Source organism: Bombilactobacillus sp. ESL1094, assembly GCF_058107425.1.
Map to the genome: position 1 here is coordinate 1 of NZ_JBYLUM010000001.1, position 230686 is coordinate 230686.

Consider the following 230686-nt stretch of genomic DNA (forward strand, 5'->3'; position numbering starts at 1 on the left):
TATTCCCTTTCATGGTCGCTCTGGACAAGAATTAATGAAATCTTTAGCACTACTGCAATTAACTCGCGATGATGTTTATATAACTAGCGTTGTACGTAGTCGTCCCTACAAAGTGGTGCAAGCTTTAGACAAAAAGACTCACCAACTAGTCACCAAATATCCTAACCGCAAGCCAACCCAAAAAGAAATCCTAGCGCAAGCACCATTTTTTGATTACGAAGTCAATTGGGCTCAACCCCAAATAATCGTCACTTTAGGTAGTACCGCAGCCCAACGTATTTTAGGTACTCACCAAAGTTTAACTGCCATTCACGGGCAAATCTTTAATCACCCCATTCAACAATTAAATGCTGCTAAAGATGCTTATCAATGGTCCGCCAAAAAATACCAAGTTTATTGTACCTATCACCCCGCCGCCATTTTTTATAACCGGAAATTAGCAACTCAAATTAAACACGATTGGGAACAATTAACATCATATATTAAGTAGTTATTGCGCTTCAAAGGCTCAGTGTACGGGTGGGTCTCCAAATATTAAAATGGGTTAGAAAGACAATTTTAATCATGCTCAGCTTTTATTGCTGGTATGATAATTGTTTGTTATATAATTTAAATTAATCTTGCCAGCGACTATTGAAATAAAACTTATTTTTAATTATGACGTTTATCAAATACTATTTAAATAGTATTTCTTGTTCACAGGTTAAATTCTAAATATTATTAATCTAGTAAAATATAAAACGCTTTCTTCGCGATTTAATATTTAGGTTGCAGCCCTGACACAGCAACATGAGGATGGTACTTTTGTTTGCTAATATTATAGTGCCGATTGTTGTCGGAATTGCTATTGCCACCTTTACATGGTGGATCAATAAACATTAATTGACGCAAAATAAAAGACGTCTAGTCACTGTCCGGGTAAACTAGGCGTCTTTTTTGTGTTGCATTCATGTTCTCTAATATCCTTGCATGTTTATAATAACACATTTATTTCTGAAATCCCACAATTTGATTATGTATTAGCTCCCGCATTGGGAGCATTTTTATTACTTACCACTGCCAACCCGTATATAAAGCTGGTAGATATTCATCAGCAGCTACATGATAGCATCAAAATTATTAATCTAACAACTATCTAAAACGTGTCCGGGTGCTGGGCAAGCAGTCCAAGAGTTCTAAATCTAATTGATCTAACAACTATCTAAAACCAGATGACGACTTGCCATTTTAAAAACCTGGTTCTAAATCTCATTGATCTAACAACTATCTAAAACATGGCATATGTCGGAGTTGCCGGCTGGTTAGTTCTAAATCTCATTGATCTAACAACGATTTAAATGTTATTGATAAATCAACGTTTGTAAGACTTTTGTTAACCATTTGTTCTCCATAGTTAGCGAAACTACTCTTTTAATTTAACAACATTTAGTTAAAAGTAAAACACTTTTGCTATGCTATAATATTTAAGTTGCAGCCCCAACACAGCAACATAAGGGGGGTGTACTTATGTTTACCAGCATTATAGCGCCGATTATTGTCGGAATTGTTATTGCCATTTTTAAATGGTGGCTTAATAAACATTAATTGACGCAAAATAAAAAGGCATCTAGTTACTGTCCAGGTCAACTAGGTGTCTTTTTTTGTTGCAGTTATGTTTACCAACATCTTTACATACTTATAGTAACACAATCATTCCCAAAATCCTACAATTTGATTATGTATTAGCTCCCACTTCGGGAGCTTTTTTATTACTTGCCACTGCCAACAGCATAAAGCGCTGGTAGATATTCATCAGCAGCTACTTGAGCATCAAAAATCATTAATCTAACAACTATCTAAAACGGAATCTGATGTATCTTTTCAGCGATTATAGTTCTAAATCTCATTGATCTAACAACTATCTAAAACAAACAGCGATGAGATGTTAAAAGCCCAAGTGTTCTAAATCTCATTGATCTAACAACTATCTAAAACCTATCAGTAAGGGTAAAGATTATAATGTGTGTTCTAAATCTCATTGATCCAACAACTATCTAAAACTTAAAGCAATAGATATTGCCCTGATTATGCCGTTCTAAATCTCATTGATCTAACAACTATCTAAAACGGATTGGGTCCAAGATAAGCAAAGCAATTAGTTCTAAATCTCATTGATCTAACAACTATCTAAAACAATGTCGCCAGCAAGAGAATTACTAACCACGTTCTAAATCTCATTGATCTAACAACTATCTAAAACACAGCAACGAAGACCAAGAGCCAGCAGAAAGTTCTAAATCTCATTGATCTAACAACTATCTAAAACACGCCGACTTTGACTTGCTAACGAGCGTTTGTTCTAAATCTCATTGATCTAACAACTATCTAAAACTTTCGTTCAAAACACAAAAAAGCGATTACAAGTTCTAAATCTCATTGATCTAACAACTATCTAAAACCTTCCAACGTAGCAGGACGTGAACCTGAAAGTTCTAAATCTCATTGATCTAACAACTATCTAAAACCTTAATCAGAACTTTCGGCCGACCGCTTGGGTTCTAAATCTCATTGATCTAACAACTATCTAAAACTCTTTTGATTGAACACTTTGAATTCGATTTGTTCTAAATCTCATTGATCTAACAACTATCTAAAACATGAGTTGTTTAGCTTCATTGTCGCAAGCCGTTCTAAATCTCATTGATCTAACAACTATCTAAAACCCACTATCTAGCAAGAATCTATCTTGGCTATGTTCTAAATCTCATTGATCTAACAACTATCTAAAACATAATCTAAGTCGTATTCCGTGAAGCGCTTGTTCTAAATCTCATTGATCTAACAACTATCTAAAACTCATCACTGTAATCATCATTTTCAAAAACAGTTCTAAATCTCATTGATCTAACAACTATCTAAAACAGAATTGGCCCACTCAGCTGATGCTAATGAGTTCTAAATCTCATTGATCTAACAACTATCTAAAACTCTTGACGTCATTGAGAACTGCATCTTCATGTTCTAAATCTCATTGATCTAACAACTATCTAAAACATTAACAGAACAGTTTTACCAGTACCTGTTGTTCTAAATCTCATTGATCTAACAACTATCTAAAACCCCACAATTAAAATTGATAATGACGGCATTGTTCTAAATCTCATTGATCTAACAACTATCTAAAACCTGCATCTGCTATTACTTTTCTGGTGTCAAGTTCTAAATCTCATTGATCTAACAACTATCTAAAACCTGATGTTTTGATTGATATTGTTAAACCTTGTTCTAAATCTCATTGATCTAACAACTATCTAAAACAAAGAGCGTGTCTACTAACCTTAGACGCTGGTTCTAAATCTCATTGATCTAACAACTATCTAAAACCGATTTTTTATAATCTAATTTTAATTTAGCTACTAATACCAATCAACAAGATCATCATCAATATAGTATAATTGCACTCCCTGCGGGATTTTCAATAAATCAGGAGTCGCAAACTCTACGACAATTAAAGTTAAATTTAACTCATTAATCAATTGATTTATTTCAGATATTTCCTGTAATTCTAAGTAATTAGCGAGGTTACAGATTACAGGAATTGTTTTAAGATGACACATCTCATGAATCTTTAAAACAGTCTTTATTATAGCACACGGATCAAGTAATATTTTTTGATCCAGATGTAGTTCCACCATTTTTAATAACTTTTTGAGATCTTCATCAAAATTAATTTCTAATGGCAAATCTTCTAGTAACAACGAATCTTGCAAAATTGTTTCCAAATTATGAAAAGCGGTTAATATTTTGTTGCGATTAATTTCATCTAAGTTATCCATGTAGCTTTTAACTATCTGCGTTAGATATTTTTTAGTAACATCACCACTTAATAATGGATCCCCAACGAAATCAAAAGTTTTAGGAATTTCTAACTGATCATATTGATCATTAGTACAAAGCAGCAGTTCATTTTGATTTTGAAAACCTTGAACTATATCACGATAGGCAATGGGACTATTAGTGACAATCATTTTTAAACCATTATTCTGCCACTGCCATTGCTTATGCGTTAAATAAGACAAAATCATAAAATCACCGTCCGATCCGAAGTATTTCGAACATCTGTTAATGGTTTCCCTACCAGAAAATGCATATCATTATATTGCTTCTCCGTCACCATTAATGACTGCACAACTCCGCCTTGCGGTAGAAAGTTTCGCACCCGATTTTCCAAAAAAGTGGCCGTTTGGCGTGTTACACAAACACGTTCATAAACAGAATATTGTATCATTAAAAAACCTTCGTTAATTAGTTTTTTCCGAAATTGGCGATATTCTCTTTTTTCTGCTGCTGTTTCCATTGGTAAATCAAACATTATCATTAAGCGCATTATTCGGTACCTCATCTGTCACACTCATTTCCATCTTAATTTCATCAATCTCACCACTCAAATACTTCAAACAATCACGTGTATAAATGGTGATGGCATTCTTTAATAGTGTTGTTTTGCCGTTGTAAATTACTTCTAGACTCAATAATTCTACTAATCCGTATTTAATGTCTGGTGTAAACTCAGTAATTTGATCATGAGCTTTCATCCAATAGTCCACCAATGGTCGAAAAGGTTCCATCAAATCTGAACCCAGATTAAATTCATTTTCATCCGAATGATGATGAATACCAAAATAAGTTAGGTAACCGTTCACTGCAATCTCCCGATCAAAACTAGCTAACAATATTCCGTAGCCATAATTTAATGCAGCATTAATCGCGTCGAAGCTCCGACGCACAAAATGTTGACCAAATAATGCCATAAAATATTTACGAGCGACTACCGCTTCCCGATTAGTTATATCGTCCAGTTCTAAAGCATCTAATTCGGTCTGTAACTCATGCGAGTCGATTTGATAATTATCTAAAACTGCAATTTGATTTCTAATTTTCCAATTAACAATTTTTGTCCACAAAATTTGCCGTCGCTGCTCCGGCCAAGTAAATTGCTGTTGTAATTTTTGTAAACTCCGACTACCAGGATAATAATCCATCGTTTCCGTTACTGGTTGATAATGATCATCAACAAAAATAACTTTTGTTTGATTTTGGGCCAGCTTACTAATTAACGCACTCGTTATCACCGCCTGTGAAGTGGAGACTAACAATAACTGAATATCAGCAATCGGAATTTGATTAATTCCGTCACGTGTTTGGACAATCATCATATTCATTGAGTACGTCAATTTTGCATGTTGAGTAATAATTACTGAACGCCACGCCATATTTCAATTTCTCCTTGTCTTTTAATTTTATTAATGCTATATTTATCTTGTTGGGTAGCTCCCAACAATAAATCTCATTGATCTAACAACTATAGTTTAAAATCAAACAATGCATTCTTCGAATGCAAAGTTTCAACACTTATCCCTAACCCTATGGCTGGGATTTTTTTATTGTTCAAAAATAGAGAATCCAATCGCGGATTCTCTATTTTCTTGCTTATAAATCAGATATCTTAATCCGCTTTTCAAATAAGCCTGATGGTGATTGATAGATTAATTTAGCATCGGGAGATAAGGTGATACCAGCAGTCAATTCAGTCTTCCCAAAGTCCTTAATGCCTAAGAAGCTGGAGCTAACCGAATTATCATGTAATCCCTGCAAAATTTGATGAATGACGTTTAGCTTGTCTTCAACCGATATATTAATAAATTTATCCCTCACATCATGAAGTTTTTTTCTAAAGCCTCTAGTATCAAATAATGTTAAATATTGATCAACTTTAGACACAATTTCATCAAACGTTGCAATTAATAGCTGATTTTCGTCATCATTAGTCATAAAGTTTTTTGTAATAACCCGCATGGCTTTATTAGACAAAGTCAGTTGCTTTGCATTATACATATAAATAGAAGATCCTATCATGAACTTTTTATCGCCATCTACAATAACTTGTTTATAAGGAACTTTACCCTTAACAATTGAAAAATCTTTAACGCCTCGTTTACTTAAAATCGAATTCGCTAATTCTCGCTTCAAAAGAGCGTCATGTTCTGCTGTATTACGAGCCTGTTTTAACTTTTCTAAAGTCCGCATTGGAACCCCAACCACTTTATAAGTTGATTCTTTAGCTTTATCAATTTTGACAATAGCCATATAAGCTTTTGTATTATTTGAATAACCGCCATAAATTTTAGGATCCATTCCTTGAGCTTTTGAAATTAAACTCCGCGATTTAGCTGTATCACGCTCCAGCCTTGGGTAAAGCGTCATCTTGAACATTTCTTGATCTTGAACGTAAGTTTCCCGCGAAATCAGCATATGTTTAAAACTATAAGCCCGCCGTAAGGGATCAAAAATGTCAGGATGCTTTTGAAAAAGTATTTCGCCTGTATCTTTGCGACACAGCTGCTCTGGTGCTGGCTGATCAGGTTTATCCTTTTGCAATAACAAGTAAATAAAGTTAAAACTACTCAATTCTTTAATACTTTGGCGTTCTTGTTCCGGATCAGAATTAATTTTTTTAAACTTGTTATAAACGAACAGCGGGCGAAGTTTCGGATACATTTGATACAAATAATTACCACAAACTGCAGTTAAATAAGCATCAATTGCATGATGGTAATCATTAGCTGAACGACTCTTGTATAGATTGAGGCGTTTTCTTAACTCATGATTATAGCTAGCCTTAACGGTAATAACTTCAGTATTAGGATATTTCGTCTGTAAAATGATGGTAACTAACTTAATCACTTGGTTAGTTTCGACTAATTGTCGATTCACGAAGCCAGAACGTTGATATTTATTTAAGTTGTCTGGATCTAATAATAGATTATTCAATTTAAATTTACTAATCATACCGGCTTTTTGCCACTGCTTCCACATAGCTACAACACTCATCTGCAAATCAGGAACAAAATTTGAACCAAAAAGCTTCAATGGAACATTATCCGATTTAGCATTGTTATTTGCTGAAGCTGTCAAAACTCGATTATTTAAAGAGTCATCTTTAATAAATGATTGTGGCAAGATATGATCAATTTGATAACCCGTAGTAATTTCATCAATGTTAATTCGTTGTCCTGTATAAGCATCCCGGCCGCCTTGCATAAAGTACAGATAATATTTATCCTTCACTAATTGCTTATTAGAAGTGGCTTGCTTTAAACTCTCAGCTAAGCCCGGTTCTACCAATTGACCGGCAGTCTTTTGATAAGCTTCCTGTAATTGTTTGCCTCGTTGCTTAGACAACTGCGGATTCTTCTCTGGCTCACGAGTAAATTCAATGGCAAATTGCTTAGGCGCCTTGCCACCAGCGGCTTTCACAATATCGGCTACTACTTTCATAACTTGGCGAATTGCTTTCTTATTGGCAGGCGAAGTGTAAGCATCTGCTAGCACATCTTCAATGGCATCAGTTTGATTATCCTGGATCAAATTAGCATTAGCTTGTTCCGTTGCAACTTTGAAATCAGGTTGCTTAACAATCTGCATGAAGTTTTGTTGGCTATCCCACAGTTGCTCCATGATATTTTGCCCATTTTGATCATGAAGACCGACTAATAACTTCCGTGACAAGCGTCCCCAGCCCTGATAACGTAAACTAGATAAAGCTTTAACTTGTTCATCTGTTAACCAGGCAATTTCTGATTGTTGAGCTTGTTTTAACTTAGCTTGATAAATTTCACGATCTTCAAAAATTGTTGCCCATTCAATAATTTTTTCCAAGTCCAATTGATAATTCTGATCATCTAGCTTATCACCTAAAACACCTAGCTTATTAAGCTGGTAGTAAGTCGCTAAACTGGAATTAAATTTGGTTGGGTCTGCCAAACCTTCAATTTTAACAGTTGGTAAGTGATAATTCTGCTGTAAATAATCAGACAATCTCTTCTTAGAAATTGTTTTATGTTGCTTAAATAAATGATTATAAATATCTTGTTTAATATAAGGTTTTAACCGTTGGCCATTAACTCTAATATTATTTAATTCGTTTAACACCGTGAACTTTTGATACAACAAACTATTGGCGGGTAAAACATCCTCACCTAGTAAATAAGTGTCTTTAGTGGTCATACGCTTAATAAATTGATTAGCGGTAGCCATGCGATCCACTTTTTGATCAAAGTTCCACGGTGTAATGGCTTCATTCGGATTAGGATCTTGGCTATTACGAATCATCCACGCAAAATTTGCTCCTGAACTTTTTTGTTGTTCTTGATTGGTAATCATTGGTCCTACATAATAGGGCACGCGAAAACGCACTAGTTCGTCTAATTTATAAGGAGCTTGGTTCAAATGCTCAGTTACGGGATTAGGTTCCTTTAAAAATGAGTAATATTTGCTTTGATTTTGAATAATCCGATCCAGTTCAATCTGATGTAATTGATACGGAATGACTCCATTAGCATTAGTGCGTTGCTTAGGCATAAAAGTATCTAAATCTATTTCCGTCGAGATTTGTTTAGATTCGTCAGAATCGTCCAAGTTAGCTTTAACATTTTTATAAAATTCGTCTTTGCTTAATTCCTTAGTTGTGTTAAATTCTTTTTTGGCTTCTAATAACTTGCCGTGTCGATTATTTACATATAAGTCATAAGCTAAACTTAATTTTTTAGCCTTTTGGGAATCCGAATGATTAGCGATTACCTTTTTTAACAAACTAAGGTCTTTTTTATGATCTTCATACTTTCTAACCATTGTTTCCGATAAAGTCTTGCCTTCATCGACTAAAGTACTTAAAGTTACGGCCCCAAATAATTGCTTAATCTCTGTAATAATAGCCTGTTGTTGGTCGTCCAACTGATCAGCAATAGCTGCCAATTTATCATCAGCATCTGTATCAATTAATTTAAATTCCCATTCCTTTTTTGCATCCGTATCTATCTCTTGACCTAAAATCACTTCAAAAGAAGCTTTATAACCCAAAATAGCATTTACAATTTGCTTAGCAATTGCTTTATTGGTTTTAATAGTTTCCTTAGTGTCATCTGGGTTATTAGTTATCAACAGTGCGGTGATTTCTTTTAACTTATCTGCTTTAAATTTTTTTGAATCTCGTAGTACATCTTCAATGGCTGCAGCATTCTCAATGGCTAATTGTAGTGGGTGCTCTACATTAATTGCTGCAAAAATATTATTCAAATGTTCTAAAGTTGATTGCACATCAATTTTGGAAGCATTAAAGCTCTGCACGGATGTGTTTTGTAAGAAATTTCCCCGATATTTTACAATATGATGAATTACTAAATAAACCAGACGCAAATCAAATTTGCGATCTTGAGTCATTAGAGCTTGCCGTAAATGATAAATTGTTGGATATTCGTGATAAAATGCATGATCTTCCTTAGGCGTTGGGAAAATAATCGCCTGGGCACTTTTTCTAGAATCTAAGGGTGACAACCCTGATTCTTTCAGTCGTGCAAAAAAATATGGATCCACTTGCGTCATTTCAGTAGCAAACAATTCTTCTAACAATCCTAAGCGCCATTTGCGCCGTTTCAACCGGCGGCGCGTCGTACGAAAACTACGACGATCTGCCGCAGAGATTCCTTCTTCAAACAGTCTTGCACCAATGGCTGTCTTACCCTGTAAATGTAATAATTGGTTTTTAGAATCTGTTACGGCATAACCACAGGAATTAGTTCCGATATCTAAGCCTATTATGTAGTCTTGTTTAACTTTGGTCATTAATCTATCTCCCTTTATATCTAGAATTAAATGAAAATACTTCAACATTTTATATTATAGTATTTTAATGTAAAGAAAGACAATTAATTTTGAATGAATTAATTTCTAAAGTTTTTACTTGTCTGTAACCATCTGATAATGACTTAGGTGAAGTACTGAATTTACTCTTACTTAAAATTTTAGTTGCAGATTGAATAAAATTATTTTTCGACAATCTAGTTAAAATTCATTCATTAGCACCCTTTTCATCCACAAAGCATAGCTTCCTTTTTATTACATAAATTAATTTTTAGTTTTCAAATTAAAGTTTAAGGTTACATGAATAAGACTGTCCAGGAGAAATTTTAGTTTTTTAATTATTCCAATTGATTGAAATCACAAAAAAAGATGCCGAAAGTTTTATCATCGACATCTTAAAATTCAAAATTTATTTTTATTACTTATGGCCGCAATCGATTGATCATCCGTGGAAACGGAATAGCCTCACGCAAATGATCTAAATGACAAATCCACGTAATAGCCCGTTCTAAGCCCATGCCAAAACCAGAATGCGGCACAGAACCGTACTTGCGTAAATCTAGATACCAATCATAATCATCCAGATTCATGCCTTCTTTTTCCATCTCAGCTTTCATTTTGTCATAATCAACTGCCCGTTCAGAACCACCAATAATTTCGCCATAACCTTCCGGTGCTAATAAATCGGCACAAACGTAAACATCATCACGATCTTGCGCTTCTTTCATATAAAATGGCTTAATAGTTTTGGGATAGTTTAAAACAAAGACTGGTTGTTCAAATTGGTCAGAAATATAAGTTTCTTCAGGCGAACCAAAATCGTCGCCCCACTTAATATCAAAACCACCCTTTTGACACATTTCTACCGCTTCGTCGTAAGAAATCCGCGGATAAGGTAATTTGGTATAGCGTTCCAAGATCTTCGGATCACGATCCAATAATTTTAATTCATACTGACAATGGTCTAAGACCGCTTGAACCAAATAACTAACATAGCGTTCTTGTACCTGTAAACTTTCTTCTTGATGCATGAAAGCCATCTCCGGCTCAATCATCCAAAATTCGGTTAAATGCCGCCGCGTTTTGGATTTTTCTGCCCGAAAAGTTGGTCCAAAAGAAAAGACCTTGCCATAAGCCATGGCCCCAGCTTCCATATATAATTGACCACTTTGTGAAAGATAAGCCGGATTATCAAAATAATCCGTTTCAAATAATTCCGTCGTTCCTTCGGGTGCCGTTCCCGTCAAAATCGGCGGATCCATTTTAATGAAGCCTTCCTGCTTGAAGAAGCGGTAAGTGGCATCAATAATTTCATTACGAATTTGCATAATAGCAAAGGGCCGCCGTGAGCGTAACCACAAATGGCGATGATCCAACAAAAATTCAATGCCATGTTCTTTCGGCGTAATGGGAAAATCTTCACTTTCACCAATAACTTCTAAATTAGAAACTTCAATTTCATAACCAAAATGTGAACGATCATCTTGATGAATAACTCCAGTAACATAAAAACTGGTTTCTTGACGTAACTTTTTAGCAACATCAAATAATTCTTCACCAACATCATTCTTCACCACAACACCTTGAAAGAAGGCTGTACCGTCACGCAATTGCAAAAAAGCAATCTTACCTGATGAACGCTTATCAGTTAACCAGACACCAATCTTCACTTCTTCATTAACATGATCCTTGGCATCAATAATTCGAATTGTTTCCACTACTTAGCCTCCAGTAATCTTTTGTTCATTACTTATAATTAATGATTAAAATTTATTCGTCTATTAAAAATTATAGCAGATCTTGACCAGATTGGTTAGGTGCATTGTTCATTTTACAGCTGGGGGGAAATTTTCCATTTTCTTTACAGTGCTCCCAAGATCAGCAGTTTGAACCAACATTGCTTTTCCAAGACAAGCTACAAATTATTAATTACTTGTAAAATTTTCGTATTTTTAAAATTGATCAAATAATAGCCTAACGTATGATTCTTATTCCGATAGGTTACTTCCCACACCAGCCGCTTTTTATCATAACCCAGGGCCACCTTATTAATTTTTTGGGGATGTTGATGCTCCTGAACCGTTTGTTGGACTTGCTGTACCAAATGAGGACTACCAGCAATGCTTTTAACAGCACCCGTTTGACCATTAATCAAAACATAAAAATATTGCTGTTGGCGATTTTTACCACCGACAGTAAAATATTGCTTTTGGCGGTCAAATTCGGAGTAAAAATTAACTTGTTCAATTCCGACCTGGGTTTGCGCTACTTTAATGGCTTGCTTTTTAGCAGAACTATGTGGCAGCACCATTAAGTATAAACTACCAATTAAGATAGCAATTACTACAATAATTCCGCCCCAAATTAACGAACTTTTCCATTGTCGTTTCATTTTTTCACCACACTTAGTTGTTGACTGATTTGTGCAACAGTTAAATCTGTCCGTAATAGCGGTAAATCTAACTCTTGATAAATTAGTTTACCATAATGTGCCGTCTGCAAGCGTTGATCTAGAAAAATTAACGTACCTTGATCTTTGGGACCGCGAATTAAGCGTCCTACTTGTTGCTTCAAGCGACGCACAGCCGTCGGCAAACTTTCCACTTGAAAGGCATTATGACCTTGACGTTGCCAATATTGATTTTTAGCTTTCACAAACGGATCATCCGGTGCTTCAAATGGCAATTGCGTAATAATCACTAATTTTAAATGTTGCGGAGCTAAATTTAAGCCCGTACCAAAACTAGTTGTCGCTAATAAAATCGCTGTAGGATTTAAAGCAAAGCGTTTCTGTAACCGCCGGTTAGAACCCGAAATTGATTGTGCTAAAACCTCACGTTCATCAGTTAACCCGCTTATTTGCACAGCTTGATAAACTGCTTGCAAAGTCCGCAGAGAATTAAATAAAATCAACGTCTGCGTAGTCTGTGAGCGTAGCAATTCTACCAATTGCTGACCTAAAGTTGCAGCAAAATCAGTTTTGGCGGGGGCGCTAGCATCACTTGGCAGATAAACCTTTAAACGCGTTGCTACGGGAAAATCAGCTTGTAAACTTAACTTATTTTTTTGAGCAATGGGCGCTGTATAACCTAATTGCTGCAAAAAGTTTTGAAAACTATGTTGATATTTTAAGCCTGCTCCTAACAAAATGACCGTAGCAAACCGGTCCTTTAATGCTTCCATCACTGCTCGTTGATTAAAAACTTGCGTCGCTAATGTTAAACTATCCCAATTATGATAATCAACCATCGTGATAATAACCCCGCCTGTCTGCTGCTGGGTCAACTGCTGGATGATTGATTCTAATTGTTGTAGCTGCTGTTGCAATAATAAATACTCATTAGTAATTTGCTGTAACAAACGGTCAACAACTAGTAAAGAATTACGTTTCGTTGCTTGATATAATTTGAGCAACGGCAAAACGACCGCTAATAAAGCTTGAAGAGCTTGTGAACATTGCTGCAAATAAGTGATTGTAGTCGCCTGAATTTCCGTCTGTGAAATTCCTAGTTGCACAGACCCACTTCTCTGCTGCAAAGTTAGCTTTTGTTTGACATAATTAGTCATTAAATCTGCACTTAAGCGGTGCAAACTAGCTGTTAATTCGCCAAACTTTTGTTCAAACTCGGCCAAATTCGTATAGCGCCACGATTGCCAGCGATTTTGCTGAAAAAATTGCCGCAGTAGAACCCGGTTTTGGTACAATAAATCACTCAGATGTTTCAGTGCTGTTTGCGTCGTTGCCAAATTGAATTGGGCTTGCGGTTGTAAAGTTTGTTGTAATAAATTAGCTGCCTCATCAATAATCACGCTCTGAGCAGTTTGCCAAACATCTAAATCCAAATGCCGTAATAAATAATTTTGGTTGGTCACAATTAAAGAACTTTGTCGGGCTGTTTGCAATTGGCGTTGCCAAAAATCATATTCCATAAATAAACCACTAGTGCGGTGACCCGAACTGCGTAATAAACGAAAAATTTCCGTTTGATCATTTGTAATATTTAATTCTTGTAAATTACCACTGGTCGTTTGGGTCAACCACACCAAAATTTTCAGCAATAATAATTTAGTTTGCCGACCTTTTGTCGTTTGGGTTAATAACCGATAAAAATTATCTAAATCTAAATAATCCTGTGCACTAGATAACTGCGCCACTTCATAATGACGCTGTCGCAATTGTTCAATTTGCGGCCAGTCCTTTGTTAAAATTTGTTGTTGCAACAACTTTGTTGAAGTGGCAACGACTATTTTTTGACCTTGATCTAACTGATAACTAACTGGCAATAAATAACCCAAAGTTTTGCCTAACCCCGTCGGGGCATCTATTAGTGCCAAAGGCGCTTCTTGCGTCAATTTACGTTGAACAAAGTTCATCAATTTAGCCTGTTGCGGACGCCATTGTAATTGTTCTTTAAACAATGCTAATTTCTGTTTTTTAGTCACCGGAAAAGTAGCGGACGACAAGAAACTTGCACTCGTGCTCAACGGTTTTTGTAAAACAATCTGGTGGCTCATCACTAAATTGTTCGGTAGGCTTTGCTTCTCATTCAATAACGGCTGGGCCACTTGCGTAATAAAGTCCCCAGTCTGTCGTAAAAAGTTTGGTGCTGCTTTGACCAACCATCTTAAAGTGGGCGCTGGTAATTTTAACAAGCGCTCGCGTAACTTTAAAAATAAAATGGCTGTTGCTAAGGCATCACTGTCAGCTTGATGCGGTGCTAAATGATCAATCTCTAAATAACGTGTTAAATCAACTAATTTAAAACTAGGCGCCTGCGGTAACAACACTTGCGCCAATTCCACCGTATCAATCGCCGCACAATTAAGTTGGGGAAAATTGGCCGCAGTTAATTCAGATTGTAAAAAAGGCAAGTCAAAATTAACATTATGCGCCACAAAAGTGGCATCCTTTAATAATTCAAAAATGGACTGGGCATGTTTTTGAAAAACCGCTTGCTGTTGCAGTTGCTCGTTAGTTATTCCGGTTAAATTACTAATTCGTTTAGTTATTGGTTGCTCTGGATTAACTAAAAAAGTAATCTGATCTTGGATTTGCCAATTTTCAATCACAACCGCTGCAAACTGAATAATTCGATCATTATCTTGACGACTAGTTCCCGTGGTTTCTAAATCGACCACAACATACTTTTTATTCTTCATACAGTCTAGTTTACCTTAATTATTTGATTAACGGACAATAAACAAAGGAATTTATCTACTACCGGTAAGTGCAAAATTTGTTGGGCTGCCTGTTGATACAAATTGAGCTGCCCCGAATATTTCTGTACAATTTGTTGGACTGAGTGTTCACCTGTAGCTTGCCGTAAATTAACGTGATCAGTTTTATAATCAAATAACACTACTTGTTGGGCTTGATTAACAAATAAACCATCAATGATTCCGTGGACTAGAATTTGATCATCACCTAGTTGTTGTTGGGGAAAAATTTGTTGGGCCGGCAAAACCATCGAAAAAGTCCATTCTCGGTGTAAGGTTTTTTGATTTTCAATAATCTGCTGTCCTAAAGTAGAAGCATAGAAGTTTTCTAAGCTGACAAAATCAATCTGTTGCACCACATTGGCACTCAACACCTTTTGTGCCACTAACTGTTGGGCTAAAGCCTGAAAATCTTGCTGCGTGGGGGTCTGCGTTAAAGTGATTTTTTGCAATAACAAATGCGTAGCACTCCCCACATCAACTGGTGTCACCTGGGATTTATCCTGACTTAAAAACCTCGGCCGCTTAAAATCATTTAAGACATAACGTTGACCGGAAGTTGACTTGGCTTGTAAATCTAAAGTGGGTAAGGTTTGATCATCGGGATTCGCAAATAAATGCTTGATTTCGGAGACGGATTGATAAGCAGTCGTGGTGGTGGCAATTTGTTGAGGATATTGAAAGCCTAAAATTTGCCGCGCAGTTTTCAGAAAAAGATCATCCATTACTGGTGCACTAGTCGCAGGTGTTTGATCATTGGGGGGTGTTAGTAGCGGCTTTTTCTTTTCTAATGGAACTGCCATAAAGCGGGCCACAAACTGAAAATTACTATTTTTTTTAGGTTCAATCACTATGGTTTCAGCTTGCTGTTTCAACGTGCCGGCTAAGGCCAAAATGGGCTGGATCATCTCTTGAAACGAATGAAAATTGGTCCGCAAACCAATATCTAAAACGGTTGTTTCGCCAGTTAGTCCTAGGTGCCATTTTTCAAACGCCACTTCCGGATCATCTTTAACTGACCCCACCAAAATCAACTTTTGTTGAGCTCGGGTTAATGCTACATAAAGCAAGCGAATTTCTTCTGACAAAACCTTATTTTTTTGATTAGCTTTTAAAGCGGTCATCGGCAAGGTTTCATAAAAGATACGGTTTTTTGTATCTAAATACTTAATTCCCATGCCCTGCTGGGCATCTAATAAATACCTTTTTCTAACATCCATCAAATTAAAACTATGATCCAGATTTAAAACAAAGACAAGCGGAAATTCCAAGCCTTTACTACCATGAATCGTTAAGGCCTGCACTTCATCTTGTTGTCCATGGTGTTCAACTGGTTGACTCAAATCTTGATCGTTATCTTCAATGTGTTCAATAAAATGAATAAACTGAAACAGCCCCTTAAATCCTTGCTGCTCAAATTCATCAGCTCGTTGGTACAAAGCGTGCAAATTGCTGACTCGTTGGGAACCGTTAGGCATTCCTTGCACGTAAGACAAATATCCCGTCTTTAAATAAACCTGCCAAATTAAGGCGGCCAAACTAATTTTCGGTGCTAATCTGCGAAAACTGGTTAATTGTTCCATAAAAGTCGTCACTTTTTGCGTTAAGCGCTGCGCAAAAGCATTTTTTTGGTTATACTCTCGATCTTTTAAATAATGTTCTACTCGTTGATAGTAATTATCGCCACGTTGATTAATCCGTAAATACGCTAATTCATTTTCATCTAAACCAACAATGGCCGAACGCAAGACTGCTACTAAAGCAATATCTTGTTGAGGGTTATCAATAATTTTTAACATCGACAACATGACTTGCACTTCGGTTGCCTGGAAATAATTAGCAGCATCATGAACGACAATTGGAATTTGTGCTTGATTAAATTGTTCAATTAAATCATTATTCAAACTTTTTACCCGTGTCAAGATAGCAATATCACTATAACGGAGGGGACGTAATTTTTGCGTTTGCCGATCATAAACTTGAAAATTAGCCGCTTTTAACTCTTGAATGCGTTGAATAATCAATTGAATTTGTGCTTGTTCATTCGTCAAATGGCCCGCAGTCAAGGAAGATTGCTGTAAAAACAACACCTCACTAGTAGCATCACACTTGGCGGGAAACTGACTACCAGCTTGCAACTGCGCCGTTTGGTCATAGTCGACCTCCCCTAAGGTTTGATCCATAATATGACGAAAAATTTCATTGACTGTGGCTAAAACATTGGGATGTGAGCGAAAATTAGTCGTTAAATTAATCAATTGGCCAACAGTTGGGTCTTGTTGCATGGCTTGAAATTTATGCGTGAATAAAAATGGTGCCGCTTGCCGAAAACCATAGATTGACTGTTTAACATCGCCCACCATAAATAAATTACCAGGATTTGACTGTTTGATTTGTTGAATAATTGCTTCTTGTAATGGATTAGTATCCTGATACTCATCTACTAAAATTTCGTGAAATAAAGTTTGATAATATTCTCGGGCAACTTGTTGTCCTTGATAATCCACCTGCAAGATTTTTAAACAATAATGTTCCAAATCATTAAAGTCTAGGCTATGTTGACGCTGCTTTTGTTTTTGAAAAGCCGTTAAAAAGCGCTCTTCAACTTCTACCACTTTATCAATTAAATGTTCACTAGCTTGTAAAATTTGGCACCATTGATGGTTATCTAAAACACAATACTTATATTGCCATTCCTGGATTAATTGACTCACGATTTTTTTCTTAGCTTTAAACGGCTCCACAATGCTACTGTCACTCTTAGCTTTAGCCCGTCCCTTGATCGGTGTTAATGCTAAAACGCGTTGGCGCAACTGATCCCACTTTAATTGCTTGAGATCAGTTAATAACGCATTAACTTGCTGTAACAAGGTCTCAACACTGGTTTGATAACCATTTAGCTCCGTAAAATTAGTAGCCTGTTCGGCTAAATCACTGACTTGTACAATTAGATAATGCAATTGCTGTTCCAAAAAATCTAAAAAATATTTTTGATAAAAATTGGCGGCACTCACGTCGCCAACTACTTGATAATCCGCGGCTAATTGGTGCAACCACTGTTGGGGATTTTCATTAGTTAACGCAAAGTCGGTTAATTTAAAAAATAAATTTTCCACTTCACTATCGTCATTACCCGTGGCAAAATTATTTTCTAATGCTAGAAAGTCACTATCGGCGGCTTGGTAATACGCACTGCGAACGTGCTGCCAAGCCCGTTCTTGGAGCAAAAAGCGTTCATTAGAGTCACTTAACAAACGAAAAACTGGATCTAAGTCGATTAAATAATAAAATTTACGAATTACTTGTAAACAAAAGGCGTGCAAAGTACTAATAGAAGCGCCCGGAATTTTAGCTAATTGGGCGCGTAAGTGCTGCACTAATTGTGGCTCGGTAGCTTGTTGGGCCGCCAGCAGCACTTGTTGTAATAAGCGCTGCTTCATTTCTTGAGCCGCTGCTTCAGTAAAAGTGACAATTAATAAGTGCTCAATCTGTTCACCCTGTTGCAATTGCCGAACAATACGTTCCACTAAGATTTTAGTTTTGCCGGCCCCAGCAGACGCTGAAACCAAAATATCACTGCCCGTAGCCATTAGTGCTTGGCGTTGAGCTGCAGTCGGACTAAATTCTGTCATTACTTTTGCTCCTTTTCGTGCTGCAACAACTCAAAGAATTGTTTCTTATTCAATTTGGTTAAATTTCGATATTGATTTTCCGGTAACATGGCATCAAATTGCATAATTGGCAAGTAATCACTATATTGCAAAGTGGTTTGTTGCCGGTTTAAACGTAAGGGACTGATGGCGTCAACACCTTGAAAAATTTGGCGAGCTGCTTGCTTAATCAACTTTTGATTAAAATCGACCATCTGTTGAAATTGGGTCGGACTCACCACTTTACTAGCTAAAACCCGATGTTTTTTTCCAATTTGAAAAACTTGTGACGCTGTCTCATCAATTGATGGATCCAACGCCAAGGCACTCTTGCCATCGTCAATAATCAAACCTTTATACTGATACTGTTTAAACCACAAATTAGCTGCTTGGCTCAAATCGCCTTTCAAATCTTCAACATTGACTGCGGGATTTTGTAAATGAAAATAAAAACCACCGACCGGTAACATTGCGCCATTAAATAATGACGAATCATTTAATAAACTGGTCAAATAAGTCATCATCTGCAAATCTAAACCGGCGTAAAACTTTTTAAAATCAAAATCTCGAGCGCTAGATTTATAATCAACCACAAAATAATAGTTCGGGTCACTTTCCAATTGATCAATCCGATCAATCCGCCCCCGCACAATAATTTGGTGATCATCCGCTAATTCTAGGCGCAAGGGTTGCAAATCATGTTGCGCCCCAACTTGCCCAAAAGTTACCTCGGTTTTCCAAGGGGTAAATTGTGCGTCCTGAGCTTGTTGCCGTAAAACTTCCAGCGATTGTTGAACCGTCATCACCATCCGTTGCTGGATGAATTGTTCATTGTGCGAAAAGATTTGGTAAGCTGGCTGCGCCAAGACTTGTTCAATAACTTGTTGGGCAATTGCCTGTAACTGTTTTGCTTGCAATTCACTCCACGCAATACCTTTCATTTGTAATTGCTTCACCGTTAAGTCCATCACTTCATGAAAAAACGTTCCTTGATTAGCTGGCGTAATTTTAAATTCTGGACGCGGCTTTAATCCTAGACCATATTTCAAAAAATATTCGTAAGGATTCTGATAAAACGTTTCAAGTTGAGAAATGGAGACTGTCAATTCTTGACCGTACAATTGTTGACTAATTTGGGCTGTTAACGGAACAGCAATATTTTGATAAGATAAGCCGGACCAAATTTTAGACAAGTACTGCTGAGCGGCACCATCAGATTGAAAAAGCAAGTCCTTAATGGCCTGCCAAGCTGGGGCGACAGGAATTTGTTGGGTTTTACTATGACGATAAACAGCCAATAAATGATCCGCTGTCAAAACGGGACTACCTAATAATTGTAAAACCGCAGTCGGTGAAGTGGGTTCCACAAAGTCCACCACTTGTTCAGTAATCTGAAAGTGCTGCTTTAAGATTCGCACATAGGGTGATAATTGGACGGCAGCTTCATTTTTAGTTTGCGCATAAGTAAAAATTAATCTTTGACTGCTACTTAAAAAGGCCAGATCATGTAAATATGGTTCAAAACTATTTAACTGTTCTTTAGTGGGTGGCAGTGTTTCATCACTAGTCAGTAAAGGTTGTAAGGCCGCTAAATCATCATCACTAAACAAACTCACCGCTTCATTAACTTGTGGCATATCCTGGTCATTAGCACCTAAAATAATGGTAATTTTTCGTTGTGCGACTTGCTGTGCTCCTAAACCCGAGATTTGGACAGCATCTAACGCCGCCGGAATAGTTAAATACTGAGCTTCATCAAAACCATTATCCAAAACAATTAAAAACTCCGTAGCCGCAAATTTCTGAGTACCAAATAAGTCGACAAATTCGTCTAAAATCTGTACGAAAGTATTCACTACTTGCTCTGGCTGTTGACTCAACGCTAAATTTCCTTGATCAATGGCAGCTGTTTCCCATTGTTTGAGGTTAGCAAAGACTTGTAAATCAACTAGTAATTGATATAACTGGCTGCAAGCTTGTTGGACAGTGATTTCTTGTTGCACTAGTTGTTGTACTTGGTGATAAATATGGGTCACCAAATGCTTAATCGTATTAATTTGTTTAAATTGATGCTGAATTTCTGTTGTCGGATGCTGCCCTAAAGCCGCAAAGTCTTTAGCCGCAAGCCAATCCCTAGCTTGTAAGCCATGCGCTAAACAGTAATTATCCGTGAGGTCAACTGCTTGGCGATACTGTTCTAAGGTCAAATCTTGCGGTACTACTAATTCTGTCCGCAATAAGCGCATAATATCAGCGTATTGCAGATTATTTTGCACTAAAGCAAATAAACTATCAATCACATCTTTAAATGCATGATCACGCATCGAATGTGGTAAATCCACAAAATAACTCAAGCCTTGATTTTGAAAATACGGATCAATTATTTGTTGATAATCCGTTAAATTCCGTGCTAAAACCAAAAAGTCACGGTAGCGGTAACCTTGAGTCGCCACCAACTGTCGAATATAAGTAGTCACTGCTAATAACTCTTGTTGCTGCGTGCTAGCTTGCCAAATTTGTACTGAACTATCATCCTGCAATTGTTCCGGTTGTGGATGCGTTAATTGAGTATTTTGGGCGATCCAAAAGTCTTCCACGCAAGCTAAATCCGCCGTTACTCGTCGAGCTTGAGCCACTTGTGTTGTATAAGCAACATCTTCTTGACGACAAGTCTGCGTCAACCATTGAAAGACTTGTTGGGGGCGTTGAAAAAAAGGCGTTGTTTGTTGATCATTAACCGGATGATCTAAGGTCAGGCTTATTTCGACAGTCGCAGCATGAGTCAAAATAGCCTGTAAAACTAATAATTCCTCTGCCGAAAATTGTGTAAAGTCACTAATAAAATAATGTAACTGCTGTTGTTGGGGATCAGCCCGTAAAAACTGGGTTAACAATGTTAATAACTGGTGCTCATCATTATAATTCGTCGTGATCTTTTGCCAGTATTGCTCGTAAATTAAACTTAAATCTAATAGCTTTAAATGCAAATCACCAGTTTGTGAGATATCTTGTGCCATCATCTGTAAGCGTTGCGGCGTAATATGATTTTTGATGAAATTATCTAGTTGTTGTTGTAAATCTTGAATAAAACCAATATGTTTAACCTCACCGCCGTACAAATGTAATTGTCCAGCTTGTTGTTGCACAATATCAGCTAATAACATCACTTTCGTTGTCTGGGTTAACTGCGGACTTTGGTAAATGGGATCGTTGCGTAAAAAATACCACGCCAAGCGGGAAAAAGAAAAAACTTGTAGCCGATTGGTTGCAATAATCTGTTGGGGAGCGGATTTTAATTGCGTTAAAATCTGCACTTCCCGTTCAAACTTCACATGATCTGGCACTAACCAAATAAAATTATCTTGCGGATACTGTTTTAGTTGCTGCTTTAAGTCTTTTAACATTAAAGCGTGCTTGTCTTTTTGCATCGTACCCAAAACTAATTTTAATGACATGAAAACCTCCTGGATAAACTTTTAACGATGAAAAGGTGCGTTTTAAGTCTAAATTGTGTAAAATAAAAGACTATGAGAAAGGTGATTTTATGACGAATTGTGGTCAAGCCCACGGTAAAATAATTTTAATCGGTGAACACGCGGTGGTCTACGGCCAACCAGCCATCACTATTCCGCTCTTGGATATTCCCACCACAGTAACGGTTCAACCCATAACAACTGAAACAACTATTGCTTCTCAATATTATCACGGTTCATTAACCAATGTTTTACCAGAATTACAAGGAATTGCGACCTTAATTAAATTATTAATGCGCGATTTACCCATTACCCAGCACCTGCAAATAACCATTGCTAGTCAGTTGCCCATTGAACGTGGAATGGGCTCCTCCGCCGCCACTGGAGCGGCCATTACTAAGGCACTCTTTAATTATACACATACGCCTTTAGAACAGGCTACATTACTTCATTATACTAATTTTTCTGAGAAAATTATTCATGGTACTCCGAGTGGTGTCGATGCCGTCACCGTCAACTCCAAACAGCCGATCTATTTTATTAAAGATCAATTAATTCAGCCGTTTACCATGAATCTCTGTGCCTACTTAGTTATTATTGACTCTGGAATTACCGGGAACACGGGCCAAGCGGTTCATGACTTACGCGTGTTGAAACAGCAACAACCACAATTGGTCAATCAAAAATTAGCTACATTAGGACAATTGACTAAGCAAGCACAAACCTGTTTACAGCAACAACAAGTCACGCAACTCGGCCACATTTTTACACAAGCCCAAACGATTTTACATGACTTAAAAATCAGTTTGCCTTTTCTCGATCAATTAATTCAAGTTGCTAATCAAGCAGGCGCGCTCGGCACTAAAATCACTGGCGGTGGTCGTGGCGGTTGTTTGATTGCCCTAGCTTCAGATCAAACTAGTGCTCAAACTATCAGCCAGGCTGTCATGAATGCCGGTGCTCACCAAACTTGGATTCAATCACTTCAACAAAGATAGGAATTAATCAATGTCCACAACTACCACAGCTCATACCAATATCGCCCTCATCAAGTATTGGGGCAAAAAAGACCAGCAATTACGCTTACCATATACTGATAGTTTATCGTTAACTTTAGATGGCTATTATACGACGACGACAACTGAATTTATTGATGGTCCTCAAGATCAAATTTGGCTCAATCAAGAAATTGCGCCGGCCAAATTTTTCCAACGCACGCATCAATTCTTAGATTATGTTCGACATTTAAATCACTCCCACCGCGCCATTTGTGTGCAAACTGATAATCATGTGCCCACTGCTGCTGGCTTAGCCTCCTCAGCTTCGGGTTTTGCTGCTTTGGCTGGTTCTCTTAATCACTTATTTCAAATGAATTTAGATAAAACCGCGCTCTCACGCTTAGCCCGTATGGGCTCGGGTTCTGCTACGCGGTCAATCTTCGGGGGCTTTGTCCAATGGCATCATGGCACAGACGATCAAAGTTCTTTTTCTGAACCTATCCAACCACCTAACCAAATTCCTATTCGCATCGTGAGCGTGGTTTTTAATCAACAACCTAAAAAAATTTCCTCAACTCAAGGCATGCAACACGCGGTGCAAACCTCACCTTTTTACAAAGCTTGGCCCCAAATTGTCCAAACAGATCTGAATGCTATGCTTAATGCCATTGCCAACCAAGATTTGGAACAAATTGGCCTGATCTCGCAAAATAATGCTTTAGCAATGCATGCTTTAAATTGGACGGCTCGTCCTGGTTTTTCTTATTTTTCGGCAGATACCATAAGCCTCATCAATTTTTTGGCAAAATTAAGACAGCAAGGTTGCTTGGCCTATGCCACCATTGATGCCGGTCCGAATGTCAAAGTCATTACTTCTAATAATGATGTGGTAACGGTACAACAACAAATTCAAACCAATTTTCCGCAAGCCACTACGACAATTCTCAAACCGGGACCGGGAATTCAATAAAATTATGCTATAATATTTTTTTGGTGTTTTACAACACAGACAGATAGTACAAACAATGAAAGGGTTTGATGAATTGATAACTGTGAAAGCTCCAGGTAAATTATATATTGCGGGGGAGTATGCCGTAGTAGAGCCTGGGTATCCAGCAATTGTGGTGTCTTTGGATCAATTCGTGACGGTCTCCATTAATCGTGCGCACGATCATGGTACAATTAATTCGAAACAATATGAAGAAATGCCCGTCATTTGGCAAAGAGAAGGCAATCAATTAGTTATTGATAATCGTGATAATCCATTTGAATACATTTTATCCTCCATCAAATATACAGAGTTATATGCGTTGGAACAAAATCATTCATTAGAATTATTTGATGTCAATGTGAATAGTCAGTTAGATGCTGACGATGGAAAAAAGTACGGTTTGGGCTCTTCAGCAGCGGTAACTGTAGCAACAGTCAGCGCTTTAGCACAATTTTACCAACTAAACTTATCTAAAGAAGAAATTTTTAAATTAGCAGCTATTTCTCATTTTATGGTTCAAAATAATGGTTCTTTCGGCGACATTGCCGCCAGTGTCTATGGTGGTTGGATTGCTTATCAATCACCGGATCGTCAATGGCTCACCCAGCAACTAAAAACCAACTCCTTAGTTCAAGTCATTCAACAGCCATGGCCGCAACTCAAAATTGAATCATTAACTTGTCCGCCCAATCTCAAATTATTAATCGGTTGGAGTGGTAGTCCTGCTTCAACGCCGGTATTAGTCGATAAAATTGCCGCCGCTCGGGCACACCAAAAGCAAAATTACCAAAAGTTTTTAACTGCTTCCAAGCAGTGTTTAAAAACCATGATTCAAGGTTTTAAAGAAAACAACGCGCAACTGATTTTACAGCAGTTAACAATTAATCGCCGCATTCTACAAAAATTAGCCGACTTTAGTGGTGTGATTATTGAAACAGCTCGCTTAGATAAGCTTTGTGAATTAGCACAACAATTTCATGCAGCTGCTAAAAGTTCGGGCGCCGGTGGTGGTGATTGTGGTATTGCCATGATTCAAGACGATCAACAAACTAAGCAACTGTTAAAAGCTTGGCAGGAAAACGGTATTCAGCCGTTGAACTTTAATGTCTATACCCCTTTTAATTAATCTGGGAGGTCTTTATGCCCAAACAACCTTATGATCTACAACGTAAGAATGAACACATTTTTTTATCCGAAAAATTTTATCAGTCTGCCAATGCTGACTTTCAACAATTCCGGGTCGTTGCCCCAATCATCCCAGATATAACCAGCCAACAAATTGATTCTACTTTTACTTGGCCTTCTACTAAAAAAGTGACAGCAGCACCATTGTATATTAATGCAATGACGGGTGGCGCTCCGCAAGTAACCCAATTAAATCGGCAATTGGCGCAAGTCGCGAACCAATTAAATTTGGCCATGGCTGTCGGTTCGATGAGTAATTATTTACGCTATCCTGATAATGCCGCTGTCCGCCAATCGTACCAAATTGTTCGGCAAACCAATCCCGAAGGTGTCATTTTGGCTAACGTTTCCGCTGCTACTACTTGTCAGGATGCCCAAAAGTGCATTGACTTAATTCAAGCTGATTATTTACAGGTTCACGTTAATGCCGCTCAAGAAGTGGTCATGCCTGAAGGCCAAACTAATTTTTGTTGGAGTCAAAACTTAAAAGACCTTATCACACAAGTGAGTGTGCCTGTTATTATTAAAGAGGTCGGTTGTGGCATGAGTGTGTCTGGCATTCAGCAGTTGCAGCAATTGGGCGTGCAAAACATTGATATTGGTGGTCGTGGAGGCACTAATTTTGTCCAAATTGAAAATGAACGTAATCATCAGACTGATTATCAGTTCTTACAAAATTGGGGGCTGACCACTTTAGAATCTTTATTAGCGATCAATCAAGCTAAATTAACAGATTTGAATTTCTGGGCTTCCGGTGGTGTTCGTAATCCCTTAGATGCTGTCAAATGTTTAATTTTGGGTGCAAAAGCTGTGGGCATAGCAGCCCCCGTTTTGCATAGTTTAAAGCATTCAGGCTTAGAACAGACCATCCATGCTGGACAAGAATTCATTCAACAATTACAACAAATCATGCTATTGTTAGGGTGTCAGAACATCACAGAATTAACCCAGGTGCACTATGTTTTAAGTTCCGAATTAGTCAACTTCTTACAACAAATTTAATACAGAAGATTAACCTCCAAGTCCAAAGTTAAATACCAACTTTGGAAGTTTCATAACAAAAAACGCAGGACAATCAAAAAATTCAAGATTGTCTTGCGTTTTTGTTATTATCCGAAATTTTGCCCCAGTTTCTTTTATATCTATAAAAAAAACTAAGTTGGCAGCTTTCAGGCTAGTCCGCAGTTAAACCTAAAAACATTATGATAAAAACCTCAGTTAAGGTTCAAGCCCTTCTAACTTCTCTCAAATATCCGATTTGTGATTGATTTTAGACTGTAATTCATCCTGTTCTGCCAAAGCATTATTCCTGACTGATCTATAATCTTGAATCTTGCCTCACCATTGTCCGTGAATAGTCCGTTCCCCAAGTTTCCAGAGCTTCAATCACAAAAGAGAGGGTTTGTCCAAATTCTGAAACTCGATATTCAGTCTTCACCGGGACAACCGGGTAAATTGTTTTATCAATGATCCCATCACTTTCTAGTTCATTTAACTGCTTAATCAACATTCTTTTAGATACATAAGGCAGCTTTCTCTCTAATTCAGAAAAGCGCAAGACACTATTTTTAAATAAGTGATATAAAATCACACATTTCCATTTACCCGATATGAATTGCAAGGTATTTTGTACCGGACATCCTAAGTCGCAATTATAATTCTTTCGCATTTTAAAATTCACCTGTTGTTAATTAAAAATTCTCTGTAAAACACTCAACTCAGCCACTTTAAATTTTTTCACTTTCATTAATCAATAAAATATATTATACATTTTAAGTGAAATGATACTAGAGGTGAATTTAAATTCACCTAATGCTTTTAAATTCACTTCTTCCAATATTTTGAAATTGTATTAGTATCTTCATTACTGAGAGGTAATAAAGATGACTAAAAAAATTCACGCTGTCGGTTTTTATCAACACCTACCAATTTCTGACGCGAACAGTTTCGAAGACTTAACCATTCTAGAACCTACTATTAGAGCTCATGACTTACTAGTTAAGGTGGAGGGCGTTTCTGTTAACCCAGTGGATATTGGTGTTCGCAAATCAGGAAGTACTACTAAATTAACAGTTCCGCAAATCATTGGTTGGGATGCTGTCGGAACAGTTATCAAAACCGGTCCTCAAGTCTCCTTATTTGCTACTGGTGATCGGGTTTGGTATGCCGGCGATTTCACTAGATCTGGTAGTAATTCCCAATACCAAGCAGTTGACGAGCGAATTGTCGGATGGGCCCCAACTAATTTAAAAAACGAAGCCGCCGCCGCAGTTCCTTTAGTAGGCTTAACCGCATACGAAGCTTTATTTGAGAAGTTAAAGATTGACCCTACCATTAAGAGCCACCAAACTATATTAATTATCAATGGTGCTGGCGGTGTGGGATCTATCGCTATCCAACTGGCCAAACTAGCTAATCTTACAGTGATCGCAACCGCAGCTCAAGACAGTGCGATTCAATGGGTTAAACAATTAGGGGCCGATTATGTAGTCGATCATCACCAAAATTTAATTAAGCAAATCCGTCAGTTAAACTTTCAATACGTAGATTATATTTTAAATCTCAACAATCTGGACGCTCATTGGGATGAAATTGCGGAAATCATCAAACCTGACGGTCAAGTAGTCGCAACTACCGAAAATCAGCGTTTAATTGACCTCCAAAAACTGACCAAAAAACGCATCACTTTTTCGTGGGAATGGATGTACAGCAAATCATATTATCAAACTAAAGACATGATTTCCCAACACAAAATTTTAAATACAATCGCGCAATTATATGAAGAAAACAAACTGCAACCAATTAACAAAATTAATTACGCCCCCATCAACGCTGCAAACATGAAAAAAGCGCACGCTGATGTGGAAACGGGACATATGAAGGGCAAAGTTGTCCTAACAGGATGGCAACCTTAACTAGCTGATAAATATCTGCAAAATCTTGCAGTAGCTGGCAATTGATTAAGGATCAGCCAACACTTCAAAAAATCTCCGACATCACGCTGTTAATTAGCAAGTGGCGCAATCATTTCAACACGTGATAATCAATTGCTCTGGAAATTTACAAGCTTTTGTAACCATTACACCCAAACTTCTGCTTTGGAGCAGTACTAAAAAATGTTCGTATCCATAATTGATGTAAACCCCAAAATAAAAAAAACTTTGGAAGTTTCATCATCAATCAAATACGAACATTTTTTGTGTTTCACCTTAGGTTATCATTTCGCTACTAATTGCGATTGACATATTCTTTAAACGATAAACACGGTTAATTTTTGAATTTACCGACTAAGCTTACTGTCTTAAACCCTTCGGATAAAAATTTTTCAATTGTTGCTGAACCAATTTGCCCCATGAAAAAATCTTATGTTCAAAACTAACTGCCACAAATCCTTGATAGTCATAACGTTGTTGCAAAGTTAAAGCCTCACCATGCACAAAATGCTGGAATTGCTCCGCAGTTAACTCAATGACTTGTTGAAATTGCTCCGGTGCTAACGCCAATACTAAGGCATGATTGGGTTCAAAGCGATTTTTCTTAAACGTGCCCAATTTCAAACCATTACGTAAAACGTGCAGTGTTGGTACCGCCTGACCATCAATCACACTACTATATAATTCAGTACCTTGTACCAGCGGTTTAATGTCCAAGGACTGCGTCAATGTTTGCTGGACAAACTGTTGCCAAGTCGTTAAGTCTAAGGAAGTCCGTTTTTTGGTTTTCGAATGTTTTAAAACAGCAGCTGGAGCCGATAAATCGGCAGCTTGGGTTCCATTTTTGTGCAGCGCACAAATAAAATGCCCCTCACCTGCATAATGCTGGGGAAACAAGCGTACAGCCTTGGTTAAATCAGCATGACCATTGCCCCATTCAGGATAGCCATGATCCATCTGCGCGGTAGTTGGTAAATCAATAATTTTCACCGGATAATGCTCAACTAACCAGGCAATGTTTTGCTCATCTTCTTCCGGAGCAAATGTGCAAGTTGAATAAATCAAACGGCCTCCTGGCTTTAACATTGTCACGGCTGAATCTAGAATCTGACGTTGTAATTTGGCACATTGCAAGACATAATCCAAAGACCAATACTTCATGGCTTCTGGGTCTTTACGAAACAAACCTTCCCCTGAACAAGGTGCATCCACTACAATACAGTCGAAATATTGCGGCCAAACCTTGGCCAATTGCGCTGGTGAATTATTGGTCACTATTGCATTAGTAATCCCCCAACGTTCAATATTTGAGGATAAAGTCCTCGCTCTCGCTGAATTTATCTCGTTAGCTACTAGTAAGCCCTTCCCCTGTAAAAAAGCTGCTAATTGCGTACTTTTGCCTCCAGGAGCTGCGCATAAATCTAAAACTCGCTCCCCCGGTTGCGGCTGAGCAAATTGGGCCACATTCATGGCACTCGGATCTTGCGAATAAACCCACCCCGCTAAATGATCAATCGCTTTACCACTAACTTGACCGTAATAACCATTATCCACGCCAAAGACCGGTTGACTTAAGTCCTCATTGACTAAGGCAGTTGAACTTTTAGCAGGATTTAAACGAAAGCCGTGCGTTGCGGGTCGTTGAAAACTAGCTAAGAAAGGCGCCGCTTGAGTGCCCAATAACTGTTGATACTTTGCGACAAATGTTGCCGGTAACTCATTTTTCATGAAGAGCCTCATTTTTATTCTTATGATTAATTAATAATTGAAACGCTGCTAATAAAATGACTGCAATAAATAAAAAGATTAAGTACAGCATAAAGTATTTCCAACTAACAATTTGAATTTTAGCAAAAATAATGATTAACGCGACACCAAAAGTCACCATTTCGGTAATCACAAATTTCAACCAATTGCCAAATTGAAAGTCTAAAAGTAAATCACCATTGAGTAAGGAGCGTTTCAATAACTGTACCGCAGGAATTTGCACAAAAAAGCTTAAAAATAGAACTAACAACGCAATTCCTGACAAAATCAGCAACGTCCACCCCCAACGTAGCCACCAGCTTTGCTTAATATTATTAATTTGATTTGCTGAACGATAAGGATAACTAGCATGCAAGATAGTTTGAACTTTTTTAAGTTTTTGCGGATGATTTAATAATTGTCCATCAATCACAATTTGATAATGTCGAATCTGAGTATGATTATGTTGTTTGGGCGAAGTTGAAATAAAGATATGTTGATTGAGTTTCGAGGTATTGCTCAAGCCAGTATAACCAATCACAGAATAGTAGTTATGGTTTAATTGATAATAAGCTTGATACTGAGGTTTATACGTCTTTTGACCAAGATCACGACCTAAAACCACAAACGGGATTGGCGATTGAAAATCACTTGGTGAAAAAAAGCGACCATTGGTCATGGGTAAAGCTTTGACATTATGTGACATATACACATAACTTAAGTTGGGGTTCTTTTTTTGAATAAAATTAATTTGATAATGTTTCACATTGTTTCGTTCAAACTTTCGTAAAACCGTTGGAATTGATTGGCGTGAACGTGACGGAAAAATTAGTGCATTTTCTCGAATATTCCCCCGATCCATCAGTGTTTGGTAATTGCGTAAATCATTTTTGGAAACCACAACTCCTGCTAACACTAATAAGCATATCATTAAAATATTTAAAACAATTGTTCTTTTCATAATTCACCTGACTACAAATAAATGATCTTTAACTAAATCAAAGGTTGGGTAAAATTGATTAATCTTAGCAATTCTGGCATCGTAATGTAAATGGGCCCCTTGCCAAAAGCGTAAACTATTCGTAGCCCCACGATATTCACCAATGACCCATAATTGTGGACGAGTTGTCCAAGAGCGTAACTCTTTTAAAATTTGCCAATCAATTTCCTCGCGGTCAGGACTCCAAGCAAGTAAAATTACATCAACTTGCGAGCCGTAACGCTGCAAGGCCGTTAGTGCATCAGCTTGCTGAACTGGTAACCACGGCTGATGTCCGGTGCGACTTTGCTTAGACCAAGACAAATCATCAGTCGCAATAACTGATTGTTTTCTTTGTTGTAGTCCCCAACTCAAACTGGCATTGCCTGCCATTAATTCTAAGTACGACTGTTGTGGGAAACATTGTACCCAACAATTTAACATTGCTTGATTGAGTAAGGCCCAAACACCATACTGCTGTTGCAGAAACTGACGAAAATCATCAATAAATCGTGCTAAATTTTCTAAATACTTAACTTTTTGTTGCCATGTCAAACTAGGCATAACTTGAGTATTAAGTAATAATCTTTGCAAATCTTGGGCATCCAAAATCAAAGGTGGTAAACTTTGAAAGGGCAAGGTTTGTTTTTGATAAGCTTGTAGTGTTAATTGCATTTGCTGTAAACGATAGCTAAGTTCTTTATCGGCTTGCAATTGTGCTTGATATCGTTGTAATTGTTGGGGATATGATAGATTTTGCATAGTTGACCTTAAATTATTGTTATTTAAAAAGTTTATCATAATTAAGAAGTCGAGACAAAATTGAATCTTAACAAAGTTTTTAAAGATATCAATTCCATAAAAGTGTATCATATTAATTAATAGAGTTATTAATCATTGGTAAGTGAGGTTTAAGTATGAGTAAAGAAAGCAACTCTAACGAAACTAGTAGCTTAAAGGATTGGGGCATTTGGCTGTTACAAACCCTTTTATTAGCTGCTGTTTTATTTGGCATTATCACGTTATTAAATCGTTTTGTCTTTGATAATGCCCGGGTTTCTGGTACATCAATGCAGCCAACGTTTGAAGACGGTGATCGCTTAATTGCTTATCGTCATAGTCAATTAAAGCGTGGTGAAGTGGTCGTCATTGATGCTCCCGACGAGCCAGGACAGTTCTATATCAAACGAATTATTGCCACACCAGGAGAAAAGGTCGTCGCTAAAAATAATGAAATTTATATTAACGGCAAAAAAATATCCCAGAATTATTTGAAGCCAGGTTTCAAATTAGTTGATGATGGCAGCAATGGTGTTTATGGAACACGCTATGCTGATACGGGTAATTTTTCGATTAGTTCGTTAGCTAAAACATCAAACTATATGCAGATTTATTCTAAAAAACAGTTACAGCAAATGAAAAAGACCAATCGGGTGCCCAAAGATTCGTACTTTGTAATGGGTGATCATCGCAGTGTCTCTAAGGACAGCCGCTATATCGGTTTTATTAAAAAGAATAAAGTGGTCGGCGTTGTTAAATGGCGTTACTGGCCATTAAATCATATGAAAACATTTTAATCGAGGAGAGGATTGATTAGTATGCAGTACAATTTATCGGAATTAATTATCGAATATCAAAAGAAAGCTCACAAAAATGATGCACAATTTGCATTTGAAAGCCATTTTTCGGTAGAAAAAATCCACGCTATCAAGGCTGGTAAAGCGGATTATACTCCAGAAGATGAGCAACGCATTATGCAATACATCAGTGATCATTCTTAATTTGAGATTATCAAAAAGACTGGGATTTTAAGCTAGTTTGAAGTTAACAGTATAATCATTGTCAACTTTAACTAGCTTGATAGTCCCAGTCTTTTTATTTAATTTATTTTCAATTATTTACTTTTTACGCAAAAAATAGGTTAACAAACCGATGATCACCCAAGCTCCTAAAATGACGTATTCATAAGGCCAAACCAAGGAAACCGGTGTTCCTGGAATAATCGTTCCTAAAGTAATCAAAATAGCCGCTACGCCACCTAAAATTGGCCAAAATAGCGATTTGTTATAAAAGCCACCCCGCAAATCTGGATTCTTACGCCGAATTTTCAGTAAATTTAACGTATTAAAACTCCAGGCTAGTGCCGTCAATAATCCGCCCGTATCCAAAAAATACGTCAAGGCCCCTTTACCTAACCAACCAATCGCTAAAACCAAAACTAAAGTCAAGGTTAAGGCCCTATAAGGCGTACCAAACCGCGGATGTACCTTCGCAAAATAACGCGGTAAAATATCCTTTTCTGCTAGCGAAAACAGCAATCGGGGTGCGGCTGAAAACAACGTCAGAAAACTAGTTCCTAACCCTAAAAAAGAAATGAGATACGCTAATGCACTCAAGAGCGGATAACCAGCTTTTTTAAAAGCATCAATCGTTCCCATTGAAAGATGAGCCGTCTTTTGCCACGGATAAATCCAAGCCGAAGATAACAATACTGCAATATAGTATCCTGCCGCCAAGCTAATCGCTCCAATGACAATCCAACCAATTTTTTTGGGCGGTGTTTGAGACTCACCGGCTAAAATTCCAATTGATTCCCAGCCCGTTAAAAAAGTCATTGCGGGTAAAATAAAGCGAAAAACTTCCGGTAATGGGTGTTGTTTCGGATAAAAAGCTGGCCAAAAATTAGTAACTTTACCTTGACTAAAGCCAACGACTACTAAAACTGCCCCCAAAATTAATAGCAAAAAAAAGAGGGTTGCTTGTACATGACTCGTTAATTTGGCCCCCAAATAATTCAAACCATAAACAACCAAAGTTATCCCAATTCCCAAAATCAATTCGCGATAATGGACTGCTACTCCGGCAAAATGGTAACTGGGACCACTCGCCACCTGTGGAAAAATACGTGCAATCAATAAACTAGAGGCTGTTACAAAAAAGCCTAAAATACTTAAGTACGCACCTAACAGTGCCCAACCAGCAAATAAAGCACCTTTCTTACCAAAAGCTTGATAACCATAAATTACCTCACCACCAGCTTCTGGATAAATAGTTGACAGTTCTGCAAACGACAATGAAATTAAAATTGCCAAACCAGCGGCAACAATTAATCCAAAAATCTCGCCGCCAGCGCCATATTGGTGAAAAAATTGGCTGTTGGTATAGATCCAACTACTACCTATTACTCCTCCAGCACCTAATGATAATAAACCGACGGTACTAATTTTCGGTTTCAGTTGTTGGTCCATGAACCTTCCTCATGCTTTCTTATTTGATAATGTTTCACATAAATAAAAAAAGTAGGACAAAGATTAATTAGTAAGGATTTCTGAACAACATTCCAAATTCCCGTCATTACTATCCCTTTGTCCTGCCCTAAAAAGAAATTTTTCGCTTAAATTGACGAAAAATTTTTTTGGTTTCAATCTCTATTCAGCATACCCGTCTGACTTATTTTTGTTCCGATCTTAAAACGCCACCGACACTATAATGATCCGGTTGCATCTCATCTAAAATAATATGAATATGTTCCGCAGGTGCGCCCGTATTTTTACTAATGGCGGCAGTAACATCTTGACATAATTGTTTTAATTGTTCTGGTGTACGACCAGCGACTAACTCAATATGAACTAATGGCATAACTATTCTCCTTGACTATTTAAACGAATAATTTCTAAAATGACGTCTACTGCTTGGCTCATCACTTGTTGTGACACATACTCAAAGCGACCATGCATGTTTTCCGGACCCGCAAAGATATTGGGGGTCGGTAATCCCATAAATGAAATAATAGAGCCATCAGTTCCCCCACGAACGGCGGTTTCATCCGGTTCAATCTGTAAATTATGCATCGCCTGCTCGGCCAAATGTACCACTTCCAGATGGTCTTGCATAACTTCAATCATATTATAATACTGATCGTAGATTTTTGCTTCCACCGTCTGCGCACCGTACTGATCATTTAACTGATCCACAATTGTTTGCAGTAATTGCTTCCGTTGTTCTAATTGGGTGCGATCAAAATCTCGAATAATATAAGATAATTGTGCTTGATCAATCGTTCCTTGAATATCCGTTAATAAAAAGAACCCTGCGCGTCCGGAAGTTTTTTCTGGTACTTGTTCACTAGGTAAAGCAGCTTGCAGTTGTAAGGCAATCAGATTAGCATTAACCATAACATCTTTAGCAACACTTGGATGCACATTTTTACCATGAATCGTAATTTGTGCAGCGGCAGCATTGAAAGTTTCGTATTCCAATTGACCTAACGATCCGCCATCAATTGTATACGCAAAATCAGCGGCAAAGTCTTGAACATCAAAGTGGCGCGCACCCTTACCAGTTTCTTCATCGGGACTAAAACCTAACCGAATCTTCCCATGAGCGATCTCAGGATGCTCCAGCAAATATTCCATTGCCGTCACAATTTCACTGACACCAGCTTTATCATCAGCTCCTAATAAAGTCGTTCCATCTGTCGTAATTAAATCATGCCCTGCATACTGCTTCAAATTAGGAAAAACCTTTGGATCTAATTGATATTGTCCTTGCGCATCCAAGTTCACTACACTGTGTCCATCATAATTAGCCACGACTTGAGGGTTAACGTGCTCTGAATTAAAGTCAGCCGTATCAACATGTGCTAGTAAACCCATCGTGGGCACTTCATAGTCCAAATTACTGGGTAACGTGGCCGTTAAATACGAATTGTCTACGTGATAAACAACTTCACTTAAACCCAAATCTTGTAACTCTTGTTTTAATTTTAACAAAAAATCAGCTTGCCGCTTAGTTGTGGGGATCGTATCGGCCGATTCATCTGAGCGCGTATTTTGTTTGACATATCGTAAAAATCGGGGTATCAAGCTAGTATATTGCATCTTTTAGACCTCTCTTATAAAAATTGAAATGGTTCCGTATTAGTCGTCGAAGCTAAAATTTCTAATTGCCAGCAAGAATACTGTTGATTCCAATGCTGTAACAACTTCTGGGCCATCTGACTAAAAATAACTTCAATATGGTGCCCCGGATCTAAAACGGGTAAATGCGCCGCCAATAAATCGTGTCCGGTATGATAACTAACATCACCAGTAATCAATAAATCCACCGGTGCAGTTAACGCTGCTTGATAAAACGAACTACCACTGCCGCCAATAATGCCAATTGTTTGCACGCTCTGCTGTAAGTCACTGGCAATCGCCCGTAAACCAGTTAACTGCCATTTTTCTTTTAACAATTGCCCTAATTCGGCAATAGATAGTGGTTGTTTTAATTTGCCATAGCGCCCTAAAGCAATATGTTGTTCATCATAATTAAATGGCTGGATGTCCGTTAAACCTAAAGATTCCGCTAACCAATCATTCATTCCACGAGGCGCCCGATCCAAATTAGTATGTGCCGCATAAACTGTAATTTGATTGCTTAACAAATCAGCATACATCCGGTTTTGTGGTAAAGAAGTATCCAAATTAGTCGCTGGATGAAACATTACGGGATGATGCGCAAAGATAAAATCAACTTGTTTTTCTAGCGCTTCTTGAACCACTGCTGGTCGAACGTCTAATGTTGTTAAAACGCGATGCACTGGCTGCTGTAAACTACCAATCTGCAAACCAGTCGGATCATTACCCATCTTTAACGCTAATGGTGCAAATTCTTCAATTTTTTGTACTAATTGCTCTCCTGTAATCATCTCAAGATTTCCTCAATTCGTTGAATTCTTTGCTGTGCCCATACCAATTTCTGTTCTTGGGGCTGTTTTGCATTTTTGAGATTACAATACATCATTTTACTCCGCTTTAATTGCTGTTGCCATTTATTTTTAAAAGTGCCACTTTTTTCCTGTAGTAAAATGGGGCCAAACATCAGTTGCTCTGGCGTTAACTGCGGTTGACTGCCACTAAATTGAGCTTTCATAATCTCATAAGTATGGCGCCCTTCTTGCACGATTGTTTCGGCAGTAATGGCAAATTGATGCTGATCTAGCCATTGACGTACTTGAAATTCATCATTATTAGGTTCTAACACAAGATACTTAATCGTTGCCAACTGCGATTGACCTTGCTCTAAAATCTGCCGAATTAATTGCCCCCCCATGCCGGCAATCACTGCAGTTTGGACTAAATCAGTATCTTTAAGTGCCTGCAAACCATTACCAAAACGCGGCTTAATTTTGGTAGTTAGTGCAGCTTGTTGAATATCTTTTTTGGAAATTGCTAATGGCCCAAGTGCTACTTCAGTAGCAAACGCAGTTTGGACAATTTGTTGCTGTACCAAATAAATCGGTAAATAAGCATGATCAGAACCAATATCGGCCATTGCTGCAGTCACGGGCACCAAATCAGCAATTGCTTGTAAACGACGTGATAACTTCAAAGATGACTCCTCCTACTTTCCTACATTAAAATTAAACTCTCAAATTACTGAGCAGCTAAACATCAGCGCCACTTCCACCCAGAAGATTTTAATAATTGCTCTTTTTATCTCAACTTCTTAAAAGAAAAAGGCCGCTTAAGCGGTCTTTTTTTAATCTTTAATCTAGTCCAAAAAATCTTTTAACTGATTTGATCTTGAGGGATGTCTCAGTTTGCGCAAGGCTTTCGCTTCAATTTGTCGAATCCGCTCACGAGTTACGCCAAACACTTTACCCACTTCTTCCAAAGTTCTCGTGCGGCCATCATCTAACCCAAAGCGTAAACGCAAAACATTTTCCTCGCGATCGGTCAACGTATCTAACACATTTTCCAATTGTTCTTTGAGTAATTCATAAGAAGCATGATCTTCAGGACTCGTTGCTTCGTCATCTTCAATAAAATCACCCAAATGCGAATCATCTTCTTCACCAATGGGCGTTTCTAAGGACACCGGTTCTTGCGCAATTTTGAGAATATCACGCACTTTTTGCGTAGGAATATCCATTTCTGCACCAATTTCCTCCGGTGTTGGTTCCCGTCCTAGATCCTGTAGTAATTGCCGTTGAATCCGAATGAGTTTGTTAATAGTTTCCACCATATGAACCGGAATCCGAATTGTCCGAGCTTGATCTGCAATGGCACGGGTAATTGCCTGGCGAATCCACCAAGTAGCATAAGTCGAAAACTTAAAGCCTTTACGGTAATCGAATTTTTCCACGGCCTTCATTAACCCCATATTACCTTCTTGGATTAAATCTAAGAAGTGCATGCCTCGGCCCACATAACGTTTAGCAATCGAAACAACCAAACGCAAATTAGCTTCTGCCAACTGTTGTTTAGCTTCATTATCACCTTTTTCGATACGTTGAGCTAATTCGACTTCTTCCTGTGCATTTAATAGCGGAACCCGCCCAATTTCTTTGAGGTACATCCGCACTGGATCGTTCATTTTGACCCCTGTTGGCGCCGACATATCACTTAATTCATGATGATTGACTTCTTTTTGACTCTTGAGAGCTAACTGACTAGGATCACCGTGGTCATCCACAATGCTGACCCCTTTATCAGTAAAATGATTAACCAATTCACCGATCGAATCGCCTTTTAAGGCAAAAGGCTTGATTAATTGTTCATTTAATATTTGTTCAGAGATTTTTCCGTCTTTTTTATATTTTTTGATCAAATCATTCGTTGCACGTTCTAATTCTTTGCTTGATTTGATGACACTTTTTTTCTTCTTACTTTCAGCCACGAAAAATCCTCCTCTATTACACTTTACTTCTCAGCCGCTACTTTAAGTTGTTCTAATTCCTGACGCAAAGTAACTAATTGAACCGTTAATTGCAATTCTTGCTGTGCATCGCCAATTTGGGCCGCCTGTTTAATTTGCATTTGGTACTCTGATAATTGCTGCTGTTTATGATCATACATAATATTATTAATATAATCATCAACTTCCTCTGTTGAATAATCAGCAGGACGGGGCAGCATTTCAATCGTACTGACCAAATTCCGCAAATTATCTGGAATCTGATCCATAAATTGTGCGATTAACGGTTGAGAAACCGTCAGACAATATCGTACCCAATAATCAAAAATATCTTGATATTGGACGTGAACAAAACTAAAATCCACATGCTTATCCAGTATACCAATTACTTGTGGAAAATGGAAAACAATATTTAATAAATTTCGTTCGGATTTTTCCGTTTTACTTAAGGTACTAGGAGTTACTTCTTTCACCGCCATGGCGGCATCTTGTTGTTGATTTTGCCCGTAATCAGCAGCGGGTTTTAATAAGTCCTGTGCTCGTTGTTTATCCAACAATTCTTGCTGAATAGCTTGTTTTGAAACACCTAACCTTTGCGCCAATTGTTGCACATATAATTCTTGTTCCACTGGTGAATTATCACCGACAACATAATCTAAGGCCGCGTTTAAATAATCTACTTTAGCACTATCGTTGGTCAAATCATATTGCTGACTTAAATATTCCAACATAAAAGCACTCGGTGTTAACGCTTTTTTGCGCACTAGCGTTTGAAAAGCACTAGCGCCTTGACTTTTAATAAATTCATCTGGATCTTGCTGATTAGGAATGACTACTACGCTAATCTCAAAGTTCGAATCCTTCAATAAATTTAAAGCACGGTGTGCCGCTTTAATTCCCGGTGCATCGCCATCATAACAAATCACCAATTTGTTAGTAATTCGATGTAACATATATAGCTGTTGTTGCGTTAGACTAGTTCCCATCGAAGCAACACCATTTTCGACACCGGCTTGATAAGCACTAATCACATCCATAAAGCCTTCAAACAAGATGGCAGCTCCAAACTGACGGATGGCACTTTTAGCAGCTGCCAGATTAAATAAAGTTTGACTCTTATTAAAAATCGGTGTTTCAGGACTATTTAAATATTTGGCAGTCGGCTGCTGCTCATTTTGTTCATGCCAAACACGTCCGGAAAAAGCAATCGTAGAACCGCTTTGATCAGTAATAGGAAACATAACCCGATCTCGAAAACGATCATATAACTGACCTTGTTGCGATTGTACAAACAAACCTGAATTTTGTAATTGTTCTGGTTTGTGATCTTGCAAAAGTTCTGTCAAAGTATTATCAGCTGTTGGGGCATAACCAATTTGAAAGTGCTCAATCGTCTCGTCTTGCAATTGCCGCTGGTGGAGATAATTCAGCGCCGGCTCACCTAGTTCTGTTTTACATAAAATATAATGATATAGTTCTTGAACTGTCTGATAATCTTTCTTTAAAGTCGTTTGAGGGGAATTAACTTCTTTATTAGCTGTTGAACTATATTGTTCTGGTAAAGTAATACCACTAAACTTTGCCACTTTCACTACAGCTTCTGGAAAAGTCAAACTTTCAATTTCCATCAAAAACTTAAAAACATTGCCACCACGACCACAACTAAAGCAGTGAAAAATTTGCTTCTCTTCTGAAACTGAAAACGAAGGAGTTCGCTCTTCGTGAAACGGACAGAGACCAAATAAATTGCGACCCGATTTCTTTAATTGAACATAGGGTTCAATAACGTCAACAATATTCGTTTTTTGCCGGACTTCTTCAATAAAAGCTTCCGGAATTTTCGTTACCATCTGCTTTCACTCCATTTTAAAAAATCAGCCTTTTTTAGAAAAATAAGTAGTCATATAAAAATATGACTACTTGACCTAATGTTAATTTTATTGTAATTGTTTAACTGGTAAAATGCAAAGTTTTAGTTTTTCAGTAATTTGTCTATATACCAAAAAAGATATATAATTAATATATCTTTTTTGGTATATAGGAGGTTAATTAATGAATTGGTGGATAATTGGTTTAACTTTTGTCGGCATTAATTTAGATTTCTTTGTTATTTTATTACTGTTGCTGCAACGCTTTCGCTTGCTACCCGTCATTAGTGGTTATTGCTTAGGATTAATTGTTTTATTAGGATTAAGTTTTGGCTTAGGTAAAATTTTACAAACTTTTTTGCCCGAATGGTTACTCGGTATTTTAGGAATTTTTCCCATCTACTTAGCTTTTCACGATGATGATGACGTTAACCAAAATAATACCCAAACTCATCCCATAAAGACCACTTTTTTGACCTATCTTAGTGTTTGTTCCGGTTGTAACCTGTCTTTGTTCTTGCCAATTTTGACTAATTTGAATAGCAAACAATTTATAGAAGCTACCTTATTTATTTTACTGCTTTCTATAATATTTACTGTTATGATTAAAATAATTGGTGATTTCAAAACTATCCAAAAATTCATTCATCAATATAGTGAACCCTTAACCAAGATCATCTACGTGGCAGTTGGTTGTTATGTTTTTTGGGATAGTGGACTAATTACGCATTTAATTCAATTATTTTAAAGGTAGTGTTGATTATTAATCCCCTTGATGAACAAGTTTTAACTGAAGTAGCTAAAATTTATAAAATATTAGGTAACCAAACGCGCTTAAAAATTCTTTATTTTTTAAAACAGCAAACACACCCCGTTACGGTCACCAAGATTGTCCAAAATTTGCAGCTCGAACAACCGATTATTTCCAAACAGCTAGGCATTTTATATCGTTATCAATTAGTTCGTAAACAACGCCAGGGGATCAAGATTTTTTATCAAGTCGATGATCCCCACATTGTCGAATTATTAGACGATATGTTTCAACACGTGCAGCACGAAATCAAAGGTCAACCACATCCTTATCACTAGTAAATTAAAATGCCGGATATTTTTTTAATTAGGGCGTTGCTTTTAAATCGATCTGTAGTCGTTTTAAAAGCTTTTTCTGATTAACCACCTGTTTTAAATTTAAGCCTTGACTTAACTTCTTCCAGACTGGATAAGCTACAGGAATTACTTGACTTTTAGGCTTAACAAAAAACACTTGAAAATTGTGATCTTGACTATTATTATTGGTCCAAATAAAATCCACATCAGCATAATCTAATACATAAGTTTGGGCTGAATTTTGTTTTCTTTGATAAAGGGCTAAATCTCGAGCCGCCACAAACGTCTGGTGATAATTCTCAGCAAAAAAGACTCCCGTTAAGCCGGCAATGAGCAAACCACAACTCAGTAAGCCAATTGTGAAATGCGCGGTGTCATTCAGCCAAGGCACAATATTGATAATTACTGCCAACCAACTGAACAATACCCAGCTAAAAGCACACCGTGGACCATAAGGTGAAATAACTAGAAAGGGTAATTGACTAATGATTGCTTCCACAATTAACAAAGCTGTCACCGTCAGCAACTGCTGATTATGTAACTGATGATAATTATCAGCACATAGTAAACCAAAAACTATTATCCCAACTAAATATAGCAACACTCGGTGCGGATGTTGCTCAAACATCAATTTATAATAATTAATTAACGTATTAGACTGTTGATGATTAATACTGCGATAAGAATCCCGTCCTAGTAAAATCCGCAGATATGCACCATTGACAAACATTAAAATTGCACCTAAAAAAGTTCCTCCCGCAATAGGACGGATATAATTATGCATAAAAGCTGTCGTTAGAACTTTGCGCATTAATAAATAAATTAAAAGAACATTACAACAATTGAGTAATGTTATATGTTCTGCTAAGAATTGGCTCAGCAGTGCTCCGAAAAATAATAAAATTTGATTTTTTTTAGCTAAAGTTAAAGGTAAATGTCGTCGATTTAAAATTAAAGTGAGCTCAAACAAGGGAAAAATCATGGACGGAACGTAATTGGCAAAACCAGCCCGCCACCCCCAAATTTGTTGCCACACCGTTGGCGGTAAGAACAAGAGCGCTAAAGAACATAATAACATTATTAAAGTACTATCCACCGCCGGCCACACAACCTGCGTAATAGTTTTCAATAAAATAACCAAACTAACCGCGCATATTCCGTAAAGTAAGAAGCTGATTATCGGCAGATGACTCATCAAAATAATAAATAAATCGCCCAAATAACGACCATCATACGTTAAAAATGTACCACTAGTAAAGTAATGAGTACCCCAACTACTCCACCAATTAAGATCATCCCCCACTAAGGGGATTAAATAACCTATTATGCCAAAAACAAGAAAATCAATTACTACAATGGTTGTTTGGAATTTAGTTAAGGCTAATTTTTTTTGCATTTCACACACCATTTCAATTTTTTAGATCAGCTGTTTATTATTAAGTCCGAACAGCTTTGGTTTCCAATATTTAACTAGTAAAAAATAATTTAAGTTCATTTAATCTTCATTATTTTATTATATTTTATCAATAAACACCAGCTCTCAAGTTAAAAAAACTTCAGATACAGTAATTACTCCCCTTATTCTTTCAAAAATTATAATAAAAAAGATTGGAACTATTCATCAACCATTACTAGTTGCTTTGTTCCAATCTTTTAAAAACTACACTATTTAATTACTAATTGATTCAAGTCACCCAACTGCCAAATTAATTGGGCTAATTGGTGCAGCTGATTTAAACGATTTTGCTGCACAGCTGCATTTTTATCCATAATCAAGTTCTCTTCGAAATATTGACTAATGAGCGGCTGTAATTTTTGTAAAGCTTGATAGCTTGCTTGCGTCGTTAACGATGCAAAGCGCTCCTTCAAGTCATTAACTGCTTGAAATAACTGTTGCTCAGATGGATTTTGGAATAAAGTTGTGTCAATTTCTTGTTCAGCAATTGCTTGCTTAGCCACAATCCGTAATACTCGCGTCAGAGCTTCCATGTTCTCCTTATAATCAGAGTCTGCTTGATGCTGATTTAATACTTGAGCAGTGGCTATCATCTGAGTTGGATCAATTTTTGTCATTGCTGTCACCGCCATGACGACGTCATGTGGCACTTGTGCTTGCGTTAATAATTGCTGAACTCGTTCTACAATAAATTCTTCTAATTCCGCTTGATGCTTCAGATAATCAAACTTAACTGAACCTAACTTTTGGTTATAACACTGAACAATCTGAGGTAATAATTGAGCAAAATCAAGATGCCATTGTTGCTGCTGTAAAATCCGCACAATTCCAATGGCTTGCCGTCTTAAACCATACGGATCATTAGAACCATTAGGAATTAAATCTACCGCAAAAAAGCTGAGTAAACTTTCAATTTTGTCAGCTAAAGATAAGACTTGCCCGACTTTAGATTGCGGCAACTGGCCTTCTGAAGAAGTAGGTTGATAGTGTTCGCGAATCGCTTGCGCAACTGCTGGCCGTTCGCCAAAAATCAGCGCATACTTTTCGCCCATCACTCCCTGCAATTCCGAAAATTCGCCGACCATTTCCGTTACCAAATCAAATTTATAAATGGCACTCGCCCGTAAAACATCTTGGTGTTCCTGCGGGGACAAATTAAATTTTTGCGCTAATAAATCGGCAATAATCTGTGTACGTTGCATTTTTTCAGACATGGAACCAATTTTATCATGAAACGTAACTTGTTGAAGACGCGAAACGTACTCTGACAAAGTATGCTTTTGATCTTCCGCAAAGAAGAAGGCGGCATCTTCCAGCCGTGCGACCAGCACTTTTTCGTTTCCAGCAATCACGTTATCTAAATGTGTTTGGTTCCCATTACGTACCCCAATAAAGTAAGGTGCTAATTGGCCTTGTTCATCGCGCACATAAAAATAACGTTGATTATCTTTCATTGAAGTAATGAGCACTTCTTCTGGTATTTTTAAATACTTGGCGGCAAATTTGCCAGCAAATGCTGTGGGGTACTCAACTAAGTTAGTAACTTCCTCTAACAAGTCTTCATCTAAATCAACGACCCAATGATTCTGCTTCGCCAAAGCTTGAATCTGTTCTTGAATTAAAGCTTTACGCTGGGCTGCATCAACAATGACAAAGTCATCAGCCAGAGCTTGTTGGTAATCACTGGCTTTTTCTAAAGTAATCGTCGTTCCTAAAAAGCGATGGCCCTGAGTTTGATTACCAGCATGAATATTTAATAATTGCATGGGAATAACTTCTTGATCCAACAGCGCAACTAACCAATGGATCGGCCGAATATATTCAAAATCAAATTTATTCCAGCGCATGCGTGTCGGAAAAGTTAATTCGGATAAGGGCTTAATTAAACCAGCCAAAATTTCCGCGGCCGGTTTGCCGAAAATTTGCTTTTTGACGTAAACATAGGGCGTACCTTTTAATTCTTTAAAATAAATATCGTCGGTGCTTAATTGTTGACCGCGAACAAAACCTTGGGCCGCTTTACTCCAATTACCTTGTTCATCTTGTGCAATCTTTTTGGCAGGACCTTTGACCTCAAGTTCTTGATCGGGTTGCTGTTCGGCCACATCATGAATTAAAAGTGCTAAGCGCCGTGGTGTGGAAAATTGTTCAATTGACCCGTGAGCCAGATTGGCCTCCTGTAAATAAGCGGCCACCTTTTGGGCTAATTGCTGCTCTGTACTAGTTACCACATGGGCAGGCATTTCTTCTAAACCTAATTCTAATAAAAAATCTTTAGTCATTAGTTTGCTCCTTTAATAATTTTTGACGTGTGGCTTCATCTAATAATGGAAAACCTAATTTTTGCCGTTCGGCCACAAAAGCTTTGGCGACTCGATGGGCCATCGACCGAATGCGGTGCATAAAGCCAGCCCGTTCAGTGACAGAAACCGCACCGCGTGCATCTAACAAATTAAACGTATGACTACACTTTAGAATATAGTCGTATGCTGGATGTACTAAGCCCAAATCAATTAAACGTTGCGCTTCTTTTTCATAGTCATTGAAGAATTGTAAGAGCATGGTCTGATCACTTTCTTCAAAGGCATATTTGGAATGTTCATATTCCGGTTCTTTAAAGATATCACCATACCGGACGCCATTGCCCCATTCCAAATCGAACACCGAATCAACATCTTGAATATAAGAAGCCAAGCGCTCGACGCCATAAGTAATTTCACTCGTCACTGGATCAGCGCTTAATCCACCCACTTGCTGGAAATAAGTAAACTGGGAAACTTCCATCCCGTCAAGCCAAACTTCCCAACCAACACCAGCACAACCCATTGATGGGTTCTCCCAGTTATCTTCCACAAAACGGATATCATGTTCTAAGGGATCAATCCCTAAGGCCTTTAAACTGTCTAAATAGTATTCTTGAATATTTAACGGTGATGGTTTCATAACCACTTGAAATTGGTGATGTTGATATAGGCGGTTGGGATTATCGCCATAACGACCATCAGCTGGGCGCCGGGATGGCTCAACATAAGCGGCATTCCACGGCTCAGGACCAATAGCCCGCAAAAAAGTATACGGACTCATAGTCCCCGCGCCTTTTTCTGTATCATAAGCTTGCATCAACATACAGCCTTTTTCACTCCAAAATTGCTGTAAGGTTAAAATCATGTTTTGTACATTCAATTTTTTTTCCAATTTTCTACCTCATTTCACAAAAAAAGCCCTATGCAATCTCAAAAAATTGCATAGGGACGAATAACTTCGCGGTTCCACCCTATTTCAGGCCTCACAGCCTGCTCTTCATTATTAATTAAATCAATTCGCCATTTTAATCTACATGTGCTCTCACTAACCACACTCGCTGTACAAACATCTTAATTTTAGCAGTCTTTAGAAGACTGTCAACTCTTCTTTATCCAATTACAACACAAAGCCTTGCTGGCGCACAAATTTCGCCACTTCCGGCCGCCGGATTTCTTTGAAAAAAGCTCGATTTTTTTGTAGCCAATCACTTTGCTGAGCATTTTGCGCGCGCTTTTGATAATAAGCTGCAGTTTGAGCTTGATATGCTGTTAAATCCGCAAACTGTTGGCGCGGATAAGTATCAACGTTCACCTGATTAGCCACTGGTAAGCGCGGTTTGACTTGATTTTTAGTCTGAGGATAACCAATAGTTAGACCAAATAATGGCACGGTCAATGACGGCAAATTTAACCACTCGGCCACTTTGAAAAGATCATTGCGAATCCCACCAATGTAACAAATGCCTAACCCCAACTGTTCAGCAGCGATAACCATACTCTGGGCACTAATAGTTGTATCGACGACACTGACCAACAATGATTCTAAATTAGTTAAACTCGCAATATTTTGCCGATTTTGCTCCAATAAAACTTTTTGCCGATACAAATCCGCAATAAACACATAAAAGACACCACTGTGTACGACGTAAGGTTCACAATTCGCCAATTGTCCCAAATTGCGGCGCAATGTTGCATCATGAATTTCTAAAATAGAAAATGCTTGCACAAAATTAGACGAGGCATTACTTCGTGCCGCCGTAATTAATTTTTGTTTCGTTACTTCATCAAGAGCCCGATCTTGAAAATCGCGCACTGAAGTATGTTGTTGCATAACTTGTAAAAAATCTTCCATTTAAATTGCTCAACCTCTAATTAATTCAAAGTTCTATAATTGCCAGCGAAACATTTGTTCCAAAAATTTTTTACTTTTTGGATAAACGCCCACATTATCTTGATAAATTAAGTCCAAAGTTTTTCGCAACTGAGCCTTAATCGAATCAGAAACTTGTATTTTACCCACTTTTTGTAAATCTAACTGCGCCAAAAAACGCAAATAAGCCACTACTTTGGGGGCTAAATGCAAACGATGTTGATCTCTCGTCCAATGGCGACTACATAAAATACCACCGAAACTTAAAGAATAATCAAAAGTTCCTTGGCGTTCGCCACCAACCACACAACTAGTCAAATTAGGAGCTACACCAAACGGCTTGAGCAGTTGTAGTTCCAAAACATTAGTAATAATTTCTGGATCCAATTGCCGATCAATTAATTTTTGGGCTGCTAAAATTTGTCGGTACCAGGCCAAAGAAACTTTTTGACCACTAAAAGCGCGTAAAATCAAATCATTTTGATAAGTGACATAAGCATTCAGCTCAATGTCCTGCGCCACAGTTTGCAACTGGTGCAAATTTAAAGCATCACTTAAATAAGAAAATCCCGACGTATTAATCGTCCCTTGATACTGACCATACGTAAAAGGCAAAACTAAGCCGCGTTGTTTCGATTGTGCTTTTTTAACCCCACGAGCCAAAAAAGTCACAATGCCAAATTGATCAGTTAACAACCACACCAGTTGATCGTTTTCATGATAATCCTGATTGCGTAAGACCAAACCTTGAAAATTTTGATTACGCTGAACCATCATTACTGCAAATCTTTCAGTGAATAACCAATTCGTGCTAAAAATAGCGGATCTTCGCGCCAATTTTTTTGGACTTTGATCCATAATTTCAAATTGATTTTCTCACCCAGCAAGTCTTCCAATTTTCGACGCGAACGAATCCCAATTTGTTTGAGTAAAGAACCCTTACTACCAATGATAATCTTCTTTTGACTATCGCGTTCCACATAAATAGTAGCATCAATTTGCAATTTATTATTTAAATGTTGATTCATTTGTTCCACCACGACTGCTACTGAATGTGGAACCTCTTGCCGCGTTAATTCTAGAATTTTCTCCCGAATAATTTCTGCAACGACAAAATATTCGGGATGATCGCTAATTTGATCAGCCGGATAATATTGCGGTCCAACAGGCAATTGCTGCCCAATAGCAGTCAATAACTCCGCCACATTATTGCCTTGAGTCGCCGAGACGGGAAACACTTCTTGAAAATGTAATAAGTTACTATATTGTTCAATCAGCGGCAACAAGATGTCTGGATGAACCAAATCAATTTTATTAATTACCAAAAAAACTGGTACTTGGACTGTCTGTAATTTGGCAATAATATTTTGTAAAGTTTTCGTGACAGATTTTTGAGCGCTAACCATTAATAAAATTAAATCGACTTCAGTTAAAGCTGAAAAAGCTGCTTTATCCATATACTGATCCAGATTATTCTTCGGTGTATGGACGCCAGGGGTATCTACAAAAATGATTTGCTGTTGCTCATCTGTATAAATACCTTGAATTTTATTACGTGTGGTTTGTGCTTTGGGAGAAATAATCGAAATTTCACTCCCCAAAATACGATTCATTAAAGTGGACTTCCCGACATTCGGTTCACCAATAATTGCCACAAAACCCGAACGAAAATTATCTACCATGTTCTAAATCTCCTGTTGTAAAAGCTCCTGGCAACAATTGTTCCACACTGACTTGTTGGATTGCTCCTGTTTGATTTGTCAAAAAAACGGGCATTTGCGGATCACAAAATTCACTAATCACTTGCCGACAAGCACCACATGGGGCAATCGGACCGGGAGTATTGCCAGTAATTAATAAAGCTTGAAATTGCCGTTGACCATGCGCAACTGCCTGAAAAATAGCGGTTCTTTCAGCACAATTAGTCAAACCATAAGAAGCATTTTCAATATTACAACCACCAAATAATTGACCATCCTGGGTTAAAAGTGCAGCACCAACTTGAAAATGCGAATACGGTGTATAAGCTTTATCCAACATTTTTGTTGCTAAATCCATTAACTGCTTAGTTTCCATTATTCTGCCAACCCCTTTTTCAATTGAATTACCGCTTCAAACCAAAATCTGCTAAAATTTCCCGCTGCAAACTGAACATTTGCTCAGCTTCCTTTGGTTTAATATGATCCCAACCAGATAGATGCAACAAGCCATGAACGACAGTATAACCTAGTTCTCGCTCAAAAGAATGTCCATATTCTTGTGCTTGTTTAGTGACCACTTCCGGACAAATAAACAAGTCACCAATGTTGCGTGGAATACCAAATTCTGCTGCTAAAGCCTGTGAACTAATGCCATCGTCATCACCATCCTCTAAAGCAAAACTAATGACATCCGTTGGTCGATCTGTTTGTCGATATTTGAGATTAATTTGATGAATTTGCTCGGAAGTACAAAAAGTAATTGAGGCTTCTGTGTTTTCAGGTAAGGCAATTTTTTTTGCCCCTGCCTCAAATAAGCGCTGGACTAAATCTAAATGTTTGTTATCAAGTAAGTGTTGTTCGTCATAAATTTCTAAGTTCATTCTTTACTCCTATTAACTTTAGCATAAGCTTCGATCACTTCCGCTACCACTGGATGACGAACTACGTCGCCGGACTGGAAATCTACAAAACCAATATGTGCTAAGTTACGTAAAATTTGTTGTGCTTGTAACAACCCACTGGGTGAACGCCGAGGCAAATCAATCTGTGTGGGATCGCCATTGACTACCATTTTGGAATCAAAGCCTAAGCGCGTCAAAAACATCTTCATTTGTTCATGCGTCGTATTTTGTGCTTCATCTAACAACACAAAGGCTTCATCTAGTGTCCGACCACGCATGTACGCTAAAGGAGCTACTTCAATGATTTCTCGTTCCAAATAACGATTAGTTTGTTCGGTTCCTAAAATTGAATACAACGCATCATAAATGGGACGTAAATATGGATCCACTTTTTCTTTTAAATCTCCTGGCAAAAAGCCTAAATTTTCGCCGGCTTCCACTGCTGGTCGGGTCAAAATCAATTTTTTAACGCGACCTTTTTTTAACGCTGCTACAGCCATCACCACTGCTAAATAAGTTTTACCAGTTCCCGCGGGCCCAATGCCAAAAGTAATATCATTTTTTTGAATAGTTTTAATATAATTACGTTGTCCGAGGTTACGTACACGAATTGGTTTTCCCTTCGCATCCCGCAATAAAATTTCATTATAAAGATCTTCAAAGTATTCTAAGGTGCCGGCTTGTGCCATTTGTACAGCACTAACTACATCTGCTTGACCAATCTGAATACCCGAGTGTTGCAAACGACTGAGAACTTTGAGAATTTGTAAAGCTAGATTAACGGCATCATTTGCTCCACTTAAGTCGACACGATTACCAAAAGGATGAATTTTCAGTAACAATTTTTCTGCCAAAATAGTCAAATTAGCATCATTACTGCCAAATAGCACCGCATCATCATTACTTTGTAAATAAAACGATTTAGTTATTTCAACTGTCAAATAAAATTTCTCCTGTCCTTCGTTCAGAACTTATTTTATAAAATTAAATTAATCCCAATTATGAACCAATTTCTGAGCACAATTTTATTTCTAAAATTAGTAGCTAGACCTAAAAAATTAAATCTTTAAAATCCCATTTAGATTGGAACTTTTATATTTGTGCTCATAGCCTCTAACTTGGATCTATCTCTTATTTTATTACAAATTGAAGCTAAAGAAAAAGGCTAAAGCAAAATCACTTTAACCTTAGTACGTTATTGCAGTACTTCTTTGACAATTTTATTAACCAATGAACCATCTGCCTGTCCCTTAACTTGGGCCATCACAGCTTTCATTAATTTACCAAAATCAGCTTTTGATTCTGCGCCTATGTCAGTGGCAGTTTGTTGAATCAGTTGACGAACTTCAGCTTCTGATAGTTGTTGCGGCATGTAATTTTGTAAAATAGCCATTTGAGACTTAGTTTCTGCAACTAAATCGTCCCGATGACCTTTTTCAAATTCTGCTAAAGAATCTTTTTGTTGCTTCATTTGCGAAACAACTACTTGATTTTCTTCATCCGCAGTCAAATCATGACCGACTTCGATCTTCTTGTTCATCAAAGCTGATTTAAGCATTCTGATAACTGACAAACCGGTCTTGTCATGACTTTTCATGGCAACTTTCATGTCAGTCATTAATTGATCAGTGAGGGACATTCCCTATCACACCCCGAATTCTTAACGTCTTCTTCTCTTCTTATTACGCTTACGTGCAGCTTCAGATTTCAGCTTACGTTTTACACTAGGTTTCTCGTAAAACTCACGTTTACGGTATTCTTGAAGAGTACCACTCTTAGAAACAGAACGTTTAAACCGACGAAGAGCATCATCAAGAGACTCGTTCTCACGAACAACGGTCTTAGCCATATGATATCCCTCCTTCCGCTTCATTACGTAACCGTTTATTACAACAGTTCTTAACTAGTATAACAAACAATTCGATAAGTTGAAACCATAATTTACCGACTTTGACTAGCTTTTTTAAAATAAAAATGCTAATTTGAAAGAAAAACAGTAGGTGATTATGTTGAAACAAATAGTTTATACGATTTCCGATTCTTCTGGTGAAACCACAACTAATTTTTCTCGCTCCATGTTAGCCCAATTTCCTCAAATTCAAATGACGCAAAAAAGATACTCATTTGTTAATGACGTCCCTAAATTAACCGCAATCTTAAAACGTGCTCAAGCAGAACAAGCGATTGTTTTTTACACACTGAGTAGTCCGCAATTAGATCAGATCGTGAAAGATTTTAAACATGATCAAAACATGTTGTGTTTTGATATTTTGAACCCTTACTTGTCAACCATTGAAGCTTTTACCGGCAAAACGGCTTCGCATGAAATCGGTGCCGCCCGAAAACTAAGTTCCCAATATTTTAAGCGCATTGAAGCTATTGACTTTGCCGCGGAAAATGATGATGGAAAAAATCCGCACAGCATGTTAGAAGCTGATGTTGTTTTACTCGGTATTTCTCGAACTTCTAAAACACCATTAACTTTTTATTTGGCTAATCAGCAAATCAAAGCGATGAATTTGCCCTTAGTACCGCAGGTTCAATTACCGCCTGAACTGTGGCAAGTTGATCCTCATAAAATCATTGGTTTAACCAATGATGAGGAAGTACTTCAAAAGATTCGTGAACAGCGAATGCTCTCATACGGTTTACCTGCTCAAAATAATTATTCCAGTAGTGATAAAATCAAACAAGAATTAAACTATGCTACACAACTTTATGAAAAGTTAGGTTGCCTAGTTATTAACGTGGCTAACAAATCTATCGAAGAAGTAGCAGCCATTATTGAAGATAATTTACATTTGAACAGCTTTACTACTAATTAAAAAATTAAACAAAGGCAAATAAAAAAGACCTAACTAATCAGATAGTCATGACGACCAAAATCTTGATGTTAGGTCTTTTATATGTTAATAAATGTGTTCTTGATAAAACCGTCCCATAATCATTTTGGCTTCAGTGATGCTCACAAAAGCATAGGGATCGGATTGATGCATAGCTTGACGAAACAAGGGTAATTCATACTGTGAAATAACCGTAAACAACATCGTCTTTTTAGTATGCCGATAAGCGCCTTCCACATCGTTCACAATCGTAATGCCCCGTCGCATTTCGTCTTGAATTTGGTGAATCACTTGCTGCGCGTGTGATGTCACAATAATGACTTGTAATTTTTGATCACGAGTATATAAAGCATCAATTAAACGACTATTGATAAATATGCTCAAAATTGTGTATAACGCATGAACCCAACCAAAAAGAAAACCAGAGCCAATGACAATAATCAAGTTAAAGGACAAATTAATTGTGCCGACACTTTTACCGACTTTTTTGCGTAACACAATCCCGATAATATCTAAGCCACCAGTCGACAACTCATTTTTGAGCGCGAGCCCCGTGCCAAAGCCATTAAACACTCCCCCAAAAATTGCACAAATAATAGGATCAAATTGTACCTTAACTGGTGGTAATAACCGCATGAGAATCGTAGATAAAGCAACCGCGATGACCGTAAAGATCGTAAAATTGTGTCCGATTTTTTTCCAGGATAAAACTAACAAAGGTAAATTGAACAAAGCATATAAAAATGCCACGGGTACTGATATTGCCAACCAACGATTTAGTAAAGTGGCAATCAATTGGGCAAAACCAGTAATACCGGAACCATAGATATGACCTGGTGTCCAAAAGATATTCACCGCAATTGAGACACAGACAGCATAAACCACTGCGACTGATAATTTAGTCAAAGTACGATATCGTTTTAAAACTTGTTCTATTTCCTTCATCAATGTGTAAAGTCCTTTATAGATTTACTTGCATTAAATACTTTAACACATTATTTCTAGAAAAAAAGTTTATTTAGAGGTCGTTTTTACTAGATCAATATATTTACCATAACCAGCAGCTTCCATTTGTGCTAAAGGGATAAACTTCAAAGCCGCCGAATTAATACAGTAACGTAACCCCCCATCTTCCTGTGGTCCGTCGGTAAAGACATGTCCCAAATGGGAATTGGCTTGTTTACTGCGAACTTCCACACGCTCCATATGGTGACTAGAATCTCTTCTTTGCGTCAACGGAGCAATTGGTTGACTGAATGCGGGCCAACCACAACCCGATTGATATTTTTTAGCTGAAGAAAATAGTGGTTCTCCACTCACAATATCCACATAAATCCCCGGTTCAAAAAAGTCATCATATTGATTATCAAATGCGCGCTCTGTACCTTGCTCTTGTGTTACTTGATATTGTAAAGGTGTTAATTGTTGTTTTTGTTTTTCATACATAAAAAATTACCTCCTAAGCCATTATTTTAAAGGATTAGGAGGTAATCTTCATTAGATATGCTACTTTTTAATTTCTAAATCTAAATCTGTTAACTGGTTTTTCGCTACGGGTGCTGGCGCTTGCATCATAGGTTCAGACGCTTTCGAATTCTTTGGAAAGGCAATGACATCGCGAATATTATCCCGGTGCGCTAAGAGCATGGCGAAACGATCCAGGCCAATTGCTAGGCCGCCATGTGGTGGAAAACCATAATCTAAGGCATCTAGCAAAAAGCCAAATTGTTCTTGTGCTCGTTCTTTCGTGAAGTCTAACGCTTTAAACATTTTTTCTTGAATATCACGTGTATGAATCCGAATCGAGCCCCCGCCCAACTCATAACCATTCAAGACAATATCGTAACTTTGTGCGTGAGCTTTATGCGGATCTGTCTCCAATAAAGCCACATCTTCTTCGTTAGGCATCGTGAATGGATGATGTGCAGCCGTCCAGCGCTCAATGCCTTCATCATATTCAAACAACGGCCAATCAACGACCCATAGGAAATTAAATTGATCTTCATCATAGAGTTTTAACTCTTTAGCAAAGTGTTTCCGTAAATAACCTAAGGAATCAGCACAGACTTTGCGACTATCTGCAACAAATAAAACTAAATCATTATTAGCTAAAGCTAAACGTGCTTTTAAAGCTGCAGCTTGATCTTGTACAAATTTTGCGACAGGACCCGTTAATTGATCATCATTAACTTTGAGCCAGGCCAAACCTTTGGCACCAAAACGTTTAATATATTCTTGCTGAGCTTCAATTTTTTTACGCGAGTATTGATCAGCAGCATTTTTAACAACAATCGCTTTGACTTGTCCTTGATTAGCTAGTGCACTTTGAAAGACTTTAAAAGTTGAGTCCTTAAATAAATCACTGAGATCTTGTAACTCCATGCCAAACCGGGTGTCAGGTTTATCTGACCCAAACCGATCCATGGCTTCATTCCAAGTCAACCGCGGAAATGGTAACTGAACATCAATCCCCTTGACATCATGCATGACTTGAGCAATTAAGCCCTCAGTCAAATCTTGGATTTGTTGCGCACTCAAGAAACTAGTTTCCATATCAATTTGCGTAAATTCCGGCTGACGATCGCCGCGCAAATCTTCATCCCGAAAACAACGTGCTACTTGATAATACCGATCAAACCCAGCGCCCATTAATAATTGCTTAAACAATTGCGGTGATTGTGGTAAAGCATAAAAGCTACCTGGATAAACTCGTGAGGGTACCAAATAATCACGCGCACCTTCAGGCGTCGACTTGGCCAAATCGGGCGTTTCAATGTTGATAAAGCCGTGCTGGTCAAAGTATTGGTGCACCGTGGCCATAATTTGGGATCGAATGCGTAACCCCGCTTGCATCTCAGGCCGCCGTAAGTCTAAATACCGATATTTTAATTTAGTTTCTTCACTCGCATCAACATCATCTTCAATATTAAACGGTACCGTCTTGGCACGATTCAAAATTTCTAAGGTGCTGACTTTAACTTCGACTTTACCAGTCTTCATCTCAGCATTAATAGCCTCTTGGGAGCGAGCCACAACTGTCCCTTGAACACTAATCACGTATTCCGAATGCAGTTGATCTGCTTGCTTTAAAATTTCTGAGCCATTTTCTTGATTAAATACTAACTGAACAATCCCCTCACGGTCACGTAAATCCACAAAAATTAAATTACCTAAATTTCTTTTCTTTTGAACCCAACCAGCTAAGGTTACTTCTTGATTCAGATATTTTTCATCAATCAAGCCGCAATAATTTGTTCGTTCCATCGTTTTACCCCTTTTTAATTTTAGCCAATAAATCAGCTTGATCATCTAAGTTAACAGCAATTTCTTGACCATCAGCTAATCGTTTTAACTTAGCTTGGCGCGTCTGCAATTCGCTATCACCAATGGTCAAAGTAAATTTCGCCTGCAGGCGGTCCGCTTGCTTAAACTGGCCTTTAACTTTTTTATCCAAATAATCTCGTTCAGCACTGATGCCGGCTTGGCGTAATTGAGCTAATAACTGTGACACAGCTAAAGAATCCGCACTATCAACGCTCACTAAATAAACATCAGGTCCCACCATTTTCGGTAAATGCTGGTTTTCAGCTTCTAATAATAACATTAAGCGCTCAATACCGAGCCCAAAGCCAACTCCTGACACGTCTGGTCCACCTAATTGCTGCACCAAACCATTGTAACGTCCTCCAGCAATCACCGTCATTTCTTGGTTATTAAAGGCGGCACTTTGAACCATGATTTCATAAATTGTATGATTATAATAATCCAAACCGCGCACCATATTGGAATCAATCGTATATGGAACTTTCAACGCATCCAATAGCGCCGTTACTTGTTGAAAATGTTCTTGGGCTGCAGGAGTTAAATAATCTAAAATCGACGGTGCACCTGCGACAATCTCTTGATCATGAGCATCTTTACTGTCCAAAATTCGTAATGGATTCTTCTGCAAACGAACTTGCGAGTCAGCACTCAATTGCTCTGCCAACGGCGTCAAATAAGCTAATAATGCTTGATGATAAGCTTGCCGAGTTTCTTGATCACCTAAAGTATTGAGCGCAACCGTATAATTATTAATTCCTAATTCATTTAAGAAACTGACCGCCATGAGAATTGTTTCAACATCTAGTTGTGGACTATCACTGCCTAATGCTTCTACGCCAATTTGGTGAAACTGACGTTGACGACCGGATTGTGGTCGCTCATAACGAAACATCGGACCTTTATACCAAACTTTATAAGGGCGCACATACTCGGGCGCAAATAACTTATTTTCTACATAAGCACGTACCACACCAGCTGTGCCTTCAGGCCGTAAAGCTAAGTGCCGGCCACCTTTATCTTCAAAATCATACATTTCCTTGGAAACAATATCAGAAGTATCACCAGACGAACGCGCAAATACATCATATTGTTCAAACATTGGGGTTCTGATTTCATGATATTGATAATTTTTAAAAATTTGTTGGGCTGTGGCTTCAATAAATTGCCATTTTTCAGATTCTCCAGGTAATATATCAACTGTACCTTTAGGTTTTTGATACCGCATCTTTAATCCTCCTTCATCTTCAGACAAGATCGCAATAATTCATTGAGCATTGTTCCAAACTGTGATACTGCCAGCACCAAGTATAAAATTCAACTATAATTTTCATAACCGCACTGGACAACAATCTTTTCAAGTCGCAGGTCTTGATTTGCCAATGATGTGACCGCTTCACTAAAAAACACCCTTGCTCAAGAACAAGGGTGTAAATTAATTACACGGTACCACCTTAATTATCGCTACAGTTAACGCCTGCCAGACGAATTAATTTATTCTCGTCACTGTTACTTTAAGTGAATACTCTCACCGTCATATTCTCTCTGTTAATTTAAAGTAATACTACATTACTACTCTCTTACTAAATTACCATCATCAAAGAGAAAGTCAAGTCTGAACCAGCCAGTTTTTCAATTTGGTGATTTATTTTCAAGCAACCTTAATTTTCAAGAGGATTGCTCTCAAAAACCATTAGATCATTCAAACTTTAAGTTCGACTAAGTCGTAAAATTTCCAAACTCCAGTTCAAATATAATGGCTATTTGCTTTTTAATATTATAATATAGTATTAATCAATATTACAGGATGTCAAATTCATGTTTAAACGCGTAAAACAAATTTTTTCAAAAAATAATTATCATTTGATGAGCTTCTTTTTAATTATTGGATTATTATGCTTAGCTAGTTATTCAACTTTAACTTTGGCTCAATCTAATCAAATTACGGTACAGGCTAATTTCTTAAACGTCCGGTTGGGACCTAGTCTGTCTTACGATACAATTACTCAAGTTAAACGTGGCGAACATTTAACAATCCTCAGTGAAAAAAATGATTGGTATCAAGTGCGGATTGATAGTGACAAGATTGGCTGGGTTGCCAGTTGGCTAATTGCTAATAATGACGCTAACACTTCCAGTAATACCTTTGGTGTGATCAAAGCCCCTAATACTAATGTGCAAAAATATCCGCAAAAATCATCACCTGTTTTAGGAACTTTAATGCAGTCCGATAAAGTCAATATTGTTTACTCTCAAAATAATTGGAGTCAAATCCTATTCGACAAGACAGTAGGCTGGATTCCTAATTCTGAACTGATCATTACTGATAAAGTTCCGGAAAAAATTCAACAAGGATCCCAAAATTCCGGAACTTCCAAAACTGCTAACATCCAATCAGTAACTACCTTACAAAACAATACCCAAATTTATCAACAACCTAACCTGAATTCAAAAATTGTCGCACATATCACCGATCAAACGACTCTACCTTATCTTGGTCGTAGTGGTAAATTTTATAAAATTCGGCTCAATTCGGGAGAAGAAGGCTATATTGCTAGTGGATTAGTGTCAATTTCGGACACTCGCCATGCACTACCTACTGCAGCCACCAAATTACCTGAAGCGACAATCGTTTTAGATCCGGGACACGGTGGTAGCGATCCGGGAGCATTATCGGCTAATCAAAAACACTATGAAAAAACATATACTTTAAAAATTATGCAAATGTTACAAGCCAAATTAGAACAAACAGGAGCGAATGTTATTTTAACGCGACATTCTGATACTAATATTGCTCTCGCCGACCGGGCTCGAACTGCAAACAAACTCAACGCAGACGTTTTTATTAGTCTACACTTCGATGCCAGTGACAATGGTCATGCTAGTGGTATTACTACTTACTACTATTCTGCCAAAAAAGATCGGCGATTAGCACAGCATATTAACCAAAATCTAAAACACACAGCTTTACCAAATCGCGGACTAAAATTTGGCAATTTTGAAGTTTTACGAGAAAACGAACAACCTGCCATCTTAATCGAAGGCGGTTATATCAATAATAAAAAGGATTACCGAAAAATCAGTAATCCTACTTATCAAAAACAATTAGCCGATGCCATTTATCAAGGACTGGTGCAAAATTTCCAGTGAATTAATAATTGATAGCTACTTTTGAAACATATTAACTAATTAATGCACAAACAGTGGCTGCATATCGTTCAACTGTTGGACACTATATTCGGCTGTGGCACGATCATGAAAACCATCGACATCAAAATAAATACTGGCAATCTCAGCATTATGTCCGGCTAACACATCTAACGAACGATCGCCGATCATCACCGTTTGCTCTTTGGATAGTTGATATTTTTTTATCAAGTAATTCAAAGCTTGGGGATTAGGTTTCCGGGCAAAGGTTAAACTAGATGTAATAACTTCTGTAAATAACTGTGCAATTCCTTGCTGCTGCAACAAATCTCTCACTTGATTATCGCGATGCGTCAATAAAAAGTTTTGACCACCAGCTGCTATAACAGTTCGTAAAATTTCTTGTGCTTGTGGATAAAGCTGAACTTTCAGTTGTGCCTGATGATCCAAATTTTGATAATATTTTTGTATAGTCACAAAATCCAGCTGTAGCCTTTGTGCAGCCATTTGTAATTCCTTCGTGACTGAACCCAACTTGATTTTTCGGTACAACTGCTGATCTGAGATTGCTACATCGTCATTAAAATGTTGCAACGTTTGCTTGAGACTTTTTAAAATTCCCGGATACGTATCTGCTAAAGTACCATCATAATCCCAAATTGCATATTTAAACATTGATCAATTACCTCTCATAAATGATTGTCATTGGACCATCATTAGTTAATTGCACTTGCATGTCGGCGCCAAACCGTCCTGTTTGCACTACCAAATTGCTACTCCGCAATTGCTGATTGAATTGCTCGTATAAATCTTTGGCCAAAGCTGGTGCCAGTGCTTCTGTAAAACTCGGACGGTTACCCTTTTTAGTATTAGCGTACAAAGTAAATTGTGAAATTGATAAAATGGCTCCTTGTACATCCAAAATAGATAAATTGGTTTTACCTGCCTGATCAGCAAAAATCCGACTATGCAAAATTTTAGGTACTAAATAATTGACTTGCTCAATTGTGTCGTCGTGCCCAAATCCGACCAATAACATTAAACCGGGCCCAATTTGACCAACCACTGCTTGATTAATACTAACTTGTGCTTGTAAAACTCGCTGTGCTACTACCTTCATTCAAATCAATCCTTAATTAATCACTCGTTGCACGTCGTAAACATCCTGAACATTATTGATCTTATTCATAATATCTTTTAAGTGTTCCAAATTTCTAACTTTTACTGACAAAGTGATATGCGCCATCCGATCTTGATCAACATGACCATTGACACCAGACAACAAATCACTCCGTTTATTGACAACTTGCAATACATCAGTCAATAAACCATTGCGATTATAACCAAACACCTCTAATTTGACATTATAATGATGGTCGTGAACATTCCCCCAACTTGCCTCAATCAAGCGGTTATTAGTGCTCTCTAAATCAATATTGGGACAAGCTGCGCGGTGAATAGTTACGCCTCGACCTTTAGTAATATAACCCACAATTTGATCGCCTGGAATCGGGGTACAACATTTGCCCATGTGAATCAATAAGTTATCTGCACCTTGAATATTGACTTCTCGATCCTGAGTTTCATTGGCCACAATTTTTTCTTCTGGCGGCACTTCCGTTTCGGGCGGGGTGTCCTGTAAAATCTTTTGTTCTAATTCAGCTTGCTTTTGTTGTTCCAACTTTTTACGATCCGCTTCTGTCAAACGGTTAACAACCCCAATAGCAGAAATTTCACCATAACCCACGGCTGCCAATAATTCTTCAATAGTTTCAAAATTATAACGTTGACAGACATTACTTAACATTTTTTTACTCAAGTAAGTTTTAGGAGCAAAATTGCGGTCCAGTAATTCACGTTCTAGCTTATTGCGACCTTCTTCGATATTATCTTGCCGATCAACACTTTTAAAGTAGCGTTTAATCTTATTCCGCGCTCTTGAAGTATAGACTAGATTTTCCCAATCGCGACTGGGTGCGGCATTACTTTGGGTTAATAATTCTACAATATCGCCGTTACGCAGCTTATAATTAAGCGGAACCATTTTTCCATTCACTTTGACACCCGTCGTATGATTACCAACTTCAGTGTGCACTTGATAAGCAAAATCTAAGGGAATAGAGCCCTTCGGCAATTCTAAGACTTCGCCTTTAGGGGTAAATACATAAACCCGATCACTAAAAATGTCGCCCTTCACACTTTGCATAAAATCTGCATCATTGGTCGTTTCTTCTTGGATCTCCATAATTTCACGAAAGACATCAATCTGATGGTCGTTTTGATCCAAAGTAATGGCGGACTTTTTGCCTTCTTTATAAGCCCAATGGGCAGCCACCCCAAATTCCGCTACTTCATGCATTTGATAGGTACGAATTTGCACTTCTAAAGGTCGCCCTTGGGGACCAATGACGGTCGTGTGTAAAGATTGATACCCGTTAACTTTCGGCACTGCAATATAATCTTTAAAGCGTCCAGGCATCGGCTTCCACTTCGCATGAATATTACCTAAAACACTATAACAATCTCGCACTGAATTAACCATAATGCGAATCGCTAACAAATCATATAATTCTTCAAAACGTTTGTGTTTTTCTTGCATCTTTTTATAGATAGAGTAAATATGCTTTGCCCGACCACTAATGTCATAATGAATGTTTAATTGATCAATATTTGCCTGAACTTCCTGAACTGCTTGTTTAATATAAGCTTCACGCTGTGTGCGTTTGGAATTCATGAGATGAACAATCCGATAATACTGTTGTGGATTAAGGTAACGCAAGGATAAATCTTCCAATTCCCATTTAATTGTACTGATTCCCAAACGATCCGCCAACGGCGCATAAATTTCTAAAGTTTCATTGGCAATCCGCCGCTGCTTATCCGGCCGCAAATAATTTAACGTCCGCATATTATGCAAACGATCCGCTAATTTCACCATGATAACGCGCATATCCTTAGCCGTTGCAAGTAACATTTTGCGATGATTAGCAGCTAATAATTCTTGATGAGATTTGTACTTATATTTGGAAATTTTAGTTACGCCTTCCACAATATTAGCCACATCATCACCAAATAATTCTCGAATATCACCAGAAACAATCTTGGTATCTTCCACTACATCGTGTAAAAAACCTGCCGAAACAGTATCCGGATCCATTTTTAAATTAGCTAAGATAGCCGCCACTTGAATGGGATGAACAATATAAAGCTCCCCCGAAGCTCGCCTTTGATCTTGATGCACATAAGCCGCCATCTGATAAGCTTTTTTAATATAACTAACATGACGTTCGTTCATATAAGTAGCACATAACGCAAAAACTTCATCAGCCGTATAAACTTTTTCTTTCGACAAAACCGACTGCACCTACCTTTCAGTATAATCTTTCATTAGAGCTTGCTGGAACCACCAGTTCTCTGGTACAGTTCTACAATTCATTACTTAGACATGAGACTAACTGCAGATTGATCATTAATAGTAATTATTTAGAAGTACTCAACAAAAAGGCTAAATACTCCACTAACAAATATAAAATTACCAACAAATATGCATAGATACTCGTCAAATAATGCAATAAAACTAGAAGCAAAAAGAAACCTGGAAAAATTCCAAACGTCCATTTAGGTTGGCGTGTTCTTTTAATCCATCGACCATACAAAACCGCCAAAATTAAATTTAATACTAAAAAGATCAAACCAACTCGCCAAGATTTACCGAGTTTAAAGGTCCCCGCAATTAAAGGGAGGGTAATCGTTAAAACAATTGTTAATAAACAGATTTGACAATAATTCGATTGCCAACATTTTAAAATAAATTTTTTCACGTTAATATTCCTTGTTCAATTCAATTTGGTAAGACAAAGTACTTAAAAAGTACAGCGGTGCCGTTTCTGCCCGCAAAATACGCGGACCTAGGCCACAACTAATATAGTTATTGTGCAACAATTGAGTAATTTCTTCAATATGAAAACCACCCTCGGGGCCAAATAAACAAATAATTGACTGCTGGGCTTGCAAAGTCTGCAAAGTTTGTACCAATTGGGCTGTTTCACCTTGTTTAGCGGCTTCTTCGTAAGCAATCAAGCGATGATCTGCTGGAAAATCTAATAATTCGGTCACATTATTTAAATAGCTAATTTTAGGAATGACCAAACGTTGTGACTGGGCCGCTGCTGCTTGCGCAATTTCTTGTAAGCGGGCCATTTTTTTAATTCTAACCGCCGGTTTCCATTTCATAATCGAATAACGGGCTTCAAAAAAAATCAACTGGTGCACACCTAATTCAGTTGCTTTTTGAGTAATTAATTCCAGCTTGTCTTTTTTCGATAAAGCACAAGCTAAAGTAACTTGCACCGGCAGTTCCGTTATCTGGCGTGCTTGGGGTTTGAGAGTCACTTCAAAACTAGTTGCTAAAATATTACTGATTGTTGCCACAAAAGTCGCCTGGCTCTGATCAACCAACCAAAATTGTTTACCTACGGGATAGTGCAACACCTTAATTAAATGTTGGTAATGTGGATTGCCCAACTCTAAACTTGAGGTGTTGGGGGCAAGCGTTTCTGACCAAAAAACTTGTTGCATTAACTTTGCTCCTTTTGAGCTACCAAACAAGACCAGCCCGAACTAATCAATTCTTGTTGAATAACTAAATGTTGCTGTTGTAATAATTTTTTCATAGTTTCTGCTTGTTCCACCAAAAATCCGGACACAATCACTAAGCCTGAAGTATTAAGACGGTCATTGATTTGTGGCATTAAGGCAGTTAGTGGGTCTAATAGCATATTCGCCACAACCATGTCGGCTGTCTGTTGAACACCCGTTAATAGTGAATTTTGACAGACTTGAAACTGACTAGTGAGCTGATTGAGTGCAAAATTTTCTTGAGCAACAGTCACAGCTTCTGCCGATAAATCATAACCATAGAGCTGATTAACACCAAGCTTGGCCGCAGCAATAGCTAAAATCCCCGTGCCCGTTCCGACATCAATTAACGACTCCTGTCCATGAATAAACAGTTCCAATGCTTGCAAACAAAGCTTAGTCGTGGGATGTTCACCCGTACCAAAAGCTTCCTGTGGTCGCAGCATAATTTCTGTGGTGGCTGGTTGAGCATCTTTTTGCCAAGCGGGAACAATCTTTAAAAAATGACTAACAGTTACTGGTTGATAGTATTTTTGCCAATACTTACCCCAATGCACATCAACATTTTCATGTAGGTGTAATTCATACTGATCTGCAGTAATCCCCCATTGCTTTAACTCTTGTTGTAATTGTTGGCACCACTGTTGATTCAATGTCTTTGCCGGCAAATAAATTGCCAAACCTTGATCATTTGGCAAGGTTTCAATCCCTTGAATTTGTTGTTGAATTAATACTGCACTAATTAAATCTAAATTCTGAGTAGCAGTTGTAATGATTAGTTGATTAAAAACTGGTTGACTCATTTAATTATTTTCCTTTACTTTTTTTGAAGTGCATACTTTTTAGTCAAATGTTCAAACTGTTGTTGAACAGTGACCAAGCGTTCATCATCTTGACGGACTTGCTTCAAGATTTGAGCAAAGTCTTGTTTTTGTAAATTAACTTTGTTAGTTTTACGACGTTTAAACATGAAATTCTCACCTATTAGCTCTAGAAATCTAAATCATGTTAATATTATAAATGAAATTCCAAAAGGAGACACGATTTTATGTCCAAAAAAAAGCGTTTATCAAAAACCTTAGTTGAGAAAATTTTAGACAAGCAAAAAATCACTTACCAACCTGTCGATTTTGCCACCCAGCAAGTTGGTGATGTTCAGCAAATTAAAGATGATCCAACCAACGAATTACACGTTTATAAAACATTAGTACTCAATGGTTCTCAAAGCGGTCCTTTAGTGGGTGTTATTCCATTAAATCAACATTTAAGCTATAAATTATTAGCCAAAGCCTCCCACAATAAAAAAGTAGCCATGGTTCCCTTAAAAATGCTCAAACAAACTTCTGGCTTTGAACACGGCGCTAACAGTCCCGTCGGTATTCGTGAACAGCATAATTATCCTATTTATTTTGACCAACAAGCACTTACTGATCAAAAAATCACTTTTTCAGCTGGTAAAATTGGTCGCTCCGTAACCGTGAATATTCAAGATGTTTTGCCTTTAGTTGACGGACAGATCGCTAACATTGCCGTTGCTAAGCCAGAACAATAATTCTCTTACTTATTGGACAGTAGCTCATGTTGACCCAGGGCGCCAATGAACACATAAAATGGTAGGAACTGAATCAAATAACGACTCATTCCTGATTCAAAAAGCATTAAATAGAGTAAGCCACCGATAATCGTCAAATATAAGCAAACTTGTAAAAAGTGTGGTTGTTGCCGCCGCTGTTGCCATAAAGTAATGACTGCTCCCACTAGAATCGCAATCCACCAAACCTGTGCCAACACATAATAAATTGACACATAATGACCTAAAGGATAAAACAAGCTGCGTAAGAATCCGCCCAAGGTGGCTGTTTGGGGGCGATTTTGAATCAGAAAACCGCGCGGTGTGGAATTTTCACCCCAGCCAAATGATCCATCGCGCACAGTATAGTAAAATTTTCTCATTAAAAATAGCGGATAGCGCCAGCCCATTTTTAAAACCCGCTGTTGATACGTTTGCCAGCCTAATTGTGTTTTATTTTTTTCACCTTTAGTAGCTACAATGCGATTGAAATCTGTCACGTTCCAAGCTCCATGTCCCTTAGAACCTAACATCATATAGTACGTAGCTGGGTGCTTTAACTCAGACTTAATCGGATATAGTTGTTGATGCTGATTAATTGTACTGATTGTCGCGAAAGTTAAACCAAAACCAACCAAACTAGTAATTAATAAGAAGCAGCTACTTTTTTTCCAAGGTGTTTTAAAAATTACAAGTACTAATATCAATGCCAGCGCAAAAATGATACTGGAAGCTTTCATATACCAACCTAAGGCAAGCATAATCCCCGCCACAGCACTCCACCCGTAACGCTTCATGGAAGTCTGTGTCATTTTAATATTGACCAAACTATAAATCGCTAATGCGGTGGTTAATAACGATAAGGTATCAGTATAAGTAATAATAACCCACGGACTAAATACTAAAGTAATTGTTAATACTACTAATGCAGTGTGCGCTACCTTTTTAGCAGTAATTTTTTTCAAAGTTAGATAAAACAAGACTACTGCTAAATCAATAGCTACGGCATTAAAACAATTAATGAAGGTCCAAGTTAAACTTAAATGTAACAATTGACTCAGCATTAGTAAACCAGCATAACAATAAAACAGTAACAAATTATTTGAACAATAAGATAAGTAGTTATATAGTACATAATTATTTTTATACATGGTGCGCTGAGTTAACGACATCAATACTTTCTGTGGATCCCAGTCATTACTCGTACTTAAAGCCATAATTAAAATAATTTGCCAAATTAGTCCTGCCGCAAATAAACACCAACTAATTATTTTCTGTTGCTGATTTGTCAGCTGTCGCCAGAGATAAATTCCAAGCGCTAATAAGGCCACAGACCCGATGGTTAAACTTCCTAGCCAGAGGCGATGGTTGCTTAAGCGTTGTGGCCCATAAAAGATTGCTGAAACTAACATCCCTAGCATTAACAACCATGTTAGCCACTGCAATAATTTAGCTAATTTTTGTCGCACAAGTGCCATAATCTTCTCCTTTAAGATATTTGAATGTCTGATTTAGCAGCAAGCAACTGTAAAAAAGGATTCAAAACCCCATTGTGAGTTTTGAATCCTTGAGTAATGCCCCTGCCAAGGAACTATATTATACACCTAATTATTGTCTTCCGGATAGTCGGAGTCATTAACTTGGAAAATTATCCTATCTCATTAATGCTGGGACCTTTATAATAAAGCTAGAACTTGAAAAAAGTTCTCTATAACTACTAATCACAGCAAGAAAAACTTTTATGATTCAGTTTAAGAACAAAGGAGGATTTACTATGCATTTACCAATTTATCGTTCCCGATCTAATAAAGTTTTGACTGGTGTTTTGGGCGGAATAGCAGAATATTTCGACTGGAATGCTAATGTCCTGAGGATTTGTTGGGTTGTACTGACCGTTACACCTTTTCCCGGAGTGATACTGTATTTATTATTGTGGTTATTAATGAAATAACAATTAACACCCTATTCTTAGGCTCTCTGAATTAGTATTTTATAGCCAATTAGAGTCGTTCATCGCAGTTGGAACAAAAGTTGCTTAAAAGTGAGTAATATAAAAGGCCGATGTTCATTTAAATTACGAATTTTTTGTCACCCCACCTCAATATTTTAAGATAAGAAGGAGATCTTTGACTCAATTTGCATAATTTTTAGACATTTTCCTTTTGTGTGATCTACTTCTAATTATATGTAACACCAGAATCTAATCTTCATAAAATAATTGTTCAATGGTCATTTCAAAATATTGAGCAATGATTAACATTTCATAATCATGAAAGGGCGCCTTGCCGCGCTCTTTTTGCTCATATTGGCGGCGGTTTTTTAAACCAATCAACTGTGCCATTTGCGTGGTAGTTAATCCCCGATTTTGCCGTGCGGTTCTTAAATGAAATTTAGGTTTTAAATAAGCTGCTTTCAAGACTTTCTTATCCAAAGTTTTTTGATCTAATTTCTTCATGATAATTTTACTCCTCTTTGCTAATATCTCATATTGCAATATTTACGTCAAGCTTTTCAGATTTAAATTCAAAAGTTGCTTAATATTTATTGGCTGTGATATATTTATCGCAAGGAGTGATTTTATGCCCAAAAATATCTTAGGACCTATTATTAAACAATTACGTTTAAAACAACATTTAACTCAAAAGGAACTGAGTCAACTAACCGGCTTCAATCAAAATACTATTTCCAATCATGAAAATCAAAAGCGCTCACTACGCGAAGAAGAGATTCTGATCTATGCTAAAGCATTAAATGTAACACCACAAGAATTATTTGATAATTATCGTCAAGCTACAAAAACTCCAGAACTAGTGCGTAAGTATAATTATTTTCCCGAAGGAATTTCTGCTGGTTTACCCCAAGAAGTTGATCCTTTTACTGATCAGCAAATGCAAACCATTAGTTTACCCAGCCAAATTTTAGGTAAATATTCAGATGTCAGAGATATTATATTTCTCCCAGTTAATGGGGAATCCATGAACCGCGTGCTACCTGATGGCTCCTTAATCGGCTTACAAAAAATCAATCAACTCTCCGAATTACACAATGACGATTTAGTTGTCTTTCAAGTTAATCAGGCAGTAGCCGTTAAACGTTTTTACTATGATGCCCAAAGACAATTTGTACAATTCATTCCAGATTCTAATAATCCTGATTTTCCAACTTTAACCTATCAGATTGATGATTTTAATGAAACTTGTATTATCGGTAAAGTCATCATTTGTATCACTAATTTTTAGACAAAAAAGCTTCGAAAAACCTGCACAAGCGGTTTTCGAAGCTTCTTTAAATTAAATAACGTGTCGTTCAAAAGGTTGATCACTGATACCTTCACTTAAGATTTGCTTACACCATTCTTTAGCAGAAAATAAGGAATGATCGCGATAATTACCACAACTATAAATATCAGTTCCTTGCACGTCATCCCAAGCAATTGTTTCAGCAATTTCCGTTAAGGATGATTTTAAAGCTTGAGCAACTTCCGTCGTGGAATGTTGACCCCAAACAATTAAATGAAAACCCGTCCGACAGCCAAACGGTGAGCAATCAATCACGCCGTCCAAGCGATCACGTAACAGTCCTGCTAGTAAATGCTCAATCGTGTGTAAGCCTGCTGTTGGAATTGCATTTTGATTAGGTTGCACTAAGCGCAAATCATAATTACTAATTAGATCACCCTTAGGTCCGTGCTCTTCACTAATCAACCGCACATAAGGTGCCTTCACTTTCGTATGATCTAAAGTAAAACTTTCAACTTTTGCCATATTAACGCCTCTTTCATTCAGTTCTAAAGTTATTTTACTACTGAAAGGCTTTTTTGGCGAAACGTAACTTGCTTTTAAAATATAACTTGCATATAATTCTTGCAATTAGATAATTAATTTATGAGGAGAGCCAATAATGTTTACAATCTTATTCTTATTAATCTTATTTTTGATTGGTGGTCTCAGTTGGAAATTACTCAAATTTTCTGTCAAATTATTTTTTCTACCATTACTTTTAATTAGCGCAATTATTATTTTGTTTTTCCACTTAATTTGGCTGATCATTCCAATTTTAATAATCTGGGCCATTTTAAATTTAGTCCAACATTAACTTTTGCCAAAAGATTTCCATAAAAGTAAAAATCAACTCATACGTTGACTTTTACTTTATTTTTTTGTCAAGCTACTATTTTGATATAATAGATCTAGTTTTAATTGAAAGGATCAAATTCAGATGAAAAAGTTAATTATTTTAATCAGCACATTATTTATGACAACCCTTGTTTTTAGTGGCTGTGCTTCTAAGACCACTGCTCCTAAAAGTGTCCCCACTACCCTGAGTAACCAAAAATTAACAACCATTTATAACAGCACCAATAATCAGTACGCTAATGTTATTAATAGCTACGCTGACAGTATTCGGGATAATAAACTTGAAACTAAAGCAACTACTCAAACGGCACAACAAGAGTTTCAACATAGCCAAAGAACATTGCAAAAAAAAGCTTTCAATCAAGCTGCTAAAGACAATCTTTTGCAAATGATTCAAAGCCTTCAAAAAATGAATACTTGTTATCAACAGAATAATTTCACTAAAATTAAAACCTATCAAGCTCAATATCAAGCAGCCGATCATAAGGTGCGCCAAGCACTAAATATCTCTACTGAAAATACTAAGTTAACCAAAGCTCAACAACACTTACAAACAGTTGCTAAATTGCACCAACAGACCAACTAAGTCCAATTAATATTTTGCTAATTTAATCAGCAAAATCAGTTATGCATTTTGAAGAAGATTGCAAAATTTCAGTTTGATAAGGAATTGAGGGTTGTGCCCCATAACGTTGGACGGTTAAAGCCGATGCCTGGTTACCAAACAAGACTGCGGCTGATAAATTGGAAAAGTCCGGCTTCAAGACACTGCTGAAGGCGCCAATAAAAGTATCACCAGCTGCTGTAGTATCTACTGCATGAACTTTAAATGCCGGAATTAATTTCGCAGATTGGCCATCATCCAAGAAAGCTCCTTGACTACCTAAAGTAATAATGACAATGGGCACACCTAATTGATGTAGCTTCTTTGCAGCAGCACGCGCTGAAGTTAAGTCGGTTACTGGAATTTGGGTTAAGGTTTGCGCCTCAGTTTCGTTAGGAATGATGACGTCGCACAACTGTAATACTTCCGGAGCTAAGTTATCAATGGCTGGCGCTGGATTTAAAATCGTTTTGACATGATGATCATGAGCCAATTGAAATGCCGTTTGAGTAGCACTTAAGGGTGTTTCTAATTGTGCAATCACAAAATCACTATTTATAATTAATTGTTGATTAGTCTTTACCTCCGCGATGCCAAAGGAAAAATTGGCACCAGAATAAATAGTAATACTATTCTCACCATTATCATCGACAGTGACAAAAGCTTGTCCTGTTGATTCGTTGGCAATCGTCTTCACGCCCGCTATATTAATTCCTTCTGTTTGCAACTGTTTTAATAAGGATTCCCCCATCGAATCAGCGCCCACTCCGCCAATAAAAGAAGTTGCACTGCCGGCGCGTTGGGCGGCTACTGCCTGATTGGCTCCTTTACCACCACCGGCACTATAATGCTCTTTGGCATGAATTGTTTCGCCAGGGCGAACCAAATGTGGTACTCGTAAATTAGTGTCCCAATTAATACTACCAACGATCGTTATTTTATTCATTTTCTCATCTCACCATCACAATTAATTAGATTCTTCTCCCTGTTAAAGTAACACGTACAATTAATCTTTGCAATATAGTAATTAAGTAGCTACTTTCAGTCTTAAACATCAAAGAATATATGATCTTTTTAATATAAATTATTATTTATCAAGAAATGTGATAAAGATATTTTTTAATAATTATGATATAATACTGATATTCTAAAAAAGAAGGTGAAACTTATGTCATGGATGGATATTGTTCAAAGTGCATTACAAATGAGCTCTGGAATTTTGCAAGATGTTAGTGGTTTCTTTGACATTTTTAGATAAAGTTTATCATAACTAGCAATTTTCTTTTTTAACTGTCATTAATTCAGTTAATGGTGACTAAATAATTTAATCAAATTATTTAGTCACCATTTTTTGATTTAAAATATTTAATTATAGAGATACTACTTAGCTTGAAAATAACTGTCAATTGGTTAATTTTTAAAAATTAGAGTTTATTATTTTCTCTTCCAAACTTATTTTATATGTAAAAGAAAAGAAATTATAATGGAGTGCTAAACTTTATTTACGCGAATACTTAATGCCAGTAGTAGCCTTCCATATCTTCAGTAATAACTAACCGCGCTTTTACAAACTTTCTAATAGATCCAGGTGGAAACTTCCCTGGATTCTGCTTATACGTTATGAGAACATAAGATTCATTTTCCCCCACAAAAAGAAGCAGTTTTTGCATTAATAATATCATCATTATTCAAGTCAATATTCATCCTTAACATCGCCGTCTTAAAATTAAACTTGAAACAACAACTGAAGTGCAACACCTAAAACCAAAGCAATAACTGCAGAAGCTGTATATCTATGCATTTTTTCTTCATAAGTTCTGTCTTTACGCTTTCTTTTTTTCATCATATGCTAAGCCTCCTACTCTAAATTAGATTTTAGGGGTATAGAAACAAGGACTTGGTTGAGTGCAAATCCAATATATTGACTAAACTTCTAGCTTAGCTCGCAATGCTTCAGTTAAAACAGCAGAGAAATTAATATTCTTTTCTTTACCTAATTTAACTAAATACTCAGGTACCGAAACATTCTTACATACTGTTTTAAGATTATTACGACGATACTCATCCATATCCACTGATACAATTGTTTTAATTTCATTATCTTTTGTATCAATGTTTTCAAGTACTGAAGCTTTAGGATAATCAATTACATCTTCTAGAGCCAAGCCAATCAAGTCTTGTGCCATTACTAAAGCATCTTTGAGATCTTCGCCTTGAGTCCAACCACCTTCAATATCAGGAACTTCAACTGTATAGCCAACTTCTTCAGGGTGAAGAATAACCGGATAAACAACAGTGTTTTTCATGTTCTAAACCTCCATAAAATTTTAGGGGTATAGAAACAAGGACTCATTTGAGTCCTGCTTCTTTCAAGATTGCTTGTTCCATACCTCTTTCCTGATTACAAGCGCCATTATGCACAACGATGTGTATAACAGTAAGTGAATTATTATTTTTTATGTACAAAAAAGCACTTGACTGAGTGCTAAATTATTATTGGATTATCCATTATACAATTCATGATTAGAATCAATCCAAAATACATAAAAGGTATTATCTATTCTTTTACCGATAATCCTAGAACTACCAGAAAAACGTATAGAAAACAATTTATTTGTTGCTATATCCTCTCTAAGCTTTCCAAAATTAGGTGGGCACTCCATGTGTGACAGTTTTCCTTTTAACTCATTGGGATCTATAAACTCAACACCGCTTGATTTAGGTAAATTCATAAACGCAACCAAACTATGTTTGCTAACTTCTACTAATTTTGACATTAATTGCTTATGATTTATATTAGAATTGTCTAAGTTATATTTTTTATTTGAAGATATAAAAGATAAGTTCCACGTTACCCTAAGATCAGAACTTTTTCTTAACTTATCAATCCAAGAATCATCAGAACTTTTATTCTTTTTAAATTTTACTGACATTCAACAACATAATCCTTAAAGTATTGTTTTATATCTTCATCATCCATAGTTATCCACATTTGATGTTCATCAAATACTTTTTTCCAAGGTCCTTTATCATCATGAGTTAAATTTCTTAAATAAGCAGCAGTATATTTACTATATTCATTCCAAGTTGCATCTAAAACTTCTGCCGCATTTTTATCGGATAATATTTTGTCGTAATTTTCTGACAGTTCAGTTGCTCTTTCATCAGAAATATCATCATTAAGTTCCGGCAAATTTTTTCCTTTATACTTCTCACGAATTTGATTAACAACAGGACCATGTTCAAAAGCATAAAATTTATCATCAAACAATCGACTATCATATAAAGCGAGGTAAATCCCTTGCGCAAAATACATTAACTTATGGAGTTTCATATTAGTAATCGGCTCTGCACCATCATCTAAGCACACCTCTGCTCTACTACGAGCAATAAACCAATCTGCGATTTCTTGGCTGCTATACATAACAACACCTCCTAATATAAACTTTTTTAATGTACGCAAAAAAGCAATAGCCACGCTGCCATTTAAAAAGTGTAACACTTCTATTAATTACATTTTACCAAGTAAGTTTAACACCAAATGTATTAAAAATGGCAGATTTTTGTTTAATCCTTTCAAAAAATATCAAAAGTGTCAAAAAGCGTCTCGCATACTGTTTGATACAGCAATTTAAATTCAAAGCACGTCTTAACTTTATATTCAACACGACTAAAATGGCTGTGTAAGCCGTTATTGGTTATTTGAAGCATTCAATGAGAATTTGACTTCTCAATTTCTCTCATTATCGAAATTCCAACAGAAAGTATGGATATTCTGCTGATGCTGAAATTATTATTACAAACATTTTGGTTGCCTTTCATTAAAGGTGCTTATTAATCAATTTATAAATAATAATTGATTCAACAATAATTTCGATTATTGATCCTGCGATTAATACAAATTCAATTTCTAAAAGCAAGATCTAATCGGTAATCAATATATTTAATATTTTCAAGCAAAGAACGATAATCGCCAAAAGAAAATATATCATATTTTAATACCCTAAAATTATAATAATATTATCTAATAGAAAGGAAGCATTAACTATGAACCTACTTGAAGCAAAACAATTTGAATACGCAATTCAACGTATTAAAGAAGAAGGATCTAGAAACAAAGAATTGCCTAATTACAAAATACTTTGGAAAGTAAACTCTCATTTATTGTTTTGCAATACCTATCAAACAGGCAATGGTGACAGAGTCATTCTATCCAGCAAAATAAATTTTGAATTTGGTAAAGAAGATATTAATTTAGCATATCTTTCTGGAAATAAGAAAAATGTTTTTCAAAATGTCAGCAATGACATTATAACTCCAATATCACAACCGTATATAAGCATTGCAGAGCTTTATTTATCTAAAGAACACCTGTTTAATTACGTCATGAGCAATTTAAATCCTACAAAGGAGTTAAATAGTTCATACGAAAAAATGGAACACAATACTATTTACAATGTTGAGTTCCTTAATTTCGATACTAAAATAGATTTTATGAAAGTTGACGATGATTTTAAACTAACACCTATCTCCTAAGTTAAATCCTAATAAACCTAGTTTCCATCCTTAATTTGTTATAAGCATATTGTAGGCTCATGTATGCTTCCTCCATATATGAGCTCTTTTTGTTACTTCAATAAATCAACAATCTTGTCGCCAATTTCTTGACCTTGAATAAAATTAAATGCATCTAAATCATTCCTTTCACCAAAATTTCTTAAATACAGCTGGCGCTGTTCTTCAATTGATCTACTTGGTTGATTTTCATAAGCATTACCTCCAATTTAATTATCATTTAGCAAGGAGTTGAACTCCTAATTTGAAAACCACTCACTATTTTCAAGTTCCGTTGCTGGCTACAGATAAGTTTAACTATTGAATTTTGCCCGTTGGGCAACGGCAGCTGTCGGAGTCGAACCGACATGTGGGAATATTTCATTTAATCACTGAGGTTATAAATTTCGAAAAAGGAATTGTAAATCATGACTCAACCGTTCCTGCCATAATATAGCCTTTCGGCTATAATATATAAAACACGTAAAACAAGGAGATCAAAATGATAATTTCATTTTTAAATAAACAGCAAATAAAAAATTTATCACAAATAATCTGGAAAAATTATGGAATCAAGCAATTAAGAAACATATTCATCACAAACTGTATTGCTGACATTATTGTAATAACAATAATATGGTTATGGGCATTATCAATGGTAAAAATAATAATTATCGCAGCCATAATCATTAACATACTTCAATTCTTCGCAATCAAATATAAGTGTCAAAAAGACTATATATTAAAGTCTCAAGATAAATATATATTTTACTTTGCTGCTAATGACAAAAAATCACAGCTACAATATATCAAAATGTATTCAAAATCTGACATTTTAAAAAAAGCTTACCAAGAAAATCATATTCTGTCTCCTGAGTATCCTAATTACCAAATAAATGAAGACCCATTATTCAAAATTTTATATAAGAAATTGAACCTTGAATACACTAGTAAGCAAAAATTTACATTTATAGAAACCAAGAAATATATATTACTTCTATTAGACAACACTAAATCTTCTAAAAAACAAATTCCGGTACAGACAATTTATAAAAGTAAAGACAATTTGAATACGTTGAATAATAATCAATTATCAGTTGACAACTTAAAGAAAAAAGCAAGCAATTATTTATTCGTAAATTAATTGATTAAACAGATATGGATGTAAACAATAACTCAATGAAACTTGCTAACGATTCAAAGCCACCTAAACCTAATACAGCCCAAACTGCTATGCCAACAACGACCAATACCGTCTCAGGATCAATATTAGGGAAATCATTGATTTTAACTTTTTCTTCAAACTAAATGGATAAAGTATTTTCCAAATATCCTAAATCTGTTTTCATAACATCCAAAGCAATTGAAACGGAATAACTCTTATCACTATTAACAGAAGACTTAATTGTCACGTTGCCTTCTTTAATCTTGGTAAATGCGGACGCTAAACCTGATTTATTAATCAAAATATCTACCGAACTCTTTGGCAAATCTGTATTAGAACTAATCCAATCACCTAAATCAGCCGAAGAAATGCCATCTTTAGTAATATCCGCCAGCAATTTTTGTCCCTGAGGAAGCAGTTGCTGTTAATTTCAAAACAGACGAGTCATAAATTGTCACTGTATGATTTAAGGTTAAATTGAAAATTGAAAAATTATTGATTACGCTTAAGTAAATTTGATAATTTAGTTTTTGAAATCAAGGCAGATATCTGCAATGCGAATTAAGTAGAATTTTTATTTCAATTATCTTTTACCGCTTTTTGAATAATAGCAAATATATTTATGGAGATGATTTTTCAAATGACAGAATCAACATTTTACTTACTTGATAAGTACAAAAGTATATTTGGAGAGAATTTTCCTACATTCAATATTGGAAATGACGAAAATAGAATTATTGAAATAGTCAATAATTGCTTGAAAGAAAATAAACCATATGAAGATAATTTACCTGATGATGTATGATGTATGGATTTGATTTACAAATAATTATTTGTAATGCGCTTTTCTTTGATGCCACGTTATGATAAACGAAATGTTGCTCAATAAATCTAAAATTCATATTTTTTATTCTCGATTTTACATTTCTTTTAAAGTGACTCAATGCTTGGTCATTAAATTATTCATTAATTGCATATCCAGCTATTTGATGTAAATTAAAGTGAACTTTGCGTTTTATATTTTCTGATTTTCCAAGATATGAAAAACTTAAGCTATTGACATCAGAAAAATCAGTAACTTGGTAAAACTTTGCTGTTTTACCATTAAGAAACCAAATTATTAAAACATTAATTTTCTTGGTTGTAATTTCTATCATTTTATTTTCTCCGCTGTTTTTGCGCATAATAAAAACGCCTTAATTTAAGTTTTAAGACGTTTTTAGCTAATTTAATATAATTTTGTACCAATTATTAAAATTGAATATGCCCATCAAAAATACATTTCTATGAGTAAATTACTTATTATTTTGCTTAATCATAAACTCTCTAGCTTTTTTAAGAAACTCGTCACGATTCTTTTGTTCTTCAGGAGTTACTTTTTTAGGCTTACCAATTGAATGAAATTCGTTAGCTTGACCTTTCCAACGACTATCTTAATACGGCTTTTTATCACTCATTACTCTTCCTCAACAACTAAAACTGGACGACCATTGTCATCAATATAACGTTTAATAAATCTAAATTTAGTATTACGTTTAAACAATACTTCTTTTTCATTATCATTATAACCTTTTAAATCTCTTCCACTAATGGTCGCGTGAGCCTTGACCCTTGCGCGCACCGCAAATATTCAATCCTAAATTGCGATATTCGGCAATTGTACCTGGAGAAGCCGAATCAGCAGCTACGGGCTCATTTAATGGATTAAGTTGTTTAATCTGATTTACAGCATCACAATTCTTTAAACCGAATTGGTAAATTTCGTTGTAAATAAAAATCCGCCATCTGGCGGAATCCCAATAAATATTTACATAAGCCGTTGGATCGTGTGCAAAACCGAAATCTAAACCATGATAAATCTTATCAAAACTGTTGATTTCTTCATCAGTAATCTCACGAGTTGTAATGTTGTTAAACGCTTCCGCACCTGTTCCCGTAACTTCACCAAGATACTCATGACGATAAGCTTTCTCATTATCCTTTTTCAGCTGCTCGGCGTCAGCCAAAAACTCAATACCCAACCAAGATTTAGGAACTGAGCGATAATCAGATAAGTTAACCAACGTATCATCACGCATCTGTTCAGTATCGACCGCTTGATTGACCCAGTTAGATTGCCTTGCTGGTGGATTATATGAATAAAAAGTAATAATACCTGAGCCACCACGACCAAGTGACTGATTAATGGACCGAATTTCCTCCATACCTTTAAACTCGGTGACTTCTTCAAAGTGTTTGAACTTGGTATAGCCTTGTCGAAAAGTCTGCGATTTAATTTTGCGTGGATCATCAGCACCTTTGAACCTAATTTGCTGGCCAGTTGGACGAAAAAGTTAATTGCATTGGACTAACCGACGACTGCCAGTAGTCATTAACTTTTAGGAGGTCAATCGCCCACAAATATTGCTCAAAGACCGAATCACGCAATGTGTTCGCAACTTTCCGTAAGACAATCGCATTCGCTTCTTTGTCCTGCATAATGCCGAGTACAATCATAATACTAATAAAGGAAGACTTGGTTGAACCCCGTCCTCCTTTTAGCCAGTAATTTGAATGTTTTCGATTGTGAATATCTCAGAACATGCTGTAAAACGCTGGTGAAACATTATCTTTTAGGCTTACTTCAATCATCAGTTCCCTCCTTTGGTGGAATATTAAAGTTAATGTCAATTGCAGCATCATTAGAATCATCCGATTCCAATTGATCTGCTTGATACTTGGAAATACGTGCTTCGGCTTCAATTTTGCGTAACTGTGCTTTAGAAATAGGATCAATTGGATGACGCTTTAAAATTTCTTTGGCAGCCGTAATCCTATCTTTAGCAGAAACTGGTACATTATCAAACACGCCCTTAGCAGTAGTTACAGATTCGGTTTGTTCACCACGGGCGACTGAACTCAAATATTCCAAAACTTCTTTGGCAGTCATTATTTTTTGTGATTCAAGTTGTTGTAACTTATCTTCAATATACTTTTGAAGTTCAGGTTTTTTCAAGTTTTTATTACCGATAGAATAAACAGTTCGCTTGCTGTAACCAGCTTTTGCTGCAGCGTCTGCCGCGTTACCTGATTTAATGTACTCATCGCAAAATTTCTGCTGTTTAACTGTTAATTTATGCTTCACGTCATCTCACCACACCTCCTAATTTTTAAGTTCAAAATCAGTTATTCTATAAAATCTTTTTTTCTTTTTTCAGCTTCTTTTTCTGCATCTAATCCATCGTGAGGTCCGTGCGTATAAACTTTACTACCATATTTTTTATCATCGTAAATATGAATATAATCTATACCATTACCCCAAGTGAAAAATATATCAGTTCCATTAATAGTATGACATTTAATATCTACTCTAAATACTTCAAAATTCCATTTATAAATCCCTTTTTTATGACGAAACTCATCCCATTCTTTGTATATATATATTTTTTTACCGGACTTACTAGGCAATAAATGTCCAACTGCAATCTTGCAGGGCGTATGAATAATGCCAATATCGTCAGTCTTAAAATAAACATTAAAAACAATACCCAAAATAGGAACATTTCCTTCAAGTGTTGACAAAATAATATTAAAAAATGGGAATCCATCATATTCACTAGGTAAGCTATTAATATTGAAATAAGGTAAAAGACGTTTAAGTTCTTCTTCTTCACGTACAATTTTGTCATTTTTTCTTACATCTTTTTGAATAATTTTTTCATTTTCTATACTTTTATTAACCTGCCAATAAACTCCACCTATCGCTATAATTGAGCCAATCATTGTGCCCAAATAACTTCCCCAAAAATTGATCCAAGTATCATTACTTCCTATTCCAGGAATAAAACGAACTAAAAGCTCAATGAAACCAGGTACAATAACTATTAAAACTAACATTCCTATTAAAATGGTTATTATATGATTAGTAAAAAAATCAATAATCTTTTTCACATTAATCACCTCAGCATAATCATACAACCGAGGCACTAAAAAAAGCCAGACTCTCAGTCCAGCTTCCTAAATTATTTACACTACCATAATACCTCTTGAATCCAGTTTTTCACCCATAACATTTTCTTCTGATTTCCCCCAGATTACGAAATTTTTTATGATATAATTTTAAACGGCAACTCGCCCCGAAAGGGGGTGCTGAAATGTTATTACAACTTATCTCATTGGTAGTAGCACCTATTCTTGTAAATACAGTTAACACGCTGTTATCTCACTGGTTAGAAGAGAAAAACAAGAAGAATAAGAAATAAAGAGTTGTCATCTAATCGAATAACTCATTCGTAATCGCAACGAATGTAAAAAAAAGACCAACCTACTCGCAATAGGTTGGTCTTTGTGCTGAAAAGTTAAACAGCTTATCTCATATCACATGTTAATTATATCATATTAATATCACAAAAGCCATTCCTATTCATGTTAGGAACGGCTTTTGTGCTACTATGCTAAAACTATCTTCTTCGTTACGGATTTATTATAACACGATTATTTAAAAACTAACAACCTACCGTTCTGGTAAACTTCACAGAACCCAATTAACGCCCGATCACGTCGGTTTTGCATCATTCGTACCGAAATTAGATTGTGGTAAATCCGTTCCGAAATGACTAAATCTTTTAGTTTCTCAGGCACTAAATACGTGTAATACAAACTCAAACATTCTTCCCGGTCCAACTTCAAAATAGCCGTGGTCATCTCATCAATATCCAGCTGTGCTTCATGCTTACGGTCCAATTTAGTAAGCAGCGATACCATTTGCCAGTCATGGTCACCAATGGTTGCTTTGGGCATACCGTCAATAATTGGCGACTTGAGGGTGTCAATATGACAATCTACTATTGTGCCCACATTCCAAATTTACTTAAAATATTCCGTGCGTTTGCTCTAGTTGCTTGTTGTCCAATTTACATAATTTTTAGTAAATCAATTAAATCTGTTATGGTTAAAGCTTTTTTTGACAGTTATCCATATTAATTTTATAATTATTTGAACATTTTACTTAACTTAATAGATTTTACATAAAACTAAAAATAAACTATTTTTTATACATTTAATTTCGATTTTTAGGATATAATTAAATTGTTAAATAGTTATCAATAAGGTAGTCGAAGAGGATAACAAATAAGTTAATAATGGGACGGTTGGTTTCAGGGATGTTGCTTATATCATTCCCAGTATTTGAATGTGTACTCTCAAATATTAACTCAATTTTAGAAGATGTTTCTAAACAAGACTCTGGCTCTTTGATAGGATCTTATAGAATAATATCTGAACTTTTTATTGAACTAGTAAATGGGTAGAAGTAATGATAGAAATACTATTAATAACATTGATGTTATTAATAGATGGATACAACATTTCAAGTAATTACATTTATGTTACTGATTATTGATTTACTTTTTAAAAATGGAAGCGAAAACATACTTTTTAAATAAAAAGAAAAACAAATTTATATTTGTAACTCAATATGTCCAATAAACTGATTGACTCTAAAAGCTGAAAAATTAAGGAGGAGATTTTAACAATGGCTAGAAAGGAAATACAAGATAAGGATGGGAATATTTACGTTCAAAAGAAACCGTTTTACAAAAAATGGTGGTTCTGGATTATTATTGTTGTGGTTGCATTTTTATTAATCGCAATGTTTACTGGCGGAAATGATGATTCATCTGATTCATCAAATTCAGATAATAATAAAACTGCAGAAAGCATCCATCATAAAGCTAAAAGTAATAAATCATCAAATAAGGCTACAAACACTAATAACAGCGAACAAGCTTCTGACAGTAAAGATGACAATCAAAGTAGTACCTCTCAAAAATCAAATAATAGCGTACCCAGAGAGTATCAAAATGCTCTGAAAACTGCTCAAGATTATCAGGAAACTGAAGGTGACATGAGTTATAAGGGATTATATGAACAACTAACAAGTAGTTCTGGTGAAGGATTCACTCCTGAAGCAGCTAATTATGCTATGCAAAATATCAAAATTGACTATAATCAAAATGCTTTAAAGTGTGCCAAAAATTATGAAGACACCGAACATATGAGTACCGCTGAATTACAAGATCAATTAACCAGTGATGCAGGTGAAGGATTTACTCCTGAACAAGCCCAATACGCTATTAATCATTTAGACAATTAGCACAACTGGACGTCCGTCAACACATCAAGCTTTCTAGTCTTTTAGAAAGCTTTTTTGTAACCTGAATTATACAATACATCTCATTTCATCAAATTGAAAATCGATTTATACAAAACCACTATATCAAATGATACGCCCTGATTGGAGTGATAAAAATCAAATGCTAAAAATAAAATGCGAACAACTTAACTAGTGATTATTCCCAAAATAAAGTTAATAGTTTGATTGATCAACAAAATCATGTGACCATGGATAAAGATAGTAATAATAATCAAAACAACATCAAACAGAAAAATCAAATATAAAAGGTTCAACACTATATCCTAGTTATCCTTATTGTTACAATAATTCTTATTGCTGGAGTAAATAGCTTTGAAGAATATGCAGAACAAAGCCATAACAACAATTTGATAATGAAAGCAAAAATTTTAGATACTATTAAGGAAATTGTTGAATTTTACCTTTAACCATTAAACATTAACATTGGCTAAATTTCATACAGCCATTCTGAAATACTAATCAGGTAGGTTGTATTCAATTCACCTCCTTTCCGTTTTTCTATTACTTAATCTTTATACTTAATCTTTAAGGGTACATCTCCCCTTTTCAAGGGGTAGTAAATATTCAGTTTTAAAAGGACGACACGCAGTCCGTTTTGGACTTATGTAGTGCTAATTAGATAGCAACTTTTTCTAAAAATCATTGACAAGTGTATACAAATATTCTGCAATCAAAGCATAGTTAAATAAGGCTTGCAAAACTATTATTACGTTGGGGAACGGTAAATAGTTATCCTTTTTTGTATGACTTACTAGCTATCAAATTAGTTTATAAAACACATTTTCTACAAAGCCAACTATTTTTATAGAATATTTGTATAAATATGTTGTACGCTCAAAGGTGGTATATGATGCTTTTTGAAAGAATTAAACAATTAGCTGATCAAAAGAAGTTATCAATTAGACAGTTAGAAGAAAACTTAGGATATGGAAACGGCACAATCAATCGATGGAAAAAAACAAAGCCTGGGATTGACAAGCTAGAAAAAGTAGCGGATTACTTCAACGTCTCAACTGACTACCTTTTAGGTAGAACTGATGACAAATACGCCTTATCTAATGCTGAAAAGATTGATGTGGGTAAAAAAGTTGAAGAACTTTTAAATGGTATGGACACTGATGATTCTATTAATTTCTTTGGAGAACCAATGGATGACGAAGATAAGCTATCCATCAAAGCAGCTTTAGAAGTGGCAGTAGAGATGAATAAAAAACGTGCTAAGCAGCGTAAAGCTGGAGATATTAAATAATAACTAATGTAGATTGTTAAAATAGAAAAACTAAATATAAAGGTGTGAAGACTTTGAACAAAGTCGATGAACTTATTAAAACATTTAAAACTAATAATCCATTTGAATTGATTACTGATTTAGGCTTTCAAGTAAAAGAACAATTTCTTGGTAAAACAACTTTGGGTATGACGATATCCACTGATGGTGAAAAATCCGTGATCATTAATAATGCGATTATAAATAATCAAAAATTATTTGTAGCAGCACATGAATTAGGTCATGCAGTTAATGATGAAATTTATTCCACTACATTTTTAAGAAAACAAAGCTTCGGTTTTCATATTCCTGAGATAGAGGCTAATGCCAACCGTTTTGCTTTTCAATTGCTTATGTATAATATGGAACCTAATGAGTGCATTACCACTTATCGTATTTTGGATTATTTCCATTTGCCATATGGAATGGAACGTTTTATTAACCCTAAAAAGATTCATTTTGCTTCATAATTTTTTGTAAACGCTATATGAAATTGTATTAATTGTTGAATTAAAGTATCATTTATAGTTTTTCATCGAGGGGGATGTGATGAATGAAAATAAAAAAGCCTAAGCCGCTAACTTTAATTACCTTAGGCACTGCATTTTTACTATTATTAATATCTGCTATTTGTTGTTTTAGAACATATAACAATATAAAACAGTATTCCATACCCTATTATTATCTTCATGAAGATAAAGTATTACTGAGCGATGCTGAAGATCATCTGAATGACCAGCAAAAAAATGTATTTATTCGCATGAGTGAAAATGTTATTGATGACCAAGAGGGCGAACGAAACTGGGATAACTTTAAAGTTACCACATTATATGTAGAAAAATGTGCCAAACCAGGGCAATTTTTAATAATCACAACAACTAAACCTACTTTCACCAAGTTGTTTAGATTATCTTTTAAAACTCAAGCAACCGTAAAACTTTATGGATCTGATAGTAGACATTATAGTTACCGGACGTTAAATTACAAATCAGACTTTTCAAAATACAAGCATTGATACTTATGAGGGGGAATTATAAGTGCCAAATCATAGATTTAATACAAATCAACAAGATAATAACCGGCAGTATTACCAGAATCCAAAGCAGCAAAACTATCAGCAACCTAACCAATATTCGCAACAACCTAATTATCAACAAACCCAACCTAATTGCCCAAGCCAAACTGCTAATAATTTTTCTCAAGTTACTAACTATAATCAATTAGCTGCAAATAATATAATCTTTGAACAAGATAAAAAGCCGTTTTATTTTAGTTTGATTTGGTCATGGATATTATGGTTTATACCATCTATTCCATTTTTAGTTAAAGCATTAACCACACACAACAATGGATTCAAATATGATAACCCAAGAAAGTGGCTGGTTAAATAAAAAATATATTACAGTAGATTTATATCGTGTAATGAATATTAGTGCTGATGATACTTTAATAAATGGTGGATCCTTAATTTTTCAAATGGGTAATGGTCAAATTATTACATTGCGCTTAATAAAAAATCTAAGAGAAAAATTATCAATTTTAAGAAACATAGTTTTTGGCGCTAGACAACAACAAGGTGTTAATGTTCATGAAATTATGTAGTATTTATACGGGGGATAAAATGAATAATCAATACAATTCATATCAACAGCCACAATATCCTAATCAACAAAATAATGGTTATTATCAACAGAATAACCAGCAGTATCAGAATAACTATCAGCAAGTTCCAATTCAACAAAATTACAACAATTATCAAGGAACAAACGCAGGACAATCTTATTTTGATGGCGGTTTGGCCCAACAAGTTGGATATAGTATTTTAGGATTTCTTATAACAGTATTTACTCTTGGCATTTGTTTTCCCTGGGCATGTACAATGAAATATAATTGGGAAACTAAACATACTGTTGTTAATGGATATCGACTGCATTTTAACGGTACAGCAATGCAACTTTTTGGAAATTGGATAAAATGGTGGTTATTGACTATTTGTACATTGGGTATCTATAGTTTCTGGCTAAAAATAAAACTAAAACAATGGATTACAAAACATACTTATTTTTAAACACACAGAAAAAGCCATATCTCCTAACTTTGGCGGGTCGAAGATATGACTAACGTGAAAAACATACATATGGTATGCGCTTTTCGTGTACCATTTTAACAAATAATTGGAGGTAAATTCAATGTTTGAATACAAAAAGAACCCCGCTATTAAAGAATACGTCACTAAAAATGGCGAAAAAAAGTATTGGTTTCAAATTTATTTAGGTACTGATTCAACTACCGGTAAGAAGAAAAGAACTTCACGGCGTGGTTTTAAGACCCCTGCTTTAGCCAATAAAGAATATTTAAAATTATCAGCTCAGCTGAATAATGATTATTTTCAGTCAAATACTACATCAGATTTAACGTTTGCAGAGGTTTATCAGCAATGGTTTGACAACTCTTACAAAGATACCGTCCAATCTAGCACTCTATATAAAACTAAACAGATCTTTGATTGCCATATTTTACCAGAAATTGGTAACATGAAGATTAATCAAATTACCTCTGAATTTTTACAGCCAATTGTTGACCAGTGGGCAAATAAATACACTAAGCTAAACATTATTAGTCGATATGCCGATCGTGTATTTAAATATGCCTATACAATCAAAATTATTAGCACCGATCCTTTTGACCACATTCTCTTACCTAAGAGAAATAAGCACCAAGCAATTAATCGCAAACCTAAAAATAACTTTTTTTCCACGACTGAACTGGAAAAGTTCACCAAATATTTAATTAACAATACTACAAGCGATAACAGTGGAAATATTGGATTCACACAAGCTGTGTTCTTTATAATCATGGCTTACACAGGAATGCGTAAAGGTGAATTATTAGCCCTAGAATGGTCGGATATTAATTTTGATCAACAGACAATTGATATTAATAAAACCGTGGTTACTGATGAAAATGGTAAGCAGCGGACTCAGCCACCAAAATGGAACTCATTTCGCGTAATTTCCTACAATTCATTAATTGCTAAATATTTGAATGAATATCGTAAATATCAAAGCAACACTACTTTACTATTTCCTAATCAAGTTGGTACTTGGCGTAATCTGGAGAAACCTAATGTTTGGTTACGTTCAATTATTAATCAAGGAACTACCGACTTTCAAAAGATTTATCAAATGACCAAAGAGGATTACTATAAAGAGTTCGTTCACCAAATTACACCCCACGGCTTACGTCATACACATGCTACATGGATATTTGAGAAGAATAATAGAATTACACCTAAGGCTGTACAACAACGCCTAGGTCACAAAAATATCTCTGTCACATTGGATATTTATACGCACGTAACTTCTGATCAAGACAAACTCTTAAGTGACACTTTAGATATTGACTTCTAAGTGTCTTTTTTGACTACCCTTTGATTCTTAAAAGTGCCTATAAGCATTGATATATCAACAACTCCAAAAAAGTTTTTGACTCACTTTTAACTCACTAAACGAGCTATTTTCACTGATTTTTAACTCGTTCTTTAAATTTGACTACACTTTTGACTCACTTTGAATAGCAAAAATAGGCAAATATAGACCAAACAAAAATTCCAAATTGCCGTTAAATCAACAATCTGGAACATATGAACAAGTATAAAAAGTATTCTAAGGAGAGTACAGGATTAATATACATTTAAAAACGTTGTTAAATCAGCATTTATAATACATGCGGTGCCAAATTAGTGCCAAATAATTAAATCCATACAATTTTATTTATTTTAGAACGTCTTCGAAAATGGTACGGATTATTCAACTTTTATGTGTGTAGTATGGAAAAAATACGGTAACATTAAATTAAATTTAAATGTTCTTTCTATAAAAGGATTGGTTGAAAATAAACAGCTTAATTAACTATTAGTGATAAAATTTTCTTGGAGGTAGAAATCATGAGAAATAATAAAGGAAAGATAATCAAAGAAAAACAAAAGGAAATTGAAAAAGCTAAAAAGAAAATTGAAAAAACTGAAAAGAAAATTGAAAAAGCTAAAAAGAAAATTGAAAAAGCTAAGAATGCTGAAGACGAAATAAAGAAGATTACAGTAGTTGGCCAAGAAATTAAAAAAATCGAAAGACAAATTAAAGTAATTAAAGAACAGAATGAAACAGTTAAAGATGAAAATAAAGAAATTAAGAAGATAACTGAAGAAACTGATAAAGAATCTGAAGAAACTGATAAGAAAATTAAAGAAACTGATAAAAAAATTAAAGAAGACAAAAGTCAAAACGAAAAATTAAAAGCTGCAAAAAAGGAACAAATAATAAAACGTGAAAGAGAACTGATAAAGCTAAAAAAAGACATATGCTCTAGCTTAATCACATCAATGACAGTGATTACATTTATAATTACATTTTTAATTGGAGATATATTTAAAGGTACGACATTCTTTAAAGTCCCTAAGAAGATACCAGCTAAAATAATTATTCAAACGAAACCTATTATTAAGCAATCATGGTTACTATGGTTGTACACCTTTATAATATGTGCATATTGCGTAATAATCGCATTTAATATATATTTTTCAATAGAACTTTATAGTCTTAACTCTTTCTCAAAAAAAGATTACTTTTTTGATAAATCTAGTCATTATGGTAAAATTCATAATTATATACTTAATTTTTTGTTTTTCATTTCTATAATTATATTTGCAGGAATAACGCTTTACATTTATATACTCACACGCTATATATCCATAAAATTAATTATATTTTTTGTATTAGCATTTGCAGCATTCATAATACTTACTACACTAAAAATTAAAATTAAATAAATTCAATTTATGTATTAGCTCCCCTCAGGGAGCTTTTTTGTTATCCTTTAAAACCAGATCCGACTTGATACTTAACCGCAATATATTCATTTGCTGCCACTTTATAACAATAGCCAACTCCAGCAATATTATACAGTTTATCATTCGTTTTCCATTGTGTCCCCCCTTTAAAAGTTAGATTGGAATTGGCAATTTCCTTACCAGTACTATCAACGGCATTGGGACCATACCCGTTTAAATAATTAATCGTCAGTAAGCCTTTAAGATTAGTATTCCTTTGTGGTAGATAACTATCACCGCCGACTAAAAACATCGGACGATTATTATTATCAGGTATTATCTTCGAAGCTGCCCAACTAGTATTATTCAATAACGGCGTTGTATCAAAAGCAGAACTATCACCGCGAAACATAGTTGAAGCATTCTTATCTGTGGTTTGAGTGGTGACGACATTATTAATAGTATTAACAGTCTTTTGTCCAGCGGTGTAAAAATCATCATATAAATTAGATACATCAAACTGCCCATAACTACCAGTAAACGACATATCTGATGCAAATTGCCAAGCGTGATGATTACTATAAGAAGTTAAGTTCCAAGGATTGGCAGGATATTGAGCGATCCAGCCTTTAGATACGGGAAACTTGACTCCTACCCAACTAGCCATCGTATAGATATTCGGACGATAACCATATTGCTGAACAACATTCTCAAACGCTTCATTATTGGCTTGATTTTGCGAATAGCTCAGTGCTTGTTGTTCAGAAGCTTCAACATCTGCTACCAAAACAGCCCCAACAGGTAAGCCGTCAGCCTTAGCGGTTTGACAAGCATAATTGGCTTCATTCTTAGCTTGTTGGACCGTTTGATAACGCGCAAAATGGTAAGCATTAATATACAGACCAGCTTGCTGGGCGGTTTGAATGTTATTAGCAGCCGTCCAATCTTGATAGTTAGTGCCCTCACTAATTTTGGTAGTAACAGCCTTAACCCCGTAGTGATCACGCATGTCAGTGAAGTTGTCGACTGTCATTAATCCATTGTAATTTGAAACGTCCACCATGTCCGTTCTGGCGGCTTGGGCGTTTGTTGTACAAAAAAAGAGTAGCCCAACGGCTACTCCAATAATTGTTTTTAGTTTATTCATGTTATTGTCCTTTCTTTTTAGGATCATCAACGTCCTGAGTTAGGATACCCAACGCGCTCAAAAACGAAACTATTGCTGTAATTCCGCCAGTTATTGACGTACCAAGATCAGTCGGAACAGTAACTCCCAGCGCCGTTAAAACACCCAACACTCCAGCTGCTAACGAACCAGCTAGTGTAATCCAAGCCTTGGCCGACTTGTAATTAAAATTAATCTTCATTATTCTTCCTCCTTGTCTACTGGCAACGCAAGAACCTTGTTGTATAACGCTTCTCCCGTACCATTGCCTCCTACTCCTTTGTAACCGCTAAATAAATGCTCAATGTTATCCAGTTCACTCACGGTCACAGCACCCTTTTTAATACAATACATACATTGCTTATATAAAGAATCATGCAGCACAGCCTGAATGGCGTGTTCAGTATTTGAAATACGGGCATCCATCTTGACCAATTTAGTGTTGTCTCGAAAGAAATTGACTGCTTTATAAGCTGTTAACAAGGTAGCTGGCAAGCCTATTAAAATTACTGCGAAATTAATCCATCCTAAAAAATGCAAATTACCACCTCCTATTTTTGGACAAACAAATAGCCCAACTAATTAACTAGTTGAGCCTCTAAGCTGTGGTAGTTGCTGTTTGATTGTCAGCTGAATCAGTTGGTGGCTGTTCTTCTATTACGTCGGTAGTTGTTGTCGTTTCTGAATTAGTTGACACATCAGCGATAGAAGCCGGTTCAATTGCTTCTTGATAGTCTTGACCAGTCACTTGTTTAAATTGTCCAGCCGTCATAATTCCTGCTTGCACATTCTGAATAAAATCTTTGACCATTAATGTTCCCCATGCAAATTCCATTTTCCACAAAAAAATCATTTATTTATCCTCCTTGGTTGAATTATCAGCTGTATTTTGAGCAGCAACTAATTGAGTTAGTTGTGTTATAGCCTCTTGAGTTTGTCCCATTAATTGAGTTAATTGGGTCATTTCCTGCATTGTTTGACCAGCTACTTGAGTCAGATTAGTAATTGCTTCTCGATTTTCCCCAATTGGCGTTAATCCACTAGTCGTTTTTACTAATTGACCATTTTCGACAGACCACTCTGAATAGTTAGTCAAAGTAAAATATGGATCAGAGGTAACTTCTATCCAACCGTCCGGCAAATCACCGTAAACGGTTGAAACGCCAGTTACTTGATTATCTTTGTTAACCTGAACTGCAATTATATTATCCACTTTACAACGCCTCCCCTAATAATAAGCATCAACTTCATTTAAAATTGATTTAAAATGTAATTTAACATTTTTACCATTTGAATCGGTATAGGACCAAGTTAATTCAAGAGGATAATACATCCAAATACCATTTTGTAAACAAATTCCTCCATTAGAAACTGTTGGTTCAATAGCAGGCCAAGTAGCATCTGTGGCATTATTATGAAAATAAAAATGTTCCTTAGGAAGAGAATAATTTGTTGAGCTGAAATAAATATTCTTTTGACCGGTCTGAATGTAAGTTTTTGCTAAAATTATTGGGTTCCGAAATTTTATAAAATCATTATTTAGACCATTATCTGTATTTATCATATAAATTTCAGAAATTGTATTTGCCCAGTTAACCGTCGAATCGGAACATAATGACCAAGTCTGATCAAAATTTAAAGAAAAACCATTAATTATGTTCGACAAATCATCTTTGACATACTTCAAGGGAATAGTGCCACCACTACTATTTCCGGACCATAAAACAGTTCCGTTGGCCAAAAAATCATTATTCGGTTTAGATTCATCATTCGAAGTATTAGATGGAGCACTAACTATCGTTATATTAGAATTAAAATTTCTAACAGCCATAATTTCAGGATTGTACCATTGACCGCTACCTTTATCAGCTAATTGATTGTCAAGATCATAACCACCTCCGGTATCAACATCAAGTGAGCCATCATCTTTCAAAGTTAGCTTCAAAGTTGGTGAACTTTTCTTACCATTGGGATTAAGATTTTCTCCAATACCTTTTAAATCAATAGTTTTTGTAACGCCTACTTTTAAATCTGATTTTTTGATCACAATTGGTAAATCAATGCTTACGGCATAGTAGCCTTGAATGGCAACATCCGATTTAATCACCGGAATATCATCTTTGGGACTCGACATATATCCGCCTTTGACTGCCCGCTTGTGCATCATTGGCATAATTTGAAAAGTATCAGCTAAAGGTATTATTGGCTTAACATTAACAACTGCTTTAGATTCACCATCTGTTAATCCAACCCAAGTAGTTTTAGCACCGTATGCATCTTCGAACCAACTTAACATATCAGTAATTGGTAATTCTAATTTATTTCCTTTTGCGTTTGCAGCATAGTCTTTTAATAAATTGCCTGAACTATCCATTAGATTTAAGTCTGTTGTAGCGTTAATGGCTCCACTTTGAATTCTGGTATTAACCATATTAGTTAATTTTGATGCCAAGTCATTAGATGCTTGTTGTTGTGCTTCACTTTCAACTGTATTAATAACTGGTGCTAAATCAATTTGTCTATCAGTACCAATTGTTGCTGTAGAAGTCTTATATTTAGCACCCTTAACCATCGTTTTATTAATAGTAGTATTTAAATCAGTTTTAGCAGTCTTTAATTTTTGATCAACGCTAGCATTTGTTGCCATGTCTTTGGTAGTATCTGCAATTTTCTGATTAACAGCTGTCATAGTAGCCATATCTTCAACAGCTGCATCTACTACTGTTTCAATTCTTTGGTTAACATATTCTTTGGATGCCAAGCTAACAGAATCAACAGAAACTGTCACTTTAGCAGCACTACCAACAACTACATAAATACTCATTTTAAATTGGAAAATAATCCCATCATTAAAATCTGGTAGAGTTTCTGGATCTTCAGCTCTAACAATACAATACAAAATTTCATCACTAGAATTAGCTTTTTGAGCATATAAACCAATTGCGTTAATAGCATACGATTGAGTTAAGTCTTGATTGTTAAATGTTACATCAGTACCCAAAATATTATCTGACGTTGTGCGATCATCATCAAAAGTATTAAGGTCACCATCCTGTACTTCATGTGGAATAGCTGTTAGTGCCTTTAAAGCATCTTCAGACAATTTAGATAAATCATCAGCCGTACTAGCAGCTCTAGTAATTGTAAAATTAGTTTTGCCATTAGCTGCTTGCGTAGCTAGTTTCATACCTTGATTAGTCAATAATGAATTACCATATTTACTCATTTATGACCTCCTTGTTTATAATTAACTTCGACATATTGATAGCCAACACCAATATATTTATTAAGATTAATCTGCGCTTGCAAATTTAATTGTGGTGGAGCACTAGCTCCAACAAATACACGATGGGTTACACCGATATATTCTTGTTGGTTAATTGTGCTTTCACTATGAACAGTGACATTAAAAGTTAAATTAGCTGGTAAATAGACATTCAAAAGATACTCCAACCGTTTAATCTGCGGTTTAGAAATCTCCGAGCGCTTAGCTTTAACTACCACATTTCTCACAGCATATTCAACATTAACGGTAGCTGGAATATTCAGTGTAGCTAATAAATAGCGAAAGTAGTTAATCGTAATGGGACTAGGCGGTAAAAGATACATTAAGATGTTATACCGACGGGTTCCCAAGCTATCGGTTTCTTCTGGAATGATTCCTAGTTGATTTTCAAAAACAGAAATTCCTGTGCTATCTGCTACTTGAACAAACTCATTTAACAGCGTGCGATTAATTAAGCTGTCAAAGCTTTCTAGTTCACCTTGCTCTGCTTTAATCAATTCTGTCATTTCGTAAACGTCTTGATAATAATCGGGTACAAAATCTTTTAAACTCATTGAGCGATCACCCCTGATTTATTGCGGTTAATCAAATTTAATTGACCTAATATCGGTAATTGTGATTCTTGATTATTCTCTATTAGAACTAAATCATTATCTTGACCATTCAAAGTGGGCGTTTGAGAATCGATGACTCCGTCCACATTTAAAATTGCCTTCAAAATCTGTGAACGGTATACAGTTAGTGAATAACCACGCCCTGTTTTATGATTAAATTGACTCCAAGCTTGGCGTTCACTTACAAAATAATCTTCAATTGCTGCACTAATTTGGGGATGTAGTGCTGCAATATCGGTATTACTATTAACTTTCAAGGTAACATCAATATCAATAGTTACAGCTGTCGGCGCCACTACCGTTACTGTGTGATCAATTGGCGCTAATCCATAGCCTTGACCGGAACTATCATTTGGATCAATCTGTTCTTTAACGTCAGCTAGTAATTTAGAACTTGCTGGCATTAAATCATTATCCAAAATCACTAATTTAACGGTACCACCACCATTCCACACCGGATAAACTTGTACTGCTCCAACAGTATCAATTTTAGAAACCATATCTAAATAATCAGCAATATTGCCACCATAACTTAAATAATTATCCGCACTTAACAAACGTTGCCGTAAATGGTCATCCGTTTCTGCATCACGAGCTGGCGTGGTAATTTCAACGATTTCTGCCCAATACAACGTGTCATTTGGCGTAACTGGCAAGATTTGTCCCAAATAAGAATTAGGTTTTGAACCAGTAATTTCAGCTTCCAAAATGGCAGTTAAATCTTGATTTAATTGTTTGACGGTATAAAAAATCGGCTTGTCTCCAATACTGGCAAACCGATCACCGACATCAACGCCAGACATTAATTGATTATCCTTGTCTAAAAATTTAGCTGTTACTTGCGCCTTGGTAGCGGGATATCGCTGTGTCCCATGTTCTACCGCTCGATAATCCAAAAACTCATCACTCGCAGTTTTAATATAAGTTTCTTGAATTATATTAGCCAGTAACGTATTTTGATAAGCCATGTAAATAGCAGCTGGTGCTACAGCATCAAAAATAACTGAACCTTCACGTTTATCAATGTCTTCTGGGATTTTGTCTAACAATTTATTCAAATAAAAATCATAATCTTGACTTTGTAACTGTTCCACTAAATCATTGGGACTCACTGATTCTCACCTCACTTTTGATTGGCACATTACCATACACTGTAGTGCATGAACCATTTAACATTAATGTTTCAGTATTAATTTTTTCAACTTGATCAAAACTAACAGATGTTACTCGGCCATCAGCTAATAAAGCCTCTTTAACCATGCGCTGTGCTTCAACTTCCGCATATGGAAATGGCTTACCAAATAAATCTTCTAAGTCGTGCCCATACTGATCTGAATAAATCGGATAAACAACTCGAGGTGTTCTTAAAATCTTATCAATTGTTTGAATCATTGCTGCTTGCTGGTCAATTTTTCCACCAATGTGTCCGTTAATCACTTGAAATGTTATATCATCCATTAAGTCACCCGTTCCAATACATAAAATCGTTGGCCACCATCACAACGTACCATCGTTACTTTATCGCCAATTCGCAAAGAATTATCAATCGTTATTGTCGCCTGACCTGAATAATCATCAGTATTCAAGTTCCCACTTAATTTTATTTTACTCAAGCTAGGACTAACTTCTAAAAAATTGTTATCTAAGATTATTTGGTTAGAATACTGAATTTTCAATGGGTTAGTACTAGTAACGCGACCATAAACGATATTGGCATACTCGCTATCTTTGCCACCACGCGAATTAATCATGCTGAAGAGTTGTTCGCCAGCCATGCTGCATTCACCTTCATTTCTAGTTCACACGTATAATCAACACCAAAATTATGTGTTGCCTTTAAAATAGCAGCCTTATGTTGCTTATAAAATCCTACTTGGTCTAAAGCTGCAATCTGAAAATTAATAGCATTACCAGCCACTAAATCAATGTTTCCAACGGTATCTAATTTTAAAGTTTTATCTTCAAAATTCTTTTCCGATAATGTATCTAACGCTTGTTGCCGTAATTGAGCAGAATTAGCTTTATCCTTAGCATTGACTACATCTTGTAACCAACCCCAATACGGCGTAGTTTCTTTGCTATAAGCATCAATATACGTATAGCTAGTTTTGTCGGGATCTTTGCCACCGTTTTCTGAAATATCTGTACTAGAAGAAACTTGCTGAGAATCTTGTTGATTTTCTTGAACTACCCGAACAGCATTAACAGCATCATCAATACTTTGTTTTAACTCAAAACCCGTTAATAACGATTTGTCGCCAATAATCAGTGGCAGCTCTTTGAACGGTGCTTTGCGCAATTCCACATAATTGTAATTAGCGAAAATATAATACATTTGCCCAGTAGCCTTTTGCGTTTGATCAATTGAGTCTTTCAACATATCAAAATACGTCTTACTATCTTCAACTTGCGCTGGCAACTTATAATCACACCATTCAACAATGGCATGGTCGATTAATGCTCGACCACAGACGGTATTAAAGCGGTCAGAAATACTGGAGATTGGCCACACTAGTGAATCTTTATTTTTTAGATAGCGCGTTTTATCGTAAGCTTTGACACTAAATTTATGGTCCTGATTATAAGTCACACTAAACACATAACCATAAAAAACTTTATTATCATCCCACCAAAAATCTACAACATTACCATTCACTGGATAAAAATCGTTTACTGGACTTTTTAAAACATCAAAGTCTAAAGTACCAGCTGAAAAATTTAAGTCTGTGGTCCATTTAACACTGGTTACCGCTTTACTAACGTCCCAAACGTTGGTTCCGTTTCGGGAGGATATTTCAAATTTAGTAATCAAGCTAATCTCACATCACTTTCACGTACCCAACCACGCCAGCCACCATTTTCTAATGTCACATGGTAAGGATATGGGCGACCACTGGCAATGATAGAAATTTTTCGGCGCGCATTTTGTTCATAATCCCCTGGTCCCGAACCATAACTATCGCGGTGTAGCTGCCCGTTAACAATTACGATAGAACCAATGCCAATCTTTTTCGGTGGCGCTGCTCGTTGTTGAGCAGCCGATTTGGCAAAATTATAATTAGCTTTCTTACTAATCTGTAATGGCTTGTATTCTTTTAAATCTAAAGTGTAATAATATTCTTCACAATAACTATTTTTAAAACCATATTCTAAACTGGAAATCGTCATATCCGCACTAAAATTAGCCAAGGCGGGAATGATTACCCGTGTTGGCTTCTTTGATTGATAAATTTTTTGTAAATAATCAATATAAGCTTTAGGGTTATCCAAAAAGTAAGGATTATTTAAATAAGTTACATCATTTTCTGGAATCACACTTTCAATACTAATCGTACGTAACTTAAACTCACCGACCCGATTGTATTCGCCGGCGTCAATAATTGTTTCACTTTTATCATCCGTTTCACCTTTTAATAAAACTTCAGTGGGATTAACAGGTAATGGCAAACAAAAGTTTTGATCATTTGTAATATAAATAACAAATTGATTTTCCATATTAACCTCCTAAATGAGCATTGGCTAGTGATAACATTTTCTGTTCTAATAAATCTAAAATCCGATCAGCATCAATCGTCGCATCACCACTACTATTCAATTGAATCGCACCCTTTTCAATGGTCACGTGAGCACTATTATCATTGTGAGTAGAACCAGATTGACCACCAAAATGCGCACTAGCCAAATTCAAAGGGTCGCGACTAGAGTCGGCACTTGTTTGCTCATCAATACCAATATCTGCACTGGAACCATTTAATCCGTTTAATGCCCCAGCAACCTGGTTAATTGCTCCATAAGCTCGATTAAAGCCATTCGCTAATAAATCGCCAGCTCCTAAATTTGTAGTATTAAAAGAACCCAAGGTTGGTTGCATTCCTGAAGCTGCATTAACCACACCTTGAGCCATGTTTGCCGAAGCTTGTGCTGCTGAACTCGCATCACGATTTAAACCATTGATTAATCCTTGGTCAACCCAACGTCCATATTGTTTAAAGAGTTTGGATGGTGAACCAATATGCAAAATACTTTTAGCCTTATTGACCACTGCACTGGCTACTTTACCAACTGCGGAAATTGCACCACCAATCATTGAACTAATCCCGTTAATTAAGCCTTGAATTAATTGCTTACCAGTGCTAACTAACGAATGTGAAAAACTTTTAGCCGCATTAACTGCGCTTTGAACGCCATTACGAACCCCATTAACAACACCACGCATTGCATTCACAATTGCATTAACCATCATTGTGCCAGCAGTGATAAAGGCCATTACTAACATAATAACCGCCACTGACACCATCATTAAACCAGCCGATACAAGCATTAAAGCAGCAGCGACAATTAACAACCCAGCACCAAGAATTATTGCAGCAACGCCAAGTAATAAAGCACCAACTGCAGCAATCATCATCATCGGCGCAGCTAACATTAAAGCGACCGCTAATAACATTAATCCAACGGCAGCAATCATAGCAACTGCCGCAATTAAGATTAAGCCAACGCCCATTAATAAAATGCCAACCGATGCTACAATTGCAAAAACTGCAATTAACATAATAGCAACTGCTAATAACATGACGCCGACGGCTGCCACGATCGAGCCAATGCCAACAATTAATAAAGCTGCTCCAAACAAAATGGCTCCAACTGCCGCAATGATTAAACCGGCTGCTAACAATATTAAGCCGATGGCTAACGCCGCTAAACCAACCATAGCAATTAAAGCTGCTACACCAAAGACAGCAATGGCAACTGATAATAACAAAATATTTAATGCAGCCATTGCTCCATATTGAGCAATATTAGGTAATTGAGTAGCTAATAAAGTTAATCCTAAAGAAGCTAGCAACAGACCGGCACCTAAAAGTAAAGCTGCTATTCCCAAAGCTAAAACACCTGCTGCTGCAGTATCCAAAGGACCAGCTAAAGCAGCTACTACCCCTAAGACAACAATAATAGCAATTCCAATGCCCAACAAAATACCTGTAGCGCTAGAGCCACTATCAGCAATTAATTTAATTCCAACGCCTAATAAAGCAAAACCGGCACCAGCCATCATTGCAGCAGTGCCAATTTTAACTAAAGCACCACCCATTTGTAATAAGCCACCAGTCGCTTTACCCGTTTCTGGAACTTCCGGTGTCTTGGGAGCTGCCGGTGTTTGAGTTTTTTTACCTAAAGCACCTTTCAGACTTCCAAAAACTTTACCAATCCCTTTTACTGCTTTAAAAGCCATAAATGCCCCTGCTAAAATATTTAATGCAATTGCTAAAGCTTTAATTTGACCAGGATCTAATTTGCCAATTTGTTGTAATCCCCAAACAATGGCAGTTAAAACTAATCCCTTAGTACCAGCTTTTAATGCTATGAATGCAGCACCTAATAGTTTGATTGCTCCTGGATTCATTTGTGATACTGCCTGAGCTAAATTGCCCAGCCCTTTAGCAACATTGCCAATAATGTCACTAGTACCTTTTCCTAAACCTTGGAACGCCTTGCTTAAATTATTACCCGATAAAGATTTCATTAAATTTCCAGCACTAGTTTGTAATGATTGAAACATACTAGATAATCCTGAGCCTGCACTACCTTTAGAAAATCCACTGGTGAAATCTGACCAAGCTTTTTGAACATTTTTGATAGTCCCTAATAAATTATTAGCAAAACCACTAAAATCCATACTTCCTAACTTGTCCGATAAACTACTTAAAGCTTGAATTCCGACTTGACTCAACTTGGCAAATTGTGGTTGAACTTTATTGGCTAACGTTTCTTTCAACCCATCCATTGCTTGACCAACAGTCTTATATTGTGTTGCCATTTTAGTAAAGTTAGCATTAGTCCCCGTTTTAGCAATTGCATTTAAGAAATCTTCGGTTTTAATCTTGCCATCTTGAACATTTTGTACTAACTGTTTTGTACTCATACCCATTGTTTTCGCGACAGCAGCCATACCAGCTGGTGTTTGTTCAAGCATTAACTTAAAGTCTTGCCATTGCACCATTGGTTTAGAAGCCATTTGCGTAGCTTGCTCACTCAAAGTTTTCATCGCCTGCTTTGGATCGGTTGCGGCTGCAGCTAAACCACCGAAACCTTTAACCAACTGACCGGTATTCTTAGTGCCGACCGCCGCTAACTGACTATAAGTTGAAGCCATATCTGAAGCCGAATAAATGGTTTGCTGTGCATACTTTTGCATAGATTTTTTAGCCACCGCGATTTGAGCAGGACTTTTACCCAGTTGACGCATATTGCCTTCGAATGTTGACCATGCCACGGTGGCTTCGTTTAACTCACCAGCAAATGAGCGAATACCATTAGCTGCTAGACTGGTAGCTGAACTAATCATCCCACCAAAAGCAGAACCAGCTATTAAACCTTTTAGTCCCAAAGTGGCAGAATGCGCACCTTGGTTCATGGAATTAAAACCACCGTTGTTCAACGCACCTTTTAAGCGACCCATCATTGATACACTGCGTTGCACACCAGAATTAAATTTGCTCAAAGTATTACTAAAAGCGTCATTAATTCGCAAAGTATTGCTAATAGTTGTCATATTAACCTCCTTTCTTAAATGTGTTTAGACCGTGCTTTGCGTTTAGCCTCACGTTCTTGTTTCTGTTCTTCTTTTTGGCGTACTTCAATAGAAGCAACAACTAATGCCTTAGCTTTCATCGACAAATCAGTAAACTGTTTAGGAGTCCAGTGATATTCATTTAACACATAATGGTAAATACCAAAATCACCATCAGACTCTTCAATTAGTTTTTTGCTTGTTCAACATAATTCTTCATATCTTCAACATCAAAGCCAGAAAGTTCTTGAATTTCTTGCCCCAAATCGGTATATTGACCAGCATTTAACATTTTCTTCAAAACTCCTGCTGGGTCTGCAACACAGCCCCAAGATTTTTGTAATTTTTCATTATTTAAATCGGGCTGCACAACTGCACTAGCCATCATTAAATCAACTAATTTCTCTTGATCCGTATCTTGAACACGTTGGTGTGTTTTCTTATTAATATAAGAATGTGTTGCCTGCTTCTGCAATTCATTAAATTCATCAGCAGCTAAAGAACGAATAATAAAAGGGCTCTTAAAGCCCTTAATTTTTACATTTTTTGTTTCTACTTCTTTTTTAACATTTTCTGCCAAAAAATCATCTACATTATAAGCCATCTATTCTTCCTCCTATAAATCAAAGCCAGTAAATGGCGTAACTAAATTAACTTGCTCAAAAGTAAAATCAGATTCCCAATCCATGACGCCATCATCAGCTTCAAAATCAGCAAATGGTACATCATCTAAATTAACTTCGCCAAAGTGTAAGGTTTGAGTTCCCGCACGACTGGTTGGATCATTAATTGTCATGGTGATTTCAAAATAAAGGTCCTTACCGCCTTGAATATAAGGCAATGCGTACTTAGTCCAATTAGAACTAATTAAATAACCACCTAAAGTACCAGTTCCTTCAACTGAAGTAACTTTCTTGTGCTTCCAGCGACTGCCCAAGGTTTGAACATCTTCCTTATTCTTTTCCAACTTGGCACTGAATTTTTTACATTCAATTAATGGAATAACTTGATTATTAATTGTTACATAAACTTTGGCATCCTTGGTCGAAATCGTATCACGACCGTTTAAAAAGTTACCTACTGTACTTACTGTCTCATCAGCCATCTTCTTCCTCCTATCCGACAACCATTGTCATATAAAGTTTTTCCATTGAGTCTAATGGTTTAATCGCTAAATTAACCAAAATCGAATCAATTTCGTTTCCCGGTTCTACTGAAATGTCAGCGGCGTCAAAGCCATCAATTACTTGTGAATCAGCTAATCCTTGTAAATAACTAACTCGATTGGCTTTGAACAAATCACGTCCTTCACCACTGTTAGATACTTTGCCGATGAACATTTGTTCAAAGACTTGTTCAGTATTAGTAACAATAGTGTCCATAGTTCGAACTACTCGATTTTTAGTAAAAGCTTGTGGCTTTTCATCACTAATGGCAGTAAGCGAATTAATATCTTGTTCAATTACTACTGAGTCATTCCGTTTGGTGGTAAAGACGATTTGACCAGTTTCCAGAGCTTGAATAGTTTTATCATTATTTAATTTTGGGTAAGCACTAATCGCATCTGGATATTCTACATAAGTTAACGATTTTGCAGCATCAGCTGAACTAGAAGCTCCAGCAAAATAACCAGCTGCTACAGTTGCCGGTAATTGAGTACCATCACCCAAAACTACGCCATTGGCTACCTGGGAAATACCTTCATAATTGATTTTAGTATTAGTAACCGGAACTACACCACGAACCTTGATGCCGTCATCTTCACGTAAATGCTTAATTTCTTCAACTAACTGTTGATGAATTGCATCATCAACCGCGAAACCGGCAGTAGTTGCCACATCGTACTCTTCAGTTTCTAACGCATCATTTAATAAATCAGTCATTGCGACTGGTGTAGAACTTCCACCAGTTAAATCTGCTGTAACGTCGTGGTCCAAGTTTGCTAATAATCCACCAGTTTTAACTAATGGCTCAGTTTCTGGTTCTTGTGTTAAGTCCTGTACTTCAGGTTGTGGTGTAGTGGTCAGCTGAACTTGTATATAATCATTAGCCACCAATTGTTCTGGTTGGTCTACATTAATTACTTGCTGATCGACAATCTTAGTACCAAAGATTGTTGAAACTGTTACCTGCTTACCATCTGAAGATTTTTCCACTGAAACATGTAAATCATTACCCTTAGTTCCTGGATACTGTGCGGTAAACTTCCATGGCAAGGCTGCATCACTGCTCGTTGCTTTTTGACCATCATTATTGTTTAATAGCAAGACGGTATCAGCACCTTTGAATACTTCATGCAAGACCTGTAATTCTGGTTCATCTAGCTCATGTCCCAGTAATGCTTTAAAATCTGAATCCTGAGTTAACTTAATGACACCTTTTTTGCCCCAATTTAATTGATTACTGATTGGTAAGAAAGTTCGACCTAAATCAGTATTAACGGTCCCATTACCTTTGCCAACAACATTAATATAAGCACCTGGACGGCGTTTATTTTGTGTTTTCCAAACTGTCATTTGAGACTTCCTTTCACTTGTTCGTTATTCATCATGGTTTCTTGATTCTCTGGATAAAATCGACCCCAAACTTCAAACTTATAAATCAAAGTATTATCGGCTTGTTGCGTTAATTCTTTGTTACGTAATGGTGCATAATCCTTTAACTCTAATAAATTACTCAACAAAATATCTTCTACTCGTTCCATATCAGTCTTGGGACTTTCTGAATTAGGAAAATAAATCACCTGGTAAATATAGTGGCGCATTTGTCGCTCAAATACTTCTGAAGCTGCTGTGGTCGTAATTTTTTCAATAAAAAAAGATGGTTCCTTAAAACCACCCGTTTGGTTCTCAGTATAAATTGGTGTTTGTGGAAAAATCCGTGCTAGTTCATCAGCAATTCGTTCAATAATTGTCATTCCATCAACTCCTTTAACACGCCATAAAAGACGGGTGTAATTAGTTGCGGAATTTGACCACTTACTTGTTGAGTAGCTTTTTCTAGCATATGTTGTCCTGCTACCCAACTAGCTTTTAGTCGTTTACCAATAGCTGGCACATAACGTCCTGGTGTTTGGCGGTGACCATTTTCCACAAATGACGCATATTCAGTATTATTAACAAGTTCAATAGCAATCATTGTTCCTGTAATTGTTGGTCCTTTCAAATACCAATTACGGCGTAAAGTACCACTTTTTACTGGTGTTAAATTTTTAGCAGCCCGTTGATATTGCACTCCGACTTGCTTGACACTTTGATTTAACTCACGCTTTAATCGCTCACCATTGACAAAACTCTGCACATGTTGGGCAAACTCTTGAAATTGGGCATCATCAACATCGCCAAAATTACTCAACTGATTCACTCGCTTTCTCATCACGCACCATTGCAATTTCTTGATGGCTAATATAACCAGTATAGCCTTTGCTAGCACGTTTATACTTAGTTGTTTGACCATTGACATCTGTGACTGTAATAGTAGCCCCCGCAGGAATTTTAATGCCATTACGAATTAGTAATTCAGCATCGTATTCATCCGTGCCAAAGAACGATTGTTCACTAGTCTTTTGACCTTTCAAGATCACCTTAGCTGTTTCATTTTCAACAATTAAAGCTGGCACATTGTTAGTAATATGGTGTTCATTAGTTACTGACTTGACGCCGTAAATCGTAACTTTATCAGTCCACAACATTGGCGCTATTGTTTTCAAGCGATTAAAACTACTAATCATTATCTTAACCTCCGAAACTGATTTAATTGACCAACAAAATCATCAGTCACTGCGTTCAATTGTTGAATTTTTGCATACAAATCAGCTGGCGACGTAAAACTAACTGATACATCGCCCTCAGAAATCGAATTAACATCACTATCTTGCGGATTGTTTACCCAATTATGGGATTGAATTAACTGAATACACATGGCTATCAGCGTCGGATCTAGTTCAATCGGTAAATCTTCAATTGGAATGTTGCAATAATTAGCTACATCTTGAATAACCTTGGTTAAACTAAATTCTAAAGTGGGATCTTCAGTTGGCGACTGTAATAATTTGTTAATTTGCTCCTTTAAAATATCAAACCTTTTAAATTCACTCATTATTTAGAACTCTTTGCTGTTTTAGACTCTAGCGCCGGAGTAGCTGGTGTTTTATCGGCAACTACAAATTGAATACCAGCAGTTTTCGTATTGAGCAATAACACATCATCGTAAGATTGTTCATAGTACAAATAATTCCCACTCGTGGCAGCGGTTGGTGAATCAAAACCAGCAAACGTGTATTTCTCTGGTGCAACTTGCACGCCGTTGTAAATTAACATCATTTCAATCTGCTGTGCATCATCTAAAGGCTTGGCACCGATAGTAAAGTCGTACTTCGTCTGCATTAAATCAGATGGAATAATCACAATTGTCACGTCATCTAAACTATAAACTGTCCGTTGAATCGTGTTAGCATCTTTCAAAACTAACGCCCGATTCATAGCCTCAGCACGTTTTAAAATCGCATTTACTTTTGGAGTTACATATAAAATTCGATTTTGATTAGGAATCCGTGCTTCATCAAAATCAACCATAATATTATCAAAAGCTTCTAAGATATTCTTTTCATCTAAAGTGTCTGTTGTAATGCCCTGACCACCATCTTTAGTTTGTTTTTCCTGGAACAGTTTGCTAAACATATAACGGTCTTTTTCGGGCATCTTTTCATCTAAGTTAAACTGTTTAGTAATATTAGCCATGGAGACGACTTGGTTAGTTTCATCAACATCTGATGGATCGACCAATGTTGACCAATACCGTTCATTCTTAATTTCGTAAGTGTCCCAATCATTACTATAGTTCGGTGTAATTGGTGTAATCGTCCGCCGAGAACGGTCTTTTCGTCCTTCTAAAATACTTAATTTAGGCAATTTGATATGCTTAGCACCATCAAATTTAATTAAACTATTCGATGGTGACTGCCATAAAGCACTGGAATATAAATGTCCATCATAGAAACTTTCTTGCACCGCCTGTTGGTAGGCTTCTGCATAATTAATTGTTGCCATTATTTACCTTCTCCTTTAAAAATATTTGTCATTTCTGCCACTGGATCAGAGTCACCACCCGGAGCACCGCCTTTCGGGTCGTATGGCTCCTTTGTACCCTGGTCAAATAAATAACCATCAGACTTTTGTAATGAAGCAAGTTGACCGTCTAAGCCTTCAAGCTCACCTTTGTCATTTAACTTAACTTGGTCCATATCTAACAATGCTTTGGCTGCTTTAGTATTACGAACTTTAGCTCCTGTTAATGCAGTGTCAATAGCGCTGTTTAGTTTGGTCTGAGTTAATTCTTTAGTTAAATTATCAGTGTCTTGTTTGTACTTATCTTGTAAGTCCTTGTACCGATTGGATAACTCTTCATTATCGCCAGCTTGCTTTTTTAAAGATTTCAAATCTTTATCGCGCTCTTGAATTTGTGCTTTTAAAGACTCATTAGTTTGCTGCAATTCAGTATTGTCTGCCTTAGATTTCTCTACATCAGCACCATGCAACGCCATAACCTTATCAACTTGTTCATCATTCAAACCTAATTTTTGTAATTCTTCGCGTTTCATTAATACTCATCCTCTCTCGCAATATTTTACGTGGGGCGACCACAATCAAGGGTATAAAAAATAAGCCTTTTTACGCCATGCTCAGGGCAAAATAAAAAGCAGTTGTTAGCTGCTTAAATTCCAAGAATAATCCTTTTTATCAATACCAAGCTATCGTATAATTTTTTGGAAATGATTGTTCTTCAGAAAAATCATTTAATTTAGTAATGAGATGATTCAAATAGCTTTCAGGGTACTTGGTAATTGTATTTTTTTCTAGTCTAAACTGTTGAGATTTAGAATCGTATTGAATTTCGCCCTTTTGCTTTGACTCAATGTTGAATTCGTATGTTACTAAATTTTTATCTTTATTTAATAGATTTAATTCAATCATTTTTATCAACCTCCAAAGCTTTTCTATAATCATAAATTAACTGTGTTCGATCGTGAGCTTCTTTATACGTAGTAGTTCCGTCAGACATTAATATCGACTCATACAACTCGTGTTCTAGCATTAGTATATCATGTTTTTGAATATCATGCTTATTATGAGAAGCCAATCTATTCCAAGATTGGGCCATATCATAATCAGGGTCAAACTTATGAATTTGTCCGTAACTAAATAAATGCTCATTTATAAAGATATGTTCATAAACTTTTTGAATTTGCTTTGGTGAAAAACCAGTATTCTTAGCAACTAATTTTATTTGAAAATCTTTATTACGATTAACAAACTCAGAATACAGTTTCTTAGCAATATTATCTTGTTTAATAATTTCCTGATTATTGTACCAATCATCAAATTTGGCGCCAGATTCTTTAGTTCTTTTGAAGATTTTATCTACAAATAATTTTTTCCATTCACTAAATTTCATATCTTCTATATTAACACTTTTACCTGTTTCAGGGTCACGCATCCAGCGTTGTTCTAAGCCAGGCAAATCTTTCATATACGGCATGGTCGTACACCGACAATAAGGGTGAATTAATGGATAATTGATACCGTCTTTTTCATCCTTAACGTCAAATATCTTACCATCTAAGTGTGCACATTCTTCACACGTATGTGATTCTAGGGTGGCTAAATACTCGTATTGGTCAATACCCGATTCTTGATAGGCCTTAGCAGTGGCCTGTTCTGCTACGTGCCCCATTTCAGTAATTACTAATCGGTGAATCTGATTATCTTCAACATTCTTAAAACGTTGACGAAACATCTTAAAAATTCGTGGTTCCGAATATCCTAAAACCGTCCCACGTAACAGTGCATCAACTAACTGATTAGGCAATAATTCTGTATAGTTTTTCCAAATCCGTTTTGAAAAATTAGACCCTTGCCATGGCTTACTCACTACTTGTTTCAATTGATTTTCGTTAAACCTAGCAAAATTATTACTTAATTTAGCTTGCTGCACTTGTGTGTTAAAAATTGTATGCATGTAGGTATCTTGAAACTGTTTTTTTAAACCAGCTTCAAAATGATTAGCTTCACTTGGCTCAGATTGTTTCAGTAAATTTGTTAATTGGTCATTGATATTTTGTAAACGAGACAACCGACTTTTAAAATACTCAGCATCTAATTCTTTATCATAAAAACCAGTCTTTGCTTTAGCTTCAAATTCATCTAGTGTCATATGCCAATCAGTGGTACCAATCGTATTGAGAATTTTACTAGCATCTTCAACACTAGTATTCTGATTATTTGCATAACGCTGTAACCAATAATGAACTTCCTTCTCTAAATCCTGTTCAACTAACTGTAATCTTGCTTGCATCGCAGATTCATATTCAGCCGAATTAGTTAACTGTCGGTCTTTTTCCTGCAAGTAACGTTTTTGCCAATAATTAGTCTGATTCTTCGTCATTATCGTCACCACCAGTGTCGTTCAAAGCACCAGGATTACCGAAGCTATCATTACGATTTCTTAAATCTTCTTGCTGGTCTTCTAATTCCTGTTGCCAATCTTCAACTAGTGGATTGGCTTTAGCAATCGCCTCTTTGCTGGTCCAGTTAGCCAGCTGACTAACAATTTGGGCCCGTTCAACGTCATTTTGAATTGCTGTTCGAGTCCACGTTTGATTGATTGACCGACTATCAGCATCCACAACATGCAACCAATTCATAATGGCTCTTACTAATTCAGTCAATGCATCTCTAAAGTAAGCCTCAGTCTTCGCAGCTTTTAATTCCAAGTGTGAATACAGCATCTTAATCGCGGTACCCGTTGCATTATTAGTTTCAAAATCAGTCGGATCAATACCTTGTGCATGAACAAAGATATTAGTCTTGGTGGTTTCTAGCATCGAATTACGTGCTTCAGTGGGAATTTCAATCGTTAACTGATCCATGCCCGATTCATCGCCAGGTCCTAAAGTATTAAACTTAACTGCTTTGTCTTTTCGCAACGACTCCATAAACTCATTTAAATCTTGACCACCATAATTTTTTAAAATAAAAATGACCTGTTGGATGTCATCCAGGTCATTTACATAGCCGTTATAAACTTTATCGTAAACATCAATCAAACCTTTATATTTAAACAAATCTGGTTGCTGCTCTTTATTTTTAGGAAAGGCGATAAATGGTATTCGACCAAGTCCATGTTCAAATACATTCGACTGCCCAGTCTCTTCACCAGTCGCCACATCATAAATTGTAAAGCGATCATTGATTGGCACTAAATCAAAGTAACTATTACTTGCTGATTTAAACACTGTCAACGTGGTATCAGTCCAATACTCATGAATAGAATAGTTCTTAGCAGTATCAGGATCCAAACTTTGATAAGTTCGACGCAAAGCAATTAACTTTCGATTCAAGTCTGTTGAGTAAATTGGTGTGATTTGGCCAGGTGGAACAATCGCATATCGAAATTGGCCACTATCATCAATCCAATAATGTAACCAGCATTAGCCGCATCAACCACTAATTCATTTAAACGCAAGGCAAAATTATCACCCAAAGTATCGATGATTTGTTCATTTAGTTTATCGTCATCAACGTCAATTGTTGGTGGTTTAGTTGCTAAATAACCAGCTTCTTGGTCGACTAGTAGTTGATGGAAGTTAGAACTCACGCGATTATCAGCATTGCGCAATGGATTTTTGCTACTAGTTTCTTCGTCCTTGTCTTTAGTAATTGATTTGCCTTGATTTTTTAAAGTAATATCATTTTTATTCAAATAATAACGTTTAGAAATATCATACTTATTCAAAAAGTTATTTCGTCGCTGGTCGGTATTCCTGAGCAATTCCTGCATCTGCTTTACTTCCATGGTTGCCATCCTCCTTTTCGCATTAAGTTTTCTAACGCATATCTTGTGGCATCCATCGTATGGTCATTACCATCGGGATAGCCTGATTTGTAATTACCGTTTAAATCAAGATCAAACTCATAGCTGGTAAATTCCCGCCAGGCATTTGGGCAACGAACAGGGTCAATCACAATTTCTCTCAAGTCTTCCAACCATTTATAACCATGATCCCGTGAACCTTGACCCTTGCGTGCACCATAAATATTCATTCCTAAATCACGATATTCGGCAATTGTACCTGGAGAAGCCGAATCGGCAGTCACGGGCTCATTTAATAGATTAAGTTGTTTAATCTGTTGCACCGCTTCACGATTCTTGAGACCGACTTGATAAATCTCTCCGTAAATAAAAATCCGCCGTCTGGCGGAATCCCAATAAATATTTACATAAGCAGTTGGATCATGTGCAAACCCAAAGTCTAAGCCGTGATAAACCTTGTCAAAACTATTAATTTCTTCATCAGTGATTTCACGAGTCGTAACGTTGTTAAACACTTCCGCACCAGTACCCGTAACTTCGCCAAGATACTCATGACGGTAAGCTTTCTCATTGTCTTTTTTCAACTGCTCAGCATCGGCCAAGAACTCAATACCTAACCAAGATTTAGGCACTGAGCGATAATCAGATAAGTTAACCAACGTATCATCACGCATCTGTTCGGTGTCGACTGCTTGATTGACCCAATTAGATTGCCTTGCCGGTGGATTATAGCTGTAAAACGTAATAATGCCAGAACCACCACGACCGAGCGATTGATTAATCGACCGAATTTCTTCCATACCTTTAAACTCAGTAACTTCTTCAAAGTGTTTGAACTTGGTATAGCCTTGTCTGAAAGTCTGTGATTTAATCTTGCGTGGATCATCAGCACCTTTGAATCTAATCTGTTGGCCAGTCGGTCGAAAGGTTAACTGCATTGGACTAACCGATGACTGCCAGTAATCATTAACTTTCAGGAGGTCAATTGCCCACAAATATTGCTCAAAGACCGAATCACGCAATGTGTTAGCAACTTTCCGTAAGACAATTGCATTCGCATCTTTATCTTGCATAATTCCAAGAACAATCATGATACTAATAAAGGAGGACTTGGTTGAACCCCGCCCTCCTTTGAGCCAGTAATTTGAATGTTTGCGATTATGAATATCCCAGAACATGCTGTAAAACGCTGGTGAGACGTTATCTTTTAGACTTACTTCAACCATCCGTTCCCTCCTTTGTTGGAATATTAAAGTTAATATCAATTGCAGCATCATTAGAATCATCCGATTCCAATTGATCAGCTTGATGCTCAGAAATACGTGCTTCAGCAAGTGCTTTACGAACCTTTGCTTTATCTAAATCAGGCGAACCATTGTCCGAAAATAGCCCTGCCCGCTTAAAGACAGTTTGAATTGCCTGTAGTTTAACCATCTCGGATTTTCCATGCTTGATTAGCTTCATTAACTCTTTAACGGAATCTGGCAAAGCCTCGTCTAATTGAGAAATACTATATTCACGTTGTGCTTCAATAAATAATGGATCATTTTTCCACTTAGCCAAAGTCCTGCGGCTGCGATTCACTTGTTTGGCAATCTCTTCATCCGTCAAAGTATCTTCAAATAGCAGTTTGACCGCCTTTTTACGGTCACTGTTCAAGCTATGAAAAGCCTTATTTTGTGAATTTTTGTGTACTGTCACATCATCTCACCACACCTCCTAATTTTCAATTTCAAAATCAGTTATTCTATAAAATCTTTTTTTCTTTTTTTAGCTTTTTTTTCTGCATCTAATCCATCGTGAGGTCCATGTGTATACACTTTACTGCCATATTTTTTATCATCATAAATGTGAATATGTTCAACTTTATCACCATAAGTAAAAAATATATCAGTTCCATTAATAGTTTTACATTTAATATCTACTCTATATATTTCTAAATTCAATTTTTTTGTTTCTGGATGTAATTTCAAATATTCACTACTATCTCCTATTACAACTTTTTGTTCCTTCTTGATAGGCAACATATGTCCTTTAATAATTTTATGATTATGATCTTTTATTTCTTTATAATCATCATAAAACAATTCTTCAGGAACTTTATCATTGCCTTTATTATGAAATTTTATATAAACATTGAAAACAACATTTGAAATAGGAAGTTTACTAGTAATTGTTGAAATAAGAACATTAAAATATAATTTTCCATCTTTATTTTCATTACAAAGATTAAATGACGTATGACTAAGATTAAAGTAGGGTAATCTCTGCTTAAATTCATTCTTTTCATAATCTCTATTGCTTTTTTTTGATAAATATAAAGAAACTATAACAGAAGCAATAGTACCAATTGCACTAAACCAATCGGCAGCTGATCCATTACTAAGCCAATATACGAAATTATTCCATGCCCTATCCAAAATACCAGATTCAATATATATTAGACAAGTTACCATAACGCCAATTATAATGCCTATAACAATGCCTAAAGTAAAAGCCTTGTTGTTTTTAAACCAATTAATAAACTTACTATTTTTCATAATTCACACCTCGGCACAATCATATCGCCTAGGCAATAAAAAAGCCAGACTCTTAGTCCAGCTCCCTAAATTATTTACACTATCATAATACCTCTTAAATCAATCGTTTCTCCCATAACATTTCCTCTGGATTTCCCCCAGATTACGAAATTTTTTATGATATAATTTTACATGGCAACTCGCCCCGAGAGGGGGTGGCTCCATGTTTAGAGATTTCCTAACATTGATCGTTGCACCAATTATTGTTGGCGCAGTGAATCAAATGATTGCTGAATGGTTGCACAGCAAACATAACAAACGAAAATGAGTTGTCGCTTGCAACCACACAAAAAAAGCCATTCCTATTCGGCGTAGGAGTGGCTTTTGTGTTTCCATGCTAAGATTTCCTAACATCTCGCAAAGTCATTATAACACGATTATTTAAAAACTAACAACCTGCCGTTCTGGTAAACTTCACAAAATCCAATTAACGCCCGATCACGTCGGTTTTGCATCATTCGTACCGAAATTAGATTGTGGTAAATTCGTTCGGAAATGACTAAATCTTTCAGCTTTTCAGGCACTAAATACGTGTAATACAAACTCAAACATTCTTCTCGGTCTAGCTTCAAAATAGCCGTGGTCATTTCATCAATATCCATTTGTGCTTCATGCTTACGGTCTAATTTAGTGAGCAGCGGTATCATCTGTCCATCATGGTCACCACTGGTAGCTTTAGGCATACCGTCAATAATCGGCGACTTGAGGGTGTCAATGTGATAATCCGCTATTCGTGCCCACATTCTAAATTTACTTAAAACATTCCGTGCGTTTGCCCTACTTTGCTTGTTGTCCAACTCATCGAATAATCCCAAGCCGCCAGCTCCTTTATGATATAATTTAATTACGATGTTAGAAGCTGCGGTTTAACGACCGGAGTTTTTTATTACTCATTTTGAGGGATTAATTCTGTCTGTGCCGATTCTAAATTGACACTGATTGTATCCTTGGTAAATTCATTCAAACGGTCCAATGAAATATCTTTGGTATTGGCTTTAAATTGAATTGTCACTTCATCATCTTTCGTCTTAAAACTATCAATCTGTCCTTTAAATTGTAATACTTTACCGTTCATTATCTTAATCCTCCTTTGGATCATACATAGCCAATTTCAAGTTAATTGAATAAATTTGACCATTGATTTCTTGAGCAATCTTATTGGCTGCTTCAATTTTCTTAAAAACACAAGCCTCACTAAAAGACTTAGCAAACAAGATATTTCCTTCTTTAGCAAATACAGGGTCTTTTTGCCCTTGATAAAAATAATTACCAGTTTTTACAACGTACATAATTCACTCTCCTTCCTCATCCACTGGCTCACTTTGTTTCCAACAAATCTGAATTGCCAGTCAATAAAATAAGAAAGATTTCAAAGAAACGATTAGCATATGCTAACAGAGGAAATTTTTCTTTTCCTGATTCACCTTTAATTTGATCCTTAGTAGTATATGCAAGAAAATGATGCTTGGTATCTACTAAGACATATTCAAGATTAGGATCATAATTGCTTAAATAATCTTTCGCATAAGTTAAATCAGAATATTTTTGTTTATAAAGAAGTGTTAATTCATCCATAGAATTTTCTGTAATATACATTCCAGAAACGTGTTCAAGTAGTTCTTTTATATCATTATCTACATTGTTGGCTAAATTAACTAACTCCTGTGTTTCCAATTTAAATTCATCATCTAGTTCTTCTAATCTTGTATAAAAATCTGTCCAGTAAGATATATCTTCAACGGTTAATACTTCTACGTCCGTAATCTGTTCAACAGCAGGTTTAATAATTTTATTAATTACTAAGCTTTGAAAAGCATCTTGTTTTTGGTTATTTTTAGTCATTTTAATAACCTTCCTTCTCTACCAACTCAGCGAATGGCTTGAACTGCGGAAAATGTTCCTCTATTTCAGCCATAGTGAATTGATTTTGATACGTATCATCTATTTGTTCATTGGTTCCGAGTTCCCATTCAGCAGCATTACTAAGAGTATCTGGATCAGTCTGCAAATAAGCACATCCCGACTCTTGTTTGAAGTGAATATAGTATTTCGACTTTTTTACTTTCCAACCAATTTGATAAGCATTTAATAATGCTAATGGTCCATTATCTTTGCACCATAAAATGGTGTCTAATTCATCTTCACCATTAGCCACATAAGACGTGGACATTGTTTTTTTAATCAACTCTTCTAACGTCACATTTCCGTTCTCAACTTCATTTAGCATATTAGCTACATACTGTGGTACATTAACTTCGGGAATATCAAACGATAGCTTTGGATTATAGCCATTCTTAACAGCATAATTAATTTGCCCGTTAATACTATTTATTAAACTAGTTTTGTGTGAAGAATCATTCTTCATATCATTCAATTGTTCTTGAACGTCACTTAAATTAATCTCAATTTTCATTTATATTCCTCCAAAAATAATTATTCTAAATCATCAACAACAACTGTTCCTGAACCAATATAGATATTGTGTTTCTTATTATGTGAATCTACATACTGTAAATCGTGATCATGATATTCAATATCGAATTTACCTTTTTGAGTGAATAAAACTTTGCCGTCAACATTGTAAACCGTAATTTTACGCTTCAGTCCATTATGTGTTTCAGACTTAAAATTTTTCGCCATTCTCACGCCTGAACCTGTATCATGAAAATACCAATTGGTACAGCCAGCTATTCCTAAAATAATAATTACTATACCTACGAGACAACCCATTTTAATTGAATGCTTACTAATTGATTTCTTCACTTCAATACTCTCCTATAACTTAATCTTCAATTTCAAATCAGAACTCGGTCTCTGTAAAATATCTTGATAAAATGACTGAAATATTTTTAAAAATATTTCGTACATAATTGCATCATCACCACTAGATTTATTAATGGTAATCTTCGTGCTATCAATCAAAAATTTTAATGAAGCTAGTAAGTGATTTTTATTTAGCCTAACTGTTCGTTTCATGTTTTCCTCATTGCTTTTTTTCTTTAAAAACCAAATCAACAAAATCAGAAATTTTTAGCATTACATTAATATCTGTTTCCGTTATAGGTCGATTCATGTGCCACAAAGCGTCTGTTCTGAGTCCGCATTTTTTTAATATTTGTTCAGCTTCAGCTATCGTATAAACTTTCATCTATTGCCTCTCAATGAACTAAGAAATCCAACCGCTCATACAACGGCACATTAACTGACGACACCCGACAGCTTTCAATCTGATAGCCATTTACACGTTCGTGTTCTCGTTTAGCATTAACCAACTGCGTTTTAGAACAATCCAAAAACTTAGTAATATTTTTCAAATTGTCCGTGTAATAAACTCGGTGGTCATTACATATCTTTTCTGAATAAATAATTGGCAACTGCACATGATTATTATTAAATGCTTGATTAAGTCGGCAATAATCAATCTGCAACATTTGCGCAGTTTCAACCATACCGGCGTTATGATTAGCCATATAAATTAAAGCTTTGTTGACTAACTTTTTATCTTCTACGGCTCTTTGTGGATCAATCTTCACGACTTTCATGGTCCGACGAATTTGCTTCAATTCTAAATTGTCATCCGGTACGTGCATCAAGTCGCCATATTCATCTTCCAGCTTTTGAATCTGCGGCATTACCTTTAACATTGGGTTCATGTTCTGCCCCCTTAGCTTGTAAACTCTCATCTTGGTATTCAAAAATAGCCACTAAAAACTTCACTACTAACGGATGATGATTGTACTTCAACTCAATTTGACTCAAGCGGTCACTTAGCCATTCCCAATATTCCACTGAACCAAAATCTAACTGTTGTAATTTTTTGTTTGATTGCCACATCACTCGTAGCAAATCAGTGAAGACATTCTTCCAAAAATCCAATCACACCGCCTCAATTCGAATATAAATACCGGGTACTTCCGCCCAAAATTTTTCAGTTATCAGGCTAACCACAAAACGATCATCTTGCCAAAATCCTAACTTCGTCATGCAATCTTGCAACAGCTTAACCGAATTATCCAAATCAGGCTTGGTATCTTTGAACTCACCATCAACGTGTTTACCCCTAATTGGAAAACACCACTTAATCATCAACTGCACACTGCCGTAAAACTTTTCTTTAGGTACATGTTGAGCTAAGGTATCCAAATATTTTTGCCGCGCAACTTTTAATTCTGCTGGTTCATAAAATATCGGCTTACCTTTAACCACATGTACTTGTTTTTCTTGATGCGTCACAGTTGGAATTTTCATTGGCATAAAAAACTCATACATTTTAATCTTCCTTTAATTTTTTATTTTTAAAAATCTGTCACAGCACCACTTGCTCCTCGTCTTGTTACCCTTCATAGCTATCTCTCCTGAGAGGAGAGCTATGAAGTAACTGACGGACAAGCAGTTTGCAGGGTTGTAAGAGCTAGGTAAAAACTATTAATTCCTAGATTAGCAATTACGAATGCTATCTTTTTTAGATATGACTAGATGTTAATAGCCATGAATAGAAAACATTAAATTAATTTTTAATTAATCTTCCGTCCTCAGCGTGAAAATTTTTATGTTTTCTAACCCTGTTGTAAACAGCTTGTCTTTTTATTCCCAAATAAGCAGCTATATCACTAATGTTTGCAATTTTTCCATCTTCACTAATAATATTGAATGCTTCTTCTAACTCCTGCTGAGCTTTTTGACTACGTTCTTGATTGGACCTTTGAGTTCCTTCTAACCATTTATCATTAGCGCTACCTTTAGTAGCCTTGCGCTTATGATTTTCTTTTGGATCTTCTTCCAATTGAATATCAGCTAGTGAATCGTCTAAAACGTGTACTGGATATCTGAACCAAGCATTAATTGGTGCAAATCTCGGAAATTCGCGCAACGTACCTTCTAATCGCCAAGCCGTTTCTTGACGAACAACTGATATTGCTTGGTCTTTGACCGCTTCGACTGTCTTTAAAATCACTTGAGAGTTTGGCAAGCTAGCAACTGCACTCATTAAATGATGACTCATCTGTGATTTGCTTGACTGATCATCCAAACTGACAGCATCGTAACTAGGTGCGTACTTTTTTATGGCTTGTTGATAAACACGACAAATCTCTTCATTTTCCAATTGCGCATAGCGGTCTTCACTAACTGGTAATTCAATTAAATCTAAAATGGCATCTGGGTCACGGGCAAACACTCCTGAACCACTAGAACGGTCCATTGAATTTTTACCACCTTGATTACCTTTTGAATGATGGTGGCAATAAATCACTGCACAATTTAATTCCGTAGCAATCTTGTCGAATTGATTAGTAAAATTGGCCATCTCATGCGCTGAATTTTCGTCGCCAGTTAAAACTTTATAAATTGGGTCAATAATGACTGCAATATAATTTTCTTTCATTGCCCGGCGAATCAACTTCGGGGCCAATTTATCCATTGGACTCGTCTTACCCCGCAAATTCCATACATCAATATTGCTGACATCTGGGTGTCCTTTACCAATCGTGTTATAGATTTCAACAAAACGTTTTTTAGCAGAACGTTCGTCTAACTCAAGATTGACATATAGCACGCGACCTTGGGTGCATTTGAATCCTAGCCAATCCCACCCCTCGGCAATGGCAATCGCCAATTCCATTAAGGCAAATGACTTACCAGCTTTCGACGGTCCCGCAATTAACATCTTGTGTCCTTGACGTAGCATGCCATGGATTAATTCGGGAGCTAAGACAATTTCTTGATCAAACAAGGTATCTAAACTTTCGATATCGGGCAGGTTGTCGTTTAAATCTTCAATATATTCTTCCCATTCTTCCCAGCTAGCTTTACCAATGTTCTTATCAATCAAGAATTGCTTTTGGTCTCCGCGCTGAAACCCCGGTAACCGTGTTAAACGTGATGGATTTTTATTTTGCTTATCAACTTGCAGACCATTTTTCTCAACGATTTTAAAAAGATAATCTACTCGTTCTTGATATTGTGGGTAATTAATCGCATCAACTTTCACAATGGCGTGTAAGCTACGATGACCAGAATAGGAAAGGGCTGCAATTGGTAATTCAAGTTTATGCAAGATTTCATTTTGCTTTTCAATTTCTGTGGTATCAGATTCAATTAAGGCATACCGGTAATCAACCACATTTGTATTTTTAACACCTTGTCCGTCTAACGGGTTAAGTCGCACCCACGCCCCCGCTTCGGGATTCGGGTCGCCCATTACCGCTCCAATATCACCATGGCTGCGTTGTAATTCTTCAATTAATTCGCCGGCTGTCCGCGTATAGATACCTTTTGACGGTAACCACTTTTCGACTGCTCCACTCTCATTACTCGTTTTCGGGTAGGCATTATTGACATACCCAACAATATCTCCCGGTCGAAACAAAGCATTAAGATAATCAATAATCTGTTGGGCGGGGTTCCAATTCTTAGGTTCCACAACTTGTTCGCCCATAATCCAATCGGTATTAAATAGCTTATATCCTTTATCAATTCTGGACTCGGTCGCCATAAAGCTATCGTCCCAGCCAAAAGCTGTGTCATCGCCACTACCTGGTTGCCACCCATTATCTTTTGCCATTTGCGTAATCGTCGCCCCAGTGATTGGTGAATCAGCACCATCAAAGCTATTCCACTTACTTTCACATTCACCTTCATGGTAACGACTACTGTCACTTTGAGACCAATTAGCCCAATCTTGAGCAGTGTAGCCTTCGTGCTTTAACCCCATTCCAACATCGACCCATTCTTGATAGCTCAAAGAAGCGGGATTGATATATTCTAAAAGAGGTAACAAATCAAATTTCTCTTCCATAAACTATCCTTTCTGTGGTTGATATTCTGCCGGCTTAATATTTTTGGGAATGCGCCAACCACTGGCAGCAATTCGATTAATCATCTTTTTAGCCGCTTCAAAATCCCAAGTACCAACGTGTTTAAAGTTGCGTTTTTCTAAAAATCTAATCTGCTTTGGAGTGGCCAGCCCTGCATCACGTCGTTTGCTTAAATGATTCAATAAGACTTCGGCTTTTCCAGCATTTTCAATTTCATCAGGAAAAATACCCATTTTTTCTAAAGCACTTTTTTGCTTTTTGGTTGCCGGTCCCATCTGGTAACCAAATTGAGGTACATAATTAGCCAAGTCCGCTGATTGAATGGACATTTCAAATTGCAATGGATCGACTAACTTGCGCTTACGTTTGCGCATTACTGCTAATTGATCCGCCAAAGAATCCTCACGTTCCTCAACCACCTCATCGCTAGCTTTTTGCTCCGCTTCTTGCAAATCAATTGCTTCGCCATTAGCTTGTTCAATATCTTCAGTCATCTTTTGAGCAACTTTAGCATCGGTGGCAATCACACTTGCCGGATGACATAGCTCATGGCGTTCGGTGTGCCATAAAAAATCTAATAACAAGAGGTCCTTTTTATTGGGTGCAATTCTGGTTCCGCGACCAACCATCTGGCTATAAAGGGCTCGCACTTTTGTCGGTCGTAAAACAACAACACAATCAACATCTGGACAGTCCCAACCTTCAGTTAGTAACATGGAATTACATAATACTTGGTATTTATCATTGGCAAAATCTTGTAAAATTTGCTTCCGGTTAACAGACTCGCCATTCACTTCAGCAGCAGTTAAACCATGCTGTTTGAGCATGTGGCAGAACTTTTGAGAAGTTTTAACTAGCGGTAAGAACACAACGGTCTTGCGTTCAGCGCAATACTTTGTCATCTCGACAGCAATTTGTTCCAGGTACGGATCCAAGGCCGTTCCTAAATCTTTCGTAGAAAAGTCACCCGATTGTTGCTTGACACCCGAAATATCTAGTTTTAATGGGATCGTAATAGCTTTAATCGGTGACAAATAACCATCTTTGATAGCTGCCGGCAAACTATACTCATAGGCTAAACTGTCAAAGTATTCACCAAGATTGCGCATATCACCCCGATCCGCTGTCGCAGTAACGCCCAAAACTTGAGCACTTTTGAAATAATCCATCACTCGTTGATAGCCATTTGAAAGAATATGATGGGCTTCATCAACGATAATCGTGTCGAATTTATCAGGTTGAAATTGCTTTAAACGCTGGTCTCGTTGCAAAGTTTGCACGGAACCAACTGTGATGCGATAGAAAGAATTAACGCTGGTTTGTTCGCCTTTTTCTACGGCCGCTTTTAACCCAGTTGCTTGATATAATTTATCGGCTGCTTGTTCCAATAATTCGCCCCGATGAGCCATAATTAATACTTGCTGCCCTTGGCGCACTAGCTCTTCAGCTAGTTTAGTAAACACAATGGTCTTGCCGGTTCCGGTCGGAAGTACCAGTAAGGTTCTTTGATGACCCTTTTGCCATTCAGCTTGCACTTTCTCAATTGACGTTTGTTGATACGGTCGTAATTCCATAATTTACACCCCATTAAAATGCTCCGGTTCCTGGTTGATAACCGTTTTGAACTGGTGCCTGGGTTGGTGGTGTTTGTGGTTGTGTATTAACAACTGTGGCATTAGGATCGGGTTTCAAAAATGTTTTAACTCTGTTGTTCGTCCGGTCTTGACCTTCTTTTTGATAATGGTTAATCTCTACTTCAGCCTGCCCCTTACTACCCACAACTTGGTTCCAATTAGGTTTAAATTGCTGTCCATCAACAACCGGTTGCCCGATTGCCTTAAAGAATTGCGTTAATTTCCAAGAGAATTTCTTCAATAAATAAAGACGTTCTCTAATTAACGTTGACTGACCATCTTGCGACGTAATCTTAACGGTAACTTCAGCAAATGGTGCTCCGTTGGGAATCTTATCAGAATTACCCTCGTAATTTTTCCGTTCCATATCGGTAACTTCAAATGGATATTTACCTTCTGGTAAAGTTACAAATTGGGTTTCCTCAGCTTCAAACGCACCGTCCCAGCTGATAAATTCATTTTCGTTGTTCATGTTATTTTTCCTACTTTCTCACTTTTGTATTTAATAGGCCCATAGCCGCATCCCACTTAGAAGCTAAATGTTGCCATAAATCAGTTGGTACATTTTCTAACGGCGTATCAACTGGCATAAAACCACCGACATAAATAATTTGGCGCATCTCATCCACAGAAACGTGATTTAATTGCATTAAATCAGCAACAGCTTTTGGAATAACAGCCGGGATTGTTTCTGTCGCTGTTTGTTCTTCTCGTGGATCAGCTTGCGGTGCTTCCTGTTCCATTGCTGGTTCAGGAGGTAAAGGTGGCTGCTCAGGCATGGTTGATTGTTCTATTGGTGCTAGTTTGGGTGTCACTTTATTAAACGCATCAGCAATTTGGTTATAATCAAAGTCCAATTCATCTGCTAAGCCTAACCGGTTCTTAGCGTCCCATGTTGGGCGGTGGGTTGTGTACATTACCCGTTGCCCACCTTGAGCTTTTTTAGAATTAGTCTTACTGTCGGTGACCACAATGGTTTTGTAATTCGCAAACAAAACCATATCTGCCCATTCTTTGACCATTGGCGCAGTTTTCTTTTCTAACTTCAACTCATATCGGTCATAAGCCCCCATTTCATCGGGCTCTTCTTTCTTCCGTAACCAGGCATGAGCGGTAACCACAACGTTTATTCCACAATCAATAACTTCACTTAATTTGTTGAGTAAATTACCCATTTCTGTCGCTAATGCAACATAACGTTTCCCATAATCGGTTGAATCAATCATTTTCCAACCGTTTTGCGAACAAAGATGCTTTTTGCATAAATCTTCGGCCCAATCAATTGTGTCCAAAACTAAAGTTTGACATGGTCGATTTACAATAGTTTCTTCAACTTCTTGCATCAACATTTCCCAACTCGTGGGTTTGGGATATCGGTTAACATCTAAATAATTAGATGAATCTTCAGTATCAATAAAGACCGGTTTAGGAAAATGACTCGCAAAAGTTGTCTTGCCGATTCCTTCTACCCCGTACAACACAACTTTTTGTGCTTTCGGAACAATTCCACTTGTGATTTCCATTAAAATGCTCCCTTTCCTTGCCAATTAGTAGTGGCAGTTTTTGTTTCACCATAGCCATCTTCGATAATGATTGAACATTCATCACCAGTTGAAACACGGGTGGCAATAGCTTGTAAGCCTTCAGCTTGAAGCCAATCACCAAACTCTTTTAAAGTTTCTAAGTCCATTTGTTCTAACTTATCTAGCAATACAAAGCCGCATTCTGGTTTAAGCTTACGGACAATCGCCGTGGACACTTTGAGTTGATCAGAACTCGACATGTTATCCCACTTTTGGCCTTGATAAACCAGCTCACCATCTTCAACAGATAAACCTGGTAATGGTAGTTGTGCTTGCTTTAATAAGTCGGCTTTTTGTTGTCGGACATTATCTAATTGGGTACTCAACTGAACATACTGGTTGGTGTAGTCCTTGGCGTCTTCTTCAGCTTTATCCTTATCCAAATTAGCTCGCACTTTGCGGTTAATTTCATCCACATCAGCAATGTTCTGTTCCAGCTCTGCGGTAGATTGATCTTGCAGTTGTTCAGTCGATTGCTTGGCAATTTCAACATCATTGAGCGTTTGTTCGTGTTGCTGCTGGAGTTGAGCTAATTGTTCACGCAACTGATTAATTTGGTCATCTTCACGTTTATATTGATCAGTTAACTGCTGCAACTGTTGGCGTTTGCGTTCATTATCACCATTTTGTGCCAGTATCGTTTGTTGCTGTTGAATTAAATCCGAGACAGCTACTAAATCTTTGGGTACACCAGGATAATATTGTTGCTCTTCGGCATACTTTTTCTTTTGATCGGCAATCTGTCCCAGTTCATGACGCTGGTTATAAATTTGCGTTTCTTGTTGTTCTAACTTAATTAATTGATCTTGGACGCCGATAATTTGTAACAAGATATTAGCCTTTTCTTTATTACTGGCATTCATAAACTTCGGAAGATTAATGGCTAATTCTTCAACAAAGCTATTGAGCAATTGTTGCCCCGCTTTTTCACCATTGGGGTCAATCACTTTCAAATTTGATTTTGGGCCACTACGTTCAACAATTAAGCCATTGTTCAATACCACATGCAATTTGGGTGGTGTTACTGAACCTTCACGCTGTGCTTGCGACGGTTTGTATTTGTTACCACCTAATGCCCAAGCAATCGCATCTAACACGCTAGTCTTACCTTGGTTATTTTTGCCACCAACAATAGTTAAACCGTTATCTGATGGTACAATTTCGACAGCTTTAACCCGTTTAACATTTTCAATTTCTAACTTGTCAATTTTGACTGGCATGTTCATCTTCCTTTCGTGTTATACTTAAATCTGTAATGAATATTGCATTTGACGCCAACCAGAGTGCCTGCTCTGTGGCGTCTTTTTTGTTTACAGTCCCCATAAATTTTTCCAACCTCCTTTAGCATCAACTAGATCTTTGAGTCCGTAGCCAAACAAAACACCAATAACTACACTAATGACATCAATTGGTACAACCATGCTTTTCACCTCCTCTCATTACATATCTCGCCAAAGTAATCTTGCATAAATTGGCTAAAACCATGTGGTTCAAATTGCCAACCATTCTTACCTGAAGCTTTAGGATATTTGACACACTTACTTAGTTGCCGTTTAAATCGAGAAACGTATAAAACATGCTCACGAAACCACTGTAAGTCGTGTCCATAGCGTTCTTTTAAATCTTTAGAGTTCCACCAGCAGTCATAGTCTGAACGTTCCTGTAACTGTTCAAGCTCTGATTTTTTAACTAGTACATATTCTGATGGAATGGTAATTTCTACTGTGCTCGTTATTTTCTGGACCACGATTATCACTCCTTTTTTGGTCTATCAGTATTCAAACTATCTATTTCTTTTAAAGATTTATTTATGTTACCTTGAATTTTAAAAAGAGAAAGACTAATTATTTCGTGATTTCTAGAGAATGCGTATTTAAAAGATTGGACCTTTTCATTTCTAAATAAGTCTTCAAGATCTTCAAAATAATCAGATGCAACTTTTAAAAATGTATTTGCATCGTTTAATAAGCAAGTCAAATCATACAAATCTAAAGAACTTCTCTTCGCCAATTCATTTAATAAATCAAAGTTTGATATTTTAGAAAGAAAGTTTATTTTTGTATTTTTAGAGTTCACAATGTTCTCCCTTTCTATACGTCCAGTACATATTGTTCTTTGATAATTTCTTGACCTAAAAATTTATTAATGAAGTATTGTTGCCCCTTTCCAGTGACCTTGGGAGTTTTTGTTACTTTTACGCTTCCATCTGGATTTTGAAAAGTACGCTCTTTGATTTCAAACAGTCCTAAATCTAAAGACTTTTGAGTTGGCATATTACGATCTGATCTTTTACCATTGATAAGGTATCCTTTTTCGCGCATCCACTGGAACAATCTATTTTGTCCGATGTTTACACCGTTTTGTTTGATAATCTTTGCCAATTCACCAACTAAAATACTAGTGTCACTTGTTTTAACCGCATCAGCAAACAATGCTTTAGGCTTCAGTTCGCCATTTTCAATTCGAAGTTGATTATTTTCATCTTGCAAAATCTGATAACCACGTTTGACTACTTCTGCTGGATCATTCCATTTACGTTCTAATTCAATGAAATACTTTCGATACTTCTTACCTTGTTCGGTTTTACTCATCATCGAAAGTTCTTTTGCCATTTCAATTGTTATGGCATAGTCATCATATTTCCTAAATGTACCTCTATTGCCACTTTTTGTGAGGTAACTTTCAGGTTCCCTCACAAAATCAATGTTTTCAATGAATCCATCTGATGCTTGATCAAACCAAGCTGAAAACTTTTTCTTTGACTTTAAACCTTTATGCAAATCTCTAGCTGAAACTAACTGTTGATTATTTTCAATAGTTACTTTGATCAATTCTTTCATTTAAATATCCTCCTATTTAATATCTAAAATGTGTTTCATTTTTCTTCTCAATTCATTGGACTTGGGTGATACATCACCTTTAATCGCACGATTAATTTGAGCAGGATTAGAATTTAACATTGATGCCATTTCGCGCTGAGTAATACCATGCTTCAGTAAAGCCATCTTAAATTCTGTTTCTGTATTTTTAGCAGCTTCAATCAATGTTTGATCTAGCATTTAAAGTCACCTACCTTTCATAATTTGTTTATCAAATAGTTGCACATTTTTAGACAATCGTCTATAATAAGGGTACAGAAAATAAGATAAAAGCTTTATCCAATCTACCGTTTTTTCGAATAGAGCATTTTAACTTAAGCTTATTTTATTGCTTAATTACTTGATGAATTAATAGTAACCCAATTGTCTAAAATTATCAAGCTAATTATCTAAAATTTAGGAGATTTTTTTATGACTTTATTTGATAACGTAAAAAGTATGGCTAATGAGCGTGGTTTAAGCTTACTTAAATTAAACGAACAAGCAGGATTAGGAAAAAACGCAATATATAAATGGAAAACTCAAACTCCTTCCACTAAAAATTTAACAAAAGTAGCTAAAGTACTAGGAGTTACGGTTGATCAATTAATAGATGAAAATAAAAAAAATACAAGTGATGACGATTTTTATGAATTAACCAAAGGACTTTTCAGATCTGTAGCTAAAGGAAAAAAATTAGATTCAGAAGAAACTGAAGAATTAAAAGATGACTTCAAAGAATATTTAGAATTTCGTGCTAATAAATTAAAAAATAGAAGGAACAATAAATAATATGGCAAATCTTTTAAAATCAAAAAAAATGGCACAGACAATAGAAAGGATAATAAACAACAATACCAACAAATCTTTAGCCGATTATTCTGCACAACCATATTTAAAATTATTTATAGATAATTACAGCCAATATATGGAATATGAATTTAAAAATGAAAGTATTTTAGGACATACTCTTACAGACGACTTAGGAACATCAACTACTATTAATTCTAATATTAATGATCCCACCAGAATGGCATTTACACAAGCACACGAATTAGGTCATCTATTTTTACATCAAAACGAATTGAAATTAGGTAAAGCTTTTTTTCATCAAATGGGTGATTATATAAAAGATCAAGATTATGCAGAAAAAGAAGCTAACTGCTTTGCCGCTAATCTTTTAATGCCAGATGATGTTTTATACGCAGTAATGTATGAAGGAAAAAGTAGAAAAAATATAAAGTCAACTCAATTTATATCCTATGAAGCGTTTGGATACAGATTATATGATTTTCTCTTAAATAAGCTTCTTTTACCTAAAGATTATGCGCAAAAATTAAAAAAAGAATTTATGAATTCTTTACCCGGTCACGACAAAGAAAGCATATTATCAAAATCTTGGAAAAGGTTAATTGTTTTTGACTACAATGACTATATCGACTACGACAAAAAGATATCAGATGCAGATGTAACTAAAACTAATATAAATATTATCAATAATTATTATTCTATTAGTAAGAGTGATTTTTCTTTATAATTTTTGTAAACGTTATATGAATAATATCCAATAGTTTAATTCAATTGCAATTTATAGGATACATTTTTAATTAAATAGTCCAAATACTGACGACTTTAAAAGCTGATACTTAGGGGGAATATGTAATGAAAAGTACAACTAAATTATCTATTGTAGGGTTATTAGCAGTGGGACTTTTAGCAGGATGTGGAAGTAATTCCAGTTCTAATAAATCCAATAATTCAGGTAACAAAACGGAACAACAGGCAAAAGCCGATCCTAAAAAGAATGGTCCAACACTGAATGATTTTAATGCTATTCAATTAGGTACAGATAATGGTACTTCAGATACTGACATTGTTAATAAATACGGTCAACCTAATACAACTTCAAGTCAAGCCGTGGGACCCATTCAAGCTGATGACAAAATTTGGAATAAAGTTAATGGTGGTGGATTAGGTTCTACTTTTACAGTCGGATTTTCTAATGGTAAAGCTGTCTTAAAAGCTATTACTGGATTAAAAGTTAAACGTGATAAAAAAATCACTCTTGAAGATTTTAATAATATCCAAAACGGACAATCGGTTGATGATATAACTAAGAAGTTCGGCCAACCTAATGGCTATTCAGAAACTAATGCTGCTGGTCAAGAAGCCAAAGATTTAACTTATACTTCTGATATTCAAGGAAATATCGGCGCTAATATGGTAATTACGACAGTTAATAATGCTGTTACTGGTAAAACTCAAACACAGATGAAATAATATTAACTCTTTCCCCACCACGGGGAATTACATAGGTCCAAATACTGATGACGATAAAAGCTGTATGTTTAATATGGGGGAAATCATAGTGACAAATGAAAAAATTATTATTGATTTGCAAAAAATAATTGATGAATTACCACATTTAGAAAGCTCTTCCAATTATTGGCTAATTAGGGCTGATGGAGGAAAATTCTACGTGGACTTTCAAATGAATAATTATGTAGGTTTATCATGGAACGAAATAACATTAAAAGATATTAAGGATAGTAATAATTCAACAGATGCTTTAAAAAAGACTATACAAGAAAAATTTCCTCAGCTTTTTACAAACTCAGTTTCCCAAAAAGGTCAAGATGAAAGCCAAGATCTTGAAATAAGTGAGGACAAAACGCCCCTTTCTTCTAAAGAGCTTGGAGCTATAGCAGGACAGTTAATGAGATTTGTTTATGATATAAATAAAAATGATATGGTTGTGGTTCCATCAAAACAATCGGAAACTTTTTTAGTAGGTAAAGTTGTTAGTGATCCATATGAAATACCACGCAAAGATATAGAAAGAATGGAAAAAGGATTTGAATATGAAAAATCAAATTTTCAAAAAAGAATAGATATCAAATGGATTGGAAGATTTAGTAGAGAAGACGCAGACAGTGCATTATATCAAATGATATTTTCACAACATACAGTCAGTCAAGTCAACCGATATAAAACGTTCATTAATCGTGCATTATTTGACGCTTATATTTTAGATGGAGAAGAATTACACTTAACTTTTCATATAAACAAGAAGACAAATGTGGATGCTAAATATTTAGGTCAATTCATATATCAGTTTTCAGAACTTTATGAAACATTAAGCAACAGTACTGATCTAAAAATCAAAGTTAATGTCCAATCTAAAGGTCCTGCAGAAAGTACAGCTAAATATCTGTTAGCGGCCGCCACAGCCGTAGCATTTATTTTTTGTTCAGGAACTGATTTTTGTGCAAATGCCATTAAAAATGGAGGATCTATATCATATTCAAAAGGAAAAATAGAAATAAACGTAAATTCTTCAGAGATTAACTCAATCAAAGCCGAAGAAGAAAAAGAAAAATTAGATAACCGAAAAATGAATGATCGTCTATCAAACGAGGAAAAAGCTTATAAAGAAGCGCAAAAATTACGTGTACCTATCTCAGCCATAGATATTGATTTGCCTAAAAATATTGAAAACAAATTACAACAACAACTGGATCAAAATCCTAATTACAAAAGATTGCAACATAATATCCAACCAACAATACAAGTAAATAATCAATACAATAATCAAAGCCCAGACGACGAAAACAATAATAGCAATTAAAAATTAGTAAATGTTAATTTTAACAAATGTTAAAACAATAATCGAAGCAACGCATATGCTACTCAAAAGAATAATTGAGTTTTTTATTTTTACATTACCGGTATCAAAACGAAATATGATTTTTGCAACAGGATAATAAAATATGGTTGTAACAAATAAGATAAGTGCAACGTAACCTGAAACTTCTATAATTACATTCATAATTAATTATCCTCCTAATCTATTATTCATTCTTCAATTGTTATATTGAACCTTGTGATTATGAATTTCAATGCATTTAATTATTTTATTGTTAGTAAAATAGCCATATCCCCCACCTACCAAGTCCAGGACATGACTAAACTGAAAAACATACATAGGTATGCGCTTTTCGTGTACCATTTTAACAAATAATTGGAGGTAAATTCAATGGCAACATTCATTAAAAAAGGCAAAAAATGGATGGCTCGCATTAGTTACAAAGATTCAAATGGTAATTACCAACGTAAAAATAAAGGCGGCTTCGATACAAAGAAAGAAGCTCAACTATATGCCAATGAATTTGAACTAAGAGCAGCCGATGGTCCAATTTCAACTTCTGGTAAATTAACTTTGCCAGAGTACTTTTGGAATTGGTACAAGACGTACAAAAAGCCTAACGTAACTGATCGTACTCAAAAAACATACACTCATGCCTACCATGTTTTACAAAAATATTTTAATGAATATCCAATTGAAGAAATTACCCGCCAGCAGTACCAAGAATTCCTGTCTGATTTCGGTTCTAATCATTCCAAGTCAACTATCAGCAAAATTAATTCTCTTGTTCATGCGTGCGTAAAATCCGCGTTATACGATGGTGCTGTTAAGAAAGATTTTATTCAAAACGTTACTGTTGTTTACGATAAAAACCGAACACGAAAAATTGAATACTTAAATATGAATGATTTAAAACAATTAGTTGACTATTTAACCAATTCACTCAATCCCCACTTTACATCCAAGTACATGATTTTATTGGCAATCTATACTGGTATGCGTCTGGGAGAAATTCAAGGCTTAAAATGGTCCGATATTAACTTTAAATTTAAAACCATTACAGTTAAACGGTCATGGCATGAAGGGTTAAAGCAATTCAAGGAAACAAAAAATGAATCGTCCAAACGAGTTATTAGAGTGAACAATACAATCTTGGATATTTTAAAGCAATTAGATCACAGTGATAAGACTAAACAAGTTTTTATTGATCAGTACCAAACGGTGCCAACTTCTGCTGCCGTTAACAAAACATTACATCAATCATTACAAGCAGCTGGTATTAATCGCCAAGGTTTTCATTTTCATTCATTGAGACATACGCACGTTGCTTTTCTACTATATAAGAAAATTGATTTATACATTATCTCTAAGCGCTTAGGACATAAAGACATGACCACAACTATCAGAGTGTACTCATATTTGATTGACGAGTACAAAACTCAAGCTGATCAAGAAATCGAAAATGTCCTCAATAGCCTAGAATCAAGCGGAAATAATCAAGAAGTTTTGGTGCCAAATTAGTGCCAAAACTTTTTAAATTTAAAAGTTTTTAAACACTTTGTTGTTTTTAAAAAATATCTTATAAACGTTGATTTAACAGCATTCATACCAATTTTGAGCAAAATAAAAAAGGCTTAAAAGCCTTTAAAAAACACGTATAAAAGGAGAGTACAGGATTTGAACCTGCGCGCCGATATCGAATCGGTTCGCCGGATTTCGAGTCCGGTGCATTACCGCTCTGCCAACTCTCCATAAAAAGCAGTTAACCTGCTTTAATATTGCATTAAAGTAAACATATCATAGTTTTTAATTTTATCACGACCATGAAGCTCTGTCAATTCGATCAAGAATGCAGTTCCAACCACAATTCCCCCTAATTCTTCAACCAATTTAATGGTTGCAGCTAAGGTTCCACCTGTGGCCATTAAATCATCAACCACTAAAACTCGTTGTCCTGGTTGCACAGCATCTTTTTGCATATACAACGACGCTTGACCGTATTCCAAATCATAAGAAACAGAAACTGTCTCACGAGGAAGTTTTCCCTTTTTACGTGCTGGCGCAAAACCTACCCCTAATTTATAAGCTACTGGGCAACCCACAATGAATCCCCGCGCTTCCGGACCAACAATCATTTCTGTTTGCTGCTTTTTAGCATATGCGGCAATTTCATCAGTTGCCTGCGCATAAACGGCACCATTATGCATTAATGGCGAAATATCACGGAACAAGATTCCTGGTTCAGGAAAATTAGGAACATCTGCTACATACTTCTTAAAATCCATATAACTCTCCTTCGATAGTTCTAACTTTGTAATTTAATAACATATTGCACTAATTGTTGAAAATCCGAATCAATTAAAGTCTGAACAATCTTTAGCTGGGCTTGATTTTGCTGATACAACGGTGATTCGTTCAGTTGTCGTGCCGGTATCGTAGCCGGCCATTTTAACAAGCCACTGTCTATTGTAACAAACTTCAACTCAGAAAACACTTTAATTATTAATTTAATTTGTGAATTATTTAGTTTCAAGTACCGCGCTACTACTGGTAAATCTTGTACTTGTAACTGCTGATGCGTCACTAAATATTTTAAAGCTAAATGCCATTGCTGTGGCGTAATCATCAATGGTTGCAAGCGATTTTTAAAAATAAAAATCAATTTTGATAATTGTGGCAACTTAACAATTAAATTTTCAAAATCCTGAATATGTTGTGGGCAATCCATTAAAACTGCCGTTTTTAATTGTTGTACTTCTGCTGAAGCTAAATAAGTCAAATAACCGGGCATTTGCTGTACAAAATGCTGGCGATTTTTTTCCTGGAAAAAAAGCAGCGGCGTGGCATTAGTTATTTGGCTTAACGAACTAATCCCGCGCGCATCAATAAATTGCTGTTGTTGTACCACCAGCTGCTCCAATTCATTGGCCAATTTGACATCGACTACTTTTAATTGCACTGTGGGTTGGCGATGCCAATTGTTAATCATGACCGTGCCATATAAAACTTGAATGGAACTCGTAGCTAATTGCTCCTTATACTGACCCCAATTGAACGCCAAACATTCGAGTTGTTGATCTACCAGAAATTTCAAATGCGTTTGCGTTTTTTTACCCAAAAATTCTACTTGAGCATGCTGAAAATTAATAATCTTGAACATGGGCTGGGAATTGCCCTGACCAAAAGGCGCTAATCGCCGCAGTTGTTTGTAAAAATCTAATGACAAATCCGTTGCCGCTACTGTTAAATCATACGTTTGTTGAGGCTTTTGCGTTAAATCTAATTGTAAAGCTTGCGGTAATTGATTTAACCGTTGCTTGAGTTGCTCTAACAAAGCTGCATCTAACGTTAAACCACAAGCCTGCGCATGACCACCAAATTTTTGATATAAATCGGCTTGACTTGCTAGCGCCGTATATAAATCAAACTGCTCATTACTGCGCCCAGAACCAGTTGCCACCTGGTGTTCATCAATGTGAAACACTAAGGTTGGACAACCACTTTGTTGTAAAACTTTACCAGCTACAACTCCTAAAATTCCCTGATGCCAATCTTCAGCAGCCAAAACTAAGACGTGTTGTCCCGCTGCCAATTGCTCTTGTGCCTGTTGCCAAGCAGCTGTAAATACTTCCTGTGTTAAATCTTTACGTTGCTGATTAAACTGATCAATTGTTTTCGCCAAACTTTGCGCTTGCTCTTCATCGAAAGTTAACAATAAGTCGACTCCTTTTTGAGCCTGGTCCAGCCGGCCTAACGCATTTAACCGCGGAGCAATTTGAAAAGCGACATCATCTTCATTTAAAGTAGACCAGTTCAAATGGGCCACTTTAGCTAATGCCGCTAAGCCGCTGCGTTCTTGAGTCTGCATTTGTTGTAACCCAAAAGTAACAATAATGCGATTCTCACCTACCAGTTCCATCACATCAGCTATCGTCCCGATTGCTGCCAAGTCTAATAAATCAACGGGGACTTCGTCTAACAAAGCACTCGCGACTTTAAAAGCTACTCCGGCACCCGATAGGTATGGACAAGGATATGCCGCCCGTTGATTGGTAGCTAAGGCTGGGTGCACAATCGCTAACGCTGCTGGCAATTGTTTCGGCAGTGTATGGTGGTCCGTAATAATAACATCAACTCCGTGCGCGTTCGCATATGCCACCTCTTGCACACCAGTAATGCCGTTATCGACAGTAACGATTAATTGGACTCCTTGAGCAATAAACTGTTGGTAACGTTCAAGGTTTGGACCATAACCATCTTGAAAGCGATCCGGAATAAAGTAATCCACTTGACCACCCAAATTAGTAATGGCTTCTGTCAAAATAGTCGTACTAGTAATTCCATCAGCATCATAATCCCCATAAATTAAAATTTGCTCTCCAGCAACAATTGCTTGAGTAATCCTATCTATTGCTGGCTGCATATCATGTAAAAGGTATGGGTCTGCTAACTGTTTCAGATCTGGTTGTAAAAATTGTTGAATTTCTTGACTAGTTTTGATCCCACGTTGATTCAGTAGTTGCACCACAAATAACGGCAACTGGAGTTTTTGAGCCAATTGCTTTAATTGAGCTGTTTGGTTCAAATCGGCTTTTTGCCATTGATATAGTAAACTCAAATTTTTTAACCTCTAATCAAAAATTGCTAAAGTTGCGCGATTAGCCACGCGGGCTTTAACCAAATTACCTTGAACAATCCACCGATTCGCACCGCCATCGGCACAGGTAATCAAACTAATCATTTTCTGCTTACCTTGATCATCAATCCGCCAAGTGGCTTTGGGTGAAATAACTTGCTTTAAAGTAATTTTATACGTATAAACGCTGGATAAGTCGGTTATATAAATTAAATCCCCAATTTGCGTATTAGAAATTGGCGAAAACAAGGCGCCCTTTTGGGTCATATAATGACCAGCTAAAGCATAATTACCCTGCCCCATTTTTTCATCAGGTTTCATAGTGCCCGCTCCGGTCGCTAAAGCATTATCGTCAATTCCTTTAACAATCGGCAACTGTAAATTAACGGACGGAATAGCAATTTTGCCAATCATGGGGGCATTTTTTTGTACACTGGCTTTCGCCACTTGTTGCACACTAATAGATTTAACTTTAGAAAAATCAAAGGAAGCTGATTTTAAATTATTCTGATGAACCTGTTTAGCTGTCAAAGATGACAAACTTTGCTGTGATAATTGACGAACCATAAAAGACTTAATTTGCCCATTAAAAATTAATGCTAATGCTACTACCAAAATAATGAATGTTCCGCAATATTTTACAATTTTTTTCATGGCTTCCCCCTGGACCTGCCTTTGAAGAATCAAATTAACTTTGCCAAAACAACTGAACTATTTTTGTAAATCATCATCATCCATTTGTAAAACTGCCATAAAGGCTGCTTGGGGAACAGTCACACTCCCCACTTCTTTCATGCGTTTCTTACCCCGCTTTTGTTTATCCAATAGTTTATTTTTCCGGGTTTGATCCCCACCATATAGTGGTCCGGTCACATCTTTACGATAAGCTTTCACAGTAGAACGTGCCACAATCTTATTACCAATCGCCGCTTGAATAGCCACTTCAAATTGCTGCCGGGGAATAATTCCTTTTAACTTTTGAACAATTTGCCGTCCCCGCCGATAAGCAAAATCTTCATGAACGATAAAACTTAATGCATCGACAGGTTGTGAATTCAATAAAATATCCATCTTAACCATTTTCGAAGGTTGATAACCAATAATTTGATAATCTAAGGAAGCAAAACCGCGTGTATTGGACTTTAAAGTATCAAAGAAGTCATAGATAATTTCGGCTAATGGTAAACGATACACTACATTAACGTGGTAATCATCCAAATAATCCATCGTATCAAATTGGCCCCGCTTGCGTTGAGCCAATTCCATCACTGCGCCGACATAATCTTTCGGAACCATAATTTCCGCTTTAACCATCGGCTCTTGAATCTCCTGAATTTCCGAAGGATCCGGCATTTGTGATGGGTTATCAATAATCTTCGTCGTTTGGTCCGTCAAAATTACTTTATAGTTAACGGACGGAGCTGTCATGATCAAGTCCAAGTTAAATTCCCGTTCAAGCCGTTCTTGAATGACATCCATATGCAATAAACCTAAAAAACCGACCCGAAAACCAAACCCTAAGGCTTGGGAAGTTTCAGGTACAAATTCCAGGGAAGCATCATTCAATTGTAATTTCTCTAATGACTCACGTAAATCGCCGTATTTGGCATTATCTACCGGATACATACCAGAATAGACCATTGGGGTAATTTGCCGATAGCCGGCCAAAGCTTGGGCGGTCGGCTGCTCAGCTAAAGTAATCGTATCACCCACTCGCGTATCTTGAACACTTTTAATACTAGCAGTAATATAACCGACATCACCAACACTCAAGAATTCCCGTGGAACAGCTTTGGGAGACATGACACCCACTTCTGTGACTTCAAAAACTTTGCCATTACTCATTAATTTAATGTGATCACCAACTTTGACTTGGCCATCGAAAATCCGCACGCTTAATACCACACCACGATAACTATCGTAAACAGAGTCAAAAATTAAGGCCTTTAACGGAGCCGTCAAATCGCCTGTCGGTGCTGGCACATCTTGCACGATCCGTTCCAATAAATCGGCAATGCCTAAGCCACTTTTGGCACTTGTTAATACAGCATTCTCGGCATCAATGCCAATCATATCTGTAATTTCTAATTTAACACGTTCCGCATCCGCCGATGGTAAATCAATTTTATTAATCACTGGCACAATCTCTAAATCATTATCAACCGCTAAATACGCATTCGCCATTGTTTGTGCTTGCACACCCTGCGCAGCATCCACTACTAATAAGGCACCTTCGCAAGCCGCTAAACTCCGCGATACTTCATAAGAAAAATCGACATGTCCGGGGGTATCGATTAAATGAAACGTGTAAGTATGCCCATCTTTAGCTTGATACTTCAATTCAACTGCGTTTAACTTAATCGTAATCCCTCGTTCACGTTCAATATCCATGTCATCCAAAACTTGATTTTCCATATCTCGTTGTGAGACAGTATCTGTTAATTCTAAGATTCGGTCGGCAATCGTCGATTTACCATGGTCAATATGAGCAACAATGGAAAAATTACGAATATATTTTTGTTTATTTTCTAAATCAGATTGTGGCATATTATTAATCCTCATTCCAAATTCACATTTATAGCTCTCTTGGTTTACTATATCAAAAATTTCCCGCTGACAAAAGACCATTCCCCGGCTAATCTCCAGCTCGTGAGCACGATAATTGTAAACTAATTTTTTCTGCGACGCACTGACGTCTTAATTACAAACAAGGACCTAAAGCCATCAACAGCTTTAAGTCCTGCAATTAATTTGCAACTGGTTACTTGAGTAATCAATTTAATTTTTGATAAATTATCACTAAAAATTGGGACGACAGTCGCACAACTCGCTTGAATGAACTAGTCTGCGCCTCAATTAAACAATTTACTTTTTGAAACACAATAATTAATTTTTTGAGCAAAATCGCTAACCTGATTGACTAATCGTGTAAACAGGTCACTTATTTAAACTTATCTTTCATATTGTCACGCATCCGCTCAAAGAAATTCCTGTCCTGTTCTTTGACCTTAGCACCACCTAATTGTGCAAAAGTCTGTAAGGCTTCTTTTTGTTTTTCATTTAAGTGCTTGGGGGTCACGATTTCTACGCGAACCTGTTGATCACCGACACCACCATGCAAACCGGGTACTCCTTGCCCTTTAAGTTTAAAGACCGTTCCTGACTGTGTGCCAGCCGGAATTCGCAATTCCACTTGTCCACGCACCGTTTTGACTTTAATCTCATCACCTAAAGCGGCTTGTGGGAACGAAATCGTTTCATGTGAGTAAATAGTCGTATCATGCCGTTCAAAATGCTTGCTGGCCTCAACTTCAAACGTGACAAACAAATCACCATAAGGACCTTTATTATCACCAGCAGCCCCCTGACCATCTAAGCGCATCCGCTGCAAATTATCAATTCCTGCAGGAATATCGATTTCGACTGCATGACTTTTGGTAATCTTGCCCCGTCCATGGCAAGTAGGACACTTTTCTTCAATTTCTTGACCAGTTCCACCACAGACGTCACAGACTTGTTGACTCTGCATCATCCCTAATGGAGTCCGCTGGTTAACGGTAATATGTCCGCTTCCCTGACATTTATGACAAGTTTTGGGGCTTGTCCCAGCCTTGGCCCCCGAGCCCTGACAATCTGGACATTGTTCACTGCGATTGTAGCGAATCGTCTTTTTACCACCGAAAATAGCTTCTTCAAAAGTAATTTTCATCCGGTATTCCAAGTCTTGGCCCTTCCGTGGAGCGGTAGGATCAGCTTGGCGCCGACTGCCGCCACCAAAAAACGAGTCAAAAATATCGCCAAAATCGCCGAAGCCATTCGTATCAAAACCACCGAAGCCTTGACCGCCGAAACCTTGGCCGCCAGCTTGCTGATCGGTGGAACCGTATTGATCAAACTGGGCTTTTCTTTGCGGATCTTTCAAGATTTCGTAGGCTTCATTAACTTCTTTAAACTTTTGTTCCGCATCAGGTGCTTTATTCAGGTCGGGATGATACTTTTTAGATAATTTACGGTAAGCCCGCTTAATCTCGTCTTCTGAAGCATTGCGGTCCAGACCTAAAGTTTCATAAGGATCCATATCTGACTTAACCTTTCTTTCAATAACTAAAATTTTCCCAAAATCACAAACTAGCACTTTTAAACACTAAAAGAGTCAAATTCTAACGTCCAAACCTGGATTTAGTAATTTGACTTTTTTAGATACAAACTTTGAACTTTTAATCTAGGCCGTTAATTCTAACAAGTAGCTACACCCCAAATAATGGTTCCAAGTTAATTCGCACTCTTATTTGTTTTTATCAGGGTCAACTTCCTTAAAATCGCCATCCACGGTACTATCGCCATCATTCTTAGCGTTCGCATCACCTTGGGCTTGTTGCGCATCTTGAGCTTGTTGATACAACTTCACTGATAAATCTTGAACAATTTTATTCAAATCGTCCTTCTTGGCTTTCATTTCTTCCAAATTATTGTCAGCTTGGGCTTTCTTCAAAGCTTCTTTTGCATCCGTAGCCTTCTTAATTTCATCTTCAGAAACTTTACCTTCTAAGTCTTTCAAAGTCTTATCAGTTGTAAAGATCAATTGATCAACTTCGTTACGGAGATCGGCTTCCTCTTTGCGCTTCTTATCAGACTCTTCATTTTCTTGAGCTTCTTTTTTCATCCGTTCAATTTCTTCATCGGATAAACCAGATGAACTCTTAATTGTAATCTTCTGTGATTTGCCAGTGCCTAAATCTTTCGCAGAAACATTAACAATTCCGTTTTTATCAATATCAAACTTAACTTCAATTTGTGGGACGCCTCGCGGAGCAGCAGGAATATCTGTTAACTGGAACCGACCTAAAGTCTTGTTATCAGCGGCCATCGAACGTTCACCTTGTAAAACATGAATGTCTACTGCTGGTTGGTTGTCCGCAGCTGTTGAAAAGACTTGTGACTTGCTGGTTGGAATTGTCGTATTCCGATCAATTAACTTAGTGGAAACACCACCCATTGTTTCAATTCCTAAAGATAGTGGCGTAACATCTAACAAGACCACATCTTTCACATCACCAGTAATCACACCACCTTGAATGGCTGCTCCTAAAGCAACAGCTTCATCAGGGTTAATCGAATGATCGGGTTCTTTACCAGTCCATTGTTTAACTGCTTCTTGTACCGCAGGAATACGCGTAGAACCACCGTTTAAAATAACTTTATCAATATCAGAACTGCTCAAATCGGCATCTTTTAAAGCATTTTGTACCGGAATCTTTGTCCGGTCAACTAAATCAGCTGTTAATTCATTAAATTTAGCGCGAGATAAAGTAGTCTGTAAATGCAACGGGCCAGCAGGGCCAGCAGAAATAAATGGCAAACTGATTTCCGTTTCACTCACACCAGATAAATCTTTTTTCGCTTTTTCAGCAGCATCTTTCAACCGTTGCAAAGCCATCTTATCTTGTGATAAGTCAATTTGATTTTGCGCTTTAAAGTCAGCGACTAACCAATCCATAATAGCATTATCAAAGTCATCGCCACCTAAATGGGTATCACCATTAGTTGACAATACTTGGAAAACGCCATCGCCTAATTCCAAAACGGAAACATCAAAAGTCCCACCACCTAAATCGTAAACTAAGACTTTTTCATCGGCATCACTTTTATCTAAACCATAAGCTAAAGCAGAAGCTGTTGGTTCATTAATAATCCGTTTAACATCTAAACCAGCAATTTTACCAGCATCTTTGGTAGCTTGCCGTTGTGAGTCATTGAAGTAAGCTGGTACAGTAATTACCGCTTCAGTCACTTCTTCACCCAAATATTTTTCCGCAAAGTTTTTAATGTATTGCAAAATCATGGCCGAAATTTCTTGTGGTGTATATTCTTTGCCATCAACATTGACTTTATAGCCAGCTTCACCAATGTGGCGTTTGATAGAAGAAATCGTATTCGGGTTGGTAATTGCTTGCCGCTTAGCCACTTCACCAACTTGTGTTTCACCATCTTTAAAAGCAACTACTGATGGTGTAGTCCGGCCGCCTTCTGGATTAGCAATAATCTTCGGGTCGCCACCTTCTAAAACAGCAACTGCTGAATTAGTTGTTCCTAAATCAATTCCGATAATTTTTGACATTAATTAAACCTTCTCCATTAAATTAATTTATTGTGCCACAACAACCATACTTGGCCGCAAAACGCGATCTTTTAATTGATAACCGGCCTGTAATACTTGCACCACTGTGTCTGCTGGATGCTCATCATCACTTGCTACTGTTTGCACCGCCTGATGAATCGTCGGATCAAATTTTTCATTCAAAGCTTTAATTTCAGTAATATCATTTTCCGCTAATGCTTGCTTCAAATGTTTTAAAACCATCTGCACACCAGTAATTAAGCCGTCATTGGTCTGATCGGCACTACTTGCTTGTAGTGCACGTTCTAAATTGTCAATTGATGGTAAAATAGCTGTCGCTAACTTTTGTCCATCATACTTAATTAAACTAGCCTGTTCTTGTTGATTATGCTTTTTAATATTTTGAATTTCCGCTTGTAAGCGTAACTCCTGATCTTGACTAGCTTTTAAATCTTTTTCTAATTTTTGATTAGCATCTAATAGTTTGTCTACCACTTCATCAGCAGCTGGCTTGGCTGTGGCTGGTTCATCCTGATCTTTGCTGGATACCACTTTTTCTTGATCATTAGCAGCTGCTTTTTTTGTTGAAGCTTTTTCTGAAGGAAACTCTTCCGGATCTATTTCAGGTTTCGTCATAAACACGCCTCCTAACTTGAATTACCATTTAGTTCTTGAAAATAATCAATTAACCGCTTTGCCAATTCATAACGTAAAGAGGTAATTAAACCAATCACTTGTGAATAAGGCATATTAGTGGGCCCTAAGAGGGCAATTAAGCCATCACCGTGAACGCCCACACTATATTTGGCGGTAATCAAACTATAATTATTCAATATTTGCGGCGCTAATTCAGCACCCAAATGGACCTTAATTCCTTGATTATTAGAATCATCGTCACTGAGATTCTGATCCATTCCCAAAAGCTTGGCTAAATTATGGTCACTGTCAAACAATGAATACAAACTCTTTAAACTGTCACTATTACGGGTATCAACGTAGTTAAATAAATTAGATTTACCGTCCACAAAGAAATGATCGGCGGCAACTTTATCTAAGATATCATCAAAAATTGACAAAAAACCATCTGGAGTCTGTAAATATTGTGCCACCAGTTTAGGAAAATCAGTCTTTAATCGCTTGGAAACCTCATTCAAAGTCTGACCTACTAATTGATCATTAATAATGCGTACGACCGCTTCCAAACGATCAGCCGCAATATCTGCTTCTAAGCGATACACTTGATTATAAACAGCTCCATCACTAGTTACCATAATAGCCATGACTTGACTGTTACCCAAGTCTACAATTCGAAAACCAGTTAAAACAGTATTATCACTCTCAGGTCCTAAAGCAATGGCCGTATAACTTGTCAAAGTTGAGAGAATTTTAGCGGACTGCGCAACAATCTCATCAATTTTGGTAAAGCGTTGTTTGGCAAAATCAGAATGAATGATTTCTGAAGTTTGCTCCGAAACATCTATCGGCGTTAACAGGTGATCCAAATAGTACCGATAACCACTATCTGAAGGCACCCGTCCTGATGACAAATGAATCTTTTCAATCAGACCCAAACTCTCTAAATTTGCCATGTCATTGCGAATAGTTGCCGAACTCACATGAATTGGTAACCGATCCATTAAAGCCTTCGAGCCAATAGGTTGCCCCGTTTCAATATATTGTTGAACAATTGCCTTTAAAATTGCAGCTTGACGATCAGTTATCAAACCAAATCACCTCGCTTTTAGCACTCTTGATATATCAGTGCTAACAATGTTAAATATAGCAAGCTATTAGCACTATGTCAAGTTAGTTGCTATTATTTTCTGAAATAATTTTCGGTAGCTTGCTGATCTTGTCGTAATTGCTGCACCAATGCCGGGGCGTCAGCAAATTTAATTTCAGGACGTAAATATTTTAACCACTGAATTTGGACTTCCTGACCATAGAGATCTTGATCAAAGTCTAAGAGATTAGCCTCTACTGTGACCGGATTATTGCCCCTTTTAAAAGTCACATTTCGGCCAACGGAAGTCATCGCTGGGAACCAGTCATCACCAACTTTGACTCGTGTGACGTAAACACCCAAGCTAGGAACTAATTGCTCTGCGCTTAAAGCTAAATTAGCTGTGGGAAAACCCAACTGCCGCCCCATTTGATAACCGTGAACCACTGGACCTTGGTTTTGGTAATTATAACCCAATAATAAATTAGCGTGTTGAATCTGATCCGTCTGTAACGCTGTGCGAATATTAGTAGAAGAAATTTTTTCATGATCGAAATTTAAAGAAGGAATCTCTACAATTTCAAAGCGTTGTTGGACTAACTGGCGTAAATACGTCATGGTCGCAATCTCTTTGGGGCCAAAGGTCCAATCAAAGCCGGCCACTAAAGTTGTAATATGCAAGCGCAACAAAAAATCTTCGACAAATTTTTGCGGTGCTAAATGCGCCAAAATGGGATTAAACTCTACTACATAGACAATATCTACTTGTAATTCTTGAAACAATTCTAGTTTGCGTTGAAATGGCGTCAGATACTGGAACGTTCCCGTCACTTTTTGCGGTTGATAAACTTCAATAGGATGGCGGTCAAACGTCAAAACTGCCGCTGGTTGTTGCCGCGTATGCGCCAGCCGTACTGCCGTTTTAATCACATTTTGATGACCGAGGTGCACGCCATCAAAAAAACCCGCCGCCAAAACTTGCCGTGCCGGAATTTTCAACTGCTGCTGAAAGGGATATTTTAAAATTTGAACTTCCACGATTTACTCACCTATCATTTTTTAAAAGCATAATTTGCGGAACATAGTTCTGATTTTGTAAATGATACAATGCTTTGACTTGATGCTGCCAAGTCAGTAAGACCTGTTCCTCAGTTGAAGGCAACTGAATGGCACCGCCGTTTTGCACCACTTGCCATTGCGCAGCAGTCAATTCATACAGTGGCATTTGGTCTGTAAAAGCTACATTCAACGGCAAACAAAAATCCATTTGGCCTTGAGCCAACTGCAGTTTGATTTGTTCTAAAGTCCAAGTCTCCTGTAGTTTAAAACCACCACCATAAGTTCTCGTTAAACGACTCATATGCGCCGGCAAATGAAGATACTGCCCTAATTGCACGGCTAAAGTCCGAATATAGGTGCCTTTACTGCACCGCACTAAAAATTCACAAGTTTGTTGTTGTTGCACTTCATCAAATTGACTGGCCGCTAATAAATCAAATTGTTTAATCGTTACTTGCCGAATTGGACGCTCCACTTCCTGATGAGCTCGGGCATATTCATACAGCCGTTTACCGTTAACTTTCACCGCCGAATACATTGGCGGTTGTTGCTGGATTAAACCCGTTAAACTATGCATTCCTAATTTAATCTTCTCATTGGCAATTGGTGCTCGTAATTTTGTCTGCGCAATGACTTCACCACTGGCATCTTCGGTAGTCGTCGCACTGCCAAAAGTGATTTGACCTTGATAAACTTTGTCCGAATTTAAGAGCCAATTAACCAACTTCGTGGCTTGACCAACACAAACGACCAAGACACCATCGACATCCGGATCCAAGGTACCAGTATGACCAACCTTTTTTTCATGTAATAACTTCCGCAATTGGTACACGCAATCCGCACTAGTCACACCGCGTGGTTTATACAGGGGAATAATACCATTCATTATCATAACCTCATTAATAATTTAATTAACTAATTTAGTATAGCATTGCCTTAACTAGAAAGATTTCCCGCAATACAATTATATGTAACAAAAAAGCCGCTAAGCGACTATTTGTCTGATTCATTTAAATGGCGTAACAATTCATCAATATGCTCACCATACCGAATGGAATCATCTTGTTTAAAGATTAAATCTGGAGTTTTATAAATTGATAAACGGTGTCCTAATTCGCGCCGAATCAAGCCTTTGGCTTTATTCAAACCAGCAGTAGCTTTTTGCGCCGCACTAGCGGTCTCTGCCAAAACACTGAAGTAAATTGTAGCTTGCTGTAAATCGCCAGTTACCTCGACTCCCGTAATAGTTACTTCCTTGACACGCGGATCACGCACCCGTTTTAACAAAATATCATTGACTTCTCGTTGGATTTCTTGTTCAACTCGACCAACACGATATTTCATTACAACACCTCCTACTTGACAGGAACTTCTTGCATGACATAAGTTTCAATCTGATCATCAATCTTAATATCATTATAATTTTCGATCATCAAACCACATTCAAAGCCTTGCTTGACTTCCTTAACATCATCTTTAAAGCGTTTCAAAGAGGCCAGTTTGCCTTCATAAACGACAATTCCGTTACGGATTAAACGAACTCCGCTATCACGTTGAATCAAGCCGGTATCCACAATGCACCCAGCAATCGTTCCTAATTTAGAAACTTTATAAGTTTCCCGTACGGTCAAATTACCAGTTACCTTTTCTTCATAAACAGGCTCTAGCATACCCTTCATAGCTGACTCAATTTCATCAATTGCGTTATAAATAACATTATGCAACCGGATATCAACACTTTCACTATCAGCTTGAATTTTAGCTTGCACGGTTGGCCGCACATTAAAACCGATAATAATGGCATTACTTGCCGAAGCTAAAGTAACATCACTTTCATTAATTGCTCCTACGGCAGCATGGATAATATTGACCCGCACACCTTCGACTTCGATTTTTTCCAAACTATTGCGCAAAGCTTCCACAGAGCCTTGGACATCAGCTTTAATCACGACGTCAACTTTCTTCATATCATTTTGTTTCATGGTATCAAACAAGTTATCCAAGGTGACCGCGTTAGTCCGCTTGCGTTCTTCCATTTGTGCTCGTTCAGCACGTTCTTCACCAGCAGCCCGGGCTGTCTTTTCATCTTCAAAGACCACAAACTTATCGGCTGACTGTGGTACGTCATTTAAGCCAGTAATCATCACTGGTTGTGATGGTAAAGCAGACTCAATTTGCCGACCACGATCATCCGTCATCACCCGAACGCGACCAAAGGTATTCCCCACGACAATTGGATCACCCTTGTGTAAGGTTCCTTGTTGCACTAATAAACTAGCAACTGGACCGCGGCCTTTATCTAAGCGGGCTTCAATTACGGTACCCACGGCTTTTTGTTGTGCGTTAGCTTTTAACTCTAACACGTCAGCTTCTAATAAGACCATTTGTAATAATTCATCAATGCCCGTGCCTTGTTTAGCGGAAATATTAGCAAAGATGGTATCACCACCATAGCTTTCAGGAATTAAACCATAATTCATTAATTCTTCCGTCACATGTTGGGGATTAGCATCTGGTTTATCAATCTTATTAATGGCGACGATAATTGGATCATTAGCTGCCTTGGCATGATTAATCGCCTCAATTGTCTGGGGCATTACACCATCATCGGCCGCTACTACTAAAATAACAATATCGGTAATATCAGCACCACGCGCCCGCATGTTAGAGAAGGCTGCGTGTCCTGGGGTATCTAAGAAGGTAATTAAGCGACCATCTAATTGAACTTGATAAGCACCAATATGCTGGGTAATACCGCCAGCTTCACCTGCCGTGACGTGACTATGCCGTAAATTATCTAATAAAGTAGTTTTACCATGATCAACGTGACCCATGATCGTAACTACTGGTGGCCGATTAGTCAAATTATCAGTATTATTGACTTCATCTTCAAAGAAGGTATCCAAATCGGTAATATCTTCTTCAACCTTTTCTTGCGCATCAATGCCATAATCGGCGGCCAAAATTTCAATTGTATCTTTATCTAAGGATTGGTTTTGATTAACCATCACACCCAACATAAATAACTTTTTAACAATTTCAGCTGGTTCCCGATGTAAAATTTTACCCAAGTCTTGCGCATTCATGCCGACTGAGTATTCCAAAACCTCTGGTAACGGCCGTTCTTTCCGTTGTGGCATTGGCTTTTTCGGTTGACTAGCTTGTTGCTTGCGTAATTTACGCTTGTTTTTATGCTTGGGCCGATTGCGATAATCAATATGCTCATTTTTGCGACGATTGTTCGTAAACTCATGTTGTCGCTTATTATTATCCGAAGTAGTTTTTTCAGCAGTCGGTTGCGTTGTTGGGCGATTAACCGTTGGCTTTTGCGTCGTAGTTGGCTTCCGCGTAGCTTGTTGATTACTACTATTATTCCGATTACGGTTAGCACTTTGACTGGAATGATTAGTAGTTGGTCTTTGTGAGCGTTGTTGAGTAGCACGCTCATTAGCACGCTTTGCTCTTTGCTCTTTTTGGCGCTGTTCATGATGCCGTGCTTGTTCGATTGATTCCACGGAAGCTTGCGCATTTTGTTTATATTGCGCTAAATGTTTCCGCCCTGCACTAGCCCGATTCATCATGGATGAACGCCGGTCATTATTTAAATTACGATTGCGATTATTAGTGCGCGAATTATTTGGTCGCGCATTCGTGTTATTACGATTTTGATTATTCTGATTAGTACGACCTTGATTATTATTAGTCGTCACTGGACCACGACTGTGTTCATTATTTTGATGTGTACGGTGCTCATTACCATTATTATTGTGGTTATTATTAGAATGCTGGTGGTTCTTCTTAGCATCATTAGGTTTAGGCGCATGCCGGATAGCTGTAACTTTAATTTTTGTTTTTCCTTTACTTTTAGCATTAGTCGTATCTTTCGATACTGGTGATTGAGTTTTTGGAGACTGATTAGTTGAACGTACAATCTTAGTTAAATCATTTAATTGTGCATCATCTAAAACTGCCATATGGGACGAGATTTCCATATGATGCTTGCGGGCTATATCCACCAAATCTTTACTTGGAACATGGAGCTCTTTTGCTAATTCATAAACTCGTTTCTTTCCCATAAATTCACGCTCCTTAATTATTTGTTATTAATTCTTGAAATCGTTGAGCAAATCCCCGATCGGTAATGGCAATGGCTTTAGTTGCCTGACCAATTGCCTGACTGAGTTGAATTTGATTAAAGGTCTGATCAAATGGGATTTGCTGTCGCTTGAGGGTTGTTTGAAATGATTTTTGAGCCACAGCCCCAGTATCTGTTGCCAAAAAGACAAAATAGACCTGACCATTTTTCATGGCTTTTAAAACTAATTCTTGGCCAGTAACAATTTTACGGGCTCGTTTCGCCAGACCCAAGAAATTCAAAATACGTTGTTGTGTCAATGTTTTTTACCTAGTTCACCAAACAAATCTAACCGCGCTTTTTGATGATCGACATAATTATATAGCTCTTCATAAAACTCAGCTGTCAACTTCGTTTTTAAAATTTCGTCTAACTTATGATCTTTTTGTGCCTGCTTAACTGCCGCGGGGTCTAACCCCACATAAGCTCCGCGCCCTGGCTTTTTGCCCGTTTCGTCAACGCTAACTTCACCGTCTTTGTTCCGAACAATCCGGACTAACAAACGTTTGGGGGCCATTTCATTAGTTAAGACATCTTTACGCATCGGTACTTTTCTTGTTTTCAAACAACCACCACCTTAATTCATTTAATCAAGATCCTCTTCATCGACTTCATCGCCTGCTTCATCAACGAATTCCACTTCTGATTCAGGCTTAATATCAATCTTAAAACCAGTTAGTTTCGCAGCTAAACGTGCATTTTGACCACGTTTACCAATAGCTAAAGAAAGATGATAGTCGGGGACAATGACAATACAAGACTTAGGATTTGTCTCATCATCAAATTGAACAGCAATCACTTCCGCAGGGTTTAAAGCATTGGCAATAAAATCAGAAGGATTGGGCTCCCATTTAACAACATCAATATTCTCGCCGTTTAATTCATCAACAATTGCTTGTACTCGCTGGCCTCGTGGTCCCACAGTCGTACCGACAGGATCAATATTTTCATCAGTTGACCGTACCGCAATTTTGGTACGATCGCCCGCTTCACGTGCAATCGAAACAATTTCCACGGTTCCATCATAGATTTCCGGAACTTCTTGTTCAAACAAGCGTTTCACTAGGCCGGGGTGCGACCGAGAAACGAAAATTTGTGGTCCCTTAGTAGTATTGTCAACTTTAGAAACATAAACTTTAATCCGATCTTGAGGTTGGTATGATTCATTCGGAATTTGATCTTTTCGTTCCATCACCGCCTCAACGCGGCCAAAGTTAATGTAGACAAAGCGATTATCGCGCCGCTGAATCACACCTTGAATAATTTCATCTTGGTACTGACTATATTCATTATAAATGTTATTCCGTTCTGCTTCACGAACGCGTTGCATCACCACTTGTTTGGCCGTTTGGGCGGCAATACGGCCAAAGTTTTTCGGAGTGACTTCTTCGTTAAGATGATCGCCTAATTCATAGCCACGATTCACCTGTTGAGCATCAGTTAAGCTAATTTCCAAACGCTGATCTGCTACTTGCTCCACCACTTCTTTGACTGTGTAAATATGAAAATCGCCTTTTTTATCGTCAAATATTACTTCGACATTTTGGGCTTGACCATAATTTCTTTTATAAGCTGATTTTAAAGCATCTTCCATTGCATCAATAATTAATTCTTTAGAAATGCCTTTTTCTTTTTCTAAGGCATCTAGTGCTCCCACTAATTCTTTACTCATAACGTGATCTCCTTACAGTTAAAACTCAATTGCTAAACGCATTGACGCTATTTGTTGACGTGGGATAGCTATTACTTTGCGTTGCGCTTTAATCTTAACTTCCAACTTTAATTGTTGCTCGTCAAATTCTTTTAAAGTACCTTCAAAAACTTTTTGACCATTGAGCTTTTGATATAAACTAACATGAATGTATTGGTCCAGTGCATTTGTTAAATCTTGCTGCGTCTTAATGGGACGTTCAGCACCAGGTGAAGATACTTCCAAAAAGTAAGCATTAGGAATCAGTTCTGGGTCTTGAGCATCTAATTGTTCGCTTAATTCTTGATTAACCACAGCGCATTCTTCAATATCAATGCCCCCGTCTTTATCAATATACAGCCGTAAATACCAGCTACCTGCTTCTTTGACATACTCTAAATCAACTAAATAAAAACCATGATCAGCTAAAATTGGTTGGACTAAACTTTTAACTTGGTCAATAACAGAATTCAAATCAACACCCCTTTCTATCGTGCTTATTCAGCTAGTTTCATGCAGCCTGCAATAAAAAGAGTGAGCATTCCTGCTCACTCGTCATGTGAAATCAACTTAGTTAAAGTATATAACTACCAGCTGGTTTTTTCAAGTTTTAGACTGGAACTCTTAGAACAACGACAACTGATTCTCATCAGGCATACCGTCTAAAACGTGGTTCTGGGTTAAATAATCAATAATTGATTGGGAGACATGGCCCCGTTTCGATAAATCTTCTTTCGATAAAAAGGGCTGTTCTTCACGGGCGGCCACAATTTGTTTAGCCACATTTAAGCCTAAACTGGGGACTGCCACAAATGGGGCTAACAATGTATGATCATCCAAAATTTTAAAATTCATCGCATCCGAATGGTCTAAATCAACCATTTTAATCTGAATACCGCGTTCCAAACATTCATTGACAATTTCTAAAACCGTCAACAAGCTCTTATCTTTAGCGCTCGCATCATTGCCCTGCTCATTAATAGACTTCATCTCCGCCTTCACGGCTTGTTTACCACTGGCCATCGCAACCAAGTCGAAGACATCTGCACGGACAGACAAATAAGCGCAGTAATAAATAAGCGGCATATGCACTTTAAAGTAGGCAATTCGTAACGCCATCATAATATATGCTGTCGCATGCGCCTTCGGGAACATATACTTGATTTTCAAACAAGATTCAATATACCAATCAGGAACATTTTTGTTGGCGCGCATCACTTCTTGCCATTCATCCGGGATTCCTTTACCTTTACGAACATGTTCCATAATTTGAAAAGACATGCCCGGCTCTAAGCCCCAATGAATTAAGTCCATCATAATATTATCACGACAACCAATCACATCTTTTAACGTGACGATGCCTTGCTGAATATATTCTTCCGCGTTACCTAACCACACATCTGTACCGTGGGATAACCCTGAAATCTGTAATAATTCAGAAAAAGTGGTCGGATGCGTTTCTTCCAGCATACCTCGGACAAATTTAGTTCCAAATTCCGGTACCCCTAATGTTCCCATTTTGGAATCAATCTGCTCCGGCGTCACGCCTAACGATTCAGTTCCGGAAAATAACGCCATAACCCCAGGATCATCAGTGGGAATTGTCTGCGGGTCAATGCCTGACAAATCTTGCAACATCCGAATCATCGTGGGATCATCATGGCCCAAGATATCCAGTTTCAAAATATTATCGTGAATGGAATGAAAATCAAAATGCGTCGTTTTCCAAGCAGCACTTTGATCATCAGCTGGATACTGAATGGGCGTAAAATCATAAATATCCATATAATCTGGCACAACAATAATGCCCGCCGGATGTTGACCGGTGGTTCGCTTAACCCCAGTTGCTCCCGCTGCTAAACGATCCTTTTCCGCACCACGAAATTTTTGATCCGTTAATTCTTCATAGTTGCTCACATAACCATAAGCTGTCCGGTCAGCCACCGTACCAATCGTTCCCGCCCGAAAAACATGGTCTTCACCAAATAAGACCTTTGTATAATTATGAGCAATTGGTTGGTAATCACCTGAAAAGTTCAAATCAATATCCGGAACTTTGTCACCATTAAAACCTAAAAAGGTTTCAAACGGGATATCATGGCCATCTTTCGCCAACTCTTGACCACATTGTGGGCAGACTTTATCGGGCAAATCAAAACCAGAGCCCACTTCACCCTTCGTGAAGAACTCACTATATTGACAATGAGGACACCGATAATGGGGCGGTAATGGATTAACTTCGGTAATTCCGGTCATCGTAGCCACTAAACTAGAGCCGACGGAACCTCTTGAACCAACTAAATAACCATCTTTATTACTCTTATAAACTAAGCGCTGTGAAATTAAATAAATGACCGAAAAGCCGTTACCAATAATACTCTTCAACTCCCGGTCCAAGCGTTTTTGCACAATTTCTGGCAACGGATCACCGTACAACTCATGCGCTTTATTGTAGGTTAAATCTTGAATCTCTTGTTCCGCCCCCGGCATCTTAGGCGTATACAATTTACTTTTTACAGGTGTAATTTCACCATCTACCCAATCAGCAACAATCTGTGGATTATCAATGACCACTTGGTGCGCAGTTTGCTCACCCAAGAATTGAAATTCTTGCAACATTTCCGTGGTTGTTTTAAAGTCTGCTAATGGTAATTTTTGTCGTGCCAATGGATTACTCTTTACTGCCTTGACAATAATATCACGATAAATCGCATCTTTCGGATCTAAATAATGTACATCACCACTCGCCACGACTGGCTTATCTAACGTTTGACCCAGCTTCACAATATTACCCAAGATTTCTTCTAACGCACTTTGATCTTGAATCAAACCAGAATCAAGTAAGGGCTGGTAAATCGCATGGGGCATGACTTCTAAATAATCATAAAACTGCGCTTTTTGATAAGCTTCATCGTAGCCCTTTTGCATCATCGCTGTAAACACTTCACCGGAACTGCAAGCAGAACCGACCACTATTCCGGCACGATATTCATTCAAAATTCGGCGCGGTACCCGTGGGGTGCGGAAATAATATTCCGTCATCGAACTGGAAATAATCTTAAATAGGTTTTTAAGTCCAGCCTGGGTGGTGGCTAATAAAGTTGCATGATACGGCCGCGCTTGTTTGTATGCTTCGCGGCCACCTAAATGATCATTTAATTGCAAAATGTTCGTCGTTTCAAATTGCTCTAACATTTCTTTAAACAAAGCATACAATAAATAACCCGTGGTAGCGGCATCCGAATTAGCTCGATGGTGGTGCTCCAACTTGATATCATACCGTTTAGCTAAGCTATCTAACTTATGATTACGATATTCTGAATGTAAAGTCCGCGACATTTCTAGGGTATCAATGATCGGTACCGTGACGGGTTGATAGCCGCAACGCCTGCGCGCTGCATTTAAAAAGCCAATATCAAACGTAACATTATGACCAGCTAAGACAGCATCACCCACAAAGTCATTAAACTTATCCATCACTTCTTGTTCAGAATTACTGTTATGCACCATTTCATCAGTAATCGAAGTTAAATTAATTGTCGTTTGTGATAAAGGATGTCCTGGATCAATAAATTCATCAAATTCCGCAACGATTTTGCCAGCTTGCATTTTGACAGCTGCCAATTCAATGATGGAATCATAAACAGCCGACAAACCAGTCGTTTCCACATCAAAGACTACATATTCTGCAGTTGCCAAAGCTTCATCACGTAAGTTGTAGGCAATGGGTTCTCCTTCATCGACTAAATTAATTTCCACTCCATAAATAATTTTGACACCGTATTTTTGACCAGCACTATAAGCATCCGGAAATGATTGGGCTGTCGAGTGATCTGTAATCGCAATTGCTGGTTGCTTCCAGTCCGCTGCCCGTTTCACCAAGTCAGTCGTCGAACTGACCGCATCCATTTGGCTCATATTAGTATGCACATGCAGTTCAATCCGTTTTTCTTCAGCTTGATCCTGCCGCCCAATTTTTTTAATTACATTTAAGTCATAAGCATTAATCGTTAATTCCCGGGAATAGTTATCTTCTTGTACCGAGCCGCGCGCTTTCAGCCAAGTCCCCTTCGTAAAATCAGCGAACACAGCGTCACTATCACCATTTTTGGAAAACTTTTTAATAACAAAGGAAGACGTATAATCAGTGGCTTCTAAAATCAACAATTGCCGTCCTGAACGTAATTGGCGTACTTCGGAACTAAAAATATAACCTTCCACTACGACTGATTGCTGTTCTTCCACAATATCTTTCATTGCTACCACGGGGGTGTCGCTAGCAATTTTTTTGCCAATAATGGAACTGGCTTTCCCCGAACTAGTCGGGTTAGCCTGGGCCTTTTTGACATTTGCCACCAATTGTTGCTGCTGCTGTTGTTGCTGTTGTTTTAATTGTTCAATTCGAGCCTGCGTTTGCGATTGATCAACTAAGACTTTGATCCGCATTTTTGGAAAACCCATCTGTTGCAATGTAGTTTCCATCTCTTGCAAATACTTACTTGTTAAATAATCTTTTAAAACTTCATTATTAACTGTTAGTAACAGCTCTTGTTCCAGCAACTGAGGCGGGGCTTGTTGTTGTAATTCTCGATAAATGGCCGCATTTAATTGTTGGCGTTCCACCACTATTGGCCAATAGGCATTGAGCAATTGTTGATCGAACTGTTGATTGCTTGTTTGAATAACTAAGTCCACCAGCTTCACGCCCTCAAAAGCGGTCTGTAAATGTTGGTAAAAAATTTGGTACGTTTTGGCAGGTAAAATTTGTTCAAATTCTAAAACAAAAGTCCATTGCTGAGATTCAGTATGGACTTTAACTTTTTGAATTTGAGCTGATTGAAAAATCGCAGTCTGTCGAATATCTTCCGGTAACTGCATTTGATCCAAGAGATTCTGAAACATTGCTCGTGAATCAGTCATATCATCACCTCAAATTATTTAATTATTGTGTAATAAGATCTTAATGGTCTCTTTAATATCGCCCACGGCAACTTCCACGGATTCTTGTTGCTGCCGCAATTTAACTTCTACGATTTGATCGCTGGCTTTCTTACCAACGGTAATCCGTACGGGCAAACCGATTAAATCAGCTTCCGCAAATTTAACCCCTGGCCGTTCCTTACGATCATCGACTAAAACACTTAAACCACTAGCGGTCAAATCAGTTTCAATCTGCTCAGCGAGTAACATTTGTTCTTCTTTTTTAGCATTCATGACAACTACATGAACCTGATAAGGTGCTAGTTCCCAGGGCCAAATCATCCCCGCATCATCATGATGTTGTTCTACAATGGCAGACAATAAACGACTAATACCAATGCCATAGCAGCCCATAATGATGGGTTGTTGTTTACCATTTTCATCCAAGAAGTTCGCATTTAAACTTTCAGAGTATTTCGTACCCAACTTGAAGATATGGCCAATTTCAATGCCCCGTGTAAAATGTAAAACTCCCTTATTGTCTGGTGAGAGCTCGCCTTCTTTGACAGTCCGAATATCGGCATATTGTTCAACCTGATAATCTCGAGGGGCATTCACGTTTTGATAATGTAATCCTTTTTGATTAGCACCGGTTACAGCATTAGTCAAATCCTGAATGGACAAATCACCAATCACTTGAATTTCCGACGCTAAATTCATGGGACCAATAAAACCGGGCACACTATGAAAAATTTCGGCAACTTGTTGATCTGAAGCGGGAGTTAATTCGTTCACCCCTAATAAGTTCTTTAACTTCGTTTCATTCACCGCAAAATCACCACGGATCAAAGCCAATACCGGCTTCTTATCAGCCAAATAGGCCACACACTTAATAATTTGCGCAGCAGTGACATCAATATCCTGTGCTAAATCGGCCACCGACTTCACTTGCGGATTAACTTTGATTTCTGATAATGGCAACATTTCAGCTTGCGGGTTAGGAGTTAAAACGCTCGTAGCCATTTCTAAATTGGCAGCATAATCACTCACATCCGAATACACAATCGTATCTTCGCCAATCGGGGCCACAGCGTGAAATTCTTTCGAACCACTACCGCCCATATCACCAGAATCCGCCAAAATTGCCCGAAAATCTAAACCGCTACGTTCAAAAATTTTGCGATAAGCTTGTTCAATTTGATCAAAAATTGTATCCAAATCATCCGTATTGGCAGTAAAAGAATAAGCATCCATCATCAAAAATTCACGCCCCCGCAACAAACCGTAACGTGGACGATCTTCATCACGAAACTTCGTTTGAATTTGATATAACACTTGTGGCATTTTTTTGTAAGAATTCAAAACGTTGCTAACTAACGAAGTCATCGTCTCTTCATGTGTAGGCCCTAAAATAAAGTCACGTTGGTGGCGATCCTTAAACTTAAATAAGTTATCACCATAGGTGTCATAACGGCCACTTTGTTGCCATAATTCAGCCGGCAAAACGGCCGGAGCCAACATTTCTACACAGCCAACTTGTTCCAATTCTTCACGAACAATTCGTTCAATGTTCCTTAAAACCCGATAGGCCAAAGGCAAATAAGCATAGACTCCAGCTGATATTTGACGAATAAAACCTGCTCTCAACATCAATTGATGACTAACTGCCTCAGCATCACTAGGGGTTTCCTTTAATGTTGGTATAAATACCCGTGATTGTTTCATAAATTATTTTCTCCCTTACTCCTAAAGATTATTTCACAAAGAAGCGCGTAATATCATTCCAAGTCACTGCGACCATTAAGATCAGTAACAAGCCCACACCAATCAAATTAACCACAACTTCTGTCTTTTGAGAAACGGGCTTACGGCGAATGGCTTCAATAATATTTAACAATAACTTTCCACCGTCTAAAGCCGGAATGGGTAGTAGATTCATAATACCTAAATTAATTGACAGCCAACCAATAAACAGTAACACTTGTTGCCAACCCATGGCTGCTACCTGACTAGTTTCGGAATAGATTGCTACGGGACCACCCAGTTGGTTAATGTTAAAACCACCAGTAACCATTTTCTTGAGCGCATTCACAATTGTTGCCACCGCACCAACGGCTGATTGAACGCCATATTTTAAGGTGGGACCTAGGCGGTGATCACGTGCTTGCATAATCCCGATTTGACCAATGGTTTGCTTACCTTCTTTAACAGCCCGCGGTTTAATAGTCACATGCTTAATGCGCTTTTGCGGCGTTTTAACCGTTAATTGAGTCATTTGCTTAGGCCTTTGACTAATCGCTTGGACTAATTGAGTCCAATTATGAATGGGTTTGCTAGCAACTTTAACTATCTGATCGCCCGTCTGTAATTGTGCTTGCGCAGCTGGCGAATGGGATTGAATTGTCCCCAACTGAGCTGAATTGCTCGGTGCTCCGCCCAAAATAAACGCACATAAAATGTAGACTAACATACCAAAAATAATGTTATTCAACGGACCAGCTAAGTTCGTTAAAAACCGGTGCCACAAACTAGCTGAATTAAATTGCACATCCAGTGGTGCAATCTGCATAGCATTATTACTTTGATCAATTAAAACCGCATCATGATCAACTGAAAACCGTTTTAAATGTTCATCATCACCAGCTTCATAACCCTCAATAAACAACTCCCGTTCCAAATCACTCTGGACAACTTGAAAAGGGATTAAAGTGGAATTATTAGTATTTTGTGAATTATCAATTTCCACAACTTGCTCTTGCTCATTGAGTTTCAGACCGACTAAAGTACCGGGTTTCAGCTGTTCGTCATCATCTTCGGCCCCCGCTAACATCACATACCCGCCCAACGGCAAGAGTCGAATGACGTATAAGGTATGGTTGCGTGTATAAGAAATCAATTTTGGCCCCATCCCAATGGAAAATTGGCGCACCAAAATGCCGGATTTTTTAGCAAAATAATAATGTCCAAATTCGTGAACAAACACAATAAGTCCAAAAACAATGATAAAAGTTAATATTGCAACCAAATAACTTCCTCCTGATTACATGAAGCCCAACGAATGAATTAACGGTAAGACAAATAACATACTATCAAAGCGGTCTAAAATGCCACCATGACCAGGTAAAATTTTGCCCGAATCCTTAACGCCATAATACCGTTTATAAGCTGATTCGACCAAGTCGCCCACTTGTCCAATAATTGATAGAAAAATCGTAATTAAAATTAATAACCAGATATTATGTGGAACATTGTCCATATAATTCCATTGGTTAAAACCTAACATATAAATCAAGGCAAAAATCACGGCACAGATGACCCCACCGATCGAACCTTCCCAGGTTTTATTAGGACTGATGGCTGGATACAACTTATGTTTACCAATAGCGCGACCAATAAAATAAGCACCACTATCTGTTACCCATACAATAATCATTCCAAATAAGAGCAATGACAAACCACCAGCATCCGAATTACGAATCGCAGCTAAATAATGAAAACCATTTCCAATATAAAACATGGATAAAATTGTTGTCCCGGCATCTTCAAAATTATAACTATTTTTGGTGAAAACCGTCAAAATTAATAACAAGGCGACAAACACGTATGCCAAATCAAATCGTGAAAAGGCATCGGGTAACCAAGTTAACGCTTTTTCGGGCAAAGATAGTAGTAACACGCCGATAGCCCCAATTAAAAAGTCAGGGGACACAATAATGCGTTTACGCATAATGTAAACTTCAGATAAACCAATCACCGCCAGGACAGAAGCTGCTACATCAATCCAGACTCCACCTGCTACTAAAATTGGAATAAAAATAAGTAAAGCAATTACTGCTGTAATAATTCTTGTTTTCAAAATAAACTCCTAATCTATTGTTTTATGCCGCCATACCGCCGATCTCTTTGCCCAAAACTTAAGACATCACGCCGTAGATTTTGTGCACTATAATCAGGCCAATATTCATCCACGAAAACCAGTTCCGAATATGCTAATTCCCATAAATAGAAATTAGATAACCGCTGTTCTCCACTGGTGCGAATCAACAGATCAGGTTCTTGCAAATCGGCTAATTGCGCAGTCATCAAATACTGACCAAACATTTTTTCATCTAGTTGATCTAATAACTCAGGATGTTCTTGAGCTTGGCGGCCAAATAATTTAACAGCATTAACAATATCACTTCTAGCGCCATAGTTAAATGCAAAATTCAAAATCATGCCCGTATTATTTTTGGTTTGGTCAATGGCTTTTAAGCAAACTTCGCGCGTTTTGGCAGGTAACTGTTCCACAAAACCTGTGATAAGCACCTTAACATTATTCTTCATCAAATCTGGCATGAATTTTCCAAAAAAATCAATTGGTAAATTCATTAAAAAGCGCACTTCCTTGGAAGGACGTTTCCAATTTTCAGTCGAAAAAGCGTAAACTGTCAAAGCAGAAATGCCCATTTGACTAGCAGCACTCGCTACTACTTGTAAATTATTCATTCCGGCGCGATGTCCCGCAATTCTTGGCAAGCCGCGTTTTTGTGCCCAACGCCCATTGCCATCCATAATAATTGCTACATGACGTGGTAGAACTTGATTAACCATTTTGAAAACTCCTAATAAAGTTTAAAGAGACTGGGGTAAAAGATCATTATACAGCTAATTCAACTAGGTTAAGATAGTTCAATGAAAAACCACTTAACCTATTGTATACTTCAAAGTCAATCCGGTTACTTTACTGACCAACCTTGGTTTCAGCCACCTAAGATCATTAATACCTTAAATAGTTAACAACTCCAACAAGAAGCGAGAACACAATAAGTTTTCGTCATTCAAGACGAAGTTTTACTTATTATAATGCGCCAAAACTCATGCAACTGCTAACCAATTCTTCCAGTCTCTTAATGTTCTAAACGAAGATATCTGATATCTTCCTCTATCGGTTAAAGAACTACTAATTCTTTGGATTTGTCATCAGTAATCTGCTCAATTTTTTTGATATTTTGATCAGTTACCTTTTGCACTTGATTTTCTAAATCGTGCATTTCGTCATCAGTAATCTCATGATTTTTTTGTTGCTTTTTCAAAGAATCCATGGCTTCACGGCGAATATTGCGAACAGCCACTTTCGCATTTTCGGAAATTTTGCCAACTTCTTTGACTAATTCCTTGCGCCGTTCACCAGTTAATTGTGGAATTACCAAGCGAATCACATTGCCATCATTAGCTGGGTTAATGCCAATATCAGAAGCTAATAAAGACTTTTCAATATCTTTTAACGCAGACTTATCAAACGGCGTAATCAAAATTACCCGGGCCTCTGGAATACTGATGGAAGCCACTTGGTTAATTGGCACTTCAGCGCCATAATATTCCACATTAATACCATTTAAAATACTAGCATTCGCCCGACCTGCGCGAATTTGACCGAGTTCGCGTTGCAAGGCATCGGCACTTTTTTGCATATGAGCTTGTGTTTGTTCAATAATTGTTTGGGTCATTAATTTTTGCCTCCTTGAATAGTTGTTCCAATACTTTCGCCTTGAACAACTCGTAAAATATTATCCGGTTCATTTAAGTTAAAGACCACTAACGGAATATCATTATCCATGGATAATGAGCTAGCCGTCGAATCCATCACACCAAGTTTTTTATTAATCACATCAAGTTGGGTCAATTCATTATATTTAACTGCTGAAGGATCTTTTTGCGGATCAGCGGAATAAACACCATCCACCCCGTTTTTCGCCATTAAAATCACATCAGCACCAATTTCGGCTGCCCGTAAAACTGAAGTCGTATCAGTCGAGAAATAAGGACTACCCGTTCCTGCTGAAAAGATGACCACGCGTTGCTTTTCTAAATGGCGAATGGCTTTGCGACGGATATACGGTTCAGCAATTTGCCGCATTTCAATGGAAGTTTGAACCCGTGTGGGAACGCCGACCTTTTCTAGACCATCTTGCAACGCCAAACCATTCATCACGGTGGCTAACATTCCCATATAATCAGCTTGGGCGCGTTCCATTCCTAATTCAGCACCAGTTTCTCCACGCCAAATATTACCGCCACCACACACAATAGCAATTTGCACTCCGAGTGCATGAACTTTTTTAATTTGTTGGGCAATATTTGCAATTACCGGCGGATTAATGCCAAAACCATTTTGACCTGCTAAAGCTTCACCGCTTAATTTCAATACAATTCGTTGATATTTAACAGTCATCGTTAACTCCTTACAATTTTCTTCTAGGGTTCATTTTACCATAACCAGTAATCAATACTGAATTTTACCTAAAATTAGCCAAAAAAAAAGCGCTGCGCGCTTTTATTTAATCTGACCCATAACTTCATCAACAAAGTTATTCTCTTGCTTTTCAATTCCTTCGCCAACTTCATAACGAACAAATGAAACTAACTTGCCACCTTTAGAGGCAACAAACTTAGCAACAGTTTGGTCAGGATCTTTGACAAAATCTTGATCAGCTAAACTAATTTCTGACAAGTACTTATTCAAACGACCTTCAACGATCTTTGGCACAATCTTTTCTGGTTTGCCTTCATTGATCGTTTCTTCAGTGTAAACTTGGCGTTCATGGTCAATGACATCAGCTGGCACTTGCGAACGATCCAAATATTCTGGATTAATCGCTGCTACGTGCATAGCAACATCATGCGCTGTTGCTTCATCAGCATCAGCAATCACTGTCAAAGCAGCTACTTGACCACCATTGTGTAAATAGGAGCCAAAACTTTCATTATCCTTTTTGGTAACTACTGTGAAGCGCCGCAGAGTGATTTTTTCACCAATCACGGCTGTTAAATTCGTAATGGCATCAGCAATACTGTTACCATCAGCCAACTTAATTTGGGAAGCAGCTGCTAAATCAGCAGGCTTTTGTTCCGCAATTGCACTCGCAATTTGGGAAACTAAGCTGGTAAATTTGTCATTGGAAGCCACAAAATCAGTTTCGGAATTAACTTCAATAATGGCAGCTGTATTGCCTTGAATTTCAATCGCAGCTAAACCTTCAGCAGCAATCCGGTCACTCTTCTTGGCAGCCTTGGCAACACCTTTTTCACGTAATTCGTCAATCGCCTTTTGCATATCGCCATCAGCAGCGACTAAGGCCTTTTTAGCATCCATCATACCAACACTTGTTCTATCACGTAATTCTTTAACTTGCGCAGCTGTAATTTTAGCCATCTCTAGTCCTCCTAACATTATACACACCAAAAGAAGCTGAATCGCAAAGTTTCATTAACGAAACACTTTCACGGTTATCTTACCAAAGTCTCACAGTTTAATACTAATTTGACTTCAGTTACAGCTTCTTAAAATGACTTAAAATAATAATTTTATTTATTTATCAGAATCTTCAACGACTTCTTCGATCGATTGTTCGCCGTCATTGTCTTCACTAGCAGCAGCTTGCGCCATCTGTTCTTCTGGCAAATCAACGTTTTCTTCACCTTGACGACCTTCAATAATCGCATCAGCCATCTTGGAAGTAATCAAGCGAACGGCCCGAATAGCATCATCGTTAGATGGAATAATCACATCAATGTCATCGGGATCCGTGTTCGTATCAACCATCGCAACAACTGGAATGTTCAACTTTTGGGCTTCCCGAACAGCAATGATTTCTTTGTGTGGATCAACTACAAACATTACATCAGGGATCCGTGGCATATCTTCAATACCACCCAAGAATTTTTCTAATTTTTGTTCTTGTTTAACTAATAAAGCAGCTTCTTTTTTAGGTAAACGTTCGAATGTGCCATCTTCAGACATCTTCTTGATTTCTTTCAAACGCTTAATCCGACTTTGGATCGTATCCCAGTTAGTTAAAGTTCCACCTAACCAACGATGGTTCACATAAAATTGACCAGCGCGGGTTGCTTCTTCAGCAATAGAGTCTTGAGCTTGCTTCTTAGTACCAACAAACAAGAAGACGCCATCATCAGCAGCAACATCTTTCATAAAGTTGTAAGCATCATCAATCATATGCACGGTCTTTTGTAGATCAATAATGTAGATACCGTTTCTTTGTGTAAAGATATACGGCTTCATCTTGGGGTTCCAACGCCGTGTTTGGTGTCCAAAATGAACACCGGCTTCTAATAATTGTTTCATTGATAAAACAGACATAATTCCATAACCTCCATGGTTTTTCCGCCGTCAACTTTAACTGATTTGTCACACCTTCGTGCACCAACAAACCAAAAGTCAACGTGAGTATTTAATACAATGTTTTATTATACTAAAGAACTAATTCACACGCAACTAATAAATTGGACACTAGCAATTACAAAGCAAATCACTGTAAAGAATTCTCTAATGACCACGTAACTGTGGCACTATAATTAGCAGCATGCACAGGATTAGCAGGATTACGTAAATCTAATTGGGGCCCCGCAATTTGTTGTTGACCCATATTCCACCAGCGATCTGAAATATTCGTCACAGCGTTGCCCGAGCTATCAACGGTTGTGTTGTAATGAGCATAGCTATCAATCAGTGTTGGCACTTTGGTAATGGCTAAACTACTATGATTAGGAGCTAAATACTGCAAAATATTCGTAAGTGCCGTCGCGGAAGAACCGCCAGAATAATTAAAATCATCTTTCATAGCTAATGATAACTGCCAACTCGGATCTCCGGTATCATCAGTAACCGCCAATTTTTGATCCAAAGCACTAGCTTTCAATGCATAAACTTGTCGAGAAGTCTGGACAATCTTCTTACCAAAATCTAAATCATTAGGAACCTTCATGGTCATCGTCCCCGAACGATATTGCAAATTCATTTGATACGGCTGGAGTAACGGATTATCAGAGGTTACAATGGAAGGAAAAGTTGTGATCGGTGTCGACTGCAAAGTATAACGGTGATACTTAGTCTTAATTACTGGTGGGACATCAGCCGTAGGAATATCTGAGCAAACGGTTCCAACAACCGTTTGCGCTGGTTTAGAATGCCCTGCTTCATTAGTATCCAGAACGGGCGTCCCCGTACTTTGGTCTAAATAATTGATTTGCACCAAACTATTCTCCGCTACCTTCACGGTTGCCGCCGGAGAAACTTGCGGATTTTCTGTCGTAAACTGCGCCCCACTATCAACTGCATAAAACTGGATTTGGTGACCACCAGCTTTCGGGGTAGCTAACGTTTTTAAATCTGTCGGGTCAGTCAACGCTAGTTGCCAAGCAGCCCCAGAAGCTAAATCATCACCCGTTGCAGTTAGAGCCGAACCCACCGGTTGACAATTATTAGTAACCTCAGCAATGTTGGTAATTGGTGTCGTTGGATCAATTGCATAATATAATTGCACATTATTACTATCTGAATCCGCAACGGTTCCAGAAATGTCTAATTCAGGTAGTGGTGTAGTTTGTCGATAATCATGACAATAGTTCATACTTATCGAAGTAGTCGCACCAGCACCCAGTTTAATTGAAGGTCGTTGATTAATTAACTGGCTACGCCAAACTAGAGTTGTCTTAGCAGGACGAGCAGTACCTAAAAAGTTAGTGAGATCATCTCGGTCATAAATTGCCCCATTAGGATGGAAGTCATCACTGCCAGTACCCACTTCTTGCCAACCACCTAAAGTCTGATAAGTCTTACCCGTCGTATCATCAGTGAAGTAAATTCCACTGTATGGTGAAATTAGATTTGATGAATAAACAAAGCTTTGATCTAATTGCGTTTTAAAAATCGTATCTGACCCTAACACTAACTTACGCAGCGAATTATCCCTATCTAAAATAAGTCGCGTTTCATACGCGGTTAAATTTTTAGTTTGAAAGTTACTCAAGTCCAAACTTGTTAATTTTGTACAACCAGCAAACATATCGTTCATGTCTTCAACGACACTAGTATCAAAATTTGCCACATCTAAATCTTTTAAGCCATTGCAACCATCAAACATCCCAGACATTTTGGTCACTTTATCTGTTACAAAGTTCGTCACATCTAAATCTGTTAAATCATAGCAATTCCAAAACATGTTAGACATATTAGTTACTTGATTTGTCACAAAGTGCGTCACGTCTAAATCTTTTAAGCTGCTACAATAAGAAAACATATAAGACATATCAATTACTTGTTTTGTATCAAATTTGGTCACATCTAAATTCTTTAAATCGCTGCAACCAGAAAACATATAAGACATATTAGTTACTTGTTTTGTATCAAAGTTAGTCACATCTAAATCTTTTAAGCTACTACAATAAGAAAACATATAAGACATATTAATCACTTTAGCTGTCACAAAGTTCGAGCTAGTCACATCTAAATCCGTTAAGCCACTACAACCATCAAACATCCCAGACATATCAATTACTTGTTTTGTATCAAATTCGGTCACATCTAAATTCTTTAAACCTCTACAGCCATAAAACATGTGATACATACTATCTACTTTACCCGTTTTAAATTGGGTCACATCTAAATCTTTTAAACCGCTACAGTCAGAAAACATCGAAGACATACTAGTTACTTGATCTGTTACAAGGTGCGTTACATCTAAGTCCGTTAACCCACTACAACCAGAAAACATCGAAGACATATTAGTTACTTGTTTTGTATCAAAGTTAGTCAAATCTAAATCTGTTAAGCTACTACAATTAGCAAACATCGAAGACATACCGCAGTCCGAATCAAAACCGCCATAAACTATATTATTCACTTGACTAGTGTCAAATTTGGTTACATCTAAATTTGTTAAGCTGCTACATCCCTGAAACATCTCAAACATATTATGAACACTCGCTGTATCAAAGCTGGTCACATTCAAACTTGTTAAGCCGCTGCAGCCTTCAAACATTTTTGACATATCTAACACCTTGGCAGTACTAAAATTAGGATCTTGCGTAAAATCTAGCTTAGTCAAACTGCTGCAATAAGCAAACATAGCTCTCATCGTTGTTACCTTAGTAGTGTTCAGCTTAGTTAAATTTAAGTTTTTTAATTGGGAACAGGAATGAAACATGTCAGACATATTTTGTACATTAGACGTATCAAAGGCCGTCAGATCAAGGCTAGTTAAATTTGAACAATAATAAAACATTTTACTCATATCAACAACATGACTTGTATCCCAATCAGTTAGTTTTAAATCAGTTAAACTTTCACAAAACAAAAACATAGAACTCATATCAGTTATGGAAGAGGTGTTAAAGTGGCTTACATCTAAACTGGTAACATCTGTCGCGTATCCAAACATCTGATTCATATTAATAACTGAATCAGTATTAAAACTACTTACATCAATAATCTTAGCACGACACTGGTAAAACATTTGCGACATATCAGTAACCTTATTCGTTACAAAATTGCTCAACTTTAAATCCGTCAACTGATAAGTATCATAAAACATTTTCGACATGTTCTCGACATTAGCAGTATCAAAAGCAGTCACATTTAAACTTGTTAAATTGCTGCATTCCCGAAACATCGCAGACATATTAATTACCTGACTCGTGTTAAAGCCGGTCATATCTAAATCTGTTAAAGAATAGTCATTATAAAACAATAAACTCATATCTGTCGCATTACTGGTATCCAAATTATTCAAGCCGGTAATTGTCTTGCAAGCAGTTAAATTAGCAAAGACATAACTGCTATCTGTTGGCAATTCTACTCCAGGTTCAATATCCACTTTTTGAATGTAATACTGATAAAGCAACCAGTTCTCACCTTCATAACTGTACCTAGAATAATCTACATCTGTGTACTCAGCATGAACTGCTAAGGTTCCTGGATTAACCGTCAAAGTTCCATCTGTAGCTAAGGTCCATGAACAAGTACCGGCCATACCGGTCACTGGCGCAGTTAAGGTCCTAAAATTACTAATGGACGGCTCTGCTTTTTTGGTTGGTGCCGCTGACTTTTTGGCAGCTTTCGGCTCTGTTTGCGTTAATGAACTAAAATTTTGCGGGTTAACCAAGAGATCATCACTTTTATGTATGACCGCAATCGGCTTCGTCGTCGATTGGACAGAATGAACTGTGTGTCGAGCGCCTCCGCCCGCAAATAACAAAGCAATTAATAACATTAGCAATTTAAATTGTTTATTCATCATAATCTCCATTGCTTAAACTCTCTACACAGATTTTGCCGTGAGCCTCCAACCACTCTGAACTACTTCCGATAACAGCGAATGATTAATAGCGCTTTCATTAAAGCTGGCAACAAGATCTACTGAACATCTTAATCAGTTAATTTCGAATAAATTATAGCATGCTCATTAAATGATAACTAGAATGATTTTTTTGTCATTAATTTAATATTTAATTAATTTAAAAGATAGTTTTTCTTTTTTGTCAATTAATTTGGCACTACTCCGCTTTTGAGCGAACAAAGCACTTTTTCGAGTAAATTACTATTTGCTTTTTAAATTAAAATTTCTCCATCAAAAATAAAAAATAAAAGCCAGCCGCTTGGTTTTATTTACCATTCAACTGACTATTTACACCTATTTTAATTAATTGCCATTTTTGTTGGCGCGTCAACTGTTTAATTTGCCATTCGCGCTTGGAAGCTTGGGAGCGATTGCCCACAACTTCTTGATACTTTAACTGAACAGGTCGGCGCGCTTTGGTATACTTCGCCCCTTTCCCCGCATTATGCATTTGAATGCGGTGAGTGACATCATTCGAGATGCCCGTGTATAATGTACCATCAGCACATTGAACAATGTAGACACTATATTCATTCATGAACAAACTCCCGTAATTGTTGGGTGTAACTCCCATCTGAATTATACAAAACTAATCCCGGCCAAACTTTCAAGCCGTTCGTCCGCCGCGTTTTACGACATTTGATTAACACTAAGTTAGCCAAATCCCCTTGGTGCGGATAAACAAACAGTAATTCTTTCACAGGCAAGTGGTATTGCTGTAAGACTTGCTGCAATTCTAATAACCGATCTGGTCGATAAACAATATACAAACTGCCGTTATCTTTTAAAAGTTGACTGGCAACTTGTGCCAATAACTCTTGCGAAAAGAATAATTCGTGCCGCGCAATATTGTGCGAGCGCGATTTACCTAAAGTTGGCGTATCCTTCTTAGCAAAATACGGCGGATTGCAACTAATAACATCACAACTATCATGTTCCACATAATCTAAAGCGGCAGCAATATCTGTGTTAAATAAGTGTACGTTTTCTTGCAACTGATTTTTTTGAATCGACTGTTGCGCCAACTGCGCCAATGCTGTTTGCAATTCTAATAAATAAGTCGTTACTTGGTATTTCTTAGCTAGACACAAGCCAATAATGCCACTGCCACTACATAAATCCGCAACTACAACATGGGCATTGCGTATAGTAATCCAATTAGCTAATAAAACCGAGTCAATGGAACTGCGGTATAATTGGGTGTCTTGGATTAAATCTAAGTCAAATCCGGGAATTCGTTCGAAGGTTTTTGTCATCACATGTTTCCTTTTGCTATAATAAATTTGAAAATTAATATTTGAGGTAAAATTATGTTTTATAAATTTATGGTTCCAATTGTTCGCTTTATTGTCTGGTTGCTGAATGGTCACGTACGCTATGAAGGCCGGGAAAATTTACCGACCAATGAATCTTACATTATGGTGGCCCCGCATCGTACCTGGTGGGAACCGCTCCTGTTTGCCTTAGCTGTTAGCCCTACTCCCTGTGCTTTTATGGCCAAAAAAGAATTATTTAAAAACTCGTTTTTAGCCTTTATTCTCAAGCACGCCAATGCGTTTCCGGTTGACCGCAAGCACCCGGGACCATCAACTATTAAAACACCTGTCAAAGATCTGAACAAGCGCAATCTCAGTTTGATTATGTTTCCCTCTGGCACCCGTTACTCCAGCCAATTAAAAGGCGGTGCGGTCTTAATTGCCAAATTGTCTAAGAAGCCACTAGTGCCAGTTGTCTACCAAGGTCCAGTCAAATTCACGGGCTTTTTAAAACGACAACGTTGTGTTATCAAATTTGGGGAACCTATTGCTATCCCACGGACTCTCAAAGTTAACGAAGAAAATACTGAACTCGTTAACCAACAAATGAGTCAAGCGTGGCAACAAATTGATCATTCTATCGATCCTCATTTTCAATACGTGCCCCCAGTTAAAAAGCAATAATTCTTGCAAAAAAATCTGTCAGCCTAATCAACCTGCTGGCAGATTTTTTATTATGACAAACTTTCACTCTCTTGTAATTGATACAACTCATAATAAGAACCGTGTTGTTTTAATAATTGCTCATGATTACCTCGTTCGACAATCCGCCCATGATCCAACACAATAATTTGCGTCGACTCTTTAATCGTTGACAGGCGGTGAGCAATCGCAATACTCGTGCGCCCCGCGCGCAAATTCTTTAAGCCAGCTTGAATCTGCTCTTCCGTTTCCGTATCAATATTAGCAGTTGCTTCATCTAAAACTAAAATTGTCGGATCCGTCACTAATGTTCTGGCAAAGGACAATAATTGCCGCTGCCCAGCCGAGAGACTACTGGTCCCCGGCGTCACTTGGGTCTGATACTTTTGGGGCAATTGTTCAATAAATTCATCAGCATGAACTAATTGAGCGGCTTGTTTAATTTGTTGATCCGTAATGGCTTGATCAAATAAGCGAATATTCGAATTAATCGTCCCATAAAATAAATACGAATCTTGTAAGACTAAGCCTATCTGGCGCCGAATTTGCTTTAGTGGTAAATGCCTCAGATCATAACCATCAATCAAGATTTGCCCCGAACCATATTCATAAAAGCGTAATAAAATATTGATCATCGTACTTTTACCGCTACCTGTTTGGCCTACAATGCCCAAACTCTCACCCGGCTGTAGTTTAAACGATACATCATGCAGAACTTCTGGCCCATTGGGATAAGCAAAACTCACGTGACGAAATTCCACCGCTCCTTGCGTAATAGTGCCACGATGAGGTAATAACTGTTGGGGACCATATTCTTGACTATCTAAGATTTTAAAGGCGCGCTTGCCAGCAACTACTCCATCTTGGAAAAAGGATAAATTATCCATAAAATTAGTAATAGGATTGAAAAACTGACTCACATAAGTGGTAAACGCATATACTACGCCAGCCTGCAAAATCCCAATATGATCTTTGAAACCTAAAAGCCCTAAAGCCGCAACTAATGCTAGTGTGTAGAGTAAATTGACAACTGGTGACAATAATAAGGAATTAATGCGGATCATGGATTGTCGCGCTTTCAAATATTGACTATTTGTCGTTTCAAATTCTTGTTGCGTCCGCTTTTGTTGGCGAAAATTTTGAATAATTTGAATACCCTGAATAGTTTCACTGATTCGCGTATTAATTTCACTTAGTTTATTACGCATATACCGATAAGCCGCCAAACTGTACTTATTATAAAGTTTAATCGTCAATAACAAGAGCGGTACAAACGCTAAGACGACTAAGGCGGTCACCCAATCAGTGACCCACATGGCAATAAAGGCCGCAATAATGGAGAAGACTCCGATCATCCCCGATAAAAAGACCTGCATAAAATCCGAAATGGACATTGTATCATTATTAACGCGCGACACAATCGCCCCGGGAGCCACCCGATCAAAATAACTCATCCCTAGTTGGTGTAATTTAGCAAATAACGCTCGCCGCAAGTCTTCTAGCATATACTCACTGCCCATATTAAAGGCAAACGTGGTCACTAATTGCCCAATGGAGCGCAGAATTACCCCTAACAGGTAAAGGAAAGCACAACCAATAATGATAGTTTGCGTCAGACTAGCCCGAGTCAAATAATGATCCATATAATATTGTAAGAATTTGGGCAACAAAATATTCATCGTTGATTGTAATGTCACTGCTAAGGCCGCAATAATAAATGACCAATAATGCTTGCCAGCAAATTTTAATAATCGCCATACAATCTGATGTTGTTCTTTGGCAGATATAACTTGTTTTTGTTTCACTTCAGACATTAATCTTAGCTCCTAATAATTCATTTGCTGCCGTCGCCACATGACTTGATACCAACCCGGTTGGTGTATGAGTTGTTGGTGTGTACCGCGTTGTTGGATTTGCCCTTGTTCCAAAACTAAAATTTCATCGGCGTCCATCACGCTCCGCAGACGCTGGGAAATAATAATTAACGATTGCTGCTGCGTCCGTAACTGTCGTAAATTGTGATTAATTTGCACCTCAGTTTTAGCATCCAGTGCGGAAGTAGCATCATCAAACACCAGAATCCGTGGCTGTCCTATCACCGCCCGAGCAATCGCTAAACGTTGTTGTTGACCACCAGACAGGTTAACACCCTTTTCACCAATTAAAGTTTGATAACCCGCACTTAGTTCTTGGATATCCGCATCAATCGCGCCGGCCAGTGCCGCTTTTTTGACTGCAGTTTGAGGACTGTGATTATTGCCAAAACGAATATTATCTTGCACTGTAGCTGAAAATAAGAAGCTCGTCTGGGGTACATAACCGATATTTTTTAATAAAGTATCTAAACTGTACTGGCGAATATCCACACCGCCCAAAGTAATTTGCCCTTGGTACTGATCAAACCGGCGTAACAAAAGTTTAATCAAAGTACTTTTACCGGAGCCAACCCGCCCCACAATGCCTAACGTCTGTCCAGGTAACAAGTCAAACTTAATTTTTTGTAATGAAGGAACAGACCCGTCGGGATAAGTAAAACTCTGTAAATCAACTTGCAGTTGGCCACCAGTTACTTGAGTCTGGCCTACATTGGAATCAATAATGGCTGATTTTTCGTTTAAGATCGCTTGAATGCGATCAAAACTCGCATTACCGCGTTCCAAAATATTGAACAAGCGCCCAATCGCAAACATCGGCCACACTAACGCATTGATATAACCCACAAAAGTGATTAATTGACCAATTGTAATCACCTGATTAAGGACTAAGTGTGAACCATAAATAATCGTAATCACATACGTCAAGCCCATGATTAAACCTGTTAAGGGATCAAACAAAGCATCAATAAAGTTCACCCGTCGATTAATCTGAATCGTCTGCTCAACCTTTTGGTCAAAATCGGCAATATCTTCGTGTTCTTGACCAAAAGTTTTAATGACTTTAATTCCGGTCATACTTTCCTGTGTTTTATTACTCAATTGTGAAAAAGCTGCTTGCGACTGAGCAAAGTGATAATGTAACTTGCTTCCTAAAACGCGCGCCATCATGGCTAACAACGGTAAAGGCAAAACGGCAATTAACGTCAAACGCCAATCAACCAACCAAACCATCGCTACAATCGTTAAACCACCAGTAATGATCGAATCAGCTAAAGTCAAAATCCCTGAACCAGCAACATTTTGTACAGCCGAAATATCATTAGTCGCATGCGCCATCAGATCGCCAATGCGATGCCGCTTAAAAAAAGGGTCATCCATGTTCAAATAATGCCAGAATAAACGACTACGTAATTGGCGCTCTAATTGTGCCGCACCACCCCAAATTTCGCGGCGCCAACCAAACCGAAACAGATATTGCAAAAGCCCCGCACCTGCTACAATGAGTAACAACCAAATGGTTTTGGTCCAAGTCAACTGGTGTTGATTCACCCAATCTGAAAAGCGTCCAATCGCTTGGGGAATAATTAGATTCGTAATGGCTGTTAAAATCAGAAACATAATGCCAATTAAATAATGCTTTTTTTGTTCTTTAAAAAACCAATTCAATTTTTTGAATATTGTCACAATAAAACCTCACGTTTGCACTTTGTTAATTTATTTTAACTTTAACAAATATTTTTAATATTTCAACACAAAGAAAGCACTCATTCTAACTAGTAATAGTTAAAATCAGCGCTTTAGCTGTAATCATTGCTGTGATTATTAGAAGAGCATTTGAAGTTTTAAATTAGTTGACTTCATTATGCTTTTTTAGATTGATTTTTCATCATTTGCATCATTTGGTTTAATTTCTTTTGTGATGGTTTTTGACCCATTTGTGCCATCATTTGCCGCATCATATCTGGTGAAATAGGTGGGTTGTCTTGCAGATACTTCTTCATATAAGCACGTGCTCCGAAAAAGCCACCAACTAATCCGACAATCAACATTACTATTCCCACTAGAACTGTCACTAACATTATTCATCCACCCTTGACTTATCTTTTAAGATTTAACTAGCAATACTACAATAACAATAAATTTTTTAATATTTTGGAGCCGAGATCAAAATAATTTTTCGTCAATTTAGGCGAACATTTTATGCTGATCATGCTCTCTTAACTTCTTTATTAATACTGTAGCCACTTTTTTAATTATAGCATAGTCATTCCCACTAATTGTGGTTAAATTACAATTTAATCTTCACGCCAGCCTTGTTCGCGCTGAATCTGACGCACTTTTTTAGACGTAACTTCTTTACCAGCCTTATCGTATAACTTCGTATGCTCAATCCGATCTCTTAAGCCGGAACGAAAATTAGCCAAATATTCTTGTCTCAAAGCTGCTTGTTCCCGTTTTTCCTCTGGATCTAAACCCTCATTTTTTTGTTTGTGTGCTAGAGTGTTAATCCGTTGAATTAATTCCGTTTGTTTTTTATTCTCATTAATTCCAGCCATCAAATTCTCCTTTCAACCAATGTCAATTTGAAACTACTACAAACTTATGCTAATCTTAGTTTAAACTTACTAGGAGTGGCGTTATGAGTCAACCAATCAGTGCTAAACAACTGGAAATTTTACAATTTATCTATGATCAACAACAAGAACACGGGTATCCGCCCACTGTTCGCGAAATCGGTCAAGCTGTGAACCTATCCTCAACTTCTACCGTTCACGGTCACTTAGAACGCTTGGAGACTCGGGGCTTTTTAGAACGCGACCCCACTAAGCCCCGCGCCTTGATGTTAACGACTGCTGGTTTAGACAAACTAGATATTCCTAACACGCGCATTCCTATTTTAGGAACCGTTACTGCGGGCCAACCAGCGCTGGCAATCCAAGAAGCTGATGCTGAATACTTTCCGTTACCACCTGATCTGGCGAACGAAAATCAACCACTCTTTATGTTAACCATCCACGGCAGTAGTATGCAAGATGCTGGTATTTTAGATGGTGATCAAGTTATTGTTCGTCAACAAAACACCGCGCAAAATGGTGAAATTGTCATTGCCATGAATGATGATAATGAGGCCACTTGCAAGAGGTTTTATAAAGAAGCCCATCAATTCCGTTTACAACCGGAAAACGAAGATTTTGCTCCTATTTATTTGACTAATGTTACTATTTTAGGCAAGGTAGTCGGTTTATACCGGTCAGATATTTTTTAAGATTAAACTTAAGAAACTAGTACTGAAAAATTATTTTTTCGATACTAGTTTTTTTATGGTTATCAAAAAGCACAATCAAGAGAGATTGTGCTTTGATAATTAATCTTTAATTTATTAACGACGCTTTTCAGCAATTCTAGCAGCCTTACCACGACGGTTACGTAGGTAATACAACTTAGCACGCCGAACGCGACCTTGGCGAATGACTTCAATTTTAGCAACTCGTGGTGAGTGTAATGGGAATGTCCGTTCAACACCAACACCACTACTCATTTTACGAACAGTATAAGTTGCGCTAATGCCACTACCGCGACGCTTAATTACAACACCTTCAAATAACTGAATCCGTTCCCGAGAACCTTCGACAACTTTAACAGAAACCCGCACAGTATCTCCTGCGCGAAAATCAGGAATATCATCACGTAATTGGGACTTCGTTACAACATCAATTAAGGGACTCTTCATACCCATATAAATCTCTCCTTTATACTAATACTCTTAAACTTAATAACAGTTCAGCGGAATATTGTTGTCGTGTAATCACACAAATTAGATTATAACACAAAATTTTATTTTTGAAACTTTTAATCATCAGCTGCTTTTAATTGTTGCAAAAAAGCCTGATCTTCCGGACTCAATTGTGCTTTGACTAATAAATCTGGTCGCATTTGATAAGTCTTCTTTAAGGCTTGTTGATGCCGCCAAGTGGCAATTTTTTGATGATTACCACTTAACAAAATGTCAGGAACTTTCATCCCGCGGTACTCTGCTGGCCGTGTATACTGGGGATATTCCAACAATTCATCGGTAAACGAATCACTATATGCCGACTGGCCATTCCCCAAAACTCCTGGTACAAAGCGCGCAGTAGCATCAATCATTAACATGGCTGCCATTTCACCACCAGTAATGACAAAATCACCAATCGAAAATTTATCCGTCGCCAGCTTTTCAATGCGATGGTCAAAGCCTTCATAATGACCGCACAAAAAAACCAAATGCTGTTCTTGGGCCAACTCTTGGGCCGCCGTTTGATCAAACTTGCGCCCCGCGGGATCTAATAAAATGACCCGTTTGGGAGCAGGATCTGCTTGATTAATTTCATCCATGGCCCGATAAAAAGGCTGAGGCTGCAGTAACATTCCGGCACCACCACCATAGGGGGTATCATCAACATGATGGTGTTTATCTTCAGAGTATTGCCGAAAGTCGCAAATATTTATGTCAATTAATCCCTTTTCTTGAGCCTTACCTAAAAGTGACTCATCCAGTGCCGCAAACATTTTAGGAAACAACGTTAAAATATCAATCTTCATCAATTAATCCTTCTGGTAAATTGACTTGCACTTGTTGCGCTGACAAATCAACCGTCACCAACACATCTTTGAGAATGGGTAACAAAATTTCGCCGTATTTCGCACCTTGAATAACCCAGATATCATTCGGACCTAAATCCCAAATATCCACTACTGATCCCAGTAACCCCCGCTTTTGATCATAAACTGTAATGCCCATAATATCTTTATAATAATATTGACCATCGGGTAATGGTTGCAATTGTTGCGCATCAATCCACAATTCATGCGTTTGAACTTTTTGTGCACTCTCAATGTCATTAATTTCCGCAAATTGAATGAGCCAAAAGTTCTTCTGAATCCGCGCACTAGTCACCTGAACCGATTGATAATGATCAGGTGCAGTTTCAATGAATAAAGTTTGACCAGGTTGGAAGCGTTCGTCCGCAAAGTCCGTTAAAGCTTGCACTTTAACTTCGCCTTTTAAACCGTGGGTATTTATGATTTTACCAACACGTAAATAGTCTGTTTGGGTCATTAATAACTCCTTTACTTCATGACAAGTGCTAAATTGCCGGCACTTTTAAACCTTAATTTGAAAAATGGCTGCAACTTTTAGCTGCAGCCACCCACCATATTAATCAGTAGTAATTGGTACAATATTTAGTTTAACTCGTTTTGAATTCTGATCATTTTCTAAATAAACAATCGTTCTAATTGCTTGTGCTACGCGACCTTGTTTACCAATGACCCGTCCAGCATCTGCTGTACTCAAAGATAATTCATAAACCAAACAATCTGCTTCATCTTCAACGCGAACTTGAACTTGATCCTTATCATTCGCTAGTGGTAAAACAATTGCTTTAATTAAGGTTACAATGTCAGTTTCCATCTTTGTTAAAACTACTTAGCTTTCTTATTAGCTAATTTCAATTCATGATATTGCTTCATAATGCCTTGTTTTTGTAACAAGTTACGTACTGTATCTGAAGGTTGGGCACCCTTTTGTAACCAATCCAAAATCAAATCAGCATCTAATTTTAAATCTTCTTTGTGTAATGGATTATAATGACCAACTTGTTGAATAAAACGACCATCACGTGGTGCTCTTGAGTCAGCTACCACAATTCGATAGAAAGGACGACGCTTACTTCCCATACGATGCATCCGAATTTTAACTGCCATAATTAAATTCCTCCATAAATTTAGCTTCTTAACTTAACGTTCAATAGTATACTCGTTTTCTATAATAGTGTAAAGCTTTTTTTCTTTACAAGTAGCAACTTTTAAGATTTGAATCGTTTAACTTTTTTTAGACGCTTTTTCTTACGCTTTTTATTATGGCGCACCATGGAACCCATGGCCATTTTGCCCAGCTTGCCTTGTAAACCGCCGCCCATTAGTTGATCCATACCGGCAAAATTACCCTTGGACATTTTTTGCATCATGGTTTGCATCTGTTTAAATTGCTTAATCATGCGGTTAACTTCAACAATTGGTCGCCCAGAGCCTGCTGCTAAGCGGCGGCGGCGTGATGGATTTAATAATTCGGGATCTTGACGTTCAGCAGGCGTCATAGAATAAACAATTGCTTTTAAATGATCCATATCTTTCGGGTCAAGATTCACATTTTGTAAAGCCGGATTGTTCGCCATGCCAGGAATCATCTTCATTAATTCATCCATTGGACCCATTTTTTGCACTTGATCCATTTGATCAATAAAATCATTAAAGTCAAACGAATTCTCCTGCATTTTGCGTGTTAACTCAACCGCTTGTTTATCATCGTATTCTTGTTGGGCTTTCTCGATTAACGTCATCATATCACCCATGCCCAAGATACGATCAGCCATTCGATCCGGATGGAAAACCTCTAGTGCATCTAATTTTTCACCAGAACCAATAAATTTAATAGGCTTACCGGTGACTGAACGAATGGACAAAGCCGCCCCACCACGAGTATCACCGTCTAACTTAGTCAAAATCACACCGGTAATATCGAGCTGTTCATTAAATCCTTCGGCCACATGCGTTGCTGCTTGTCCGGTCATGGAGTCCACAACTAACAATATTTCATTGGGTTGCGCAACTGACTTAATCTGACTCAATTCATCCATTAATTGGTCATCAATTTCTAAGCGCCCAGCAGTATCAATTAAGACATAATCATTCTTTTGCTCACGAGCTTGTTGGAGACCGTGTTCCACAATTGACACCGGATTTTGGTCTGTACCTTCATCATAAACCGGAACTGTCAATTGTTGACCGATAGTTTTCAACTGTTCAATCGCAGCAGGGCGATAAACATCAGCGGCAATTAACAAGGGACGGGCATGATTATTTTCTTGTAGATACTTAACCAATTTACCAGCCGAAGTCGTTTTACCAGCACCTTGAAGCCCAACCATCATAATTACTGTCGGAATTTTGGCTGCCTTATTTAAAGCAACCGCTTCGGTACCCATAATTTTAGTTAACTCTTCATTAACAATTTTAATAATTTGTTGTGCAGGAGTTAAGCTCTCCAAGACTTCACTACCGATGGCTCGTTGGCGCACCGTTTGAATAAAAGTCTTTGTGACATCAAAATTAACATCGGCTTCTAACAATGCCAAACGCACTTCACGCATCATTTCTTTGACATCATTTTCAGTTATTTTACCTTTGCCGCGTAATTTGGCAAACGTCTTTTGGAGCCGCTCACTTAATCCTTCAAAAGCCATATTTATCTCCTCTACCAGTTCCTTGTTTTTTTATCAAACATCTAACTGCTGCAATTTATGAAAAATTGTTTTTAAAGCTTGATCCTGTGGATAATCAGTTTGAATAATTTGCTCTAATTGTGCTAATAAGGTTTCCCGTTTTTGAAATTCTTGACACAAGTGTAACTTCTGCTCATATTTTTCTAAAATTTTAACTGTTCGTTTTAAATTATCATAAACAGCCTGTCGACTGATATGATAATTCTGAGCAATTTCCCCTAACGAAAAATCATCACCATAATATAGTTGCATATACTGATCTTGTTTAGCCGTTAACAATGGTTGGTAAAAACTATACAAGACATTAACATAATTTTTTTGCGCTAAATTATCATTCATCAGCTTCATCCAATAAGCGACTAAACAAACCTTGTGCGAATTGCTCTGGGTCAAAGTCCCGCAAATCACTCACTTTTTCACCTAAGCCCACTAATTTAACCGGTATCTGTAACTCATCATTAATTGCCAGAACAATGCCACCTTGCGATGAACCATCTAATTTGGTTAAGACCAGCCCGCTTACTTGCGTCACCTTTTGAAACTGCTTGGCCTGGCTCAGCGCATTTTGCCCTGTGGTTGCATCAACGACTAATAAAACTTCATGTGGTGCATCTGGCAATTCACGCGTAATAATCCGTTTGATTTTTTCTAGTTCTTTCATCAAATTAGCATTATTCTGTAACCGGCCGGCGGTATCTACCAGTAGCACATCATAGTTTTCCGTTTGTGCTTTTTGCAAAGCTTCATAAACTACCGCGGCAGGATCACTGCCCGCTTTTTTAGCAACGGTAGTAACCCCTGTCGCTTGGCCCCAGGCTTGTAATTGTTCAATCGCCCCAGCGCGAAAAGTATCACCGGCAGCTAATAATACCTTGTGTCCTTGCTGTTTCAACCGTGCAGCTAACTTACCGATTGTCGTCGTTTTACCAGCACCATTAACTCCCACAAATAAGATAACATTTAATGGGCGCTGAAAGTCCAAATTCAGTTGATAATCATATTTATGATTATCTGCCCGATATAATTCAACCATTTTTTGAATAATAACGCGCGAAACTTCCGCTTTCGATTTAGCATTCTGTAATTTAACTTCTTCGCGTAAGGCATCAGAAATCTTTAACGACATTTCATAACCAACGTCGGATTGAATCAACAAATCTTCTAAGTCATCAAAAAAGTCTTCATCAACTGACCGAAAATTAGCCATAAATGCATTAAATTTATCCCGAAAAGTATGCCGAGTTTTTTGCAGGCCTTGATTATATTCTTCTTCCTGAGAATCTGGCTCATCGTCAGCTGCTGGTGCTAACTCTGAATTAGAAGACGCTGCGGTTGTCTCTGAAGTAATGGAATCATTAGTTTCAGAAACAGCAGAAGTAGCAGCAACTTCGGGCTGCTCGCTATCAGACTCTGCAGTATCGTTTTCAATCTGAGCTTCATTGTCCTCTGGTTCAGCATTTTCCGTTGTTGGATTTTCTACAGTTTGACTTGTTACTTTTGGTGCATCACTAACATCAGTTACAGCTGATTGCTCTGCAGCAGCTGGTTTTAGATTCTCGGCAGTTGGCGCCACTTCTTTGGCATCATCTAATGGTTGTTCAGCTTCGGCTTTTTCGGCTTTTTCGGCTTTTTCGGCTTTTTCGGCTTTTTCGGCTTTTTCGGCTTTTTCGGCTTTTTCATCATCTACAGCTTTTTTATTTCTCTTAAATAAATCAAACAATCCCATGAATGTTTTCAACTCCATTCTGTTCTAATTTAACGGTTAATATCGTAGAAACTCCGGATTCTTGCATCGTTACTCCGTATAAGCGATCTACCTTGAGCATTGTTCCTTTACGGTGTGTAATCACGATAAACTGTGTTGCTTGATCATATTGCTGTAAAAAATTAGCAAAGCGCAACACGTTAGCATCATCCAAGGATGCTTCCACTTCGTCCAAAACACAAAACGGCACGGGCTTAACCTGCAAAATAGCGAATAACAAAGTGATGGCAGTTAATGCTCGTTCACCACCAGACAGCAGACTCATTCGTTGCAACTTTTTCCCCGGCGGTTGTGCAATAATTTCAATACCACTAGTTAAATAATCACCTGGCTCAGTTAACACTAGTTTGGCATGTCCACCACCAAACATCCGCGGAAAAATTTGTTCAAAAGCCGCCGCAACTTGCTGAAACATGGCTGCAAAGCGTTGACTGACTTCGTGATCCATCTCACCCATTGTGGTTGTTAACTGCTGACGTGCGGCCCTTAAGTCTGCACGTTGCTGTGTTAAAAATTCGTACCGGTCTTTAACCTGATCGTATTCGGCAATGGCTGCTAAATTAACTGTCCCTAAATCCGTTAATCCTTGTTGTAGGAGTCGCATTTGATCTTGTGCTTGAGTTAAATCAAAATTAGCTGGCACTTGCGCCATGGCTGCCTCAAAACTGAGGTGGTAATCTTGCTCCAAATGTTTCAAACGCTGCTGTAATTGTTGTTTTATTTCAGCTTGTTGCACCGACAACTGACTTTGCTCATCCATTGCCTGCTGTTGCAAGCCAACTAGGCGCTGATTCAAGGGATTTAACTCTTGAGAAGTTTGTTGAAGCTGTTCGCGTTGCTGCTGGCATTGCGTAATTTGTTGTTGTAATTGCTGCACTTTTTGCGTTAACTGCGTAACTTGCTGATGTAAATCTTGCTTGGTCTGAGCAAAATCATCCTGTGTAACTTGTAGTTGCTGCTGTTCTTGTTGCAATTGCTGAAGTTTTGTTTGTAAGTCTGCTTGCAACTGCTGTTTTTGCTGTAACTCTTTTTGCTGATTCTGAAAATCATTTTTTGTGACAATGATTTGTGTTTTCGTCGTTTGCAATGTTTGCGCTAAAGAACTCTTTTGTTGGTCCAAATTTTGAATTAAAGCTTGCTGGTGTTGATTGTTTTGCTCAATTTGTTGCAACTTTTGCGCTAAGTCCTGTAATTGTTGACGACTAGCAGCTGCTTGTTGTTGAAACTGCTGAATTTGCTGTGCTAAAGCTTGTTGTTGTTGCTTAAAGTCAACTAATTGGCCTTGGTGTTGTTGGAATTGCTGCTGGTGTAATCGGTAATCACTTTCTAACCGTTGTTGTTTAGGCAACAACTGCTGTAACTGTTGTTCTTGTGTCTTTTTTTGATCACCGATCAATTGTACTTCTTGCCGCAAAGTTTGCACTTGCTGTTGTCTTTTATCTAATTGTTTTTGTGAACTTTGAACAGATTGTGCGAGATGTTTGATTTGCTCTTTTTGTCCCAAAATAGCTAAATTGGCGCGGACTTGCCCGCCAGTCATTGATCCGCCCGGATTAATCAAATCACCTTTTAACGTCACTACCCGGTAACGATGTTGCAATAGGTTACTAACTTTCGTTGCTGTATTAAGCTGATCTACAATAATTAAATTACCAAAAAGGTAATCCACGATATTTTGTAAATCAGGATTAATCTGTACCACATCACTCGCTAGCTGCCAATTAGTTAACGCTTGTAAAGCTGACAACTGTTCAGGCCAAATCTTCCGACTTTTCATCACCGTCTGCGGTAAAAAAGTAGCCCGTCCTTGCCGATGTTGCCGTAAATAGTCAATCGCAGCCTTCGCACTAGCTTGATTAGTCGTAACAATCGACTGCAAGGCTGAACTAGCAGCACTTTGAATGGCCACTTGATAAGTTTCTGGAACATTGATTAACTCTGCTACAACTCCAATGATACCACTTAATTGGGCCGCCAAAATTGCCCGTACACCTTGATAAAAACCTTGGTGTTGTTGTTGAATTTTTTGTAGCGATTTTAACTCAGCTTGAACTTGTTGCACCGTTCGTAATTGTTGATAATACTGATTTTGAGCTGCTTGTAATTGCTGCTGCGTTTGCTGGTACTGTAACGTCACTTGCTGAACACTTTGCTGTTGTGTTTTTAACTGTTGGTGCTGTTGTTGAACTTGCGCATTTAATTGCGTTAAGTGTTGTTGTTGAGTTTGACCAGCAGCTTGTTGTTCAGTTAACGTTTTAATGACATCTTGGAGCTGTTGTTGACTTTTCTGCAATTGTTCTGTTTGAAACTGCAACTGATTAGTCAATGCTGCTTGCTGTTGCAAGTTCGTAACACGTTGCTGTTGTAAGTCGGTCACAGTTTGTTGAATTTGTTGGGGATCCGTTTTTAAATCAGACTGTTTTTGTTGCAAAGTAGCTTGCAAAGCAGCCAATTTAGTTTGCAGGTTTTGCTCAGCAGTGGTTAAATTGGCGATTTGGGTTTGCGTAAGCTGTTGTTGTTGCTGTAAATCTTCTTGTTGCTGCTGCAGTGTTTGATACTGAGCATCACTATTATTCCAGCGCTCAGCGTGGAGGGTAGCTTGGCCTTTAGTTTCCGTCAGTTTTTGACTTAATTGCGTCAATTGCACCTGTTTTTGGTCCAATTTCAAAGCTAATTGTTCTTGAGCTTGATTATTTTCACTAACTTGTTGATTAGTGGTCGTCAAGCGTTGACTAATATCAGCCAAGCGTTGTTTGATAGATCGTCTTTTTTGTAATAATGTGGTTTGCTTTTGATTCAAATCGGCAATCTCAATTGCTAAGACCTGTTGTTCCAGGTGACTAAACTTGGCTTGCTGCTCTTGATAATCACGAGCCAGACTGGCTTGTTCTTTGAGTGGTTCCACCTGTCTTGCTAACTCAGTAACAATGTCATTAACTCGCTGTAAATTGTCATCAGTCTGCTCTAATTGTTGCTGCGCCTGCTTTTTCTTTAGTTTAAAACTAGCGACACCAGCTGCTTCTTCAATAATAAACCGACGATCTTGTGGCTTATTATTAAAAATAGCTTCGACATTACCTTGCGACATGATAGCCATAGAGTGTTTACCCAAGCCGGAACTTAAGAATAAATTCGTAATTTCTTTGAGTCGAACTTTACGGTTATTGATCAAAAAATCACTCTCACCATTGCGAAATAGTCGCCGAGTAACTTGTACTTCATCATGGTCAAATTGCAATTGCCGATCACGATTATCAAACTTGAGCACCACTTCTGCCCGATTTAACGGCGCTCGTGTGGCGCTGCCCGCAAAAATAACATCTTGCATATTATCGCCACGTAAACTTTTGGGTGATTGTTCACCCATTACCCAACGAATAGCTTCGGTGAGATTGCTCTTACCACTACCATTGGGACCGATAATTCCCGTAATACCTTCATCAAAATGAAGCGTTGTTTTGTCTGCAAAAGACTTAAAACCCATCATTTGTAGTGCCTTTAAGACCAAACAAAACTCCTCCTATTTTTGATGCAATTTCTGTAATTGCCGGTGAGCTGCCTGTTGTTCTGCATCTTTTTTACTGTGACCCACGCCCATTGTTAAGGGTTGTTGATTAACTACCAACTGAACTGTAAAGACCGTCTGATCATCAGAGCCTTCCGTCTTCAAAACTTGATAATCAATTTGCACATCACCGTTTTGTTGCAATTCTTCTTGTAACTCTGTTTTAAAGTCATTATCATCACTAAATTCGCCCGCATCAATATGCCGATAAACCACTGCTTGCAAAAAAGTGACCACTTTGTCATTGCCTTGGTCTAAATACAAAGCTCCCACAAAAGCTTCAAAGACGTCTTCTAGTAACGTATCACGGTTACGTGAACCAGCTTTTTCCTCACCATTACCCAAGCGAATAAACTGTGGCAAGCCTACTTCGCGACAAAAGCGCGAAAAACTGGCTGTACAAACAATATCTGCTCGTAATTTGGTTAGTTGTCCTTCAGGTAATTGTGGAAATTTTTTAAAAATATATTCTGACACATTTAACTCTAAAACCGCATCACCTAAAAATTCTAAGCGTTCATAATCTTTAACCGCTAACTCGCGGTGTTCATTTGCAAACGAAGAATGTGTCAAAGCTGAATGCAATAAATCCATATTGTGAAATTTAATTTGATAATGATCAGCTAATAGCTGTACTAATTGGTGATCATCCATTGTTTTATTTTTAGTCAAAGGTCAAATAACCTCCATTTATTATTGTTGTGAAACAATATAATCAACTGCCGCCCCAACAGTTTGGATTTTAGCAGCTTCCTCATCAGGAATTTCGGCACCAAAATCATCTTCTAGTTCCAACTCAAATTCCACCATATCAATGGAATCAGCTTTTAAATCTTCTTGGAAATTAGTTGCATCCGTAATTTTATCGACTGCAACACCAAAGCGTTCGCTTAACATTTGAGCAATTTTTTGAAAAATATCTTCTCTATTCATAATTAACTGATCTCCTAATTATTAGTTTTTTGTTCTTGATTAAAGTAAGCCATTACTTTATCAAGCATTCCCTTATTATACATCATTCTCAATTGCGCTAAGGCATAATAGACCGTACGTGCATCTGAAGACCCGTGTGATTTAACAATTGGGGCTTTAGCACCCATCAAAACTGCACCACCGTATGTGGAAACGTCAAATAAAGATTTAATCGACTTGAGCGCTGGTTTAGCTAACAGTGCTCCCGTTTTCGCCCGCAAACCATTATTGAGTAATGCCGCTTTTAATTCTTTAATGACTAATGAAGCGGTCCCTTCAATCGCTTTTAAGACCGCGTTACCAGTAAAACCATCAGTCACTACCACATCGGCAGCACCAACTAATAAATTATCAGCTTCCACATTACCAACAAAATTAATTCCTGGTAACTCTTTTAATGCTTGATAAGCTTGCTGGTGTAACTTATCACCCTTATCATATTCACTACCATTATTCAATAAACCAACTCGTGGCTGAGCAGTATTTAAAACTTCACTGGCATAAAACGAGCCCATTACCGCCCATTGTGTCAAATAAGGAACTTTAACCTCAGCATTGGCCCCCGCATCCAAAAAGACAAAAGCATTGTTTTGACCAATCATGGGCATCGTGGGCATTAAGGCCGGGCGAGAAATATTTTTCAAACGTCCCACAATAAAAATTCCCGCAGCTAACAATGCCCCGGAATTTCCTAACGAAATCATTGCATCGGCTTGACCGGCTTTCACCGCTTGCGCAGCTAGAACCATTGATGAATCCTTTTTTTGCCGAATAGCTTTCATGGGCTCATCCGTGCCTAAAATTTGGGTCGTAGTATGCACAATTTCAATTCTCTTAGAATCTTGTAAATATTGTTTAATTGCCGTTTGATCGCCAAATAGACTAAATTCTAAATCTGTAAATTCATTCCGGGCTCGCTCTACTCCTTGTACGACCACTTCTGGTGCGTGATCGCCACCCATGACATCAACTGCAATTTTCATTCAAATAACCTCACTAATCTAAATTATCATGTATTACTGTTTGTAAATATTGCTTTAATTGGGGAAATTGAGTCAAATTAGGATCCGTTTGCATCAATTTTCGTGCTTCTTGGTAAGCAATATCAAGCATTTTAACATCACTCACTGGATCTGCCAATTCAAACTGTGGCAAACCTGATTGTTGATCACCAAAGAAGTCCCCGCTACCACGTAATTCTAAATCTTTTTGTGCTAACTTAAAACCATCATTGGTTTGTGTCATAATTTTTAAACGTTGAATTGCCGTTTGGTTCGCAGGGTCTCCCACTAAAATACAGTAGGCTGCTTGTTGGCCACGACCAACCCGCCCCCGTAATTGATGTAACTGCGATAAACCAAAGCGTTCAGCATTTAGAATAATCATAACCGTTGCATCTGGCACATCCACGCCAACTTCAATGACCGTCGTAGCGATTAAAATATCCAATTGGTGTTGTTTAAACTGTTCCATTGTCTGCGCTTTATCGGCCGCTGTTAATTGTCCGTGCACCAGCCCAATTCGTGCTTGGGGAAACTGTTGTTGCAATTCTTGATAGAGAGTTTTGGCACTAGTTAAAGTCATCTTGTCAGAGTCCTCGACCAGTGCGGTGACGATAAAAATTTGAGCTTGTTGCTGAAGCTGCACCGTCATAAAATGACGGACTTGCTCTAACTTATTGGAGCGCAACCAGTAAGTTTTGACTGCTTGGCGCCCCGCGGGTAATTCATCAATAATTGATAAATCCATTTCACCATAATAAGTAATTGCTAAGGTCCGCGGAATCGGCGTGGCTGTCATTAACAAGACATCGGGATTGCCTCCCTTTTGGCGTAAGGCCTTCCGCTGGCGAACACCAAAACGATGTTGCTCATCAATCACTACTAATCCCAAACGTTGATACTGGACCGCCGTTTGAAAAACTGCTTGCGTTCCAATAATAATGTTCGTATGACCTTGTTGAATATTATTTAAGATCAACTTTTTTTGTGGCGCCTTTAGCGAGCTGGTTAACAGGCTCGTTGTCATTTGAAATTGCTCAAATAACGGCGCCAGTTTTTGATAATGCTGCTGTGCCAAAATTTCGGTGGGGGCCATTAAAACCGTCTGGTAACCCGCCGTTACTGAGGCAAACATCGCCGTGGCCGCAACGGCAGTTTTACCACTGCCTACATCACCTTGTAATAGGCGATTCATCGGTTGGGGCGCTTTTAAATCGGTTAAAATTTCCGTTAAAACTTTTGTTTGTGCTGCTGTTAATTGGAACGAAAAATCACTCACAAATTGCTGCACATATTGTTCGTCATAATGTTGTGCCAAACCTGCTGTCTGCTTTTGCGTAGTTACTTTTAAATCACACAAGCGTAAACTGTACAAAAATAATTCACGAAATTTAGCACTTCTGCGAGCCAAATGGGCTTGTTGTTTGGACTTCGGAAAATGCATCCCCACAATAATTTGTTGATCAGTTAATAAGTGATAGGTTTGCCGCAGGGCAAGCGGAACAAGATTGGGAACTTGGGGCAAATATTGGTCGACGGCTTGGTGAATCAGTTTAATTAAACTTTTTTGCGAGATTTGCCGATTAGTGGGATAAATGGCCGCCAGTTGATTAGTTGCTTGATCATCACTGAGAACTTTCATCCCCGTCAAAGATCGTTTAGCCGCATCAAAACGCCCATAAATCAAAACTTCTTGACCAACTGTAAACTGGCGCTTTAACCACGGTTGATTAAAAAAAGTCACTGGGATCGTTTCATTGTCAACCAATAAACGAACAATGACTAAATTTCTTTTACCACCTAAACGTTTAAGTAAAGCGGGACTACCCACAACTCCTTTTAAAACTACTTTTTCCTGATCACTAATTTCAGCAAGCGTCTTAACAATAAGATCGTTATAGCGTTTAGGAAAAAAATAAAGTAGGTCACGTACCGTAGTAATTCCTAAAGTTCCTAATGCAGCTTGAACTTTAGGACCAACACCCTTTAAATAACTAACCGATTGTAATAATTCTTGCATACTGGCTCCTTAGTGCACCAATTATTCACAGCCTCAATGATCTCTTTATTCAACAGCAATCAAATACGGATACACGGGTTGATCGCCCTCATGAATTTCAACTTCTAATTCACTAAAATCATTCGTAATAGCTTCCGCAATTTGTTGGGCACTGTCATTATTTCCTTGTGCACCCACTAAAATAGTCACTACTTCACTATCTTCATCCACCATTTTAGCCACCATCTGGCGAGCTACTGTAAGTGAATCAGTGCCACTAACGACAATATCGCCATCAACCAGTCCGATCAAATCTGATTTTTTAATTGTTAAGTCACCAATGACACTATCGCGCACAGCTGTTGTAATCTGACCACTCTTAACTGTGGTTAACACTTCAGTCATGTTAGCTTCGTTGTCTGTTAAATCTGCAGTTGGATCAAAAGCTAACATGGCCGTCATTCCTTGAGCAATTGATTTACTGGCCACAATTGCCGTTGGTAAATTAACTTCTTGGCAAGCTTGTTGGGCAGCCATGACGATATTACCATTATTTGGTAAAACAATAACTTGTTTGGCATTACTATTCTCAATAGCCTGAATAATATCTTGCGTTGAAGGATTCATCGTTTGACCACCGCTAATAACAGTAGTCACGCCTAAACTGCAAAACAGTTTTTGCAGACCATTACCGGAAGCCACAGCAATAACTGCATAATCGACTGGCTCGGTCGCTACCGGAGTTTGTGCAGTGTCATTTTCAATAATGGTTTCGTGTTGAATCCGCATATTGTCGATTTTAACTTTAGCTAACGCGCCAAATTGCCGACCATAGGTAAAGACTTTTTGGGGATGCTGTGTGTGCACATGAACTTTCACCACTTCATCATCGGCAACCACCAATAGTGAATCGCCAATTTCACTTAATGTATTGCGAAATTGTTCGTAATCAAACTGTTGGTCAGTAGTTGGTTGAACCCCTAATTGAACCATCATTTCGGTACAAAAACCGTTCACAATATCTTCATTATTAAACTGCGTTTGCACTGATTGATGATGGGCTGCATTTAACATTTCATCCATTTCAGTAGCATCAGGTTGGTGAATATTACTATCATTAACTTCGCCACCTAAAGCTTGTAAAAAGCCTTCATAGATAAAGACCAAGCCTTGGCCTCCCGAATCGACTACGCCAACTTCTTTTAATACTGGCAATAAATCTGGCGTTTTAGCCAGCGCTTGTTTAGCTCCTTGTAAGGCTGCAGCCATCACTGTTTCTACATCGCTTGCTGTTGCACTCACCTGTTGGGCCTGTTCACTAGCTCCTCTAGCAACTGTCAAAATCGTGCCTTCGACTGGTTTCATCACGGCTTTATAAGCCGTCTGCACACCATCAGCGAACGCTTGGGCTAAATCTTGGGGCGTTAAAACTGGCTTCGCCTCAATGCTTTTACTAAAACCACGGAAAATTTGGGATGTAATCACTCCCGAATTGCCCCGTGCGCCCATCAACAATCCTTTGGCTAAGACTTGACCTAATTCACCAACGTGCTTCGTATCGGCTTCATTAACTGCTTTATAGCCCGATTTAAATGTTAAGTCCATATTGGTTCCGGTATCGCCATCAGGTACCGGAAAAACATTTAAAGAATTCACAAATTGAGCATTCTGACCTAAACGGTGTGCTCCCATGCGAATCATATCGACAAATTCTTGTGCCGTAATTCTTTCAACAGACAATGAATTTTTCCTCCAATTAATCCTCTTCTAAAATCTTAATTCCTTGCACGTAAACATTAACTTGCGCTGTCGGTGCACCTAACATTGTTTCTAAATTGTATTTAACTTTGCTCTGGACATTACGACAAACTTCAGAAATTTTCACGCCGTAACCAACAATTATATATACATCAACTACGGTTTGACTTTCCTGTTGGCGCACAACTACCCCACGTGTGTAATTTTCGCGATTTAAAATCTCATTGACGCCATCACGTAACTGATTTTTACTAGCCATCCCGACGATACCGTAAATATCAGTCGCAGCACAGCCGACAATCGAAGCAATGACTTCATTAGAGACATCTACTTGTCCATATTTTGTTTGAATAGTTACTGCCAAAGTCTAACACCCCGCTTTATAATCTCTTTTAACAATTAAATTTTATCATAGCAAAGCTATAAAAAACAGCTATCTACAAAACTGTCAAGTATTTTTCCTTGAATTAGAACTTGCTTTCTCAATAGGTAAATGATAACATGTTTAAAGTATTCTGTTATAGAAAGTATATAGGACAAGGAGGTTTGTCCCATGGCTAAAGATATTATTACTGGACGCAAGACCAGTTTTGGCAACAAACGTTCTCATGCTTTGAATTCATCACGACGTGCATGGAAAGCTAATTTGCAAAAAGTCCGGATTTTAGTTGATGGTAAACCCAAACGTGTTTGGGTTTCAACTCGCGCTTTGAAGTCTGGTAAAGTGACTCGTGTCTAATAATTAAAATAAAAAAGCTGTCCAACTTGGGCAGTTTTTTTATTTTAGTTTTATTCGGACAATTCTAATCCAGCACGTGAGCACCAATCAGCAACTATTAATTAATCGTGGCACTGGATCACAGCCATCAAACCACTGGTAAAGCCAAATTCCACTACCGCACCCACAAATTCATTACTGGATAACGAAACGGGGCGCGTTAAATCAGTTGGTTTTAAGGGATACTTGGCATCTTTAATCCAAAAATGTTTGACGGGTACTAAATTATAGAAACCTAGATACTTATCTTGTGTCCAATTTTGAATCTGATAAGTTCCGGGAGCAAAATAAGTGATAACATTTTGGTTATCAATCAGCCGTAACTTTTGGGAATCTCGTGGTTGAAAATCTAACGGTAAACAAAGATTAACCAGCTCATGATCGATGCGCCCACCGGTCGCACCATAAATATCTACTTGACGCGCATGTAAATCTCGCAAAGCGATTTTCACCGCTGCTTGAGAATCCGTAAAATCTTTTTCGGGTTTGGCATATCTTAAATCAGCAACTTGCGCTTCTAGCCAATTTTTTTCCAATCTCGTTAAAGAGTCATAATCACCCACGCCAATTTGAGGAACAATATTATTGGCTAATAACGTAATATTTCCATGATCGGCGCCCACCCAAGGACCAGTAATCTCTGACAAATTCAGTGGTAAATTATAGGAACTGCCTAACATTACATTAACTTTATTCATTTAACTAATGCCTGTCGTAGATTTTGCATTTGTTGCTCAATATTGTGATCAAACACGTATGAGCCGGCTACGAACGTATCGGCTCCTGCTTGCTGACACAATTGAATAGTGTGATCATTAATTCCACCATCCACTTCAAGGGTATAAGTATAATCCGCATTTTGGTGCCGTAATGTCTGTAATTGCTGTAACTTATTAGTCATGGCAGTTAAAAATTTTTGGCCACCAAATCCTGGATTAACAGTCATCACCAAGACATTATCTACTAAAGAAAGTAATGGCGTCACACTTGCCACAGCAGTGCCAGGATTTAACACAATGCCCGCCTTTAAACCTGCTGCTTTGACCTGCTGCACTAAACTATAAATATGAACCGTACTCTCCACGTGAATATTTAACAAACAATTAGGAATTTGGAGTAACTGGTCAAAATAATTACCAGGGTGCTGCACCATCAAATGCACATCTAATGGTAAATCAGTCATGGTCCGAATAGCTTGCACCATATCGGGACCAAACGTCAAATGTGGAACAAAGGCACCATCCATTAAATCAATATGAAACATATCTGCTCCAGCCGCAATCGCCTGGTTTAAATCCGTTTGTAAAGCTAACAAATTGGCACTTAAAATCGAAGGTGCAATTACATAATTAGTCATTGGACTACCTCTTTTTTTTAGGAGTTTTTTGATAAACTGGTCGGCGTTGTGCTAACTCTGCTTGAAATTGACAATAATTTTGATACCGACTGTGCAAAATTTCACCTGTCGCCACGGCTTGTTGTACAGCGCAACCAGGCTCTTTTAGATGAAGACAACTGCGATACTTGCAATTACCTTGAAAATGTTGAAAATCAACAAACAATTGGGGAAGTTGTTCTTTAGTCAAGTCTTGAAATTGTAGTGCAGAAAAACCGGGTGTATCGGCAACTAATCCTCCCGCAAATGGATATAAAGTTACTAAGCGGGTTGTATGTTTCCCCCGATTCAAACTATTAGAAATTGCGGCCGTTTTTAATTTTAATTGCGGCAGCATTTGATTCAATAACGTAGATTTTCCCACACCCGTTTGGCCCGTTAAGACCGTTTCACAATCGGTTAACGCGGTATTTAACTGCGGCAAAGTGTCGTGCGTAAAGATTGGATAATGCCAACTTTGATAATAATCAATAATCGGTTGTAAAGCAATTAATTGCTTTTTAGTCGCCAAATCGGTCTTACTGAGATAAATTAAAGGTTTAATTTTTTGTAACTGCAAGTTAACTAAGAAGCGATCTAATAAATTAGTCGAAAAATCTGGCTGAACAACCGACATGACAATCAAAGCTTGATCAATATTGGCAATGAGTGGCCGCACGATTTCATTTTTTCGCGGATGAATTTTTAGTAAATACTGTTCTTCAAAATCAACAACATCACCCACAATCGGTTTGATCTTTTGTTGGCGAAAATTGCCGCGAGCACGAGTGGTGACTACTTGACCGGTTGGTAATTGTACTTCATAAAAGCCGCTATTAGATTTAATAATTTTTCCTGTTTGCATATTAATTGCCTGTTACTGTCTGTGAATCAATCGTTTGACCGTCACGTTCAATACTATATTGTCCACTTTGTCCTTTATTCAGTTGTAAATTGATTGTTACGGGAGTATCAGCAGTAATATTCAATGTTTGATAAACATCATTAATATTATGATTGAGATCTTGAACATGAATTTTTACCACATTAGTACCATTATTAGTTTGTGCATTAAACGGCACCGTCACGGTCCGGGAAACATTTTGAACATTATCCGTTGGTGTCGCATCATCATTGGCAGTCGATCGAGCTTGTGGCGGATTATTGACGACATTATTACCACCACTAGACACGCTGATAATTAAATCACTCCCCCGCATCACTCGCGTACCCGCGACGGGACTTTGCGAAATAACTAAGCCCTTGTCCACGCTCTCTGAAGCAACTGTCTTCACCACTAAGTGTAACCCGGACTCATTAGCGTAATCTTGCGCTCCCCGCAAATTATAACCTGTCAAATCTTTCACAGTAACCCCAGTATTTTTAATTCCTAAAGAAATTGTTAAGTGAACGACCCGATTTTGCGCGGTTTTGCGTTTAGTAGCTCTGGGCGTTTGCTTAATGACCTTACCCGCAGGCACTGTCTTAGAATAGCGATTTTTCCGCTGAACTTTAAATCCTGCTTGGTGTAATCTTTTTTTAGCCGCATAATAATTCCAGCCTTGCACATTTGGTAAGCTTTTTTTGACGGGACCGGTACTTTGAATTAGTTTAACTTTCGTTCCGGTTTTGAGATGGCTACCCTGCGGAGGAATGGAGCTAATAACATTTTGAGTGCGGATCGTGTTACTCGTTTTCTTAGTGATCGTCCCAACTTTTAAGCTAGAGTTATTCAGCACTGCCCGTGCTTGATTAAGGCTCAAATCACGAACATCCGGCACCGTCACTTCTTTGCGATTATACCAAAAAACAAAACCGATGATAATAATTAGTATTACCAGTAGCACTATTAACCACCGCCGGTGATGCTTTTTTTTAACTACTGGCTTTTTCTGGCCAGACGTTAAATCAGATTGCGGATTAACACTAGGAGCGGTAGTTTGTTCATGAACATTCGATAAAACCTTCGTCTCTTCAGTATTGATCGGTTCAGGAATAAAGGGCTGTTCATTTTTTCGATCAGCATTTAAGCTTGTCTCTAAGTCTTGGGCCATGTCACTAACGGTTGCATACCGCTGGCTGGGAACCTTGGCAGTCGCTTTTAAAACTACATTAGCCAACGGCTGGGGAATAGCGGCATCAATTTGACATAAATTCGGCATCGGTTCATTAAAATGTTTAGCCGCTACGGCCATCGAGGTTTCAGCGTCAAACGGCAAGCGTCCTGTTAACATTTCAAACAAAATAATCCCTAACGAATAGATATCGGACTGAACCGTTGCCTGAGCCCCGCGCACTCGTTCGGGAGCCATGTAATGAACCGAACCGATAGTGGCATCCGATTGTGTAATCGACTGCTCGCCTAAAGATAAAGCAATACCAAAGTCGCCCACTTTCGCATGACCTTGCGAAGTAATGAAAACATTTTGTGGTTTTAAATCGCGATGAATAATCCCATGTTGATGCGCAACGGCAACGCCTTGCAAAATCTCCGCCATAAAACTTAAAATTTGTGGCTGACTAATGGGAAAGTTTTGCCGCAGATATTTTTTTAGACTTGGGCCCTTGACATACTCCATCACAATATAGGGGAAACTTTCATCACCAATATCTAAAATGTTGACAATATAAGGACTAGATAATTCACTCATGGCTCGTGATTCACGTTGAAATCGTTGTCGAAATTGTTGATTATCCGTCAAGTCCAAACGTAAACTTTTTAATGCTACGCGGCGATGTAAAAAAGTATCTTCTGCCAGATAAACATTGGACATCCCGCCTTCACCTAAGGTGTCCAAAATTAGATAGCGGTCAGCAATTAAGTCCCCCTTATTAATCATTGGAGTTCACCTCAGCATGACCAGCAGCCATATCAATTACTAAAGCGGTAATGTTATCTAAACCTCCTGCTTGATTAGCACGCTGAATCAATAAGTCACACTTGGCTTGAGGTGATAGATTTTGTTCCAAAATTTGTTGAATTTGCTGATCAGACAACATATTGGTTAAGCCATCACTGCATAACAAAATCTGCGCGTCAGTTGGCAAATCAAAAAAACCAAAAGTTGGTTTGACATCGGTGGAGACACCCAAACTTTGGGTAATAATATTTTTATTAGGTGAATTGCGGGCCTGTTCTGGGGTTATTTCGCCAGCTACCAGCAATTCATTAACCAATGAATGATCAAAACTGACTTGTCGCAGCTGTTTTTGCATTAATAAATAACAACGACTATCGCCAACATTAAAAACCGCCAATTGTTGAGGTAAAACAAATGCCCCCACAATCGTCGTGCCCATACCATTTAATTCGACGTGTTCGCTAGCCGTTGTGACCACGCGCTGATTTTCCTGAATCAAAAAACTTTCCGTCCATTGCGCCAGCTGGCGAATATCCCGCATTTGGTTTTTTTCAAATGCCGTCTTAAAATGTCGAATAACCATATTAGAAGCCACGTCACCACCCCGATGACCGCCCATACCATCAGCCACCAAGGCTAAAACGACACCTTGTTGATTTTGATAAACCTGCACATCATCTTGATTAGTTTTGCGTTGTTGACCAATATCCGTTGTAAATGCAATTTGCATACTTTACTTCACCCTTTTTAAACAAGCAATAAAAAAGCCGTCAGTTTGATAATCGTCTGGATAAATTTTTAACATTTGATTGCTTAAAGCTAACTTCTTTTGTGTGGTAACTGGTACTAATTCAAACTGCGGTTGATCCGCTAAAAACTGCTCAATTACTTGTTGATTTTCCTGATCAAAAATCGTACATGTACTATAAACTAAATAACCATTAACTTTCAATAATGGCGCTACTGCCGTTAAAATATCGCGCTGAATTTGTGCTAAATGTAAAACATCACTTAATTGGCGACCATAGCGAATTTCTGGTTTGCGGCGCATCAATCCAAATCCTGAACACGGTGCATCAACTAAAATCCGGTCAAAACTAGCTGCCGCAAATTCTTGGCCAGCTTTGCGCGCATCCAAGGCTCGGGTTTGAATTAACTGTTGCACCCCTAAGCGTTGCGCATTATTTTGAATTAACCGTAATTTTTTTTGATGAATGTCTAAGGCCACAATCTGCCCTTTTTGCCCTAAGAAGCTCGCCAAATGTGTGGTTTTACCACCGGGAGCGGCGCAGGCATCAAGAATTCGATTATCCGGTGCAACTTTTAAAGCCGGTGCAACTAACATTGAGCTTTCATCTTGAATCGTACAAAAACCTTGTTGAAACCATTTTGTGCCAGCACCAAAGCCATGTTCTGCCACTAAAGCATCTTCACTGACGGGACTCGGTTTGACTGACAAACCTTCAGTTTGTAATTGCTGTTGCAATTTTGCTCGCGAAATTTTAGCTGAATTAACCCGCAACGATAGCTTCGGTGGTTGGTTCAAACTGGCTAGCAATGTCCGGGTTTTATCCAACCCAACTTGATGTTGCAACTGTTCAATAATCCATTGGGGCACACTATATTGAATAGCTAATTGTGCTAATGGCGCTAAATCTGCTAGAGAACGCCAGCCATTGCGTAACAAATTCCGTAATACTGCTGTGACCAATTTGGATAAACCTAAGTTGCCTTGAACCTTAGCCAGTTGCGTTGCCTCAAATAAAATAGCGTGATTAGGAATTCGATCTAAATATTTTAATTGATAAACCGCCACCCGCAAGTCGTTTTTGACCCACGGAACTAATTTTTTTCCCCGTAAATATGGTGCTAATTCATAATCTAACGTTAGTTTATGCTGCAAAACGCCATACACTAGCTGACTCAATAAGCGTTGATCAGCATCATTGAACTGTTGTTGCTTTAGTGCTTGATTAATTAGTTGGTTGGAATAACCCGCATTATCAAAGACTTTAGTTAGAATTTGTATCGCTATCGCGCGAACACTGTGCTTAATTGATTGCGTCACCTACTTGAAGATCCTTTCCTTGACCATTTAAATATGAACTAATAGTCATCAATTTCTTACCTGCGGGTTGCACTTGTTCCAAATAAATAATGGAATTATTGCCTGCCGCCAAACCCAGTTGATGCTTATTGCGGACAACAATGGTTCCTGGCACCGCAGTAGTAGTTTGATCACTCAAAGCTGTTTGGTAAACTTTAACACGCTGCCCGTGGACCAAGAGATAAGCTACTGGATCAGGATTTAATCCCCGCACTTGGCGATCAATCTCTAATGCTGAATGTTGCAAATCAATTTGTTCTTCAGCTGGCTTTAAATTAGGCGTAATTGTCACTTGAGATTCATCTTGTGGCACACGCGAATTCGTGTGATTAATAACTTGTGGAAGTGTTTTTAATAATAAATCTCGACCAATGACGGCTAATTTAGCGAATAACGAACCCGCTGTATCTTGGTTCGTAATGGGCAACTGTTCTTGGCTAATAATATCACCTGCGTCCATCTTCGCAACCATATACATAATCGTAATTCCTGTTATCTGATCACCATTCATAATCGCCCGCTGAATTGGCGCACCACCACGATTATGTGGTAAGAGTGATCCGTGAACATTAATCGCAGCAATTTTCGCTGCCTGTAATAACTTAGTAGGTAAAAATTGGCCAAAAGCAGCGGTAATAATCAAGTCTGGTTGCAGAGCAATCAATTGATCCAATTCTGCACTGTGACTAAGTTTTTGAGGTTGCACGATCGGTAAATCATGCTGCAAAGCATATTGTTTCACTGGCGAAAATTCCAATTTTTTCTTGCGACCCACCTGGCGGTCTGGTTGCGTCACAACAGCACTAATTTCATAATTTTCTTTTAGCAAACCGGCCAAAATCGTCACTGCAAAGTCGGGGGTTCCCATAAAAATAATTTTTGTCATATTCTACTCCAATTGCTGAGGTTCATGATCAATAGCTACTAAAAAGCCTTGGCGATGATCAATTTGAACACTATTCATAATTTGATTTAATTTTTTAAATAAAGCGGCATTTTTACGATATTTAATAACAATCTGATAATAGTAATGGTTATCAATCCGGCCAATTGCTGGCTGTGTAGGTCCTAATAACTGTTCACGCTGCAGAAGTAGCGGTTTTAACTGCTTAGCTATATTATAAGCCATCTTTAAAGCGGCTGCTTGAGATTTATGTGAAATACTAATCTTGATTAAATAAAAATATGGTGGATAACCAGCCTGATGTCGAAAAACCATTTCCCGCTGGTAAAACTGCTCATAATTTTGTTGCGCAGCTAATTGAATGGCATAATGATCCGGATTATAACTCTGAATCAGTACTCGGCCTGCTTTGTGAGCACGACCGGCGCGACCACTAACTTGCGTTAATAATTGAAAAGTCCGTTCACTAGCACGAAAATCACTCGTCGCTAGACCCGTATCCGCATTAATCACTCCTACCAAAGTTACATTAGGAAAATCCAAACCTTTAGCAATCATTTGTGTCCCGAGTAAAATATCACCATGTTGTTCAAATTCACTTAACAAACGCTGATGAGCACCCTTTTTATTAGTTGTATCATTATCCATGCGAATAATTCGAGCCTGCGGCCACAATTCTGCTAATTCTTGTTCCACCTTTTGGGTTCCAGTTCCATCAAATTTTAATTTTTTGCTACCACATTGCGGACAACTTTGATAAATTGGTTCCTGATAACCACAATAATGGCACAATAACCGGTGCTCTTTTAAATGAACTGTCAATGAAATATCACAATTAGGACAATTAGGTACGAAACCACATTGACGACAAAGTAAATAAGCGGCAAACCCGCGCCGATTTAACAGTAAAATGGTTTGTTGATGCTGTAATAAATTAGTTTGCACTGCTTGCAGTAACGGTTTTGATAAGTCTAAATACTTGGACAATTGCTGTGAGTCTCTTAAATCAACAATTTGCACAGGTGGTAACGGTTGATCATGAACTCGCTTAGTTAAGCGTACCAAATTATAAACTTTTTTTTGCCCCCGAGCTCGCGACTCTAAACTGGGAGTTGCACTGCCCAAAACCACGGGACAATGATGATACTCCCCACGCCAGAGCGCCACATCCCGTGCATGATAGCGGGGATTATCTGACTGCTTATAACTAGCTTCATGCTCTTCATCAATAATAATAATGCCAATGTTTGTTAGAGGTGCAAACACTGCTGAACGAGCTCCGACAACTACTTGAGCAGTTCCATCTTGAATTCTTTGCCATTCATCATACCGTTCGCCTTGTGACAAACCACTATGCAAAACTGCGGTTTGCTGCCCAAAACGCTCTTGTACTCGTTGCACCATTTGTGGAGTCAGTGCAATTTCTGGGACTAACATTAATGCGGTTTTACCTTGTTGTAAATAATATTGAATCAATTGCAGATAAACTTCAGTTTTACCGCTACCAGTAACTCCCTCCAGCAAGGTAGGTTTGGCTGGACCTTGAATAATCTGTTCTACAGCTTGTTTTTGTTCAGGGGTTAATTGTTTCGGAGTAGTTCTTTGAACTGCTAAAGTTTGCGGCCGCCGCCGTAAAAGCACTTGATCTTTATCAAACCAACCTTTTTTTAAAGCCGAATTAATCGTTGCATTACTTATTTGGTAATCATGTTGCAGCTGACGATAACTAAAAAATTGCTGCTCACTATCAACAAATAGTTGTAATAATTTGCGCTGTTGGGTTGCTCTCGGTGTTAATTGTTTCAGCAAAGCTGCATAATCAAGCGGGCGCCGTTTTAAAACTAATTGAGTTAAATGATGTGCTTGATTCTTTAAACGATATTGTATTTGAATTAAGCCTTGCTGTTGCCAAAGAATTAATTGTTTTTGGTTGGCTGGTGTTAACTGTGTATTTAAAGCTAATACTGGTTTTTGGTTAAACAAATCTGAGTTAGTCACAACTGGGTCTAACGAAACGGCCAATTTTTGTGTTTTAGAGCGCATAACGTTAGGTAACATTGTCTGTAAACAAGAAATCCGAAAAGCAAACGTATTTTGCGCCAACCATTCGGACAATTGTAATAATTCTGTATTTAAAACTGGTTTTAAATCAAAAACTGCCACAATCTGCTTAACTTTACCCGTAAACGCACTTTCTGCTTGAACTGCCAGAACAAAGCCCTGCACTAATCGTCCTGAACGTCCAAACGGAACACTTACACGCATTCCGGGCAAAACTAACCCTTGCCAAGCAGGTGGTATTAAATAGTCAAATGTATGGTCAGTTTGCTTAGTGGGTACATCGACAATTACTTGAGCATACAAGCACACTTCACTCCCATCAACTATTAAAAAACTCCATCAGAGTTCATCTGAATGGAGTAGCATTACATTCCCTTTTTAAAATCTTCTAAACGTTCATGTTCAGCTTCTTCCAGATAATCAATCCGCTCTGCACTACGTTCACTAAGAATTGATTGCGGATCAACTTTAATTTTATTATCCGCAATTTCTTCCAAAGCTTTACCAACTGAACGTGGAGACTCATAACTACTTAACATCTCCACATCACCATCATCAATTTCATGCGCCCGCTTGGCCGACAAAACAGCCAAAGAATAACGCGAATTAACCTGCTCTAATAATTTATCAATTGAGGGATAAGAAATCATTTTAGTTAGCTCCAATCATTTTTTTATAACTACCAATCACTCGAGGCACTCGTAAGTGCTCACTACGAACAATCTGTTCAATCCGCTGGACAGCTTTGGGAACTTCGTCATTAACTACTGCATAATCATAGTTTGACATCATTTTAATTTCCTGTCTAGCTTTTTCCATTCTCTTATCAATCGTTGTCTGATCTTCAGAACCACGATTGATAATCCGACTCCGTAAACTAGCTAAGTCGGGCGGCGTCAAAAAAATAAATACCCCATCCGGCATCTTTTGGCGAACCTGCATGGCACCATTGACTTCAATTTCTAAAAAAACATCAATTCCAGCATCTAAAGTTTGTTGAACATAACTTAATGGTGTTCCGTAATAATGATCAACGTATTTCGCGTACTCTAGCATACCGCCGTTAGCGATTTCTGCTTCAAACTCCTCATTGGTTCGAAAAAAGTAATCAACGCCTTCCTGTTCACCGGCACGCTTTTCGCGAGTAGTCATCGAAACTGAATACTTAAATTGAATTGCCGAATCTTGTAAAATTGCCTTACGCACAGTCCCTTTACCTACTCCTGACGGACCGGACAGCACAATTAACATACCTTTTCCTGAAGCCATATAAACATCCTTTTACTTTAATAATCACGAATTATTTTACTTAACATAATGCACCATTTTCAGCTCTTTTTCAAGGGGGTGCTAGTTCTCGTTAAATTTTTTTGTGCTAAGGTCAATAACTCGGCCGCATGTTGACGCGTAATTGCCGTGACTTTGGTTCCCTCTAACATTTGTGCAATGATTTCAATGCGTTGATTGTACGTTAATGACTCAACCGTCGTAGTTGTTTGATCAGCTTGCACTTGTTTTTGTACCAAATATTGGTGAACACTATTGGCAGCCACCTGCGGTAAATGCGTAATACACAAGACTTGCAACGTTTGTGATAACTGGCGCATTTGATCACCAATCGCTTGCGCCACACGCCCACTAACTCCAGTATCTATTTCATCAAAGACCAATGTTTCTACATGTTGATAGCGCGCTAAAATTGTTTTAAGTGCTAACATAATTCGCGCCAATTCCCCACCGGAAGCAATTTTAGCCAATGGTTTTAGACCTTCTCCAGGATTAGTTTGCAAATAAAATTCAACTAATTGATTACCTTGGAGCGTAAAATCCTGTGGTGTAAATTGAACTTTAAACAGCGTATTTTCCATATACATGGCCTGTAATTGTTTCATCACTTGTTTAGTTAACTGATGAGCTGCTTGTTGGCGATTTTGATTTAAAGTCGCCGCTTGTTGCTGAAGAGTCTGCCGCAATGATTGCAGCTGTGTTTGCAACTTTTGTGGATCAACCAGCTGGGCTTGTAACTGCGTTAACTGTTGTTGTGCGTGTTCACCAAATTGCAAAATATCCGAAATATTAGTTCCATATTTTTGTTCTAAGTTATGAATTAATTGCAAGCGTTCTTCGGTCGCTTGTAATTTTTGTGGATCAAAATCCTGTTCATCTAGCTGTCGAGCTAACTGTTCTTGACTATCTTGTAAATCATAGTAAGCACCGGACAATTCTTGCTCTATTTCGGAAAAATTGGTACTTAAGTCGCTAATAGTTTGCATCTCTTGCACGGCTTGATTCAACTGATCAAGCAAATTACGTTCACCGCCGGCTAATAACTGATAAGTATTATTCAAAGCCGTATTAATTTTCTCAAAATTAGCCAATTGCTGCTCTTGAGCTAATAACTCTTCTTCTTCACCAGGCTGTAGCTGTGCAGCGGTAATTTCTTTAATTTGGAACTGGAGCATATCTATTTGTTGGGCACGTTGTTGTTGATTTTGCTGTAAATCTTGATACTGCTGTTGTAATTGTTGATACTTTTGATAAGTATGTTGGTATTGTTTTAAACTCGTTAGTGTTGCAGAACCACCGAATTGATCTAACAAATGTACATGACTATGGGGATTCAATAGTTGCTGACTTTGATTTTGACCACTAATATCTACTAAATATTGCCCCAATTGTTTTAAGGTAGTTACTGGCACTAACTGATCATTAATACGACAAACATTGCGCCCGTTTTGGTGCAACTCGCGTTTCACAATTAAACTATGCTCACTAAAATCCAAACCAAGGTTTTGACAAAAATTGGCGATAACTGCCTGGTTATCCGGTTCAATTGTAAACATACCTTGAACTAACGCCTTATCAGCACCGTGACGCACATATTCGCTCAAACCACGTTGCCCAATTAATAATCCTAATGCATCAATAATAATGGACTTGCCGGCTCCTGTTTCACCAGTTAATGCCGTCAATCCTTGATGAAAATGAACATCTATCCGCTTAATAATCGCAAAATCTTGAATAATTAACTCTTGCAACATTTGGATCCCTCACTAATGTGACTTCAATTGTTGATATGCTTGCGTTAAAACTTGCTCAATTTGTACTGTTGGTGCAATAGTCCCTGTCGTTTGGCGTAATCGCAAATGAACTAGAAATTCAATATTCCCACCACTACCAGTAATCGGTGAATAATCCAAACCTAAAACATCAAAATTGTGGGCCGTGGCAAAGCTTAAGATATCTTGTAATACTTGGCGATGAACTTGTGGATCACGAACAATTCCGTGCTTGCCAACATTTTCTTTGCCTGCTTCAAATTGTGGTTTAATCAAACAAACGACATCATGATCTGGTAATAGAATTTTGGTCAAGGGTGGCAAAATTAATTTCAATGAGATAAAAGAAACATCCGTCATTGCAAATTCTGGCAATCCTTGGGCAAAATCCTGTGGTTGACTATAACGAAAGTTCACCCGTTCCATAACTTCTACCCGTGGATCAGTCCGTAATTTCCAAGCTAACTGATTGTAGCCAACATCTAACGCATAGACTCGCCGCGCTCCATTTTGTAAAGCTACATCTGTAAAACCACCAGTCGAAGCACCAATATCCAGACACAGTAAATCCTTTAAGTTGATCTGAAACACTTTAATGGCTTTCGCCAATTTTAAAGCCCCGCGACCGACATATTGTTGATGTTTTAAGGTTTTTAAATGGAGTTGAGTATCACTCGCAATTTTTTCTCCGGGTTTATCTAAACGCAAATTATCTGCGTTATAAACTTCACCAGCCATAATTGAGCGTTTTGCTTGCTCTCTTGAAGCAGTTAAACCTTGGTTAACGACTAAGACATCCACCCGTTCTTTATTAGCAGCCATTATTGATCCCCCAATTGAAAATAAGCTAAAGAATCAGCTAAACAACTATCTGCTAAAGCAATGGCCGCTAATTCCTGTTGAGCTGTTGTTATCACTTGTTGCAGTTTGGTTTGGGCCTTTTGAACACCCAAAATTGCTGGATAAGTATTTTTACCTACTAATTGATCTTTGCCAACTGCTTTACCTAAAGTAGTTTGATCACCAACTATATCTAGTAAATCATCATAAATTTGAAAAGCCAAGCCAAAATTTTGGGCAAACGCAATCAAATGTTGTTTAACATCTACTGGTAGCTCTAAGCAAATTGCTCCCATTTCCACACTAGCTTGAATTAAAGCCCCCGTTTTTTGCCGATCCAATTGGGTGATTTGCTCTATGGTCAAGCTATGACCTGTTTGTACTACATCCGTCATTTGCCCAGCAACCATGCCTTGGACACCAGCCGCTTTAGCCAACGTATAAACTAATTGTGCTTGAATAGCTGCGGGTAAACCATTGTCTGTCAGCCAAACAAAAGCATGGGTTAACAAACCATCACCAGCTAAAACCGCGCGTCCCGTGGTAAAACGCTTATGATTAGTTAATTGTCCTCGCCGATAGTCATCATTGTCCATTTCTGGTAAATCATCATGGATTAACGAATAGGTATGCACCAACTCTAAAGCGCCCGCAATTTTAAAATAGTTCGTTAACTCAATGTCTCGGTTAGTCTGCACCGCTTGTAAGGTTGCCAAAAACAAAAGAGGGCGCAACCGTTTACCACCAGCTTGTAAAGAATATAACATACCTGCTCGTAATTGCGGTTGTTGTATTTCTTTAGTTAACTGCTGCTCTAAAAATTCATTAAATGGAACTAATAACTGCTTTTGCAAAATTTCAAATTTATTCATCAGTTGTCTTATCCTGCTTTGTTTGTGCATTTAATTGAAAATCAGTCTCTTGACCATCTTCACTCATTACTTTAGTTAATTTTTCCTGCGCTTGTGTTAAAGTTTGCTCCAATTTTTTACTTAAAGCGACACCTGTTTGAAATTGATCCATGGCTTCTTCTAAAGGTACGTCGCCACTTTGTAAATGTTCAACAATCTGCTGCAGGCTGGCTAAACTTTCTTCAAAACTTTGCTTTTTTTCCGTCATGTTGACCTTCCTTCACTTCTGTGACAGTGGCTGTCAAGCTACCGTCTTGGAGTTGAATTTGCACTTGTTCTTGAGCTTGAATTTGTTGCACACTAGTCACGACTTGGGTTTGCTTTTGCACCACAGCATAACCGCGAGTTAACGTTTTTAACGGGCTTAAATCCTCTAACAAATTAATCAAGCCCATGACTTGTTGGGATCGTTGCTCCAGATAATTATGATAATTTTGCTTTAAATTACGTTTTAAGTTCGCTACTTGTTGTACTGGGACTACTAATTGGGGTTGTTGATATCGTAAGCTCTGCTGCAACAACTTTAAGCGATGCTGTTGTTCTTTTAATAATTGCAACATTGCGTCTTTTAAAGCTGTGATTAATTGATCCACGCGTTGTAAATACTCTTGATACAAGGTTTGTGGATTTTGAAATAAATAGCTATTTTGATAACGAACTAGTTCTTGGTGTTTACGCACTAAAATTTGCTTAACTGCTTGATACATTTGCACCTTGCTTTGACGCAAATCAGCCAATACTTCACTCAAAACCGGCGTGGCTAATTCAGCGGCGGCGGTCGGCGTTGGTGCTCGTAAATCAGCTACATAATCTGTAATCGTCGTATCTGTCTCATGACCAACTGACGAAATCACCGGAATTTTGGAAGCCACAACCGCCCGCGCGACTACTTCTTCATTAAAAGGCCAGAGATCTTCAATTGAACCACCACCACGGCCCATAATAATCGTATCAAAATTTCCTAGTTGATTAACTTGCTCTAAGCGCTGGACTAAACTCGCCGCCGCACTATCACCTTGAACTTGGGCGGGAAATAAAACTAATTGGGCAATCGGATAACGGCGATGAACAGTCGTTATAATATCACGAATCACGGCCCCTGAAGGACTCGTAATGACGGCAATTCTTTGCGGAAAAGGAGCAATCTTTTGTTTCGGTAAAGCAAAAATACCTTCTTTTTGTAATTTTTGCTTTAACTGTTCAAAAGCTTGATACAAGGCACCAACACCATCGGGTTGCATTTGTTCTACATAAATTTGATATTGCCCTGTTGCTTCATAAATGGAAATACGACCGCAAACTAAGACTTTCATGCCTTCTTCAGGAGTAAATTTTAATTTTTGAAAAGCATTCTGAAACATAATGGCAGAAATCTTAGCATGCGCATCTTTGAGTGAAAAATATTGATGGCGCGGACGCAGTCGAAAATTAGAGATTTCGCCGGTTAAATAAACTCGACGATTTAAATAGGGATCCAAATCAAATTTACGTTTTAAGTACTGTGTTAGCGCGCTAACTGTCAAATATTCTGGTGTACTCAAACTGCTACCCTCTGTTGTGCTAAAGTAATTACTTGCTCTAACAAACCAGTAATGGTCATCGGCCCTACGCCACCGGGTACTGGCGTCAAATAGCCGGCTACTTCTTGCACTGTAGCAAAGTCAACATCGCCGACTAATTTACCAGCAGCATTATGATCCATCCCCACATCAATGACTACCGCACCGGGTTTAACAAAATCAGCCGTAATGTACTCCGCCTGGCCAATGGCCACGATTAAAATATCTGCAGTTTTAGTCAATGCTTGTAAATTTTGTGTATGGGAATGAGCCACCGTAACGGTAGCATTTTCGCGCAATAGCAAACCAGCCATTGGTTTACCAACAATATTACTGCGTCCTACTACCACAGCATGTTGGCCCGCAATGGGGATCTGATAATCATGTAATAACCGCAAAATGCCACGCGGTGTTGCGGGAAAATTGCCCGCCTCTCCGGACCACAAACGCCCGATATTTAATAAGCCAAAACCGTCAACATCTTTTTGTACCGCAATAGTATTCATTACCAAATCAGCATCTATTTGTGCGGGCAAAGGCATTTGCACTAAAATGCCATCAATGTCTGCAGCTTGGTTGAGACGTTTAATTAAAGCTAATACCTCATTTTGACTAACATCAGCCGGCAAATGATATAGCTGATAATTAATGCCGATTTTTTCAGCTCGTCGTTTTTTATTACGGACATAAATTTGACTCGCTGAATTATCTCCTACTAAAACAACAGCTAACCCTGGGATAACATTGTGTTGCTTCAAATCCTGAACTTGCTGGGCAAACTGTTGATCAGCTTGTTGGGCAGCTTGTTTACCATCCATTATGACAACCATTGCTGTTCCTCCTTTAAGTCTTTAAATCTGTTGGTTTTAAATTCTGAGTATTAAAAGCTTGCTTGTTTAAGCAGCTTTAACATAATTTCAAAAAAGGTGCTGTTTTACCAGCACCTTACTTTGGTTCAGTCGGTGACTGATCCAGGAAATGAGAGAGCACCCCATTAATAAATTTTTTTGATTGTGGTTCACTGAACTGCTCTGTCAATTCTAGTGTTTCATTCATTGCTACTTTTGCAGGAACTGCCGGACTATACAAAATTTCGAATAATCCTAAACGCATCAAGTTCACGTCACTACGACTGATCCGCTTTAAAGACCAGCCCTTTTTGAGATGTTGACTTAACTGTTCGTCTAGTTCACTAATATGTTCAACAACACCACGTACTAAAAAATCTAAATAAGCCGGCGCTTCTGTTATATTCTGTAAACTCAAAACTTCCTGTAAAGCCGCATCAATATCTTGATCGGGTAAAGAATCTATCAAAAACAAAGTTTGAAAAGCAATTTCCCGTACATTATGTCTATTTAAAGTCACTTCCACGCCACTTTCTGGATTAAATTTTAGCTAATTTTTCTGAACTATCATTCTTCTTAGCCATTAAACCAACCACATGCACATTTACTTGGGCCATTGTTAGATCCGTCATAAATTGTAATTGTTGACTAAGAGATTTCTGTAAATCATTGGCTACTTTAGGAACTGATACACCATATTCTAAATAGACATAAACATCGGCAATTAACTGCTGCGTTTGTTCATCATAAGAAACCCGGACACCTTGCGCACGATTTTGCCGACCTAACAACGAATTGATATTATTCGCTAACGTACCGCGCATTTCATAAACACCGGCAACTTGTGTAGCTGCAATACCCAACAAAACTTCCAAGACATCTGTTGCCACATGAATTTGTCCTAATTCATTGGCTTGTGTTGGTGCTATTTGTAAATATTTACCATCAGTCATCCCAAAGCCTCCTTAATCCAAATTACAATTATTTATTGGCCCGTGAACTGTAACTACCATCAACTGTATTGATAGTCAAAACATCGCCTTCATTAACGAAAAATGGCACTTGCACAACCAAACCAGTTTCCATCGTAGCTGGCTTACTACCACCAGAAGCAGTGTCACCTTTAATGCCCGGCTCCGTAGCGGCCACTTTCAGGTCCACAACGTTTGGAATATCAATCCCTAATGTCTCACCATCATGCATAATGACATTAACTTCCATATTTTCCACTAAATAATTTAAAGCATCACCCATATTTTCCCGGGGTAGTGATAATTGTTCATAGGTATTAGTGTCCATAAAAACATAATTATCACCGTCGGCATAGAGATACTGCATCTTTTTATTGTCAATTTGAGCTTGTTCAACTTTTTCAGTGGAACGGAAAGTCTTTTCTTGAACGGCCCCGGAACGCAAATTTTTTAATTTGGAACGAACAAAAGCACTACCTTTACCAGGCTTGACATGCTGAAATTCAACAATCCGCCATAATTCACCATTAACTTGAATTGTTAAACCATTTTTAAATTCATTAACTGAAATCATCATAAACTCCTGTGTTATAAAATTGTGCATAAAACAAAAAAACATTTTTGAAAATTTTTATAATTATTTTCAGTAGTCTTTACTATACTAATTTATTATATCATAAACCCAATTAAAACTTGATAGTTTAAAAAAAGCCGCTCACGCGGCTTCTTTAATTTAATCTTCAGTAATCACTGAAACTTGCTTCTTATCACGACCAAGACGTTCAAACTTAACCACGCCTGGCTTTAAAGCAAATAATGTATCATCGCTACCGCGACCAACATTAGCACCAGGATGAATCTTGGTTCCACGTTGCCGATAAATAATAGTTCCAGCATTAATTCTTTGGCCATCAGCACTCTTAGCACCTAAACGCCGACCAGCAGAATCACGACCATTGGCAGTTGAACCACCCCCCTTATGGTGAGCGAAGAACTGTAAATTCATTTCTAACATAATTGTTACCTCCCAACTGTTTCTTGTTTTAAATCAACCCGGATAAAATCTCCGTAATTGTCAACTAACGAGTGTAATATCTGATAACAATTAGCCATTAAAGTTTGTGTTTGAACCAATTGATCATGCGCAGTAATTTGAGAATAATCAACCTGACATTCTAAATAACCACCACTTTGTGCTTCACTATTAACCTGTGGCTTAACTTGAGCCACAGTTTGAAGCGAATTAATCGTTCCCAGTCCAATCACTGAGACGGCTGCACAAACAATATCTTGACCATAAGGGCCAGAATCGGCATGACCTTCAATCACAAACTTTGTTAATTGCTTAGCTGAATTACAAACAAAAGTTGCTTGAATCATCTTTAAGCTTCAATCTTTTTAATTACAACTTTAGTATAAGGTTGACGATGACCCTTTTTAGTATGGGAATGTTTCTTAGGCTTATACTTGTAAGTAATAACTTTCTTTTCCCGGCCTTGCTTTTCAACAGTACCAGTAACCTTAGCACCTTCAATTGTAGGAGTTCCAATAGTAATCGAACGACTACCAATCAAAAGAACTTGATCAAAAGTTACTTCTTGACCTTCTTGGACATCAAGCTTTTCTACAAAGATGGCTTTGTTTTCTTCAACCTTGTATTGCTTGCCGCCAGTTTTAATAATTGCGTACATTTGTACACCTCCATTCTTAGACTCGCCACACTAGGCGCTGTTAAGCTTTAACCTAGTCATGTGCGGTTGCAGCTGTGGTAGCACAATTACAACTGTTTAATTGTACAAAAAAAATATTGGTTCGTCAACTAAATTTAATTAATCTAAAAATTCATAGTGTACTAAACTGCGTAGGTCATAATCTCGACCTTGGACATCCGTAAAGTTGCCATCTTTATCACGCAATTGCTGCTTCAAATGATCAATTGCTGCCTGATCATCAGCATATACCGGCACATTAAGTATCCGACCATTAGAAAAAGTTAACTGCGCCGTAATTTGGGGACGCGTAACAGATTTAGATTTTTTAAGCATTGCTTTCATTGTTTTTTTCTTCATAATCATAATCACCAAGCAATTAAAATTTATTTATTTTTAATCTTACCACATTTAACGTGTGGGAACAAAAATTGCCCCGAATTGTGTAACCACCTTTTTCTTTTGGTGATAGCTTCATGTCTAAAAACTGTTTAACAGATTATTACCATTGATCATGATTCCATAAACGACCATCGATCTCTGATTGTAGTTGCTGCAATCTCCGATCTTGCTCTTTGATTAAAGTAGTTAAGCCGCGCCAAAAAGCTCGTTTTTCATATTGTGGCTCCTGCTGAATTAATTGCTCTAATTGCGCAACGGCCCATTGATTATTATCATTCAAGATTATCTGTTTCACCTGCTTTAATTAATTTTAAGGTATCGTTACTGGTTTCTAGTTGTAACAAATTTTGACTCAATTGTTCCTGTAGTAAATCAATCAGCGGATTAGTTGCAGTTGCGTTCAATTGGGTTAGTTGTTGTAAATACCATTGACTACGCTTAATTAAAGAATCTGGTTGGTCTTGGCTTAAATAACGCTGATAATCCATCAATAATTGCTGTTGTTCGGCTTCATTTAAGTAAGCAAATTGATAAATTGGAAACACTGACAGCCAAATCATTTGCGCTTGGCGCGCCAAGGCTTGTAGGGGCGTTAGTAATTGATCTAAGCTAAAGCCTACGCGCCCTCCAGCTTGAAACGCTGTTTGTGGTAAACCCGTTGAGACCACTACTCCTAATTGTTTACCGATTAGTTTTTGTTCAATAAATTTCGTCGTCAAGTAGTGATCCTGCCATTGTTTCAATTGCGCCGGCATTGTGTACCAATAGAGTGGAAACTGAAAAATAATTCGGTCAGCTTGTTGTAGTAACTGCTGTTCTTGCACACTGGAAGTTGATTGTGTTGCACTTACTTCATGCCAAGTTGCCTGAGCGATAGCAGCTCCTTGTTTTAAAAATTGTTGCGTTGCGGAATTGTCAAGCTGGGGATGAGCAACAATAATTAACGTCTTCAAAAATTCGGCCCCCTTAATTAAAAAGAAACTGTGACCTCCAAACAGTTAGACCGTTTTGCCACAGTTCATAATCTCAGTATTAGTATAAAGCACTAATCCTGTTTATGCTTATCAATTTTTTCATTGATTTTTTTAGAAACGTCGTCTTTCGCATCTTCCAGCTGATCTTTAGCTTTACCCAAAGCTTGTTCGGCCTTACCTTTGAGTTCTTTGGAATCATCGCCGACGACTTTACCAACACTTTCATTGATTTTACCTTTAGCTTGATTCATTTTACCATCATTACTCATCTTCATGCCCCCTATTATATCTAAACTTATTGTAAAAGGTGAGTAATCTTTTCGTAAAGTAAAGTGCTTGCCAAGCTGCTTTTAAAACTTAAATGTTGTCTGAACCAACTGCTGTAAATATCGCCGCCGGCGTTCTAAAGTCGAATTAGAGATTCTCCCAAAGTTTTGCCAATGACCATGTTTAACGCCAACTTGTTTCAAAGTTTTTTTAACAAAAACCTTTTGAATATCATCGCCACAAAACCATTTCAAATAAAAAGTCGGTGATGTGGAAGTCGTTAAAACATACGCTTGCCGTAAATTTTTGAGTTCGCCATGAATGCCATACTTGGTCACGGTATGTGATAAACCAGGGCCTTCTTTCATGACCTTGTCAATAAAACCTTTTAACATTCCGGGCAGTGTGTTCCACCAAACTGGCGTAATAAAGATTAATCCTTGCGCTGCTTGTAATAAGTGTAAATATTTTTGCGTTAACGGATCATGACTGGCACCAGTATGATATAAACGTAACTCTTCTTGATCATAATATGGTTGAAATTGATCTTGGTACAAATCAATCACTTCAAAGGGCTGGTGATGTTGCTGCAGATTAGTTTGAACAGCTTCTAATTCCGCATGATTGAAACTATTGGGATAGGGATGACAATAAATAACGATTACGGGGGCCATTAATTTTCTCCTTGCATAAATGCACATAAAGTCTGGCGAATCAACGTTAAATCTAAACTAACTACCTGCTTTTGTACTAACAAAGCGTATCCTTGAATAAATGACCACGTCTGCACAAATAAAGCATCATCAGAAATATCTGAATTAACATTGATTTGATGAATTAACTGTCTAGTCAAATTTAATAACGCGAATTGACCGTTAGTTTGCTGTAACGCTGCTTTACCTATCTCACTAAAAAATAAGGCATTAACTAACTGGGGGTGCTGGACAAAATATTCTACAAAAAACTTTCCTAATTGAACTAACTTTTCTTGGGCATCAAGCTCTGCCAACGAGCCAATTTGTTGCTCAAATTGTTGTGTAATCTGTTGTGACAGTCTTTGCATTGCCAAAGTCAATAATTCAGTTTTATTTTTAAAATGTTTGTAAAAAGCTCCTGTCGTTAAACCTAGTTTTTGTGACAATTTACGTAAGGATAGTGCCTCCAAGTTATCTTCTTGAAGTAATTGCACCGCACAATCTAACAATTGTGCTTTCGTTTGATTATCTTTCATATCAAGCCTCCTAGAAAAAAGATAACACTGTTATCTTCAAACTACAAGCCTTTTTTAAATTCAATCTGCAATTTTAATCACAGCTCGTGGAGCATTAGGTGCTTGCCAAGCTTGCGCCAGTTCCGGCAATGAATATTGCTTGATTGGAACCGTCCATTGCTTCTGAGACGCTAAAGTAAAAACTTTTTGAATGGAAGTAAAAAGTTCTTTTGGGGCCAAAGAACCAATTCCCGAACCTATGAGTTGAATATTGGAGGAGCGTAAAAGCGGCGCTGGTAAATTAATTTGTTGACCCGCAGTGGAACCAATTTCTACATATCTAATTGCTTGGGATGATTTGCTGTGAGATAAGGTTGTTAACAGTAGCTCAGCACTGGCTCCCCACAAATAATCCAAGACAATCGTTGCTTGGGCAATGATTGCTTGCAATGCCAATTGACATTGATCAAATTGTTGAGCATCCGTTAAATCATAATCTCCAAAGGAAAAGTACTCATCAGCACCAACTTGGGCTAATTTCTCTGCATTACGTCCTAAAGCAATAACTCTCATTGCCCCTAAAGCATACGCCATTTGTACCGCTAACGCTCCAGCAGTACCGGTTGCTCCATTAATAAGGACCACATCACCTGTTTGGATTTGGGCACGATAGACTAACGCTGCATAGGAACTCATACCGGGGTTAGCAATTGCTGCCGCCATGATCGGATTCAATTTAGCAGGCACCGGAATCAGCGAGTGTTTTGAAACCACTGTTTTTTCTGCCAAGGAACCATATGGCCAGCGTGGTTTAGCAAAATAAACACTTTGCCCATTAGCTAAACGTCCGACGCCTTCAGTACCAGCAATCCGCGGAAACTGGGCACTACTAGAATAATGTTGGCCCATCGACTGAGCTTTACTAACTGTACTTAAAGCACTCGCTTGCGGCATAACAATCACTTCTTGCTGAGAATTAACCGTTGGTTCAGCAACTGCTTGCAGTACCGGAACCATTCCTGGTTGTTGAACTATCGCTGCTTGCATAATTAATGTCCTCCTTTTAGGTGCATTTTGCACACAAAAAGAATAGCATACTTACGTGCATTTTGCACGTTAATTTAGTATAATTGATATTATGAATAATCAACAAATCCAAACTTTTTACGAACAATTAATTGAACTAGCTTATTTTTTTAATCAACCCCAAAATGACCAAGCTTTGATTAAAGCGGCGCACGTGCAACTTGATTATAAATTATTTCCTTTGTTTGCTACCATTGCCCGCCAACAGCCGACCAATGTCCAAAACTTAGCACATTTTTTGGGAGCTTCTCATTCCACCATCAGCCGTCAACTTGACCGCTTAGAACGTGCCGAGTTGATTACAACACAGATTAATACGCACGATTCACGCAAACGTGAGGTTCAACTAAGCCAGCTCGGTCAAACTTTAAATCACAGTTTGACGCAAACACGTTTACGAATGATCAAGCAAATACTCAACTCTGTTTCCTCAAGCAAGCAGTTACAAATTTTAGATGACATAACTTTACTCAATCAGGCCTTTGAAAATATTGATTTGAGCAATCAAAAGTAACAACAATTCTATTAAAAATGGGCCTATGCCTAGGCCCATTTTAAGGTTATTCACTTTTTGTAATCAACAGCCAGTCAGTCAATTTAATGATTGGTTAAATTTGGCTATAGCGCATTAACTCCACCTCATGGTCCCATAACCAAATCTTAGTCTGAGGAGCACACAGCATCGCAACTTCTTGTGTTCGCGGAATCGTCAAACTAGAGTGCGTCAAAATAAAGTCATCCAAATATCCTGGGTGGCAAACCATCACTTCATAGCCATCATTATGCTGCGTTAGTGCCGCTGCTTGTAAGGTTTGCCAAGGATTATAATTTGGTTGCATGCTTTTCATTTCTAGATATAATTTTTGATGATTTAATAGCGTCGGACTGTCGTCAAAATGATATTCTAAAAAACGTAATTGATGTCGTTGCGCTACAATTTTTAACGCTTTAACAAAGTTGTCACTAACCACAGCATGACCTTCAAAATAATCCGGTTTACGCCCTACTAATTCGACAAAACGGGCATATTGCGCTTCAATTTCGATAACGGCTTGGTCTAAATCAACAAAATCTTTTACGGAATTGCGATAAACTTTGGATGGCTTAAATTCACCGGTAGCAGTGGTCAAACTAGGCACTTGATCGGCGCTAATAACGGGACGGCCAGTACAAATTACTACGTGTAAGCCCAAGTCTAACGTTTTATGCGTCAGCTTCAGCAATGATTGGACTGCAGCTTTAGAAGTGGGCATATTAACCATGATACCAATGTTATTGATTATGCCGTCGCGCACGGTTTTCAAAATTCCGAGATTAACGGCTTCGCTGTAACCCAAATCATCCGCTCTTACAATAATTTTAGTTTTCATCGCTTATTCCTCCACTGGTTTTAATTCTGAAATTTTAGTGTCTGAATTATCTTTCCTCTGGAAACCGATGAAGTAAGTTGCAACAGCTGCCACCACGATTGCAATCACCCCACTCAAAATTCCATTAATCAAATTAGTGGGATCATTATGCACATAAGCCGTCAAAGACATAAAATTAGCTACAGGCACCAAAACATAACCTTTAATATGACAAATGGCAGCATACAATCCCCCACAAAAACCGCCAATCATCATCCCTAAGAAGCTACGTTTATAGCGCACCGCAATTCCGTACAAAGCGGGTTCTGTTACGCCACCAATAAAACTAGCAACAAAATAGCTCCAAGCTAAAGCTTTTTGATCCTTATTTTTCAAGCGTAGCGCTGCGCCAATACACATACCTGCTACTGACATACTAGCGGCTAAAGATCCTAATAACGTAAAGTTATCAAAACCATTTTGGGCAATGACCATCATCATTGCCGAAATTAAAACTAAGTGCATTCCCGTCATTACTAATAACTCCCAAACAGCACCAATAATGGCAATCGCTAAAATGCTCCAAATACCACCTAATTTGCCAAAACCAATGATTGTGTCACAAATATACTTGCCAATGAAACCACCAGCGGGGCCAACAATACATAAAGTAATCGGTAACATGACAATGATCGTTAATGTGGGGACAAAAATCGTACTTAACGAAGCGGGAATAAATTTTTTCAAGAAACGTTCCACATAAGACATCAACCACACTGACAAAATTATCGGTATGATCGTCGCACTATAGTTGACCAATGGCATATGCAGACCAAAAACAGAAAAATGTTTACCGGTAGTGACCATTTTAATTAATGTTGGATGTAACATAATCGCACCTAAGAACATGGATACTAACGGTTGCGTATGAAATTGTTTGGAGGCTGTATAACCAATTAAAATTGGGAAAAAATAAAAGCCAGCGTCACCAACAAACGTGAACAAACGATAAGTATCACTATTAACACTTAAAACATTTAACATACTCGGACCTAAAACGGCCGCAAACATTTTAAACATGGAAGCCGCAACTAATACTGGAATCAAGGGTGTTAAACATCCAGCTAATTTGTTCATGATAATTGTGCCAATACTTTTCCAAGTTAACTTAGACTGCGTTTTTTCAGTATCGAGGTTTTCTGTAATGGGCGGTGTCGTCTGTAAATGAGCGATTTGGCACAATTGGTCGCACACTAAATCCACCGTTTGCCCAATAATTACTTGATATTGGCCCGCTGAACGCCGGACGCCAATGACCCCAGCAATTTGGCTAACAGCTTGGTCATCTGGCAAACTGTTATCTTTTAAAATAAAACGTAAGCGTGTCATACAATGTGTTACTGACTCAACATTAGTACTACCGCCCACTGCTTGTAAGACTTTCTGGGCAATAATACGGTTGGTTTGTTCTTTACTCTTCACCATCAAATTACTCCTTTGCTTGAGTATTATCCACCATTCGCTGAATATAGAGCATTAAATAAAACTTTTCTGATTGATTGCTAACCGTCTGATAAGCTTGATCAATCACATTACTAATTTCACAGGCGCATTGATAAATTTCAGGAAATTGCTTTTGAAAAGCTTGATATAATCCTTCAGTCTGGCTACTAGCCATTTGTTGTGCTTGCTGTAACCTACGTAAATAATAATTCAGATGCACCACAAATCGATTATAAGTAAAGCTTTGGTGATTAATCTTTATATTAAAGTGTCGTTCCACAATATCTAATGCCTGTTCAATCACTTTTTGTTCTTGTTGAATCGTGCCATCACTAACGACTTCTTGACTATTTAAAAAGTGTGTAGCAATCGCCGTGATTTCTGCTGGTGGTAGTTTGACATACAATTGTTGTTCAATCAATTGAAGTGCGTATTGACCTACTGCCGTTTCTTGCGGATAGAATTGTGCAATATCATAGGAATACAACAAAGATGCATTTTGCTGCTTTTGTGATCGAATAATAGCAAAATTAATATGATCAGCTAAACTGAACACAATATTAGGATTTAGCGGACGGGTAATTAAACTACGGGCTTGTTGCACGATCTGTAAACTAACAGCCACTACATCTTCTGGCAATTCTGTTAACAACTGTAAATATTGTGAATTTAATTTGTAAAAAGTCATCGTTACTTGGCTTAAATCTGTGATTTCATACGGCATGGTTGGAAAACCGATTCCTTTACCAAAGGCAATTAATTCGTGGTCATCATTATCACGACATAATGCAACATTATTATTAATTTTTTTAATTGCTAGCATACTTTACCCTCAAAATTATTCTGTTCGCAACAAGATTTGACCGCGTTTGACCAAAGAATGCGCTAATTTTCCCAAATGTAACTGCTGATCATAACCCTTAGTAAAAATTAAGATTGTAGTCATGTCTAAATGATGCTGTGCCATTAATTGGGGATCAAAGCGAATCAAGGGGAAGCCCTGCGTAACATAATCATTGACTTGAACTAAGGCTTTAAACCCTTCTCCATTTAACATCACCGTGTTTAAACCAATGTGGATTAAAATTTCCAGCTTAAATTTTGCGACCTTAATTCCTATTGCATGTTTCGATGGCGGCAAAGCAACAATTTGACCATTGACAGGAGCCACGATGGTATCAGCCCTTACTGCCGGTTGAATTGCCAAACCTTCACCCATCATTTTATGAGCAAAAACTTCATCGTCCACTTCTGATAATGGGATAATTTTGCCAGCAATTGGTGCGGCAATTTCTAAAATTGAGGCTTGTTGAACTTTCCAAAATGGCAAAAAGACACATCCTTTCCTTGAAACTAAAAAACGCTTTTTGAGGTATAACTTACCTTTCCATCAAAATAGAAAAGGTAATGCCTCAAAAAGCGAGTAACAATCCTTATAATGAACTTCTTTAGTATAGCATATCAAAAAAACGTTTGCAAAACAGATTTAGCTATGACAATTTAACGCCCAGCCGCATTTCAATTCCTACTTATTTTCTGGTTGTAAAGGCCCATAGTAATAAGAGGCAGTTGCTCCACCATCAATCAAAAATGTGGAACCCGTGATAAATTGACCAGCAGGACTCATTAATAATTCTGCCACATTGGCTACTTCATCGGCCGTTCCTGGGCGACCAGCAGGACTTTTTGCAAACATATTCTTATAGAAATCACCACGTTGCCCATTAAACTCATCAATTGCTAAAGGTGTGACAATAATCCCCGGGGCAATATCATTAATCCGTGCTCCTCTTTTGCCCCATTCAACGGCCTGGGCCATTACGCGCTTTTCATTACACCGTTTGGCCAATTGGTAAGCTTTTAAGGAATCTTCAATTTGATCAGGTTGCAAAAAGTCTAGATCTAACAATTCTTCAGTCGCGGTCATGGCTAATTGGCGATCCTGTTGTGGCGTTAAGGCTGGCATTCGGTGGCCCGATTGACTAGAAATTACTACGCCGACACCATTGGGTGCAATCACTTTGCCCGCCTCTTCTAACAAAACAGCCGTGCCGTATAAATCAACATTGAGAATCGTTTCAATGGATGCTTGACTTGGTGAAACCCCCGCCGCATTCACAACCATCGTAATCTCGCCACTAGCTTGTGCTTGTGTTAATAAATTTTGAATGGATGTCCGACTAGCTAAATCCATCTCCACTGGTGTTACATCAAAACCCGCATCAGTCATTGTCTTCGCAATTGCCTGAGCATTCGCCAAATTTTTGTCACCTAAAAAAATCTTTTTGCCAAAACCTACGCGCCGTGCAATGGCCATTCCGATTTGGCCAGCGCCCGTGACTACCATTACTTCTGTCATTATCAACATCCTCCTCAAGAGCATCTAAGATTAGCGTCAATCCATAAGATCTTTGCCTTATTACGATTGACTATCATTAAGATACAACTTGGAGTTGACTCCAAGACAAGCAATAATTTTATTTTTTAATAATTTCAGACAAACGCTCATTTTCTAAGCGGTGCAGTTGATCCTCCGCTGGTAAAACATGATCACTAAAATGTTGAATTTTAAAGTCCAAGTGATCAATTGCCACCTGAAGAGCCTGTTTTTTATTCTCCATAATTTGTCGTTGTTCTTTTAATAGTTGATATTGTTCTTGTGTTGTATCCTCAGCCGATTGATATAAATTAATATATTTTTGTAAACTATCTAGTGACATGCCTGCTTGTCGCATCTTTTTGATAAATGCTAAACGACTCAAAACGGCCGCATCGAATTGACGAATGCCTGTACTGGAACGACGGACTTCGGGTAATAAGCCCAGCTTTTCATAATAACGAATCGTGTCGGCTGAGAGTCCAGTTTGTTCTGCCGCGTCTTTGATACTAATCATCACTGCCCACTCCTTTATTCATTTATTTTTAAAACTATCTTAACTAGTTAGACTAATTCAAGCAATGACCTTTACCAAATGCGAACATTTACATTGAAAACTCAAAAAACGTTTGTATAAATTTTGCCAATTTACCAAACGTTTTCCTTTATTTTAATTTACATGCCGCTGTTGCCGAAAAGTTTCAAAGTCATCGGTAATAGCATGTTGTTTTAACGCTGCATAAAAATCAATTTTATCTTGAACAACTTGTAAATGCTCTTGTTCTTGTTGAATTTTGGCTTCTAGCTCACGCTTTTTAGTTTGCAGTAACTCTTGGCGTTTGCCAATCGTGGCATCACCTTGAGCCCGCCAAGTCACGTACTGCTTCATTTCAAACAAACTAAAACCCGCACCTTTGAGATGTTGCAGAAATTGATACCACAAAACGTCTTGGTCCGTATACAAGCGCTGACCATGAACTTTTTGCACGGTCAGCAAACCTTCTTTTTCATAAAAACGCAAGGTATAAGGCGTAGTTTGGACGACTTTCGCAAATTCGCCAATCCGATAAGTTTTCGTCATTTAATTGACTCCTATTTGTAAACCGGTGTCGCACCATCAGTTCCTGCTTGGGCAATTCCCAAACTATCATTGACAAACAGTGTGGGATCATCAATCATTCGTTCAATTAAATTGGCGATACTGGCTCGTGAAATGGTTGTTCCTTTAAAAGGTTCATGACGATGAGTTAATTCATAATCAACTACCGGCGCATTCGACATGTAACCAGCCCGAATAATCGTATAGTCTAAATGACCATTCTCTTCAATTAGCTTGGCCGCATCTCTGGTATCTTCCATTACCGCATGACCACAAGATTCTTCAACCCAGGTACCAAAAGGATCTGGTACCTCGTGATACAAGCCTAAACCAGTCACATGAATTAACCGCCGTACTTGTTGCTCATTCATCGCTTGAACAATATTTTGGACCATCGGCGTAAAGACGCCGCCCAAATTAGCGTAAACTGAATCGCTACCAGCTACCGCTTTGAAAACATCGTTATAATTACGGGCGTCGCCTTCAATAATTTGAACATTATTGGCCGCTGCAAATTCTTGTGGTAGACGCTGCACATTACGAGCAAATAATTTTAAATTAACTTGATCATGGTTGAGATAATGCTGCTCAACCAACCGCGCAATTTGTCCATTAGCGCCAATTACAGTAATATTTTGTGACATTATTTAGCTTCCTTCGTATCCAAAGCATCATAAATTTCATCAGACACTGGTTCTAACCACTCAGGAGTACCAGCTGTAATTGCCAGATGTTCAAACCAGCTATCGGCAGTAGCACCGTGCCAATGCTTCACACCATCGTGCGTTACAACCACATCACCAGGGGTTAAATGTTGCGCTGGTTTGCCCTCTTCTTGATACCAACCTTCGCCACCAGTAACTAATAAAATTTGGAAGCCATCATGATGAATATGCCAATTATTACGGCAACCTGGTTCAAAAGTTACGTTGCCAACACCAACGTTCACGTCAGGATCTGAGACTAAATTCTTTAAATAACTTTGTCCGACAAAATATTGGGCAAAGGCATCATTTTTGTCACCACTACCAAAAATCACTCCATTTTTAACATCTTCATTTTTAGCCATTATTATTCTCCCTGTTCTTCATAGAATTTTTTAGCAATATTAAATGCTGACCAAGCTTTCGGCCAACCAACATAAAAAGCAATATGAGTGATAATTTCACTGATTTCATCTTTAGTTAAGCCATTTTGTTTTCCCATCTTTAAATGAGCTGGTAATTGTTCAAAATTACCAGCCGTAATGATGGCAACAATGGTGGCTAAACTACGATCACGTGGTGATAATTCTTTTTCACGTGACCAAACTTCTCCAAATAAAACGTCATCATTTAATTCTGCAAATTTGGGCGCAAAATCACCTAAGTTCTCACGTCCGGCTGTTTGTTTCTTCATAGTAAAGCACCTCCGACTTAGAATAAGTTAACTTTACAACTTAGAGCTAACTCTAAGTCAAGCGAAAATATATTTTTCAATTAATTAGAAGTAAAATTAAAGAAAAACAAAGCACATATACTAGTACGCCGGATGATAATCATCGAAGTTTTTAACTTTATAGACAATGACAAAATGTCCATTTGGCTTGATTCGCCAGGCTACACTATTACTTAATTGTTCATGATATAATTTTTAATGGCAACTCGCCCCGAAAGGGAGTGATTGTATGTTCAAAGAATTACTAACATTGATCATTGCACCAATTATTGTCGGTGCAGTGAATCAAATGATTGCCGACTGGTTGCACGGCAAACATAATGATAAAAAATGAGTTGTCATGGACAACCACACAAAAAAAGTCATTCCTACCAGCATAGGAATGGCTTTTGTGTTTGTATGCAAAGAATTACTAACATCTTGCAAGACAAGTATAACATAACTATCTCAAAGTGACACTATAATTGAAAAATGTGTCGCAATGAAACAATATCTATTTTTTCATAAAGCTTTTTAATTACTAACAAAAACAACTTTTGGCATTGCGATATTTAAATACCAGAAAAAACTTTTTAGTTGTAATTGCTCAAAAAATATGAATAAAAAGTCTAATGTTCACCATAGCGAAACAATATTTAATTAAAAATAAATACTTTCATTATAATATTTAAGTTGCAGCCCCGACACAGCAACATAAGGGGAAAAACCTAGTGCTAATAAAACTTTTTTACAGATTGTTTCGGCAGTTATTTCTGGTTGTTTAGTAACCATGTTTAAAAAATAGTTAGATAATCACAAATAATTTTTGAAACAAAAAAAGGCGATCTTAAACTTCCACCAAAGTTTTGAGCGCCTTCTTTTGTTGTTACATAAACCTAATGCTAACATCTTTTTTACATATTTATAGTAGCACAATGTTCCCAAAGTCCCACAATTTAATTATGTATTAGCTCCCACATTGGGAGCTTTTTTATTTACCACTGCCAGCCGTATACAAAGCTGGTAGATATTCATTAACCACTACTTGATAACACCCAGCTAACATTGATTTTGACTTATAAATCTCACCGTTAGTCACAGTCCGTACATAGTTGCCCTTTTTATCAATTAAAGGTGACCTGCTTGATAAATAAGAACGCACAGTTCCACCAAAATGTTCACCAAATTTCGACTGTGGATGTGATTGTGAATGAATTCAACAGCAAAACACTTACAAAATAACATTTATGTGCTATCAGATTGTGAATTGCAGCATATTAAGGTACAAAAAATGTCGCAGGTGGGATTCGAACCCACGACCTACGGTTTAGAAGACCGTTGCTCTATCCAGCTGAGCCACTGCGACAAACAACTAACATTATATTGAACATTAAGTACCTTTGTCAATATTATTTTTTAAAAGTTACTTATTCTAAAACTAATAAGTTCCAGATTGCAAAGTAATACAGGACGAGTAAAAAATTCATATACAAATCAAAATTAGATAAAAATACTATAATACGCGTGGTGCTAGTTAAAAATTAGTTGAAATAAAAATCCTGACTAGGCTACACTTCGGTTATCCCTAGCCAAAGAAAGTGAATCCCTATGTCAGACCTATTTAAGGGTAACCGAGAATCTTCTAGCTTGCAATCTTTAATTCAAGATTGGATTAATATCTTAACACCATCTTATTGACACACCCACTAAAAAGGAAATGAATGAGCACTATAATTTCATAAATAGTTTGTTCATAATAATAGAAAAGAAACGTCATCTATAAAATTTCACAATTCTTAACATTCGAGAATCTCCCAAGATAGATTGTGTTGCAAAAAGCTGAATTACTAATAATTACTTTTTGACAATCATTGGAGTTTGGCAAAGCTTCATCTAGTTATTCACGTTGTGCTTCAATGAACAATGGATCGTTCTTCAACTTTGCCAGTGTTCTGCGACTACGATTCACTTGTTTGGCAATCTCTTCATCTGTCAAAGTATCTTCAAATAGCAACTTAACCGTCTTTTTCCGGTCACTGTTCAAGCTATGAAAATCCTTATTTTGTGAATTTTTGTGTACTGTCACGTCATCTCACCACACCCTCTAATTTTGGATATAAAAAAGCACTCCTACTGAGTGCTTAGAAATAAAATCTATTTTTTAGAACTATGATTTTTCAACCAATTGGCAGTTGCAAGCATAACTTGTTCATCATCCGGTTCATTGGTTACCGTTAAAATGAATAGCTTCCCAGATTCTAAGTCAAATTCTAAATGATAACCATTCATATCCAAAAAAAATGCAGTTGCTATCAAGGTGGTCCTTTTATTACCATCTTGAAAAATATGCTTCTTGATTATTTTCTGTACAATGAACGCCGCTTTCAGCCAAATAGTCGGACATAATTCCCGACCGAACAAAATCTGTTGTGGCTGTTGAACGATTATATCTAGTCCTTCACTGTACTGAATCCCAAAATCTCCGTTGATGGAACGCTCGATGACAGCTTGATTAACCTCCACCAGCAGCTCTTTGCTTAAATATTCCATATCATAAATTCTCTAACTCAGTCATTAATTCACCATTCTTTTGATAAAAATCATCAATAAATTGATCTAATTCTTTTGGAACAGCTTCTTTCTTTTTAAAAGTGATAGACTTTCCATCTGGTGATACCACTTTTTCAAACATGGTATCTTCAGTTAATCCCAGTAACTCACTATCCTTCTTAGTTATTCTAAACGCAAGCGAATTACCTGATTTGAATGGTTTAACACTACTATTTGTCATCATCAAGCCTCCTCGATTTAGTATATACACTATACTATATAGTCATCACAAAATAAAAGAGATAATCTTTATTAAAGTATTCGATGCCAAATTATTTACACTACCATAATGTCCCTGAAATCTGGCTTTTCGTCCATAATATTTCCCCCAGATTACGAAATTTTTTATGATATAATTTTAGACGGCAACTCGCCCCGAGAGGGGGTGCCGTTTTTGTTTTATATTATCTTCACGTCAGTTATTGCTCCATTGTTTGTGAGCATATTTGGTCAAATGATTATTGATTGGTTACGCAAAAATCATAAAAAGTAAATTCGAGTTGTCTTGTAACCACACAAAAAAAAGCCATTCCTATCGCAATTAGGAATGGCTTTTGTGTCGTTTTGTTTAAATCATCTTCACGTTTCGATGTAATTGTAGCATACCTTTAGTATATATTCAAAAGATCAAACTACTCGAGATAGGTTGGTATTTGTGTAAACGAAGTAGAAAAATTAACTAGTACCACGCGTTATACATAGTAAAAAGCCTCCAATTATGGAATTGTCTACAAATTAAATTGTTAGGATATCAAGAATAATTGTGTTACTATAAATGCGAAATTGGTTGAGCATTTTACTCAAAGCAATACAAAAAGACATCTAGTTGACCACGGTAAGTTACTAGATGCCTTTTTACTTGCGCTAAAATTAGCGTTTATTAATCCGCCACATGTATATGGAAATGATAATACCAGATATTACTGATATTAAAAATTGGTTGAACATAATTACTCACCTCCGAGTGTTGCATATTATGGAGGTTGCAACCAAAGTATTATATCTAATGCTAGTAATTCTCTCCAAGCGTCTAAAAGCAAATATTAATTAAATATTGTAAGCTAAGAGATCTTGATGACGCTTAAAAGTCTGACATAGGATTAACTTTCTTAGACTAAAGATAGTAAAGTTTAGCTTAATCAGGCTTTTTATTTTAAACATTTTTTAAATAGTACCACACGTAAAATGATATAATGTATCTAGCACTAATAGTTACCTTAGGAGGACAATAATTATGAAAAACTTATTTCAGAAACTTCCATTGGATGACGAAAACTTTAAACGTAAACTAGTTACTACCGTAGCCGCTGTCAATTTAATTGCCTCAGTCCTCAATTTGATCCATAGTCTAAAAATTTTAAAGCAATCTGAATAGACCTGCTGTGACATTAATATCCAAATAAAAGCCATTCCTTGCCCTGAAGGAATGGCTTTTACTATACATACATTTTAGATACTAACTTTAAAGATTGGCAGAAGTATCAAATAATGAATGATCTACAATCAACTTTTCAGGTACTAAGATAAAATGAATAATCATCTCACCGCTACTTAGGCGATACAATGAAAGACCAAAGTAATCATTGGCAGTATTATTGTCACTCCAATCACCAGTACTTAACAACAGACTATCATTAATTTCATCATCGGCAATGTTTTTGATTGCTCGATCAATATCTTGTTTCAAATCTGGCATACTAATTTGTTTAGGCGTATCAGCAAAACTTTCCACTTCTTCATAATACTGACCGCTGTTATCCAAGCCATACTTTGGAGCTAATTGCATGAAGGCAGAATTGAAAGAACCATGATTATTAGTATTCAACCCTTGATTTTCTTGTAAATTTTGTTGAGCAATCGCATTGGCATAACTCATCGCTGAGCGATTCAAAAGTAAGGATTGACTGCCAACCGACTTGCGCAATTTATTTAAGGCTGCGACCGCGTATTGATTCAATTCTAATAATTGATCCTGTGGTAAGTTGTTCACATCGTACTTTTGAACGTGAGCTTGACCGGGAATATGAAAGAGATCAGAATCTTGGATATAATTCTCAGGTACTGAGATAAAATGCGTTATCCGTTCGCCACTAGGTAATTGATTATAAGCCATCCCAAAATAGGTATTCTTTTGCGCTTGACTAGCAAATCCACCAGAACTCAGCAAACTATCACGATGGCCCCAGTTAGAAGTCGCATCATCATAAATCATATCGTGAATAGCCGCGGCAATGTCTTGCTTGAAGCCAGCCATTGTCGTTGGATTTTGATAAGGTGATGTTTCGGCATTTTCATAAAATTGTCCACCATCATTTAAGCCATACTTGGCAGCCATCTTAGTAATAGCGCTGATATCATGTGCTTCTGTTGTAGGACCAACGTGCTGAATATGCTCAAATATCGACCAATTATCCGCTTGATATTGCTTGGCCACATCACTAGCAAAACTCATCGCAGAATTATTTAAGATCCAAGGTTTTACCCCCACATTTTGGCGGTAACCATTAATTACATCTAGTGCGTACTGATTCAATTCGAGCAATTGTGCTTGAGTCAAATTATTGGGATCTAACGTTTGACTGTCATTATTATTGCTAGGACTCGTATTACTGCTATTGGTTGGATTATCATTGCCCGTCGAAGTTGTCGGATTAGAATTATTCGTGGAATTACTACTTGTTGAACCACCACTAGCACTACCAGTAGCCGTATTGACGTTAGTATCATTGTTACTTGGCTGATTATTAGCAGCGCCCAAGTTATTAGTTACTGTTTGCCCTGACTGGTTAGGAGCAGTAAAGTTAGCTACCCCATCATTAGAACTCAACCACTCCTTACCATCAATTTGATAGTAAGTGACATTACCAACGGTTTTGACTTTACCAACGCGCCAATCCGAAAAATCTAACACTACACGGGCTTCAATTAGTTTTTGTTGATTATCATATAACGGCGCATAGCCACTCTTGGGGGCAATGGCACGCACCACATGGTAATTATAATGTTGTGGCGTAAAATTATTCGAACTCTCTGAACTGGGGAGCCACATGTTTTGAGCCACTTCATACATTGATTGACCATTAACCGTTTGAATATCTAAGATCCGCCAAGCCGTATTAGCAGCCAACGACTGCTTAATTGGCTGACCACCAATATTATATAATTGCGCTGAATTTTTTACTGTTGCTACCGGATAATGATAGTCATCAGCTTGCAATTTTGAAGTCTGATACTGACTCCCAATACCCAGTGCTAAGAAAGCTGCTATACATAATGAAGTTTTTAGTTTCATTTCAAGTTCTCACCTTTCTAAAAAATATAATTGAAAGAACTGCATACTAAAAACGCCAAGAACCAGTGTCTTGACATTTTAGTGTTAAGTTATTTTCCAATATGGTTTAATAATTATTTTTCTATATCTACTATAGAGTCAGGAACTAAAGTATCAGGCGCAATCTGATAAAAAACTTTTTCGCCATTTCTACTTATATATTTGGCAGTATATTTCCATTCGCTATCTCCATTGAGAGTGACAGTCTGTTTTAGAACGTCGCCTTCTAAATTACCGGCTACTGGAGAACCTCCTACTAAAAGCTTTAATATTCCATGTTCCTTAATTGGTTTCAAACCGAATTGAGAATCTGTACCTAATTCTACCCATGAATTAGGTGCAACTTTTACATACTCAGTATTATATGAGCTGTCCTTGCCATTCTTATATGGATGGTTATATGTTAACGCATGTTGATCGAAAATCCATTGAGAATTTTTTGCCAAAGTTCCATTAGTAGGTTGTAATGTATGATTTACAATTTTATAGATTGGTTCTTCCTTGCCAAGGATAATGATTCCTCTAGTCTTTGTAATATTATTTGGAATTTTTGAAGTATCCATATTAGAATTAGAATAATAATAAACATCTTCTGGTTCTTGTTCGACTTGTAAACCTGAAGAATTAGTAAAAGTAACATTTTGTACTGATGGAGTAAATCCTGTAACTGATGGAACTTTTATAGTTTTAGTTTCTCCTTGATTAACTGTTATCGTTCCTTGGGGAATAGCAAAACAATGTGCAAAATTGGGTGTTTCATTGTCATAAACTCCCGATACAAAATTTATAGTATTCCTAGTATCAATTTTTTGATTATCGACCAATTCATTCGAAGCTTTAGGATAAGCCCGATCAAAATCAGGATAAGCTGAGTTAATATTGTTAAAAGAAACTGAATTATTAGGCGTAGATCTACCTCCTGCTGCTGCTACTAATCTATCAGCATGAATCGTGTTTAAATTAACTGAAGTCCCAACTGTGCCAACCCCGACGCCGGCTAATGCTAGCGCTGTCATTGACGTTAACAATAATTTCTTACTTTTTCTCATGAAACTGATCTCCTTTTAAATATTATCGCTTTCATTTATTAAAACCAATTACTATTTAAATTTGATAGTCTATTCGAGATGTTGTTATGTATTTGTCACATCTTTCAGGCCATAGATTAAAAATTTTATCTTAATCCTTTTTGCTAGTAATTGTTTTCACTAACCTTTAAATCACCTTTATAATTAAACGCCGAACTAAAAATTTGTTCTTTAGGTACTTGGCTAAGATCTTCTAACTGCTGCATTTTTGCGGCCGGAGGAATACGAAAGTCCCGCTCCCAAGCACTGATCGTTTTTTGCGAAACATGCAATTGTTCGGCTAAATAACTTTGAGTCCAACCACGCTCCCTTCGAATATCTTTTAATTTATTCATTTCTCATCACCACCTTAAAACTACACTGAGTAGTTACAAGAACAATCTTATGCTACAAAAAGTAGCTTGTCAATGTATAATACTACGTTCTGTGCGTTTAATTTTACTACTTATTGTAGTAATTTCTTAATACGAGGTTAATTATTATGTTTGGTGAAAGATTAAGAACTTTACGCAAAGAAAAGAACTATACACAAGAAGAATTGGGCTCCCAGCTAGATGTTTCTGGCAAAACGATTGGTACTTGGGAACGTGAAACGCGCGAACCGTCGATCAAAAAAATCAATCAAATTGCTGGCTTCTTTAATGTTTCTACTGATTACTTACTGGGAAAATCCAACCTCAAACAAATCGTACCTTGTAAACAAGATATTGATATTACTGACGATAATGTCGTGATGACCTATGAAGGTAAGATCATTCCTCAAGCTGATTTAGACGTCATGTTTCGCTTTTTAAAAGGTGGACAAAATGAGTAACAATCAATAACCTTACTTACATATTGTTGATTTTCTTAATCTAAAATCATTATACTAACGCATTTTGTTATTGTAAATACTTTTTTCAATATTTGCGTTAGTATAATAACAATAACCGTTACTTTTGATATATTACAATCAATAAGGAGTATACATTTTGGCAACTATTGGTGAAAATATCAGAAAGTATCGCAAACAAAAGAATTTAACCCAAGGTCAATTGGGAAGTTTAGTAGTACAATCAGCCCAAGTAATTTCTAACTATGAGCGTGACTATACCACACCTGATTTAAATACATTACAACTAATTTCTAGGGTTTTAGGTGTTTCTATAGACACTCTCACACTTTCATCTAAGAAAGATACAAGCATTCAATCAGTAGATTTAGCAGACAATAATCTAACATTTACTTATAAGGGAAAAACCATAAGTTCAGAAGATATGAGAGTTTTACGAAGATTCTTGCAAGGAATTACATCTAAACAATAATCATTAATAATCTAAAGGCGATGGTTTTCTCTGCATGATCAAATCTTTGACTATTTATTGAACATTGCGACTATGAATCAAATCGTAGTGCATTCTTTTTCATTAGCTCCGCAAACGGCACCCTGCTCTTATCCCGCAACGAAGCGAATTGCCTTAAATGCTAATTGGCCAAACCAACGTGAAATTCCCTTTCAACTAGCTCATGAAATGGGACATATTTTTTGTCATCACAATAATTATGCCGCACTCTACCATTCTTGCTATAAAAAGGTCATGGAATTAGAGGCAGACACTACTGCTGTCAGATTAATCCTCCCAATTTATGATCAGCTACTGACGGCTGAACAACTGAATGCCACCGCCTTTATTGCTTATTTTGGCATTCCCAAGTATTTAAAAAGTATGATTCAACAAGAATTCAAGTCTTATTTAAACAAAAAAAAACGGACTAACTTGATGCAGTCCGCTTTTTTATTGTTCAATTGTATCTATTATTTTACTTATTTTTAACTTGTAGCACGGCTTGACCAGCAGTGACTTGATTAAAAGATAGTTCACTTAACTCTTGCACCGCAGCCATATTGGTAATTACGGTCATCACTGTTGCTTCTTTGTTAGCCGCTTTGATTTGCGCTAAGTCCATTGTTCCTAATTCTTGTCCTGCTTGCACTTGTTGCCCGGCTTTAACCGTGAATTCGAAGGGTTGACCACCTAATTCTACGGTATCAATGCCTAAATGGACCAAAATTTCTAGTCCCGTTTCGGATTTTAAAGTAAATGCATGTTTAGTTTCCGTCAAACTAACTAAAGTTCCTGTGGCCGGTGCCACAATCTGTGCTTGCGTCGGTTCTAAAGCAAAGCCATCACCTAATAATTTTTGTGAAAAGACATCATCATGGACATCACTTAAAGCTAATAATTCACCAGCCACTGGTGCGACCAGTTGACTAACTGCGCCTACTTGAGGTTGCAGCGCCAAAGCTTGTTCTACTGCTGTGGGTGCACTCGATTGTTCTTTGGCTTCTGCAGTGTCTGCCTCAGTAACTAAACTACCATCAACATTGGTGGCGGCCATCGCTGTCTTAGGAACACCAAAGAAATAGGTCATCACAAAACCACCAAGATATGCTGCTAATAATCCAAGAATATATTGTAACCATTTGCCATGCGCAATTAACGGAATTAAAGCCACACCAGAAGGACCGATGGACGTTGCACCCACATGAAACGCCCCAATCACTGCGCCACCAATTCCACCACCGATACAGGCAGTAATAAACGGTCGCCCTAATGGTAATGACACACCATAAATCAGCGGTTCGCCCACACCAAGAATTCCCACAGGCAAAGCACCTTTAATCATTCCTGTTAACTGTTTGTTTTTTCGGCATTTGATCCATAATGCAATGGCACTACCGACTTGCCCGGCACCGGCCATGGCTAAAATCGGCAATAGTGGCGTGGAACCGGTATTTTTAATCATTTCCAAATGAATCGGCGTCAAAATTTGGTGTAGACCTAACATAACCATTGGTAAGAAGACGGCGCCTAATACAAAACCAGCAAAAGCACCGCCGACTTTCAAGATCCAATTAATGCCCCCGACAAGCGATGCTGATAACCAGCCGGCTGCGGGCATAATTAAAAAGATCGTGAAACAGCCCATCACCAATAAGGTTAAAAACGGCGTAAAGATAATATCTACGGCATCCGGAATCCATTTATGCAACCATTTTTCTAAATAAGCCATGACCCAAACAGCAAATAACACACCAAGTACCCCGCCGGAACCAGCTACTAAGGCTTTACCGGTAAAAATATTCGGTAAGGTAATCGGTGCGACAACTCCTGGTAAATAAATTAGACCGCCCAAGATCCCACCTAAACCCGGAGTGGCACCAAACTCTTGCGCTGCATTAATGCCAATATAAATATTTAGATAAGTAAATAAACCACTATTAATTACTTTTAGAACTGTAATAAACGGCGTCCATTGCTGATTCAAAGTGCCTGCAACTTGCAGATTACCTAAAATCCCCGCAATGCCCGAGATTAACCCCGCACCAACAAAGGCTGGAATTAATGGAATAAAAATGGCACTAATATGTTTTAGGGCTTTACGCCACCAAGTCTGCTTTTGTTGCGCCTTATGCTCAGCATGTACCTGCGCAGCCTTAGCTTCAACTGCACTTTTACCATCAAACTTAGCCGCTGTCTGCGGAAAAGGATCTCCTAATTTGACCCCTACTTGATCAACCATAGCTTGCGCCACTTTATTAACAGTACCAGGACCAACAATTACTTGCAGAGTGTCTTCTTGAACAACTCCCAACACTCCTGGAACTTTCTTTAGCCCTTCTAAATCTACTTGAGCTTCATCACGAATTGTTAAACGGACTCTTGTCATACAATGAATTAATTTAACAACATTATTTGGACCGCCAACGTGGTCATAAATACCTTGACCAATTGCTTGATAGTTATCTTTCGCCATGGGTTTCTCCTCCTAAAGTTTAGTTCACAGTTGCGGCTAGCAACTGTAGTTTTTGGTTTGCGCCAATGTATGGCAACAAGTCTAATTGCGCTGGTATCAAATGGGCAATCACATTCACCGCTGGATTTTCGGGCAAGTCACATTTTGTTATTTGTAATTCGCCAGCATACCGCTGATACCGCTCATTATCACAGGTCAATGTTCCGCGCGGACGCTGAGCGACTTGTTGTACAGCACAACTAAGTAATTGCCGTTGTCGACTTTCTTGCAGACGAACTACCTGTTGAGCAACATCTGGACGATTATGCCAGGATGTTTTTTGCAAAACAGGTGGTAAATCGGCAAAATATAATTCAACGACTTGCTCTTTTAAATACGCCGCAAACATTGCCTGACTCAAAGCACTCAACGAGTTATCACCAATATAAACATGATCAGTCGCTAATTGCCGTATTTGTAAAAAGCTGGCTAACGGTAATTGTTCACGCTGTGCTTCCAACGTTGGTAAATGTTGATACAAAGGGCCACGCAAACTACCGTCTCCGGCAATAAAGCCCATTGTCTTTAAACCTAAGTTCTGTAAGAATTGGTTCTGATGCTGATACCATGCAATACCCAAGCCGGTTTCGGGACGCGGATAATAATTATGCCACGCCTCAATATTCGCCAAATCAGCATTATTTGCACACAAGGCCTGATAATCGGCCTCATTAAAGGTACTAGCATTCACAGCCACAGTGAAATAATGACTCAGCCAAGCGACTTGGCGCCAAGTTAATCCCGCGTCAACACGAATTCCCGTTAAACCCAGTTTTTGTAAACTGTGCGGATCTGCTAGCGACCAACCTAAGCGTTTTAATGCAAAATCAGATAAGTCTACCATTAAAGCCAGATTATTTTGCTGACACCAACTAGCTAATTGTTGTAAGCGCTGGGCCAAAACGGCAGCATCATCCTCCGGTAAATTTAATGAAGTAAATACACCTTGAAAACCAATTTGAGCCATCGTTTGCAGATAATGTTGCACTCGGGCATCCAATGGCTGGGACAAATAAACTGAAAAACCTAACATTTGGAATGTTCTCCTTCATTATAATTCAAAATACTATAAAATTATTACAAAATTATAAAATAATCTAAAAACTTTTTGTTCTGGCTATTTGTATTTGACTTAGTTAACGATTTCAGTTAAATTATAACTGAATGAAATATAATTTCAATCTGATGAAATAATATTTGATATCCATTTTCATTATTTATGTGAAAGGGCAAAAATTTTAATTGAAACCAACTGAACAACGTAATCAAAAAACAACTAATATTGACCAACTTTCAACCTATGAAATCTTACAGTTAATTAACCAAGAAGACCAAACGGTTCCCAGCATCATCGGTCAACCGGAAACTCTCCAACAAATAGTCCAAGTAGTCACTGCTATCAAAACAAGCCTTACCCAAGGCGGGCACGTCTTTTATGCGGGGGCCGGTACTAGCGGACGCTTAGGCGTTTTAGATGCAGCCGAAACTGTCCCGACTTATGGAGTAGCACCGACTGTTTTTCAGGCGATGATCGCTGGCGGACAAAAAGCTATGTTAACAGCGGTTGAAGGTGCCGAAGACAATCCCGAACTGGGGCGACAAGATTTAATTGAGCGAAACTTTGGACCGAAAGACTTTTATTTAGGAATCGCTGCTTCAGGTCGCACGCCATATGTCATTGGCGGATTGGATTATGCCCGGCAAATCGGTGCTCAAACTGGATCTCTATCCTGTAATCCCGATGCAGTCATTAGTCAACATGCCGACTTTCCCATTGAAGTGGTCACCGGACCAGAAGTCATCACCGGCTCCACCAGAATGAAAGCGGGCACTGCCCAAAAATTGGTTTTAAA

Annotated in this window: 244 protein-coding genes, 2 tRNA genes, 2 pseudogenes, 1 CRISPR repeat array and 1 other annotated feature (1 of these 250 cut by a window edge); of the genes and pseudogenes, 47 read left to right on the plus strand and 201 right to left on the minus strand. The window is 37.5% G+C overall.

Translation table 11 applies throughout. From position 1 onward, the window contains the following. The 3 genes from AC3B5S_RS00005 to AC3B5S_RS00015 form a co-directional block, all read left to right on the plus strand. Positions 1–490, plus strand: a 490-nt coding sequence (locus AC3B5S_RS00005; protein WP_489789892.1) for a uracil-DNA glycosylase, incomplete at its 5' end; no start/stop codon positions are given. A 305-nt stretch (positions 491–795) separates the two neighbouring features. Further along, on the plus strand, positions 796–882 hold the full coding sequence (locus tag AC3B5S_RS00010) for a type I toxin-antitoxin system Fst family toxin (RefSeq protein WP_489790410.1): 87 nt from the start codon (positions 796–798) through the stop codon (positions 880–882). 624 nt (positions 883–1506) lie between these two features. After that, positions 1507–1584, plus strand: coding sequence for a type I toxin-antitoxin system Fst family toxin (locus AC3B5S_RS00015; RefSeq protein ID WP_489775560.1), 78 nt, complete (start codon positions 1507–1509; stop codon positions 1582–1584). Between the two features lie 222 nt (positions 1585–1806). Continuing rightward, positions 1807–3363: direct repeats of the CRISPR family, unit length 36 nt; unit sequence GTTCTAAATCTCATTGATCTAACAACTATCTAAAAC. Positions 3364–3395: 32 nt separating this feature from the next. On the opposite strand, the gene csn2 is transcribed toward AC3B5S_RS00015, so the two are convergent. The 9 genes from csn2 to AC3B5S_RS00060 form a co-directional block, all read right to left on the minus strand. Further along, positions 3396–4064 (minus strand): type II-A CRISPR-associated protein Csn2, encoded by a 669-nt coding sequence (csn2, locus tag AC3B5S_RS00020; protein WP_489789893.1) that lies wholly within the window; start codon positions 4062–4064, stop codon positions 3396–3398. After that, the gene (gene cas2, locus AC3B5S_RS00025; protein ID WP_489757658.1) at positions 4061–4366 is read right to left on the minus strand and encodes a CRISPR-associated endonuclease Cas2; all 306 of its coding nucleotides are present in this window, start codon (positions 4364–4366) and stop codon (positions 4061–4063) included. Before cas2 ends, csn2 begins: the two co-directional genes overlap by 4 nt. Beyond that, complete coding sequence (gene cas1, locus AC3B5S_RS00030) at positions 4344–5252, minus strand: type II CRISPR-associated endonuclease Cas1 (RefSeq protein WP_489775555.1); 909 nt, start codon at positions 5250–5252, stop codon at positions 4344–4346. The genes cas2 and cas1 overlap by 23 nt, the downstream gene beginning before the upstream one ends. 217 nt (positions 5253–5469) lie before the next feature. Continuing rightward, entirely contained in the window at positions 5470–9660 is a 4191-nt protein-coding gene (cas9, locus tag AC3B5S_RS00035) for a type II CRISPR RNA-guided endonuclease Cas9 (protein ID WP_489789894.1), read from the minus strand. Between the two features lie 440 nt (positions 9661–10100). Next, positions 10101–11396 carry an asparagine--tRNA ligase gene (gene asnS / locus AC3B5S_RS00040; RefSeq protein ID WP_489757654.1) on the minus strand — a complete coding sequence of 432 codons (1296 nt, stop codon included), beginning with the start codon at positions 11394–11396 and terminating at the stop codon, positions 10101–10103. A gap of 197 nt (positions 11397–11593) precedes the next feature. Further along, the gene (locus AC3B5S_RS00045) at positions 11594–12070 is read right to left on the minus strand and encodes a cell wall elongation regulator TseB-like domain-containing protein (RefSeq protein WP_489757653.1); all 477 of its coding nucleotides are present in this window, start codon (positions 12068–12070) and stop codon (positions 11594–11596) included. After that, positions 12067–14838 carry a helicase C-terminal domain-containing protein gene (locus AC3B5S_RS00050; protein ID WP_489789895.1) on the minus strand — a complete coding sequence of 924 codons (2772 nt, stop codon included), beginning with the start codon at positions 14836–14838 and terminating at the stop codon, positions 12067–12069. Before AC3B5S_RS00050 ends, AC3B5S_RS00045 begins: the two co-directional genes overlap by 4 nt. A gap of 5 nt (positions 14839–14843) precedes the next feature. Then, positions 14844–18527: a helicase-exonuclease AddAB subunit AddA gene (gene addA / locus AC3B5S_RS00055; RefSeq protein ID WP_489789896.1), complete on the minus strand. Its 3684-nt coding sequence runs from the start codon at positions 18525–18527 to the stop codon at positions 14844–14846. Continuing rightward, positions 18527–22000: a PD-(D/E)XK nuclease family protein gene (locus tag AC3B5S_RS00060; protein ID WP_489789897.1), complete on the minus strand. Its 3474-nt coding sequence runs from the start codon at positions 21998–22000 to the stop codon at positions 18527–18529. Before AC3B5S_RS00060 ends, addA begins: the two co-directional genes overlap by 1 nt. Before the next feature lie 89 nt (positions 22001–22089). Here AC3B5S_RS00060 and mvk point away from each other — a divergent pair, with 89 nt between their 5' ends. From mvk to fni, 4 genes are all read left to right on the plus strand, one after another. Next, a complete protein-coding gene (gene mvk, locus AC3B5S_RS00065; protein WP_489789898.1) occupies positions 22090–23016 on the plus strand; it encodes a mevalonate kinase in 927 nt (308 codons plus the stop codon). A 10-nt stretch (positions 23017–23026) separates the two neighbouring features. Then, positions 23027–23986, plus strand: coding sequence for a diphosphomevalonate decarboxylase (gene mvaD, locus AC3B5S_RS00070; RefSeq protein ID WP_489774988.1), 960 nt, complete (start codon positions 23027–23029; stop codon positions 23984–23986). A gap of 73 nt (positions 23987–24059) precedes the next feature. Further along, positions 24060–25133 carry a phosphomevalonate kinase gene (locus tag AC3B5S_RS00075; RefSeq protein ID WP_489775000.1) on the plus strand — a complete coding sequence of 358 codons (1074 nt, stop codon included), beginning with the start codon at positions 24060–24062 and terminating at the stop codon, positions 25131–25133. 14 nt (positions 25134–25147) lie between these two features. Then, positions 25148–26194: a type 2 isopentenyl-diphosphate Delta-isomerase gene (gene fni, locus AC3B5S_RS00080; protein WP_489774987.1), complete on the plus strand. Its 1047-nt coding sequence runs from the start codon at positions 25148–25150 to the stop codon at positions 26192–26194. A gap of 316 nt (positions 26195–26510) precedes the next feature. Here the strand turns inward: fni and AC3B5S_RS00085 are convergent, their stop codons facing one another. Further along, positions 26511–26861, minus strand: a complete 351-nt coding sequence (locus tag AC3B5S_RS00085; protein WP_489757646.1) for a winged helix-turn-helix transcriptional regulator — start codon at positions 26859–26861, stop codon at positions 26511–26513. A 214-nt stretch (positions 26862–27075) separates the two neighbouring features. Between AC3B5S_RS00085 and AC3B5S_RS00090 the strand changes: the two genes are divergently transcribed. Then, positions 27076–28107, plus strand: coding sequence for a zinc-binding alcohol dehydrogenase family protein (locus AC3B5S_RS00090; protein WP_489774986.1), 1032 nt, complete (start codon positions 27076–27078; stop codon positions 28105–28107). 378 nt (positions 28108–28485) lie between these two features. Here the strand turns inward: AC3B5S_RS00090 and AC3B5S_RS00095 are convergent, their stop codons facing one another. From AC3B5S_RS00095 to AC3B5S_RS00105, 3 genes are read right to left on the minus strand one after another with little or no spacing between them, the layout of a single operon-like run. Beyond that, complete coding sequence (locus AC3B5S_RS00095) at positions 28486–29853, minus strand: RsmB/NOP family class I SAM-dependent RNA methyltransferase (protein WP_489774985.1); 1368 nt, start codon at positions 29851–29853, stop codon at positions 28486–28488. Beyond that, complete coding sequence (locus tag AC3B5S_RS00100; RefSeq protein WP_489789899.1) at positions 29843–30832, minus strand: hypothetical protein; 990 nt, start codon at positions 30830–30832, stop codon at positions 29843–29845. Before AC3B5S_RS00100 ends, AC3B5S_RS00095 begins: the two co-directional genes overlap by 11 nt. A 3-nt stretch (positions 30833–30835) precedes the next feature. After that, complete coding sequence (locus AC3B5S_RS00105; protein ID WP_489757642.1) at positions 30836–31612, minus strand: hypothetical protein; 777 nt, start codon at positions 31610–31612, stop codon at positions 30836–30838. Between the two features lie 155 nt (positions 31613–31767). On the opposite strand from AC3B5S_RS00105, the gene lepB reads away from it, so the two are divergent. Together lepB and AC3B5S_RS00115 are read left to right on the plus strand one after the other, a co-directional pair. After that, entirely contained in the window at positions 31768–32427 is a 660-nt protein-coding gene (gene lepB, locus AC3B5S_RS00110; RefSeq protein ID WP_489757641.1) for a signal peptidase I, read from the plus strand. Between the two features lie 21 nt (positions 32428–32448). Next, positions 32449–32631: an LBP_cg2779 family protein gene (locus AC3B5S_RS00115; RefSeq protein ID WP_489757640.1), complete on the plus strand. Its 183-nt coding sequence runs from the start codon at positions 32449–32451 to the stop codon at positions 32629–32631. Positions 32632–32748: 117 nt separating this feature from the next. Here the strand turns inward: AC3B5S_RS00115 and AC3B5S_RS00120 are convergent, their stop codons facing one another. The 7 genes from AC3B5S_RS00120 to dnaG all read right to left on the minus strand — a co-directional run bounded on the left by AC3B5S_RS00120 (position 32749) and on the right by dnaG (position 40383). Further along, entirely contained in the window at positions 32749–34098 is a 1350-nt protein-coding gene (locus AC3B5S_RS00120) for an APC family permease (protein ID WP_489774983.1), read from the minus strand. A 202-nt stretch (positions 34099–34300) separates the two neighbouring features. Then, a complete protein-coding gene (thmT, locus tag AC3B5S_RS00125) occupies positions 34301–34489 on the minus strand; it encodes a 2-hydroxymuconate tautomerase (protein WP_489757638.1) in 189 nt (62 codons plus the stop codon). Between the two features lie 2 nt (positions 34490–34491). Then, positions 34492–35730: a peptidase T gene (gene pepT / locus AC3B5S_RS00130; protein WP_489774982.1), complete on the minus strand. Its 1239-nt coding sequence runs from the start codon at positions 35728–35730 to the stop codon at positions 34492–34494. Positions 35731–35744: 14 nt separating this feature from the next. Then, positions 35745–36542: a Nif3-like dinuclear metal center hexameric protein gene (locus AC3B5S_RS00135; protein ID WP_489774981.1), complete on the minus strand. Its 798-nt coding sequence runs from the start codon at positions 36540–36542 to the stop codon at positions 35745–35747. After that, entirely contained in the window at positions 36539–37225 is a 687-nt protein-coding gene (locus AC3B5S_RS00140; RefSeq protein WP_489774980.1) for a tRNA (adenine(22)-N(1))-methyltransferase, read from the minus strand. The genes AC3B5S_RS00135 and AC3B5S_RS00140 overlap by 4 nt, the downstream gene beginning before the upstream one ends. Positions 37226–37387: 162 nt before the next feature. After that, entirely contained in the window at positions 37388–38515 is a 1128-nt protein-coding gene (rpoD, locus tag AC3B5S_RS00145; RefSeq protein ID WP_489757634.1) for an RNA polymerase sigma factor RpoD, read from the minus strand. 23 nt (positions 38516–38538) lie between these two features. Beyond that, positions 38539–40383: a DNA primase gene (gene dnaG / locus AC3B5S_RS00150; protein WP_489774979.1), complete on the minus strand. Its 1845-nt coding sequence runs from the start codon at positions 40381–40383 to the stop codon at positions 38539–38541. Positions 40384–40585: 202 nt separating this feature from the next. Between dnaG and AC3B5S_RS00155 the strand changes: the two genes are divergently transcribed. Both AC3B5S_RS00155 and AC3B5S_RS00160 read left to right on the plus strand, forming a co-directional pair. Next, entirely contained in the window at positions 40586–41149 is a 564-nt protein-coding gene (locus tag AC3B5S_RS00155; RefSeq protein WP_489774978.1) for a cadmium resistance transporter, read from the plus strand. Positions 41150–41157: 8 nt separating this feature from the next. After that, positions 41158–41490: an ArsR/SmtB family transcription factor gene (locus AC3B5S_RS00160; protein WP_489774977.1), complete on the plus strand. Its 333-nt coding sequence runs from the start codon at positions 41158–41160 to the stop codon at positions 41488–41490. Positions 41491–41518: 28 nt separating this feature from the next. Here AC3B5S_RS00160 and AC3B5S_RS00165 read toward each other — a convergent pair whose 3' ends face one another. From AC3B5S_RS00165 to rpsU, 11 genes are all read right to left on the minus strand, one after another. Continuing rightward, a complete protein-coding gene (locus AC3B5S_RS00165; protein ID WP_489789900.1) occupies positions 41519–42904 on the minus strand; it encodes a hypothetical protein in 1386 nt (461 codons plus the stop codon). Positions 42905–43173: 269 nt separating this feature from the next. Further along, positions 43174–45246 (minus strand): glycine--tRNA ligase subunit beta, encoded by a 2073-nt coding sequence (gene glyS / locus AC3B5S_RS00170; protein ID WP_489757629.1) that lies wholly within the window; start codon positions 45244–45246, stop codon positions 43174–43176. Then, on the minus strand, positions 45239–46132 hold the full coding sequence (gene glyQ / locus AC3B5S_RS00175; RefSeq protein ID WP_489757716.1) for a glycine--tRNA ligase subunit alpha: 894 nt from the start codon (positions 46130–46132) through the stop codon (positions 45239–45241). Before glyQ ends, glyS begins: the two co-directional genes overlap by 8 nt. Before the next feature lie 252 nt (positions 46133–46384). After that, entirely contained in the window at positions 46385–47119 is a 735-nt protein-coding gene (locus tag AC3B5S_RS00180; RefSeq protein ID WP_489757628.1) for an NADPH-dependent oxidoreductase, read from the minus strand. A 33-nt stretch (positions 47120–47152) separates the two neighbouring features. Then, positions 47153–47914 (minus strand): DNA repair protein RecO, encoded by a 762-nt coding sequence (gene recO, locus AC3B5S_RS00185; RefSeq protein WP_489757627.1) that lies wholly within the window; start codon positions 47912–47914, stop codon positions 47153–47155. Further along, positions 47914–48819, minus strand: a complete 906-nt coding sequence (gene era / locus AC3B5S_RS00190) for a GTPase Era (RefSeq protein ID WP_489757626.1) — start codon at positions 48817–48819, stop codon at positions 47914–47916. Before era ends, recO begins: the two co-directional genes overlap by 1 nt. Next, complete coding sequence (locus AC3B5S_RS00195) at positions 48809–49213, minus strand: cytidine deaminase (protein WP_489757625.1); 405 nt, start codon at positions 49211–49213, stop codon at positions 48809–48811. The genes era and AC3B5S_RS00195 overlap by 11 nt, the downstream gene beginning before the upstream one ends. A 28-nt stretch (positions 49214–49241) precedes the next feature. Then, positions 49242–49718, minus strand: coding sequence for an rRNA maturation RNase YbeY (gene ybeY / locus AC3B5S_RS00200; protein ID WP_489757624.1), 477 nt, complete (start codon positions 49716–49718; stop codon positions 49242–49244). Then, a complete protein-coding gene (locus AC3B5S_RS00205; RefSeq protein ID WP_489757623.1) occupies positions 49715–50680 on the minus strand; it encodes a PhoH family protein in 966 nt (321 codons plus the stop codon). Before AC3B5S_RS00205 ends, ybeY begins: the two co-directional genes overlap by 4 nt. Positions 50681–50934: 254 nt before the next feature. Continuing rightward, complete coding sequence (locus AC3B5S_RS00210) at positions 50935–51378, minus strand: GatB/YqeY domain-containing protein (protein WP_489757622.1); 444 nt, start codon at positions 51376–51378, stop codon at positions 50935–50937. A 21-nt stretch (positions 51379–51399) separates the two neighbouring features. Further along, positions 51400–51588 carry a 30S ribosomal protein S21 gene (rpsU, locus tag AC3B5S_RS00215; RefSeq protein WP_249512765.1) on the minus strand — a complete coding sequence of 63 codons (189 nt, stop codon included), beginning with the start codon at positions 51586–51588 and terminating at the stop codon, positions 51400–51402. Positions 51589–51745: 157 nt separating this feature from the next. Here rpsU and AC3B5S_RS00220 point away from each other — a divergent pair, with 157 nt between their 5' ends. Beyond that, positions 51746–52564 (plus strand): pyruvate, water dikinase regulatory protein, encoded by an 819-nt coding sequence (locus tag AC3B5S_RS00220; protein ID WP_489757621.1) that lies wholly within the window; start codon positions 51746–51748, stop codon positions 52562–52564. An 84-nt stretch (positions 52565–52648) separates the two neighbouring features. Here AC3B5S_RS00220 and AC3B5S_RS00225 read toward each other — a convergent pair whose 3' ends face one another. From AC3B5S_RS00225 to hisS, 4 genes are all read right to left on the minus strand, one after another. After that, positions 52649–53527 carry a YitT family protein gene (locus AC3B5S_RS00225; protein WP_489757620.1) on the minus strand — a complete coding sequence of 293 codons (879 nt, stop codon included), beginning with the start codon at positions 53525–53527 and terminating at the stop codon, positions 52649–52651. A 69-nt stretch (positions 53528–53596) separates the two neighbouring features. After that, positions 53597–54028 carry a peptide-methionine (R)-S-oxide reductase MsrB gene (gene msrB / locus AC3B5S_RS00230; protein WP_489757619.1) on the minus strand — a complete coding sequence of 144 codons (432 nt, stop codon included), beginning with the start codon at positions 54026–54028 and terminating at the stop codon, positions 53597–53599. 60 nt (positions 54029–54088) lie between these two features. Then, a complete protein-coding gene (aspS, locus tag AC3B5S_RS00235; protein ID WP_489789901.1) occupies positions 54089–55846 on the minus strand; it encodes an aspartate--tRNA ligase in 1758 nt (585 codons plus the stop codon). A 4-nt stretch (positions 55847–55850) separates the two neighbouring features. Next, complete coding sequence (gene hisS / locus AC3B5S_RS00240) at positions 55851–57131, minus strand: histidine--tRNA ligase (protein WP_489757617.1); 1281 nt, start codon at positions 57129–57131, stop codon at positions 55851–55853. Positions 57132–57721: 590 nt separating this feature from the next. Between hisS and AC3B5S_RS00245 the strand changes: the two genes are divergently transcribed. Beyond that, entirely contained in the window at positions 57722–59053 is a 1332-nt protein-coding gene (locus AC3B5S_RS00245; RefSeq protein ID WP_489774973.1) for an N-acetylmuramoyl-L-alanine amidase family protein, read from the plus strand. Positions 59054–59092: 39 nt separating this feature from the next. On the opposite strand, the gene AC3B5S_RS00250 is transcribed toward AC3B5S_RS00245, so the two are convergent. The 7 genes from AC3B5S_RS00250 to AC3B5S_RS00280 form a co-directional block, all read right to left on the minus strand. Continuing rightward, positions 59093–59725 (minus strand): HAD-IA family hydrolase, encoded by a 633-nt coding sequence (locus tag AC3B5S_RS00250; protein WP_489789902.1) that lies wholly within the window; start codon positions 59723–59725, stop codon positions 59093–59095. A 7-nt stretch (positions 59726–59732) separates the two neighbouring features. Beyond that, the gene (gene dtd / locus AC3B5S_RS00255) at positions 59733–60170 is read right to left on the minus strand and encodes a D-aminoacyl-tRNA deacylase (protein WP_489757614.1); all 438 of its coding nucleotides are present in this window, start codon (positions 60168–60170) and stop codon (positions 59733–59735) included. 12 nt (positions 60171–60182) lie between these two features. Continuing rightward, positions 60183–62402 carry a RelA/SpoT family protein gene (locus AC3B5S_RS00260; protein ID WP_489757613.1) on the minus strand — a complete coding sequence of 740 codons (2220 nt, stop codon included), beginning with the start codon at positions 62400–62402 and terminating at the stop codon, positions 60183–60185. Positions 62403–62529: 127 nt separating this feature from the next. After that, on the minus strand, positions 62530–62871 hold the full coding sequence (locus AC3B5S_RS00265) for a hypothetical protein (protein WP_489757612.1): 342 nt from the start codon (positions 62869–62871) through the stop codon (positions 62530–62532). Position 62872: 1 nt separating this feature from the next. Continuing rightward, positions 62873–63628, minus strand: coding sequence for an RsmE family RNA methyltransferase (locus AC3B5S_RS00270; protein ID WP_489757611.1), 756 nt, complete (start codon positions 63626–63628; stop codon positions 62873–62875). Next, positions 63628–64491, minus strand: a complete 864-nt coding sequence (prmA, locus tag AC3B5S_RS00275; RefSeq protein WP_489789903.1) for a 50S ribosomal protein L11 methyltransferase — start codon at positions 64489–64491, stop codon at positions 63628–63630. The genes AC3B5S_RS00270 and prmA overlap by 1 nt, the downstream gene beginning before the upstream one ends. 14 nt (positions 64492–64505) lie before the next feature. Beyond that, positions 64506–64658, minus strand: coding sequence for a hypothetical protein (locus AC3B5S_RS00280; RefSeq protein ID WP_489789904.1), 153 nt, complete (start codon positions 64656–64658; stop codon positions 64506–64508). A gap of 78 nt (positions 64659–64736) precedes the next feature. Between AC3B5S_RS00280 and AC3B5S_RS00285 the strand changes: the two genes are divergently transcribed. Next, a complete protein-coding gene (locus tag AC3B5S_RS00285; protein ID WP_489757608.1) occupies positions 64737–65240 on the plus strand; it encodes a YbaK/EbsC family protein in 504 nt (167 codons plus the stop codon). Positions 65241–65245: 5 nt separating this feature from the next. On the opposite strand, the gene AC3B5S_RS00290 is transcribed toward AC3B5S_RS00285, so the two are convergent. Then, positions 65246–66736 (minus strand): glycosyltransferase family 39 protein, encoded by a 1491-nt coding sequence (locus AC3B5S_RS00290; protein WP_489789905.1) that lies wholly within the window; start codon positions 66734–66736, stop codon positions 65246–65248. Between the two features lie 296 nt (positions 66737–67032). Between AC3B5S_RS00290 and AC3B5S_RS00295 the strand changes: the two genes are divergently transcribed. Then, positions 67033–67209 (plus strand): PspC domain-containing protein, encoded by a 177-nt coding sequence (locus AC3B5S_RS00295; protein ID WP_489757606.1) that lies wholly within the window; start codon positions 67033–67035, stop codon positions 67207–67209. 249 nt (positions 67210–67458) lie between these two features. Here AC3B5S_RS00295 and AC3B5S_RS00300 read toward each other — a convergent pair whose 3' ends face one another. Further along, positions 67459–67713 carry a helix-turn-helix transcriptional regulator gene (locus AC3B5S_RS00300; RefSeq protein ID WP_489757605.1) on the minus strand — a complete coding sequence of 85 codons (255 nt, stop codon included), beginning with the start codon at positions 67711–67713 and terminating at the stop codon, positions 67459–67461. A 124-nt stretch (positions 67714–67837) separates the two neighbouring features. Here AC3B5S_RS00300 and AC3B5S_RS00305 point away from each other — a divergent pair, with 124 nt between their 5' ends. After that, on the plus strand, positions 67838–68497 hold the full coding sequence (locus AC3B5S_RS00305; RefSeq protein ID WP_489789906.1) for a LexA family protein: 660 nt from the start codon (positions 67838–67840) through the stop codon (positions 68495–68497). Positions 68498–68548: 51 nt separating this feature from the next. Here the strand turns inward: AC3B5S_RS00305 and AC3B5S_RS00310 are convergent, their stop codons facing one another. Beyond that, a complete protein-coding gene (locus AC3B5S_RS00310; protein WP_489789907.1) occupies positions 68549–69022 on the minus strand; it encodes an S-ribosylhomocysteine lyase in 474 nt (157 codons plus the stop codon). A 136-nt stretch (positions 69023–69158) separates the two neighbouring features. On the opposite strand from AC3B5S_RS00310, the gene AC3B5S_RS00315 reads away from it, so the two are divergent. Together AC3B5S_RS00315 and AC3B5S_RS00320 are read left to right on the plus strand one after the other, a co-directional pair. Continuing rightward, positions 69159–69353, plus strand: coding sequence for a hypothetical protein (locus tag AC3B5S_RS00315; protein WP_489757602.1), 195 nt, complete (start codon positions 69159–69161; stop codon positions 69351–69353). Between the two features lie 123 nt (positions 69354–69476). Next, positions 69477–69980, plus strand: coding sequence for a hypothetical protein (locus tag AC3B5S_RS00320; protein WP_489774966.1), 504 nt, complete (start codon positions 69477–69479; stop codon positions 69978–69980). A 22-nt stretch (positions 69981–70002) separates the two neighbouring features. Here AC3B5S_RS00320 and rbsK read toward each other — a convergent pair whose 3' ends face one another. The 4 genes from rbsK to AC3B5S_RS00340 all read right to left on the minus strand — a co-directional run bounded on the left by rbsK (position 70003) and on the right by AC3B5S_RS00340 (position 73422). Further along, positions 70003–70944, minus strand: a complete 942-nt coding sequence (rbsK, locus tag AC3B5S_RS00325) for a ribokinase (RefSeq protein WP_489789908.1) — start codon at positions 70942–70944, stop codon at positions 70003–70005. Between the two features lie 979 nt (positions 70945–71923). Next, positions 71924–72304: a type II toxin-antitoxin system HicB family antitoxin gene (locus AC3B5S_RS00330; RefSeq protein WP_489789909.1), complete on the minus strand. Its 381-nt coding sequence runs from the start codon at positions 72302–72304 to the stop codon at positions 71924–71926. Between the two features lie 195 nt (positions 72305–72499). Further along, positions 72500–72931, minus strand: coding sequence for a hypothetical protein (locus AC3B5S_RS00335; protein ID WP_489789910.1), 432 nt, complete (start codon positions 72929–72931; stop codon positions 72500–72502). Then, a complete protein-coding gene (locus tag AC3B5S_RS00340; RefSeq protein WP_489789911.1) occupies positions 72922–73422 on the minus strand; it encodes a Panacea domain-containing protein in 501 nt (166 codons plus the stop codon). Before AC3B5S_RS00340 ends, AC3B5S_RS00335 begins: the two co-directional genes overlap by 10 nt. A 623-nt stretch (positions 73423–74045) precedes the next feature. On the opposite strand from AC3B5S_RS00340, the gene AC3B5S_RS00345 reads away from it, so the two are divergent. Together AC3B5S_RS00345 and AC3B5S_RS00350 are read left to right on the plus strand one after the other, a co-directional pair. After that, positions 74046–74534, plus strand: coding sequence for a hypothetical protein (locus AC3B5S_RS00345; RefSeq protein ID WP_489789912.1), 489 nt, complete (start codon positions 74046–74048; stop codon positions 74532–74534). A 520-nt stretch (positions 74535–75054) separates the two neighbouring features. After that, complete coding sequence (locus AC3B5S_RS00350) at positions 75055–75696, plus strand: hypothetical protein (RefSeq protein WP_489789913.1); 642 nt, start codon at positions 75055–75057, stop codon at positions 75694–75696. Between the two features lie 160 nt (positions 75697–75856). Here AC3B5S_RS00350 and AC3B5S_RS00355 read toward each other — a convergent pair whose 3' ends face one another. Continuing rightward, the gene (locus AC3B5S_RS00355) at positions 75857–76114 is read right to left on the minus strand and encodes a hypothetical protein (RefSeq protein WP_489789914.1); all 258 of its coding nucleotides are present in this window, start codon (positions 76112–76114) and stop codon (positions 75857–75859) included. Between the two features lie 243 nt (positions 76115–76357). On the opposite strand from AC3B5S_RS00355, the gene AC3B5S_RS00360 reads away from it, so the two are divergent. Then, positions 76358–76522, plus strand: coding sequence for a hypothetical protein (locus tag AC3B5S_RS00360; RefSeq protein WP_489757596.1), 165 nt, complete (start codon positions 76358–76360; stop codon positions 76520–76522). A gap of 154 nt (positions 76523–76676) precedes the next feature. Here AC3B5S_RS00360 and AC3B5S_RS00365 read toward each other — a convergent pair whose 3' ends face one another. The 6 genes from AC3B5S_RS00365 to AC3B5S_RS00390 all read right to left on the minus strand — a co-directional run bounded on the left by AC3B5S_RS00365 (position 76677) and on the right by AC3B5S_RS00390 (position 80553). Beyond that, a complete protein-coding gene (locus AC3B5S_RS00365) occupies positions 76677–76874 on the minus strand; it encodes a hypothetical protein (protein ID WP_489757595.1) in 198 nt (65 codons plus the stop codon). 429 nt (positions 76875–77303) lie between these two features. After that, on the minus strand, positions 77304–78026 hold the full coding sequence (locus tag AC3B5S_RS00370) for a PBSX family phage terminase large subunit (protein WP_489790411.1): 723 nt from the start codon (positions 78024–78026) through the stop codon (positions 77304–77306). Further along, positions 78022–78213, minus strand: a complete 192-nt coding sequence (locus tag AC3B5S_RS00375; RefSeq protein WP_489789915.1) for a phage terminase large subunit — start codon at positions 78211–78213, stop codon at positions 78022–78024. Before AC3B5S_RS00375 ends, AC3B5S_RS00370 begins: the two co-directional genes overlap by 5 nt. A gap of 127 nt (positions 78214–78340) precedes the next feature. Continuing rightward, positions 78341–78841 carry a terminase small subunit gene (locus tag AC3B5S_RS00380; RefSeq protein ID WP_489789916.1) on the minus strand — a complete coding sequence of 167 codons (501 nt, stop codon included), beginning with the start codon at positions 78839–78841 and terminating at the stop codon, positions 78341–78343. A gap of 41 nt (positions 78842–78882) precedes the next feature. Beyond that, the gene (locus AC3B5S_RS00385; RefSeq protein WP_489789917.1) at positions 78883–79647 is read right to left on the minus strand and encodes a hypothetical protein; all 765 of its coding nucleotides are present in this window, start codon (positions 79645–79647) and stop codon (positions 78883–78885) included. Positions 79648–80190: 543 nt separating this feature from the next. Then, the gene (locus tag AC3B5S_RS00390; protein WP_489789918.1) at positions 80191–80553 is read right to left on the minus strand and encodes a hypothetical protein; all 363 of its coding nucleotides are present in this window, start codon (positions 80551–80553) and stop codon (positions 80191–80193) included. Between the two features lie 676 nt (positions 80554–81229). On the opposite strand from AC3B5S_RS00390, the gene AC3B5S_RS00395 reads away from it, so the two are divergent. From AC3B5S_RS00395 to AC3B5S_RS00435, 9 genes are all read left to right on the plus strand, one after another. Next, complete coding sequence (locus tag AC3B5S_RS00395; RefSeq protein WP_489789919.1) at positions 81230–81850, plus strand: Ltp family lipoprotein; 621 nt, start codon at positions 81230–81232, stop codon at positions 81848–81850. 910 nt (positions 81851–82760) lie between these two features. Next, positions 82761–83159 carry a helix-turn-helix domain-containing protein gene (locus AC3B5S_RS00400; RefSeq protein WP_489774949.1) on the plus strand — a complete coding sequence of 133 codons (399 nt, stop codon included), beginning with the start codon at positions 82761–82763 and terminating at the stop codon, positions 83157–83159. A 53-nt stretch (positions 83160–83212) separates the two neighbouring features. Then, the gene (locus AC3B5S_RS00405) at positions 83213–83647 is read left to right on the plus strand and encodes an ImmA/IrrE family metallo-endopeptidase (RefSeq protein WP_489789920.1); all 435 of its coding nucleotides are present in this window, start codon (positions 83213–83215) and stop codon (positions 83645–83647) included. Between the two features lie 83 nt (positions 83648–83730). Continuing rightward, complete coding sequence (locus AC3B5S_RS00410) at positions 83731–84192, plus strand: hypothetical protein (RefSeq protein WP_489774947.1); 462 nt, start codon at positions 83731–83733, stop codon at positions 84190–84192. Between the two features lie 22 nt (positions 84193–84214). Further along, on the plus strand, positions 84215–84568 hold the full coding sequence (locus tag AC3B5S_RS00415; RefSeq protein ID WP_489774946.1) for a hypothetical protein: 354 nt from the start codon (positions 84215–84217) through the stop codon (positions 84566–84568). After that, on the plus strand, positions 84537–84779 hold the full coding sequence (locus AC3B5S_RS00420) for a hypothetical protein (protein ID WP_489789921.1): 243 nt from the start codon (positions 84537–84539) through the stop codon (positions 84777–84779). The genes AC3B5S_RS00415 and AC3B5S_RS00420 overlap by 32 nt, the downstream gene beginning before the upstream one ends. A 130-nt stretch (positions 84780–84909) precedes the next feature. Then, positions 84910–85245, plus strand: coding sequence for a DUF898 family protein (locus AC3B5S_RS00425; RefSeq protein WP_489774998.1), 336 nt, complete (start codon positions 84910–84912; stop codon positions 85243–85245). Positions 85246–85366: 121 nt separating this feature from the next. After that, entirely contained in the window at positions 85367–86587 is a 1221-nt protein-coding gene (locus AC3B5S_RS00430) for a site-specific integrase (protein ID WP_489789922.1), read from the plus strand. Between the two features lie 536 nt (positions 86588–87123). After that, positions 87124–88005, plus strand: a complete 882-nt coding sequence (locus AC3B5S_RS00435) for a hypothetical protein (protein WP_489789923.1) — start codon at positions 87124–87126, stop codon at positions 88003–88005. Positions 88006–88045: 40 nt separating this feature from the next. On the opposite strand, the gene AC3B5S_RS00440 is transcribed toward AC3B5S_RS00435, so the two are convergent. The 29 genes and pseudogenes from AC3B5S_RS00440 to AC3B5S_RS00580 form a co-directional block, all read right to left on the minus strand. Next, positions 88046–89152, minus strand: a complete 1107-nt coding sequence (locus AC3B5S_RS00440) for a GH25 family lysozyme (protein ID WP_489789924.1) — start codon at positions 89150–89152, stop codon at positions 88046–88048. Position 89153: 1 nt separating this feature from the next. Further along, a complete protein-coding gene (locus AC3B5S_RS00445) occupies positions 89154–89372 on the minus strand; it encodes a hypothetical protein (protein WP_489789925.1) in 219 nt (72 codons plus the stop codon). Then, positions 89372–89710, minus strand: a complete 339-nt coding sequence (locus AC3B5S_RS00450) for a hypothetical protein (RefSeq protein WP_489789926.1) — start codon at positions 89708–89710, stop codon at positions 89372–89374. Before AC3B5S_RS00450 ends, AC3B5S_RS00445 begins: the two co-directional genes overlap by 1 nt. A 58-nt stretch (positions 89711–89768) precedes the next feature. After that, positions 89769–90023, minus strand: a complete 255-nt coding sequence (locus AC3B5S_RS00455) for a hypothetical protein (RefSeq protein WP_489789927.1) — start codon at positions 90021–90023, stop codon at positions 89769–89771. Next, entirely contained in the window at positions 90024–90383 is a 360-nt protein-coding gene (locus tag AC3B5S_RS00460; protein WP_489789928.1) for a hypothetical protein, read from the minus strand. Between the two features lie 15 nt (positions 90384–90398). Beyond that, entirely contained in the window at positions 90399–92396 is a 1998-nt protein-coding gene (locus tag AC3B5S_RS00465) for a hypothetical protein (protein WP_489789929.1), read from the minus strand. Next, positions 92393–93010 carry a putative phage tail protein gene (locus AC3B5S_RS00470; RefSeq protein ID WP_489789930.1) on the minus strand — a complete coding sequence of 206 codons (618 nt, stop codon included), beginning with the start codon at positions 93008–93010 and terminating at the stop codon, positions 92393–92395. The genes AC3B5S_RS00465 and AC3B5S_RS00470 overlap by 4 nt, the downstream gene beginning before the upstream one ends. Further along, positions 93007–94182 carry a baseplate J/gp47 family protein gene (locus AC3B5S_RS00475; protein ID WP_489789931.1) on the minus strand — a complete coding sequence of 392 codons (1176 nt, stop codon included), beginning with the start codon at positions 94180–94182 and terminating at the stop codon, positions 93007–93009. The genes AC3B5S_RS00470 and AC3B5S_RS00475 overlap by 4 nt, the downstream gene beginning before the upstream one ends. Further along, a complete protein-coding gene (locus AC3B5S_RS00480) occupies positions 94169–94528 on the minus strand; it encodes a DUF2634 domain-containing protein (RefSeq protein ID WP_489789932.1) in 360 nt (119 codons plus the stop codon). The genes AC3B5S_RS00475 and AC3B5S_RS00480 overlap by 14 nt, the downstream gene beginning before the upstream one ends. Then, complete coding sequence (locus tag AC3B5S_RS00485; protein ID WP_489789933.1) at positions 94528–94845, minus strand: DUF2577 domain-containing protein; 318 nt, start codon at positions 94843–94845, stop codon at positions 94528–94530. The genes AC3B5S_RS00480 and AC3B5S_RS00485 overlap by 1 nt, the downstream gene beginning before the upstream one ends. Further along, on the minus strand, positions 94818–95882 hold the full coding sequence (locus AC3B5S_RS00490) for an XkdQ/YqbQ family protein (RefSeq protein ID WP_489789934.1): 1065 nt from the start codon (positions 95880–95882) through the stop codon (positions 94818–94820). The genes AC3B5S_RS00485 and AC3B5S_RS00490 overlap by 28 nt, the downstream gene beginning before the upstream one ends. After that, complete coding sequence (locus AC3B5S_RS00495) at positions 95879–96565, minus strand: hypothetical protein (RefSeq protein ID WP_489789935.1); 687 nt, start codon at positions 96563–96565, stop codon at positions 95879–95881. Before AC3B5S_RS00495 ends, AC3B5S_RS00490 begins: the two co-directional genes overlap by 4 nt. Before the next feature lies 1 nt (position 96566). Further along, positions 96567–99623, minus strand: coding sequence for a tape measure protein (locus AC3B5S_RS00500; protein WP_489789936.1), 3057 nt, complete (start codon positions 99621–99623; stop codon positions 96567–96569). A 14-nt stretch (positions 99624–99637) separates the two neighbouring features. Next, positions 99638–99790: a hypothetical protein gene (locus AC3B5S_RS00505; protein WP_489789937.1), complete on the minus strand. Its 153-nt coding sequence runs from the start codon at positions 99788–99790 to the stop codon at positions 99638–99640. A 38-nt stretch (positions 99791–99828) separates the two neighbouring features. Then, entirely contained in the window at positions 99829–100245 is a 417-nt protein-coding gene (locus AC3B5S_RS00510) for a phage tail assembly chaperone (RefSeq protein WP_489789938.1), read from the minus strand. Positions 100246–100257: 12 nt separating this feature from the next. Then, complete coding sequence (locus AC3B5S_RS00515) at positions 100258–100746, minus strand: phage tail tube protein (RefSeq protein WP_489789939.1); 489 nt, start codon at positions 100744–100746, stop codon at positions 100258–100260. A gap of 10 nt (positions 100747–100756) precedes the next feature. Continuing rightward, positions 100757–102157, minus strand: a complete 1401-nt coding sequence (locus tag AC3B5S_RS00520; RefSeq protein ID WP_489789940.1) for a phage tail sheath family protein — start codon at positions 102155–102157, stop codon at positions 100757–100759. Then, positions 102154–102558 (minus strand): phage tail terminator family protein, encoded by a 405-nt coding sequence (locus tag AC3B5S_RS00525; protein WP_489789941.1) that lies wholly within the window; start codon positions 102556–102558, stop codon positions 102154–102156. Before AC3B5S_RS00525 ends, AC3B5S_RS00520 begins: the two co-directional genes overlap by 4 nt. Then, the gene (locus AC3B5S_RS00530) at positions 102555–103004 is read right to left on the minus strand and encodes an HK97 gp10 family phage protein (protein WP_489789942.1); all 450 of its coding nucleotides are present in this window, start codon (positions 103002–103004) and stop codon (positions 102555–102557) included. The genes AC3B5S_RS00525 and AC3B5S_RS00530 overlap by 4 nt, the downstream gene beginning before the upstream one ends. Beyond that, positions 102988–103368 (minus strand): hypothetical protein, encoded by a 381-nt coding sequence (locus AC3B5S_RS00535; protein WP_489790412.1) that lies wholly within the window; start codon positions 103366–103368, stop codon positions 102988–102990. The genes AC3B5S_RS00530 and AC3B5S_RS00535 overlap by 17 nt, the downstream gene beginning before the upstream one ends. Before the next feature lie 2 nt (positions 103369–103370). Continuing rightward, positions 103371–103739 (minus strand): head-tail connector protein, encoded by a 369-nt coding sequence (locus AC3B5S_RS00540; RefSeq protein WP_489789943.1) that lies wholly within the window; start codon positions 103737–103739, stop codon positions 103371–103373. After that, positions 103739–104689: a capsid protein gene (locus tag AC3B5S_RS00545; RefSeq protein ID WP_489789944.1), complete on the minus strand. Its 951-nt coding sequence runs from the start codon at positions 104687–104689 to the stop codon at positions 103739–103741. Before AC3B5S_RS00545 ends, AC3B5S_RS00540 begins: the two co-directional genes overlap by 1 nt. Continuing rightward, entirely contained in the window at positions 104689–105240 is a 552-nt protein-coding gene (locus tag AC3B5S_RS00550) for a phage scaffolding protein (RefSeq protein WP_489789945.1), read from the minus strand. The genes AC3B5S_RS00545 and AC3B5S_RS00550 overlap by 1 nt, the downstream gene beginning before the upstream one ends. Before the next feature lie 139 nt (positions 105241–105379). Beyond that, a complete protein-coding gene (locus AC3B5S_RS00555; protein ID WP_489789946.1) occupies positions 105380–105613 on the minus strand; it encodes a hypothetical protein in 234 nt (77 codons plus the stop codon). Beyond that, a complete protein-coding gene (locus AC3B5S_RS00560) occupies positions 105606–107084 on the minus strand; it encodes a minor capsid protein (RefSeq protein ID WP_489789947.1) in 1479 nt (492 codons plus the stop codon). The genes AC3B5S_RS00555 and AC3B5S_RS00560 overlap by 8 nt, the downstream gene beginning before the upstream one ends. Continuing rightward, a pseudogene (locus AC3B5S_RS00565) lies at positions 107065–108503 on the minus strand (phage portal protein). Before AC3B5S_RS00565 ends, AC3B5S_RS00560 begins: the two are co-directional and overlap by 20 nt. Beyond that, complete coding sequence (locus AC3B5S_RS00570) at positions 108485–109738, minus strand: PBSX family phage terminase large subunit (RefSeq protein WP_489789948.1); 1254 nt, start codon at positions 109736–109738, stop codon at positions 108485–108487. The pseudogene AC3B5S_RS00565 and the gene AC3B5S_RS00570 overlap by 19 nt, the downstream one beginning before the upstream one ends. Beyond that, a complete protein-coding gene (locus AC3B5S_RS00575) occupies positions 109731–110213 on the minus strand; it encodes a phBC6A51 family helix-turn-helix protein (RefSeq protein ID WP_489789949.1) in 483 nt (160 codons plus the stop codon). Before AC3B5S_RS00575 ends, AC3B5S_RS00570 begins: the two co-directional genes overlap by 8 nt. Positions 110214–110254: 41 nt before the next feature. Continuing rightward, positions 110255–111052: a hypothetical protein gene (locus AC3B5S_RS00580; protein ID WP_489789950.1), complete on the minus strand. Its 798-nt coding sequence runs from the start codon at positions 111050–111052 to the stop codon at positions 110255–110257. Positions 111053–111254: 202 nt separating this feature from the next. On the opposite strand from AC3B5S_RS00580, the gene AC3B5S_RS00585 reads away from it, so the two are divergent. Next, positions 111255–111359: a type I toxin-antitoxin system Fst family toxin gene (locus AC3B5S_RS00585; RefSeq protein WP_489755844.1), complete on the plus strand. Its 105-nt coding sequence runs from the start codon at positions 111255–111257 to the stop codon at positions 111357–111359. 109 nt (positions 111360–111468) lie between these two features. Here AC3B5S_RS00585 and AC3B5S_RS00590 read toward each other — a convergent pair whose 3' ends face one another. The 19 genes from AC3B5S_RS00590 to AC3B5S_RS00680 form a co-directional block, all read right to left on the minus strand. Further along, entirely contained in the window at positions 111469–111906 is a 438-nt protein-coding gene (locus AC3B5S_RS00590) for an ArpU family phage packaging/lysis transcriptional regulator (RefSeq protein WP_489768975.1), read from the minus strand. Positions 111907–111977: 71 nt separating this feature from the next. Then, complete coding sequence (locus tag AC3B5S_RS00595) at positions 111978–112166, minus strand: hypothetical protein (protein WP_489789951.1); 189 nt, start codon at positions 112164–112166, stop codon at positions 111978–111980. 4 nt (positions 112167–112170) lie between these two features. Continuing rightward, positions 112171–112380 (minus strand): hypothetical protein, encoded by a 210-nt coding sequence (locus AC3B5S_RS00600; RefSeq protein WP_489757588.1) that lies wholly within the window; start codon positions 112378–112380, stop codon positions 112171–112173. A gap of 28 nt (positions 112381–112408) precedes the next feature. Next, complete coding sequence (locus AC3B5S_RS00605; RefSeq protein WP_489789952.1) at positions 112409–112933, minus strand: hypothetical protein; 525 nt, start codon at positions 112931–112933, stop codon at positions 112409–112411. Between the two features lies 1 nt (position 112934). Further along, positions 112935–113504 (minus strand): DUF1642 domain-containing protein, encoded by a 570-nt coding sequence (locus AC3B5S_RS00610; protein ID WP_489789953.1) that lies wholly within the window; start codon positions 113502–113504, stop codon positions 112935–112937. Positions 113505–113524: 20 nt separating this feature from the next. After that, the gene (locus AC3B5S_RS00615; protein ID WP_489757585.1) at positions 113525–113854 is read right to left on the minus strand and encodes a hypothetical protein; all 330 of its coding nucleotides are present in this window, start codon (positions 113852–113854) and stop codon (positions 113525–113527) included. A 220-nt stretch (positions 113855–114074) separates the two neighbouring features. Next, on the minus strand, positions 114075–114239 hold the full coding sequence (locus AC3B5S_RS00620; protein WP_489789954.1) for a hypothetical protein: 165 nt from the start codon (positions 114237–114239) through the stop codon (positions 114075–114077). A 10-nt stretch (positions 114240–114249) separates the two neighbouring features. Continuing rightward, positions 114250–114744 carry a hypothetical protein gene (locus AC3B5S_RS00625; protein ID WP_489757583.1) on the minus strand — a complete coding sequence of 165 codons (495 nt, stop codon included), beginning with the start codon at positions 114742–114744 and terminating at the stop codon, positions 114250–114252. Beyond that, positions 114695–114967, minus strand: a complete 273-nt coding sequence (locus tag AC3B5S_RS00630) for a hypothetical protein (protein ID WP_489789955.1) — start codon at positions 114965–114967, stop codon at positions 114695–114697. The genes AC3B5S_RS00625 and AC3B5S_RS00630 overlap by 50 nt, the downstream gene beginning before the upstream one ends. Continuing rightward, the gene (locus AC3B5S_RS00635; RefSeq protein ID WP_489789956.1) at positions 114968–115360 is read right to left on the minus strand and encodes a RusA family crossover junction endodeoxyribonuclease; all 393 of its coding nucleotides are present in this window, start codon (positions 115358–115360) and stop codon (positions 114968–114970) included. It lies immediately after the preceding gene. 238 nt (positions 115361–115598) lie between these two features. Next, complete coding sequence (locus tag AC3B5S_RS00640) at positions 115599–117887, minus strand: AAA family ATPase (protein WP_489768981.1); 2289 nt, start codon at positions 117885–117887, stop codon at positions 115599–115601. A 3-nt stretch (positions 117888–117890) separates the two neighbouring features. Then, on the minus strand, positions 117891–119480 hold the full coding sequence (locus AC3B5S_RS00645; protein ID WP_489768982.1) for a DEAD/DEAH box helicase: 1590 nt from the start codon (positions 119478–119480) through the stop codon (positions 117891–117893). A gap of 13 nt (positions 119481–119493) precedes the next feature. Beyond that, complete coding sequence (locus tag AC3B5S_RS00650; protein WP_489768983.1) at positions 119494–120012, minus strand: hypothetical protein; 519 nt, start codon at positions 120010–120012, stop codon at positions 119494–119496. A 10-nt stretch (positions 120013–120022) separates the two neighbouring features. Beyond that, positions 120023–121063: an ATP-binding protein gene (locus AC3B5S_RS00655; protein WP_489768984.1), complete on the minus strand. Its 1041-nt coding sequence runs from the start codon at positions 121061–121063 to the stop codon at positions 120023–120025. Then, positions 121063–122343, minus strand: a complete 1281-nt coding sequence (locus AC3B5S_RS00660; protein ID WP_489789957.1) for an AAA family ATPase — start codon at positions 122341–122343, stop codon at positions 121063–121065. The genes AC3B5S_RS00655 and AC3B5S_RS00660 overlap by 1 nt, the downstream gene beginning before the upstream one ends. A 206-nt stretch (positions 122344–122549) precedes the next feature. After that, positions 122550–122870, minus strand: coding sequence for a DUF771 domain-containing protein (locus tag AC3B5S_RS00665; protein WP_489768986.1), 321 nt, complete (start codon positions 122868–122870; stop codon positions 122550–122552). 5 nt (positions 122871–122875) lie between these two features. Continuing rightward, the gene (locus AC3B5S_RS00670) at positions 122876–123199 is read right to left on the minus strand and encodes a hypothetical protein (protein ID WP_489768987.1); all 324 of its coding nucleotides are present in this window, start codon (positions 123197–123199) and stop codon (positions 122876–122878) included. A 14-nt stretch (positions 123200–123213) separates the two neighbouring features. After that, a complete protein-coding gene (locus AC3B5S_RS00675; RefSeq protein WP_489768988.1) occupies positions 123214–123963 on the minus strand; it encodes a phage antirepressor KilAC domain-containing protein in 750 nt (249 codons plus the stop codon). A 12-nt stretch (positions 123964–123975) separates the two neighbouring features. Beyond that, complete coding sequence (locus tag AC3B5S_RS00680; protein WP_489768989.1) at positions 123976–124182, minus strand: helix-turn-helix domain-containing protein; 207 nt, start codon at positions 124180–124182, stop codon at positions 123976–123978. Between the two features lie 231 nt (positions 124183–124413). Here AC3B5S_RS00680 and AC3B5S_RS00685 point away from each other — a divergent pair, with 231 nt between their 5' ends. From AC3B5S_RS00685 to AC3B5S_RS00705, 5 genes are all read left to right on the plus strand, one after another. Further along, positions 124414–124773: a helix-turn-helix domain-containing protein gene (locus tag AC3B5S_RS00685; RefSeq protein ID WP_489768990.1), complete on the plus strand. Its 360-nt coding sequence runs from the start codon at positions 124414–124416 to the stop codon at positions 124771–124773. A 1-nt stretch (position 124774) separates the two neighbouring features. Beyond that, positions 124775–125518, plus strand: a complete 744-nt coding sequence (locus tag AC3B5S_RS00690) for an ImmA/IrrE family metallo-endopeptidase (protein WP_489768991.1) — start codon at positions 124775–124777, stop codon at positions 125516–125518. A 125-nt stretch (positions 125519–125643) separates the two neighbouring features. Then, positions 125644–126261, plus strand: coding sequence for a DUF3862 domain-containing protein (locus AC3B5S_RS00695; RefSeq protein ID WP_489757568.1), 618 nt, complete (start codon positions 125644–125646; stop codon positions 126259–126261). 88 nt (positions 126262–126349) lie between these two features. Then, positions 126350–127609 (plus strand): hypothetical protein, encoded by a 1260-nt coding sequence (locus AC3B5S_RS00700; protein ID WP_489789958.1) that lies wholly within the window; start codon positions 126350–126352, stop codon positions 127607–127609. A gap of 408 nt (positions 127610–128017) precedes the next feature. Further along, entirely contained in the window at positions 128018–129148 is a 1131-nt protein-coding gene (locus AC3B5S_RS00705) for a site-specific integrase (RefSeq protein WP_489789959.1), read from the plus strand. Between the two features lie 141 nt (positions 129149–129289). Here AC3B5S_RS00705 and AC3B5S_RS00710 read toward each other — a convergent pair. From AC3B5S_RS00710 to AC3B5S_RS00850, 29 genes and pseudogenes are all read right to left on the minus strand, one after another. Then, positions 129290–129378 (minus strand) — tRNA-Ser (locus AC3B5S_RS00710). A gap of 21 nt (positions 129379–129399) precedes the next feature. Further along, positions 129400–129912, minus strand: a complete 513-nt coding sequence (locus tag AC3B5S_RS00715; RefSeq protein ID WP_489757563.1) for an adenine phosphoribosyltransferase — start codon at positions 129910–129912, stop codon at positions 129400–129402. 20 nt (positions 129913–129932) lie between these two features. Then, positions 129933–132245 (minus strand): single-stranded-DNA-specific exonuclease RecJ, encoded by a 2313-nt coding sequence (gene recJ, locus AC3B5S_RS00720; RefSeq protein ID WP_489757562.1) that lies wholly within the window; start codon positions 132243–132245, stop codon positions 129933–129935. A gap of 12 nt (positions 132246–132257) precedes the next feature. Next, positions 132258–132917, minus strand: a complete 660-nt coding sequence (locus tag AC3B5S_RS00725; protein WP_489757561.1) for a class A sortase — start codon at positions 132915–132917, stop codon at positions 132258–132260. 57 nt (positions 132918–132974) lie between these two features. Then, entirely contained in the window at positions 132975–134810 is a 1836-nt protein-coding gene (gene lepA, locus AC3B5S_RS00730; RefSeq protein ID WP_489757560.1) for a translation elongation factor 4, read from the minus strand. Positions 134811–135204: 394 nt separating this feature from the next. Further along, positions 135205–136341, minus strand: a complete 1137-nt coding sequence (gene dnaJ / locus AC3B5S_RS00735) for a molecular chaperone DnaJ (RefSeq protein ID WP_489789960.1) — start codon at positions 136339–136341, stop codon at positions 135205–135207. A 207-nt stretch (positions 136342–136548) separates the two neighbouring features. After that, positions 136549–138381: a molecular chaperone DnaK gene (gene dnaK, locus AC3B5S_RS00740; RefSeq protein ID WP_489789961.1), complete on the minus strand. Its 1833-nt coding sequence runs from the start codon at positions 138379–138381 to the stop codon at positions 136549–136551. Between the two features lie 27 nt (positions 138382–138408). Continuing rightward, positions 138409–139017, minus strand: a complete 609-nt coding sequence (gene grpE / locus AC3B5S_RS00745; protein WP_489789962.1) for a nucleotide exchange factor GrpE — start codon at positions 139015–139017, stop codon at positions 138409–138411. Positions 139018–139028: 11 nt separating this feature from the next. After that, entirely contained in the window at positions 139029–140105 is a 1077-nt protein-coding gene (gene hrcA / locus AC3B5S_RS00750; RefSeq protein ID WP_489768999.1) for a heat-inducible transcriptional repressor HrcA, read from the minus strand. A 92-nt stretch (positions 140106–140197) separates the two neighbouring features. Further along, entirely contained in the window at positions 140198–141142 is a 945-nt protein-coding gene (ribF, locus tag AC3B5S_RS00755; protein ID WP_489757555.1) for a riboflavin biosynthesis protein RibF, read from the minus strand. Between the two features lie 7 nt (positions 141143–141149). Then, on the minus strand, positions 141150–142049 hold the full coding sequence (gene truB / locus AC3B5S_RS00760) for a tRNA pseudouridine(55) synthase TruB (protein WP_489789963.1): 900 nt from the start codon (positions 142047–142049) through the stop codon (positions 141150–141152). A 107-nt stretch (positions 142050–142156) separates the two neighbouring features. Next, positions 142157–142507 carry a 30S ribosome-binding factor RbfA gene (rbfA, locus tag AC3B5S_RS00765; protein ID WP_489757553.1) on the minus strand — a complete coding sequence of 117 codons (351 nt, stop codon included), beginning with the start codon at positions 142505–142507 and terminating at the stop codon, positions 142157–142159. Between the two features lie 11 nt (positions 142508–142518). Continuing rightward, positions 142519–145239, minus strand: a complete 2721-nt coding sequence (infB, locus tag AC3B5S_RS00770; protein ID WP_489789964.1) for a translation initiation factor IF-2 — start codon at positions 145237–145239, stop codon at positions 142519–142521. A 13-nt stretch (positions 145240–145252) separates the two neighbouring features. Next, entirely contained in the window at positions 145253–145558 is a 306-nt protein-coding gene (locus AC3B5S_RS00775) for a L7Ae/L30e/S12e/Gadd45 family ribosomal protein (protein WP_489757551.1), read from the minus strand. Then, entirely contained in the window at positions 145555–145863 is a 309-nt protein-coding gene (gene rnpM, locus AC3B5S_RS00780) for an RNase P modulator RnpM (protein WP_489757550.1), read from the minus strand. The genes AC3B5S_RS00775 and rnpM overlap by 4 nt, the downstream gene beginning before the upstream one ends. A gap of 24 nt (positions 145864–145887) precedes the next feature. Beyond that, a pseudogene (gene nusA, locus AC3B5S_RS00785) lies at positions 145888–146970 on the minus strand (transcription termination factor NusA); the annotation flags it as partial. Positions 146971–146988: 18 nt separating this feature from the next. After that, positions 146989–147462, minus strand: a complete 474-nt coding sequence (rimP, locus tag AC3B5S_RS00790; protein WP_489757549.1) for a ribosome maturation factor RimP — start codon at positions 147460–147462, stop codon at positions 146989–146991. Between the two features lie 150 nt (positions 147463–147612). Beyond that, a complete protein-coding gene (locus AC3B5S_RS00795; protein ID WP_489789965.1) occupies positions 147613–151908 on the minus strand; it encodes a PolC-type DNA polymerase III in 4296 nt (1431 codons plus the stop codon). A gap of 18 nt (positions 151909–151926) precedes the next feature. Then, positions 151927–153633 carry a proline--tRNA ligase gene (locus tag AC3B5S_RS00800; RefSeq protein ID WP_489757547.1) on the minus strand — a complete coding sequence of 569 codons (1707 nt, stop codon included), beginning with the start codon at positions 153631–153633 and terminating at the stop codon, positions 151927–151929. A 28-nt stretch (positions 153634–153661) separates the two neighbouring features. Beyond that, positions 153662–154933, minus strand: coding sequence for an RIP metalloprotease RseP (rseP, locus tag AC3B5S_RS00805; protein WP_489757546.1), 1272 nt, complete (start codon positions 154931–154933; stop codon positions 153662–153664). A 15-nt stretch (positions 154934–154948) separates the two neighbouring features. After that, positions 154949–155764, minus strand: coding sequence for a phosphatidate cytidylyltransferase (locus AC3B5S_RS00810; RefSeq protein WP_489757545.1), 816 nt, complete (start codon positions 155762–155764; stop codon positions 154949–154951). Positions 155765–155778: 14 nt separating this feature from the next. Next, on the minus strand, positions 155779–156501 hold the full coding sequence (uppS, locus tag AC3B5S_RS00815; protein ID WP_489757544.1) for an undecaprenyl pyrophosphate synthase: 723 nt from the start codon (positions 156499–156501) through the stop codon (positions 155779–155781). A 338-nt stretch (positions 156502–156839) separates the two neighbouring features. Beyond that, a complete protein-coding gene (frr, locus tag AC3B5S_RS00820) occupies positions 156840–157397 on the minus strand; it encodes a ribosome recycling factor (RefSeq protein ID WP_489757543.1) in 558 nt (185 codons plus the stop codon). Beyond that, entirely contained in the window at positions 157397–158122 is a 726-nt protein-coding gene (gene pyrH, locus AC3B5S_RS00825) for a UMP kinase (protein ID WP_489757542.1), read from the minus strand. The genes frr and pyrH overlap by 1 nt, the downstream gene beginning before the upstream one ends. Before the next feature lie 102 nt (positions 158123–158224). After that, positions 158225–159103, minus strand: coding sequence for a translation elongation factor Ts (tsf, locus tag AC3B5S_RS00830; protein ID WP_489757541.1), 879 nt, complete (start codon positions 159101–159103; stop codon positions 158225–158227). A 156-nt stretch (positions 159104–159259) separates the two neighbouring features. Continuing rightward, a complete protein-coding gene (gene rpsB, locus AC3B5S_RS00835; RefSeq protein ID WP_489757540.1) occupies positions 159260–160048 on the minus strand; it encodes a 30S ribosomal protein S2 in 789 nt (262 codons plus the stop codon). Between the two features lie 169 nt (positions 160049–160217). Then, complete coding sequence (locus AC3B5S_RS00840) at positions 160218–163982, minus strand: BspA family leucine-rich repeat surface protein (RefSeq protein WP_489789966.1); 3765 nt, start codon at positions 163980–163982, stop codon at positions 160218–160220. A gap of 367 nt (positions 163983–164349) precedes the next feature. Beyond that, a complete protein-coding gene (locus AC3B5S_RS00845) occupies positions 164350–164622 on the minus strand; it encodes a GIY-YIG nuclease family protein (protein ID WP_489789967.1) in 273 nt (90 codons plus the stop codon). Then, entirely contained in the window at positions 164615–165340 is a 726-nt protein-coding gene (locus AC3B5S_RS00850) for a tRNA1(Val) (adenine(37)-N6)-methyltransferase (protein ID WP_489769008.1), read from the minus strand. The genes AC3B5S_RS00845 and AC3B5S_RS00850 overlap by 8 nt, the downstream gene beginning before the upstream one ends. A gap of 54 nt (positions 165341–165394) precedes the next feature. On the opposite strand from AC3B5S_RS00850, the gene AC3B5S_RS00855 reads away from it, so the two are divergent. Continuing rightward, positions 165395–166024 carry a lysophospholipid acyltransferase family protein gene (locus AC3B5S_RS00855; RefSeq protein WP_489757536.1) on the plus strand — a complete coding sequence of 210 codons (630 nt, stop codon included), beginning with the start codon at positions 165395–165397 and terminating at the stop codon, positions 166022–166024. Positions 166025–166074: 50 nt separating this feature from the next. Here the strand turns inward: AC3B5S_RS00855 and AC3B5S_RS00860 are convergent, their stop codons facing one another. The 4 genes from AC3B5S_RS00860 to AC3B5S_RS00875 form a co-directional block, all read right to left on the minus strand. Then, positions 166075–167856, minus strand: a complete 1782-nt coding sequence (locus tag AC3B5S_RS00860; protein WP_489789968.1) for an ABC transporter ATP-binding protein — start codon at positions 167854–167856, stop codon at positions 166075–166077. A gap of 12 nt (positions 167857–167868) precedes the next feature. Further along, positions 167869–169602 (minus strand): ABC transporter ATP-binding protein, encoded by a 1734-nt coding sequence (locus AC3B5S_RS00865; RefSeq protein WP_489789969.1) that lies wholly within the window; start codon positions 169600–169602, stop codon positions 167869–167871. Between the two features lie 176 nt (positions 169603–169778). Then, on the minus strand, positions 169779–169997 hold the full coding sequence (locus tag AC3B5S_RS00870; RefSeq protein WP_489757533.1) for a YneF family protein: 219 nt from the start codon (positions 169995–169997) through the stop codon (positions 169779–169781). A 216-nt stretch (positions 169998–170213) separates the two neighbouring features. Continuing rightward, positions 170214–170474, minus strand: coding sequence for a DUF896 domain-containing protein (locus tag AC3B5S_RS00875; RefSeq protein WP_489789970.1), 261 nt, complete (start codon positions 170472–170474; stop codon positions 170214–170216). Positions 170475–170557: 83 nt separating this feature from the next. Between AC3B5S_RS00875 and lexA the strand changes: the two genes are divergently transcribed. Further along, positions 170558–171184: a transcriptional repressor LexA gene (gene lexA / locus AC3B5S_RS00880; RefSeq protein ID WP_489789971.1), complete on the plus strand. Its 627-nt coding sequence runs from the start codon at positions 170558–170560 to the stop codon at positions 171182–171184. A 114-nt stretch (positions 171185–171298) separates the two neighbouring features. Here the strand turns inward: lexA and rplS are convergent, their stop codons facing one another. From rplS to AC3B5S_RS00955, 15 genes are all read right to left on the minus strand, one after another. Next, a complete protein-coding gene (gene rplS, locus AC3B5S_RS00885) occupies positions 171299–171649 on the minus strand; it encodes a 50S ribosomal protein L19 (protein WP_489757714.1) in 351 nt (116 codons plus the stop codon). A gap of 119 nt (positions 171650–171768) precedes the next feature. After that, on the minus strand, positions 171769–172500 hold the full coding sequence (trmD, locus tag AC3B5S_RS00890) for a tRNA (guanosine(37)-N1)-methyltransferase TrmD (RefSeq protein WP_489769013.1): 732 nt from the start codon (positions 172498–172500) through the stop codon (positions 171769–171771). Then, positions 172490–173017: a ribosome maturation factor RimM gene (gene rimM / locus AC3B5S_RS00895; protein WP_489789972.1), complete on the minus strand. Its 528-nt coding sequence runs from the start codon at positions 173015–173017 to the stop codon at positions 172490–172492. The genes trmD and rimM overlap by 11 nt, the downstream gene beginning before the upstream one ends. 99 nt (positions 173018–173116) lie before the next feature. Beyond that, positions 173117–173371, minus strand: a complete 255-nt coding sequence (locus tag AC3B5S_RS00900; protein ID WP_489757528.1) for a KH domain-containing protein — start codon at positions 173369–173371, stop codon at positions 173117–173119. 11 nt (positions 173372–173382) lie between these two features. Further along, positions 173383–173664 carry a 30S ribosomal protein S16 gene (gene rpsP / locus AC3B5S_RS00905; RefSeq protein WP_489757527.1) on the minus strand — a complete coding sequence of 94 codons (282 nt, stop codon included), beginning with the start codon at positions 173662–173664 and terminating at the stop codon, positions 173383–173385. A gap of 101 nt (positions 173665–173765) precedes the next feature. Continuing rightward, the gene (gene ffh / locus AC3B5S_RS00910; protein ID WP_489789973.1) at positions 173766–175202 is read right to left on the minus strand and encodes a signal recognition particle protein; all 1437 of its coding nucleotides are present in this window, start codon (positions 175200–175202) and stop codon (positions 173766–173768) included. A gap of 33 nt (positions 175203–175235) precedes the next feature. After that, complete coding sequence (locus AC3B5S_RS00915; RefSeq protein WP_489789974.1) at positions 175236–175580, minus strand: putative DNA-binding protein; 345 nt, start codon at positions 175578–175580, stop codon at positions 175236–175238. Continuing rightward, entirely contained in the window at positions 175573–176967 is a 1395-nt protein-coding gene (ftsY, locus tag AC3B5S_RS00920) for a signal recognition particle-docking protein FtsY (RefSeq protein ID WP_489789975.1), read from the minus strand. The genes AC3B5S_RS00915 and ftsY overlap by 8 nt, the downstream gene beginning before the upstream one ends. Beyond that, on the minus strand, positions 176954–180514 hold the full coding sequence (gene smc / locus AC3B5S_RS00925) for a chromosome segregation protein SMC (RefSeq protein ID WP_489769015.1): 3561 nt from the start codon (positions 180512–180514) through the stop codon (positions 176954–176956). The genes ftsY and smc overlap by 14 nt, the downstream gene beginning before the upstream one ends. Before the next feature lie 12 nt (positions 180515–180526). Continuing rightward, complete coding sequence (gene rnc, locus AC3B5S_RS00930; RefSeq protein ID WP_489757713.1) at positions 180527–181225, minus strand: ribonuclease III; 699 nt, start codon at positions 181223–181225, stop codon at positions 180527–180529. Positions 181226–181264: 39 nt separating this feature from the next. Beyond that, on the minus strand, positions 181265–181504 hold the full coding sequence (gene acpP, locus AC3B5S_RS00935) for an acyl carrier protein (protein ID WP_489757522.1): 240 nt from the start codon (positions 181502–181504) through the stop codon (positions 181265–181267). Positions 181505–181518: 14 nt separating this feature from the next. Further along, positions 181519–182526 carry a phosphate acyltransferase PlsX gene (gene plsX / locus AC3B5S_RS00940; RefSeq protein ID WP_489757521.1) on the minus strand — a complete coding sequence of 336 codons (1008 nt, stop codon included), beginning with the start codon at positions 182524–182526 and terminating at the stop codon, positions 181519–181521. Between the two features lie 13 nt (positions 182527–182539). Further along, positions 182540–184564 carry an ATP-dependent DNA helicase RecG gene (gene recG / locus AC3B5S_RS00945; RefSeq protein WP_489757520.1) on the minus strand — a complete coding sequence of 675 codons (2025 nt, stop codon included), beginning with the start codon at positions 184562–184564 and terminating at the stop codon, positions 182540–182542. 45 nt (positions 184565–184609) lie between these two features. Continuing rightward, positions 184610–186283, minus strand: a complete 1674-nt coding sequence (locus tag AC3B5S_RS00950) for a DAK2 domain-containing protein (RefSeq protein ID WP_489769017.1) — start codon at positions 186281–186283, stop codon at positions 184610–184612. 16 nt (positions 186284–186299) lie between these two features. Continuing rightward, positions 186300–186665, minus strand: a complete 366-nt coding sequence (locus AC3B5S_RS00955) for an Asp23/Gls24 family envelope stress response protein (RefSeq protein ID WP_489769018.1) — start codon at positions 186663–186665, stop codon at positions 186300–186302. A gap of 189 nt (positions 186666–186854) precedes the next feature. On the opposite strand from AC3B5S_RS00955, the gene rpmB reads away from it, so the two are divergent. Then, a complete protein-coding gene (gene rpmB / locus AC3B5S_RS00960; RefSeq protein ID WP_489757517.1) occupies positions 186855–187040 on the plus strand; it encodes a 50S ribosomal protein L28 in 186 nt (61 codons plus the stop codon). Between the two features lie 101 nt (positions 187041–187141). Here the strand turns inward: rpmB and AC3B5S_RS00965 are convergent, their stop codons facing one another. From AC3B5S_RS00965 to AC3B5S_RS01105, 29 genes are all read right to left on the minus strand, one after another. Further along, a complete protein-coding gene (locus tag AC3B5S_RS00965) occupies positions 187142–187777 on the minus strand; it encodes a thiamine diphosphokinase (protein ID WP_489769019.1) in 636 nt (211 codons plus the stop codon). After that, entirely contained in the window at positions 187774–188436 is a 663-nt protein-coding gene (gene rpe / locus AC3B5S_RS00970; protein ID WP_489769020.1) for a ribulose-phosphate 3-epimerase, read from the minus strand. Before rpe ends, AC3B5S_RS00965 begins: the two co-directional genes overlap by 4 nt. Before the next feature lie 4 nt (positions 188437–188440). Further along, positions 188441–189319, minus strand: coding sequence for a ribosome small subunit-dependent GTPase A (gene rsgA, locus AC3B5S_RS00975; RefSeq protein WP_489769021.1), 879 nt, complete (start codon positions 189317–189319; stop codon positions 188441–188443). Position 189320: 1 nt separating this feature from the next. Continuing rightward, positions 189321–191294 carry a Stk1 family PASTA domain-containing Ser/Thr kinase gene (gene pknB / locus AC3B5S_RS00980; protein ID WP_489769022.1) on the minus strand — a complete coding sequence of 658 codons (1974 nt, stop codon included), beginning with the start codon at positions 191292–191294 and terminating at the stop codon, positions 189321–189323. Then, positions 191287–192045, minus strand: a complete 759-nt coding sequence (locus AC3B5S_RS00985) for a Stp1/IreP family PP2C-type Ser/Thr phosphatase (protein ID WP_489769023.1) — start codon at positions 192043–192045, stop codon at positions 191287–191289. Before AC3B5S_RS00985 ends, pknB begins: the two co-directional genes overlap by 8 nt. Before the next feature lie 3 nt (positions 192046–192048). Then, complete coding sequence (gene rsmB, locus AC3B5S_RS00990) at positions 192049–193383, minus strand: 16S rRNA (cytosine(967)-C(5))-methyltransferase RsmB (RefSeq protein ID WP_489769024.1); 1335 nt, start codon at positions 193381–193383, stop codon at positions 192049–192051. Beyond that, positions 193367–194308 (minus strand): methionyl-tRNA formyltransferase, encoded by a 942-nt coding sequence (fmt, locus tag AC3B5S_RS00995; protein WP_489757510.1) that lies wholly within the window; start codon positions 194306–194308, stop codon positions 193367–193369. The genes rsmB and fmt overlap by 17 nt, the downstream gene beginning before the upstream one ends. A gap of 3 nt (positions 194309–194311) precedes the next feature. Next, a complete protein-coding gene (priA, locus tag AC3B5S_RS01000) occupies positions 194312–196696 on the minus strand; it encodes a primosomal protein N' (protein ID WP_489789976.1) in 2385 nt (794 codons plus the stop codon). Between the two features lie 56 nt (positions 196697–196752). Continuing rightward, positions 196753–197037 carry a DNA-directed RNA polymerase subunit omega gene (rpoZ, locus tag AC3B5S_RS01005; protein WP_489757508.1) on the minus strand — a complete coding sequence of 95 codons (285 nt, stop codon included), beginning with the start codon at positions 197035–197037 and terminating at the stop codon, positions 196753–196755. Between the two features lies 1 nt (position 197038). Then, positions 197039–197656 (minus strand): guanylate kinase, encoded by a 618-nt coding sequence (gene gmk / locus AC3B5S_RS01010; RefSeq protein WP_489757507.1) that lies wholly within the window; start codon positions 197654–197656, stop codon positions 197039–197041. 59 nt (positions 197657–197715) lie between these two features. Next, positions 197716–199428 (minus strand): DNA repair protein RecN, encoded by a 1713-nt coding sequence (gene recN, locus AC3B5S_RS01015; RefSeq protein ID WP_489769026.1) that lies wholly within the window; start codon positions 199426–199428, stop codon positions 197716–197718. Between the two features lie 12 nt (positions 199429–199440). Further along, positions 199441–200268: a TlyA family RNA methyltransferase gene (locus AC3B5S_RS01020; RefSeq protein WP_489769027.1), complete on the minus strand. Its 828-nt coding sequence runs from the start codon at positions 200266–200268 to the stop codon at positions 199441–199443. Next, entirely contained in the window at positions 200268–201158 is an 891-nt protein-coding gene (locus tag AC3B5S_RS01025; RefSeq protein ID WP_489769028.1) for a polyprenyl synthetase family protein, read from the minus strand. Before AC3B5S_RS01025 ends, AC3B5S_RS01020 begins: the two co-directional genes overlap by 1 nt. Continuing rightward, positions 201151–201405 carry an exodeoxyribonuclease VII small subunit gene (locus AC3B5S_RS01030; RefSeq protein ID WP_489757503.1) on the minus strand — a complete coding sequence of 85 codons (255 nt, stop codon included), beginning with the start codon at positions 201403–201405 and terminating at the stop codon, positions 201151–201153. Before AC3B5S_RS01030 ends, AC3B5S_RS01025 begins: the two co-directional genes overlap by 8 nt. Then, entirely contained in the window at positions 201380–202738 is a 1359-nt protein-coding gene (gene xseA, locus AC3B5S_RS01035) for an exodeoxyribonuclease VII large subunit (protein WP_489769029.1), read from the minus strand. The genes AC3B5S_RS01030 and xseA overlap by 26 nt, the downstream gene beginning before the upstream one ends. Continuing rightward, complete coding sequence (locus AC3B5S_RS01040; RefSeq protein WP_489769030.1) at positions 202735–203586, minus strand: bifunctional 5,10-methylenetetrahydrofolate dehydrogenase/5,10-methenyltetrahydrofolate cyclohydrolase; 852 nt, start codon at positions 203584–203586, stop codon at positions 202735–202737. Before AC3B5S_RS01040 ends, xseA begins: the two co-directional genes overlap by 4 nt. Positions 203587–203701: 115 nt before the next feature. Then, positions 203702–204124 carry a transcription antitermination factor NusB gene (nusB, locus tag AC3B5S_RS01045; protein WP_489757500.1) on the minus strand — a complete coding sequence of 141 codons (423 nt, stop codon included), beginning with the start codon at positions 204122–204124 and terminating at the stop codon, positions 203702–203704. A 19-nt stretch (positions 204125–204143) separates the two neighbouring features. Continuing rightward, positions 204144–204557, minus strand: coding sequence for an Asp23/Gls24 family envelope stress response protein (locus AC3B5S_RS01050; RefSeq protein ID WP_489757499.1), 414 nt, complete (start codon positions 204555–204557; stop codon positions 204144–204146). A gap of 28 nt (positions 204558–204585) precedes the next feature. After that, positions 204586–205149 (minus strand): elongation factor P, encoded by a 564-nt coding sequence (gene efp / locus AC3B5S_RS01055; RefSeq protein WP_489757498.1) that lies wholly within the window; start codon positions 205147–205149, stop codon positions 204586–204588. 159 nt (positions 205150–205308) lie between these two features. Continuing rightward, the gene (rpmA, locus tag AC3B5S_RS01060) at positions 205309–205590 is read right to left on the minus strand and encodes a 50S ribosomal protein L27 (RefSeq protein WP_489755942.1); all 282 of its coding nucleotides are present in this window, start codon (positions 205588–205590) and stop codon (positions 205309–205311) included. A 5-nt stretch (positions 205591–205595) separates the two neighbouring features. Continuing rightward, positions 205596–205955: a ribosomal-processing cysteine protease Prp gene (locus tag AC3B5S_RS01065; protein WP_489757497.1), complete on the minus strand. Its 360-nt coding sequence runs from the start codon at positions 205953–205955 to the stop codon at positions 205596–205598. Positions 205956–205957: 2 nt separating this feature from the next. After that, complete coding sequence (gene rplU / locus AC3B5S_RS01070) at positions 205958–206266, minus strand: 50S ribosomal protein L21 (RefSeq protein WP_489757496.1); 309 nt, start codon at positions 206264–206266, stop codon at positions 205958–205960. 8 nt (positions 206267–206274) lie between these two features. Continuing rightward, positions 206275–206344: a sequence feature (ribosomal protein L21 leader region), on the minus strand. A gap of 60 nt (positions 206345–206404) precedes the next feature. Then, positions 206405–206644 carry a hypothetical protein gene (locus tag AC3B5S_RS01075; RefSeq protein WP_489757495.1) on the minus strand — a complete coding sequence of 80 codons (240 nt, stop codon included), beginning with the start codon at positions 206642–206644 and terminating at the stop codon, positions 206405–206407. 142 nt (positions 206645–206786) lie between these two features. After that, positions 206787–206966, minus strand: a complete 180-nt coding sequence (locus tag AC3B5S_RS01080; protein ID WP_489757494.1) for a hypothetical protein — start codon at positions 206964–206966, stop codon at positions 206787–206789. Next, positions 206959–207639 carry an NAD(P)H-dependent oxidoreductase gene (locus AC3B5S_RS01085; RefSeq protein WP_489757493.1) on the minus strand — a complete coding sequence of 227 codons (681 nt, stop codon included), beginning with the start codon at positions 207637–207639 and terminating at the stop codon, positions 206959–206961. Before AC3B5S_RS01085 ends, AC3B5S_RS01080 begins: the two co-directional genes overlap by 8 nt. A 92-nt stretch (positions 207640–207731) precedes the next feature. Further along, complete coding sequence (locus AC3B5S_RS01090) at positions 207732–207929, minus strand: CsbD family protein (RefSeq protein WP_489757492.1); 198 nt, start codon at positions 207927–207929, stop codon at positions 207732–207734. An 81-nt stretch (positions 207930–208010) separates the two neighbouring features. Beyond that, positions 208011–208601 carry an NAD(P)H-dependent oxidoreductase gene (locus AC3B5S_RS01095; RefSeq protein ID WP_489769031.1) on the minus strand — a complete coding sequence of 197 codons (591 nt, stop codon included), beginning with the start codon at positions 208599–208601 and terminating at the stop codon, positions 208011–208013. Then, positions 208601–209158 (minus strand): TetR/AcrR family transcriptional regulator, encoded by a 558-nt coding sequence (locus tag AC3B5S_RS01100; protein ID WP_489769032.1) that lies wholly within the window; start codon positions 209156–209158, stop codon positions 208601–208603. The genes AC3B5S_RS01095 and AC3B5S_RS01100 overlap by 1 nt, the downstream gene beginning before the upstream one ends. 60 nt (positions 209159–209218) lie before the next feature. Further along, positions 209219–210184 carry a quinone oxidoreductase family protein gene (locus AC3B5S_RS01105; protein ID WP_489789977.1) on the minus strand — a complete coding sequence of 322 codons (966 nt, stop codon included), beginning with the start codon at positions 210182–210184 and terminating at the stop codon, positions 209219–209221. 91 nt (positions 210185–210275) lie between these two features. On the opposite strand from AC3B5S_RS01105, the gene AC3B5S_RS01110 reads away from it, so the two are divergent. Further along, a complete protein-coding gene (locus AC3B5S_RS01110) occupies positions 210276–210737 on the plus strand; it encodes a MarR family winged helix-turn-helix transcriptional regulator (RefSeq protein ID WP_489789978.1) in 462 nt (153 codons plus the stop codon). Positions 210738–210831: 94 nt separating this feature from the next. Here the strand turns inward: AC3B5S_RS01110 and AC3B5S_RS01115 are convergent, their stop codons facing one another. The 10 genes from AC3B5S_RS01115 to AC3B5S_RS01160 all read right to left on the minus strand — a co-directional run bounded on the left by AC3B5S_RS01115 (position 210832) and on the right by AC3B5S_RS01160 (position 217949). After that, the gene (locus tag AC3B5S_RS01115; protein ID WP_489789979.1) at positions 210832–211593 is read right to left on the minus strand and encodes a ChbG/HpnK family deacetylase; all 762 of its coding nucleotides are present in this window, start codon (positions 211591–211593) and stop codon (positions 210832–210834) included. A gap of 3 nt (positions 211594–211596) precedes the next feature. Then, entirely contained in the window at positions 211597–213057 is a 1461-nt protein-coding gene (locus tag AC3B5S_RS01120; protein ID WP_489789980.1) for a PTS transporter subunit EIIC, read from the minus strand. 4 nt (positions 213058–213061) lie between these two features. Further along, complete coding sequence (locus AC3B5S_RS01125) at positions 213062–213898, minus strand: PRD domain-containing protein (protein WP_489789981.1); 837 nt, start codon at positions 213896–213898, stop codon at positions 213062–213064. A gap of 15 nt (positions 213899–213913) precedes the next feature. Next, positions 213914–214405: a PTS sugar transporter subunit IIA gene (locus tag AC3B5S_RS01130; protein ID WP_489757484.1), complete on the minus strand. Its 492-nt coding sequence runs from the start codon at positions 214403–214405 to the stop codon at positions 213914–213916. A gap of 195 nt (positions 214406–214600) precedes the next feature. Next, complete coding sequence (locus tag AC3B5S_RS01135; protein WP_489757483.1) at positions 214601–215443, minus strand: SDR family oxidoreductase; 843 nt, start codon at positions 215441–215443, stop codon at positions 214601–214603. A gap of 109 nt (positions 215444–215552) precedes the next feature. Further along, on the minus strand, positions 215553–215969 hold the full coding sequence (locus tag AC3B5S_RS01140) for a MerR family transcriptional regulator (protein ID WP_489789982.1): 417 nt from the start codon (positions 215967–215969) through the stop codon (positions 215553–215555). A gap of 153 nt (positions 215970–216122) precedes the next feature. Beyond that, entirely contained in the window at positions 216123–216533 is a 411-nt protein-coding gene (locus tag AC3B5S_RS01145; RefSeq protein WP_489757481.1) for a MerR family transcriptional regulator, read from the minus strand. Positions 216534–216544: 11 nt separating this feature from the next. Next, the gene (locus AC3B5S_RS01150) at positions 216545–217195 is read right to left on the minus strand and encodes an NAD(P)H-binding protein (protein ID WP_489789983.1); all 651 of its coding nucleotides are present in this window, start codon (positions 217193–217195) and stop codon (positions 216545–216547) included. Further along, on the minus strand, positions 217195–217620 hold the full coding sequence (locus AC3B5S_RS01155) for a cupin domain-containing protein (protein ID WP_489757479.1): 426 nt from the start codon (positions 217618–217620) through the stop codon (positions 217195–217197). The genes AC3B5S_RS01150 and AC3B5S_RS01155 overlap by 1 nt, the downstream gene beginning before the upstream one ends. 2 nt (positions 217621–217622) lie before the next feature. Next, entirely contained in the window at positions 217623–217949 is a 327-nt protein-coding gene (locus AC3B5S_RS01160; RefSeq protein ID WP_489757478.1) for a carboxymuconolactone decarboxylase family protein, read from the minus strand. A 268-nt stretch (positions 217950–218217) separates the two neighbouring features. Between AC3B5S_RS01160 and AC3B5S_RS01165 the strand changes: the two genes are divergently transcribed. Continuing rightward, positions 218218–218322, plus strand: coding sequence for a type I toxin-antitoxin system Fst family toxin (locus tag AC3B5S_RS01165; protein ID WP_489757477.1), 105 nt, complete (start codon positions 218218–218220; stop codon positions 218320–218322). Positions 218323–218958: 636 nt separating this feature from the next. On the opposite strand, the gene AC3B5S_RS01170 is transcribed toward AC3B5S_RS01165, so the two are convergent. The 5 genes from AC3B5S_RS01170 to AC3B5S_RS01190 form a co-directional block, all read right to left on the minus strand. Further along, positions 218959–219129, minus strand: coding sequence for a hypothetical protein (locus tag AC3B5S_RS01170; RefSeq protein ID WP_489789984.1), 171 nt, complete (start codon positions 219127–219129; stop codon positions 218959–218961). A 130-nt stretch (positions 219130–219259) separates the two neighbouring features. Then, positions 219260–219333: transfer RNA gene (locus tag AC3B5S_RS01175), tRNA-Arg, on the minus strand. A 531-nt stretch (positions 219334–219864) separates the two neighbouring features. Beyond that, positions 219865–220053: a hypothetical protein gene (locus AC3B5S_RS01180; RefSeq protein WP_489774905.1), complete on the minus strand. Its 189-nt coding sequence runs from the start codon at positions 220051–220053 to the stop codon at positions 219865–219867. Between the two features lie 68 nt (positions 220054–220121). Continuing rightward, complete coding sequence (locus AC3B5S_RS01185; protein WP_489789985.1) at positions 220122–220517, minus strand: type II toxin-antitoxin system death-on-curing family toxin; 396 nt, start codon at positions 220515–220517, stop codon at positions 220122–220124. A 1-nt stretch (position 220518) separates the two neighbouring features. Further along, on the minus strand, positions 220519–220758 hold the full coding sequence (locus AC3B5S_RS01190; RefSeq protein WP_489757474.1) for an AbrB/MazE/SpoVT family DNA-binding domain-containing protein: 240 nt from the start codon (positions 220756–220758) through the stop codon (positions 220519–220521). Positions 220759–221811: 1053 nt separating this feature from the next. Here AC3B5S_RS01190 and AC3B5S_RS01195 point away from each other — a divergent pair. Then, entirely contained in the window at positions 221812–221952 is a 141-nt protein-coding gene (locus AC3B5S_RS01195; RefSeq protein WP_489757473.1) for a hypothetical protein, read from the plus strand. Positions 221953–222039: 87 nt separating this feature from the next. Here AC3B5S_RS01195 and AC3B5S_RS01200 read toward each other — a convergent pair whose 3' ends face one another. The 3 genes from AC3B5S_RS01200 to AC3B5S_RS01210 all read right to left on the minus strand — a co-directional run bounded on the left by AC3B5S_RS01200 (position 222040) and on the right by AC3B5S_RS01210 (position 225331). Continuing rightward, on the minus strand, positions 222040–223869 hold the full coding sequence (locus AC3B5S_RS01200; RefSeq protein ID WP_489757472.1) for an SEC10/PgrA surface exclusion domain-containing protein: 1830 nt from the start codon (positions 223867–223869) through the stop codon (positions 222040–222042). A gap of 113 nt (positions 223870–223982) precedes the next feature. Further along, on the minus strand, positions 223983–224957 hold the full coding sequence (locus tag AC3B5S_RS01205; protein ID WP_489757471.1) for a hypothetical protein: 975 nt from the start codon (positions 224955–224957) through the stop codon (positions 223983–223985). A gap of 143 nt (positions 224958–225100) precedes the next feature. Further along, positions 225101–225331 (minus strand): helix-turn-helix transcriptional regulator, encoded by a 231-nt coding sequence (locus tag AC3B5S_RS01210; RefSeq protein ID WP_489757470.1) that lies wholly within the window; start codon positions 225329–225331, stop codon positions 225101–225103. A gap of 146 nt (positions 225332–225477) precedes the next feature. On the opposite strand from AC3B5S_RS01210, the gene AC3B5S_RS01215 reads away from it, so the two are divergent. From AC3B5S_RS01215 to AC3B5S_RS01225, 3 genes are all read left to right on the plus strand, one after another. Further along, positions 225478–225810, plus strand: coding sequence for a helix-turn-helix domain-containing protein (locus AC3B5S_RS01215; protein ID WP_489757469.1), 333 nt, complete (start codon positions 225478–225480; stop codon positions 225808–225810). A gap of 157 nt (positions 225811–225967) precedes the next feature. Beyond that, positions 225968–226300 (plus strand): helix-turn-helix domain-containing protein, encoded by a 333-nt coding sequence (locus tag AC3B5S_RS01220; RefSeq protein WP_489757468.1) that lies wholly within the window; start codon positions 225968–225970, stop codon positions 226298–226300. Between the two features lie 72 nt (positions 226301–226372). Then, positions 226373–226810: an ImmA/IrrE family metallo-endopeptidase gene (locus tag AC3B5S_RS01225; RefSeq protein ID WP_489757467.1), complete on the plus strand. Its 438-nt coding sequence runs from the start codon at positions 226373–226375 to the stop codon at positions 226808–226810. Here AC3B5S_RS01225 and AC3B5S_RS01230 read toward each other — a convergent pair. After that, the gene (locus AC3B5S_RS01230; RefSeq protein WP_489757466.1) at positions 226797–228794 is read right to left on the minus strand and encodes a glucose PTS transporter subunit IIA; all 1998 of its coding nucleotides are present in this window, start codon (positions 228792–228794) and stop codon (positions 226797–226799) included. The genes AC3B5S_RS01225 and AC3B5S_RS01230 overlap by 14 nt on opposite strands. 19 nt (positions 228795–228813) lie before the next feature. Continuing rightward, entirely contained in the window at positions 228814–229866 is a 1053-nt protein-coding gene (locus AC3B5S_RS01235) for a MupG family TIM beta-alpha barrel fold protein (protein WP_489757465.1), read from the minus strand. A 209-nt stretch (positions 229867–230075) separates the two neighbouring features. Between AC3B5S_RS01235 and murQ the strand changes: the two genes are divergently transcribed. Then, positions 230076–230686 carry the 5' portion of an N-acetylmuramic acid 6-phosphate etherase gene (murQ, locus tag AC3B5S_RS01240; protein ID WP_489774899.1) on the plus strand. Its footprint extends 286 nt past the window's final position, so the window shows 611 of its 897 coding nt (coding positions 1–611); its start codon is at positions 230076–230078; its stop codon lies beyond the right edge, outside the window.

What these genes read in the sequence shown, in the direction of transcription:
- AC3B5S_RS00540 (WP_489789943.1), bottom strand. Translation starts at nt 103,739, where the DNA reads ATGAGTGAATTTAAAAGGTTTGATATTTTAAAGGAGCAAATTAACAAA.
- infB (WP_489789964.1), bottom strand. Translation starts at nt 145,239, where the DNA reads ATGGGAAAGAAACGAGTTTATGAATTAGCAAAAGAGCTCCATGTTCCA.
- AC3B5S_RS00050 (WP_489789895.1), bottom strand. Translation starts at nt 14,838, where the DNA reads ATGAAGAATAAAAAGTATGTTGTGGTCGATTTAGAAACCACGGGAACT.
- AC3B5S_RS00915 (WP_489789974.1), bottom strand. Translation starts at nt 175,580, where the DNA reads ATGAATGATAATTTAGCGCAAAAAAATTATGTTAATGTCTTGTATAGT.
- rplS (WP_489757714.1), bottom strand. Translation starts at nt 171,649, where the DNA reads ATGAAGAGTCCCTTAATTGATGTTGTAACGAAGTCCCAATTACGTGAT.
- AC3B5S_RS01095 (WP_489769031.1), bottom strand. Translation starts at nt 208,601, where the DNA reads ATGGCCCCCGTAATCGTTATTTATTGTCATCCCTATCCCAATAGTTTC.
- dtd (WP_489757614.1), bottom strand. Translation starts at nt 60,170, where the DNA reads ATGAAGGTAGTAGCACAGCGAGTTTTACAAGCACAAGTTAGTATTAAT.
- AC3B5S_RS00845 (WP_489789967.1), bottom strand. Translation starts at nt 164,622, where the DNA reads ATGAATGAATATAGTGTCTACATTGTTCAATGTGCTGATGGTACATTA.
- AC3B5S_RS00570 (WP_489789948.1), bottom strand. Translation starts at nt 109,738, where the DNA reads ATGGTTGAAGTAAGTCTAAAAGATAACGTCTCACCAGCGTTTTACAGC.
- lepB (WP_489757641.1), top strand. Translation starts at nt 31,768, where the DNA reads ATGAGTAAAGAAAGCAACTCTAACGAAACTAGTAGCTTAAAGGATTGG.
- truB (WP_489789963.1), bottom strand. Translation starts at nt 142,049, where the DNA reads ATGAATGGTATTATTCCCCTGTATAAACCACGCGGTGTGACTAGTGCG.
- AC3B5S_RS01230 (WP_489757466.1), bottom strand. Translation starts at nt 228,794, where the DNA reads ATGGCGAAAGATAACTATCAAGCAATTGGTCAAGGTATTTATGACCAC.
- AC3B5S_RS00525 (WP_489789941.1), bottom strand. Translation starts at nt 102,558, where the DNA reads ATGACAATTATTGAACGAATTGCTGATGAACTAGCACGGATTTTTCCA.
- msrB (WP_489757619.1), bottom strand. Translation starts at nt 54,028, where the DNA reads ATGTATGAAAAACAAAAACAACAATTAACACCTTTACAATATCAAGTA.
- uppS (WP_489757544.1), bottom strand. Translation starts at nt 156,501, where the DNA reads ATGGTTAATCAAGTTCTACCACGTCATGTAGCAATTATTATGGATGGC.
- fmt (WP_489757510.1), bottom strand. Translation starts at nt 194,308, where the DNA reads ATGACAAAAATTATTTTTATGGGAACCCCCGACTTTGCAGTGACGATT.
- recG (WP_489757520.1), bottom strand. Translation starts at nt 184,564, where the DNA reads ATGCAAGAATTATTACAATCGGTTAGTTATTTAAAGGGTGTTGGTCCT.
- AC3B5S_RS00285 (WP_489757608.1), top strand. Translation starts at nt 64,737, where the DNA reads ATGTCCAAAAAAAAGCGTTTATCAAAAACCTTAGTTGAGAAAATTTTA.
- AC3B5S_RS01205 (WP_489757471.1), bottom strand. Translation starts at nt 224,957, where the DNA reads ATGAGAAAAAGTAAGAAATTATTGTTAACGTCAATGACAGCGCTAGCA.
- AC3B5S_RS01100 (WP_489769032.1), bottom strand. Translation starts at nt 209,158, where the DNA reads ATGAAAGATAATCAAACGAAAGCACAATTGTTAGATTGTGCGGTGCAA.
- AC3B5S_RS00270 (WP_489757611.1), bottom strand. Translation starts at nt 63,628, where the DNA reads ATGCAACAAGTTTTTTGGTCAGAAACGCTTGCCCCCAACACCTCAAGT.
- AC3B5S_RS00280 (WP_489789904.1), bottom strand. Translation starts at nt 64,658, where the DNA reads ATGTTTAAACGTCGTAAAACTAACAAAGTTAATTTACAAAAACAAGAC.
- AC3B5S_RS00550 (WP_489789945.1), bottom strand. Translation starts at nt 105,240, where the DNA reads ATGAAACGCGAAGAATTACAAAAATTAGGTTTGAATGATGAACAAGTT.
- rbfA (WP_489757553.1), bottom strand. Translation starts at nt 142,507, where the DNA reads ATGAAATATCGTGTTGGTCGAGTTGAACAAGAAATCCAACGAGAAGTC.
- AC3B5S_RS00330 (WP_489789909.1), bottom strand. Translation starts at nt 72,304, where the DNA reads ATGAAAAACACTGTTGTTTATCCGGTTATTCTTCACCCTGAAGAAGTT.
- AC3B5S_RS00875 (WP_489789970.1), bottom strand. Translation starts at nt 170,474, where the DNA reads ATGGCTGGAATTAATGAGAATAAAAAACAAACGGAATTAATTCAACGG.
- AC3B5S_RS00800 (WP_489757547.1), bottom strand. Translation starts at nt 153,633, where the DNA reads ATGAAACAATCACGGGTATTTATACCAACATTAAAGGAAACCCCTAGT.
- aspS (WP_489789901.1), bottom strand. Translation starts at nt 55,846, where the DNA reads ATGGAACGAACAAATTATTGCGGCTTGATTGATGAAAAATATCTGAAT.
- AC3B5S_RS00610 (WP_489789953.1), bottom strand. Translation starts at nt 113,504, where the DNA reads ATGAAAATTGAGATTAATTTAAGTGACGTTCAAGAACAATTGAATGAT.
- AC3B5S_RS01020 (WP_489769027.1), bottom strand. Translation starts at nt 200,268, where the DNA reads ATGGCTGCTAATAAAGAACGGGTGGATGTCTTAGTCGTTAACCAAGGT.
- AC3B5S_RS00605 (WP_489789952.1), bottom strand. Translation starts at nt 112,933, where the DNA reads ATGACTAAAAATAACCAAAAACAAGATGCTTTTCAAAGCTTAGTAATT.
- rnc (WP_489757713.1), bottom strand. Translation starts at nt 181,225, where the DNA reads ATGGATGATCACCAATTAGTACAGCTATTAGCTGATCATTATCAAATT.
- glyQ (WP_489757716.1), bottom strand. Translation starts at nt 46,132, where the DNA reads ATGATTTTAACCTTACAGCAATTTTGGAGTGAAAAAGGCTGTATGTTG.
- AC3B5S_RS00645 (WP_489768982.1), bottom strand. Translation starts at nt 119,480, where the DNA reads ATGGAATTACGACCGTATCAACAAACGTCAATTGAGAAAGTGCAAGCT.
- cas9 (WP_489789894.1), bottom strand. Translation starts at nt 9,660, where the DNA reads ATGACCAAAGTTAAACAAGACTACATAATAGGCTTAGATATCGGAACT.
- AC3B5S_RS00690 (WP_489768991.1), top strand. Translation starts at nt 124,775, where the DNA reads ATGGCAAATCTTTTAAAATCAAAAAAAATGGCACAGACAATAGAAAGG.
- AC3B5S_RS00400 (WP_489774949.1), top strand. Translation starts at nt 82,761, where the DNA reads ATGCTTTTTGAAAGAATTAAACAATTAGCTGATCAAAAGAAGTTATCA.
- cas1 (WP_489775555.1), bottom strand. Translation starts at nt 5,252, where the DNA reads ATGGCGTGGCGTTCAGTAATTATTACTCAACATGCAAAATTGACGTAC.
- AC3B5S_RS01185 (WP_489789985.1), bottom strand. Translation starts at nt 220,517, where the DNA reads ATGGAATATTTAAGCAAAGAGCTGCTGGTGGAGGTTAATCAAGCTGTC.
- AC3B5S_RS00470 (WP_489789930.1), bottom strand. Translation starts at nt 93,010, where the DNA reads ATGAGTTTAAAAGATTTTGTACCCGATTATTATCAAGACGTTTACGAA.
- AC3B5S_RS00650 (WP_489768983.1), bottom strand. Translation starts at nt 120,012, where the DNA reads ATGAACAACGAAAATGAATTTATCAGCTGGGACGGTGCGTTTGAAGCT.
- AC3B5S_RS00555 (WP_489789946.1), bottom strand. Translation starts at nt 105,613, where the DNA reads ATGATTGAATTAAATCTATTAAATAAAGATAAAAATTTAGTAACATAC.
- rpmB (WP_489757517.1), top strand. Translation starts at nt 186,855, where the DNA reads ATGGCTAAAGATATTATTACTGGACGCAAGACCAGTTTTGGCAACAAA.
- AC3B5S_RS00900 (WP_489757528.1), bottom strand. Translation starts at nt 173,371, where the DNA reads ATGGAAACTGACATTGTAACCTTAATTAAAGCAATTGTTTTACCACTA.
- AC3B5S_RS00675 (WP_489768988.1), bottom strand. Translation starts at nt 123,963, where the DNA reads ATGAAAGAATTGATCAAAGTAACTATTGAAAATAATCAACAGTTAGTT.
- AC3B5S_RS01150 (WP_489789983.1), bottom strand. Translation starts at nt 217,195, where the DNA reads ATGTCACAAAATATTACTGTAATTGGCGCTAATGGACAAATTGCGCGG.
- rpsB (WP_489757540.1), bottom strand. Translation starts at nt 160,048, where the DNA reads ATGTCTGTTTTATCAATGAAACAATTATTAGAAGCCGGTGTTCATTTT.
- AC3B5S_RS00310 (WP_489789907.1), bottom strand. Translation starts at nt 69,022, where the DNA reads ATGGCAAAAGTTGAAAGTTTTACTTTAGATCATACGAAAGTGAAGGCA.
- AC3B5S_RS00335 (WP_489789910.1), bottom strand. Translation starts at nt 72,931, where the DNA reads ATGTCAGTAAAATTTAAAAAGAATAAAAGTTCTGATGATTCTTGGATT.
- AC3B5S_RS01145 (WP_489757481.1), bottom strand. Translation starts at nt 216,533, where the DNA reads ATGACGAAAACTTATCGGATTGGCGAATTTGCGAAAGTCGTCCAAACT.
- lexA (WP_489789971.1), top strand. Translation starts at nt 170,558, where the DNA reads ATGAGTCAACCAATCAGTGCTAAACAACTGGAAATTTTACAATTTATC.
- AC3B5S_RS00135 (WP_489774981.1), bottom strand. Translation starts at nt 36,542, where the DNA reads ATGATTACAGGAGAGCAATTAGTACAAAAAATTGAAGAATTTGCACCA.
- AC3B5S_RS01050 (WP_489757499.1), bottom strand. Translation starts at nt 204,557, where the DNA reads ATGACTGATGGTAAATATTTACAAATAGCACCAACACAAGCCAATGAA.
- AC3B5S_RS00715 (WP_489757563.1), bottom strand. Translation starts at nt 129,912, where the DNA reads ATGGATTTTAAGAAGTATGTAGCAGATGTTCCTAATTTTCCTGAACCA.
- AC3B5S_RS00870 (WP_489757533.1), bottom strand. Translation starts at nt 169,997, where the DNA reads ATGTTAGTGACAGTTCTAGTGGGAATAGTAATGTTGATTGTCGGATTA.
- AC3B5S_RS00245 (WP_489774973.1), top strand. Translation starts at nt 57,722, where the DNA reads ATGTTTAAACGCGTAAAACAAATTTTTTCAAAAAATAATTATCATTTG.
- AC3B5S_RS01065 (WP_489757497.1), bottom strand. Translation starts at nt 205,955, where the DNA reads ATGATTCAAGCAACTTTTGTTTGTAATTCAGCTAAGCAATTAACAAAG.
- AC3B5S_RS00485 (WP_489789933.1), bottom strand. Translation starts at nt 94,845, where the DNA reads ATGGCTGGCGAACAACTCTTCAGCATGATTAATTCGCGTGGTGGCAAA.
- AC3B5S_RS01135 (WP_489757483.1), bottom strand. Translation starts at nt 215,443, where the DNA reads ATGTTGATAATGACAGAAGTAATGGTAGTCACGGGCGCTGGCCAAATC.
- AC3B5S_RS00840 (WP_489789966.1), bottom strand. Translation starts at nt 163,982, where the DNA reads ATGAATAAACAATTTAAATTGCTAATGTTATTAATTGCTTTGTTATTT.
- AC3B5S_RS00580 (WP_489789950.1), bottom strand. Translation starts at nt 111,052, where the DNA reads ATGAAAAATAGTAAGTTTATTAATTGGTTTAAAAACAACAAGGCTTTT.
- AC3B5S_RS00010 (WP_489790410.1), top strand. Translation starts at nt 796, where the DNA reads ATGGTACTTTTGTTTGCTAATATTATAGTGCCGATTGTTGTCGGAATT.
- AC3B5S_RS00195 (WP_489757625.1), bottom strand. Translation starts at nt 49,213, where the DNA reads ATGGAAACTAAGCAGTTAATGGATTTAGCAACAAAAATGTTGGATAAA.
- rpmA (WP_489755942.1), bottom strand. Translation starts at nt 205,590, where the DNA reads ATGTTAGAAATGAATTTACAGTTCTTCGCTCACCATAAGGGGGGTGGT.
- frr (WP_489757543.1), bottom strand. Translation starts at nt 157,397, where the DNA reads ATGACCCAAACAATTATTGAACAAACACAAGCTCATATGCAAAAAAGT.
- addA (WP_489789896.1), bottom strand. Translation starts at nt 18,527, where the DNA reads ATGACAGAATTTAGTCCGACTGCAGCTCAACGCCAAGCACTAATGGCT.
- AC3B5S_RS00155 (WP_489774978.1), top strand. Translation starts at nt 40,586, where the DNA reads ATGAATTGGTGGATAATTGGTTTAACTTTTGTCGGCATTAATTTAGAT.
- AC3B5S_RS00585 (WP_489755844.1), top strand. Translation starts at nt 111,255, where the DNA reads ATGTTTAGAGATTTCCTAACATTGATCGTTGCACCAATTATTGTTGGC.
- AC3B5S_RS00105 (WP_489757642.1), bottom strand. Translation starts at nt 31,612, where the DNA reads ATGCAAAATCTATCATATCCCCAACAATTACAACGATATCAAGCACAA.
- AC3B5S_RS00680 (WP_489768989.1), bottom strand. Translation starts at nt 124,182, where the DNA reads ATGCTAGATCAAACATTGATTGAAGCTGCTAAAAATACAGAAACAGAA.
- AC3B5S_RS00305 (WP_489789906.1), top strand. Translation starts at nt 67,838, where the DNA reads ATGCCCAAAAATATCTTAGGACCTATTATTAAACAATTACGTTTAAAA.
- rbsK (WP_489789908.1), bottom strand. Translation starts at nt 70,944, where the DNA reads ATGAATAAAATAACGATCGTTGGTAGTATTAATTGGGACACTAATTTA.
- AC3B5S_RS00455 (WP_489789927.1), bottom strand. Translation starts at nt 90,023, where the DNA reads ATGATTTTTTTGTGGAAAATGGAATTTGCATGGGGAACATTAATGGTC.
- AC3B5S_RS00375 (WP_489789915.1), bottom strand. Translation starts at nt 78,213, where the DNA reads ATGATTGTACTCGGCATTATGCAGGACAAAGAAGCGAATGCGATTGTC.
- dnaJ (WP_489789960.1), bottom strand. Translation starts at nt 136,341, where the DNA reads ATGGATCCTTATGAAACTTTAGGTCTGGACCGCAATGCTTCAGAAGAC.
- AC3B5S_RS00180 (WP_489757628.1), bottom strand. Translation starts at nt 47,119, where the DNA reads ATGGAAGATTTTTTACAAGTTATGCAACAACATACTTCAGTGCGCGAT.
- AC3B5S_RS00705 (WP_489789959.1), top strand. Translation starts at nt 128,018, where the DNA reads ATGGCAACATTCATTAAAAAAGGCAAAAAATGGATGGCTCGCATTAGT.
- AC3B5S_RS00090 (WP_489774986.1), top strand. Translation starts at nt 27,076, where the DNA reads ATGACTAAAAAAATTCACGCTGTCGGTTTTTATCAACACCTACCAATT.
- mvk (WP_489789898.1), top strand. Translation starts at nt 22,090, where the DNA reads ATGACGAATTGTGGTCAAGCCCACGGTAAAATAATTTTAATCGGTGAA.
- rpoZ (WP_489757508.1), bottom strand. Translation starts at nt 197,037, where the DNA reads ATGATTTCTTATCCCTCAATTGATAAATTATTAGAGCAGGTTAATTCG.
- AC3B5S_RS01115 (WP_489789979.1), bottom strand. Translation starts at nt 211,593, where the DNA reads ATGAAAACTAAAATTATTGTAAGAGCGGATGATTTGGGTTACAGCGAA.
- AC3B5S_RS00635 (WP_489789956.1), bottom strand. Translation starts at nt 115,360, where the DNA reads ATGTATGAGTTTTTTATGCCAATGAAAATTCCAACTGTGACGCATCAA.
- trmD (WP_489769013.1), bottom strand. Translation starts at nt 172,500, where the DNA reads ATGAAGATTGATATTTTAACGTTGTTTCCTAAAATGTTTGCGGCACTG.
- AC3B5S_RS00985 (WP_489769023.1), bottom strand. Translation starts at nt 192,045, where the DNA reads ATGCAAATTGCATTTACAACGGATATTGGTCAACAACGCAAAACTAAT.
- AC3B5S_RS00640 (WP_489768981.1), bottom strand. Translation starts at nt 117,887, where the DNA reads ATGGAAGAGAAATTTGATTTGTTACCTCTTTTAGAATATATCAATCCC.
- acpP (WP_489757522.1), bottom strand. Translation starts at nt 181,504, where the DNA reads ATGAATAGAGAAGATATTTTTCAAAAAATTGCTCAAATGTTAAGCGAA.
- AC3B5S_RS00850 (WP_489769008.1), bottom strand. Translation starts at nt 165,340, where the DNA reads ATGACAAAAACCTTCGAACGAATTCCCGGATTTGACTTAGATTTAATC.
- AC3B5S_RS00445 (WP_489789925.1), bottom strand. Translation starts at nt 89,372, where the DNA reads ATGAAGATTAATTTTAATTACAAGTCGGCCAAGGCTTGGATTACACTA.
- cas2 (WP_489757658.1), bottom strand. Translation starts at nt 4,366, where the DNA reads ATGCGCTTAATGATAATGTTTGATTTACCAATGGAAACAGCAGCAGAA.
- AC3B5S_RS00060 (WP_489789897.1), bottom strand. Translation starts at nt 22,000, where the DNA reads ATGTCATTAAAATTAGTTTTGGGTACGATGCAAAAAGACAAGCACGCT.
- era (WP_489757626.1), bottom strand. Translation starts at nt 48,819, where the DNA reads ATGGTAGATAATTTTCGTTCGGGTTTTGTGGCAATTATTGGTGAACCG.
- AC3B5S_RS00595 (WP_489789951.1), bottom strand. Translation starts at nt 112,166, where the DNA reads ATGAACGGTAAAGTATTACAATTTAAAGGACAGATTGATAGTTTTAAG.
- AC3B5S_RS00430 (WP_489789922.1), top strand. Translation starts at nt 85,367, where the DNA reads ATGTTTGAATACAAAAAGAACCCCGCTATTAAAGAATACGTCACTAAA.
- AC3B5S_RS01025 (WP_489769028.1), bottom strand. Translation starts at nt 201,158, where the DNA reads ATGAATAAATTTGAAATTTTGCAAAAGCAGTTATTAGTTCCATTTAAT.
- pknB (WP_489769022.1), bottom strand. Translation starts at nt 191,294, where the DNA reads ATGATTAATAAGGGGGACTTAATTGCTGACCGCTATCTAATTTTGGAC.
- ftsY (WP_489789975.1), bottom strand. Translation starts at nt 176,967, where the DNA reads ATGGGATTGTTTGATTTATTTAAGAGAAATAAAAAAGCTGTAGATGAT.
- AC3B5S_RS01160 (WP_489757478.1), bottom strand. Translation starts at nt 217,949, where the DNA reads ATGAAGAAACAAACAGCCGGACGTGAGAACTTAGGTGATTTTGCGCCC.
- hisS (WP_489757617.1), bottom strand. Translation starts at nt 57,131, where the DNA reads ATGCGGTATCAAAAACCTAAAGGTACAGTTGATATATTACCTGGAGAA.
- mvaD (WP_489774988.1), top strand. Translation starts at nt 23,027, where the DNA reads ATGTCCACAACTACCACAGCTCATACCAATATCGCCCTCATCAAGTAT.
- AC3B5S_RS01030 (WP_489757503.1), bottom strand. Translation starts at nt 201,405, where the DNA reads ATGACGGAAAAAAAGCAAAGTTTTGAAGAAAGTTTAGCCAGCCTGCAG.
- csn2 (WP_489789893.1), bottom strand. Translation starts at nt 4,064, where the DNA reads ATGATTTTGTCTTATTTAACGCATAAGCAATGGCAGTGGCAGAATAAT.
- AC3B5S_RS00465 (WP_489789929.1), bottom strand. Translation starts at nt 92,396, where the DNA reads ATGAGTAAATATGGTAATTCATTATTGACTAATCAAGGTATGAAACTA.
- lepA (WP_489757560.1), bottom strand. Translation starts at nt 134,810, where the DNA reads ATGCCACAATCTGATTTAGAAAATAAACAAAAATATATTCGTAATTTT.
- rpsU (WP_249512765.1), bottom strand. Translation starts at nt 51,588, where the DNA reads ATGGCTAAGACCGTTGTTCGTGAGAACGAGTCTCTTGATGATGCTCTT.
- AC3B5S_RS00510 (WP_489789938.1), bottom strand. Translation starts at nt 100,245, where the DNA reads ATGGCTTATAATGTAGATGATTTTTTGGCAGAAAATGTTAAAAAAGAA.
- AC3B5S_RS00360 (WP_489757596.1), top strand. Translation starts at nt 76,358, where the DNA reads ATGACAGAATCAACATTTTACTTACTTGATAAGTACAAAAGTATATTT.
- dnaK (WP_489789961.1), bottom strand. Translation starts at nt 138,381, where the DNA reads ATGTCAAAAATTATCGGAATTGATTTAGGAACAACTAATTCAGCAGTT.
- AC3B5S_RS01075 (WP_489757495.1), bottom strand. Translation starts at nt 206,644, where the DNA reads ATGAAGAAAAAAACAATGAAAGCAATGCTTAAAAAATCTAAATCTGTT.
- AC3B5S_RS01165 (WP_489757477.1), top strand. Translation starts at nt 218,218, where the DNA reads ATGTTCAAAGAATTACTAACATTGATCATTGCACCAATTATTGTCGGT.
- ffh (WP_489789973.1), bottom strand. Translation starts at nt 175,202, where the DNA reads ATGGCTTTTGAAGGATTAAGTGAGCGGCTCCAAAAGACGTTTGCCAAA.
- dnaG (WP_489774979.1), bottom strand. Translation starts at nt 40,383, where the DNA reads ATGGTAACGAAAATTCCGGAAGCTTTTATTGAAGAAGTCCGGCAAAAA.
- AC3B5S_RS00500 (WP_489789936.1), bottom strand. Translation starts at nt 99,623, where the DNA reads ATGACAACTATTAGCAATACTTTGCGAATTAATGACGCTTTTAGTAAT.
- rpe (WP_489769020.1), bottom strand. Translation starts at nt 188,436, where the DNA reads ATGACTAATTATGTAATTGCACCTTCGATTTTAAGTGCCAATTTGTTA.
- AC3B5S_RS00440 (WP_489789924.1), bottom strand. Translation starts at nt 89,152, where the DNA reads ATGAATAAACTAAAAACAATTATTGGAGTAGCCGTTGGGCTACTCTTT.
- ybeY (WP_489757624.1), bottom strand. Translation starts at nt 49,718, where the DNA reads ATGAACTTAGAAATTTATGACGAACAACACTTACTTGATAACAAACAT.
- plsX (WP_489757521.1), bottom strand. Translation starts at nt 182,526, where the DNA reads ATGAAAATTGCAGTTGATGTCATGGGTGGCGATCACGCACCAGAAGTG.
- efp (WP_489757498.1), bottom strand. Translation starts at nt 205,149, where the DNA reads ATGATTTCAGTTAATGAATTTAAAAATGGTTTAACAATTCAAGTTAAT.
- AC3B5S_RS01200 (WP_489757472.1), bottom strand. Translation starts at nt 223,869, where the DNA reads ATGAAACTAAAAACTTCATTATGTATAGCAGCTTTCTTAGCACTGGGT.
- AC3B5S_RS00855 (WP_489757536.1), top strand. Translation starts at nt 165,395, where the DNA reads ATGTTTTATAAATTTATGGTTCCAATTGTTCGCTTTATTGTCTGGTTG.
- AC3B5S_RS01210 (WP_489757470.1), bottom strand. Translation starts at nt 225,331, where the DNA reads ATGAATAAATTAAAAGATATTCGAAGGGAGCGTGGTTGGACTCAAAGT.
- AC3B5S_RS00120 (WP_489774983.1), bottom strand. Translation starts at nt 34,098, where the DNA reads ATGGACCAACAACTGAAACCGAAAATTAGTACCGTCGGTTTATTATCA.
- AC3B5S_RS00350 (WP_489789913.1), top strand. Translation starts at nt 75,055, where the DNA reads ATGATAATTTCATTTTTAAATAAACAGCAAATAAAAAATTTATCACAA.
- AC3B5S_RS00620 (WP_489789954.1), bottom strand. Translation starts at nt 114,239, where the DNA reads ATGAAAGTTTATACGATAGCTGAAGCTGAACAAATATTAAAAAAATGC.
- AC3B5S_RS01235 (WP_489757465.1), bottom strand. Translation starts at nt 229,866, where the DNA reads ATGTTAGGTTTTTCAGTTTATTTGTCCCAGCCATTGGATGCCCGAGTG.
- AC3B5S_RS01040 (WP_489769030.1), bottom strand. Translation starts at nt 203,586, where the DNA reads ATGGTTGTCATAATGGATGGTAAACAAGCTGCCCAACAAGCTGATCAA.
- AC3B5S_RS01090 (WP_489757492.1), bottom strand. Translation starts at nt 207,929, where the DNA reads ATGAGTAATGATGGTAAAATGAATCAAGCTAAAGGTAAAATCAATGAA.
- AC3B5S_RS00225 (WP_489757620.1), bottom strand. Translation starts at nt 53,527, where the DNA reads ATGAAGGAAATAGAACAAGTTTTAAAACGATATCGTACTTTGACTAAA.
- AC3B5S_RS00100 (WP_489789899.1), bottom strand. Translation starts at nt 30,832, where the DNA reads ATGAAAAGAACAATTGTTTTAAATATTTTAATGATATGCTTATTAGTG.
- AC3B5S_RS01105 (WP_489789977.1), bottom strand. Translation starts at nt 210,184, where the DNA reads ATGCAAGCAGCGATAGTTCAACAACCAGGAATGGTTCCGGTACTGCAA.
- AC3B5S_RS00515 (WP_489789939.1), bottom strand. Translation starts at nt 100,746, where the DNA reads ATGGCTGATGAGACAGTAAGTACAGTAGGTAACTTTTTAAACGGTCGT.
- AC3B5S_RS00655 (WP_489768984.1), bottom strand. Translation starts at nt 121,063, where the DNA reads ATGGAAATCACAAGTGGAATTGTTCCGAAAGCACAAAAAGTTGTGTTG.
- AC3B5S_RS00115 (WP_489757640.1), top strand. Translation starts at nt 32,449, where the DNA reads ATGCAGTACAATTTATCGGAATTAATTATCGAATATCAAAAGAAAGCT.
- AC3B5S_RS01195 (WP_489757473.1), top strand. Translation starts at nt 221,812, where the DNA reads ATGAAAAACTTATTTCAGAAACTTCCATTGGATGACGAAAACTTTAAA.
- AC3B5S_RS00965 (WP_489769019.1), bottom strand. Translation starts at nt 187,777, where the DNA reads ATGAATAAAGTTAATGTAATGTTAGGCAGTTCCTATAATTTACCACTG.
- recN (WP_489769026.1), bottom strand. Translation starts at nt 199,428, where the DNA reads ATGTTGCAAGAGTTAATTATTCAAGATTTTGCGATTATTAAGCGGATA.
- AC3B5S_RS00340 (WP_489789911.1), bottom strand. Translation starts at nt 73,422, where the DNA reads ATGTATAGCAGCCAAGAAATCGCAGATTGGTTTATTGCTCGTAGTAGA.
- AC3B5S_RS00345 (WP_489789912.1), top strand. Translation starts at nt 74,046, where the DNA reads ATGAACCTACTTGAAGCAAAACAATTTGAATACGCAATTCAACGTATT.
- AC3B5S_RS01110 (WP_489789978.1), top strand. Translation starts at nt 210,276, where the DNA reads ATGAATAATCAACAAATCCAAACTTTTTACGAACAATTAATTGAACTA.
- glyS (WP_489757629.1), bottom strand. Translation starts at nt 45,246, where the DNA reads ATGACTAAAGATTTTTTATTAGAATTAGGTTTAGAAGAAATGCCTGCC.
- AC3B5S_RS00660 (WP_489789957.1), bottom strand. Translation starts at nt 122,343, where the DNA reads ATGCCAGTCAAAATTGACAAGTTAGAAATTGAAAATGTTAAACGGGTT.
- AC3B5S_RS01140 (WP_489789982.1), bottom strand. Translation starts at nt 215,969, where the DNA reads ATGATTAGTATCAAAGACGCGGCAGAACAAACTGGACTCTCAGCCGAC.
- AC3B5S_RS00365 (WP_489757595.1), bottom strand. Translation starts at nt 76,874, where the DNA reads ATGATAGAAATTACAACCAAGAAAATTAATGTTTTAATAATTTGGTTT.
- AC3B5S_RS00045 (WP_489757653.1), bottom strand. Translation starts at nt 12,070, where the DNA reads ATGAAACGACAATGGAAAAGTTCGTTAATTTGGGGCGGAATTATTGTA.
- AC3B5S_RS00545 (WP_489789944.1), bottom strand. Translation starts at nt 104,689, where the DNA reads ATGGCAACAATTAATTATGCAGAAGCCTACCAACAGGCGGTGCAAGAA.
- AC3B5S_RS00410 (WP_489774947.1), top strand. Translation starts at nt 83,731, where the DNA reads ATGAAAATAAAAAAGCCTAAGCCGCTAACTTTAATTACCTTAGGCACT.
- AC3B5S_RS00725 (WP_489757561.1), bottom strand. Translation starts at nt 132,917, where the DNA reads ATGAAAAAAATTGTAAAATATTGCGGAACATTCATTATTTTGGTAGTA.
- gmk (WP_489757507.1), bottom strand. Translation starts at nt 197,656, where the DNA reads ATGGCTTCAGGAAAAGGTATGTTAATTGTGCTGTCCGGTCCGTCAGGA.
- AC3B5S_RS01190 (WP_489757474.1), bottom strand. Translation starts at nt 220,758, where the DNA reads ATGACAAATAGTAGTGTTAAACCATTCAAATCAGGTAATTCGCTTGCG.
- AC3B5S_RS00560 (WP_489789947.1), bottom strand. Translation starts at nt 107,084, where the DNA reads ATGACGAAGAATCAGACTAATTATTGGCAAAAACGTTACTTGCAGGAA.
- AC3B5S_RS00860 (WP_489789968.1), bottom strand. Translation starts at nt 167,856, where the DNA reads ATGTCTGAAGTGAAACAAAAACAAGTTATATCTGCCAAAGAACAACAT.
- AC3B5S_RS00315 (WP_489757602.1), top strand. Translation starts at nt 69,159, where the DNA reads ATGTTTACAATCTTATTCTTATTAATCTTATTTTTGATTGGTGGTCTC.
- pepT (WP_489774982.1), bottom strand. Translation starts at nt 35,730, where the DNA reads ATGCAATATACTAGCTTGATACCCCGATTTTTACGATATGTCAAACAA.
- AC3B5S_RS00300 (WP_489757605.1), bottom strand. Translation starts at nt 67,713, where the DNA reads ATGAAGAAATTAGATCAAAAAACTTTGGATAAGAAAGTCTTGAAAGCA.
- AC3B5S_RS00210 (WP_489757622.1), bottom strand. Translation starts at nt 51,378, where the DNA reads ATGTCCCTCACTGATCAATTAATGACTGACATGAAAGTTGCCATGAAA.
- AC3B5S_RS00685 (WP_489768990.1), top strand. Translation starts at nt 124,414, where the DNA reads ATGACTTTATTTGATAACGTAAAAAGTATGGCTAATGAGCGTGGTTTA.
- AC3B5S_RS00250 (WP_489789902.1), bottom strand. Translation starts at nt 59,725, where the DNA reads ATGTTTAAATATGCAATTTGGGATTATGATGGTACTTTAGCAGATACG.
- AC3B5S_RS00290 (WP_489789905.1), bottom strand. Translation starts at nt 66,736, where the DNA reads ATGGCACTTGTGCGACAAAAATTAGCTAAATTATTGCAGTGGCTAACA.
- AC3B5S_RS00085 (WP_489757646.1), bottom strand. Translation starts at nt 26,861, where the DNA reads ATGCGAAAGAATTATAATTGCGACTTAGGATGTCCGGTACAAAATACC.
- AC3B5S_RS00625 (WP_489757583.1), bottom strand. Translation starts at nt 114,744, where the DNA reads ATGAACCCAATGTTAAAGGTAATGCCGCAGATTCAAAAGCTGGAAGAT.
- AC3B5S_RS01155 (WP_489757479.1), bottom strand. Translation starts at nt 217,620, where the DNA reads ATGGCTAAAAATGAAGATGTTAAAAATGGAGTGATTTTTGGTAGTGGT.
- thmT (WP_489757638.1), bottom strand. Translation starts at nt 34,489, where the DNA reads ATGCCATTAGTTCATATTGAGTTAGTCGCTGGTCGTACACCAGAACAA.
- rimM (WP_489789972.1), bottom strand. Translation starts at nt 173,017, where the DNA reads ATGACCCAAACAGACTATTTACGTGTTGGTAAAATCATAAATACCCAC.
- AC3B5S_RS01125 (WP_489789981.1), bottom strand. Translation starts at nt 213,898, where the DNA reads ATGCTAGCAATTAAAAAAATTAATAATAATGTTGCATTATGTCGTGAT.
- grpE (WP_489789962.1), bottom strand. Translation starts at nt 139,017, where the DNA reads ATGACGAAACCTGAAATAGATCCGGAAGAGTTTCCTTCAGAAAAAGCT.
- tsf (WP_489757541.1), bottom strand. Translation starts at nt 159,103, where the DNA reads ATGGCTAAAATTACAGCTGCGCAAGTTAAAGAATTACGTGATAGAACA.
- rsgA (WP_489769021.1), bottom strand. Translation starts at nt 189,319, where the DNA reads ATGCAAACAGGAAAAATTATTAAATCTAATAGCGGCTTTTATGAAGTA.
- AC3B5S_RS00295 (WP_489757606.1), top strand. Translation starts at nt 67,033, where the DNA reads ATGCATTTACCAATTTATCGTTCCCGATCTAATAAAGTTTTGACTGGT.
- AC3B5S_RS00435 (WP_489789923.1), top strand. Translation starts at nt 87,124, where the DNA reads ATGAGAAATAATAAAGGAAAGATAATCAAAGAAAAACAAAAGGAAATT.
- prmA (WP_489789903.1), bottom strand. Translation starts at nt 64,491, where the DNA reads ATGAGTCAACCAGTTTTTAATCAACTAATCATTACAACTGCTACTCAG.
- rplU (WP_489757496.1), bottom strand. Translation starts at nt 206,266, where the DNA reads ATGTACGCAATTATTAAAACTGGCGGCAAGCAATACAAGGTTGAAGAA.
- AC3B5S_RS01120 (WP_489789980.1), bottom strand. Translation starts at nt 213,057, where the DNA reads ATGGTGAAGAGTAAAGAACAAACCAACCGTATTATTGCCCAGAAAGTC.
- AC3B5S_RS01225 (WP_489757467.1), top strand. Translation starts at nt 226,373, where the DNA reads ATGAATCAAATCGTAGTGCATTCTTTTTCATTAGCTCCGCAAACGGCA.
- fni (WP_489774987.1), top strand. Translation starts at nt 25,148, where the DNA reads ATGCCCAAACAACCTTATGATCTACAACGTAAGAATGAACACATTTTT.
- AC3B5S_RS00420 (WP_489789921.1), top strand. Translation starts at nt 84,537, where the DNA reads ATGATAACCCAAGAAAGTGGCTGGTTAAATAAAAAATATATTACAGTA.
- AC3B5S_RS00695 (WP_489757568.1), top strand. Translation starts at nt 125,644, where the DNA reads ATGAAAAGTACAACTAAATTATCTATTGTAGGGTTATTAGCAGTGGGA.
- AC3B5S_RS00015 (WP_489775560.1), top strand. Translation starts at nt 1,507, where the DNA reads ATGTTTACCAGCATTATAGCGCCGATTATTGTCGGAATTGTTATTGCC.
- AC3B5S_RS00480 (WP_489789932.1), bottom strand. Translation starts at nt 94,528, where the DNA reads ATGGATGATATAACATTTCAAGTGATTAACGGACACATTGGTGGAAAA.
- AC3B5S_RS00520 (WP_489789940.1), bottom strand. Translation starts at nt 102,157, where the DNA reads ATGACAGTTTGGAAAACACAAAATAAACGCCGTCCAGGTGCTTATATT.
- AC3B5S_RS00600 (WP_489757588.1), bottom strand. Translation starts at nt 112,380, where the DNA reads ATGTACGTTGTAAAAACTGGTAATTATTTTTATCAAGGGCAAAAAGAC.
- AC3B5S_RS01215 (WP_489757469.1), top strand. Translation starts at nt 225,478, where the DNA reads ATGTTTGGTGAAAGATTAAGAACTTTACGCAAAGAAAAGAACTATACA.
- AC3B5S_RS00320 (WP_489774966.1), top strand. Translation starts at nt 69,477, where the DNA reads ATGAAAAAGTTAATTATTTTAATCAGCACATTATTTATGACAACCCTT.
- pyrH (WP_489757542.1), bottom strand. Translation starts at nt 158,122, where the DNA reads ATGACTGTTAAATATCAACGAATTGTATTGAAATTAAGCGGTGAAGCT.
- recO (WP_489757627.1), bottom strand. Translation starts at nt 47,914, where the DNA reads ATGATGGTTCAGCGTAATCAAAATTTTCAAGGTTTGGTCTTACGCAAT.
- AC3B5S_RS00395 (WP_489789919.1), top strand. Translation starts at nt 81,230, where the DNA reads ATGGCTAGAAAGGAAATACAAGATAAGGATGGGAATATTTACGTTCAA.
- rpsP (WP_489757527.1), bottom strand. Translation starts at nt 173,664, where the DNA reads ATGGCAGTTAAAATTCGGATGCATCGTATGGGAAGTAAGCGTCGTCCT.
- AC3B5S_RS00220 (WP_489757621.1), top strand. Translation starts at nt 51,746, where the DNA reads ATGTTGAAACAAATAGTTTATACGATTTCCGATTCTTCTGGTGAAACC.
- AC3B5S_RS00165 (WP_489789900.1), bottom strand. Translation starts at nt 42,904, where the DNA reads ATGCAAAAAAAATTAGCCTTAACTAAATTCCAAACAACCATTGTAGTA.
- AC3B5S_RS00095 (WP_489774985.1), bottom strand. Translation starts at nt 29,853, where the DNA reads ATGAAAAATGAGTTACCGGCAACATTTGTCGCAAAGTATCAACAGTTA.
- AC3B5S_RS00495 (WP_489789935.1), bottom strand. Translation starts at nt 96,565, where the DNA reads ATGGAAAATCAATTTGTTATTTATATTACAAATGATCAAAACTTTTGT.
- AC3B5S_RS00795 (WP_489789965.1), bottom strand. Translation starts at nt 151,908, where the DNA reads ATGACTGATTCACGAGCAATGTTTCAGAATCTCTTGGATCAAATGCAG.